The organism is Bradyrhizobium genosp. SA-4 str. CB756 (assembly GCF_000473125.1).
Classification (GTDB): Bacteria; Pseudomonadota; Alphaproteobacteria; order Rhizobiales; family Xanthobacteraceae; genus Bradyrhizobium; species Bradyrhizobium arachidis.
Genome location: NZ_KI421499.1, coordinates 2,645,618 through 2,870,786, shown reverse-complemented (window position 1 = coordinate 2,870,786; position 225,169 = coordinate 2,645,618). Strand labels below are relative to the sequence as shown.

Sequence of the window (225,169 nt, the reverse complement as noted above, 5' to 3'; positions counted from 1 at the left end):
AGCACCGTGCGCAGCGCCTCGGCCCAGGCGGCCGGCTTCAAGGTCAGATTGATGAAGCCGGGACCGGCGACGTCGACCTTGGCGATCAGCGCGTCAGCTCGCAGCCGCTCGGCGATCTGCTCGGCGAGATCGCGGGGTTTTGCCTTTGCCTCTTTCGCAAGCACCATGGCGGCGTTGGTCGCCATGTCGCCATGGGAGGCATCGCGGGGCGGCTCGACCACCACGCGGGAGAAATCGATGCCCTCGGGCCAGTTGGCGTCCGCCGCGAGCGCGCGGCAGGCGGCGTGCACGCGTCCGAGCACGTCGGCGAACAAATGCAGGGATGAGGATGTCTGGGGCATGGCCGCCGCCTAACGCAAATCCGGGGTCGAGTCAAAAAGCCGCTGGTGCTCGGTCAGGGCGAAACGGTCGGTCATTCCGGCAATGAAATTGCCGATCCGCCGGGCCCGGTCGCCCTCATTGTCCGCCTCCGCCCCCGTGAGCCATTCCGGCGGCAGCTCGGCCGGCGATGTCAGGTATTTGGCGAACAGGTCGAACAGGATCTGCTCGGCCTCCCCCATGACCCGCATCACCCGCTTGTGGCGGTACATGTGCTGGTAGAGAAAGGCCTTGATGGCGGCTTCTTCCTCGGCGACCTCGGCCGGAAACGCGATCAGCGCCCTGCTCTGCTGGCGCACGTCCTGGGCCGATTGCGGCTTCACGGCATTGAGGTTCTTCTGCGCCTCCGCGAACACCGCGCCGATCAGGTGCGAGATCAGCTCGCGCACCAGCTCGGCCCCGCGCCGGACGTCTTCGAGGTCAGGGTAATGCGCGGAGGTCTCGGCGATGATCTCCGCGGTGAGCGGCATCACCTTGAGGTCGTCGAGATGGAACAGGCCGGCCCGCAACCCGTCGTCGATGTCGTGGGCGTCGTAGGCGATGTCATCTGCGATGGCGGCGACCTGGGCTTCGAGCGAGGCGAAGCTCCACAGTTCGAGGTCGTACGTCTTGATGTAGTTGGCGATGCCGACGGGGACGCCGTGCTCGCGATAGCGCCCGACCGGCGCGCCGCTGCGATCGGTCAAGGGGCCGTTGTGCTTGACGATGCCCTCAAGCGACTCCCAAGTCAGGTTCAGGCCGTCGAATTCAGGATAGCGGTGCTCCAGCGCGGCGACGACGCGAAGCGTCTGGGCATTGTGGTCGAAGCCGCCGAACTGCTTCAGGCAGGCATCCAGGGCCCGCTCGCCGGCGTGCCCGAACGGCGGGTGGCCGAGATCATGAGCCAGCGCCAGGGTTTCCGTGAGGTCCTCGTCCAGCCCAAGCTGCCGGGCCAGCGCCCGGGCGATCTGCGCCACCTCCAGCGAATGGGTGAGCCGGGTGCGGTAATGGTCGCCCTCGTGGAACACGAACACCTGGGTCTTGTACTTCAGGCGGCGGAACGCGGTGGAATGGATCACCCGGTCGCAATCCCGCCGGAACGGGCTCCGGGTCCGACTCGGCGGCTCGGCGACCAGCCGGCCACGGCTGCGATCGGGGTCGCAGGCATAGGGCGCGCGGGGGGCTGCCATTCCGACGGACACGGCGAATTTAGTCCCTATCCATTTGATTCTGCGTATGGTGGCACTTAACTATGTCGGACGCGGGATACCAACTGAATTGGGCAAGTGACCCTGGTATGACGCGGGACTATCGGAGACCAGCAATGACCACTGCCGTGACCATCAGCGACCGCGCCGCACGCCGGATTGGGGAGATCCTCAAGGGCGAAGGCACAGGTGCGATGCTGCGCATCTCCGTCGAGGGCGGCGGCTGCTCCGGCTTCCAGTACAAGTTCGACATCGACCGCGACCGCACCGACGACGATCTGGTGATCGAGCAGGACAATGCGGTGGTGCTGGTCGATTCCGCCTCGCAGCCGTTCCTGGCGGGCTCGCAGGTCGATTTCGTCGACGACCTGATCGGCGCCTCGTTCCGCGTCAACAATCCGAACGCGACGGCGTCCTGCGGCTGCGGGACCAGCTTCTCGATCTAGTCCGACTCAAAATCTGAAAAACAACCCCATGCACAGTAGCCGGGAAGCCGGCACGATGCGCTTCTGATTTTACGAAATTAATTTGACCCGTCGGGCAAAACAGGGGTAGGATGTCATCGTCGCGAGATCCCCAAAGTTGGGGCGTTCGACCTTGCTCCCAAGGTTTCGGTCGGTAATGTCGGGGATTGTCGATAGCGGACCAGTCAGGGGTCGCGAGTATCCTAACTCGCGATTTCAAGACTAGCCGCAACGTCCTCGCCTGTACGGGCAAGCCGACGCATTCGCGTGTCCTCCATCGCTGACGAAAGATCGCGGATCAGCTCCTTAAGCTGTGGCGCAAGGTGCACCGTATTCACGACCTTGATGACGTAAGGAGGCTTGAGGACATTCATGCCGCCCCCGAAAATTGAATCTAGGAAAGCAGCCGCTATATCACCATGCCATTCCGGAGCCCCTATTGCTGCCTTGAGGGCTGATCGAAAATCATAAGCAGTTTTCCAACTGCCGGCATCGAGCTCTATTGTGAGAATAGCCATTTTTGCGCTGTCTGCATTTGCGCCCCGGCACTAGGTTGATTTTTGTGCTGTCCTAGTTGCGTTCCGAGGCGACTGCAGAATTCCATGACGCCTGATGCAATAACTTCGTCGGTTTGCTTTGAATGATCCCACAGTCGGACTGAGCCGTCGCAATGGCGAAGGATGAAGTTGCCGTTGAGGTCGGCGCCAATAATCGAGACATCCTTGCCATGCCACCATGGTGCTCTCAGAGGACGCCAATCATCCCCGCGGATCAGGAAGGCAATTTTAAGCTCTCTGTCTGGACCAATCGCAAGGGCCTTCCACCGACCATCGGATCGAACTCGTTCAATGGCTTCTTGATCTCGTGTCATGTTAGGATAATTTCGGGTGCAATGCCGCCTCAGTTGGCGGCCTCCTTCCTATTACAGCCATGTCGCCTTGTGGCTCATCAGGCCGTTCCCGGGATTGATCGAAAGGGCCGGCATCGAAGGGGCAGGCTTCGATCCTGTTCGCCCCGGTCAAGCGGCATCCGGAGTCCGGCTCGGTCGAGCGCCTGAAGGCGGTCGCCGCGCGGGTCTATGGAAAGCTCTACGCGCCCGTCATCTGCCTTTCCTCGTCCGTCCACTCCACCTCAAGCGGCATCAGCTCCGGCTGAAGCGGCGCGTCCTCCGACATCGCGTAACCGTCCAGCGAACGCAGCAAGGCCGCGACCAGGGTGGGCTTGCGCAAGGGCTTTGCCAGAAAATCCGACATCCCCGCCTCGCGGCAGATCTTGACGTCCTCGGGGAAGGCATTGGCGGTCAGCGCGATGATCGGCAACGCGTCGAACCGGCCGCCTTGCGCACGGATCGCGCGGGTCGCGGCAAGGCCGTCCATGTCGGGCATGCGGACGTCCATCAGCACGACATCGTAATCGCCCTCTGAGGCTGCCGCGACGGCCTGGACACCGTCGGTCACGACCTTCAGCTCGACATCGAAGGCCCCCAGCATCTTGCTCACGACCATGCGGTTGACCGCATCGTCCTCGGCGACCAGCACCTTGAGCGGCCGGTCGAGCCCGGCGATGCGCGCCTTGAGCGCGTCGGCCTCGTCGGCGCCGGCCGCCTGGTCGGATGCCTGCGCCTGGCTCCAGGGCAGCACCAGCGTGAAACGGAAGGCCGAGCCCTCGCCCGGCATCGAGGTGACGCCGATGGTGCCGCCCATCTGCTCGATGATGCGGCGGGAGATCGCAAGGCCAAGTCCAGTACCGCCGAAGCGGCGGCTGATCGAGGCATCGGCCTGCGCGAAGTCGCTGAACAGCTGGCCGACCTTCTCGGGTGCGATGCCGATGCCGCTGTCGGTCACGGTCCATTCGACGGTGGCGAGCAGGTCGCGGCGCGCCTGGCAGGTCGCAGCGATCGTCACCTCGCCTTGATCGGTGAACTTCACGGCGTTGGAGGCAAGGTTGAGCAGCACCTGGCGGATGCGCGCGACGTCGCCGCGCAGCGTCGGCGGCAGGTTCGGATCGAGCGAGACCTTGACCGCGAGCCCTTTGCCCTTGGCGCTCGCGCGCGCGACCGTCGCAACGGTTTCGACCAACGCCTGCGGGGCGAAATCGATCGCCTCGAACTGGAAGCGGCCGGCCTCGAGCTTGGAGAGGTCGAGGATGTCGTTGAGGATGCGCTGGAGATTGTCGCCGGACTCCCGGATCGTGGTGACCGCCTCGCGCTGCTCCGGATCGAGCTTTGTCTCGAGCAACATGCTGGCCAGCCCGAGCACGCCGTTCATGGGCGTGCGGATCTCGTGGCTCATGACTGCGAGGAAATCCGACTTGGCGCGGCTCTCGGCCTCGGCCTTTTCGGCGCGCCAGCGCTCTGTGACGTCGCGGCCGAAGCCGCGATAGCCCAAGAATTGCCCGTCGCGGTCATAGGCCGGTTTCGCCGTCAGCGACCACAGCCGCGCCTCGCCGCCGGCGACGACCTTGAGGTTCATCTCGTGCAGCGGCTCGGCATGTTCCATCAGGCCGACGATGTTGTAGGCGGCGCTCTTGTCCTCGGGACAGAGCATGTCGAGCACGTCGGCGAATTGCGATCCCTTGAGCAGCGGAAGCGGCAGCTGCGCGACGTCGGCGAAGCGCTGGGGCACGTCGACGAGATGCCCCTCGGCGTCGGTCTGCCACAGCCAGTCGCTGGCGTTCTCCTGGAAGTCTTTCAGCAGCAGCGAGATGATCTCGGTCTGGCGCTCGAGCTCGAGCCGGGCCTTGAGGTTGCCGAGGAACAGGTTGCCCTGCGAGACGATGTTGCGCGCCATGAAGAACGCGAACAGCAGCAGGAATACCGCGGTCACCGGGTATGGCCCGCTTCCGCACAGCAATAGCGCTCCGGCGCAGGCGACCGTCATGGTGGCGAGATAGACGAGGCCGGCGCGCGGGAAGGTCGACAGCGTGAAGGCGCCGCCCGACATCATGCCCACCATCAGACAAGCCAGGATGAGCTGGCTGGTCGGCTCGATGCGACTGAACAGTGCCAGCGGCAGCGTGCCCCAGATCGCGGCGAGGAAAAACGCCTGCCGCAGCATCTGACGCGCGGCGCGGGGCGAGGCCTCCTGCAGTGGGCTCTGGTGCGAGCGGCGCCAGGCGCGCACGGCGAGCGAGGCGGTGACGGCAAGGGTCATGCCCCAGATCGCGAGGAAATCGTTCCAGCCCCTGCCCCAGAACAGGATGAGCACGATGGCGACATTGAGCATGGTGACGGCCATCGTCACCGGGATGGCCCGCATCACCGCGTCGATCTGCTTGGCGCGGATCCGGCGCAGCTCGCGCTCGCTGAGGCCGGCGGTCAGGCCGTCCTCGATCTCGAAGCCGCCGAGCCAGTACAGGAACGCGCCGATCAGGCCGTCGCGCGGCTCAGTCTGTCCCAACGATTTATCCGGCCATCCCATCCGCGGAACCTTTTCCGTATCAATGGCCTGCGGCCTGCTTAAGCCGGGTTAATTTTGTGGGAGATTCTGCGGCGTCCTTGACGGGCGTGTTTGCAGTTTGTTCTAACCATGGCCCTTGGTCCGGAGCCCCACCGACATGCCCATCAGAGTTGCCACCTGGAACGTGAACTCGGTCCGGCAGCGGATCGACCTGCTGCTGACCTGGCTGAAGGAGTGCCAGCCGGACATCGTCTGCCTGCAGGAGATCAAGTGCGTCGACGAGGCCTTCCCACGGCTGGAGATCGAGGCGCTCGGCTACAACGTGGTCACGCACGGGCAGAAGACGTTCAACGGCGTCGCCCTGCTCTCAAAACTCCGCTTCGACGAGACCAAATCGGGCCTCGCCGGCGACGACGAGGACGTCCATGCCCGCTTCCTCGAGGGCGTGGTGACGCTCAAGCGTGGGGTCCTGCGCATCGCCTGCCTCTATCTACCCAACGGCAATCCGGTCGGGACCGAGAAATATCCCTACAAGCTCAAATGGATGTCGCGGCTTCTTGAGTATTCGAAGGAGCGCCTCAAGACCGAGGAGCCGCTGATCCTCGCAGGCGACTTCAACGTGATTCCGCATGCCCGCGACGTCCACAATCCCGCGGCCTGGACCGAGGACGCCCTGTTCAAGGCCGAGACGCGCGAGAGTTTTCAGTCCCTGCTCAGCCTCGGCCTGACCGATGCCCTGCGGGCGGTGACCGACGAGGGTGGGCTCTACACGTTCTGGGATTACCAGGCCGGCGCTTGGCAGAAGAACCAGGGCCTGCGCATCGACCATCTCTTGCTGTCGCCGCAGGCCAGCGACAAGCTCGCCAATGTCGGCATCGACAGCTATGTGCGCGGCTGGGAGAAGCCGTCGGATCACGTGCCGGTGTGGGCGGATCTGGATCTAGAGGCGGCGTAACGTTCGCAGGGTTGGTGGGCACGCTGCGCTTTGCCCACCCTACGGCACCGAGGTCGCTGCCCTACTCGCGGCGGCCCTGCACCCACTGTTCCAGCATTTGCAGGCACATGGCGCGATCGTCGTCGGAGGCCTTGGCGAAGGCGCGGTTGTAGCTTTCCTTGATCCAGGTCTCATCGGCGCCTGCGCTGTCACGCGCCAGGGTCAGCCACATCAGGCCGCGCGCAGCCTGCCGCGGCAGGCGGTCGCCGTTGAACAGCATCTGGCCGAGCAGCGCCTGGGCCTCGTGCTGGCCCTTCTGGGCGGCAAGGCCGAGCCAGCGCGCGCCGTAGCGGAAATCCTCGCGCGAAGCGTCCGGCGTCTTCAGGTAGAGCCGGGCGAGATCGTACTGGGCATCCGCATTGCCGAAATAGGAGGCCGCGTAGGAGAACATCTCACGCGCCCGGTCCTGGTCCGGCTTGACCTTGGAGTTCGGGATGCCGCTCAGATAGTAGCGGCCGAGCGCGACGAAGGCATTGGCCACGACCTGCGCCTGCGGCGCCGACGGGCTGTCCTCGGCATGCGCATTGGCGATCCGGCTGAAATATTCGAAGGCGCGGACATCGTCCTGGGCCACGCCGTCGCCATTGGCGTACATGCGGCCGAGCTTCCACTGCGCGATGGGATGACCGCCCTCGGCAGCATATTGCAGTGCGCTGAGGCTGGTCTCCTGAGGCGCGGTCACCGGCGCCGGCACCTTGCTGCGCACGGCGGGCGCGGCACCCGGCAAGGTGGTCACGACCGGGATGGTGGCGTCCTTGTTGACCGGCGCGCCATCAAAGGCGAGCGCGGGCGCGGCCAGCGCACCGGCCCCCAACACAAACGCAACAATGGCACGCCTAGATGTCCGCATAGCACTGTTTCTCGTGCGCGCCGCCCGGATGGGTTACTGCCCCTCCGACTGCTGGTCCAACCTGCTGAGCATACTTCCAGAGCGCACCCGACGTGTGGTTAGTCGCGCGAGCGCTCCATTTGGTCTTGCGCTGAGCGAGCTCAGCGTCACTCAATTTTACGTTAAGGGTACCGACGTCCGCATCGATCTCGATGATGTCGCCGTCCTCGAGCAGCCCGATCGGGCCGCCGACCGCCGCCTCCGGGCCGACATGGCCGATGCAGAAGCCGCGGGTGGCGCCGGAGAAGCGGCCGTCGGTGATGAGCGCGATCTTGCCGCCCATGCCCTGGCCGGTCAGCGCCGCGGTGGTCTGGAGCATTTCCCGCATGCCGGGACCGCCCTTGGGCCCCTCGTAGCGGATCACGATGACTTCGCCTTCGCGATAGGTGCGCTTCTGGACCGCCTCGAAAGCATCCTCCTCACGGTCGAAGCACCTGGCCGGACCGGTAAACTTGAGGTTAGACATTCCCGCGACTTTCACGATCGCACCTTCTGGCGCCAAATTCCCCTTCAGACCGACCACACCGCCTGTCACGGTGATGGGCTTGTCTGCCGGGTGCACCACGTCCTGGTGCGGATTCCATTTCACGCTTTTGAGGTTTTCGGCGATCGTTCGACCGGTGACCGTAATGCAGTCGCCGTGGAGAAATCCGTTGTCGAGCAGCGTCTTCATCAGAAGCGGTATGCCACCTACTTCAAACATGTCTTTGGCGACATAACGACCACCCGGCTTCAAATCCGCGACATAAGGTGTCTTTTTGAAGATTTCGGCGACGTCGAATAAGTCAAACTTAATGCCGGCCTCGTGCGCGATCGCCGGCAGGTGCAGTGCAGCATTGGTCGAGCCGCCGGACGCGGCGACCACGGCAGCGGCATTCTCCAGCGCCTTGCGGGTGACGATGTCGCGCGGCCGGAGGTTCTCGGCGATCAGGTCCATCACTTTCTCGCCTGCGGTCATGCAGAAGGCGTCGCGGATCTCGTAGGGCGCCGGGGCACCGGCCGAGTAAGGCAGCGCGAGGCCAATAGCTTCCGAGACGGTCGCCATGGTGTTGGCGGTGAACTGCGCGCCGCAGGCGCCCGCCGAGGGGCACGCCACGCGCTCGATCTCGTCGAGGTCCTCGTCCGACATGGCGCCGACCGAGTGCTTGCCGACCGCCTCGAACATGTCCTGCACGGTGACCTGCTGCCCGCGGAAATTGCCGGGCAGGATCGAGCCGCCGTAGATGAAGATCGAGGGCACGTTGAGACGGACCATCGCCATCATCATGCCCGGCAGCGACTTGTCGCAGCCGGCGAGACCGACGAGGGCGTCATAGGCATGGCCGCGCACGGTCAGCTCGACCGAGTCGGCGATGCATTCGCGCGACGGCAGCGAGGAGCGCATGCCGTCATGGCCCATGGCGATGCCGTCGGTGACGGTGATGGTGCAGAATTCGCGGGGCGTGCCGCCGCCCGACGCGACGCCCTTCTTCACCGCCTGCGCCTGGCGCATCAGGGCGATGTTGCAGGGAGCGGCCTCGTTCCAGCAGGAGGCGACGCCGACGAAAGGCTGGTGGATCTGCTCGGTGGTCAGACCCATGGCGTAGAAGTAGGACCGGTGCGGCGCGCGCGCAGGGCCTTCCGTCACGTGACGGCTTGGCAGCCTCTGCTTGATGTTGGCCTTCGCGTCCATTGCAAACCAGTTTCCCCGGCTAACCCTTTCAGACCCGAAAAATCAGAGCCAAGATTTGAATCGACCAAGATTCGAATCGACCCTTGGATTTCCCGTCGCCTTGTTCGGACCGCCGCTGTCTCTCAAACTTTAGAGCGATTTTATTCATGTTCAGGTGTGGCCAAAAAGCGGCGCTGATGCGAACCGGCAGTGACGAGAGTTAAATCCGCCGTGAGTGTTGCGTGGACAGCACAATCGTTACCGGGAAGACACGGGTTGGCTTACCTTGATACCGTAGCGAAAATGACAATCCACAACTTGAGATTTTATGACACGAGCAGCGCGCCCGGCTTCGGCGCAATGACCGCGTATCCGCATTTGAGTCGACCCCTCACCGTTAGTGCCGTGGAGCGGGCAAAGGCGCAAAGTGCCGTGCCCACCACCGCTCCACCCTACGATGCTGGATCGCTTCGCTGCGCTCGCCATGACGGGGTACAGCATCTGAGGTAGAGCGCAGCGAAACCCATCGACTCTCGTCGGCGCCGAAGCATGATGGGTTTCGCTCCGCTCTACCCATCCTGCGGCCTCGCAGACACCTTTCCGGCCTCGCCGGCTTAAATCCGAATTTCGGTAAAGTGGAATAATTCTACAAAGATCGATTGACAGCCTCGCAGGTGTTTTGCCCGTCGGGCAACACGTCTCGATACGACAAGATCACCGTCCCGAGCGAACCAGGACTATTTCCTGTGCATGTGTCCGGACTGCGCTTCGAATCTCGCGACCGGCCGATCAAGTTGCCAGAGCTCCACATCGTGGCTGTCAACGAGTTTGGCGGCGCGAGAGATCGCCGATTCATCGTCGGTGCAGTCCATTTGAACCACCCCGATCGGTACGCTGTGGCGTCCCACCACAAATGCGCGATATGCCGGCATCCTGATCTCCGAAAAAGAATTGCAGCTCCACGTCAGAACATGACGCCGGGCAAATCTGAATTCGATGAGGATCGGAGCGCCGGTTTGTAGGGGCGGCATAGTGGCCGCACCGGTCCTATGCGGACCCTATACAATCGGGACCGCGCTCATCTCGAAATCATATCGCGACCAGCAACATATCGAGCCGGTCACGCCTGTCCGCGTGACGCATCGCAGGGAATGCGAACCGCGCGTGGCGTGGCGAGCCGCCACGATCCATCCCGCAAGCTTCGGCCTGCCCTGCCTGGCAACAACAACCGAACCGGTGAACTCATGTCTACCTCAGAGGTCAGCGACAGGATCATTGAACCGATGATCGCGCTCGCAGGCTGCTCACCCCGGCAGCGCATTGTCGTGGTCGGCGCGAAGAGCATGGAATTGATGATGGATCTGCAAAGGCGCGGATATTTTCTGGCTGCCTCGGCCGGCAATTGCGGCCTCCCGGCCGCCCAGTACGACGCAGCTCTCGTGGATTGGCGACGACGCCCGCTCAGCGCGCTCGATGCGGCGATGGATTGGCTCGACGGCTTCCTCGGGCCCCGTGCCGTGCTGGTGATCTGGCTCGACGCGCAGAAAGCGCAAGCGAAGGACAACCTTCGCGCCGCGGTGGCGAAGCGTGGCTTCGTCGTCCTGCAGGGCGCCGAACATCCGTGCGGCAGTGCCCTGCTCGCGCGACGATCGCAAGCCTATCCGATGCAAAAGGCGGCATAGGCACGCTGCCGATCATGGCGAGACCGGAGCAGCCGCGCGGCTTGATCCTGCCGCTCCCCGATCCGCTCTCCCTGATCCATCTCGTGGAGACCTCTCCCATGTTGAAGTCGAGGATACGGCGCGCCGTCATACGCGAGTGGATGGCACGTGCGCCCGAGCAGCGGCGATCGCTCCAGCAGGCCCTCGCTTTCGCAAGAGACGCGAGCGCGAGGCACAGGCTGCCACGCAGCCGCCAGTCGCCATGCGGCGTGATCATGCAATGGTTGAAGCCGCGCACGGGACGCGGCTAGCCGAAGCCGCGGGCGGGCTGATGGGCGCGCTCACGATCTTCGGCCTGCTGTCGGTCAGCGCGTTGCTGCCGTTTCAAGCGCTCGAACAGCGGAGTCAGCAAATCGCGGGTCGGCTTGCCGCTCAGCCCCGCCCCCGCGGGCGCTGGGCCAGGGCCCAGGCGGCGGTCACGTCGCGTGGCGGAACTTCGATGCGCTTGATCGGGGTCAGTTCGCCGGACGCGGAGACGATGGCGGTCTCCTCGCTGCGGCAGCGCGGACACACGAAACGGACCTCGTGCGGGGTCGCCGACCAACTCGAACGTTTCAGGTTCGCCGCCATCGGCCAGGCGTCACAGTGCGAGCACGACACCAGGAACCGACCGGGATCGAGCATACCCATTCCATAGGACTCCGCGTCCTGCCGCCCCTTCAATGATTAACCCATGTGAATCGTTCCGGTGGCTGGGCACCGTCGGCCCTCGGCGAGCCGCCCCCGGCCCGCGGCTCAGTGCGCGCCCTTGAGGGTGCAGGAAGTGGTGCAGGTCACGGTGTTGCCGTGGTCGCACGCCTTGCAGGCGGCAACGCACTGGTTCATGTCGCGGGGATTGAAGGAGCTGTAGGTCCGCATCGGGCACGCCGGCGTCGAGCCGGTGATGTCCTGCTCCTGATTGCAGGCCGCCGTCATCAGCGCGAAGATGATCACCGCAAGAAGGCGCATGCGATTGCCCCAGGAGCGATCGGCAAAGGACGTCATCAGGGAACGCTGTATCGCAACGGCTCCCGGCATTCCCGCTGCGAGCCATCGCGAACCGCGACGCTCACATCCGGCAAGGATGCGTGCCAAACCTTAAGAACGGATTGCCGCCCCACGTCAGGCCGCGGCCCTGGTCGCGATCGCCCGCCGCGTGTCCAGCGCCAGCTGGCGATACTGTTCCGAGAGTTTCAGATAGAACTCGCGCTTGGCGCTGTCGGTGGCGAGCTTGGTGATGAGCTCGCATTCGGCGGTGAGCGTCTCGAACCGTTCCAGCCTGTCCTGAAGTTCTGTCATCGGCGTGTCCCCATCAAACGCCTTAGGGACAGCAAACCTAAGCCCGGGAAATAGGTCACGGCGAACATCGTTATGAAGTAGAATCAATTATTCCGGCGCGCCGCTATTTCTGCTCCAAACGCCAGGCGCCGTCCCATCCCTCGTCGGGCGGATCGGTCTCGAACTGTGCGATGCGACCGAGCAGCGTGCGCGAAGGACCGTCGCCGGGGACGGCTTCGAGCGCCGCGTTGAGGGCGGCACGCGCCTCGTCGAAACGGCGGGCACGGTAGGCGGCAAGGCCTTCGGCATAATGCGCGCGCAGGCTCGCTTGCGTGCCGGTGAGCGCGCCGGAGCGTGCCATCACCTCGAAGATCGGTTGCGGGATGGTCTGGCCCACGACCGCGAGCCGGTCGATCTCGCGCAGCTCGAGCTGCGTGCCGATCGCCTCCGCGGTCGCCTGCGCGATCAGGATGCGGGTACCGTACGTCTTGTTGACGGCCTCGAGCCGCGAGGCGAGGTTCACCGCGTCGCCCATCACGGTGAAGCTCATCATCAGCTCGGAGCCGATGCTGCCGGTCAGGACCTCGCCGGTGGCGATGCCGATCCGCAGATCGCACGGCGCGGGCATGGCGCGGATGCCGAGCAGGTCAGGCAATTGCCGTTGGAGCGCCGGCACCTGCTCGGCCATGTCGATGGCGGCAAGGCCCGCGAGCAGCGCGGGCTCGTCCTCGTCGATGAAGGGCGGGCCCCAATAGGCCATCACGGCATCGCCGATATATTTGTCGATGACGCCGCGATTGCTCCTGATCGGACCGGACATCACGGTGAAATAGTGGTTCATCACCTTGACAAGGCCGCGCGGGGTCATGCCCTCGCTCATCGAGGTGAAGCCGCTCATGTCGCAGAACATGATGGTCATGACCCGGCGCTGGCCGTCGATGGCGACCTCCGGGCGGTCGATCAGCCCCTGCACCACCTTGGGGTCGATGTAGCGGCCGAAGGTCTCGCGGATGCGCTCGTTGTGGCGGAGCTGCTCGACCATGCGGTTGAAGGCGGCAGCGAGCTCGCCGATCTCGTCCTTTGTCGAGACCGTGATGGGCTTGTCGAAGCGCCCGGCCTCGACCTCGCGGGTGCCGGCGAGCAGCAGGCGCACCGGCCGCGTGATGCCGCTCGAGACCAGCATCGCGAAGACAAAGCCGACGATCGCTGCGAGCAAGGTCACGATGCCCGAGATGATGATCGCCTGATGCTGCCGGCCGATCACCGTCGACGTCGAGGCAAAGACCTGCTTGAGCATGTCGCCACGAATGCCGTCGATCCTCTGATTGAACTGGTCGCGCAGGACGTCGAGACGCTCCAGCGTGCCGCGCGCCTCCGGCATCTGCTTGGCATCGATCTGCTTGAGGAGCCTTGCATGCTCCTCGTTCATGCCACGACGCAATTCGGAGACAGCGGTTTCGATGTGGGCGTCGATCCGCGCCAGCGCGGCATTGTCCGAGGGCGTTCTGGTATCGTCGATGATCGCGTTGATGTGGCTGCGCGCGTCCGAGGTCTCCTGCTCGATCCTGCGGTCGGCTTCCTCGAACTCCTTCAGCCGCGCCGCGTAGGCCTCCTCGTCCGGAGCCTCCTGCATCTTCATCATGACCATGCGGCGCAGCGCCACCGACCGCTCCAGCGAGCGGATATTGGCGCGCGCCAGATCGCCATAGGCGGGGATGTAGCGGTTGGTCAGCTCGTCCAGGAGGACGCCGACCTGGCTCGACATCACCATCGACAGGATCGAGGTGACCAGCATCAGGACGATCAATCCGAGGGCGATGCCGACGATCTTGCGCCGGATCGACTGGTTGAAAAGCGGCATGAGCGATTGGGACAAAGTGCTGAGAGGACGGATGGAACCCAATATACCGGATTTGGCGGCGGGAACACGCGCAATCCGGCTCTTCATGGCGCCGCCAGCAGCCGCAACCGTCGCGCGAGCCTTATTCGTTAACAAAGATTAAAGATACTGCCTTTTCCGCCGTTTCGGAAGTTCCCGTCTGCATCCGTATTTTGCCGCATTGTTGCGTGAGCGTGAGGAATGCGAGACGATGTCGTGACATCGTTTTGGTGTCGTCGTTGATTCTCAAGCCGCATGTCGTCGCGGACCTTGGTTTGTAGTGGTTTCGCAGGGGGACCATCCAATGAACCAGTGCCTACGCTCGCTCGCGTGTGTCGTTGCCGTGGCCGCGATGGCCTTCTTTCCCACTGAACTGGCGGCGAAGAGCAGTCACAAATCATCCGCGCCGAAGAAGACGCATGAGGCGAAAGCCGGCAAGCAGCGCCACGCCGCGGCCAAATCGCGGCACGGCAAGCATGCCGAGGCCAAGCGCAAATCGAAGAAGCAGGATGACGAACCCGCGGACAAGCCGGCTCCGCCGCCGCTGACCGGCGATCTCGCCGCGCTGAAGGACGCGATCGACCTCGCCCGCAAGGGCAAGAGCGACGATGCGACCGCCGCGCGCGACCGCATCGCGGATCCCGCCGGACAAAAGCTCGCCGACTGGTTCATGCTGCGTCATTCCGAGAGCACCGCACCTTTCAAGCGCTACGCCGGCTTCCTCGCCGCCAATCCGGACTGGCCGAGCAGCGCGCTGCTGCGCCGCCGCGCCGAAGCGCGGCTGTGGCAGGAGAAGAGCGACGCGGCGACCGTGCACAAATTCACGATGGACCGGCCGACCAGCGCCAAGGGCAAGTTTGCGCTGGCCCGCGTGCTGCTGAGCGAAGGCGATGCCGACCGGGCCGCTCGTCTGGTACGTGAGGCCTGGCGCAGTGAGGAGTTGTCCGAACGCAGCGAGGAGGATTCCTACGAGGCGTTCCGCGATCTCCTCGCCGCCGAGGATCACCGCGCGCGCATGGACAAGCGCCTCGGTGCCAAGGACTATGGCGCTGCGCGGCGCGCGGCAAAACGGCTCGGCGAGGACGCGCTCGCGATCGTCAAGGCCTGCGCCGCCGTCACGGGCAAGGCCAACAAGGCCAAGGACTATCTCGACGACGTGCCGGCCGATGCGCGCGCCGATCTCGGCTATGTGCTGTGCCGCGCGCAGTGGCACCTCCAGAAGGACCGGATCGACGACGCGGCCGAGGTGATCCTCGCCGCCGCGCCCGGCATGATGGCGGCGCAAGACACGGATGCCTGGTGGCGCGAGCGGCGCCTGCTGGCGCGCAAGCTGCTCGACCAGGGCAAATTCAAGACGGCCTACGACGTGGTGCGCTCCGCGGCGGTGCCCGAGAAGGAAGTCTACCGCATCGACTATCACTTCATGTGCGGCTGGATCGCGCTGCGCTATCTCGACGATCCCAGGACCGCGATGGTGCACTTCGCCGCCATCGACGAGGGCTCGGTCAATCCGATCGCGCTGTCGCGCGCGCATTACTGGCGCGGCCGTGCCGCCGAGGCCATGGGCGCAACCGCCGACGCGCGCATGAGCTACCAGGCCGCGGCACGTTATCCGACCGCCTATTACGGCCAGCTCGCGCGTGCCAGGCTCGGCATCGACCGCATCGAGCTGCGGGCGCCCTCGCCCGTGCTGGCCTCCGCCGACACGCCGCCAGCCGACGAGCGCGTGCGCGCCGCCGACATGCTCTACGGCATCGGCGAGCGCGACATGGTGTTCTACTACGCCGAGGATTTCGCCAAGGAGAGCACCGACGTCGCGGTCCTCGAAGCGCTCGGCGAGCTCGCCGGCCGGCGCAACGACGCGCGGGTGATGCTGGAGGTCGGCAAGTCGGCGCTGGCGCGCGGGCTCGCGCTCGACCATTACGCCTTCCCGACCATCGGTATCCCCGAGCACAAGCAGCTCGCGCCCGCGATCGAGACCAGCGTGATCTATTCGGTGGCGCGCACCGAGAGCTCGTTCGACCAGCGCGACAAGTCGCCCGCCAACGCGGTCGGCCTGATGCAGGTGACGCCGGAAGCCGGACGCGACACCGCAAAGCGCTTCGGCCTGACCTATGACTGGGACCGGATGGTCTCCGACCCCGTCTACAACACGCAGATGGGCGCCGCCGAGCTCAGCGCGCTGTTGTCGGAATATCGCGGCAACCAGATCATGACGTTCGCCGGCTACAATGCCGGCCGCGGCCGGGTGCGCGAATGGGTGCAGGCGCGTGGCGATCCCAGGGATCCCAATGTCGATCCAGTCGACTGGGTCGAACGCATCCCGCTGTCGGAGACGCGCAATTACGTCCAGCGCGTGATGGAGAACGTGCTGGTGTACCGCGCCCGGCTCGAGGATGGCGGCGTGGTCGCCAGCAAGAGCGATCAGCACGTGGTGACGCAGCAGGCCGGCGCAACCGCGCCCGTGGCGGCCGCAGCAACCGCTCCCTAGTCGGCGCCGCCGGGGCTGGACACGGCGCTCGCAAGGCTGCGTTGCTGCGGCTTCCACGCGAGTGCGGTCGCGCGGCTAGGTATCACCTCCTTCCGTCGTGATCAGGTCGCGGCCGTCCAGGTATGCGCCGGTCAAGGCTCTCGCGAAGGTCCAGGTCTGTATCGTGCAGCTCCAGCACGAGATGGCACTCAGGACCGCCAACGTCTCGATCATGCTTCGGGCAGCGGCCTCGACGTTTCCGGCGGCCGGCTCTGTGCGCCCAGGCAGCGGCCATTGCATCAAGAACGTCGTGAATTCGCCGCGCCGATAGCAATCGTAGTCACAGTAGCGCTGCTGTGTCCGCACATGCCGGACATAGCCGGACCGGATCGACCGCGAACATGTGCTGCACGTGGCCGCGCACAACGGGGGCTCGTGATTGACCAGCACGAATTTCATGAAGCCGCCCTCACGCGATCTTTCGCCAGGGCCTCGCAGAACAACGCGTAGCACTGATGGTCGCAATAACACAGACCGGTCGCGATCTCGCGGAGATAGCTGTCGCTGACCGGCTCGGAGCACTGCATGCACCCGATCCGCCGGAACGGGGTCCGGTCGTTCACCAGCACGAAGGCGAATTTCATGTGGCACCTCCCAAGGCGAAGCAGTAGACGCTGTCCAACGGAGACAATGCGGGCGGTGGAGCGCAAAGATGGTTTCGGCCGTCCGGATTGTCCCTGTGTCGCTCCACTTTTTGCGGCGGGACGAGGATGTACCTCCCGTCCTCCCTGCGTCGTGCAAAGATCTTGCCGTCGACGTACTTGATCTCGGTCGGATAGCAGTCGGCGCTGTTGCAGCAGCTCAGGCTCGGATTGTCCGGCATGTGCCAGGTCGAATAGAATTTTTCGTGCAGCTCCTGGTCCTGGGGCGGGTGCTGGCGATGAGCGGCACCGTGTCCCGTCTCCTGCGCCTCGATCGTCGCGCTGGAGCAGAGGAGAACCACCGGCCACAAGAGCTTGCATGAGCGGCTCAACATACGGGCTCCCGGATCAGAGAACGATGTCAGCTCTCCAATTCAGCCTCACGCGAACTGAGCCCGAAACAGCCACCGGCGGTCGCGCTCGCGGCGGGTGCGGAAGCGATCCACACATGTCTTCGAGCAGAGCGCGGTGCGCCACGAGTAGTGGCGGATCAGACCAAACTTGCCGCCGCACACCGCGCAGCCATTGACTGAAGAGCAACGTTCGGACTGGGATAGGCCACGCTCAGGAAGTACGGATGCATCGCACATTGCTGTCTCCCTCTGTTGCTTGCGGTTGCCCGTCGAGAAGTGCGGCGGCCTCGTCCGTGATCGCTGCCCGACGGAGAGACGTTCTCGTACGCTCGCTGCGATCGGCTGGTCGACACTCCCGATTGGTCGTGAGGATAGTCCGCCGGGCACGAAGCGCTCAATTGTACGGAGGTAAATGCCCGACATGACTTGGATTGGAGGAGCTATACCTAGGTTTGTCCGTATTCGCCCGGGGGCGCCCGCGCTCATTCATGTTCAACGAGACGGCGCATGATGCTCCGGCTGCACGGGCACGGTGAAATCTCAGTCGGCATGGCGCACGTAACGCGCTGCGATGGCCAGTGCGGCGAGCGGTCGATTCAAGGGCGAACGCCATGACCCCAATCCGACTTTGGCCGGAATTGCTCCTCTCGCGGCAACGTGCTCTACTTGTTATCACGCAGATAGATTGCCGGGAGCGTCTGCGATGAAGCCTCGCCGGGCCGTGTCGTTCGGGAAGTCAGCCGCGCAATTCCTCGCCGGCTGCGTCAAGCAGACTGTAACCGCCAAGCCGCACACCGATCCCGATGGCGGCTTGCTCGAAGCGGTCAAGCAGTGGCAGCAAGTGTTCGAGCACAATCCGGTCATGTATTTCATGGTCGATCCGGCCGGAACCGTGATCAACGTGAATACGTTCGGCGCCGCGCAACTGGGCTATACGGCCGCGGAGTTGATCGGCCGATCAGTGCTGGATGTCTTCTTCGAGGAGGATCGCGACTTCGTCCGCGCATGTGTCGCGCTGTGCCTCGAGACGGTCGACCAGTCCCACACCTGGGAAATCCGGAAGGTGCGCAAGGACCGGTCGGTGCTCTGGGTGCGCGAGAACGCCAAGACCATGCAGCGGGCCGATGGCGGGCCAATCGTGCTGGTGGCCTGCGAGAACATCACCGAGCGCAAGGAAGCGGAGAATGCGCTGCGACAGAGCGAGGCCTATCTCGCCCAGGCGCAGGAATTGAGCCACACTGGCAGTTTCGGCTGGAGGGCTGCAACCGGCGAGATCAGCTGGTCCAAGGAGACCTATCGCATCTTCGAATGCGATGAGGGGAGCAAGCCACGGATCCCGGTCATGCTCGAGCGGATCCATCCGGAGGACCGGCTTGCAGTGCAACGCATGACGGGCCGGGCTGCGCGCGAGGGAAAAGACTACGATCACGAATACCGGCTCGTGATGGCCGATGGTTCCATCAAGTACGTCCGCGCGGTGGCCCGGGCCACGCGCGATTCCGGCGGCCAGGTGGAGTTCGTGGGATCGGTGAGCGACATCACGGCAACCAAGGAGGCCGAGCGCAGGCTTCGTGAGAGCGAGCAGCGCTTTCGCGACTATGCCGAAACCGCGTCCGATTGGTTCTGGGAGACAGGGCCAGACCATCGCGTCACCTTGATCTCGGAGCACTCCGATACCATCACCGCGCCAGCAGGCCTGATCGGGCTCACCCGCTGGGACATCGCTCCGGACGCGGATCTCGAACCCGAAAAATGGCGAGAACATCGGGCCGCGCTCGACGCCCACGTTCCATTCCGCGACCTCGTGTATCGCAGCAAGGACCGCAGCGGGCAGCCGATCTACGTCCGGACCAGCGGCAAGCCGTTCTTCGACGCCGACGGGAGCTTTCTGGGCTACCGTGGCGTCTGTACCGACGTGACCGCGGCGATCCGCGCCGATCAGGCCGAAGAGGCGCTGCGCAAGGCCCAGGCCGAGCTTGCCCATGTGACGCGCGTCACGACGCTGGGTGAGCTGACCGCTTCCATTTCCCATGAAATCAATCAGCCGCTCGCCGCAGTGATCGCAAACGCCGACGCCTGCCTCACCTGGCTGAAGCGCAGTCCGCCCGATTTCAACGCGGCCCGCCGCTCCGTGGAGTGGATCATCGAGGACGGCACGCGCGCCAGCGATGTGATCCGCCACGTGCGGGCGCTCGCCAAGCGGTCCGACATCGAGATGGCTCCGCTCGACGCAAACGCGGTCGTGCGCGAGGCGGTCGCGCTCGTTCAGCGCGAGATGGCCAGCCACGCCGTGTCGGTACGGATGGAGCTGTCGTCCGCGCTGCCCAAGATCTTTGGCGATCGGATCCAATTGCAACAGGTCCTCATCAACCTGATCATGAACGGCATCGAAGCGATGGAATGCGTTGATGATCGTCCGCGCGAGCTGGACATCCGCTCAGCGGCGTGTGACGACGAGGCGGTGCTGGTGAGCGTCGCCGACTGCGGCGTCGGCATCTGTGAACAGGCGATGGACCGCCTGTTCACGCCATTCTTCACGACGAAGTCCTCCGGCATGGGCATGGGGCTGTCGATCTGCCGGTCCATCATCGAGGCCCATGGCGGACGACTTTCCGGCGCATCGAACCAGGACCGCGGCGCGACTTTTCAGATCACCCTGCCCCGCCATCGAGAGGAAACGTCGTGACCGAGCGCGCGGAGCCTTCGCCGTCGCAGGAGGACGGCGACCAGCCGGTCGTCTTCATCGTCGACGACGACGCGTCCATGCGTCGTGCGCTCACCAATCTTTTCGAGTCGGTCGGCCTCAAGGTCGAAGCCTTCGGCTCGGCAGCGCAACTGCTTCAGGCCAGGCCGCCGGAAGTCCCCAGTTGCCTGGTGCTCGACATCCGCCTGCCCGGAGCCAGCGGCCTGGACCTGCAGTCCGATCTCGCCAAGGCAAACATCCAAACGCCCATCATCTTCATCACCGGTCATGGTGACATTCCCATGACAGTTCGGGCCATGAAGAGTGGCGCCATCGACTTCCTGACCAAGCCGGTTCGCGACCAGGACATCCTCGACGCAGTCCAGGCCGCGATCGAGCGAGATCGCAAGCGCCGCGACCTCAACAAGACGGTCTCGACCGTCAAGTCACGCTTCGAGTCACTGTCCTCGCGGGAGCGAGACGTATTGTCGCTGGTGACGTCCGGCCTGATGAACAAGCAAGTGGCCGCCCAGCTCGGATTGGCGGAAATCACCGTCAAGATCTATCGCGGCCAGATCATGCGGAAAATGGGCGCGAAGTCGCTGGCCGATCTGGTGAGAATGAGCGAGGCACTCGGAATTCGACCCAGCAAGCCCGACATACAAACCTAAGTATGAGTTTCCAATGGTGACTGGCAGGTCCACCCTGCGCGCTCATGTGTAGCCGTGGCGACGGCAAGCGCGTAACCTCGGGCTAGGAGTGGACGTCTTGTCGGTGCCTCCGGTCATTTCGGTGCTTGACGATGACCCTTATGTGCGGGCCGCGATCAACAATCTCCTGGAATCCCGCGGATACACCGTCCATACATTCGCCTCCGCCGATGAGTTTCTGAGGTCGACAGATTCGACTGACGCCTCGTGCGTGATCGCCGACGTGCAGATGCCGTTCATGACCGGCATCGATCTGCTGACGCAGATGCGTGCTCAGGGTTCGGCGACGCCGTTCATCTTCATCACGGCTTTTCCGGATGAGAGCGTGCGCGTGCGCGCGCTCAAAGCCGGGGCGGTCTGTTTTCTCGGTAAGCCGTTTGCCCCCACGGACATGATGCAATGCCTGGACCGGGCGTTGGCGGCAGGCGGCGAAACCAGGGGGTGATTGTCGGCCAGCAAACGCGACGGTCCGCCTCAATCCACCTTGATGTTCGCCGCCTTGATGATCGGCCACCATTTGGCGATCTCGGCCTTCTGGCGATTGCCCAAGGCTTCGGGGGTGAGCTGATCCTTTGGCGTCATCTCCAGGCCCTGGCTTTCGAGCTGCTTCTTCACCGCGGGATCGTTCAGCGCTTCGACGGCAGCCGCATTGAGCTTGGTGACGATCTCCTTGGGCGTCCCCTTCGGCACCCACATGCCCGACCACAGCGTCATGTTGAAGCCTTTCAGCCCCGCCTCCTCCGCAGTCGGAATATCGGGCGCCGAGGCCAAACGCTTGTCGTCGGTGATGGCGTAGGCGCGGATGGTGCCCGCGCGGACCTGGTTGATGGAGTTCGAGGTCTGGTCGACGATGACGTCGATCTGGCCGGCGATGAGATCGTTCAGCGCGGGCGCGGTGCCGCGATACGGCACGTATTGCAGCTTGATGCCGGACACGCTCTCGAAATAGACGCCGGCGATGTGGCTGCCGGAGCCCGCACCGGCCGTGCCTGCGGTCGGCGGTGACGGTCGCGACTTCAGCCACCCCAGCAGCTCCTTCAGCGAGGTCGCTGGCACCGCGTTCTTGCTGACCACGATCATCGGATTGCTGGGCAGGAGCACCACGGGCTCGAGATCGGCGACGAGATCGTATTTGAGCTTGTAGACGGCCCCGTTGGCGACGTGAGTGCCGAGATGACCGAAGGAGATGGTGTAACCATCAGGCGGCGATTGCACGGCGCGCCCGACGCCGATCGAACCGCCCGCACCTGTGACGTTCTCGATCACCAGCGGCTGGCCGAGCGTCACGCGCATGCGCTCGGCGAGCACGCGCGCCATCGCATCCGACGGACCGCCGGCCGCAAAGGGCACGATGATGGTGATGGGATGCGAGGGATAGTCGTCGGCGCGCGCGGCGCCAGTGAGAGCGAGAATACCGATCAGCCCGGCCCAGATGGCCTTCTTCATTGTGTTCTCCCCAGCGATGTCGTTGTTGTTTTTCTTCACCTCGCCCCGCTTGCGGGGAGAGGTCGAATTCGTGCGCAGCGCGAATTCGGGTGAGGGGGTACAGGTCTCACGAATATCTCATTCGCGGAGAGAGGCCCCTCACCCCAGCCCTCTCCCCGTAAGAACGGGGAGAGGGAGAGATTTCTAGAACTGCGAGTAGTCGATCGGCTTGTGGCGATCGAGCGTTCGGGTGACCGGCGGCAGCGGGTATTTCAGGCCGCTCGCGCAGTTGAACAGCATCACCCGGTCACCCTTCGAGACGCGGCCGTCGGCAAGGCTGTCCTTGTAGGCGGCGTAGGTGACAGCACCTTCGGGGCAGAGCAACAGCCCCTCCTCGCGCGCGACCTCGTTGAGCGCCGCAGAGATCTTGTCGTCGTCGACCGCGATGGCAAAGCCCTTGCTCTCGCGCACCGCACGCAGAATGAGAAAATCGCCGATCGCCTGCGGCACGCGGATGCCTGACGCGATGGTGTGGGCGTCCTCCCAGCGCGTCGCATGCTCGGTACCGGCCTCGTAAGCGCGCACCATCGGCGCGCAGCCCGAGGCCTGCACCGCGACCATGCGCGGACGCTTGCTTCCGATGAAGCCGATCTTCTCGAGCTCGTCGAACGCCTTCCACATGCCGATCAGGCCGGTGCCGCCGCCGGTCGGATAGAAGATCACATCGGGCACGTCCCAGCCGAGCTGCTCGGCGAGCTCGAGGCCCATCGTCTTCTTGCCTTCGATACGGTACGGCTCCTTCAGCGTCGAAGTGTCGAACCAGCCGACCTTGGCCTTGCCCTCGCCGACGATCTTGCCGCAATCGTCGATATAGCCGTTGACGCGGTAGACGGTCGCGCCCTGCAGCTCGATCTCGCTGACGTTCACCTCCGGCGTATCGGCCGGGCAGAAGATCGTGGTCTTGATGCCGCAGCTCGTCGCATAGGCAGCGAGCGCCGCGCCGGCATTGCCGTTGGTTGGCATCGCCATGTGCTTGATGCCGAGCGCCTTGCCCATCGACACCGCCATGACGAGGCCGCGGGCCTTGAACGAGCCGGTCGGCAGGCGCCCCTCGTCCTTCACGATGATCTCGCCGCCGCCGAGCTTCTTGCCGAGCTTCGGCAGCCGGATCAGCGGCGTCGTGACTTCACCGAGCGAGACGATGTCCTTGCATTTGCGCACCGGCAGCAGCTCGCGATAGCGCCACATGTCGGCCGGACGCTGCGCGAGGGTATCCTTGGTCAGCGCCTTCTTCACGCCGGCGAGGTCGTAGCGCACCAGCAGCGGCTTGCCGGCCTTGGAGAGGTTATGGACCTGGTCGGCGGCGTAATGATCGCCCTCCATCGCGCATTCGAGATGGGTGACGAAGGTCGGCCGTTCGATGGTGAGGTTGTCGTTGTCGTGCATGGGTTCATTCCCTTTTGTTGTTGTGTTGTTTCATTCTCTATTCGATCCCGTCACCCTGAGGTGCCGGAGCGAAGCGGAGGCCTCGAAGGGCGGCGGGCCCGACTGCTGCATCTCGGCCGTGCATCCTTCGAGGCTCGTTGCGCGAGCACCTCAGGATGACGGGTCCAATTGCGGCGCGCTCGCCCGTCAAATATTCAGCACCCGTCCGTACGCATCCAGCACGGCTTCCTTCATCATCTCCGACAGCGTCGGATGCGGGAACACCGTGTGCATCAGCTCTTCTTCCGTGGTCTCCAGGTTCATGGCGACGACGTAGCCCTGGATCAGCTCGGTCACTTCGGCGCCAACCATGTGGGCGCCGAGCAGCTGGCCGGTCTTCTTGTCGAAGATCACCTTGACGAGGCCCTGGTCCTCGCCGAGCGCGATCGCCTTGCCGTTGCCGACGAAGGGGAAACGGCCGACGCGGATCTCGCGGCCGCTCTCTTTGGCCTTGGCCTCCGTGAGACCGACCGAGGCAACTTGCGGGTGGCAGTAGGTGCAGCCCGGGATCATGTTCTTGTCCATGGGATGCGGATGCAGGCCCTTGATCGCCTCGACGCAGATCACACCCTCATGCTCGGCCTTGTGCGCAAGCATCGGGGGGCCCGCAACGTCGCCGATGGCGTAGATGCCGGGCACGTTGGTCTTGCCGTAGCCGTCGATCACGATGCAGCCGCGATCGGTCTTCACGCCGAGCTTTTCGAGGCCGAGATTCTCGATATTGCCGACAACGCCCACCGCCGAGATGACGCGCTCGAACTCGGTCGTGACAGGCTTGCCCTTCCCGTCATCGATGGTGGCAACGACGCTGTCGGCCTTCTTCTCCAGCTTCGTGACCTTGGTCGAGGACATGATCTTGATGCCCTGCTTCTCCAGCCGCTTGCGCGCAAGGCCCGCGATCTCGGCGTCCTCGACGGGGAGGATCTGCGGCAGCACCTCGACGACGGTAACGTCGGAGCCCATGGTGTGGAAGAACGAGGCGAACTCGATGCCGATCGCGCCGGAGCCGACCACCAGCAGCGATTTCGGCATCTTCTCCGGCACCATTGCTTCAAAGTAGGTCCAGACCAGCTTCTTGTCGGGCTCGAGCCCTGGCAGCACGCGCGGCCGCGCACCGGTCGCGACGATGATGTGCTTGGCCTGATAAGTCCCCTCGCCCAGCGAGCCCTTGGGGCCCTCGACATCGGACTTCTTCACGGTGACCTTGCCGGGCGCGTCGATCGAGGCGGCGCCCCAGATCACGCTGACCTTGTTCTTCTTCATCAGGAAGCCGACGCCGTCGTTCAGCCGCTTCGAGACGCCGCGCGAACGCTGCACCACCGCCTTCGGGTCGAACGAGACGTTGTCCGCCGACAGGCCGTAATCCTTGGCATGCTGCATGTAGTGATAGATCTCGGCCGAACGCAGCAGCGCTTTCGTCGGGATGCAGCCCCAGTTCAGGCAGATGCCGCCGAGATAGGATTTTTCGACGATCGCGGTCTTGAAGCCGAGCTGCGCGGCGCGGATCGCGGTGACGTAGCCGCCGGGACCGGAGCCGATGATGATGATGTCGAAAGACGTGTCGGCCATGGCGGCTCCCATTCAACTCAAGCGGTCGTTGCGCCGCGGGCGCGGCGTTTGAAGACGAAGGTTCTGATCAGCCATTCCAAGAGAATGACTGCCGCCATGATGGCGAAGATGGTGAGCGCGATCGGCCCCCAGATGTTGCGCGACAGCGCTTCACCGGCAAAGAAGGCGGCCTCAATGATCTCGCGGCCGAACGGGCTGAGCGTGAGGATCAGCGAAACCAGCATCGAGATCCAGGGCCAGCGCGTCGTCATGCGCCATCTCAGACCATCATCATGACGGGATTTTCAATCAGCTGCTTGAACGCGCCGATCAGCTCGGCGCCGAGCGCGCCGTCGATGGCGCGGTGATCGCAGGACAAGGTCACGCTCATCATGTGCGCGATCTCGATCTTGCCGCCGCGCACGACGGGACGCTCCTCGCTGGTGCCGACCGCGAGGATCGTGGCATGCGGCGGGTTGATCACGGCGGTGAAGTGGCTGATGCCGTACATGCCGAGGTTGGAGACCGCCGTGGTGCCGCCCTGATACTCCTCGGGCTTCAGCTTGCGCGAGCGGGCGCGCGCGGCGAAATCCTTCATCTCGTTGGAGATGGTCGAGAGCGTCTTGGTCTCGGCCTTGCGGATGATCGGCGTGATCAGGCCGCCGGGCATCGCGACCGCGACGCCGACGTCGGAATGGTGATGCTTGACCATGCCGCTTTCGGTCCAGCTCACATTGCAGTTCGGGATCTTCTGCAGCGCCACCGCCATCGCCTTGATGACGAAGTCGTTGACCGAGATCTTGTAGAGCGGCTTCTTCTCCTTGTCCTTTGGCGCAGCGGCGTTGATCTCCTCGCGCGCGGCGAGCAGCTTGCCGATGTCGCAGTCGATGGTGAGATAGAAGTGCGGAACGTTCTGGATCGATGCGGTCAGACGCTGCGCAATCGTGCGGCGCATGCCGTCGTGCGGGACGATGTCGTAGGAGCCCGGCTCGAACAGCGACAGGATCTGCTTGTCCGACATGGTCGGCGCGATCGAGGGCGCGCCTGACGGCGCCGCGGCAGGTGCCTTGAGGCCCTTGCCGGACTTGGCCTGCTCGACGTCGCGCGCCACCACGCGGCCGTGCGGGCCGGTGCCGGTGACCATGCCGACATCGATGCCGGCCTCCTTGGCGAGACGGCGCGCCAGCGGCGAGGAGAACACGCGGCCGCCATGGCCGTTGGCTTGCGCGGCGGGCGCAGCAGCTTGCGGCGCAGGTGCGGCAGCAGGCGGCGGCGCAGCCTTGGGCGCGGCGGGCGCTGGCGCGGGAGCCGCAGCAGCCGCGGGAGCCTCAGCGGCTTTCGGCGGCGCGGCTGAGGCGCTCGGCTTGGCGGCGCCGGCCGCCTTCACATCCTCGCCCTCGCCGGCGAGCACCGCGATCACGTCATTGACGGGCACGTCCTGCGTCCCTTCGGGCACCAGGATCTTGGCGATCGTGCCCTCGTCGATGGCCTCGACCTCCATGGTCGCCTTGTCGGTCTCGATCTCGGCGATGACGTCGCCGGATTTGACCTTGTCGCCTTCCTTCTTCAGCCACTTGGCGAGGTTGCCCTTCTCCATCGTCGGCGAGAGAGCGGGCATCAGGATGTTGATGGGCATGCTGACCTCACGAAGAACTTCTCAAAACGTCGTCCCCGAGAGCGAGGACGAACAGGACCAGGTTTAGTTGCCGATGTCCCCCTGCCACAGGCGCTCATTGGCGGGATTGGAACGCCACGTCTTCATCATGGTGATGGAGCGGTCGTCGGCAAGATCGATCCAGGGGATGCCGAACTTGTCGAGAATGTCCTTGGAGCCCTCGAAGGTGACGGATTCCCCGATCACCACGAGCTTGACCTTGAACAAAGCGAGCGCGCCGGCGCACATCGAGCACGGCGACAGCGTGGTGTACATGACGGTGTCGTGGAACGAGATCGCGCCGGCCGCACGCAGGCAGCTCATCTCGCCGTGCAGGATGACGTTGTTCTCCTGCACGCGGTTGTTGTGGCCGCGGGCGATGATCTTGTTGTCGCGCGTCAGCACGGCGCCGATCGGCAGGCCGCCCTGCGCAATCGAGTCCTGCGCCTCGCGGATCGCCTCTAGCATGAAATCGTAATGATGGGATTCGATCGCCACGGTCAGTGCCCCTTCCCGCGCGGCGTCGTCGTGCCGGTGTCGGTGGGACGCTCGATCTCGGCCTGGAACATGTCGAGGATCCGGTTCAGCGCGTCTTCCTCGGTATATTCGCTCTCGCGCGCATAGGCGCGCGCGGCGTGCCGGGCGAGATCGACCAGCAGCAGCCCCCACATGTCGGGCTCCTCGAAGGCCCGCTGGAACGCCATCGACAGCCCGCCGTCCAGCACGAACACGCGCAGGATCTCGACCGCATCCTCGCGGGTCATGACGTCGGGTGGCAGTGGCTGCTCCTTGGGGCCCGCCATGGTCTACCTGTAGCAGACGGCTTTGGCGGCCTCGACCACTTCCGCCGCCGAGGGCAGCGCGAGCTTCTCCAGGTTGGAGGCATACGGCATCGGCACGTCCTTGCCGGAGACGCGCGTAACCGGCGCGTCGAGATAGTCGAAGGCGTTCTCCATGATGCGCGCGGCGATCTCGGCGCCGACGCCGCTCTGGGCCCAGCCCTCTTCCACGGTGACGGCGCGCCCCGTCTTCTTGACGGAGTTGACGATGGTCTCGGTATCCATCGGGCGCAGCGTGCGCAGGTCGATCACCTCGGCCTCGATGCCCTCCTTGGCGAGCTCGTCGGCGGCCTTGAGCGCATAGGTCATGCCATTCGACCAGGAGATGATGGTGACGTGGGAGCCCGAGCGCACGATGCGCGCCTTGCCGATCGGGATCACGAAATCGTCGAGCTTCGGCACCTCACCGGTGTGGCCGTAGAGCACCTCGTTCTCGAGGAAGATCACCGGATTGGGATCGCGGATCGCGGCCTTGAGCAGGCCCTTGTAATCGGCGGCCGAGAACGGCGCGACGACCTTGAGGCCCGGGATGTTCGAGTACCAGGACGAATAATCCTGGCTGTGCTGCGCGGCGACGCGGGCTGCCGCACCGTTGGGCCCGCGGAACACGATCGAGCAGCCCATCTGGCCGCCGGACATGTAGAGCGTCTTGGCCGCGGAGTTGATGATCTGGTCGATCGCCTGCATGGCGAAGTTGAAGGTCATGAACTCGACGATCGGCTTCAGGCCCGTCATGGCGGCACCGACGCCGACGCCGGCAAAGCCGTGCTCGGTGATCGGGGTGTCGATGACGCGCTTGGCGCCGAATTCCTGGAGCAGGCCTTGCGTGACCTTGTAGGCGCCCTGATATTCGGCGACCTCTTCGCCCATGACGAAGACGTCGGCGTCGCGGCGCATCTCTTCGGCCATGGCGTCGCGCAGCGCTTCGCGGATGGTCTGCGTCACCATCTCGGTGCCGGCGGGCACTTCCGGATCGGGCTCGGCGACGGCCTGCGGCGCGGGTGCAGCCTTGGGAGCTGGCGCCTCGGCCTTTGCGGCGGCGGGCGGCGCGGACTCCGCAGCCTTCGCGGCCGGTGCAGGGGCTTTCGCGAGATCAGCCGCGCTCTCACCATCGGCGAGAATGGTCGCGATCGGCGTGTTCACCGCGACGTCGGCGGTCCCCTCGGGGATCAGGATCTTGCCGAGCGTCCCCTCATCGGTCGCCTCGACCTCCATCGTCGCCTTGTCGGTCTCGATCTCGGCGATGACGTCGCCAGACTTGATCTGCTCGCCCTCTTTCTTGAGCCACTTGGCGAGGTTGCCCTTCTCCATCGTGGGCGACAGCGCGGGCATCAGCACTTGAATTGGCATATCGACTCCAAAAGAAAGCTTGCGCGCGTTCAGCGGTAAACGTCGGTCCAGAGCTCGGCGGCATCCGGCTCGGGATCATGCTGGGCAAAGTCGGCGGACGCATTGACGATGTCGCGCACCTCGGCGTCGATCGCCTTGAGATCGGCCTCGCTGACCTTGGCCGCGAGCAAGCGGTTGCGCACCTGCTCGATCGGGTCCTGGTCGTGGCGAACCTTCTCGACCTCCTCGCGCGTGCGGTATTTTGCAGGGTCGGACATCGAGTGGCCGCGATAGCGGTAGGTCTGCATCTCCAGGATGAAGGGGCCCTTGCCGGCGCGGCACCAGGCCGCCGCCTCGTCGCCCGCAGCCTTCACGGCGCGGACGTCCATGCCGTCGACCTGCTTGCCGGGAATGTTGAAGGACGCACCGCGCTTGGAGAAGTCTTGCTGGGCAGAGGCGCGCGAGACCGAGGTGCCCATGGCGTAACGGTTGTTCTCGATGACGTAGATCACCGGCAGCTTCCACAGCTCGGCCATGTTGAAGCTCTCATAGACCTGGCCCTGGTTGGCCGCACCGTCGCCGAAATAGGTGACGCTGACGCTGTCGTTGCCGCGATAGTGATTGGCGAAGGCGAGGCCCGTGCCGAGCGAGACCTGGGCGCCGACGATGCCGTGACCGCCGTAGAAGTGCTTCTCCTTGCTGAACATGTGCATGGAGCCGCCCTTGCCCTTGGAATAGCCGCCGCGGCGGCCCGTGAGCTCGGCCATGACACCGTTGGCGTCCATGCCGGTGGCGAGCATATGGCCGTGGTCGCGATAGCCGGTGATGACCTGATCGCCCTCTTTCAGGGCCATCTGCATGCCGACCACCACGGCCTCCTGGCCGATATAGAGATGGCAGAAGCCGCCGATCGCACCCATGCCGTAGAGCTGGCCGGCCTTTTCCTCGAACCGCCGGATCAGGAGCATGTCGCGGAGCGCCTTGAGCTCCTGTTCCCTGGTGAATTCCGGGGGCGAACCGCCGTCGGTCTTGTCCTGCGCAGCGCCTGCGGCGGCTTTCTTGGGTGCGGCCATGGGAATTCCGGGTCAGAGAAAACTTCAGCCCTCTCTAACCCAAGTCAAACGCGGTTGGAAAGCACCGCAACGGAATAGCACGATTTTCATTATGCCGCACTGCAACGTGGCCGAAACTTTGCAAAACCTTTGGCGCCGATTGGGCAACATTAGCTCCGCGCCAATGCAGGCCGTGCCAGCAGATGCGGCAAGCATATCGGACACGCGCATCCCACGAGCAGAGACCCTTGGCGCGTGTCCGATTCGTACCGTCGGCCTTACCAGCCGAGCTCGCGCAGATAGGCTGTGCGGGCGGCAACGCCGGTGTGCGTGAAGTCGGTGAAGACCCCATCCACGCCGAGACGGAAAAATTTGAGATATTCGAGACCGGGATCGCCGTGATAATCGGCGGCGAGATATTTCTTCTCGTTCCGGAATGTGAAGACGTGCACGAACAGGCCGAGCTTGTGCGCACCGGCAACGAGGCTGGTCGGCTCCTGCGTCGATGCCTCCGGGGTCGATCCCTTGTAGGGCGTGCCGTCGGCGTTGCTGTCCTTCCACGGCGCGATCTTGAGCGGCACGATATAGGCCTTCCACGGCCCGATGCCGTCGGCATAGGCCTTGATCTCGGCAAGGCCCTCAGGGGTCAGCATCGCATCGTAGAGGCGCGCATCACCCGCAACCGTCCAGTCGAACGGACGTGAGCTCGTGATGTTGTTGAGCAGCACCTTGCCGGTCTTGAAGTCGATGCCGTTGCCGTCGATGAGCTGAACCTGCCGCGTCTGAAGCCCATGGCTGCGCATATATTTCAGGCTGCCGGGCTCGAAGCTCTGGACCAGGATGGGCGCATCCTTGGTGTTGAGGCCATTGTCCTTGATGATCTTGATCAGGGCATCCTCGAGCGGACGGCTGCCGGGCGCACCGCAGCCGTTTGCGATGGCCTGGGCATTGTTCCAGGTCGGGTTCTTGGTCTCGGGATAGACCAGGATGGGACGCCCGGTCGCCTTGCCCTTGGCCTTGGCGATGTCGATGACGTCCTGGAAGCTGATGACCGGGAATTTGCCGTTGAAGACTTTTGGCCGTTCGTTGGCGGCATCGTAGGTCGTGCCGGCGATCCATTCCTTCAGCTCGGCCATGGTGAAGTCGGTGATCGACCAGTCATTGGTGTGGTCCTCGCCGTCCACGATCAGCGACTTCAGCACCGATTTCGGATCGGCGGGATCCGTAAGATCAGTCAGATAATCAGCAGGCGCGGTCGGGGAAGCCGGCGCCTTGACGCGCACGCCGGGCACGGTGCGCTTGCGGGCCGCAACAGTCGCGTTGGTCTTGGCGACCTCGGCCACATTGGTGTTGTCGCTGAGCCAGGGGTTATGGCGCACCACCAGGACGCAGTCCTTGGTCAGGTGCAAATCCTCTTCGAGCGCGTCGGTGCCGAGCGCCGCGGCAAGCTCGTACGATGCCTCGGTCTCTTCGGCCACCAACCCCGGCAGGCCGCGATGGCCGAGGATCAGCGGGGGCTTGCCGTCGAGGGTCGGGACCTGCTTGGCACCAGCCGGAGCCGGGCCGGTCTGTGCGAAGGCCATCGACAGGGGAAGGAGCGCCGCGCCGACCAGCATCGCTCCAATACGCACCGTCCGACGTGAACGATTGTCCTGCATGACAAGCCTCCATCTTTGCGCAGCATCGCGTCAAAACGCCACAAGGGCGAGCCTGTCGTCTTGTCTCAATTCTCTGACAGGCGGATGACGGCGGGTGCGCAATGATAGATGCGCACAGGCGGCGCCGCCATGACGCCGCCTCTGCCTTGCCATCAGGGCTTGCCGATCAGAAGAAGCCGAGCTTCTTCGGGCTATAGCTGACCAGGAGGTTCTTGGTCTGCTGATAGTGATCGAGCATCATCTTGTGGGTCTCGCGGCCGACACCCGACTGCTTGTAGCCGCCGAAGGCCGCATGCGCGGGATAGGCATGGTAGCAATTGGTCCAGACCCGGCCGGCCTGGATCGCCCTTCCGAAGCGGTAGCAGCGGTTGGCATCGCGGCTCCAGACGCCGGCCCCGAGGCCATAGAGCGTGTCGTTGGCGATCGCGAGCGCCTCATCGTCGGTCTTGAAGGTCGTGACCGAGACCACGGGGCCAAAGATCTCCTCCTGGAAGATGCGCATCTTGTTGTTGCCTTCGAACACCGTCGGCTGGACGTAGAAGCCGCCGGCGAGATCGCCCGCGAGCTCGGCGCGTCCGCCGCCGGCCAGCACCTTGGCGCCCTCCTGCTTGCCGATATCGATATAGGAGAGGATCTTTGCGAGCTGCTCGCTGGAGGCCTGTGCGCCGATCATGGTGTCGGCCGCGCGCGGGTCGCCCTGCTTGATCGCGGCGACGCGCTTGAGCGCCCGCTCCATGAAGCGGTCGTAGATGTCGGCATGGACCAGCGCCCGGCTCGGACAGGTGCAAACCTCGCCCTGGTTCAGCGCGAACATGACGAAGCCTTCGATCGCCTTGTCGAAGAAGTCGTCGTCTTCAGCAGTGACGTCGCTGAAGAAGATATTCGGCGACTTGCCGCCGAGCTCCAGCGTGACAGGGATGAGGTTCTGGCTGGCATATTGCATGATCAGCCGGCCCGTCGTGGTCTCGCCGGTGAAGGCGATCTTGGCGATCCGCGGGCTCGACGCCAGCGGCTTGCCGGCCTCGAGGCCAAAACCGTTGACGATGTTGAGGACGCCTGGGGGCAGGAGATCGCCGATGATCTCGGCCCAGACCATGATCGAGGCCGGCGTCTGCTCGGCTGGCTTGAGCACCACGCAATTGCCGGCGGCGAGCGCGGGGGCGAGCTTCCAGCACGCCATCAACAATGGGAAGTTCCAGGGAATGATCTGGCCGACCACGCCGAGCGGCTCATGGAAATGATAGGCGATGGTGTCGTGGTCGATCTCGCCGATCGAGCCTTCCTGCGCGCGGACGACGCCGGCGAAGTAGCGGAAGTGATCGATCGCCAGCGGCAGGTCGGCAGCGCGGGTCTCGCGGATTGGCTTGCCGTTGTCCCAGGTCTCGGCGATCGCGAGGCGCTCGAGATTCTCCTCCATGCGGTCGGCGATCTTGTTCAGGATGGCGGCGCGCTCGGCGACGCTGGTGCGACCCCACGCGGCCTTGGCAGCATGGGCCGCATCGAGCGCGGCCTCGACGTCCTGCGCATCGGAGCGCGCAATCTTGCATACGATCTGGCCGTTCACCGGCGAGGCATTGTCGAAATATTTGCCGGCGATGGGTGCTGTGAACTTGCCGCCGATGAAATTGTCGTAGCGTTCGGCGAAGGGGCTTTGGGTGACGCCGAGGAATTCCACCTTGTTCATTGCTCACTCCCGATGTTGATGTTTGCGCGATCCGCCGTGTATTCACGACTTGCGCCGACGATCTCGCGGGAGGTGGTTTCTGTCAGCCCTGATAGAAGCGATGGCCGGGCGGGAGTGTCGCAGTTCTGCGACAGTCGCGGGGGAGATGGGACGCTCGCGGCCTCCACATCGTCATTGCGAGGACGATGGCCTAATGCCTGATATCGAACCGCTTCAGCTTCCGGTGCAGCGTGGCGCGGCTGACGCCGAGGGCTTTGGCGGCGGCCGAGACATTGCCGCCGGCGCGGAGCAGCGCCCGCTGCAACACCGCGCGCTGGCCGCCGGCAAGGTGATCATGCGCGGCATCGCCACCGAGCAGATCGGCCGCGGGCACCGGCCGCATCGCCCTGCCCGGCGCGATCCCCAGTCCCGCGCGGGCGGTGCGGGTCGCGCCGATCACGAGATCGTCCGCATCGACCGCGACGAGGCCGATCGACTGGCCGTCCGGACCTTGCGTCAGCACGATGCGGGCATGAGCAAACGCCCGGCGAAACAAGTCGGCCTCGATGCGCCTTGCCGCCTCGCCGGCCGCGAGCGCGATCAGGCTGGAGAACGCATCGGTGCGGTCGGCGCGGCAGGAGGAGACGTCGAGCACGCCGGCGAAAGCTGCCTCGTGATCGTAGATCGGAACGGCGGTGCAGCTCAGCAGCGTGTTGCGGGTGAAGAAGTGCTGATCACGGTCGATCGTCAGCGGCCGCTGCTCGACGACGCAGGTGCCGATGCCGTTGGTGCCCTCATGCTCCTCGCTCCAGAGTGCACCGGTCCACAGGCCCCAGGACTGAAACGTGGCATCGTCGGCCGGCGTGCCGCGGCGGTCGACCGGCACGCCCTCGCCGTCGGCGAGCAACACGCAACAACCGGCCGCGCCGACAGCCTGGTAGAGCCGGTCCATGGCGCCTTGCGCGGCGGCAAGCAGCGGCGCGATGCGCTCGCGCGCCTGCCGCAACTCGGCGTCGCTGAGCCGCACCGGCAGATTGCGGCCGGCGGGATCGAGATGATGCAAGCGGGACGAACGGCACCATGAGGCCACCAGCGCGGAACGCGCGGCCTGGCCTGACGCAATGGCGGCCTCGACACGGGCCGCGTGATGCCGGGACATTGGCCCATTCATCACTGTTTCCTCCGGGTGGCAGTCTAGGCTGTGCCGGCACGACCCGGTTGATCTGCGTCAACTCAGGCCGACAGCATAGAAAGCCATGAGCCAGCGCCGGCACTGCCGTCAAGCGGCAGTCCGGTTCCATGCTTGCGACTTTCGGTAGAATTGATCGACGCGTGCCGGATTTCGGCAGCGGCTTTCGATGCGGCTTTCGAATGGAGCGGAAAGCGCTACTTGGCCGGGATCATCCGAACGAGATCATGCGGATTGACGTAGTCGAGCTGGAAGCGCGCCCGCTCGTCCAGCATGTCGGGATCGATCTTGTCGGTGCGCAGCAGCGACACGCGCTGCTCGCTCCTGGCGCGCTCGCGCTTGAGCTGCGCCAGCTCGCTCGTCAGCGCGATGATCTCCTGGTCGAGCTCCTGGCGGGCGTTGAGGCCGTATTTGCCGGTATAGGCGTTGACGCCGAAATAGCCGACGATCGCGACCGCCATCGCATAGAGGGCAAGGCCGGTCAGGATCGATTTCAGGCGCGCGCGGGAGACCATCTCGGGAAGATGGGGCAGCTTGGTTAAGGGAGTGTTAGTGCGCCCTGCCCGTTCGTCGGTCTGCCGACCCCATCGTCATGGCCGGGCTTGTCCCGGCCATCCACGCCTTGGCCCGCGGCGACGAAGAACGTGGATGCCCGGCACAAGGCCGGGCATGACGGAGAGGTTGAGCAAGCTTAAGCGGAGAGCCTCAGCCGTGGTGCTTCGCGACGTGCGCGGCGAAGGCGTCGATATAGGCCTGGAGCACGGGCTTGAGCGAGTCCTTGGTCAGGTTGCCCTCCGCATCGAAGGCATCGCCGACCGCGTTCAGATAGGTCTCCGGCTGCTGCATGATCGGGCCGGCAATGCCCGGCAGGATGTTCTGCAGCGTCTTGGCCGCACTGACGCCGCCGAGCGGGCCCGGCGAGTTCGAGACGATGCCGACCGGCTTGCCGTTGAACGAGCTCTTGCCATAGGGGCGCGAGGCGACGTCGATGGCGTTCTTGAGGACGCCCGGGATCGCGCGGTTGTATTCGGGGGTGACGAAGATGACGCCGTCGGACTTCTGGAGCTTGTCGCGGAAGGCCAGCCAGTCGGCCGGCGGCGCGCCCTCGAGGTCCTGGTTGAAGAACGAGATGCCCCCGAGGGTGACGACCTCGAGTTTGAGCGAGGCAGGCGCGAGTTTTGCCAGCGCATTGGCGATCTTCAGCGAAAAGCTGTCCTTGCGCAGGCTGCCGGCGATGACGACGATGTTGTAGGCCATGGAGTGTCCTTGAGGGCTTGAGCGGGAGTGCCGGGGCGGCACTTAAGCGATCCGGATCGATGGATGCAAGTGCATGAACCGGTCCGATTTGGAAACGCTGCGTTTCGCGAAAGCAGATGGTGACCAAAAACAATCGGGCCGCAAAGTGGCGGCCCGATCTTTCGTGCGAATCTGCAAATCCACTCAGATCGTCGGATTCCACGCCGACGGGATCAGGCGATATTTGGCGCCGTCCTTCTCGACATGGCCGACCGAGGGGAAGGTGAAGTGGAAGCCGACGACAGTGGCCTTCTCCGCCGCGGCCATGTCGTAGAATTTGTGGCGGGTCTCCTGCGCCAGCGCGGGATCGTTGTCGAACGCTACGTGCCAATCCGGATTGCGCAGGAAGAATTCCGGAATGTTGGTGACGTCGGACTGGATCAGGACCTTCTTGTCGCCGGAGGCGACCGCGAACGAGGTGTGACCCGGCGTGTGGCCCGGCGTCGCGATCGAGGTGATGCCCGGCGCGACTTCCTTGCCCCACTCGTATTTCGTGACCTTGGACTCGAGGCCGTCAAAGGTCTTCTTCACGTTGGCGAAGTAGTTCTTCATCATCGGATTGGACTCGGCCTTGGCGGCGTTGTCAGCGCTGGTCCAGAACTCCCAGTCCTTGCCCGGCACCATGATCTCCGCATTCGGGAAGGCGAGCGCGCCGTCGGCGAGGCGAATGCCGTTGGTGTGGTCGGGATGCAGATGCGAGAGCAGCACCACATCGATGCTCTTGGGATCGACGCCGGCGGCCTGGAGGTTCTGCAGCGTGCGGCCGACCGCGCCCTTGCTCGGCTCGAGATTGGCGACGCCGTTGCCGGCGTCGATCAGCACCAGCTTGGGGCCGGTGTTGATGAGCTGCGGGTTGAACGGCACCGTGACCATGCCCTTGGGCATGTAGGCGGCCTCGCCTGCGGCGAGCGCCTCCTCCTTCGACAGGTTGCTGACGAATTTGTCGGGCATCGGGAAGGTGCGCGCACCGTCATTGATCGAGGTGCACTCGATGCTGCCGACCTTGTAGCGATAGAAGCCCGGCGCCTGTGTCCCGGCTGGCGGCACCGAGGCATCGGCGATGGTCGGGCGAAGCCCGGTGGCGGCAGCCGCGCCGATGGCGGCGGCGCCTGCGAGCAGATGACGGCGATTGAGATCAGTCATGGAGAGGTCCCCTTCTGAGCGCCCTGCGGTTTTTCCGCTTTCAATGGCGGCGGAATAATCTCCAGCTTCGCTCAGAAGGCAAGACCTTCTTTCGGTGACGTGCCGCCGCTCGTCACGATTATTTATTCGAAGTGGTGGGGAATTTTTCGCCAGTGGCATGTCTGCGCCAATACCGCTTCGGTGCATGGCCGTAGACGCGTTTGAAGGCATGCCCGAAGGCGCTCTCCGAAGAGTACCCGACCTGCGTCGCGGTTGCCGAACTCGTCGCTCCACGACGCAGCCGATCGCATGCAAGTCGCATGCGCCATCGAAGCAAATAGTCGAGCGGCGCCAGCCCCACCAATGACTTGAACCGCCTCGAAAATGCGGATCGCGACATGGCGGCTGCGCCGGCCAACGCATCCAGGGTCCAGGGGTGGGCGACGTCCGCATGCATCAACCTGATCGCCTTGCCGATCCTCGCATCGACCAATGCGCCGATCCATCCGAAGCCTTCGCTGGCGCTCTGATCCAGCGCCGCACGGAGCACCTGGATGAGCAGGACGTCGGCGAGCCTGTCGGTGAGAACGTCCGCGCCGATTCCCGTTCCCCTGATCTCGAGATCGAGAATCTGCAGCGTGGACTGAATGACGGTTGCCGACGGACTGCGCGACGGTATGAGCAGAAAGCGGGGCAGCGCATCGAGCAGCAATTCGGCGCCTGACGCTTCGATCGCAAAACTGCCCGCAAGAAGAACGGTGTCGCTGCCCCCGCGACGCGCGACGTCGGATTGCGCCCAATCGAACGAAGCTATCCCGTCTTCGGGCGCCACGTCTTCGTCATTGGCCAGGACATAGGCCGGTGCATTCGCCAGCAGAAAACAGTCGCCGGTGGCGAGCCGGTGACTGGCTTCGTCGCCGAAGTCGATCCAGCAATCACCGCGGATGACCGCACCGAACTTCAGGGCGGGCTTGGCCGGGAACCGATACGACCAATTGCCGCCGGCCGCGAACCGCGTGCAGCGCGCGGCGCGAACATCCAGGAGCGAGAAGACTTGAGACAGAGGGTCGTGCGCTGGGTCCAAGGCTCAATCCGATACTCAATCCGATCGCTTGATCCGATCTCGACGATTTTCGAGCGCTTTGAGCATAGATCATCCGCGATCCCGATGCGAAGTTCATCTCGCAACACGCTGGAAGGAACATCCATGACGGGTATCGCAGGCAAGGTCATCGCGATTACGGGCGCGAGCAGCGGTATTGGCGAAGCCGCCGCCAGACTTCTCGCCGAACGGGGCGCCGTCGTGATCCTCGGCGCGAGGCGCGCCGAGAGGCTGGAAACGCTGGCCGCGAGCATTGCGTCAACGGGCGGAGAGGCTTTGTCTCGCGTCACTGACGTTCGACGACGCGACGATGTCGCCGCGCTGGTCGATCTGGCGAGAGACCGGTACGGAAAGCTGGATGTCCTGATCAACAATGCCGGGATCGCGCCGATTTCCCGACTGGATGATCTGAGGGTCGACGACTGGGATGACATGATAGACGTGAACGTGAAGGGCGTGCTCTACGGAATAGCTGCCGCCCTGCCCGTCTTCCGTCGCCAGGGCTTCGGCCATTTCGTCAATACATTGTCGACCTCCGGCATCAAGATCGTTCCAACGATGGCCGTCTATGCGGGATCAAAGAATGCCGTCAGGGCGATCTCCGAAGGGCTTCGTCAGGAGGCCGGCCCGGCCCTTCGGGTGACGAACATCTCCCCCGGTTACGTCGACACCGAACTGCCGTCCTCCATGACGGATTCGGCGTTACGGGAGCAAGGGCAGGCAAGCATGAAGGCGATCGCAATTCCGGCTAGCGCCATCGCGGAAGCGATGGCCTTCGCGATAGCGCAGCCGGATAGCGTGGACGTCGGCGAGATCGTTATCCGCCCCACCGCTCAGGCGTAAGTTCGATCAGGCCCGGACGCCGCTGCACGTCACGATTATTTATTTGGGTTGATGAGGAATTTTTCGCCGGTGGCGCGTTTGGCGTACAGCGCGATGTTGGCGGGATCGAGCACCTCGGTCAGCGACACCACCTTGGTGTAGTGGCTGGCGAAGGTGGTCTTGAGCTCCGACGCCACGCGCTGGCGCAGGCGGCCGATCTCGGCCGGACCGATGTTCTGGAGGAACGGCGTCAACAGCCAGCCGCCAACGCCCCAGCTCAGGCCGAACGACCGGTTCAGCTCGGTCGGACGCGTGTCGAGACTGCCGTAGATGTAGACATGCTTGTACACGTTGGAGCCGTAGCGGCTGTATTCCTTCGCGGTCTTGTTGGCCGCGACCTCCATCGCCGTGAGAATCTGGCTTGCGAGCTTGCCGCCGCCGATGGCGTCGAAGGCGATCGTGGCGCCGGTCTCGACCAGCGCATTGGTGAGATCGTCCATGAAGCTCGGCGCGGAGGAATCGACGACGTGCTTGGCGCCGATCTTGTGCAGGATGTCGGCCTGCTCCTTGCTGCGGACGATGTTGACGAGGCCGATGCCGTCCTTGATGCAGATCTTGTTGAGCATCTGGCCAAGGTTCGAGGCCGCGGCCGTGTGCACCAGCGCCTTGTGGTTCTCGCGCCGCATCGTCTCGGTCATGCCGAGCGCGGTCAGCGGATTGACGAACCAGGACGCGCCGTCTGCGGCCGTGGTGCCCGCCGGCAGCTCCATGACGTCGCGGACCTTGAGCACGCGATATTGCGTGTACATGGCGCCGCCGATCATCGACACCGTCTTGCCCATCAGCGCTTTCGCAGCATCCGACGCACCGGTCGCGATCACCGTGCCGGCGCCCTCATTGCCGACCGGAAGTGACTGGTCGAACCTCGCCGCCATCATCCGCATCGCGCCCTCCGGCATCGTCGCGGTGATGACCGGCATCTCCTTGGTGCCGGACGCCCTGGCGGCCGACATGTCGGCCGCGCCGATCAACAGGCCGAGATCGGACGGATTGATCGGCGTCGCCTCGACGCGGACCACGACCTCGTCGTCCGCCGGCTCCGGAGTCGGGACATTCACGAGGGACAATTCCAGTTCGCCGCTCTTCTTGAGCAGCGAACGCAGTTGCAGTCCGGTCTTGCCGTCGCTCATGTCCGATCCTCCCTGTCCGTGTTTCGCGCTTCGCGCGGTGACGCTGGCTTACGCCAGCGCCTTCAGTGCCGCCTTGCCGCCATAGAGCGCCTGTTTGCCGAGTTGCTGCTCGATGCGCAGGAGCTGGTTGTATTTGGCGGTGCGATCGGAACGTGCAAGGGAGCCGGTCTTGATCTGACCGCAATTGGTGGCGACCGCGAGGTCGGCGATGGTGGAATCCTCGGTCTCGCCGGAGCGGTGCGACATGACGGAGGTATAGCCGTTCTTGTGCGCCATCTCGACAGCGGCGAGCGTCTCGGTCAGCGTGCCGATCTGGTTGACCTTGATCAGGATCGAGTTGGCGCGGCCGGCCTTGATGCCTTCGGCGAGGCGCTTGACGTTGGTGACGAAGAGGTCGTCGCCGACGAGCTGGCACTTCTTGCCGATGAGATCGGTCAGTTCCTTCCACCCGTCCATGTCGTCCTCCGACATGCCGTCCTCGATCGTCACGATCGGATAGCGGCCGACGAGGTCCGCGAGGTACTTGGCCTGCTCGGAGATCGAGCGGGTCTTGCCCTCGCCCTCATAGACGTACTTGCCGTCCTTGAAGAACTCGGTCGAGGCGCAGTCGAGGCCGAGCACGATGTCGGTCCCGGCCTTGTAGCCGGCCTTGCCGATCGCGTTCATGACGAATTCGAGCGCGGCGTCCGCCGACGGCAGGTTCGGGGCGAAGCCGCCCTCGTCGCCGACATTGGTGTTGTGGCCGGCCTTCTTCAGCTCCGACTTCAGCGTGTGGAAGACCTCGGCGCCATAGCGCAGGCCCTCGGCGAAGGAGGACGCGCCGACCGGGAGGATCATGAACTCCTGGAAGTCGATCGGATTGTCGGCATGCACGCCGCCATTGATGATGTTCATCATCGGCACCGGCAGCAGCCGCGCCGCGGTGCCGCCGACGTAGCGATAGAGCGGCATGTCGAGCGAGTTCGCTGCCGCCTTGGCGCAGGCGAGCGAGACGCCGAGGATGGCATTGGCCCCGAGCCGGCTCTTGTTCGGCGTGCCGTCGAGGTCGATCATGATCTGGTCGATCTGGGCCTGCTGCTCGACGTCCAGGCCGCTCAGGGCCTCGAAGATCTCGCCGTTGACGGCGCCCACCGCCTTGGTGACGCCCTTGCCGAGATAGCGGGTCTTGTCGCCATCGCGCAGTTCCACCGCCTCATGGGCGCCGGTCGAGGCACCGGAGGGCACCGCAGCGCGGCCGAGCGCGCCATCTTCCAGCACGACGTCGACCTCAACGGTGGGATTGCCACGGCTATCGAGAATTTCGCGGCCGATAATGTCGATGATGGCGGTCATGATGTGCACTTCCGTTCGTTAGGGCTGATCGGTGCCGCGGGTCTTACACGGGCCGCAAGCAAATGTGAACGCTTGGAGGGCGGGCTTCGACTGACGCGTGAAGTGGCTCGGACTAAGCTTCACCCCGCCTGATCTGCGCGTCCAACCTCAAACTGAGACAGTCGGGGTAACGCCATGAATCGCCGCCGGTTTCTTGCCTCGAGCGCCGCCCTCCTCGCGACCCGCCCATCTTTTGCGCAGGAGGGTCCGTTCCGGACGAAATATTTCCCCATTAGCGCCGGCATTGGCCTGCACGACCTCGCCCCCGCGCCCGACGGCACGGTCTGGTTCACGGCCCAGGGCAAGGGCCTGCTCGGCAGGCTCGATCCCCGGGATGGCAGCTTCAAGACCGTCAGCCTCGGCCAGGGCGCCGCTCCGCACGGCGTCACCATCGGCCCCGACGGCGCGCCCTGGATCACCGAGGGTGGCCAGAACGCGATCGCGCGGGTCGATCCGTCTGATCTCAAGGTCACGCTGTTCCGACTGCCGGAAAAGTTCGCCTACGCCAATCTCAACACCGGCGTGTTCGACAAGACCGGCACCTACTGGTTCACCGGCCAGTCCGGCTACTACGGCCGGCTCAAGCCGACATCGGGCGAGATGGATGTGTTCAAGGCAGCGAAGGGCGTCGGCCCCTACGGCATCGCGGTGACGCCCAAGGGCGACGTCTGGTACGCCTCGCTCGCCGGCAGCTACATCGCCAGGATCGATCTTGCGACCGGCAACGCCAGCGTGGTCGAACCGCCGACGCCGGACCAGGGCTCGCGGCGGGTCTGGTCGGATTCGAAGAACCGGATCTGGGTCAGCGAGTGGAATAGCGGGCACGTGTCGGTGCACGATCCCGCCGACGGCTCATGGAAAACGTGGAAGCTGCCGGGCGAACGCCCCCGCACCTATGCGGTTTATGTCGATAACAAGGACAAGGTCTGGCTCACCGATTTCTCCGCCAACGCGATCGTCCGCTTCGATCCCGCCACCGAGGCGTTCAACGTGTTCGCCAGCAACAAGGCCAATGCCAATGTCCGCCAACTCGACGGCCGCCCCGGCGAACTCTGGGGCTGCGAGTCCGGCAACTACCGGATCGTCATGATCCAGACGATCGCTGCCGGTTGACGGCAGCGGCATTTGCGTCCATCCCGGCACCCTCTGGAGCGCGATCTTATCGCGTTCCCGTTTTTCGTTGAGCATGATCTTTCGGAAGACCGGATCATGCTCGAACAGGATGTGACGATGGCGAAAAAATCCCTCCAGCTCGGCCGCGCGGTCGAATGGCCCCACACGCCGGAAGAAGCCCAGCTCGACCGCGTGCCCAATCCGCAAATGGGCACCGACTATCTGGTGCGCTTCACCGTGCCGGAATTCACTTCGCTCTGCCCGGTCACGGGGCAGCCGGATTTCGCGCATCTGATGATCGACTACGCGCCGGGCCAGTGGCTGCTGGAGTCGAAATCGCTCAAGCTCTACATCGCGAGCTTCCGCAATCACGGCGCCTTTCACGAGGACTGCACCGTGATGATCGGCAAGCGTATCGCGAGCGAGATCAAGCCGAAATGGCTGCGCATCGGCGGCTATTGGTATCCGCGCGGCGGCATCCCGATCGACGTGTTCTGGCAGACCGGCCGCGTGCCGAAAGGCCTGTGGGTGCCCGAGCAGGGCGTCGCGCCGTATCGCGGGCGGGGCTAGCGCGAGCTCAACCGCTGAGGGGCGCGTCCATATGATTATGCAGCGCCTACCGTGGCAAGCAGAGCCAGTGTTCTTCGTGATCGACCGCGATCAATCGATGGTCGTAACCACATTCGCCAAGGAATCGTGAGATTTCGTCTGCGGAGGTCCCAAACTTCGGGAGGAACGGAGGGTGGACACTTAGCATCAACATCGGCTTGATGTCCTGCAGGATCCGATTCAAGCCACGCAGGACGATCATTTCTCCGCCCTCGACGTCACATTTGACGAGGCACGCGCGCTCTCTGTTTGCTTGCAGTTCTTCAAGCAACAGGCTGTCGAGGGACACCCTGGGAACGTCTGCGGCGAGATCATCAAGCGTGATCACATGCTCCAGCGTCCATTGAGGATTTCCAGTCACGTTGGGGTCGGAAGCCAGGACAGCACGTGTGTCGGCGACGTGTTGGGACAGGGTTTTGACCGGAGGGGCGTCTTCGCCGACGAGCGCCCGGATGACGCGCAATCGCGAGGCAACGCCGGGAGCAAGCGAGCACATCGCGTCGAGCACGCCGAGGTTTTTTGCTTCCGAGTCGATTGCGACAACCCTGCAGGCAGGATCAGCAAACAGCGCGCCGGCGGTCATGAAGCCGAAGGAGCAGCCAATGTCGACGAAGTAGCAGCCGTTATGGGTGTCGAACCACTCCCGCATCGCGCGGCACGCCTCGACCTCGTAGTCGACCATCTCTTTCGCGAGGTACTTTGGGGGAACCTGGATCGGAAATGACCTGCCGACATTGAGAGTCAGGCCTTCTTTTCCGGCATGCCCGATGATCCAGTGATACGGTTTACGAAGCAGATCTCGAAGCCAAGGAAGCTTCGGCAAATAAGGATTTTGGCGAAAGACCTTGTCAAATAGCTCGATCGTTCCAGCCATGGAAATGCGTCCCTCTATCTGTCTTTCTTAGTTGTGCCCCCACAATTCGATCTCCGGTTGCGCAAGCCGGAACACGGCCTCTCGCAATAGATGATAAGTTCCTCTCTTTAGAGAACCGCGGCGGTCGCAGCGGTGTGCGGCTTCTGCCACCGCTTTCATCTGGCTTACGAAACCGTGGACGTCGAGCTCGCGGGCGGCGAGCTGGCTCGGCTTCGAGAGGAGGGCTCGACAACTCTTCCACGAAAAATAGGTCAGATCAGGGCGACCTGTCCTCGCTTCGGCCACACGGTCGATTCATGTGAGCTGGTCGAAGGACTCACTCGGACCGCGCGGCTCTCGCGGCATCTCCACAAGCAACCGCACCGTGGCCTAGATGTTCGATGCTAATAGGATTGCAGAGAGAACCAACACGGCGATCGATATAACGCCCAGCGCGATCTTCTCTCTGCGGGTCATGCCGCTTACCATTGATCGCGGCCTATATCTTCAGGCGCCTGCGGATCTTGGCGATACTCCCACTTTCCACCAACGCCTCGCCGCCGCCAAGTCTTCCCCGGATAAAGCGAGCTATCAGTCCAGCCGCCATCAACCGTTCGTCGCGGAATGATTGGCGGTGCGCACTCATGCCACGCCAACTCGGCGTCCGGATACTTCCGGTCCCGCCACCAGTAAAAAAATCGCATTAAGTAAGCCCTCAGTCAGAAATGGCCTACCAGCGGTTGCGATGCACAATCAAGCCGCGAGATTTTCTACTTTGGAAGGAGGGTTATTCTCCCACATCCGTCCTCTTCCTCCGGGGAACCCGCAGCGGCCGCTCTGTAGCGCGATACTTCCGTCAGGCCCGCGCGTCCGACGGCGCACGCGGCTTGAGCAGCCGGGCGCAGACGAGGCCCAGCAGCACCATGATCGCCGCGCTCACGCTCAGGGTCGGCACCTTGCCGGCATGCGCAAGGCCAAAACCATAGGCGATCGGGCCGACCGTCTGCCCCATGAAGAAGAAGAACGAATGCAGCGACATCGCCGTCGCCCGCGCGCCGATCGACAGCTCGCTGGCGAACACCTGCAAGCAACCATGGATCATGTAGAAGCCCCAGCCCATCGCCAGCATGCTGGCGAATTGCAGCTTCCATCCGGGACCGAAGGCAAGCGCGCCGAGCTGGAGGGCGACGAGGCTCGCGCCCGCGATCATCATGCCCTTGACGCCTAGCCAGGGCAGAAAGCGCGAGACCGTGAACGTGTAGAACAGCCCGCCGATGGCAAAGCCCGCGATCACGATGCCCGCGATCGACAGCGACTTCTCGCCGAGATCGAACAGCAGCGCGGCGATGAAGGGAAACAGGCCGAACACGCAGCAGCCCTCGACGAACACCGCCGAGTAGCAATAGCGCGTGTTGGGATTGGCGAAGATGGTGCGGTAGCCCTGGCGCAAGGTCTTCAGGTCGGTTTTCGGGGGCGCCGTCAGCGCGGCACCGCGGAAGCCGGCGGCCACGGCAACGGCCGCGATCAGACCGAGCCCGCCGAGGATCATGAGCACGCCGCGCCAGCCGATGAGATCGCCGATGATGCCGGAGGCACTCGCGCCGAGCAGATTTCCGGTCATCGAACCCGCCAGCGTGCGCCCGATCGCGACCTGCCGCTTGGCTGGCGCAACGAGGTCGGCGGTGAGACCGAGCGCAACCGGAAACACGCCGCCGGAGGCGATGCCGGCCAGGATGCGGCTTGCGAACAGGCCCGAGAAAGTCGTCGCGATCGCGCCGAGAATGCAGGCGACGCCGAGCAGCGCCAGACACAGCGTCATCAGGCGCGCCTTGCCGAACAGATCGGCAGCGGCGCCGATCACTGGCTGGACCAGCGCGTAGATCAAGGCATAGCCCGCCGCGATGCTGGCGGCGGTCGTGATGCTGACCGAGAAATCCTCGGCGACGTGCGGCAGAACTGGATCGAGCGCCCGCGTCGACAACGCCGCCGAGAAGCTGGCGAGCGCGATGATGTTGATCGCGGGCGGAAACTTCTGATCGGCGGACGGCCCTATCACAGGCTGGTGCATCAGCGCGTGATGCCCTTCGTATTCTTGGACGTATTCTTGGCCAGCGCGTCGAACGCCATCAGCTGAGCGATCAGCCCCTCGAACTCGCGCAGCGGCACCATGTTGGGGCCGTCGGAGGGCGCCCGATCGGGATCGGGATGGGTCTCGATGAAGACGCCGGCAACGCCGACCGCCACCGCCGCGCGCGCCAGCACCGGCACGAATTCGCGCTCGCCACCCGAGGACGTCCCCTTCCCGCCCGGCTGCTGCACCGAATGGGTGGCGTCGAAGATCACGGGCGCGCCGGTCGTGCGCGCCAGGATCGGCAGCGCGCGCATGTCGGAGACCAGCGTGTTGTAGCCGAAGGACGCGCCACGCTCCGTCACCAGCACATTCGGGTTGTTCGCGCCCGTGATCTTGGTCACGACATTGGCCATGTCCCAGGGCGCGAGGAACTGGCCCTTCTTGACGTTGACGACCTTGCCGGTGGCGGCCGCCGCCAGCAGCAGATCGGTCTGCCGGCACAGGAAGGCCGGGATCTGCAGGATGTCGACGGCCTGCGCCACCTCGGCGCATTGCGTGGCTTCGTGCACGTCGGTCAGGACCGGCAGGCCGAGCGAGGACTGGATCTCCGCGAAGATCGGCAGCGACTGCGCAAGACCAAGGCCGCGCGCGGCGGACGCGCTGGTGCGGTTGGCCTTGTCGAAGGAGGTCTTGTAGACGAGACCGATGTTCAGCCGCGCGGCGATCTCCTTCAGCGCGGAGGCCACCTCCAGCGCATGCTGGCGGCTTTCGAGCTGGCAGGGTCCTGCAATGATCGAGATCGGCAGGTCATTGCCGAAATTGACCTTGCCGATGGTGACGACCGGCGCCGCTGACGTCGAAGAGCTCAAGGCAAATCCCTCGTTTCGGCGCGACCATAGCCGCCATGAGGGTCGGATCAACCCTATTCGGCGCGGGCTGTCAGAATATCAGGGTTGCGCCGGGGCTGCCGGCGCCGCCCTAGTATCGGCAGGTTCCTACTTCACCGCCGAGAAGGCCGTCGGCGTCAGGAGCTGGCTGACGATGTTGCCGACGATCTGGCCATCCGCTTCGCTCTCGGCGCGTGCTTTCATCCAGTCCGGATCGGTCATGAACTTGCCCCACTTCGTCTCGCGCTCGGCGAGCGAGTCCCAGGCCAGGAAATAGGTCAGCTCCTGGTTGGATTCGCCGATCAGCGTGGTGAAGAACCCGGCCTGCTTGATGCCGTGCTTCTCCCACAGTTTCAGCGTGACCGTCTCGAACCGCTTCAAGAGCGCCGGCAGGCGGCCGGGCACGCAGCGATAGATGCGCATTTCGTAGATCATTCTTGGCTCCTCCCTGAACAGGTCGGGCGGTTATAGCGGCTGGCCCCGACGGTGTCTTGAGCGCCGCCCGGCCGCCCCTGTGGCGTTCTGCGCATGGCTTGAGCTTCCGGTACTGCGGCAGACCCCGCAATGCTGCCGCAATGATCGGGCCGCTACAAAGGCTCAGTTGTGGTTCAGGTGCCCATACATGCGGATCTTGCTCGTCGAGGATGAGGCGGAAATGGCCGGCGCGCTGGCCTCGGCGCTGAAGCGCTACGACATGGTGGTGGACCATGCCCCGACGCTCGCCGAGGCGGAAGAGGCCATTTCCGCCGACGTCCATGCCGCGGTCCTGCTCGACCGCCAGCTTCCCGATGGCGACGGCCTCGCGTTGATCCCCAAGCTTCGCGCGCGCGCCGACGGCGTGCCGATCATCGTCCTCACCGCGCGCGGCGAACTCGCCGACCGCATTGCCGGGCTCGACAGCGGCGCCGACGACTATCTTGCAAAACCGTTCGCGGTCGAGGAGCTGCTCGCACGCCTGCGTGCAGTGCTGCGGCGGCCCGCGGGCCTGTCTCCCGAAATCATCCGTGCCGGCCGCATCGCCTTCGACCTCAGTCATCGCGAAGCCAGCATCGACGGTGCGCCGTTCGAGCTGCCGCGCCGGGAGCTCCTGGTGCTCGAAGCCCTGATCCGCCGCATGGGGCGCACCGTGCTGCGCTCGGCCCTGGAAGAAGCGGTCTACAATTTCGACGACGAGATCCAGTCGAACGCGCTCGACACGCACGTCTCGCGGCTCAGGCGAAAGCTCGCGGATGCCGAGGCGGGCGTCGAGATCCATGGGATTCGCGGCGTTGGCTATCTCCTCAAGAAGCTGCCATGAGCAAACACCACGATCCCTATTGCCTGCGCTCACGGCTGAGCTGGCGCCTGCTATCGCTCCAGGCCGCACTGCTCCTTGCACTGGTTGCGGTCGTGGTCGGAGCGTTGTGCGCATCGGGCTTCGTGCTCGCCGGGCGCGACGAGGACCGTGTCATCGATGTCGTCCAGCGCGCGCTCACGCGCGATGCGCAAGGCGCGCTGGCCCTGCGGCCGACGGCCGAGCTGACGCAGTTGCGCGGCGAGACGCCCGATCTCTGGTTCCTGGTCCGCGACCGGCAGGGTCGCGTCCTCAGCGAAGGCGCCGTGCCGGCCGAATTCGCCGCGATCGGCGCCGGCCTCGACCAGATCAGCCAGGCCCGGCTCGGCTGGCAGATGTTCGAGGACGATCCGCGCAAGCCGGCGGCGCGGCTGAAGCGGGTCGACACCGATGCCGGCCATGTGCAAATCATCACGGCGACGCAGGGACGACTGACGGGCGCCAAGGCGCTGTTGACGACGTCGCTTGCGTTCCTCGGCATCGCCCTGCCCGGCCTGCTGCTGATGGGGACGGCGACATTCATCGCGACGCCGATGATCGTGCAGCGCGCGTTCAGGGGGCTCGATACCACGGCGGACGAGGCGCGGCGCATCGACATCCATCAGCGCGGCGCGCGGCTCTCGGTGGAGCGGATTCCGCTGGAAGTCGTGCCGCTCGTGACTGCGGTCAATGATGCGCTGGCACGGCTCGACCAGGGCTATGCGCGCCACAAGCGCTTCGTCGCCGACGCAGCCCACGAGCTGCGCACGCCGATCGCGATCCTGAACACGCGCCTGGAGTCGCTTGCGCCGGGGCCGGACAAGACCCGCCTGCTCGAGGATGCCGCGCGGCTCGCAACCCTTGCCGAGCAATTGCTCGACATCCAGCGGCTCGACCGCTGCGGCCATCCCTTCACGCGCGTCAATCTCGCAGCCGTCGCGCAAAGCGTAGCCGCCGACCTCGCGCCACTGGCGATCGCCGCAGGCTACGAGCTGGCGCTCGATGCCCCACCGGCACCGATCGAGACGATCGGCGATGCGGCGGCGCTTGAGCGCGCGCTGACCAACCTCGTGCAGAATGCGATCCAGCATGGCCCTCGCCGCGGCATTATCGGAATTCGCGTCAGCAGCCCTGGGAGCATCGAGGTCACCGATGAAGGCGCCGGCATTCCCGCCGATCAGCGCGAGCAGATCTTCGAGCCGTTCTACCGGCTGGCGCCGCTCGATCGCGGTGCCGGACTCGGCCTCAACATGGTGCGCGAAATCGTGCAGCTGCATGGCGGCCACGTCTCGGTGACGGACGGACCGGATGGTGGCGCCTGTTTCAGGATGACGCTGCCGCCGGCGCGACAGAGCTGATTCAAGCCGCATCCGCTTCTGGCAGCGCAATGCTGTCGCAATGCGCCTCCGCAACATTGCATCCGTCACACCTCGAATCTTTAGGAGGTGCAAACCAGATGCCGGAGTGCGCATGCCCAACGATTTTCTTTCGTTCTTCCTGTCCTGGATGTCGTCTCCGCGTCAGGTCGGCGCCATCGCACCATCGGGTGCGGCGCTCGCCGATCTCATCACGCGCGAGATCTCTGCAACGACAGGTCCGATCCTCGAGCTCGGTCCCGGCACCGGCGCGTTCACCTACAAGCTGCTCAAACGCGGCGTCCGGCCGCAGGATCTGACGCTGATCGAATACGGCTCCGACTTCATGAAGCTGCTGCAAATGCGCTTTCCCGGCGCGCGCGTGCTGTGGATGGACGCGGCACGGCTCGCAACCGAGCGCCTCTATGACGGCGCACCCGTCGGCGCGGTCGTGAGCGGCCTGCCGCTGCTCAACATGTCGAGACGCAAGGTGATGTCGATCCTCAGCGGCGCGTTCAGCTACGTCCGCCCCGGCGGCGCCTTCTACCAGTTCACCTACGGCATGAGCTGCCCGGTGCCGCGGCCCGTGCTCGACCGGCTGGGCCTGCGCGCAAAGCTCGTGGACCGCGCCCTGCTGAACGTGCCGCCCGCCGCGGTCTACCGCCTGACGCGGCGGCCGCAGATGAAGCTGATCACGGGATCGCTTGCGCCCGAACCATCAGCGCGGGTCGCGTTGGCGCCGATGCAGCAAGCGCGCGGCTATTCGACCGCGCGCTGAGCCGTCAGACCAGCCGGCTCTGCACCATCGCCGCCTGGATGAACGAGGCGAACAACGGGTGTGGCTCGAACGGCCGCGACTTCAGCTCCGGATGGAATTGCACGCCGATGAACCAGGGATGATCCTCGTACTCGACGATCTCAGGCAGCACACCGTCGGGCGACAGGCCGGAGAATTTCAACCCGTGCTGCTCGAGGCGATCCTTATAGGCGGTGTTGACCTCGTAGCGGTGGCGGTGGCGCTCGGAAATCTCAGTCGCGCCGCCATAGACCTGCGAGACACGGCTGCCGCGATTGAGCGCGGCGGGATAAGCGCCGAGCCGCATCGTGCCGCCGAGATCGCCGGCCTGCGAGCGCTTCTCGAGCTCGTTGCCGCGCAGCCATTCCGTCATCAGGCCGACCAAGGGCTCCTTGGTCGGGCCGAACTCGGTGGAGTTGGCGTCCTCGATGCCGACGAGGTTTCGCGCGGCCTCGATCACCGCCATCTGCATGCCGAAGCAGATGCCGAAATACGGCACGTCGCGCTCGCGCGCGAACTGCGCCGCCTTGATCTTGCCTTCGGCGCCGCGCTGGCCGAATCCGCCGGGCACCAGGATGCCGTTGACGTGCTCGAGGAACGGCGCCGGATCTTCCTTCTCGAAGATCTCGCTCTCGATCCAGTCGAGATTGACCTTCACCTTGTTGGCGATGCCGCCGTGCGAGAGCGCCTCGATCAGCGACTTATACGCATCCTTCATGCCGGTATATTTGCCGACGATGGCGATGGTGACGTTGCCTTCGGGATTGCGGACGCGCTCGTTGATCTGCTGCCAGCTGCGCAGCTCCGGCGGAATCCGCGAGGCGATGCCGAAGGCGGCGAGCACCTCGTCGTCGAGGCCGGCGTTGTGATAGGCCTCGGGGACGGCGTAGATGTTGTCGACGTCGCGCGCCTCGATCACGGCGCTTTCGCGCACGTTGCAGAACAGACCGAGTTTGCGCCGCTCCTCCTTCGGGATCTCGCGGTCGGTACGGCACAGCAGGATGTCCGGCTGGATGCCGATCGAGCGCAGCTCCTTTACCGAATGCTGCGTTGGCTTGGTCTTCAATTCGCCAGCGCTCGGAATGTAGGGCAGCAGCGTGAGATGGATGTAGACGGCGTGGTCGCGCGGCAACTCGTTCTTGAGCTGGCGGATCGCCTCGAAGAACGGCAGGCCCTCGATGTCGCCGACGGTGCCGCCGATCTCGACCAGCACGAAATCGTACTCGTCGTTGCCGTCGAGCACGAACTCCTTGATGGCATTGGTGACGTGCGGCACCACCTGGATGGTCGCGCCGAGATAATCGCCGCGGCGCTCCTTGGAGATGATGTCCTGGTAGATCCGTCCCGTCGTGATGTTGTCGGCCTTGGTCGCCGGCCGCCCGGTGAAGCGCTCGTAGTGACCGAGATCGAGATCGGTCTCCGCGCCGTCATCGGTCACGAACACTTCGCCGTGCTGATACGGCGACATCGTTCCGGGATCGAGGTTGAGATAGGGATCGAGCTTGCGGAGGCGGACCTTGTAGCCCCGGGCTTGCAACAACGCACCGAGTGCCGCTGAAGCCAGACCCTTGCCGAGCGAGGAAACCACGCCGCCGGTGATGAATATGTACCGCGCCATGGGACTTAACCTCTAATCCCTCGAATTCGATTCGCCAAAGCGATTCGTATTCCGCCCCAAAGATTCTGCGGGCCTGTGGGTGATCCGAAACTGAGAGTGCTGACAGAGCCTTGATGGGGATTGTTGATGCAGGACGGTAGCCACCGCCCTGCATGGCCCCCCTGCTTTATTGCGAGCGCGGCACCTGCGGGCCTGACGGCGCCTGGTTCTGCTGCTGCTCGTCGGCCTTCTTCAGCGTGTCGAGGATGCCGCCCGAGGTCGGCGCCGAGATCGGCGCGCCGCCGGCCGGCTGGCTCTGCGAGGCCGGCTGGCCAATGATCGACGAGGGTGCGCGGTTGTACCCGGCGTGCCAGGACAGGAACAGGCTAGTCAGGAAGAAGCCAGCGGCAAGGATCGCGGTGGTCCGCGTCAAAAGGTTCGCGGTGCCGCGGCTCGACATGAAACCCGCGCCACCGCCCATGCCGAGGCCGCCGCCTTCCGACTTCTGGAGCAGGACGGCGCCGATCATGACGGCGACGATCATGAGGTGGATGACGATGACAACGGTCTGCATAATGTCCTTCCGTCACAAGCGGGCAGCGCCTGACGGCGGCCGGTCGCGCTTCGCGGGTTTTCCTGAAGTTGCGCGGTGTTACACGATCGGGAGGGGCATTGCCACCCCCGATCGGGCTCGTGCCGACGGTTTGAAATAGCTAGGGGCAGCCCTTGGCAATCGCAAGGAAATCGGCCGCCTTCAGGCTGGCACCGCCGACCAAGGCGCCGTTGACGTTTTTGACCGCCATTAGCTCGGCCGCGTTGGACGGCTTGACCGAGCCGCCATAGAGGATGCGCATCTTCGCCCCTTCGGCCCTAAACCTTGAGGTCAGGAACTCCCGGATAAAGCCATGAATCTGCTCGACATCCTGGGCTGTGGGGGTGAGACCGGTGCCGATCGCCCAGACCGGCTCATAGGCCACGACCAGGTTGGCGGCGGTAGAGGCGTCCGGCAGCGAGCCGTCGAGCTGGCCGCGCAGGATATCCAGGGTCTGGCCGGCATCGCGCTGGCCTTGGGTCTCGCCGATGCAGACGATCGCGACCAAGCCGGCGCGCCAGGCGGCTTCCGCCTTCTGCCTGACGAGGGCATCGCCCTCGCCGTGGTCGGCGCGGCGCTCGGAATGGCCGACGATGATGGCGCTCGCCCCCGCATCCGCCAGCATTTCGGCGGCGATATCGCCGGTATGGGCGCCCGAGGCCTTGGGATGGCAATCCTGGGCCCCGACCGCGACCATCTTGCCCCGCGCCTTGTCGGCAAAGGCCGCGATCAGGGTCGCCGGCGGGCAGACCAGCAGGTCGGCCTTGGCAGCCACATCTGCCGCGCCGTTGAGCATGGCGTCGAATTCGGCAGCCGAACCTTTCAGGCCGTTCATTTTCCAGTTGCCGGCGATCAGGGGTCGGATGGCATCGGTCATGTCAATTTCCAGCAAAATGAGGTTTGCGCATGCGCTAGCAGAGCTGTCGCGGCAGTTCCAGAGACCAGAGGCCTTTAACCGCAGCTCTGGGGGACCGCCTGACCTGAGGTTGCGGGGGCAAAGCCACCACTTTATGATGATTGATCAATTTGGTGAGGCGCTTTTGCGGAATCTGCATTAAGACGCGCTCCCGTTCCCCTCCTGACCAAAACAAGTTGGACCAAATGCTTCGAGGAATGCGCAAGGCCTCATCAAACTGGGTCGGCAAGACCATTATGGCGATCGTGATGGGCGTGCTGATCATCAGCTTCGGCATTTGGGGCATCGCCGACATCTTCAAGGGCTTCGGTCAGTCCACGGTGGCCAAGATCGGCCACACCGAGATTTCGCTGAACGAGTTCCGCCAGATCTACACCGACCGTCTGCAGCAGATCAGCCGCCAGTTCGGCCGTCCGCTGACGCCTGACCAGGCGCGCGCCTTCGGCCTCGATCGCCAGGTGCTGCAGCAGACCATCGCGGAGGCCGCGCTCGACGAAGAGGCGCGCCGGCTCGGGCTCGGCCAGTCCGACGAGCAGATCCGCCAGGTCATCATGAACGACCCCAACTTCAAGGGCGTCGACGGCAAATTCGACGCCAACCGCTTCCAGGCCGTGATCCGCAATTTCGGCTACACCGAGCAGCGCTACGTCTCCGAGCAGCGCAAGGTGTCGCTGCGCCGGCAGCTCACCGGCACGATCGGCGCCGGCCTCGAGCCGCCGAAGGCGATGATCGACGTGCTGACGCGGTTCCAGAACGAGCAGCGCGCCATCGAGTTCGTCAGGCTCGACGCGGCGCAGGCGGGTCAGATCGATGCGCCCTCGCCCGAGGCGCTCGCCGCCTATTTCGAGGATCACAAGGTCCAGTTCCGCGCCCCCGAATATCGCAAGATTGCCTTCGTCGTGGTCTCGCCGGAGGAGATCGGCAAGTGGACCGAAGTGTCGGACGAGGACGCCAGGAAGGTGTTCGATCAGCGCAAGGACCGGTTCGGCACACCCGAAAGGCGCCAAATCCAGCAACTCGTATTCCCGAACGCCGCCGATGCGCAGGTCGCTCGCGAGCGCCTGGTCGCCGGCACGTCGTTCGAGGATCTCGGCAAGGAGCGCGGGCTGAGCGCCTCGGACGTCGACCTTGGGCTCGTGACCAAATCGTCGCTCGACTCCGCGGTCGGGAATGCCGCCTTCGCGCTGCCCGCAGGTGAGATCAGCCAGCCGATCCAGGGCGCCCTCGGCGTCTCCATCGTCAAGGTCGACAAGATCGAGCCCGGTGTCGAGCCGGACTTTGCAAAGGTCGCAGCCGACATCAAGCGCGAGATCGCCACCGAGCGCGCACGCGTCAAGGTCGCCGATCTCCGCGACAAGATGGAGGACGAGCGCGGCGGCGGCTCCAGCGTGATCGACGCGGCGCAGAAGCTCGGCCTCACCGCCGTGACAATCGACGCCGTCGACCGCTCCGGCCGCGCGCCCAACGGCCAGCCGGTCGCCAACATCCCGCAGGGGCTCGACGTGGTGTCGCAGGCCTTCAACACCGATGTCGGCGTCGACAACGACTCGATCTCGTTCAAGGGCGGCTATGTCTGGTACGACGTGCTCGCCATCACGCCCTCGCGCGACCGCAATCTCGACGAGGTCCGCGACCAGGTCGAGGCGCGCTGGCGCCAGGATCAGATCGCCGCCAAGCTGAAGACCAAGGCGACCGAGATGGTGCAGAAGCTCGAAGCCGGCGGCAAGCTCGCCGATGAAGCCGCCGCGATCGGCGTCAAGGTCGAGACCGCCTCGGGCTTCAAGCGCGACGACTCGCCCGCGGGCGTGCCCGCGGCCGTCGTGGCGGCCGCGTTCCGCACCGCCAAGGACGGCGTCGGGCAGACGCCCGCGAGCGGCGGCAGCGAGGTGATCGTCTTCCGCGTCACCGACATCGTCGACCCCGCGGTCGATGCCGCCTCGGATGCGGTCAAGAAGCTGAAGGACAGCCTCGACCGCGCGCTGACCGAGGAGCAGGTCACCGCCTACGTCAACAAGCTTGAAACCGACATCGGGACCACCATTAATCAGGCCGCCTTCGCGCAGGTGACCGGCGCGAACCAGTGAGTTGAAAGCACGCGATGGACGACCTGAAATCGATCATTGGAAAAGTGGCGACCGGCGCCAGCCTGTCGCGTGAAGAAGCCGCTTCCGCCTTCGACGCCATGATGTCCGGCGAGGCCACGCCCTCGCAGATGGGTGGCCTCTTGATGGCGCTCAGGGTCCGCGGCGAGACCGTGGACGAGATCACCGGCGCAGTGTCGGCGATGCGCTCCAAGATGCTCACCGTCGATGCGCCGGCAGATGCCGTCGACATCGTCGGCACCGGCGGCGACGGCTCCGGCTCGGTCAACGTCTCGACCTGCGCCTCCTTCATCGTCTCGGGCACCGGCCTGCCGGTCGCCAAGCATGGCAACCGCGCGCTGTCGTCGCGCTCGGGTGCCGCCGACGTGCTGGCCTCGCTCGGCGTCAAGATCGACCTCCGGCCGGAGCAGGTCGGTCGCTGCGTGCGCGAATGCGGCATAGGCTTCATGTTCGCGCCCGCCCATCATCCCGCCATGAAGAACGTCGGCCCGACCCGGGTCGAGCTTGCGACCCGCACGATCTTCAACCTGCTCGGGCCCCTGTCCAACCCGGCCGGCGTGAAACGGCAGATGGTCGGCGTGTTCTCGCGGCAATGGGTGCAGCCGCTGGCGCAGGTGCTCAAGAACCTCGGCTCCGAATCCGCCTGGGTCGTGCACGGCTCCGACGGTCTCGACGAGATCACCCTCACCGGCCCGACCTTCGTTTCCGCGCTCCACAAGGGCGAGATCCGGAATTTCGAGGTGACGCCGGAAGAGGCCGGCCTGTCGCGCTGCGAGCCCGGTGCGCTCAAGGGCGGTGACGCCGACGCCAACGCGGTCGCGCTGCAAAACGTGCTCGACGGCAAGCCGAGTCCGTACCGCGACGTCGCGCTGATGAATGCCGCCGCCGCGCTGGTCGTGGCCGGCCGCGCCAAGGATCTGAAGGAAGGCGTCGCGATCGGTGCGAAATCGCTCGACAGCGGTGCGGCAAGCGCGCGGCTGAAGCATCTGATCGCGGTCTCGAACGGCTGAGTTTCCCATGTCGGACATCCTGACCAAGATCGAAGCCTACAAGCGCGAAGAGATCGCCGCCGCCAAGCGCGCGCAGCCGCTCTCGGACGTCGAGGCCAGGGCCAAGGCGCAAGCCGCTCCCCGCGGCTTCGTCCGCGCCATCAAGGCCAAGCACGCCAATGGCGACTTCGCGCTGATTGCCGAGGTGAAGAAGGCTTCGCCCTCCAAGGGCCTGATCCGCGCCGACTTCGATCCGCCCGTGCTCGCCAAAGCCTATGAGGCCGGCGGCGCGGCCTGCCTGTCGGTGCTGACCGACACACCCTCGTTCCAGGGCCATCTAGACTTCATGGTGGCCGCACGCGCGGCGACGTCGCTGCCGGTGCTGCGCAAGGATTTCATGTTCGACACCTATCAGGTGGCGGAAGCGCGCGCGCACGGCGCCGACTGCATCCTGATCATCATGGCGGCGCTCGACGATGCCACGGCAAGAGATCTCGAAGACGCGGCGCTCGCCTACGGCATGGACGTGCTGATCGAAATCCACGACCGCGCCGAGCTCGACCGCGCGCTGAAGCTCCGCTCACCGATGATCGGCGTCAACAACCGCAATTTGCGCACCTTCGAGACCACGCTCGCCACCAGCGAGACGCTGGCGCCGCTGATCCCCGGCGAGCGGCTGATGGTCGGCGAGAGCGGCATCTTCACGCCCGCAGACCTCGCGCGGCTCGAGCGCGTCGGCATGTCGACCTTCCTGGTCGGCGAAAGCCTGATGCGGCAGGCCGACGTGACCGCCGCCACGCGCACCCTGCTCACGCGTGAGACCGCAGCGCGCGCCACGGGCACGCGCTGACATGGCGCGCAAGCCGTCTGCATCCAAGCCGTCAAGAGCGAAGGCCAGCCCTGCCCTCACCCATATCGGCGCCTCCGGCGAGGCGCGGATGGTCGACGTCTCGGAGAAGCCCGCGACCGAGCGGCTCGCCGTCGCCGAAGGCCGCGTCGTCATGACCAGGGCGACGCTCGACCTGATCGTCTCGGGTAACGCCAAGAAAGGCGACGTGCTCGGCACCGCGCGCATCGCCGGCATCATGGCGGCGAAGCGCACCTCGGAGCTGATCCCGCTCTGTCATCCGCTCGCGCTGTCGAAGGTCACCGTCGACATCGAGCCCGACAAGAAGCTGCCCGGCTGCCTCGTCCGCGCCAGCGTGAAGGTGACGGGACCGACCGGCGTCGAGATGGAGGCGCTCACGGCCGTGTCGGTCGCGTGCCTGACCATCTACGACATGATCAAGGCGGTCGAGCGCGGGGTGCGCATCGAGGGCATCCATCTCGTCGAGAAGCTCGGCGGCAAGTCGGGCCATTACCGCGCCTGAGATCTATTTCGCCTCGCGTTGCCGCTCGCGATAGGCACGCGTCTTGACGCGGTTTCCGCACAGCGTCGACATGCACCAGCGCCGCGTCGATGGTTTCGAGCGGTCGAAGAACACCCGGCAGCATTCCTCGGACGCGCACATCTTCAGTCGGTCGAGCGTTCCCAGCAGCGTGGCATCGTGAAGCTCAATCGCGATCGTCGAGAGGCCGCCAAGCGCATCCTCGCGTGCCGCCGACAATATTGCGCCGCGCCCGGCACGCGCCTCCACCCGCAATGGAAACGGCGCGAGAGCGCGGTCAAGCGCGTCGAGAACGTCCTTGTTGCGGCGCCGCTCGGCCGGCTCGCACTGCAGATAATCGCGCAAGGCGCCGCGCAGCTGTAGCGCAGTCTCGAGCATTGCGGGCGTGACACGTCCGCCCTCCCCCCCAAGACCGCGTTCCCGCATCCAGTCCGCCAGTTGCTTCGGCCCGCCGAGCTCGTCGCCCTGCGGGTGCGCCACGCCGAAATGCGTGAAATGGCGGACATCGAGCGTGTTGGCGAAGTCGTAGACGTTCGCCAGCGCGTCGGGAACCTTGAATTTGCGGGACTCTTTCGACATCGGACCACCGGGGATTGGAACACCAGTAAAACAGATTTACCGGTTGACAGCAACCAACACCTGTATAGTCTTTTTACAGGTGTCGATGGAGAACGCGAACCGTGACCGAAGCCCTTCACTATCTCGAACTCACCGAGCTCGCGGCGCGCATCAAGGCGCGCGACATCTCCGCGCTGGAGGTGACTCGCGCGCAACTCGGCCGTATCGACGCTCTGGACCGTGAGCTCTCCAGCTACGTCCACGTGATGGCGGAAACGGCGATTGCCGCGGCGGAAGCCGCGGACGCCGAAATCGCACATGGCCGATACCGGGGCCCGCTGCACGGCGTGCCGGTAGCGCTGAAGGATCTGTTCTGGACCAAGGGTATTCCGACAGCGGCCGGCACCACAGTTCATCGCAACTTTTGTCCCGGTGACGATGCGACCGTCGTGCGGCGGCTCAAGGACGCCGGCGCAGTGGTGCTCGGCAAGGTGCAGCTCACGGAGGGCGCCTATTCCGATCACCATCCGCAGGTGACGCCGCCGCAGAATCCGTGGAATGCGGCTTACTGGCCGGGCATTTCATCCAGCGGAGCGGCGGTCGCGACCGCCGCCGGGCTCTGCTTCGCCTCCCTCGGCTCCGACACCGGCGGCTCGATCCGGTGGCCGTCGGCGGCCAACGGCCTGACCGGACTGAAGCCCAGCTGGGGGCGGGTCAGCCGTCACGGTGCGTTCGAGCTGGCCGCGACGCTCGACCATGTCGGCCCGATCGCTCGCAGCGCGACCGATGCCGGCGCGCTGCTCGGCGTGATCGCCGGACACGACCCGAATGATCCGACGTCGCTGTGCGATCCGGTGCCCGACTTTCTCGCCTTGGCTGCACAGGACGTACGCGGCTTGCGGATCGGTGTCGACGCGGCTTGGAACAATGACGACGTGGAGCTCACGACACAGCGCGTGCTGGCGGACGCCATCGAGGTCTTCCGCTCGCTCGGCGCTGACATCGTCGATGTCAAATTTCCCGACGTGACGCAGGCGATCGCCGATTGGGCGCCGAATTGCGCGATCGAGGCTGCGGTCGCGCACGAGGCGACCTATCCCGCCCGCAAGGTCGAGTATGGCCCGATCCTCGCCGCGGTGATCGAGGCCGGTCGCGCGCTCTCCGCGCTCGATTACCAGAAGATCCTTTTGCGGCGGCTCGCGCTGCGCGGACGCGTGGTTGCACTGTTCGAGACCATCGACGTGCTGCTGATCCCGGTGCACCCGTTGCCGCCTGTGACGCTCGCCATGATCAGCACGCTCGGCGAACGGCCGGACCTGATCGCAAAGCTGCAGCGCTACACCTGCCCGTTCGACATGACCGGTCATCCCACGATCACGCTGCCGGGCGGCGTATCGGCGGATGGAATGCCGATCGCGTTCCAGCTCGTCGCGGCCCATCTCGACGAAGCCGTGCTCGTCCGTTCCGGCGCCGCATTCCAGCGCGCGACGTCCTGGCATCATCGCCATCCTTCTCTCACCTCGCGGAGGCAACATTGACCAATCAATCCACGCAGGCTCATCGGAGCATTTTCCACGGCTGGTTCGTCGTCGCAGCGGCATTCGCCGTCATGTTCGTCGGCTTCGGCTCCGCCTACACGTTCAGCGCCTTTCTCGAGCCGCTCCAGCGCGATTTCGGCGCCTCGCGCGGCTCGATCTCGCTGGTGTTTTCGATCGCGGGCTTCCTCTACTTCGCGCTCGGTCTCGTCAGTGGTCCCCTTGCCGATCGGCTCGGCTCGCGGCCGCTCGCGGTCGCCGGCATGATCCTGGTCGCGGTCGGGCTTGCGGCCGCAAGCATCGCGCGCTCGCTCGTCGAGGTCTATCTCGCCTATGGGCTGGGCGTCGGCATTGGGGTCGGCTGCGCCTATGTTCCCGCGATCGGCGCGGTGCAACGCTGGTTCGTGCGGCGCCGCGGTTTTGCCTCCGGGCTCGCGGTCAGCGGCATTGGGCTCGGCACGCTGGCGATGCCGCCGCTAGCCTCGCTTCTGATCGCATCGGTCGGCTGGCGCGGCGCCTATCTGGCGCTGGGCGCGATCGCACTGGTGCTCGGCGGCGGGCTCGCTCTGCTGATCGAGAACGATCCGAAGGACCGGGACCTCGGCCCGGACGGCGATCCACCTCGCGAAGCCTCCGCTGCCACCAACGCAGGCGGCGCCTCCGTGCGTGAGGCCGTCCGATCGACGCGTTTTGCCGGTCTCTATGTGTCATGCCTCGTCTGCTCCTTCGGCGCCTTCGTTCCGTTCGTCCATCTCGTGCCCTACGCGCGCGACCGCGGGGTCGCGGCATCATCGGCCGTGCTGTTGCTCGGGATGATCGGGGCCGGCAGCACCGCAGGCCGGTTCTTCCTCGGCGCGCTTGCCGACCGGATGGGCCGCGACCGCTCGCTGATCATGGTGCTGATCGGAATGGCGTTCGCGATGGTGATCTGGGCCGTCGCGGCAGATGTCTGGGCACTCGCCGCCTTCGCCTTCGTCTATGGCGTGTTCTACGGCGGCTGGGTCGCGGTCCTGCCGGCGGTCGTGATGGACTATTTTGGCGGACGCAATGTCAGCGGCATCATCGGCGTTCTCTACACCAGCGTCGCCTTCGGCACGCTGGTCGGCCCGAGCGCCGCCGGCTTTGCCTATGACTCGAGCCACAGCTACGCGCTGCCGATCCTGCTCAGCGCCGCCGCGAACATCATCGCGGCGCTGATCGTGATGGCGATATTGGCGCGCAGCGGAGCGCGCACGGTCACTTCAGCGACGAGCTGATCGATCCGAATTTTGCGCTGAGCTTGCTGCCCATCCCGTTGATGACGGTGATGATCGCAAGCGCGATGCCGGCGGCGATCAGGCCGTATTCGATGGCGGTCGCCCCGGATTCGTCGGCAATGAAGTTCTTCAAAACGTTTTTCACGATCGCATCCTCTCTGTCTCGTTCGCAGGGCTTTTCGCAAATCACGTGCCAAAGTCGCCGTTAGGATCGCCAGCAACTTAGATGGTTAAGCCTTGGTTGATCGCGGCCCGCGCGGCAGAAATTGACCGGCATGGTCGGGACGTCCGGCAATTCCTGCATCGCCATTCTCGCGCACAGATCGATTGCTTTTGCGCGCGTTCCTTCATGTCGCATTAACCAGCCTTCCTAACTTCGCCTCCACACCGTTCCCGTAAACCAACGGATGTTTTCGGGCTCAAGAATTGACCCTGACGTGTGCACGGCAATGATCCAGCATGATGACGAGATTTGGCAGCCGCCTTTTTGACCAAGCCTTCGTGCGCAGCGGACCGATCCGCTGGCTGGTGGTGGGCGGCACGCTTTTGATCGCGGCGATTGCCGTCGGCGCGACGCTGATGGCGCAGAATTTCCGCGAGCGCGCGTTGCGCAACGCCGGCCGCGAGCTGGAAAACACCGCACTGCTGCTTGCCCACCATTTCGATCAGCAGCTGCAGGATTTCGCGGTCATCCAGAAGGATTTCGTCGACCACGTCCGCACCACCGGAATCAACTCCGCGGAGGACTATCGCAAGCGTCTCTCCGGCCAGGAGGTCCACCGCATGCTGCGCTCGAAGATCGAGGCCCTGCCATACATCGGCGGCGTCAACATCATCGATGCCGAAGGCAACTTGATCAATTCGTCGACGGCCTGGCCGGCCCCGAAAGTGAATGTCGCCGACCGCGCCTATTTCCGCACCTTCAAATACGATCCCTATTCGCCTGATGTCCTGATCGAGCCCCTGCACAGCCGCATCTCGGGCGCCTGGACCATCCTGATCGTCCGCAAGATCGTGGGGCCGAACGGCGAGTTCATGGGCGTGGTCGGACGCGGCATCGAGCCCGCCAATTTCGAGAAGTTCTTCGCCTCCGTCGTCCTCGGCGATGGCGCGACGATCTCGATGCTGCACCGGGACGGCACGCTGCTCGCCCGCTATCCCCATTCCGGCGAGCTGATGGGACGGAATTTCAAGACCGGCTCGTTCGAGCAGCAGAGGATTTTCGGCCTCGATCATTTCGCCGGCCGCTTCATGAGCCCGGTCGACGGCGAGGACCGGCTGGCCTCGGCACGGGCCCTGCCCCACTTCCCGATCCTGATCATGGCCACCACGACGCGCGCCGCGGCCCTGACTGACTGGCGCGAGCAGATCAGCATCCTGATCTCGGTCGCCGGCGCCTCCGCGCTCGCCATCGCCGGCGTTCTGATCGCCATCGTGCGCAAGCTGCTGGAGCAGCATCGCGCTTCCCGCGAGCTGCTGACGCTGGAGAAGCAGCGTCTCGATCGCGCCGTCAACAACATGACGCAGGGCCTGCTGCTGTTCGACGCCGAACGGCGGCTCGTGGTCTGCAACCAGCGCTACATCGAGATGTACGGACTGTCGCCGGACGTGGTGAAGCCCAGCTCCAGCTTCGACGACATCATCGCCCATCGCAAGGCGACCGGCTCCTTCACCGGCAACGTCCAGGACTATGTCGCGCGCGTGCTGCGCGACATCCATGTCCGCAACTCCATGGTGGTCGACACCGCCGACGGCCGCTCGATCCACATTCTCAACGAACCGCTCGCCGACGGCGGCTGGGTCGCCACGCACGAGGACATCACCGAGCGCCGGCGCATCGAGGAGCGCATCACCCATCTCGCCCACTACGACGCGTTCACCGACCTGCCCAACCGCGCCATGTTCCACGAGCATCTGCGCGCGGAGCTGGCTGGCGTCACGGCCGGCGAACAGGTCGCGGTGCACTATATCGACATCGACGAGTTCAAAGGCGTCAACGACGCGCTCGGCCATCTCGTCGGCGACGAGCTGCTGAAGTCGGTGGCGGCGAGCCTGAGCCGGTGCATTGGCCCCGCGGATTTCGTGGCGCGGCTCGGCGGCGACGAATTCGCCATCGTGCAGAGCGCCGTGACGTCGCCGGACCAAGTCAACGAGCTCGTCGCGAGGGTCTTTCAGGCGATCCGCGCCCCGTACGACTGCATGGGCCATCATCTCACCACCGATGCCAGCATCGGCATTGCGCTCGCACCGGAGCACGGCACCGTGCTCGACCAGATCCTCAAGAACGCGGATATGGCGATGTATGCGGCCAAATCCGCCGGACGCCGCACCTATCGCTTCTTCGAGCCGGAGATGGACGCCAAGGTGCACGAGCGGCGGCAGCTCGAGATCGACCTTCGCCACGCCATCGCGCATGAAGGCCTCGAGGTCTATTACCAGCCCTGCCTCGGCCTGAAGGACGACCGCATCACCGGCTGCGAGGCGCTGGTGCGCTGGCGCCATCCCGAGCGTGGCATGGTCTCGCCGGCCGAGTTCATCCCGATCGCCGAGGATACCGGCCTGATCAACGAGATCGGCGAATGGGTGCTGGCGACTGCCTGTCGGGATGCGGCGGGCTGGCCCGACGATATCCGCCTCGCCGTCAACGTCTCGCCGGTACAGTTCAAGAGCGGCACGCTGGCGCTGAAGATCATGGCGGCGCTCGCCGCCTCCAATCTGCCGGCGAGCCGGCTCGAGCTCGAGATCACCGAGGCGGTGCTGATCCGCGACGACGATGCGGCGCTCGCGATCCTGCACCAGCTGCGCGCCATCGGCGTGCGCATCGCGCTCGACGATTTCGGCACCGGCTACTCGTCGCTGAGCTATCTGCACCGCTTCCCGTTCGACAAGATCAAGATCGACCGCTGCTTCGTCAAGGACATCGCCGGTCCCGACGGCTCCGCCAGCATCGTGCAGGCCGTCGTCAATCTGGCTGCCGCCCGCCGCATGGCCACCACGGCCGAGGGCGTCGAGACCGAGGAGCAGCAGCGCCTGCTCCGCGCGCTCGGCTGCTCGGAGATGCAGGGCTATCTGTTCAGCGCCGCAAAGTCCGCCGACCAGGTGCTGGAGCTGTTCACCCTGCATCGCAGTCGGCTCGCCGAGCGCAACGGCGCGGAAAGCCGCCGCCGCGAGGCGAGCTAGCCATTCGGCCTGCCCGCCGTGCTTGACGGTGGCATCAGGCCAAAGTATTTCAGCACTTGCAGCCGCCGAAACGCCGCTGCCGTAGGCGTTACCGTCATCCAACGCGTCCTTTGTCGAGAGGATCCCGGCTGGGAGATCTCGATTCACGAGACGCCACGGTCATGCCATCACTTTCCCCGCTTGCGGACATTTCCCCGTTCAAGACGTCGATTCCAGCGCGAGTCCTGTGCGCCTGGATGTTCGCGGTCTTGTCGGGTTGCTCGCTGCCGGGGTCTTCTGGGTTGCCGTGGCCTTCACCTCCATCGAAAGGCGGCAACCATGAAGATGACCGGCAACACGATCCTCATCACCGGCGGCACCAGCGGCATCGGCCGCGCGCTGGCCGAAGCTTTCCACGACCGCGGCAATCGCGTCATCGTCACCGGCAGGCGGCAGGCCCTGCTCGATCAGATCGCGGCTGAACGCCCCGGCCTGATCGGCCTGCCGCTCGACCTCGATGATGCCACGGAGCTACCGCGCCTGTCGGCTGATCTGTGCGCGCGCTTCCCCGAGCTCAACGTGCTGATCGCCAATGCCGGCATCTCGCGGCCGGAGGACATGACGGCGGACGGCTGGGATGCTTCCGATGCAGAAGCCATCGTCGCGACCAACATTGTCGGCGTGCTGCGCGTCACGGCGGCATTTCTGCCGCTCCTGAAGACGCAGCGGAACGCCACGATCATCGCGACCAGCTCGAACCTTGCCTTCGTGCCCCGCGCCGACTTCCCGGCCTACTGCGCCAGCAAGGCGTTCCTGCACTCCTGGCTGCAATCATTGCGGCACCAGCTCCGCAGGATTCCGGTCGAGGTGCTGGAGCTCGCGCCGCCCTATGTGCAGACCGAGCTCACCGGCACGCAGCAGGCCAGCGACGCGCGCGCCATGCCGCTTGCCGCCTACATCGCGGAAGTGATGCAACTGCTGGAGCTGCGGGTTCACCCTCGCGACGAGGTGCTGGTCGAGCGCGACCGCGCCCGCCGCTGGGCCGAGCGCGACGGCCGCTACGAGGCGACCTTCGCAGCCATGAATCCGAGCTGAGCCGGCGCCCAAAACGAATTCGCCCGGGAGCGGTATCCACTCCCGGGCGATCGATGTCTCGACGTTGTAGGGTTTAGTTCGGCACCGCAGCCTTCGGCGCGGGCTTGGCGGCGACCGCATTCGCGGTCTGGCCGTGGAGGAAATCGTAAGCCGCGTGCAGCGCCTTGTCGTCCTCCTCCTTCGGAGGAACGTAGGACTGCGATCCGGTCTGCTCCGTGCCGTCGGCAGCCGAGAGGTGGCCGCGCATCTGCGACTCCGCCATGGTGTCCATCCGGCCCTTCAGCTCCGCCGGCACGTCCTGGAGGATCTCGATGTCGGGCGCGATGCCCTGGGCCTGGATCGAGCGGCCCGACGGCGTGTAGTAGCGCGCGGTGGTCAGCGCCAGCGCGCCGTTGCCGGTGCCGAGCGGGATGATGGTCTGCACCGAGCCCTTGCCGAACGAGCGCGTGCCGATGATCGTCGCGCGCTTGTGATCATGCAGCGCACCGGCCACGATCTCCGAGGCCGAAGCCGAACCGCCATTGACCAGGATCACGAGCGGCTTGCCCTTGGTGAGGTCGCCGCCATGCGCGGTGAAGCGCTGAGTCTCTTCCGGATTGCGGCCGCGGGTCGAGACGACCTCGCCACGCTGCAGGAAGGCGCTCGATACCGACACGGCCTGGTCGAGCAGGCCGCCCGGGTTGTTGCGCAGGTCCATCACATAGCCGACGAGCTTCTCCTGCGGGACCTGCTTGGAGATCGCGGCGATCGCCTTCTTCAGCCCGTCGGTGGTCTGCTCGTTGAACGAAGTGACGCGGATATAGCCGATGTCGCCATTCTCGACATGGAATCGCACCGGGCGCACGTGGATGATCTCGCGCGTGATCGCGACATCGAGCGGCGCATCCGCGCCCTTGCGCACGATCGTGAGCTTGGTCTTGGTGTCGACCGGCCCCTTCATCTTGTTGACGGCCTGCTCGAGCGTCATGCCCTGCACGGCCTCGCCGTCGATCTTGGCGATGAGGTCGCCGGACATGATGCCGGCCTTGGATGCCGGCGTGTCGTCGATCGGCGAGACGACCTTGACCAGGCCCTCCTCCATCGTGACCTCGATGCCGAGGCCGCCGAACTCGCCGGAGGTGGTCTCCTGCATCTCGGTCCAGGCCTTGTCGTTCATGTAGCGCGAATGCGGATCGAGCGATGTCACCATGCCCGTGATCGCACCTTCGATCAGCTTGGCATTGTCGGGCTTCTCGACATAGCTCGCCTTCACGCGCTCGAAGACCTCGCCGAACAGGTTGAGCTGGTTATACGCATCATCCGCGCTCGCTGCCGCCCGTGCCGCCCATACGCCGCCATGGGGGCTCGCTACCAGAAGGGTCAGACACGCTCCGGTGAGCGCGCCCAGGGGGAACAGCAGGGATTTCCGCATGGAGGGCCTTCTTAGCTGGCGGTTCTCTTTGGAGGTCTGGAAGCCGCCATGCAAATGGCGATCCAGCCCGCTTCTCACAACACCATTCAGGTTTCTTCATGGCCGGGCTGCCACGCTGGCGGGTGCATGGCAAAAATCCCTTCGCCAAAAAGCCTTGGCCCGAGACCTAAACTTTTGGCAACGTTCCGAAATCGTTTCAAGCAAAGCGGAATCGGTCGGATGGGCCACGCCTCGCAGGTATGCGATCTTAGGATGGTTTTGCAGGTCCGGACGGGCTAAGGCGATGAGACAAGGCTTCAAATTCTCGGGAGGATAACAATGAACGAAGCACCCCGCATCCGGCCGGAACGGAACGTCGAACTCGGCGCCAGCAACGAGCCGTTCCAAAATCTGCACGAATTCGTCCGGAAGGCGCGTGCCAACCTCAACCAGAATGCCTGGGACTACATCGTCGGCGCCGCCGAGACAGAGACCACGATGCGCCGCAACCGCATGGCGCTGGACGAGATCGCCTTCCGCCCGCGCGTGCTGCGTGACGTCCGCAAGGTCGACGGCTCGGTCGAGCAGTTTGGCCGCAGGATGCGCCTGCCGGTGGTGCTGGCCCCGGTCGGCGCGCTCGAGATTTTTGACCCCGATGGCGCCGCGAGCGTCGCGCGCGCGGCCGGCACCTTCGGTGCGGCGCATATGCTGAGCTCGGTGTCGGAGCCTGGTCTGGAGAAGACCGCCGAGGCTGCCCCCGATGCGCTGCGCCTCTACCAGCTCTATGTCCGCGGTGACGATGCCTTCGTCGCCGATGTCGTCGCCAGGAGCGAGAAGAACGCCTACGCCGCGTTCTGCCTGACCGTGGACACCGCCCATTACAGCCGTCGCGAACGTGACATCGCCAAGCGCTATGTTCGCGAGAGCCGCCTGCGCGCCACCGGGGGCGACTACCAGAAGGGCCTGGAGTGGCGGACCGTGAAGATGATCAAGGACAAGTTCAAGATACCCCTGATCCTCAAGGGCATCGCCACCGCCGAGGATGCGCTGATCGCGCTCGACCATGGCGTCGAGTGGATCTACGTCTCCAACCATGGCGGGCGCCAGCTCGATCACGGTCGTGGCGCCATGCATGTGCTCCCTGAGATCGTCGAGGCCGTGAAGGGCCGCGCCAAGATCATGGTCGACGGCGGCTTCTGCCGCGGCACCGACATCGTCAAGGCGGTCGCGGCGGGCGCCGACCTCGTCGGCATCGGCCGGCTGCAATGCTGGGCGCTGGCGGCGGCGGGCGAAGCCGGCGTCACGCGGATGCTGGAACTGCTGGAGGACGAGGTGCTGCGCTGCCTCGGCCTGTTGGGCGCCACATCCTTCGCCGAGGTCAGCAAGTCCTGCCTGCATCCGGCGACCGCGACCAATGCGCCGGGCGTGTTCAGCGCGTTCCCGCTGTTCGATCACGACCCCTACCGGTACTGAATGAAAGGATGCAGGTGACCTCGCTCTCTCCCGGCAGCGCCGATGCGCTTCTGTTCGATCTCGGGCGCGTGGTGCTCGACATCGATTTCTCCAAGGCGATCGACTGCTGGGCGGGACATGCCGGCTGCAAGCCCGAAGCCATCGTCGCGCGCTATGTGCGCGACGAGGCCTACCGGCTGCACGAGGTCGGCAAGATCAGCGACGAGGACTATTTCGCCTCGCTGCGCACCTCACTCGGGATCGGCATTTCCGACGCGCAGTTCCTGGAGGGCTGGAACGCGGTCTTCGCCGGCGAGATGCCAGACATTGCCGAGCTGTTGCCGCGCGCGGCGCGGCAAATGCCGCTCTACGCCTTCTCCAACACCAACCGGCCGCACGTGGACTATTTCTCGAAGGAATATGCCGACCTGCTCGGCCATTTCCGCGAGGTCTACCTGTCCTCCAGCATCGGCCTGCGCAAGCCGGACGCGGAGGCTTTCGACCATGTCGTGGCCGCCATCGGCGTGCCGGCCAACCGGATCGTATTCTTCGACGATCTTGCCGAGAACATCGAGGGAGCCCGCGCCCGCGGCTTGACCGCGGTGCATGTGACCTCGCCCACCGATGTCGGGAACGCCTTGAAGGCACTCGGGGTTTGACGTTGGGGGCCGGTTCGGCCCGTCGCTGGGGCGCGCCGGTGCTGGACCTAATTTGGCGCAAAATGAGGAACCCAATCACTTTGTGCAATTTTGTACGGAGTTCCCGGAACGAATACCGGCTTCCGGACTCATGAGTCCGTTGGGAATTCTACATCAGGCTTATCGTCGTGTTGGGCAAAACCTACCTCACCAAGCAGGCCTCGCTGCTGATGAAATACGCCAGAACCACCTCGGATTCTGAGCTCTCCGCCAAGCTGATCAGCAAGGCCGCCGACCTGAAATCGCAGGCCGATCCGCTGCCCGACAAGGATCAGAGTCCCAAAGCGCCGGACGTCAGTCCGGACGAGCAGCCGGGGAGTTGACCGATGCTGGCCGTGGCACTCGTCCTTCTCGTCCTCGCCATGGCCATCCTCGTCCCGGTCTGTCTCGCCTTCTGGATCATGCCGCGGCGGACTTGACGTCTATCCCTCACTGCAGAGCGGACAACGCAGGATGAATCATCCTGCGTGATCGCCTTTTTGCCTCTGCGCCTGCACTCGGCTAGAACTCTCGCCGCCGATTTGCCCGAACGGGGCGCAGCTGGAGTTTTCACCCGTGGCCCTGATGCCGGTTTCTGACGCGCTTGCCGCGGTGCTTGCCGGCGCAGAGCCGCTGCCTGAAGAAATGCTCGCCCTCGACCAGGCCTTCCAGCGCGTGCTTGCCCACGACGTCGCGGCGCGGCGCACCCAGCCGCCGCAGGCGATGTCGGCGATGGATGGCTATGCGGTGCGTGCGGCCGACGCCGCCAAGATCGATTCCCAGCTCACCGTGATCGGCGAGGTCGCGGCGGGGCGGCCGTTTGCAGGATCGGTCGGCGCCGGCGAAGCCGTGCGGATCTTCACCGGCGGCGTCGTTCCCGACGGCGCAGACGCGGTCGTGATCCAGGAGGACACGGTTGCGGACGGCAGGCGCATCACGATCAAGGAAGCGGCCGTGACGGGACGACACATCCGCCCCGCCGGTGTCGATTTCAGCGAGGGCGACGTGCTGCTGCGCAAGGGCATCCGGCTGACGGAGCGCGACCTCGCGCTCGCCGCCGGCATGAATCACCCGTTTCTACCCGTCCACCGCCGCCCGAAGGTCGCGATTCTCGCCACCGGCGACGAGCTGGTGATGCCGGGCACCACGCCTGGCCCCGGCCAGATCGTCTATTCCAACGGCTATGCCCTGCACGCGCTCGCCCGCAGCGAGGGCGCCGATACCGTCGATCTCGGTGTTGCCGCCGATACCCTGGACGCCACCACCGCGGGCATACGCCGCGCCCGCGCGAGCGGCGCCGACATCCTGATCACCACCGGCGGCGCCTCGGTCGGCGACCACGATCTGGTCCAGCAGGCGCTGAAGGCCGAGGGCACCGCGATGACGTTCTGGAAGATCGCGATGCGGCCCGGCAAGCCGATGATGCATGGAAGGTTGGCGGCGATGCGCGTGATCGGCCTGCCCGGCAATCCCGTGTCATCCTATGTGTGCGCCTTCCTGTTCATGGTGCCGCTGATTCGGGCGCTGTCGGGCCGCTCCGTGATTCACCATCGCCGCGAGCGCGCGGTGCTGGGCCGCGACGTCGGCGCCAACGACCAGCGCGAAGATTATCTGCGCGCACGCCTGGAGACGCGCGACGACGGCACGCTGATCGCCCTTCCCGTCAATCACCAGGATTCCTCGCTGCTTGCGAATCTCGCTGCGGCACAGGCACTTCTCGTGCGCGCGCCGTTCGCGCCGAAGGCCGAAGCCGGCACACCTTGCGAGGTGCTGCGCCTGCCGGTCTGAACGCGCTGGCCACACGCGTGACGCGAACTTTGTCGCGTTCACGGTAAATTAAGCAGTTGCGGAACATGTATCGAACATATAGTGTCCGTTCATGATTTGTTTCGAGCATGCAGCGGCTTATCGCTGAATTCAGCGTCTCGGAATCGAACGACATCAACCGGGGGATTTTGGTCGAGATGTTAACGCGCAAACAGTACGAGCTCCTGCGGTTCATCAGCGAGCGACTGAAGGAAAGCGGCGTACCGCCCTCCTTCGACGAGATGAAGGACGCGCTCGATCTGCGCTCGAAATCAGGCATCCATCGCCTGATCACCGCGCTCGAGGAGCGCGGCTTCATCCGCCGCCTGCCCAACCGCGCCCGCGCCATCGAGGTGATCAAGCTGCCCGAGCTGCAGGCGGCCGCCGGCAATCGCCGCGGCTTCACGCCGAGCGTCATCGAGGGCAATCTCGGCAAGGTCCGCACGACCTCCAGCCCGCCTGCGGACGAGGGCGAGCGTCCCGTCGCGGTGCCGGTGATGGGCCGGATCGCGGCCGGCACGCCGATCGAGGCGTTGCAGACCCGCAGCCACACCATCAGCGTCCCGCCCGATATGCTCGGCTCGGGCGAGCACTACGCGCTCGAAGTGCGCGGCGATTCCATGGTGGAAGCCGGCATCCTCGACGGCGACATGGCGCTGATCCAGCGCAACGAGAGCGCCGACACCGGCGACATCGTGGTGGCGCTGATCGACGACGAGGAAGCGACCTTGAAGCGCTTCCGCCGCCGCGGCGCCTCGATCGCGCTCGAGCCCGCCAATGCGGCCTATGAGGTGCGCATCCTTCCGCCGAACCGGGTCAAGATTCAGGGCAAGCTGATCGGGCTTTATCGGAAGTACTGATACCGCAAGTACTAGGCGCGCTGTCCGCGCGCTTCGATCGGCATCGCCGACTAGAGATCGGAGCGGATGATTGTCCGCTCGCGCTGGATAGTCTTTCTGGTTTCGCGCAGATTATCCGGCCCCTCCTCCGGCGCTACATCCTCGCCACGCCGCACGAAGCAGCACCGCTTCGGAAAGGCTTTCGGTTCGAGGAGATGCCATGCGCAAGATCATCCTGAGCACAGTAGCAGCGGCGCTGATCGCAGCATCAGCATCGCAAGCCGTTGCCGCACCATCGCACCGCCATGCCCGTAAGAACGTGGCCAAGGAGACGGCCAAGGAAACGGCAATGAGCGAGCAAGTCCGCAACGCGCGCAATGCGCTCACGCAACCATCGCAACCGGTCTGGCCATACTCCGGTTGGTCGGCGCCGGCTGGCCGCTGAGCTGGCCACTGATACGCCCACCGAATGCACGAAAGCAGGCTTTGTTCCCGGGGGATTCGGGAAAGATAATGTGATCGCACGCTGCGGCAGCGAGCCGCAGATTTGCCTATAACCGGGCAGACGCTATGATGCTTCCACTCTGATAGAGGCCTGCGCCTCGTAAGACAGAGGCGCGGGTTGCTATCTCCGCATGAGGAGCACCCACGATGTGTGACTACAGCCTGCATGCCGTCGCATCGCGCCCTGCCGAGGTCGGCGAGACGATCGTGACGACAACGTTCCGCGGCACCTCGACGCGCGGCTTTGCCTCCGCGGCCGATCCGACCGTCGCGGTCTGCCTGCTGCCGGGAACGGAGCTCGCCTTCGCCGACAACGTCCGCTACGACAATCGCTGGATCTGGACGCGCACCGTCAACTCGCGTGTCGGCAAGTTCGGCAAGATTGATCCGCACATTCCCGATCGCCATCATGACGCGATCGAATTCCCCGACGGCAAATACGTGCTGGTGACTCAGCTCGTCGAAGGCCAGCAGGCAACCGTGCTGCAACTGCCCGTGACCCAGCCGCTCGGCGAGCGCGAGCACAAGCCGCAGGTCAGTGCCGAGAACCGCCCGACGACGCCGCGTCTGCCGATCGGTTGAAGCAGATATCCCCGGCCGCCAGGTCGGAGCCCGGAATTGAGATCGCCATCGCCGGCCGCGGCCGGCGACGTGGTGTTGTTTGTGTCTCTCGATATCCCACCTTCCCGTCGCACGAAGTTTGCGCGGCGCTGCCTGAATTTTGAACGTCCGTTTCACAGGCAAATGGCCGATGCTGTTCCGGCTTGGGACGGCGGACGGACTCGATGAAAACCTTCATTCGTGTCGTTGAACTCTGGGTGCCCGACAGGACGCGCATGCGTCTGGAATTCGGCGGCGGCCTCTACGGCGAAGGGCTGTCCGCGTTCAGGGCTGTGAGCGAAGATCTGCACTTCGGATATGACGAGGGGCTCCCCGGCAAGGCCTGGGCGTCCGGCCACCCGGTGATCCTCACCAAATTCGCCAACTCCTATTTCAAACGGACCGACCAAGCCCTTGCAGCCGGTCTCACCTGCGGCGTCGCGGTGCCGGTCTTTGCAGGCGAATTCCTGCAAGCGGTGATGGTGCTGTTCTGCGGCGACGACGAGGCGCATGTCGGCGCCATCGAGCTCTGGCACAACGACGCCGATACGTCCCACGAGATGAGGCTCGTCGACGGCTACTATGGCACCGCCGACATGTTCGAGTTCAACTCCCGCCACACCAGGTTTCCGCGCGGCTTCGGCCTGCCCGGACGCACCTGGAAAGCGGGCCTGCCGCTGATCATCAAGGACCTGCACAACGCCAAGAGCTTTCTGCGCTGGGAGGACGCGGCCGAAGTCGGGATCAACCTCGGCGTCGGCATCCCCTACCGAGCCGGCACTGAGAAGACCTGGGTTCTGACATTCCTCTCCGCGCAGGCAACGCCGATTGCGCGGCGCTTCGAGATCTGGGTGCCGAACGAGATTCGTTCGGCGCTGGTCTTCCACGCCGGCGACTGTGGCGCGCAGACCGACCTCACCGCGCTCTATGCGAACAAATCCATCGCCAGGAGCGAGGGCAGCATCGGCGGCGCCTGGGCCACAGGCATGCCCGCGCTCAATGACGATCTCGCGCATGACGGCTCGATCTCCGGCTCCGAGGCCCAAACAGCCGGACTGAGCCGGATGGTGGCGCTACCGGTGATCGGAGGTGCGGGACTCGACGCCGTGCTGGCCTGGTACTTGTAGCCGATCTGCTCAGTCATCGGCCTGCAAGTCGGCCTCGGACGGCGTTGCGTCCCGGTTGCGGAGCGTCGCCGCCTGCGGCGCAAGGCTCGTCCCGAAATCAGCCTCGCTCGCGATCGCCGGCGACCATGGACGGTCCGTGCCCCTCGCCTTCACTGCCTGGACCGCGAAGCCGTCGCCGCGATGTGTCAGGGCGAGCGCTCCTTGTGCGGCAAGACGCTGCCGGTCGACCACCATCGCCGCGCAATCCGGCGGCGCGGGCCTTGCCGTCACCACCAGTGCAGCGCGACTGCAATCATCCGCCAGCGCGTCGATCCGAAGGGACAGCGCCACCAGCCGCCCGTCGGCGAGCGGCGTGACGCAGCCGGCCTCGTCGCATGACCCGCCGTCAGCCAATGCGGCACTGCCGGCCTCGCGCGCATCGGCGTCGGCGGCGAGCCACTCCTTGAGCAGAAAACCGTCCTTGCTGGCCCTGATCAGATGCAGGCGCCCGTCCCTGCCCCGCACCGCGACGCTCTGGCCGTCCCCGGCAATCAGAATGTCGGGCTGGCGCGCCGCGAGGCCCCAGAGGATCGCCGCCAGCAGCACCACGGCGCCGGACCAGCGCAGCGGCGTGCGCAACAAACCCATCACGATGACCCCGAGGCTCGCCGCGATCAGCGGGCCTATGCCGAAGGCCGGGATGCGGCCGACCGCGCCTGGCAAGCCCGCTACCCAGCGCGAGACCGCGATCATCCAGTCGATGCCGATCCCCATCAGCCACCAGAACACGCCGTCGAGCCCGAACGGTGCCGCAAGCAGGCCCAACAGCCCGGCCGGCATGACCAGCGCCGAGACCACCGGCATGGCGCCGAGATTGGCGAGCACGCCGAACGGCGTGACGCGGTGGAAGTGGAAGGCGGCGTAGGGCGTGGTCGCAAGCCCCGCGATCAGCGAGGCCAGGAACAGCATCGCGATCTCGCGCCCGCCCCACAGCGCGATCCGCGCGGTCGTGGAATGCTCGGGCGAGGCAAACAAATTGGGCATGCCGATCTGCACCAGCGCAACAAGTCCCAGCGTCGCGGCGAAGGACATTTGAAAACTCGGATGCACAAGCGCTTCCGGCGCGACCGCGAGCACGATCAGCGCTGCCACGGCCAGCGTACGGAACGTGATGGCGCGGCGGTCGACCATCACTGCGATCAGCACCACCGCCGTCATGAAGAACGATCTTTGCGTCGCGACTTCCGCGCCCGACAGCAGCAGATAGAACGCCGCCGCGACCAGTGCCGCGGCCGCCGACCATTTCTTGATGGCGAAGCCGGCCGCAAGCCGCGGAATCAAGGCCAGCAGCGCGCGCACGGCGAAGAACACGACGCCGGCGACGACCGCCATGTGGTAGCCGGAGATCGACAGCACATGCCCCAGCCCCGAGATGAACATGGCGTCATTGACGGGCGTCGAGATCGCATCGCGCCGACCGGTCAGCAGCGCCGTCGCGATGGCGCGATTGTCGCCCTCGAGCGTCGCGCGGATGCGCGCGTCGATCGCATCGCGCAGGCCCTGCATGAACGCGGCATAGCGCAGCCGCAGGCCACCGGTATCCGGTGGCACGGACGCCGTGATCGCTCCCATCACGAAGCCGGAGGCGCCGATGCCCTGGAAGAACATGTCGCGCGAGAAATCGTAGCTGCCGGGTCGCACCGGCGAGATCGGCGGCAACAACCGCGCCTTCAGCTGCACGAAGCTGCCGACCTCGGGCGCGGTCCCCTTGCGCACCGACAAGCGCACGCGCTCGAGTTTTACATCACTGCGCTGCGCCTCCATCGCGGTGACACGAAGGACAAAACGGTCGGTGCGCTCGCGGATGTCGCGGGTCTCGACGAAGCCCGACAGCGAGACCGAATAGAGCGGCTTTGCCAGCACCGTGTGCGCGATACGCGCCGTCTTCCAGGTCGCCACGGCCAGGCCGGCCGCGACCGTCGCGATCAGGAGCGCAGGCGCAAACCACCGGCTCCGCCGCAACAGGACCGCACCACAGATGAGCGCGACCGCGGTGGCGGCAACGACCCACAGCACCGGCTCATGATCGGCCGCGAAGTACAGCGCGATGCCGCCGCCGAACGCGACAGGCACCCACGGCAACAGCCGCCCGGCGCCGGCCTCCGCGCGCGCCCATTCGCCCAGCGTCTCGACGATCGCGGGCCAAAGGCCGGAGCCCGCCGGCGCAAAGCCGCCCGCCGAGGCGGTTCGGCCCGTCGGCCAAGTTCCCGCGATCCCTTGCGAGACACGCTGCGGCCGGCCCGGCTCCGCCATCCCCTAGCACCCTGCGATACGCGACGGGTGCCGAGGCTACCGGAACGTGCAGGCGGAATAGCGGTACGGATCGGGAACGAACGGAGGCCCGCCTACTTTTCCTCTTCCATGGTCACGGCGACATCCGCTTTCGCCGACAGGCGCACCTTGTTGCCTTCGACGTCGGCAACGAGGCCCTTGTCGATGAAGTGATGGTGCCCCTTGTGGCTGCCCTCGCCGCTGTCCTTCTTGGTCAGCTTGATGCGATTGCCCTCGACCCGGTCGACGGTGCCGATGTGGACGCCGTCGGCGCCGATGACTTCCATATGCTCTGCGATGTTCTGCATGGCGGATCCTTGGTTGGGAATCCATCTCAACGCAGCCGACGCGCGTTCGTTTCCATCGTCATTCCGGGACGCGCCCCTTGGCGCGAGCCCGGAATCCATAACCACGAGCCGGGGTTATGGATTCCGGGCCTGGCCCTTCGGGCCATCCCGGAATGACGGAGCCAATGGAATACGGTGCGCTAGATCAGCGGCAGCTGCGACGAGGCGTGGTGATTGACGATCTTCCACTCGCCGTCCTCGCGCATGATGACCCAGCTCATCTTGACGATGAGATCGTCCCGCTCGCCTGCGAGGTCGAACGTGATGGTGGCCGCCATGTTGATCAGGTCAGGGCCGGCCTGCGCCGCGTTCACCTCGGAAAAGGCCGCAGATGGCTTGCGCCAGCGCGGCAGGCCGTTGAAGTAATCGGCAACGCCGTCCCTGCCCCGATAGAGCTTTGGATTCGAGCCGAAGAAGAAGGCATTCTTCGCATAGAGCGACGACAGCGCGCCGGCGTCGAGCGTTGCGAAGCCGGCGCACCATTTCGCGATGATGGCGGAAACGATGGCGTCGGCTTCACTGCTCATCTCAGATCCTCAGCCTTTAGCGACTTCCTTCGCGAACGTATCACGCAGGCCGATGGTGCGGGAGAACACCGGCTTGCCCGGCGTCGAGTCCTTGTCGCGCACGAAATAGCCCTGGCGCTCGAACTGCATCGGCTCCATCGAATTGCTCTCGGCGACCGATGCCTCGACCCGCGCATCGGAGAGGATCTCCAGCGAGTTCGGATTGAGATCGGCCGCGAAGTTCGAGGCGTCCGGGCTCGGATTGGCGAAGAGCTGATTGTAGATGCGGATTTCCGCCGGCTTCGATGCCCCCGCCGGCAGCCAGTGCATGGTCGCCTTGACCTTGCGGCCGTCGGGCGCGTTGCCGCCCTTGGTCGCCGGGTCGTAAGTGCAGCGCAGCTCCACGACCTCGCCCTTGTCGTTCTTGATCACGCCGGTGCACTTGACGAAATAGGCATAGCGCAGGCGCACCTCGTTGCCCGGCGACAGGCGGAAGAACTTCTTCGGCGGGTTCTCCATGAAGTCGTCCTGCTCGATATAGAGCTCGCGGCCGAACGTGATCTTGCGCGTGCCGGCTGAGGGATCGTCGGGATGATTGATCGCCTCGAGCTCCTCGGTCTGCCCTTCCGGATAGTTCTCGATGACGATCTTGAGCGGCCTCAAGACCGCCATGCGGCGCTGCGCCGTGCGGTTCAACTCCTCGCGGATGCAGAACTCGAGCATGCCGACATCAACGACGCTGTTGGCCTTGGCCACACCGATGCGCTTGACGAATTCGCGTAAGGCGGCCGGCGGCACGCCGCGGCGGCGCATGCCCGCCACGGTCGGCATGCGCGGATCGTCCCAGCCGGCGACATGACCGTCGCGGACGAGCTGGGTCAGCACGCGCTTGGACAGCAGCGTGTAGGTCAGATTGAGCCGCGCCATTTCGTACTGGTGCGGCTCGGACGGCACCGGCAGCTTCTCGATGAACCAGTCGTAGAGCGGCCGATGGTCCTCGAACTCCAGCGTGCAGATCGAATGCGTGATGCCTTCAATGGCGTCCGACTGGCCGTGGGCGTAGTCGTAGCTCGGATAGATGCTCCACTTGGTTCCGGTGCGCGGATGGTGCGCATGAAGGATGCGGTAGAGCACGGGATCGCGCAGGTTGATGTTGCCCGAGGACATGTCGATCTTGGCCCGTAAAACGCGGGCACCGTTCGGAAATTCACCGGCCTTCATGCGGCGGAACAGGTCGAGGTTTTCGTCCACACTGCGGTCGCGGAAGGGCGAGTTCTTGCCAGGCTCGGTCAGCGTGCCGCGCGAGAGGCGGATCTCCTCCTGGGTCTGGTCGTCGACATAGGCGAGCCCCTCGCGGATCAGCTGCTCGGCCCATTCGTACAGGCGGTCGAAATAGTCAGAGGCGAAGAACAGGTTCTTGCCCCAGTCGAAGCCGAGCCAGCGCACGTCGGCCTGGATGGAATCGATATATTCCTGCTCTTCCTTGACCGGGTTGGTGTCGTCGAAGCGCAGATGGCAGCGGCCCGGAAACTCCTGGGCGATGCCGAAATTGAGCGCGATCGACTTGGCGTGGCCGATATGCAGGTAGCCGTTCGGCTCCGGCGGGAACCGGGTCACGATCTCCTTGTACTTGCCCTGATCGAGGTCGGCCTGGATGATGTCACGAATGAAATCGCGCCCAACCTCGCCTGCCACCGGTTCTGTCATTACGAAAATCCTGTAGGGAAATCAGCGGCCCTTCTGCCAAATTCGTGCCGAAAGGCCAAGCCCCATGCCAGCCCCCCGATCAAACTTCGGCGATCCTGGTGCGGACGCGTTCGACAAAGGCCGCCCGGGACGCCGGGGTGGAACGATCCATATCGTAGTGCGCCAGATAGAACGAGCGAACACCGGCGCCGCACATCGGCTTCAGCGCACGAAACAGGACCTTGCGGCCGGGGTCTTGCATGACAATCCGGGTCAGCCACCAGGGCGAGCCGTAGCTGGTCACGACGCCGAACGTTCGAATGTTGGTGAGCAACGGCCTGATACGCCCGCCCTTCAGATCGTGGGTAAACGCCGTTCCTGGCGCCCAGACCCGGTCAAAATAGCCCTTGAGCATGGCAGGCATCGAAAACCACCAATGTGGGAAGCAGAAGATGATGCCGTCGATGCGCCGCAAATCCGCAATGAGGCGTGCCACCGCATCCTCGGTATAGGAGCCCTGATAGTAGCTACGCCGCTCCGCCTCGGTCATCGCGGGGAAGAAGCCCTCACGGTAAAGGTCGGTCGCGATCACCTCATGCCGGCGCTTCAGCGTCGCGACGATGGTTTGGAACAGCGCGTGATTGTAGCTGTCCGCGAGTGGATGGCTATGAACCACCTGGATTAGCATTGGCAAAATCTCCCAACCCTATGATACACGGTCGCCCCACACCTTGACCGTCCCAGCTCACTATCGAATGACCACACCTCAAATCGTCACCCGCTTCGCTCCCTCCCCGACCGGCTTCCTCCATATCGGAGGCGCCCGCACGGCGCTGTTCAACTGGCTCTATGCGAAGAAGCACGGCGGCAAGATGCTGCTCCGGATCGAGGACACCGACCGGGAGCGCTCCACGGAAGCCGCGATCGGCGCCATCCTCGACGGCTTGAGGTGGCTCGAGCTCGGCTGGGACGGCGAGGTCATCTACCAGTTCAGCCGCGCCGCGCGCCACCGCGAGGTCGCCGAGCAGCTGCTCGCCGACGGCAAGGCCTATCGCTGCTACGCCACCGCCGAGGAGCTGACCGCAATGCGCGAGAAGGCGCGCGCGGAGGGCCGCACCCGCCTCTATGACGGCATGTGGCGCGACCGCGACCCGGCAACCGCGCCTGCCGACGTCAAGCCGACCATCCGACTGCGCGCCCCGCAGACCGGCGAGACCGTGATCGAGGATCAGGTCCAGGGCCGCGTGGTCTGGCAGAACGAGAATCTCGACGATCTCGTGCTGCTGCGCGGCGATGGCAACCCGACCTACATGCTCGCGGTGGTGGTGGACGACCACGACATGGGCGTCACCCACGTCATCCGCGGCGATGACCATCTGATCAACGCCGCCCGCCAGAAGCAGATCTATGATGCGATGGGCTGGGCGCTGCCGAGCATGTCCCACATCCCGCTGATCCACGGCCCGGACGGCTCAAAACTCTCCAAGCGCCACGGCGCGCTCGGCGTCGATGCCTACCGCGCCATGGGATACCTCCCGGCCGCGCTGCGCAACTACCTCGTCCGGCTCGGCTGGAGCCATGGTGACCAGGAAATCTTCTCGACCGAGGAGATGATCGCCGCGTTCGATCTCGCCAATGTCGGCCGCGCCGCCGCCCGGTTCGATTTCGCCAAGCTGGAAAACCTCAACGGCCACTACATCCGCAATGCCGACGATCAATCGCTCGTGAAGATGTTCGAGGACGTGCTCGACCACGTCGTGCCGGCCCGCGACGATATCAAGGCCAAGTTGAACGACACCACGCGGGCGCAACTGCTCAAGGCCATGCCGGCCCTCAAGGAGCGCGCCAAGACGCTGATCGAGCTGATCGACGGCGCCTATTTCATCTTCGCCGACCGGCCTCTGGAGCTCGATCCCAAGGCGGCCGCCCTGCTCACGCCGGAAAACCGCAAGCTGATCGGCCAGCTTCATTCCGCGCTGGAGAAAGTCGACACCTGGAGCGGCGCAACCACCGAAGCCGCACTGCGTACCTTTGCCGAGGAAAAAAGTCTCAAGCTCGGCGCGGTCGCCCAGCCCTTGCGGGCGGCGCTGACCGGCCGCACCACGTCGCCTGGTATATTTGAGGTTTTGGACGTGCTGGGACGCCAGGAGAGCCTTGGCCGTCTTAAGGATCAGGCCAAGGAATAGTCTACGACGTAAGTAGGCCATGGCTGCCATGATCTTGCAGCGCACACAGCAATAATATACCCATCTCCCCCGTACCTTCTGGAATATCCGGCCTGCCCCACCATGTCATCGGGGCCTTCCGGGTCCGGCCCGTTTCACCATACATCGGGGACCTCTGATGGACGCAAAACCAAGCAACAAGACCGCCACGCTGACGGTCGGAAACAAGAACTACGATCTTCCGATTCACAGCGGCAGCGTCGGGCCTGATGTCATCGATATCGGCAAGCTCTACGGCCAGTCCGGCCTGTTCACCTACGATCCGGGCTTCACCTCGACCGCGAGCTGCCAGTCCAAGATCACCTATATCGACGGCGACGCCGGCGTCCTCGAATACCGCGGCTACCCGATCGAGCAGCTCGCCGAGAACGGCGACTTCCTCGAGACCTGCTATCTGCTGCTCTACGGGAATCTCCCGACCGCCGCGCAGAAGAAGGATTTCGACGACCGCGTGATCCATCACACGATGGTGCACGAGCAGATGGCCCGCTTCTTCCAGGGCTTCCGCCGCGACGCCCATCCGATGGCCGTGATGGTCGCCTCCGTCGGCGCGCTCGCCGCGTTCTATCACGATAGCACCGACATCAACGATCCGAAGCAGCGCATGATCGCCTCCATGCGCATGATCGCGAAGATCCCGACCCTGGCCGCGATGGCCTACAAGTACACGGTCGGCCAGCCCTTCGTGTATCCGAAGAACTCGCTCTCCTTCGCCGAGAACTTCCTCAACATGTGCTTCGCCGTGCCGTGCGAGGAGTACAAGATCAACCCGGTGCTCGCTGACGCGCTGGACAAGATCTTCATCCTGCACGCCGACCACGAGCAGAACGCCTCGACCTCGACCGTGCGCATCGCCGGCTCGTCGGGCGCCAACCCGTTCGCCTGCATCGCCGCCGGCATCGCCTGCCTGTGGGGCCCCGCGCATGGCGGCGCCAACGAAGCCGCGCTCGCGATGCTCGCTGAGATCGGCACCGTGGACAAGATCCCCGAGTTCATCGCCAAGGTGAAGGACAAGAACAGCGAAGTCCGCCTGATGGGCTTCGGTCACCGCGTCTACAAGAACTACGATCCGCGCGCCAAGATCATGCAGAAGATGTGTCACGCCGTTCTCAAGGAGACCGGCCATGGCGACGATCCGATGCTGAAGGTGGCGATGGAGCTCGAGAAGATCGCGCTCAGCGACCAGTACTTCATCGACCGCAAGCTGTACCCGAACGTCGACTTCTATTCGGGCATCACGCTGAAGGCGATGGGCTTCCCGGTCTCGATGTTCACCGTGCTGTTCGCGGTCGCCCGCACCGTCGGCTGGATCAGCCAGTGGAGCGAGATGATCGAGGACCCGCAGCAGAAGATCGGCCGTCCGCGCCAGCTCTACACCGGCGTCACCCGCCGCGACTACGTCGCGATCAAGGATCGCAAGTAAGTCCTAGCCGAAACGGCTTTCGAAACGGCGCCATCGCAGGATGGCGCCGTTTTTGTTTGCGTCCTTGTAGGGTGGGCAAAGCGCAGCGTGCCCACCACCTCTCCGTGATGGGAACGAAACCGTGGGCACGCTTCGCTTTGCCCACCTTACGAGACCGGCCGAATCCGCGCCCGTTGCTGCCACGCACAACAACAAGTCCGCCCATCGCGCCACCCAGCGCTTGACAGTCGAAACACTCCGCGCGCAAATTCTTACTCTAAGTAAGAATGACCACAGGGATGGAAATGCCGGAGCAGCCGAGAAGTCGGCGGCAGACGCGCGCTGCCATTTTGACTCATCTGCTTCAGTCGGGCGGCTCGTTCCGGCCGCCGCTGGCCAAGGCCGTGCGCCTGTCGGAGGCGAGCCTGTCGCGCATCCTGTTCGACCTGAAAGCCGAGGGCTTGATCGAGGAAGTCAGGCGCCCCGCCCCCTATGTCGGCGGCCCGACGGGCCTCGTGTCGCTCGATCGCACCGTGGCGCTTGCGGCCCTCGAGCTGACCGGCCAGTGGCTCGGTATCGGCGTCGGCGGCTTGTCGGGCGATCTGCATTACACCGAGCGCGTGCCGCTGCCGAAAACAGTGACGGTCGAGAGCGTCGGCAACGTGTTCCGCGAAGCGCTGACCTTGCTGCGCGACTGGACGCGCCGCCGCCGCATCACGCTGGCGCAGATCGGCATCACCATTCCCGGCCTCGGCCGCCTGAGCGAGTTCGGCAACCCGATCATTCCCTGCGACGTCGGGCGGATCGGCGACATGTTCGGCGAGCTGTTCGCGGACGTTCCGGTCGCCTTCACCAATTCGGTGGTGGCGCACGCCACCTTCCATCGATGCCGCACGGAGAGCTATCCGTTCAGCGATGCGCATCTGTTCGTCTTTGTCGGCCAGGGCGTCGCCGCGACGTGGATGGACGATCCGATCGAGGAGGATACGCTCCAGCCGGTCGAGCTCGGCCACATGGTGTTCGGCGCCGACGGACCGCGCTGCCGCTGCGGCCATCACGGCTGCGTCGAAGCCTATACGTCCCTGCCGGCGCTGGCCGAGCTTCTGCGCACCAACGAAGCGGAATTGCTCCGGCTCGGCAGTGAATGGGTGACCACGATCCCCCTGACATCGCGGGTGCGCCAGGAATTGCGGCAGCGGCTGTTCAGGCTGGGCCTTGCCATCGGCAACACGTTGAACGTCAAGCCATGCCGCGGCGTCGTCGTCAGCGGATGGCCATCGGCTCTCTCTGAAGAGGATCGCAAAGCCGTGGTCGACGGGATCGACGCCTGCCTGCTGGGCGGGCGGAAGCTGGCGCAGGTGTCGCTTGCCTTCGTGCCGCCCTCGAACGGCAACGATCCGCAGGCTGCCCTCGCCTTTGCCGCCTTCTGCCTCGCCAGCCGCGGCGGCATGCCCGCGGCCTCGACGGAGGCCGCCTGACATGTCCTGACGCGCAGCCTCAGGCACTCAACAAGAAAGTTCACACCCGGGAGGAACTTGCCATGCCGATCACAACAACAAGGCGTCGTCTGCTCGCTGGATCTGCTGCCATGCTTGCGCTGCCGGCCTTTGCCCGCGCCCAAGGCGCCGTCAAGCCGCGCCTCACCGCGATCTCACAATGGTCCGCGGGCAGCGATGGCGCTGCCATCACCGCGCTCGGGAAGAAGTTCGAGGAGAAAGGCGGCGTCTGGCAGCACTCGCCCGTCCCCGGCTTCACCACCGAGATGATGAACAAGCTGCGCGCCCAGATCATCGCCGGCGATCCGCCGGCCTGCTCGCAGCTCAAGGGCCCCGAGATTGCGGCCTGGTCGAAGATTGCTCCGACCGTCGATCTAGACGCACTTGTCGCTGCCGCCGGCTATGAGAAGGTCGTCGCGCCGGACCTTGCAAAACTGCACAAGCCGGCCGGCAAGTGGATCGCACTGCCGCTGCAGATCTACAGCACCAACATGCTGTTCCTCTCCAAGCGCGCGATGGATAAGGCCAAGGCCGACAAGATCCCCGTCACCTGGGCCGAGTTCAATGATCTCGCCGAGAAGATGAAAGCGGGCGGCGTCGCATATCCCGTCGCCAACGGCGGCACCCGACCCGATGATGGGCAGAAGTTCGAGGCCGCTTTGGCGGGCATCAGTCCGGCCGTCTATCGTACGGCCATCATGAATCTCGACGAGAAGGCCCTGAAGGCCCCCGAGATCAAGGCTGCGTTCGTGCAGGTCCGCAAGATCGCCGATTGGATGGACCCGAACGTCGGCGCCCAGCATTTCTCGACCAATCTGAAGCGCTTCGTCGACGGCGACATGGGCATGATGATCATGGGCGGCTGGGCGCAGGGCGTGTTGCGCAACGCCGGCTTCAAGTTCGAAGACTTCATGATCGCCCCGGGCCCGAGCGACAATGGCAAGCCGGTCTTTCTGCTGAATGCCGATGCCTTCATCTTCTGGCAGCGCAAGGAGGCAGACCTGCAAGCCGGGCAGACGCTGATGGCCCAGCTCGTCATGGATCCGGCGATCCAGACCATGTACTCGCAGATCACGGGATCGATCCCCGTGCGCACCGATGTCGATCTCTCCGGCGAAGGCTGGTCGGACGGTCAACGGCGGACCGCCGCCGCTCTGAAAGACGCGATCGCCAGCAATCAGGCCGTCCTCAGTCTTGCGCACAACATGGCGCAGGAAAACGGCATGACGGCAGCGATGATCGACGTGATCACGGAGTTCGTGAAGAACAAGACGATCAAGCCGGAGCAAGCAGCCACGCGCCTCGCCGAAGCCGTCGAGAGTGCCCGTTGACCATCGCCGTCTCGACAAGACCGGGCCGGCCGGCGGCGTCTGACATGGTCCGCCGGCTGCCCGAAATTCTCACGATCTGGGTGCCGCTGCTGCTGTCCGCAGCGCACCTCATCGCGTTCTCGCTGTGGACGATCTGGATATCGTTCACACCATCCACGCTGGTTCCTCTTACGGGCTGGGTGGGTTTGCGCAACTATTCCGCGGTCGCGGCCTCACGGAACTGGCAGATCGCCCTCGACAATCTGCTGCTGTTTGGCAGCGCCTTCGTGTTGCTGAGTCTGGCGACTGGCCTCGTCCTTGCCATCCTGCTCGATCAGCGCATCCGCGGCGAGAACGTGCTGCGCTCCATCTTCCTCTATCCCCTGGCGGTGTCGTTCGTGGTCACCGGCACGGTCTGGAGCTGGCTGCTCAATCCCGGCCTGGGAATCCAGAAGCTGGTCCACGACCTCGGCTGGACCTCTTTCCGGTTCGACTGGCTGATCGACCGCGACATGGCGATCTGGACCATCGTCATCGCGGCGATCTGGCAATCCTCCGGCTTTGCCATGGCGCTCTTCCTCGCCGGCCTCCGCTCCGTCGATGCCGACCTGATCAAGGCCGCGCAGATCGACGGCGCCGGACCTATCAGGATGTACCGGCGCGTCATCCTGCCGACGCTTTGGCCGATCACCGTCACCGTCATCGTCATCCAGCTACAGTTCGCGATATCGACCTTCGACCTCGTCCGCGCGCTCACCAATGGCGGGCCTGGGATCGCGACCCAACTGCCGGCGCTCGTCGTCTATGATCTGATGTTCCAGCGCAGCCTGCTCGGCCGGGGCGCGGCCGCGGCGGTGCTCATGCTGCTCATCCTTCTTGCGGTGCTGCTGCCCTATGCAGCGTGGCGCTATATCCAGCGGCGGCGGGCGATCCATGCGTGAGCGGACCTTCGCCCCAAGCCGGATCCTGATCTATCTCGTCGTTTCGCTGATCGCCGTCGCATGGCTCGCGCCATTAGCCGTTGTCGTGCTGAATTCGCTCCGCAGCAACGAGGAGATCGCGCAGGGCTCGATGATCGGCTGGCCGCAGCACCTGGCATGGAGCAACTACGCCGCCGCCTGGAGCGGCTTCTGCGTCGCCGAGACCTGTGCCGGCATCCGGCCGTACATGCTGAACTCCGCGATCGTGACCATTCCCGCGACGATCTTCTCCACCCTGCTTGGCGCGGTCGCCGGTTACGCGGTCACGCTCTGGCGCTTTCGCGGCGACAGCTGGATCTACGGCATCGTCACGCTCGGCATCTTCCTGCCGCAGCAGATGCGCTTGCTGCCCTGGACCATCGTGCTGCGCGACACCGGCCTGATGAACACGCTCACCGGCTTGGTCGTGATCCACACGATCCAGGGGCTTTCCTTCACCACCCTGTTCTGCCGAAACTACTACGTGGCCATCCCCCAGGAGTTGATCAGAGCCGCGCGCATCGATGGCGCAGGGTTCTTTCGCATTTTCTGGCGCATCATCCTGCCGCTCTCGCCGCCGATCCTAGTCGTCACCGTGATCTGGCAGTTCACGCATATCTGGAACGAGTTCCTCTATGGCGTGACATTCACGACCGGTCAGCAGCAGCCGGTCACAGCAGCGCTGATCGCGCTCTCCGCCGCGGTCGCCGATATCCCGCAGCATGGCGTACAAAGCGCCGCGGTCATGATCGCCGCCCTGCCGACGCTGCTGATCTATCTGATCGGCGGCAAGTACTTCGTGCGCGGCCTCACCGCAGGCGCAGTGAAATGATGGATCTGTCATGACAGCACTGAGCATTCGCGCCCTGTCGAAGCGCTACGCCAATCTGGAGGTGCTGAAGGGCATCAACCTCGACATCGAGAGCGGCGAGTTCACCGTGCTGGTCGGGCCGTCCGGCTGCGGCAAGTCCACGCTGCTCAACATCGTCGCCGGGCTCGATCGCGCCAGCGCAGGCACGGTGGAAATCGGCGGACGTGTCGTCAATGACGTCCCGCCAAAAGACCGCGACATCGCCATGGTGTTCCAGTCCTACGCGCTCTACCCGTCGATGACGGTGCGCCAGAACATCACCTTTGGCATGGAATGCCGCCACGTCCCGAAGGCGGAGCAGGAGAAGGCGGTCGCGAATGTCGCAAAACTGCTGCAGATCGAGCCGCTGCTCGGCCGCAAGCCGTCGCAGCTCTCAGGCGGCCAGCGCCAGCGCGTGGCGATGGGCCGCGCGCTGGTGCGCGATCCCCTGCTCTTTTTGTTCGACGAGCCGCTCTCCAACCTCGATGCAAAACTGCGCGTCGAGATGCGGATGGAGATCAAGCGGCTGCACCAGCGCATCGGCGCCACCATCATCTATGTCACCCACGACCAGATCGAGGCGATGACGATGGCGACACGGATCGCCGTGATGCATCAGGGCAGCGTGCAGCAATTCGCCGACCCCGATACCGTGTACCGCTATCCCGCCAATCTGTTCGTCGCCCGCTTCATGGGCTCGCCGCCGATGAACACCATGCCGGCCCGGCTCGAGGCAGATAGCAGCGGGCCGGTGGCCGTGATCGGCCCTGGACGACCGGACGAAGTTCGTCTGCGCCTGCGGGGACACGACGGAGCAGCGTCCTATGTTGGCCGCGACGTCGTCGTCGGGATCAGGCCGGAATGCATCGCCGAGGCCGGCCGCGTCTTTTCCGCAGAAGCCCCCGTCCTTGTCGATGCGCCAGTTGAGATGGTCGAGCCGACCGGCGCCGAGACCATCGTCCTGCTGCGGCTTGGCGGTGAGCCGGCGCAGGCGCGCATCTCACCGGATATCCGCCCCGCGCCGGGTGCGACCGCGTCCTTCGCGCTCGACACCCGCCGCATTTGCCTGTTCGACCCAGAGACGGAGCGACTGATCGCATGACTGAAGTCACCTATTCCAGCCTTGCCGGCCGCGTGGTGCTGATCACCGGCGGCGCCAGCGGCATCGGCGCGGCCTTCGTGCGCGCCTTCGCCGCCCAGAAAGCCCGTGTTGCCTTCCTTGACATCGATCAGGATGCGGGCAAGGCGTTGGTACGAGAAGTGACCGCCGCATCCGACAGCGCCCCTCTCTTCGTGCCCTGCGACCTCCTCGATATCGACGCCTTGCGCGCTGCAATCGTGCAGGTTCAACAGGTACTCGGCGACACCGCGGTCCTCGTCAACAACGCCGCCAACGACCAGCGTCAGGCGCTGGCCGAGGTGACGCCGGCCGAGTTCGACTGGACGATCGGGGTCAACCTCAAGCACGTCTTCTTTGCCGCACAGGCCGTGGTGCCGCAGATGCAGGCGCGCGGCGGCGGCTCGATCATCAACATGTCATCGGTGGCGTGGATGCGCGGCGCGCCGCAACTGCCGGTCTATGCCGGGGCGAAGGCGGCGATCGTCGGCTTCACCAATTCGCTGGCGCGGTCCGTCGGCCCCGACCGCATCCGCGTCAACGCGATCGCACCGGGCATGGTGATCACCGAGCGCCAGCGCCGGCTGTGGTATCCGGACGAGCAAGCCATCGCCGAGATTCGCCGCACCCGACAGGCGGTCCCTGACGCGGTGACGCCGGAGGACATCGCGAGCATGGCGCTGTTTCTCGCATCCGACGAGAGCCAGCGGATCACCAGCCAGTGCTTCCGGGTCGATGGTGGCCTGGGTTAGGCATGATCCGGCCACGCTAGCGCAACATGCGCGGTATCATAGGGTGGGCAAAGCGCAGCGTGCCCACCACCTTTCCGCAGCTAAGAGAAAAAAGGTGGGCACGCTTTCGCTTTGCCCACCCTACAAGACCGTCGTCTTAGCGCCGGCCCTTCCGCATCGTCGCCAGCACGATGTCCGCGGCGAGCACGCTCGGCGATCTGTTGCCGGTCGACATGACCTGATCAAGCTGCGCAAAGGCTTCGACCTGCTCCCGGCGCAGCGGCGAGTCCGTCAGTGCGTCGGCGAGCGCCGGCGCGAGCTTCTCGGGCGTGCAATCCTCCTGCAAGAACTCCGGAATGACGTCCTTGCCGATCACGAGGTTGGCGAGGATCACCGAGGAGACGCGGATCGCGCGGCGCAGGATGAAGGCTTCCATCGCGCCGACGCGGTACGCCGTGACCATCGGAATGCCCGACAGCGCGAGTTCGAGCGTCACCGTTCCCGACTTTGCCAGCGCCGCACGCGCCAGACGGAAGACTGCGCGCTTCTCGTTCTCGCCGACCACGATCCGCGGCTTGACCGGCCAGTTCGCGGTGCCCTCGCGCACGGTGGCTTCGAGATGCGGCATGGTCGGCAGCATCAATTCGAACGCACGCCCTTCCGCCTGAAGCCGTCCGAGGGTTGCGCCAAACACCTCGAGATGATGCCGGATCTCGCTGCGGCGGCTGCCGGGCAGCACCAGCAGCACTGGCGGGTCGGCATCGCGGCGGCGCTGCTCGTCGGCATTCGGGCGCAGCGAGGCCAATTGCTCGATCAGGGGATGGCCGACATAGCTGCAGGGCGGCCCGCCGAGCTTGCGGTATTCCTCCGGCTCGAACGGCAGCAGGCCGAGCACATGGTCGACATAGCCGAGCATGGTCCGCGCCCGTCCCGGCCGCCACGCCCAGAGCTGCGGCGAGACGTAATCGACCACCGGGATAGCAGGATTCTTCGCGCGCACGCGGCGGGCGACGCGATGGGTGAAATCCGGGCTGTCGATGATGACGAGCGCGTCCGGCGCGGCCTCCACCACGGCGTCCACGGTCTGGCGGATCAGCCGAAGGATTTTCGGCAGTTGCTGCACCACTGCGGCGAAGCCCACGATCGACAGCTCCTCGATCGGAAACAGCGACTCCAGCCCCTCGCGCGCCATGGTGCGGCCACCGACGCCTTCGAACTGCACGCCATCGCCGAGGCGCTGGCGCAGCACCTTCATCAGGGCGCTGCCGAGCCTGTCGCCGGATTCCTCCGTCGCGATCAGGAAGATCCTGCGCTTGGGATCGCGGCCCTGCATCACGCTGTCAGCCCGATGATGAAGAGATACTTTGCGTCGGCGAGCGCGATCATCGCCTGCGGCTCGGCGGCGATGGTGTTGCCGGCGATGACGGCGATGCCGGCAAGGCCGGCCTTGGCGACACCTTCGATGGTGCGCGGGCCGATCGTCGGCAGGTCGAAGCGCAGATCCTGGCCGCTCTTCGGCGCCTTCACCAGCACGCCGCGGCCCGTGGCGGCGCGGATCCGCCCCTCCTCGCGCAGGCGTGCGACGCGCGCCAGCAGCGCGTCGGTGCCCTCGATGTCCTCGACCGCCACCACATGGCCGTCGATCACCACCGCAGCCTGACCGATGTCGAACGGGCCGAGCGCGGTCAGCACCGCGCGGCCGCGCTCGATGTCTGCCTTGGCATTGTCGGCCGGCCAGGCGCGACTGATGCAGCCCTCGGGCATCAGCAGATCGGGCGCGACATCCTTGATGCCGATCATGCGAAAGCCATCCTGCTCGAGGATGCGGCCGACGCCGGACAACAGATGATCGTCGCCGCCGCGGAAGGCGCGGATGACGTTGCCGAGCAGACGCAGCGTCTTGACGTCGAACCTGATCTCGGAGAGCGAGGGCCGCACCAAGGTGCCGATGAAGATCAGGTCGCGGCAGCCTTCCTCGCGGAACAGCCGCATGGCGCGGCCGAGCTGGCCGACCGAGATCCAGCGATGGCGGAATTTCTCCACCCGCGCTGGATCGCAGGCCCCGCGCAGCGGGAACAGCACCGGCGTGATGCCGCGCGCGGCGAGCGAGTCGGCGACCGCGAACGGCATCGCGCCGCCGCCGGCGACAATTCCGACCGGCGATGAAAACTCCGAAGCCGCCGATGTCATGCCCGCGGCCATGTCAGGATCACTTTGCGATGGCGGGAAGACAGAGCGGGCGCTTGCCCTTGCCGATGAAGTCGAGGATTTCGGCAATGGCCGGATCTTCGCTCGCGAGCGGTCGCGCCGCCTCCAGCCGCGCGGCGAAGGTGCCGGGGCCGTAGAAAAGCTTTTGGTAGAACGCACGCACGGCGGCAAGCCGCTGCTTGGTGAATTTGCGCCGCTTCATGCCGATCAGGTTGAGGCTCTCCAGCACCGCATACTGCCCGTTGGCCAATCCGTACGGGATGATGTCGTCGCGCACGCCCGAGAGGCCGCCGACCATCACATAGGAGCCGATGCGCGTGAACTGATGCACCGCCGAGAGGCCGCCGATATAGACGGCGTCGCCGATCTCGCAGTGCCCGCCGAGCGTCGCCGACGTCGCGAAGATCGCGTTGTTGCCGACGATGCAGTCATGGCCGACATGGCTGTTGTTCATGAAGTAGCCGTCGTTGCCGACGCGCGTCTTCCCCCCGCCCTTGACGGTGCCGACGTTCATCGTCGCGCCTTCGCGAATGGTGTTGCCGGAGCCGATCTCGAGCGTGGTCGGCTCGCCCTTGTAGCTGAGGTCCTGCGGCGCGCCGCCGAGTACCGCGGACGGCGAGATCACGCAATTGTCGCCGACCGAGGTATGGCCGATGACCGTGACCTGCCCGATCAGCTTGCAATTCGCGCCGATCACGGCATGCGGGCCGATGATGCAATAGGGCCCGATCTCGGTGCCCGCGCCGATCACGGCGCCGTCCGCCACGCGTGCGGTGGGATCAATCTTGCTCATCAAGCAATCTTACTCATCAAGAAGGTCTGCTTATGTGTTGAAGTCGTTCGCTTTTCCGGTGGTTAGCGCGACCAAGCCCGATCTGTCCAGTGACGTATCATATCGGCGCGTTTCACCGGCCGGTCGAAGCAGCCGCCTCGGCACGTGAACGACTTCATCCTCCGCATGAAGAAGCGCGCCGGAAGCGCCCTCAATCCGTCAGCATGGCGCCGACGTCGGCTTCCGCGACCACCTGGCCGTTGACCTTGGCGTCGCCGTGAAACCACCACATCGTCTTGCGGCGGCCGAGCGAGCGCATGTGATACTCGATGGTATCGCCGGGCAGCACCGGCTTGCGGAATTTGCACTTGTCGATGGTGAGGAAATAGACCGCGCGCGGCTTCTCTGTGCCTTCCACCGACTTGATGCCGATCACGCCCGCGGTCTGCGCCATCGCCTCGATCATCATGACGCCGGGATAGACCGGGCGCTCGGGGAAGTGCCCCTGGAAGGCCGGCTCGTTGAACGTGACGTTCTTGATGCCGATGCCGCTGTAATCGGCGCGGATGTTGATGACGCGGTCGATCAGCAGCATCGGAAAACGGTGCGGCAGCGTCTGGAGGATCGCGTTGATGTCCACCAGCTCGAACTTAACAGGTGATTCCTCCGTCATTCCCGTCCCTCGTCTTTCGGATCGGCCTTGCTGTCGCGTACCAGGCGCTCCACCGCGATGATCTCCTTGAACCACTGTTTGGTCGGCTTGGCGAAATGCCCGCCCCAACGCCCGCCCGGTGGGATGTCGTCCTTGACGGCGCTCATGGCTGTTACCTGCGCCCCGTCGCCGATCTTGAGGTGGTTGTTGATGCCAACCTTCGCTCCCAGCGCCACGTTGTCGCCGATGGTCAGGCTGCCGGCCAGCCCGATCTGGGCTGCCAGCAGGCAGTGCCGGCCAATCGTCACATTGTGGCCGATCTGGACCTGATTGTCGATTTTGGTCCCCTCGCCGATCACGGTGTCCCGCAAGGAGCCGCGGTCGATCGTGGTATTTGCACCGACCTCGACGTCGTTCTGGATCAGCACCCGACCGGTCTGCGGCACCTTCAGATGGCCTTCCGGGCCGAAGAAGATGAAGCCGTAGCCATCCTGGCCGATTGAGCAGCCCGGGTGGATCAGTACGTTGTTGCCGATCAGGGCGCACTGGATGGCCGTGCGGGCGCCGACATTGCAGTCCCGGCCGATCTTGACGCCCGGGCCGATCACGGCGCCGACGCCGACCACCGTGCCGCTGCCGATTTCCACGTCGGGGCCGATCACGGCCAGGGGATCGACGATCACGCCGTCCTCGAGCCGCGCCGTGGGGTCGATGATGGCGGAGGGCGCGATGCCGGCATTGCCGGTCCAGGATTGCGGCCGTAGCGCCTCGCTGTGCCATTCCCGGGCGATCTTGACGAAGGCGCGGAACGGCTGCGCCGCCCGCAGCACGGCCACATGCGCGGGCACCTGGGCCTCGAAACGCGGGCTGACGAGGCAGGCGCCGGCCTTGGTCGCCTTGAGCTGGTCGGCATATTTGAGGTTGTCGAAGAACGCCAGATGTATCGGGCCGGCTTCGTCTAGCGAAGCGAGGCCCGTGATGATCTGGCCGCCCCTGCCGGGGTCGACAAGCTGCGCCTTGGTCAGCGTGGCGACATCGGCCAGTGCTGTAGCAGGCGGTTTTGTGAAGAAGGTCGGCTGCGCCATTCCACCCCGTCGCGGTCCGGCTTCGGCATGAAGCGGCCAGGCCGCATCATGCCTTATCTCATGGATTGAGCACGATCTTTTTGGCGACCGGCCCCAAGGGAAATCCCAGGGGGCCGGATCATGCCCTGCTGATCGAATTAGAACGTGGTACCGCCGCCGAACCGGAACTCCTGGGTACGGTCGTACTTGCCCTTGCTGAGCGGCACGGCGTAGTCGAAGCGCAGCGGACCGAACGGCGACTGCCAGATCAGACCGACACCGACCGACGAGCGGATCACCTTGCTGTCGTCATAGATCAGGCCGGTACAGGTTCCCGCGCTCACCGGATTGGTGGTCGAGGGGATGCAGTTCGAGTTGGCTGGCGTGGTCGTTTCGCCGGTCACGCTCCACGTCGTCGGTCCCTTGTAGTCATACAGACCGCCGGCATCGGCATAGACCGCACCCTTCAGACCCACTTCCTTCGGCAGGAACCAGAACGGCATCTGCAATTCGAGCGAAGCGCCCCAGTACTTGGTGCCGCCGAGCGCGTCCTGCGTGTCGAACGGATTGATGTCGCGCGGACCGATGCCGTTCGGGGCGAAGCCGCGGACGAGGTTCGGGCCCATCTGGAAGTGATCGAGCATGCGCAGATCGTTGTTGCCGATCTTGTTCAGCATGCCGCTCTGCACGTGCACGAGGCCGACGACGTCGGACACCAGCGGAGCGTAGTACTTCGCATCGATCACGGACTTCAGGTAGGAGACGTCGCCGCCGACGCCGGCGAAGTCCTGACGGAAGTCGATGAGCAGACCGTCGGTCGGGTTCTTGTTGTTGTCCAGCGTGTTGTAGGTCAGCGAGTAGCCGAGCGCCGACGTCAGGGTCTTGCCACCAGCAAGCTCCTTGCGGACCGGCAGCGAGGCTTCGCCGTCGCTGTAGCAGCCGAGGCCGTTGGTCGAAGCGGCAAGGGGGATACCAGTTGCGTTGGAGAAGGCCGGGCTCGGGTTGAAGGCCGGATTCGGCGTCCCATCCGGCAGGAACTGGATGTTGTTACAGTTCGCAAGGTAGCCCGGCAGCGAGATTTCCTGCTGGTAGATCGAGTAGCGCAGCTGGAGCGCGAGATCTTCACGCAAGGAGAAGCCGAGGCGCGGCGAGAAGCCGAGCGTCTTGGTGCCGTAGGAGATGTAGCTGTTGGACAGCTGCTGGCGCTGATAGAGGTCGAGGCCGAGCGCGACGCGGTAGTCGAGCAGATACGGCTCGACGAACGACAGCGAGTAGCCGCGGGCATACTGGCCATAGGTCACCGACGCCTTGGCGAACAGGCCGCGGCCGAGCAGGTTGCGCTCGGAGATCGAGACTTCGGCCAGCGCGCCGTCGGTGGTGGAGTAGCCGCCCGAGATCGAGAAGTCGCCGGTCGATTTCTCTTCCATGTCGACGATCAGGATGACGCGGTCGCTCGACGAGCCAGGCTCCGTCGTGATCTTCACGCTCTTGAAGTAGTCGAGGTTCTTCAGGCGCCGCTCGGCACGGTCGACCAGGGCGCGGTTGTAGGCATCGCCCTCGGAGATGTCGAACTCGCGGCGGATGACATAGTCGCGCGTACGGGTGTTGCCGCGCAGATTGATGCGCTCGATATAGGTGCGCGGGCCCTCGTCGATGTTGAACACGACGGAGACGGTGTGCGCCTCGAAATTGCGGTCGCCGCCGGGACGGACCACGGCGAAGGCGTAGCCGCGGCGCGAGGCCTCGATCTGCATTTCCTCGACCGATTTCTCGACCGATTCGACGTTGTAGAGCGAGCCGACATTGACGCGCGAATAGGCGCGCATCGAGGTGGGATCGAAGTTCGGAATGCTGGAGCGGAAATCGACCGCGCCGACGCGATATTGCGAGCCTTCCTCGATCTTGAAGGTGACGTTGAAGCCCTTCTTCTCCGGATCGTATTCGGTGAGCGCGGCCACGACCTGCACGTCGGCAAAGCCGTTCTTGAGATAGAAGCGGCGAATCAGGTCGCGGTCGGCTTCGACGCGATCGGGATCGTAGATGTCGCCGCTGGCGAGGAAGCTCAGCAGATTCGATTCGCGGGTCTTGATGACGTCGCGGAGGCGATAGGACGAGAACGCGTTATTGCCGACGAACTCGATCGACTTGACGCCGGTCTTGGCGCCCTCGTCGATCGTGAAGATCAGGTCGACGCGGTTGTTCGGCTGCTCGATGATTTCAGGCGTGACGCGCACGTCGTAGCGGCCGGACCGGCGATAGATCTCGGCGATTCGCAGCGTGTCGGACTGCACCATGGCACGGGAGAAGGTGCCGCGCGCCTTGGACTGAACCTCGGCGGTGAGCTGCTCGTCCTTGATCTTCTTATTGCCCTCGAAGGCGATGCGGCCGATCACCGGGTTTTCCACAACGGAAACGATGATCTGGCCACCGGCGCCGCGGTTGATCCTGACGTCCTGGAACAGGCCGGTCTCGATCAGAGCCTTGAGGCCGTCGTCGATGGCGCCCTGATCCAGGCGACCGCCCGGACCCGGCTTGAAATAGGAGCGGATCGTCTCCACCTCGACACGGCGATTCCCTTCGACGGAAATCGACTGAACGGTCTGAGCGAGCGCAGACGAAGACACGAAAACAGCCCCGACCGGGGCAACCACCGGCGCGCCGAACATGATTAGGGTTGCGAGCAAGCCCCCCCGGAGTCGCAGTCCAAACTTCATGCGCAACGCGCCCTTATCATTCCGTACCAGACCCAACCCCAACGCCGGTCTGGGAGATTCCCCAAGTTCAGGCCGCTTGTAGCCAATTTCACCGACGCCGCAAACGGCCGAGCGCGCCGCGATTTCAATTTCATTCCAAGACGTTGCTGAACAGCAACGCCATCAGTCGCGCCACAAAAAAGCCCCTATCAGGAAGCCGCCATCCGAAGGATGTCGTTGTAGGTCGCAAACACCATCAGCATCAGCACCAAACCGAGGCCGATTCGGAACCCCATCTCCTGAGTCCGCTCGGACAAGGGCCTGCCGCGCACCACTTCGGCCGCATAGAACATAAGGTGACCGCCATCGAGCAGCGGAATCGGGAACAGATTCAGCAGACCGATCGACACCGACAGCACCGCGCAGAGGTTGATCACGAACTGGAACCCGGCGCTGGCCGCCTGCCCCGACATCTTCGCGATTCCCAGGACGCCGCTGACCTCGTTGGGATTGCCCTGCCCGACGAACAGCGAGCCCAGGAACTTGAAGGTGCTGGTGATGATGAACCAGACCTGTTCGACGCCGATCTTGAGCGCTTCGCCGACACCGACCGGGGCGGTCGAGGCCTCGCCGGCCTGTGACTTGTGCTCGACGCCGAGCACGCCGACGCGGTGGCTATTGCCGAAGGGATCCTTGCGCTCGAGCAGCGCGGGGGTGGCGGTCAGCGACACGATGGCGCCGTCCCGCTTCACCTGGAACGCAAGCGCAGAACCAGCGTTCATCGCAACGATTCGCTGCATGTCGGCGAAGCTCTCGATCGGCTTGCCGTCGATCTGGACGACAACGTCGCCGATCTTGAAGCCGGCCGCGGCCGCCGCACCTTCCGCAACGACGCCGTCGACGCGCGCGATCGTGCTCGGCTTGCCGTAATACAGCGCCATGCCGGCGAAGATCAGCGCGCCCAGGATGAAATTGGCGATCGGGCCGGCCGCGACGATGGCGGCGCGCGGGCCGACCTTCTTGTGGTGGAAGCTGCCGGCGCGCTCCTCCTCGGTCATGGCCGCGAGCGTCTCGGCCGACGGGGTCGAGGCCTCGCTCTCATCGCCGAAAAACTTGACGTAGCCGCCGAGCGGGATCGCCGAGATCTTCCAGCGGGTGCCGTGGCGATCGTTGAAACCGACCAGCTCAGGTCCGAAACCGAGCGAGAAGGTCAACACGCGAACGCCTGCCCAGCGCGCGACCAGGAAATGGCCGAGCTCGTGAAAGAACACGACGATGGTCAGGACGAACAGGAAGGGAACCACGTAACCGAGAAGCCCATGGCTCAAGGCATTGAAACTATGGACGAAAAAGTCGATCATCGATTCCTCTTATCCAGCGCCGCAAAGGCCCTGGCCCGAAGCCATCTAAGATGCCTTTAAGGCAATTTGAGGCAATAGGGCGGCAGCTCTATTTCGAGCAACATGGTCAACAGAGATTGCATCATCCGCGGAGGTCATCGGCGCCTGGTTGCCGCCGCGGATCCAGTCATCGAGCGTCGCCTCGACCAGCCGCGCGATCGCGCCGAACCGGATCTTGCCGGCGATGAAAGCGGCGACCGCGACCTCGTTGGCGGCGTTGTAGACGGTGGTCGCCCCCTTCCCGGTCCGAAGCGAATCGAAGGCCAGCCGTAGTCCGGGGAACCGCTCGAAGTCCGGCGCCTCGAAGGTCAGCTGGCCGATCTTGGCGAGGTCCAGCTTTGCCGCGGGTCCCTTGATCCGGTCGGGCCAGCCGAGGCAGTGCGCGATCGGCGTGCGCATGTCGGGCGCGCCGAGCTGGGCCATCACCGAGCGGTCGGAGAACTCGACCATGCCGTGGATGATCGACTGCGGATGCACGAGAACATCGATCTCGTCGGGCGAGAGCGCGAACAGATAGGACGCCTCGATCACCTCGAGGCCCTTGTTCATCATCGAGGCCGAGTCGATCGTGATCTTCTGGCCCATGCTCCAGTTCGGATGCTTCAGGGCCTGCTCGAGCGTTGCCTGCTCGATGTCGGCCGCCTTCCAGGTGCGGAACGGGCCGCCCGAGGCCGTGATGATGACGCGGACCAGCTCGTCGCGATTGCCCGATGCCAGCGCCTGAAACAGCGCGTTGTGCTCGGAATCGGCCGGCAGGATGCAGGCGCCCGCTTTCGCCGCGCGCTGCATGAAGAAATCGCCGGCGCAAACCAGACATTCCTTGTTGGCGAGCGCGACATGGGCGCCGCGATCGACCGCGGCCAGTGCCGGCTTCAACCCGGCGGCGCCGCTGACGGCGGCCATGACCCAATCAGCCGGACGCGCACCGGCCTCGATCACGGCGCTTTCGCCGGCGCCGCATTCGGTGCTGGTGCCGGCGAGCGCGGCCTTGAGCTCGGCGAGCTTGGAGGTGTCGGCGATCGCGACGTAGCGCGCGGAGAATTCCTTCGCGAGCTTGGCCAGCGCCGCGACATTGCCGTTCGCGGTCAGGGCCTCGACGCGGTAGCGCTCGGGCGAGGCGCGCAGCAAATCCATCGTGCTGTCGCCGATCGAGCCGGTGGCGCCGAGAACCGTGACGCTGCGGACGTCGGACGCAGCAAGCCTGTTGTTACGCAATGGGACTGCGCTCATATCCTCACCAAACCATAAGACCGCTTCCGGCGCTATGCACACCATGGCGAACAAAGCCGATAATCCATGCCATCAGGATAGCGGCAACAAAGCCGTCCAGGCGGTCCATAAGGCCGCCATGGCCGGGAATTAAGTGACTGGAATCCTTGACGCCGAAGCGCCGCTTCACCGCGGATTCGAACAGATCGCCGGCCTGCGATACCACCGACAGGATGGCGCTGACGAGCAGCAGCGGAATAGCTTTGCCGATCCCACAGGCCGCAAACCCGCCCGCCACCGCAAGGCTCGCCATGAAGCCGCCGAGCGCGCCGGACCAGGTCTTCTTCGGGCTGACGCGCGGCCACAGCTTCGGCCCGCCGATGCTGCGCCCCGCGAAATAGCCGCCGATATCTGTCGCCCACACCACCAGCAGCACGAACATCAGCGCCGAGAAGCCGTTGGCGAGATCCTTCCGCACCAGGATCGAGGCCAGCAGCGCCGCCGCTGCGTAGGCAAAGCCGGTCGCCGCCCACACGAACTTGCCGCGCGCGATCAGCATCACGATCACGCCGCCGATGCAGCCAACGATGATTGCGGTCTTGAGCGCGCCGGCGGCCACGCACAAGCCCATCATGGCGATGGCGATCGTCCCTGCCCCGGTCAGCGCGGTCGAGCCCGCACCCACCACCATCAGCCATTCCGCGAACAGTCCGATCGACACCAGGGTGACGAGCAGCGCCCACAGCCAGCCGCCGGCATAGGCCAGCGCAATGGCGAGCGGTGCCAGCACCAGCGCTGCGAGGACCCGCATCACGAGATTGCTCGGGGCAGGCTTTTCGCCCGCCGATGCGGCGTCGGGTTCGCTCACGAGGCGGTTTTCGCGACCAGACCGCCGAAACGGCGCTCGCGCCTGGCGAATTCGGCGATCGCGCCTTCCAGCGCCGCCTTGTCGAAATCGGGCCAGTGGATCGGCACGAACACCAGCTCGCTATAGGCGGCCTGCCACATCAGGAAGTTGGACAGGCGCTGCTCGCCGCTGGTGCGGATGATGAGATCGGGATCGGGAATGTCGGGCGCATCGAGATGCGCGCCCAGCGTCTCGGCGTCGATCGTGCTGGGATCGCGCTTGCCTTCCGCGACCTCGCGCGCAAGCTTCTGCGCCGCCTTCGCGATCTCCTGCCGCGAGCCGTAGTTGAAGGCGACGACGAGCGTCAGGCGCGTGTTGTCGCGCGTCAGCTCCTCGGCCTCGTTCAGAAGCGCACAGATGTCGCTCTCGAGCCCTTCCCGCTCGCCGATGATGCGCACCTTGACGCCATCGCGATGCAGGCTCGCCAGATCGTTGCGGATGAAGCGCCGCAGCAGGCCGAACAGATCGCCGATCTCGCTCGCCGGTCGCGACCAGTTCTCCGACGAGAACGAGAAGATGGTGAGATAGCGGATGCCGAGCTCATGCGAGGCCCGCACCACGCGGCGCAACGCCTCGACGCCGCGGCGATGCCCTTCCGCACGCGGCAGGCCGCGCGCGGCCGCCCAACGCCCGTTGCCATCCATGATGATGGCGACATGCGCAGGCGCGTCGGACCGGTCGGGTCCTTCCGTTGCGGGCGCGGCGGCGTTGGACATGGAGGCAGCCTTAAACAGTCAGGATTTCTTTTTCCTTGGCGGCCAGCAGCTGGTCGATCTCGGTGATGGTGCCGTCGGTCGCCTTCTGCACCTCGTCGGCGTGACGCTTCTGATCGTCCTCCGACATCTCGTGATTCTTCTCGAGCTTCTTGAGAACGTCGAGACCGTCCCGGCGGACATGGCGCGCGGCGACCTTGGCGGCTTCGGCGTATTTGTGCGCGACCTTGACCAGCTCCTTGCGGCGCTCCTCGTTGAGCTCGGGGATGCGCAGGCGCAGCACCTGGCCTTCGGTCGCCGGCGACAGGCCGAGATTGGAATCGACGATCGCCTTCTCCACCGCCTTGACCATCGACTTGTCCCAGACCTGCACCGAGATCAGGCGCGGCTCCGGAACGCTGACGGTGGCGAGCTGGTTGAGCGGCATGTGGCTGCCATAGGCATCGACCTGCACCGGATCGAGCATCGAGGCGGAGGCGCGGCCGGTGCGCAGACCGCCGAGCTCGTGCTTGAGCGACTGGACGGCGCCCTGCATACGGCGCTTCACTTCGTTGAGGTCGAAATTACCCGTGGACATCACGTTTCTCCTTCAAAATCCCGGCGACCTCTCCGCGCCCTTCCTCGGGGCGCGCGAGATGAGCCTCAGCCGGCGACGATGGTTCCGTGGCCGGCGCCGCGCAGAATCGCACCGATCGACCCCGGCTCCGCGATCGAGAACACGATGATAGGCAGCGATGTCTCGCGGGCAAGCGCGAAGGCGGTCGCATCCATCACCTTGTAGCCGCCCTCGATCGCCTGGGAATGCGTCAGCCGTTCGAAACGCGTGGCCGACGGATCCTTCTTGGGGTCGGCCGAGTAGACGCCGTCGACATTGGTCGCCTTCAGCACCGCCTGGGCGCCGATCTCGGCGGCGCGCAGCACTGCTGTCGTGTCGGTGGTGAAGAACGGATTGCCGGTTCCGCCGCCAAGCAGCAGGATCCGGCCCTCGGCGAGATATTTGTGCGCCGCCGCACGGGTGAACAGCTCGGAAACCTCGGGCATGACGAACGCCGAGAGAGCCCGCGCCGGCGCGCCCTTGCGCTCGATCGTGGCTTCGAGCGCGAGGCAGTTCATCATGGTGGCCAGCATACCCATGGTGTCGCCGGTCGGGCGCGACACGCCGCGGGAGGATACCTCGACGCCGCGAAAGATATTGCCGCCGCCGATCACGACCGCGACCTCGGTGCCGAGATGGCGGGCGGCGATCAGATCGTCCGCAACCCGGTCCATGGTCGGCTGATCGATGCCAAAGCCTTGCTGCCCCGCGAGATATTCGCCGGACAGCTTGATCACGACGCGACGATAGACCGGATCAGTCATGAGCACTTTCCTTGTCCGGGCGCCGCTTCCGGCGGCACGCCGGAAGGAACGTTCCGGCGCTTACTTCTTGCCGCTGGCCGCCGCGACCTCGGCTGCGAAGTCGCTTTCCTGCTTCTCGATTCCCTCACCGAGAGCATAGCGCACAAAGCCGGCGATCTTCACAGCGCCGCCGACCTTGCCTTCGGCTTCTTTCACCGCCTGCGCCACCGACTTGCCGGTGTCGTGGATGAAGGCCTGCTCGAGCAGGCAGACTTCCTTGTAGTAGGTCTTGAGGCCGGACTCGACGATCTTCTCGATCACGTTCTCCGGCTTGCCCTGCTGGCGGTACTTGTCGGCGAGCACGTCCTTCTCGCGCTTGACGACCGCCGGATCGAGGCCGGACGGATCGAGCGCCAGCGGGTTGGCGGCGGCGACATGCATCGCGATCTGGCGGCCGAGCGCTGCGAGCTCGTCGGCCTTGCCGGGCGATTCCAGCGCCACGATCACGCCCATCTTGCCGGCGCCGTCGATGACGGCACCGTGGACGTAGTGCGACACCACGCCCTGGCTGACTTCAAGCGCCGCGGCACGGCGCAGCGTCATGTTCTCGCCGATGGTGGCGATCGCGTCATTGATCGCGGCTTCGATGGTGACGTCGCCGACCTTGGCGGCCTTGATCTTCTCGACATCGGCGCCGGCGTCGAAGGCAACCTGGGCGATCATCTTGACCAGGCCCTGGAACTGGCCGTTGCGAGCCACGAAGTCTGTCTCGGAGTTGACCTCGACCACGACGCCCTTGGTGCCCTTGGTGAGCGCGCCGATCAGACCCTCGGCGGCGACGCGGCCGGACTTCTTGGCGGCCTTCGACAGGCCCTTCTTGCGCAGCCAATCCTGCGCCGCTTCCATGTTGCCGTCGTTCTCGGTCAGCGCGGCCTTGCAGTCCATCATGCCCGCGCCGGTGGACTCGCGCAGATCCTTGACCATCGCAGCAGTGATCGTTGCCATCGTTGAAAATCCTTCTTGCCTGCCGGTTTGCCGCGGCGTGGCTCCAATTGCCCCGCCGCGGTCCATCTCAGGAATTCGCGTCAACTGAATGAAATGGTGGCCGGATCCGATCCGGCCAACCGATCGCTCTGATTATTCCGCTTCCGCGGTCAGCGCCTTGGCCTTGGCCACCCAGGCATCCGCGCGGCTCGGCAGACCGACTTCTTCGCCGATCGTGTGCGCGGTGTCGTGGTCGAGCTCGGCGAGCTGCCAGTAGTGGAAGATGCCGAGGTCGTTGAACTTCTTCTCGATCGCACCCGACACGCCCGGGAGTTTCTTGAGGTCGTCGGCCGTGCCGCGCGGACCGGCAAGGCCCTGGAAGCCGCTCGAGGACGGGGCCGGCAGCTCTTCGGCGAGCGGACGGGCGGAGGCGCCGATGTCGATGCCCGAATCGCCCTGGGCGCGCGAGATGCCGTCGATCGCCGCACGCGCGATCAGGTCGCAGTACAGCGAAATGGCGCGGCCGGCGTCGTCATTGCCCGGCACCACATAGGTGATGCCCTTCGGATCCGAATTGGTGTCGACGATCGCGGCGACCGGGATGTTGAGGCGCTGGGCCTCCTGGATCGCGATGTCTTCCTTGTTGGTGTCGATCACGAAGATCAGGTCGGGCAGACCGCCCATGTCCTTGATGCCGCCGAGCGAGCGGTCGAGCTTGTCGCGCTCGCGCTGAAGCGTCAGGCGCTCCTTCTTCGTGTAGGAATTGGCTTCACCGCCCGAGAGCACGTCGTCGAGATGACGCAGACGCTTGATCGAGGCCGAGATCGTCTTCCAGTTGGTCAGCGTGCCGCCGAGCCAGCGCGAATTGACGAAATACTGCGCGCAGCGCTTGGCAGCATCGGCAACGCCGTCCTGCGCCTGGCGCTTGGTGCCGACGAACAGGATGCGGCCGCCCTTGGCAACCGTGTCGCTGACGGCCTGGAGGGCCTGGTGCAGCATCGGCACGGTCTGGGCGAGATCGACGATGTGGATGTTGTTGCGGGTGCCGAAAATGAAGGGAGCCATTTTCGGATTCCAGCGGTGAGACTGGTGACCAAAGTGCACGCCAGCTTCGAGCAGCTGACGCATAGTGAAATCGGGTAGTGCCATCGTTCTAATTCTCCGGTTGGTTCCTCCGGAAACGTGTGAGCAAAACGGAGCGTTCTCGCCCCGGTTGCCACCGGACGGCCTTGTGAGCCATGTTTCCGTGTGAGATGGCGCGCTATATAGCGCCATTTCGGCCAGAAGCAAGGAAATAAGGGCCATTCGGGGGCGGTTTTCGCCCGCCGAAGGCTGTTTCCGTGAGGCCTCCGCCCTGCCCTAAAGCATGATCCGGACCCGGAGGGCCGCGTTAGCGCAAAGTGCGCAGCGGTTTTCCGAAAAGATCATGCTCAAACAACAACCTAAAGCGCGATGACGATCCATCCTAGTCTCATCGCGCTTTAGCACTTCGGCTGGTTGGGCGGGCACTTCTTGGCGGCCGCTGGTGCCGCAGGATGCGGCGCGGCCGGCCGCGGTGGCGGGGCAACGGCCATCCGGGGTGGTGGCGGGGGCGCCGGCCGGGCTGCCGGTGGCGGCGGCGCAGGCCGCGCAGCCGCGACCGGCGGAGCCACCCGGGCCGGCGGAGGCGATGCGACGCGCGGCGGAGGCGGTGGTGCCGGGCGCGCGGCGGCTGCTGGCGGAGGCGTCGGTCTCGCCACAGCCTGGGGCCGCGGTGCTGGCGCCGAGGGCCGGGTCACCTGCGCTGGTGCCGCCGACGGAGCATGCTGCGGCCTGACCGGCTCGCGCGCAGCGGAGGGTGGCGGCGCGGCCGGTCGTCCCGCCGGGCGTGCCGATGTGCCGGCAGCCGGCGGCGGCAAGCCGGCCGGCTCGCGGGTTGCGGACTTTGCGCGATCCGCAGGCCCGGTTCCGGGCGGCACTCCCGCAGCTGGCGGCTTGGGCGGCTGACCAGGTGCAGCCGTCGGGTTGCTCGGCGCGAGTGCAGCGGCTGGAGCGGTTGTCGTTGGCGCACCGGGATGGGTCGGCGGCGTTGTGCCGGGAGCCGTGGCGGTCGGCGCCCCCGGATGCTCCGGCGCTGTCGTGCCGGGTGCAGCCGCGGTCGGCGCGGGCTTGCCACCAGGTAGAGACCCGGCCCCCGCCGGCGGCGCGGGCGGACCGCCCTGGGCTCCGGGAACCGGCAGCGTGTTGGCCTGGGGCAATCTGGCCGGCGGCGCGGCGGCTGGTGCTGCGCTCGGGGCGACATTCGCCGGTGTCGCCGGGGGCGTACCCGGCCTTGCCATCGGCCGCATCGTCGCGCTCTGCGGCATCGGCGCCTTGCCCTGCTGGATCAAAGCGGCGCGCTGGGCGACGGCCTGCGGCACCGCCGCGCCTGCGGGGTTGGCGCGACCGGCCACCGCCGGCGCAAGGCTTGCCGCTCCGGGGCTGAATCCCGGCGGCGGCGCCAGCGGGCGATTGATCACGGTGTTGATGACGGTCGTGTTGTGGATGTTCTGGTAGATGATGTTGTTCGGCGGCGGCGCGACATAGATCGGCGGGCGGACGAACACCGGGATCGGCACGAACACCGGCTGCGGCAGCACGAACAGCCCGACCACCGGCAGCGGCGGCGGCAGCACGACGAAATCCGGCGGCGGCGGCGGCAGATAATAGACCGGCGGCGGCGGTGGCGGTGCGAAGCCGAAATCGGGGTCGCTGAAGTACAGCACCGGACGGTCGACATAGACCACCTCCTCCGGCGGCGGCGGCGGCACGTCGTAATCCAGCATGGCGAAGCTCGGCGGCGGCTCGAGCGGCGCAGTCAGGATCGCAAGCCTGCGCTGTGCGTCGCCGGCATGCGGCCCGCGCGGATAGCGGCGCAGATAGGACCAATAGGCATCCGGCGTGTCGGCGCGATAACTCCGCCGCCAGGTGATCGCCTCGCGGCGCGCCGCCACGATCGCCATCACGCGCTTCGACAAGGGATCGCCGGGATAGGCCCCGAGAAACTCCTCATAAGCCGGCAGCGTGTCGCGTGCGAGCGCGGCGGCATAGGCATCCTGCACGCCGAGATCACGCATCGGCTTGCTCCGGATCGCGGCGACCTGGTCGGGCGCAACCGCCGGCGGCGGCGCATCGGGCCCGCGCTCGAAGAACGAGAACTGCGAGGAGATCTTCTGCTCGTTCCAGGGCACCTGCGCGCCCTTGGAGGATTCGTTGACGCGCAGGCGGACACGGTCGAACACGTCGGGAAGCGCCAGCCCGCCAGTGCGGATCATCTCGGCCAGCGACTGCGCATAGATGCCGTACGGCCCCGGCTCCTCCGGCGCGACCGTGCCGGGCGCAGCGTTGAAGGCGATCAGCATGTTCGCCTCGGGCTCGACCAGCGCCAGGCCGCTGGCGATCGGCTGGCCGCCTTCGATGAAGGGCTGGGCGCGGGCCGCATCGAGCACAACGATGTTGGCCTTGAGCTGGATCGACGCGAGCTGGCGCACATAGTCGCTGATGCGCAAGGCTTCGGTCGGAATGTCGGTGTCGCGGCTGATGTTGGAATCGACCGGGATGAAATAGTTCTCGCCCGCAAGCTGCACGCCGTAACCGGCCAGATAGATCATCGCGACGGTGCCGGGGCCGGAGGCCTGGGCCTTCTGGATGAAATCGCGAAAGCTCTTGCGCAGCGTGTCGCCATCGAGATCGCGCGCGCCGACCACGTCGAAGCCCGCCGCCTGCAGCGTCTGCGCGATCAGGCCGGCATCGTTTGCGGTCGTCGCCAGTGGCGATTTGGCATACGCGCCGTTGCCGACCACGAGTGCGATGCGCTTTTCCGGCTGCTGTGCGCGCGCCTGATCCGGCGCGCCCGCGGCAAGGACCGCGAGCGGCAGGAGAAGGCAGATGAAGGCTCTGAGCGTCCCACGCATGGCTTGCTTGCCCGGCTTTGTCGTTGAAGTGCCAGCGCGCATCAGACGCGCGGCTGGCTGAATGGCGCTTGAACGAGATGCCCGGATTGAGGCGGTGGCATGGCGCCCAGCCAACGTCAAACGCCGGTGTCAGGCCCGCGCAAGCTTCGCATCGGCAAAGACGGCGCGAGCCCGCTTGCTCAGCCCTGCGCGATCACGTCGACCGTCCCCGTCGTGAGCCGGTAGATGCCGCCCACGACCTTCAGCTTGCCCTGCTCCACGGCCACATTGAGGATCGGTGCCGCCGATTTCAGCTTGGCGACATTGTCGATCACGTTCTGCCGGATCGCATGGTCGAGCACCTCCCCGCCCTGCTGCATCGCGGCCTTGGCGGCAGGCGCGATCGCATCGACCAGCGAGGGGATGTGTCCCGGCGGCGACGTGTTGTCCTTGATCGCCTTCAGCGTCGCATCGATCGCGCCGCAGGCCTCATGGCCAAGCACGAGGATCAGCGGCGTGTTGAGCACGGCGACGGCGTATTCCATGCTGGCGATGGTCTCGGTGCCGGCAAAATTGCCGGCGACGCGGCACACGAAGAGATCGCCGCGGCCGGTGTCGAAGGCGTATTCCGGCGCGATGCGCGAATCGGCGCAGCTCAGCACGGCCGCAAACGGGTTCTGGCCGCCCGCCAGCGCTTCGCGCTCGTGCTTGAAATCGTGACGCCGCGCCACGCCGTCAACGTAGCGTGCATTGCCCTGCATCAGACGCTTCAACGAAGCGTCGGGCGAAAGCACGTTCTGCGGTTTCGGCGGCGGCTTGGTCTCCTTGGCCAGCGCTTTGCCGGCAAAGGCCAGGCCGAGGGCGGCGACGCTCGAGTGGATGAGCGATCTCCGCGAAGGCCCGCTGTGGACATTGCGATCACGAACGCAGGTCTCGCACATGCTTTGTTCCTCCGCACCGAGCCGCCTTCGTCGAAGCAGAGAGGCGGGCACACCGCATCTTAGTCCACGGCTTGCAACTCGGCGAGCTTGGTTCGTGCGGTCGCCTCGTCGAGCAGGACCAGCTCGGCCGGTCCCGGGTTCGCCTCTCCAGCCGTCGCGACGGACACGGCCGCAAGCCCGATCAGTCCGCCGAGCACCGCTCCGCCGGTCGCGGCGTCATGCCGGGGACTGCTCTTGATGAGGTAAAAATGCGTGCGGCCGGATTCCATCACGATCTCTCGCTTGGTGTCGCCCGGGAATAGCGCTTCGGTGACCAGCAATTCGTGACGGCCGGCCGGACGATCGGCATAGGCGTATTTGCCGGCGATGACTTTCCCGAGCGGCGCCCCGTCGAGCTTCACCTCGCAGGCGCAGAGCGCCATGCTCAGGCCTTGCCGCTTGTCCTGCAAGAAAACCACGCGCGACTGTCCCGCGCGCGGCGGACCGATCTTTTGCGACACCGATGCAAAATCGGTCCCGACCTGATCGCTCACGCATCCGGCAAGCACGGCACCAACGGCAAGCAACAGCACGCCCAATCGCAGCATGACAACCCCAGCTCATTCCCCGGGGCATGCTAGCCGGAAACAGCGAAAGGTTGCAACCAAGCCGGTATGACAACCTCGCAAGGCCCGCCCGCCACAGCGGCGCGCGGCTAGAGCTGCTGCACGTCCACGACGCCCGCGACCGCCTTGATCGCACCGGCGATCTGCGGCGAGACCTTGAAGCGGCCGGGCAGCTTCATCTCGACCTCGGTCTCGAGGTCGAGCATCATCACCAGCGAGACCTCGCCGTCGCCATTGGAGCGCGGTGCGATGCCGGGGCTGCCGATCTTCGGCGCGGCACCGTTGCTGGCCGCCATCTCGGGGCCGGCGAGACGCTTGGCGATCGACTCCAGCGGCTTGGTGTCGCGCAGGAAGATGCGCAGGCCCTTCTGCGTCTTCGCGGCGGCGTCATCGAGCGGCTCGGCATGCAGCACGCGGGCGCGAACGTCCTCGCCCTGCAATTCCGCGCCGAGTTGAAGCAGCACGGCCGCGCCCGGCTCCAGCACGTCGCGATATTGCGCAAGGCCCTCCGAGAACAGCACCGCCTCGAAATGGCCGGTGGGATCGGACAGCCCCATGATGCCCATCTTGTTGCCGGTCTTGGTGCGCCGCTCCATGCGCGACACCACGGTCGCAGCGACCTTGCCGGCGGTGGCGCCCGTCTTCACCGCGCGCGAGAACTCGGCCCATGACTGCACCCGCAGGCGCTTGAGCACGGTGGCGTAATCGTCGAGCGGATGTCCGGACAGGAAGAAGCCGATCGCGTCATACTCGCGGCGCAGCCGCTCGGCCGGCAGCCAGGGCTCGATCTGCGGCAGCATGATGGTCGGCGCGTCAGCCGACATGCCGAACATGTCGTTCTGGCCGATCGTCTCGGCCTGATGCGAACGCTGGCAGGCGGCCAGGATCGCGTCCGCACCGGCAAAGACGCGGGCGCGGTTCGGCTCCAGCGTGTCGAAGGCGCCGGCGGCAGCTAAACTCTCGATGATGCGCTTGTTGATCGCGCGCGGAATGACCCGCGCGGCGAAGTCGGCGAGCGAGGTGAACAGTCCCCGCCTAGTGCGCTCCTCGATGATCTGTTCGATCGCCTGGATGCCGACGCCTTTGAGCGCGGCGAGCGCATAGTAGATGACCTTGTCGCCGACCTCGAAGGTCGCGCCGGAGCGGTTGATGTTCGGCGGCTCGACCTTGATACCGAGGCGCTGCGCCTCGGAGCGGAATTCGGAGAGCTTGTCCGTGTTGTTGAGATCGAGCGTCATCGACGCCGCGATGAACTCCACGGGATAATGCGCCTTCATATAGGCGGTGTGGTAGGACACCAGCGCATAGGCCGCCGCGTGGCTCTTGTTGAAGCCGTAGTCGGCGAACTTGGCGAGCAGCTCGAAGATGGTCTCGGCCTGCCCCTTCGGCACGCCATTCTTCACCGCGCCCGCGACGAAGATGTCGCGCTGCTTGTCCATCTCGGCGCGGATCTTCTTGCCCATGGCGCGGCGCAGGAGGTCGGCGTCGCCGAGCGAATAGCCCGACATCACCTGCGCGATCTGCATCACCTGTTCCTGGTAGATGATGACGCCGAAGGTCTCCTTCAGGATCGGCTCCAGCACGGGGTGCAGATATTCCGGCTCCTCGTCGCCGTGCTTGCGCGAGCAATAGGTCGGGATGTTCGCCATCGGGCCCGGTCGGTAGAGCGCGACCAGCGCGATGATGTCCTCGAAACGGTCGGGGCGCATGTCGACCAGCGCGCGGCGCATGCCCTGGCTTTCAACCTGGAACACGCCGACCACCTCGCCGCGCGCCAGCATCTGGTAACTCTCGGCATCGTCGATCGGCAGCGTGGCGAGATCGACATGGATGTCGCGCGGCTTGAGCAGCTTGCACGCGACGTCGAGCACGGTCAGCGTCTTCAGGCCGAGGAAGTCGAACTTGACGAGGCCCGCAGGCTCGACCCATTTCATGTTGAACTGGGTCACCGGCATATCCGACTTCGGATCACGGTACATCGGCACGAGTTCGCTCAACGGGCGATCGCCGATCACGATGCCGGCCGCATGGGTCGAGGCGTGGCGGGTCAGGCCTTCGAGGCGCTGGGCGATGTCGAAGGCGCGCGCCACCACCGGGTCTTCGTCGCGGAACGCCTGGAGCTTCGGCTCGCTCTCGATCGCGGCGGCCAGCGTCACGGGCGCCGCCGGATTCTGCGGCACCAGTTTTGTCAGCTTGTCGACCTGGCCATAGGGCATCTGCAAGACGCGGCCGACGTCGCGCAGCACGCCGCGCGCCTGCAGCGTACCGAAGGTGATGATCTGCGCGACCTGGTCGCGGCCGTAGCGCTCCTGCACGTACTTGATCACCTCGCCGCGGCGGTCCTGGCAGAAGTCGATGTCGAAGTCCGGCATCGAGACGCGTTCCGGATTGAGGAAGCGCTCGAACAGCAGGCCGAACTTGATCGGGTCGAGGTCGGTGATGGTCAGCGCCCACGCCACCAGTGAGCCGGCGCCGGAGCCGCGGCCCGGCCCGACCGGAATGCCGTGCGCCTTGGCCCATTTGATGAAGTCGGACACGATCAGGAAGTAGCCCGCGTACTTCATGCGCATGATGACGTCGAGCTCGAACGCCAGGCGCTTGCTGTAGTCCTCCTCCGTGGTGCCCTGCGACAGGCCATGGACGCGCAGGCGGTTGGCGAGCCCCTCCTCCGCCTGGCGCTTCAATTCGGCGGCCTCGACCGCGGCGGCATCGGAGCTGGCGGCGGCGCCGACGGTGAAGAACGGCAGGATCGGCTTGCGCGTCATCGGGCGGAACGAGCAGCGCTCGGCGATCTCGACCGTCGAGGCCAGCGCCTCCGGAATGTCGGCAAACAGCACCGCCATCTCGGCGCGGGTCTTGAAGCGATGATCCGGCGTGAGCTGGACGCGATCGGTCTCGGCGATCAGCCGGCCGCCGGCGATGCAGAGCAGCGCGTCATGCGCCTCGTAATCGTCGGTCGCGGCGAAATACGGCTCGTTGGTCGCAACCAGCGGCAAGCCCTTCGCATAGGCGATGTCGATCAAGCCGCCCTCGATGCGCCGCTCCTTGTCGACGTTGTGGCGCTGCAATTCGATATAGAGGCGGTCGCCGAACAGATTGGCCAGACGCTCGCAGCGCGTCGCGGCGAGCTCGGCCATGCCGCCGGCCAGCGCCAGCGAGATCGGCCCGTCCGGTCCGCCCGTCAGCGCGATCAGGCCCTCGGTCTCGCCGTCGAACCAGTCGAACTTGATGAACGGGGCATGGCTGTCGGGCGATTCGAGGAACGCGCGCGAGTTCAGCCGCATCAGGCTGCGATAGCCGCGCTCCTGCGCCGCCAGCAGCACCACGCGCGAGGGCCCCATCGCGTTGCGCGCGGTCGGGTCCTGGTCGCCGAAATCGATCGCCAGTTCCAGGCCGACGATCGGCTGGATGCCGGAGCCCGCCATCTTGTCGGAGAACTCCAGCGCCCCGAACAGATTGTCGGTATCGGTCAGCGCCAGCGCCGGCTGGTGGTCTTTCTTCGCAAGCTCGGCGAGCTTGGCGATCTTGATCGAGCCCTTGAGCAGCGAATAGGCCGAGTGAACGTGAAGGTGGACAAATCCGGCGCTCGGCATGGTCGCGTGACGGCCTCTTGCAGATGGGATGGAGCGGTTGCCGGCTCCTCAAGGCATCATGCACTTGCCCGGCCGACTCGCCTCACAATGGTGGGGTGTCGCGCCGCGAGAGTCCACGCCGGACCGGCCGATCCGCCGCGTCGTCCCGCTTTTCCCCAACCGGGCCTGCCGAGAACTGGGAATCAGAGCTGCGGAATCACCTGCGCCCAGATCGCGATCATCCCGACGAACAGCGTGATCGAGGCGAGTGCGGCGGCTTCTTCCACGAAAATCCTGAACATGGCTGGCTCCATCACTAGAACGTATGAAGAACATTGTTCTCCTTTCGTTCCCTGGAGTCAAGCCATCTCAGCCACCGCAAAACGCAATGGTTAACTTGCTGAATTCACGCAATAAAAAAGCCCCGGCGCAAGGCCGGGGCTTTCGACGATCACTTCCTGCGAAGCGACTGTATCTTAGTAACGGCCGATGAGCGGGCCGCCGAACTTGTAGTTCAGGCGGACGAGACCCATGTCGACGTCCTGCTTGATGTGCTCGGAGCCGGCGAAGCCAGCGAAGGTGACGTCCTTGCCCGACAGGAAGATGTGGTTGTACTCGACGCCAACCGACCAGTTCGGAGCGAAGCCGTATTCGAGGCCGGCACCGACCGTGCCACCCCAGCGGGTGTCGCTGGTCGAAGCGAGCAGCGGACCACCGAGCGCGAAGATCTCGTACTTGTCGCTGACCACAGCCGCACCACCCTTGACGTAGATGAGCACGTTGTTCCAGGCGTAGCCGACCTGGCCGGTGATCAGACCGAACGCGTCGATCTTGGTGCGGTTGCGGGTGGCGAACAGCGCGCTGGCGTTGTCGCCGGAGAAGTCGGCCCAGTTGCCCTGGCCTTCAACGCCGAACACCCACTGGCCGGACTGCCAGCGATAGCCGACCTGGCCACCGACCGTGCCGCCGGTCGCATCGTGCGAGCCTTCGCGGCCGACGCCGACGAAATCCCAGGTCGCATGCGAGGAACCGCCGCCGCCGTTGATACCGATGTAGAAGCCGCTCCAGTCATAGATCGTCGCGACCATCGCGGGCGCCTTGGTGTAAGGACGCGCAGCGAGATCAGCAGCCAGCGCCGGCGCAGTCGCGCTGAGCGCGACGAGGCTCACAGCGGCAAGCAACAGATTCTTTTTCATTTGATTCCCGTTCCAGTTTCTTCAGTAGGCCCCCGGGCCGTGTTGTCGTCATAGCAGTGATCGACAGAATTGCTGTAACCTCGACGCCACAGTGAGAGCCAAAGGCCCTTGCTACGTTAATGCATGTTTAGCAGCGCGCGCGGGAAACCCTTTGAAACAAGTGTTTTCACGAGTTCCAATGTCGACTACACGACATTCATCGCGTGCGCGCGTAACGAAGTCGCGCGCACAAACACGTGATTGGAGAATTGAAATGCGTGGACGAACTACTCTCCCCATTGTCGCCACATTCTCGCTCGCTCTCGCCACATTCGCGCTCGACGCAAGCACGCCCGCGCGCGCGTTCGGAACCAATCATGCGTTCTGCCTCACGGGCGACGAATGGCCGGGACTGAGCAATTGCAGGTTCGACAGCTACGCGCAGTGTCAGGCAAGCGCATCGGGCCGCGCGCTGACCTGCATCGCCAATCCCTACTTCGCAGGCCAGAGCGATGATCCCTATGCGTATCAGAACCGACCGCGCACATTCACGCCGGGCTATTTCTCGTCGCGCTGAGATGCGCCGCACATCCCTTGCGCTCGTTGCGATCAGCGCGCTCTTCATGAGCACGCCTGCGCGCGCGCAGACTTATGATCCGAGCTATCCCGTCTGCATGCAGATCTACGGTCAGGTCGGCTATTTCGATTGCCGCTACGCCTCGCTCGAGCAGTGCAAGTTTCTCGCCGTCGGACGTTCGGCGAGCTGCGTCGTGAACCCGTATTTCACTCAGGCAAAACCTGCTCGGCGGTCGAGACGCGCCAATTAGGGTAGCTTGCGTCATCCTCAACGTTTAGGCGCATCAGGACGTGCGATGACGGCCTTTGAATGAGTTACGTTGGAGCCCCTTAACGTTTGTGCCCGAGGATGCGGTCATGCGACGCCAGCTCATCGCCTCAGCCCTTTGTGCCATCATCTCGTATCTCGGCTCGCTGCTGACGGTCGGCGCTGTCGAGCGGATAAATGGTAACGATCCAGCCAGCCAAACGCAGGATGCTGCACCGGTGGGTCCGGGCCCGCTCAGGCTCGCAAAATTGTTTCATCAAAGGATGCAAATCGATTTCAGGCAGCTCTCGATGGTGTCGCCGGATGGTCGCGCCATCATGTACCTTCAGGGCGGCAGCCACTTCGCGGTGGAACGCAAGCTCTTGCATGTCGCGCGGCTGGATACGCAGGATGGCTGGAGCAGCTACGCATTGAACATGGGCGCGTTGTGGCAGTTCGGCGGGGCCAACAATTCTATCCCGGCTTATGGATGGGCGTCCGATTCATCGGGCATCTGGACCGCAACACGGGAAGAGATCGGCCCCGGCGGAATTTCCGGCTCAGGCCTGCAACCCCTGTTCATCTCGCTTGAAGACGGCAGCATCCGACTGTTTGATCCACCTCGTCACGAGGCGGGTCCGCTGGACGGCCTGTTGTGGGCGGGCGGCGACGGACTGGCCCTCGCCTATTTCGGTGCAAGAGGCCCGTCATATCAGCCGCAGCGCCACGATAGACATCCAACATTCGCAATGATCGATGCAAAACGCGCCGCTGTGCTGGACACGCTTCCGTTCGATGTCTTCAAGGGCCTCAAGGACGCCTACTACATCGCTAACGTCAACAACGCCGCGGTCACAAGGCTGCAAAACGGCAAGTTGCGCGCTCTGTTGAGCGCGCTCGACCAGTGGGTCGTGTGGACGCAGGGCGAACCGCCTCACATTCTCGCCAGCCCGTATCCCGATCGCGGTGAGCGCCACAACAAGATGGTCATCTCGCGCGACGGATCCCGCCTCCTGGTCGCGCGGCTCCGCTGCGACGCTGGCACCGTCGATGTCGAGACAGGCCCCCCTTTTCGTAGAAGACCTCTCTCGCCAGCCTGCAAGCCGGTCGAAAGCGTCGTTGCGGCGCTGTACGATCTCGACACGGGGCATCAGCTCTGGGACGTTCGGGCCACAGTCAACCGGCCCGGCTTTTATCCAAATCCGGCAATCAGCGAGGATGGGCGCTATGCGCTCGTCGGACTTCCGTACGAAGGCACCGATGCGCCCGCTGCAATTGCCTTGGTTTCCATGAGCGATGGAAAGGTCGTGCAGCGCATCCGCCCGCCGGGATCGGGACCGGTGGACGCCATCGGCTTCCTTGGAGGAGACCGCGGCATATGGATACACGACTATATCGAAGGCTCGACCGCGCTCTATGCTTTCGATTCCCGCGCGCAATGATGCTCGGGCGCGGAATGGCCACGCCCAAACCGGGATGCAGCTATGCGGCAGGCTCCGCATTGCAGCCGTAGTGTTGACGCGGGCTGATCCGGGTTTAAGTTCAACGGACAAATCTTGCAGGGATGGTGACGTTCGCTGGGCTGGTTCCCGTTGACGCCACCAATGCAGGACACATGACGACCTCGCACTCCGCGACCTCGCCCCGCGCGAACTCATCCTCGGCTTCCGCGCCCCCTCACCTCGCCGTCATCCTGTTCTCGCTCGCAATGGGCGGCTTTGCGATCGGAACCACCGAATTCGCGTCGATGAGCCTGCTGCCGTTCTTCGCCGCCGACCTCCATATCGACGAGCCGGCCGCAGGACACGCGATCAGCGCCTATGCGCTCGGCGTGGTGCTGGGCGCACCGCTGATTGCCGTAGCTGGCGCACGCTTCGCGCGGCGCACGCAGCTATTGGTGCTGATGGCCGTGTTCGCGCTCGGCAACGCTCTCACCGCGCTGGCACCTGGCTTCGGCTGGATGATCGCGGCACGCTTCCTCTCGGGGCTGCCGCATGGTGCCTATTTCGGCATCGCTGCGCTGGTCGCGGCCTCGCTCGTTCCCCAGCATCGCCGCTCCCAGGCGATCGGCCAGGTCATGCTTGGCCTCACCATAGCCACGATCATCGGCGTGCCGCTGGCCAATCTGATCGGCCAGGCGGTCGGCTGGCGCGCGAGTTTTGGTCTCGTCTCTGTGCTGGCGTTGCTGACGGTGTTGCTTTGCGCGCTGTTCGCGCCGCGCGACCAGGCCGGCAAGTCCGACCCGCTGCGCGAGCTCGGTGCACTCCGAAGCGGACGCGTCTGGATCACGCTGGCGATCGGCGCCATTGGCTTTGGCGGCATGTTTGCCGTCTACACCTATCTGGCGACGACATTGATCGAGGTCACCAGGGTCAGCCCTGCCGTGATCCCGTTCTTTCTCGCGATATTCGGTATCGGCGCCACGCTCGGCAATCTGTTCGTGCCGCGCTTCGCCGACCGCGCCTTGATGCCGACGGCGGGCGTGATCCTGCTGTTCGCTGCGGTCGCGCTGCTGCTGTTTCCGCTGGCCGCCGGCAATCCCTGGCTGCTCGCGGCGGACGTCTTCGCGATCGGCGCCAGCGTCTCGCTCGGCGCCATCCTCCAGACCCGGCTGATGGACGTGGCGGGCGATGCACAGGCGCTCGCTGCCGCGCTGAACCATTCGGCGTTCAACACCGCCAATGCGCTCGGTCCCTTCCTCGGCGGCCTCGCCATTCGCGAGGGGCTGGGCTGGACCTCGACCGGGCCCGTCGGCGCCGTGCTTGCGCTGCTCGGTTTCCTGATCTGGATCGTCGCCTGGCGAGACGCCAAGTCTGCGCCGGTCGTGGTCAATACCCCGCCCTTGACCTCGCCCTTGGCTCCAGCACGACCGGCGCCACCGCTTGCGCCGGATCACTGCAGCCGTGCAAAGGATCCGGTCGCATAGCGCGACTTCGGCTCAGCTTGGCCAGGGCGTGTTGCGGATGCGCGTGCACGCGTTCGGCTTGCGGAAGGAGGGATCGTGATCCTCGATGTAGTCGAAGTTCACCGTCCCGAACGTGGTCTGCGGCTTCTTCAGCGCTGAGCAGGTCTGCACCTTCAGGAACTCGTTCTTGAAATCGCCGCGCGGAAACGCTGATATCACCTGCTCGCGCTGCTCCGGCGTATACTCGTCGAACCCAACGCCGACGACGTCCACCAGCACTCCCGCGTTGGTGAGCGCGATCTCCGGCCGCATATATTGCGGAATGCCGGGAGTGGTGTGCAGCGCGATCGCCTCCCACACCAGATCGGCTTGCGCCTCGCCGATGTCGCGCGCCCGGAGGAAGTCACGCGCGGCATCCGCACCGTCGACCTCGAACCGCTTGGTCTGCGTATGGTAGTGATCGACCAGGCCGAGATCGTGGAACAGCGCCGCGACATAGAGCAGCTCAGAGTCGAATTTCAGCTTTTGACGCTCTCCCTTCATCGCGCCGAACACGTAGACGCGAACAGAATGGTTGAACAGCATCTCGTCCTCGTAACTGCGCACCAGTTCGGTTGCCTCGCGCGCCAGCTTGCTGTCGGGAATCTTCACGCCGGAGATCATGCTCGTCATCTTCAAGTTCCTGCTTTGCACCAAGGTCGATCGATGGCGCTCGCGGCCGTCAGGCCGCCTTTTCCGCCACGGCCCGCGGCGTCTTGCGGAAGCTGATCGCCATGCGGTTGTACGTGTTCATCAGGCCGATCGCGATGGTGAGATCGACGAGCTCGCGCTCCTCGAACACCGTCCGGGCGGCCTCATAGGCCTGATCCGGCACGCCGGTATCCGCAACGCGCGTCACCGTCTCGGCCCATGCCAGAGCCGCGCGCTCGCGCGCGTCGAAGAGATCACCGGCTTCCGGCCACGCCTGCAGCAGGGCGAGCTTTTCGATCTTCACCCCGCTCTTGAGCAGATCGCGCATGTGCAGATCGAGGCAGTAGGCGCAGTTGTTGATCTGCGACACGCGCAGATAGACGAGGTTGAACAAGCCCGCGGGAAGATCGCTCTGCATGATGTAGCCGTAGACGCCGCCCAACGCTTTCACGCCTGCCGGTGCGATGCGGTCGTAGTCGAGGCGCCCAGTCATTGTCTTGCTCCTTGATGATCATTCGTGAGGGCCTGGCCCTTTTTCTCCCTCCCTAGGTGCCCCTGCCGTGGTCCAAGGAAAAGCACCAAGAACGCACAAAAATCGTGTACCAAGGGGCATGACCAAACCGCTGCGGCTGGAGCTCGATCGGTCCGCCAGGACGCCGCTGGCAGAGCAGATCCACAACGGGATCAGGGCCGCTATCGAGAACGGCGTGCTCGCGCCGGGCGCCCGTCTGCCCTCCTGGCAGGACCTCGCCGCCCAGCTTGGCGTCGCGCGCGGCACCGTGCGTTCGGCCTATGAAAAGCTCTCCTCCGCCCAGCTGATCGTCGCCGGCCGCGCGACCGGAACGCATGTCGCCGATCGGCTCTCCTTCCCCGTTCGGCAGGACAAGGCCCCGGACCCCGGCTCGTTCATGGAAATGTACCGCGAGCTCACCGCGGGGCCGGCCTTCTTCCAGATGGGCGTGCCCGGCCAGGCAATCTTGCCTGCAACGCTGCTGGCGAGGATCCGCGCACAGGCGGTTCGCGTCGAAATGAGCGCGCCGGCGATCTATCCGGATCCGCGCGGCGAGCTGGAGTTGCGGCGCGAGATCGCGGCCTACCTTGCGCTGGCACGCGGAATCGCGTGCGCGCCGTCCCAGATCGTCATCACCGGCGGTTTCAGCGGCGGCCTTGGCCTCGCGCTCCGGGTGCTCGGCCTCGAGCAGGAGAAGGTGTGGATGGAGGACCCGGGCTTCCCGTTCACCCGCCACGGCCTCGAGCTGGCGCGGTTATCGGTCGTGCCGATCCCGGTCGATGCGGATGGCATCGACGTCACTTATGGGCTGCAACATGCCCCTGACGCTGCGCTGGCCGTCGTGACGCCAGGGCAGCAGGCGCCACTCGGATCGACGCTCTCGCTGGAACGACGCGCGCGTCTGCTCGACTGGGCCGCACAGGGCAAGGCGTGGGTGATCGAGGACGACTATCTCAGCGAGCTCCAGCTCAAGGGCCGCGCCACGCCGGCGCTCGCCTCGCTCGACCGCGCCGGCCGCGTCATTCACATCGGCTCCTTCAGCAAGACCGTGACGCCGACGTTACGGCTCGGCTTTGTCGTTGCGCCCACAGCTCTCGCCTCGCGCTTTGCCGAAGCCGCAGCCTGCCTTGCGCCGGCGCCCGGGCCCGCGGTGCAGCTGGCGATGGCCGATTTCATCCGCGAGGGTCATTATCTGCGGCATCTTCGACGCACCAAGCGGGCCTACGCAGCGCAAGCCGATACGTTGCTGAAACTGCTCCGCGCCCGCACCGCCAATGTCGCACTTGCAGGATTGGCCGCCGTCCTGCGCCTGCCGAACGGAACATCCGACCTCTCCATCGCCAGGGAAGCGGCATCGTTCGGACTGGCGCCTACGCCGCTGTCGCTGTGGTATGCGTCCGAGGCATCGGCGCGGCCGGGACTGCTGCTGGGTATCGCCACATCTCCACAAAAGCGCATCGAGGCGTCCTGCGAGAAGCTATTCGAGATCATCGAACGCCAAGTATGACCGATCCGGCCATTGTCGCCAAAGCAGAGCAATGACGTCACCGAAAGTTGTAAGTAAGCCGGCCCTCACGTAATATCGGCGACAACCGTTCCCCGCGTGCCCCATCACATGCTTGCCCGTATCCTGTTTCTCGTGGCTTCACTGTCGCTTCCCTGCGCATTGCACGCCGAAGAAACAGCGGCTGAGAAGGCCGGATTTGCGCCCACGTTGACGATTTATCTTGCCAGGGGAGCGCCGGACGCGTGCGGGCCGGGCTGCGACCGCTGGATCGCCATCGAGGGCAAGATCGACGAAAACGCCGCAGCGCGCGTTCGCCACTTCCTGGCCGCTGTCAAGGATACGCAGCGTCCGATCTACCTCCATTCACCCGGCGGCAACGTGGAGCAATCCTATCTCATCGGGCGGCTGCTGCGCAGCCGCAAGGCGGTCGCCCGGGTCGGCCGAACCATCGTGACCGCGTGCGCCGCGGAGACGCAGGTGGACGCTGAGTGCCTGAAGCTGAAGACTGCAGGCGGCGAGATCGAGGCCCAGCTCACCACCTACCATGCGATGTGCAACTCGGCCTGCGGTTACCTGTTTCTCGGAGCGACATCGCGCGAGGTGGCGCCCGATGCGGTGCTGGCGGTCCATAACTCCCGGCTCGTCCTCAACATTCAAAGAGAACCGCCTCCGGAGGTGCTCGCAGAAATCAGGCAGCGCCGGATGGCGACTGCCGAACGCGTCCGCGCCGCGTTCATTGCGGCGATGGGGATCAGCCGCGAGCTCGATGACCTCATCCGGACCGTAACCTACGAAAACCTGCACGTGCTGACGCGCGCCGAGCTCTATCGTTTCGGGATCGACACGCGGCCCTTTGCCGAGGGGACGTGGAGGCTGGAGACGGGGGCACGGCCCTTCATCAGCAAGATCGCCGTGACGAAGACAGAAAACGGCTCGTCATTCCGGACGATGGAGTGGCGCATGTATTGCGAAAGCAGGAATCGCGTGCCGCTGATGTTCGCGGGTGACATCGACAAGGCGAGCACCGGCAAAAGCACGATATCGATGACGGCGGATGCCGACCCGAGCAAGGAGGCGGGAGGGTCTCCTGTAAACGCCGGGAAGTACGAAATGTGGAGTGGCAGCGTCGACCGCGACATGGTCTCGACGATACTGGCATCTCGCTCGCTGCATGTCCGTCAAACCACGACCATGCCGGACGAAAAGACCGACACGACAGGACTAGCCATCGACCTGACAGGCCTGGCGCCCATGTGGCCACGGCTTGTGACGGCGTGTTCGTCGGTGGCGGCCAAGCCGAAGAGTCCCTGGCCGGCAATTCCGCCGGGCGCCGGCGCCAAACCGGCGGCCGCGCCGGCGCAATAGGTGGAAGCCCCGGTTTGGATGGAGCCGGCGGATCAAAGCTCGTCAAGCAGACTGCGGACCTTGGCTGCCAGATCTTCGATCGCAAACGGCTTGGAGAGCAGATGCTTGCCGGCATCGAGCATGCCGTTATGAACGATGGCATTGCGCGTATAGCCTGTTGTGAACAGCACTTTCAGTCCAGGGTGTCGTTTCAACAGCTCGGCTGCCAGCTCGGCGCCTGTCATTTCAGGCATCACGACATCCGTAAACAGCAGATTCGGAACGGGACCGTCTTCGATCTTCCTGATCGCCTCTTTCGCGCCTGCCGCTTCGAAGACGGTGTAGCCGAGTTCGCGCAGACTTTCCGACGAGATGTTGCGCACACGTTCATCATCCTCGACGACGAGAATGGTCTCCTTGAAGTCCGCGCCGGGATGCACCGTGCTCTCCAAGGCCTCCCGAATTTTCTCATCGCCGACGAAGCGCGGCAGGTAGACCTTGACGGTCGTGCCGACGCCGACCTCCGAGTAGATTTTCACGTGGCCGCCTGACTGCCTCACGAAACCATAGACCTGGCTCAGTCCAAGGCCGGTCCCCTTGCCCACTTCCTTGGTCGTGAAGAACGGGTCGAACACCCTGCCCAGCACGTCGTTCGCTATTCCGACGCCGTTATCCGTCACGGCAATGAGGACATATTGCCCGGGCGCCAGTGCGTATTCGCGAGCATATCTTTGATCGATCGACGCGTTGCTTGTTTCGATGGTCAGCTTGCCGCCCTTGGGCATGGCATCGCGGGCATTGACCGCCAGATTAAGCACCGCGCTTTCCAGTTGCGCAGGGTCCGCTCTGACGCGCCAGAGACCGGCCGCCAGAACCGTTTCGAGTCGAATGAGCTCGCCAAGCGATCGGTCGAGCAGTTCGCTCATGCCGCCGATCATCTTGTTGATGTCCATGATTTCAGGCGCAAGCGGCTGCTGGCGGGAGAAGGCCAGCAGCCTCTGCGTCAAGGTGGCTGCGCGGTTCGCTCCGTCAATGGCCCCATCGATGAAGCGGTCGATGTTGACCTCGCCCTTTCCGAGCCGCCGCTTGGCGAGGTTCAAGCTGCCGAGAATGACGGCCAGCATATTGTTGAAGTCGTGGGCGATGCCTCCGGTCAACTGCCCCACGGCTTCCATCTTTTGAGCCTGCCGCAGCTGCTCCTCGGCTTTCATGCGTTCGGCAATCTCGTCGGCAACCCGCTGCTCCAGCTCGGCATTGAGCATCTGGAGCCGGGCCAGAAGGCGCGCATTGTCGATGGCGGTTGCGGCATGGCCGGCGATGCCGAGCAACGCGGACTCGTGTTCGGCCTGAAATTTTCCGGTTTCACCGTGACCGAAGAACAGTCCGCCGAGCACTTCACCGCTTCGCGAGACCACGGGGACTGCCAAATAGGATCGAACGGGAAGATGGCCCTCGGGCATGCCCTTCCGCGGCACATTCTTGCCATAGCGAGGGTCCTGCAGGATGTCGTCGGACCTGACCACCGCCGTCCCCTTGAAGGTCGGCTCGAACACGGCGGTGTTGCGCGGCATCGGAAAGTTTTCAAACGCGGATCTAGGCGCGCCAGACAATGCATAGAGCATGTAGCTGCCGCCGTCCTGCGTCAGCACGTTGTAGAAAAACGCCCCGAACTGCGCGCCCGACAGTTCGACGCCGGCGTCCGTGACGACCTGAACGATCCTCTCGAGCTCACGTTCGCGCGCGACCGAGGCGCCCGTGTCGTTCAGAATTCTCAGATGACGCTCGGACTTTTTCTTCTCGGTGATATCCAGGACCGTGCCGATGAACCGGACAGCGCGACCGTTGGAAAAGAGAGCATCGCCGGTGGCGGCGATCCAGCGTTCGACACCGTCCTCGATGCCGACCGTCCGATACTCGATGTTGTAGGTTGCCGGGGACTCCGGCGACAGGGCCTTGGAAACAGCCTCATGCGCGCGGTCCCTGTCCTCGGGATGCAGGCCCTTCAGGAAGGCCCCTTCATAGCTGACGTCCGCATCGGCGGACAAACCGAACAATGCCTTGCAGCGGTCGTCCCATCGCAAGACGTCGTTGATCGGGTCATAGTCCCAGGTGCCGATCCCGGCGGCGCTGTTCGCAAGACTGAGCCGTTCGGCAGCCTCCCGCGCAGCCTCTTCCGATCGAACGCGCTCGATGTGCGCCCAAGATCGCTCGGTCACCTCGGTGAGCAGAACGAGTTCGCGCCGGGTCCAAAGGTGCGGCCCGCGGTGATGAATTGCCATCAACGCGGTCAGGCGCCCCTCCTTGACGAAGGGCATGCAGATCGTGGAGCCGATGCCGATCCTCTGGAACGTGGCCGCTTCCTCTGGTGCAATCTCCTTCAGATTGTCATTGATGACGAGCGGCCTGCCGGCACTCAGCTCCTGAACCGCCTTCTTGCCGAAATCGGCGAGGCTGTAGTGCCCCACGATGTGGATCGCCCCCGGGGCCGCCCAATCCCCGCGTATGGTGAAGCCATCCTCGTCGGGGTCCATATCGGCATAGGCGCAGCTCGACACGCCGAGATGCTCACCGAGCATCCTTGTCGTCACCGCAAGGACACCGTCCGCATCGCGTGTCTTGGCGGTCGCCTTGTTGAGCGCATCCAAAAAGAGCAGGCGTCCTTCGTTCTCGCGGACGGACGTCTCCGCGCGCCGACGCTCGACGGCCGTGCGCGTGCGCTCGGCAACTTCGCGGATGAGCTCGAGCTCTTCCGAGATCCATTCCCGAGGCGTTGCATGGTTGAGGTAGAGCAGAGCCACGACCCCATCGGGCTCCGAGATCGGCATATTGACGAATGCACGGGCTGAGATCGCCTCGAGCGCCCGCGCGCGATCGCCGACGCGCGGGTCCTTCTCTGCGTCGGCACAAATGACAGTGTCGCCGCGCTTGAGGTCGTCGATGTAACTGCCATAGTCGCGGAAGTGCAGCACGCCGGCGAGGCTCAAAATGCCGGGCGCATTCCAATCGCGGTTGATGGTGATGGTTTCGGCCGACGTGTCGACCGTACCGTAGCCCGCCCGACTCACATCGAGGCTGCGGCCGAGCAGCTCCGCCGCGGCATAGGCGAGATCGTCGGGATTGCTGATCTCCCGGATGTAGTCGCCAAGGGTGGCAAGGACGGAGTTGCGATCGGTCAAATGCGCCCCGGTCGCCGTCGTCATCGCTCCACCCCCGACAATTCCCTCTCCCGGCCAAATCTGGATGGAAACGACCATTCGCGCCACTCTCCACTCTTCAGGAGATGGCCCACCCGACTGCCCTCTAACTACCTGAGGGCGTTTAGGTTCCCTTGCGTTGAGAGACTGCCGGCGTGCTTGCCTCGCGCTCGGCTCCCGACGTCGTCGTTGTGCTCGATGCCCCTACACCGGCGTATAGATCACGAGCTTCAGCGCGGGATCGTCATTGGCCTGGAAGCTGGTGTGCTCGAACCGGAGCAGGCCCCTGGTCGGATGGTTCATGGTCTTGAGGCCCGACGAGGTGCTGCGGATCTCGTGCGCCTCCCACCATTTGACGAACTCCGGACTGCCCTCGCGCAGCCGCATCAGCAATTCGGCGAAGGCGGGATCGCCGGCCCAGACGTCGTGGGTGGCGCGAAACATCGCGACCATGCTCTTGGCGACGTCGCTCCAGCCCGCGCCGTAGAACTTTCGCGTCTGCTTGTTGGTCAGCACCAGCAGCAGCGTATTGCGATCCTGCTCGGGCAACTGCCCGAAGGCGAAGACCTCCTCGGCGGCATCGTTCCAGGCCAATACGTCCCAGCGCCGCCCGGTGATGTAGGCCGGATGTGGCAGGCTCTCGATCATGCGCCGAATGGGCGCCGGCACGACCTCGCGCGTGAACGCGCGCTTGTCGCCGTCGCGCGCCAGCGCCTTCAGATGCGCGTGCTCGGTCTTGGTCAGGCGCAGCGCGCGGGCGAGCGCGTCGATGGTGGTGACGGAGGGACTGACGGTGCGGCCTTGCTCGAGGCGGATGTACCAGTCGACACCGATGCCGGCGAGCTGGGCGACCTCCTCGCGGCGCAGCCCCGCGGTGCGCCGCCGGCGGCCGGCCGGAAGCCCGACGGTCTTCGGTGACAGCTTCTCGCGGCGGGACCTGAGGAAGTCGCCGAATTCGACGCGGCGTGGGTCGGCCATGATCGCTCCTCGCGATGGAGGGTCTTTGGAATACTAGGATAATACCAGGCCTTCTTGTCACTACAAGGGCGTTGCATATGCGTATCACCCGACCTTGAGGTGAACACATGAAAGCTGCCGTACTCAAATCCCTGGGATCGCCGCTGGTGATCGAGAATGCCCCCGATCCGGTGCTCGGCACCGGCGAGGTCGTCGTCGACGTCGTCGCGACGCGCGTCTTGTCCTACATGAACGAGGTGTTCGACGGGACCCGCAACTACGCGCTCGACCTGCCGATCATCCCGGGCCCCGGCGGCATCGGGCGGGTGCGCGCGATCGGTCCGGATGCGACCAAGCTTGCCGTCGGCGACTGGGTGTTCTGCGATCCGACCGTGCGTTCGCGCGACGATGTCGTCGCGCCTGATATCGCGCTGCAGGGGCTCACGGCCGCCGGCCCCGGCGGCATGCGCCTGCAACGGCATTTTCGCCACGGCTCGTTCGCCGAGCAGATGCGCGTGCCGACCGAGAACGTCAAACGCCTCGGCGCGATCACGTCGGAGGAAGCCGCGCAATGGTGCGCGCTGGGGACGCTGCTGGTGCCCTATGGCGGCTTCCTTGCCGCCAACCTGCAAGCAGGCGAGACCGTGCTGGTGAGCGGGGCCACCGGCAATTTCGGCAGCGCTGCGGTGTCGGTCGCACTCGCGATGGGCGCCGCCTGCGTGGTGACGCCGGGCCGCAACGAAAAGATCCTCGCCGACCTCGTCCGCCGCTTCGGCAGCCGCGTGAAGCCGGTCAGGCTCACCGGCAATGAGGACGACGACCGCGAAGCGATGAAGCGCGCCGCGCCGGGGCCGATTGATTGCGTGTTCGACATCATGCCGCCCTCGGTGAGCCCGATTGTCGTGCGCGCGGCCGTGATGACGGTGCGCGCCTATGGCCGTGTCGTGCTGATGGGCGGCGTCGGCATGGCCGGTGGTCCCGGCCTCGAACTGCCCTACCCCTGGCTCATGCGCAACTGCATCAGCATCCACGGCGTCTGGATGTATCCGCCGGATGCAGCAAGCCGCCTGATCGCGCTGGTGCGGTCCGGGCTGCTGCGCCTCGACGAATACCAGACGACGGCGTTCGATCTCGACCATGCCAACGAGGCGGTGGCCCATGCCGCGGCCAATGGCGGACCGTTCAGATTGACGGTGATCAGGCCGTAATCGGCCTGCCCGCTGCGGCGATGGGCCGTCGCGGCGGGTTGACCTGACACGTCAAGGGATTGGCATGCGTCATCCCGCTTGCAGCCGGCAGTGTCCGGCTACTGTGCATGGGGTTGTTTTCGTAAGTTTGTTATTCGAGCTCGACGACCTGGCCGTTCGACAGCGACACCCGCCGGTCCATGCGGCCGGCGAGCTCCATGTTGTGGGTCGCGATCAGCATCGAGACCTGGGTCGCCTTGACCAGCTGCATCAGCGCCTGGAACACGTGCTCGGCCGTGCCGGGGTCGAGATTGCCGGTCGGCTCGTCCGCAAACAGCACGCGCGGCGCGTTGGCGACCGCGCGCGCGATCGCGACGCGCTGCTGCTCGCCGCCTGACAACTCGGCCGGGCGATGGGTGATGCGGTCGCCAAGGCCGAGATAGCCGAGGATCTCCTTGGCGCGCTTGACGCTCTCGGATTTCTTCAGGCCGCGGATCATCTGCGGCATCATCACGTTCTCCAGCGCCGAGAACTCCGGCAGGAGGCGGTGCGACTGGTAGACGAAGCCGATGTCGGTGCGGCGCAGCTGGGTGCGCTCGATGTCGGGCAGCTGCGAGGTCGGCGCGCCGTTGACGTAGACCTCGCCGGAATCCGGGGCCTCGAGCAGCCCCGCAATGTGCAGCAGCGTGGACTTGCCCGAGCCCGAGGGCGCCACCAGCGCGACGGACTGGCCCGGCCACAGCGCGAGCTTGGCGCCGTCGAGGATCGTCAGCGGCACCTCGCCCTGCAAGTACTGCCGCTTTATCTCGTGGAGATAAATGACCGGTACATCGTCAGCCCCCTGCTGCTCCATCAGCCCCTCACTCGTACCGGAGCGCTTCGACGGGATCGAGGCGCGCGGCGCGCCAGGACGGGTAGAGCGTCGCCAGGAACGACAGCGTCAGCGCCATGATGACGACCGCCGTGGTCTCGCCGATGTCGATCTCGGCGGGCAGCTTCGACAGGAAGTAGAGCTCCGGCGAGAACAGCTCGGTCGAGGTCAGCCAGGACAGGAATTGCCGGATCGATTCGATGTTGAGGCAGATCACGAGGCCGACGAAGAAGCCGACCAGCGTACCGACCACGCCGATCGAGGCGCCGGTGATCAGGAAGATGCGCATGATCGAGCCTTGCGATGCCCCCATGGTGCGCAGGATCGCGATGTCGCTGCCCTTGTCCTTCACCAGCATGATCAGGCCGGAGACGATGTTGAGGGCGGCGACCAGCACGATCATGGTCAGGATCAGGAACATCACGTTGCGCTCGACCTGGAGCGCATTGAAGAACGTCGAGTTGCGTTGCCGCCAGTCGACCAGGAACACCGGGCGGCCCGCGGCCTCCGTCACCGCCGTGCGGAAGGCGTCGATCTTGTCGGGGTTGGTGGTGAACACCTCGATCGAGGTGACGTCGCTGCTGCGGTTGAAATAGGCCTGCGCCTCCGCCAGCGGCATGAACACGAAGCCGAGATCGTATTCGGACATGCCGATCTCGAACACGGCGACGATCTTGTACGGCTTGATGCGCGGCGTCGTGCCCATTGGCGTGACCGCGCCCTTCGGCGCCACCAGCGTCACGCTGTCGCCGGCATGCAGCGACAGCTGGTCGGCGAGCCGCCGGCCGATCGCAACGCCCTGCCCCTCGTCAAAACCCTCGAGCGAGCCCTGCTTGATGTTCTTGGCGATCGAGGTGAGGTTGTTGAGGTCGTCGGAGCGGATGCCGCGCACCAGCACGCCGGAGGCGTTCCACGGCGATGACGCCAGCGCCTGGCCGTCGACCACGGGCGCGGCAAGCCGGATGCCCTGGACCTGGCTGATGCGATCGGCGACGTCCTTCCAGTCGGTCAGCGGCGATTCCAGCGGCTGCACCAGGATGTGGCCGTTGAGGCCGAGGATCTTGTCGAGCAGCTCTTTCCGGAAACCGTTCATCACGGCCATGACGATGATCAGCGTCGCCACGCCGAGCATGATGCCGAGGAAGGAGAACCCGGCGATGACCGAGATGAATCCCTCCTTGCGGCGCGCCCGCAAATAGCGCGCCGACAGCATCCACTCGAATGGCGCGAAAGGCGCGGTTTGCTTGGTTTCGGTCATGGTCTCGTCCATCGCTCGATAATCCCATGATTCGGGGTCAATTGTGGCCGGATTGGCGGCCGCGATCTCGGGCGATGAACAATATTCAGCCGACCAGGCGGGCGACCGCGTCCGCAGGCGACATGGTCTCGCGGGCGCCGTCATTGCGCTTCTTGATCTCGACCTTGCCGTCGGCGAGGCCCTTCGGCCCGATCATGATCTGCCAGGGGATGCCGATCAGGTCGGCGGCGGCGAATTTGGCGCCGGCGCGCTGGTCGGTGTCGTCGTAGAGCACGTCGACGCCCTTGGCGGTGAGCTCCGCATAGAGCTTCTCGCAGGCCGCATCGACCGCGGCATCGCCCTGCTTGAGGTTGAGGATCGCCACGCGGAACGGCGCCACCGCCTCCGGCCATTTGATGCCGGCATCGTCATGGCAGGCCTCGATGATGGCGCCAAGCAGGCGCGAGACGCCGACACCGTAGGAACCGCCATGGATCGGCACGTCGACGCCATCGGGACCCGCCACCAGCGCCTTCATCGCGTCGGAATACTTCGTGCCGAAATAGAAGATCTGACCGACCTCGATGCCGCGGGTGTTCACCCGCTTCTCCGCCGGCACTTCCTGCTCGAAGCGCGCAGCGTCGTGGACGTCCTCCGTCGCCGCATAGACCGAGGTCCACTGCTTGATGATCGGCGTCAGGTCACTGTCATAGTCGACGTCCTCGCCCGGCACCGGCAGGTCCAGCACGTCGCGATTGATGAACACGCCGGATTCGCCGGTCTCCGCAAGCACGATGAACTCGTGGCTGAGATCGCCGCCGATCGGGCCGGTCTCGGCGCGCATCGGGATCGCCTTCAGCCCCATCCGCGCGAAGGTGCGCAAATAAGCGACGAACATCTTGTTGTAGGCGACGCGGGCCGCGGCCTCGTTGAGGTCGAACGAATAGGCGTCCTTCATCAGGAACTCGCGGCCGCGCATCACGCCGAAACGCGGACGCTGCTCGTCGCGGAATTTCCATTGAATATGATAGAGATTGAGCGGCAGGTTCTTGTACGACTTCACGTAGGCGCGGAAGATCTCGGTGATCATTTCCTCGTTGGTCGGCCCGTACAACAGCTCGCGCTTGTGGCGGTCGGCGATGCGCAGCATCTCCGGACCGTAGGCGTCGTAGCGGCCGCTCTCGCGCCAGAGGTCGGCGAGCTGGAGCGTCGGCATCAGCAGTTCCAGCGCACCGGAGCGGTCCTGCTCCTCGCGCACGATCTGCTCGACCTTCTTGAGCACGCGGAAGCCGAGCGGCAGCCAGGCATAGATGCCGGCCGCTTCCTGGCGGATCATGCCGGCGCGCAGCATCAGCCGATGCGAGACGATCTCCGCCTCTTTCGGATTTTCCTTCAGAATGGGCAGAAAGAACCGCGACAACCGCATGGCAATACTCGAGGAATCAGTGAGGGCTTGCAGTGAAAGCGGATTGGGAGCGAAAACACAAGGCCGGGAATGAGGAAAAGCCGCTAACGCGGCGAAATTCCTGTCATTTTTCCGTTGCCTTCAGGTTCGACTTGAACCTCGTCTAGGGTGGCCCCACCTCGAGATCGTCCTCGAGCGTGATCTTCTCGAAATCGGTCACCAGCGCGTCGATCCGCACATGCCAGCGCCCGGCAAAGGGCAGCTCGACCTTGCGCACGTGCCAATAGCCGTCCGGTCCGAGCTCAGCATTGCGTTCCATCGGCTCGATGCCGCGCTCGGGCAGGCTCAGGGTCAAGGTCGCCTCCTTGGCCGCAAGCGGCGTCGCCTCCCCGGTCATGAGCTGGAGCACGAAGTCGTCGATGCCAGCCTTGCCCGGCGAGACCAGCACCTGGAACATCGCCTTGTCGCTATGAATGTGGATCGCCAGCGGCGTGTCCGGAACAATGGTCCGCGGCGGCGGCGTGAACCGCCAGCCGGCGACGGTGGCGAAGATGGCGAGCGCGATGCTGCATTCGAGCAGGATCGAGCGCTTGAGCGCAGGCGTCGATGTCTCGTCCCGGGCCAGAGCGGGTGTCAGCCGGAACCGATTCAACGCCGCAAGCGCCAGCAATCCCGTGACGAGTACAAGCTTGATCGAGAGGACGAGCCCGTAGCGGGTCTCGACCAGCGCTGCCGGCTTTTCGAGCTGAACGATCGCAAGCGCGAGACCGGTCGAGGCGAGCACGCCAACCGCCAGCGCAGCGAGGCGGGAGAAGCGGTTCACGACGGGGAGCGATGCAGTCGCCGGCTTCGACATCAGCGCGATGAGCGGCGCGAGGGCACCGATCCAGATGGTGACGCCGAGCCCGTGGAGAAAGATCGCCGGCCGGGTCAGCGCCTCCGGCGGAGCCGTTGCAGCGTGCCCGGTCGTGGCGAGCGACAGACCGACGCCGATGAACGCGACGATCGCGAGAGCCCGCGCGTACCATGCGCTCCGCAGCGCCATCCAAGCGAGCAGCATCGCCGCGATGGCAATGAGCAGCGCGGGGCCGGCGCTGGTCGCGAACGCAACCTTCCAGGGAGCGGCCGTCGCAAGCGCCGCCAGCGGCAGGCCGAGCAGATCGAGGCCCAACGCGCCAAGGGACGCAATTGCGCCCGCAAGGCCGATGGCGAGCGCGACGCGCGGAACGGTCATGCCGATCATCGACCACGCAATCCAGCGCGCAAAGAACACGCCGCCGACACCGACAAACAGACCTAGGTAGAGGCCGATCCGCGCCAGCCAGATCAGCGCGTTCAAGGCGCCACCCAAGGTGACCGGAGGCTTTGTCGCCGTCGGCATGCCGATCGAAAAGATCACGGATCCCGAGACGGGATGACCGTCCTGCGAGATCACGCGGTAGCTGACCACGGCCGTCCCCTGCGGCAGGTCCGGCGGCATCGCGACCGAGATGGTCTCACCCGATGCATTGACGCGCGCATCGTCCCGCGCCCTGCCCGTGCCGTCGATCAGCTGGATCGCGCCGGGCGTCACCGCCTCGTTGAAGCGCAGCTCCACCGCTTTCGGCGCGCTCGCAAGCATGCTGCCGCTCGCCGGCTCGACCGAGACGAGCGCCGCATGCGCCGACGCCCCGGTCGCGAAGCCGACAGTGAGAAGCAGCGTCGCAAGCGCGGCGATGAGGCGCATCAGGGTTTGGGCAGCAGCTTCACGCCAGGCGCGGGCGAGTTGCCCTCATGCGAATGCCCTGCCCCTTCCGGGATCTCGATCCAGCGGCTGACGCCGGTCTCGCATTCCTGGACGACGGGGAAGTACAGCGTCGTGTTTGGCTTCAAGCTGTCGGTGAGGAAGCTGCTGATGACGAACTCATCGTAATTGTGATCCGGCAGCTTGCCGCCGGACCAGGCCACCTCCTTGACGCCGGAGGAGAGCTTGTTGCCGTGATAGTCGTACTCGTTGGCATATTTGCCCTCGACGACATCGACGCTCCAGCCCGCCTTCGGCATCGGCTTCACCGCGAGCACCCCTTCCGGGATCTGCACGCGGATCTTCACCGTGGGCGAGCCCTTGCAGCCGTGTGGCACGGCGAACACGGCCTTGTAATAGGAGCCAACCGCCGCCTGCTTGGTCTCCAGTGTGATATGCGCCGCCGCCGGGGTCGCGGTGAGCGCGGCCATCAGGATCAGGCAGGATCGCTTCGACATGTTCAACCTCTTCAGCGGGGTCATTTGATCAGGATCGGCGATTCAACGCTGACATGGTCGGCGTCGGAGATCGAGATTCCGAGACCCAGCATCCAACGCCCGGGCGTCAACTGCGCCACCTTCACGCGCCAGCTGTCTTCACCGTCGCGCGACGCCTCGACCGGCGCGAGCTTCCGGCCGGATTGCGTATCGACGAGGGTCACCGACACGGCTTTCGCCGAGAGCGGCGTCTCGTCGGTGGTTTCAAGCTGGATCGCGATCTCGACCGGGCCGGCGCGGCCTGGCGAGACCGTGACATTGGCCATCGCCTTCTCGGTGTGCAGATGGGTGAAGAAGCTGTCGTCGTCGGTCGCCGCCGCAAGCGGTGTGGCGGCAACCGACAGCAACGCAGCCATCGCGAGCGCGAGGCCCGCAAGATTTCGACGCGAGGTCATGGGAAGCATGATCGGCCTCATCACATCTTCATTCCCGAATGATCCGGCATTTTCTTCATCTCATGGCCGGAATGGCCGGCATCGCCCGGCGCCTGCGCGCCGACGCCCTGCACGTCGAGCGAGACCGCGACCTTGCCGGCCTTTTCGAACTCCAGCGTCAGCGGCACCTTGTCGCCCTGCTTGAACGGCCCCTTCAGCTCTTGGAGCATCAAATGATAGCCGCCGGGGGCGAGCTTTACCGTCTTGCCGGGATCGATCACGAGCCCCTTGTCGAGCGGACGCATCTTCATCACGCCATTGTCCATCGCCATCTCATGGACCTCGGCCTTGCCGGCGATATCGGCGGACACACTGACCAGCTTGTCCGCCGTCGTTCCCTTGTTCTCGATCGTCAGGTAACCGCCGGCGACCTTGGCCCCACCCGGCGTCGCCCGGCTCCACGCCTGCGAGATGACGAGATCGCCGGCCTTGACGTCCTCGGCCGCCGCAGGTGCCGCGCAAAGTGCGAGCGCGACCGCCGCGAGCATCACATCTTTCAACATCGTCTTCATATCGGTCTTCCCGTTTTGCAGATTGAATTTCAGTGGGTGCCGAGCTGTTGGCCCGACCATTTTTCGAGATCGGCCATCTCGGCCGAGCCTTCGATCGTCGTGACGGTCCCGTCCCGCGAGATCAGCATTGTCCGAGGGATATCGCCCTGCCAGGCAGGATCAATCTCGAATCGCAAGCGCTCGACGAAGCCGTCGCTGAAGATGAAATTCTCGGTCGACGATAGCCCCGCCTTGTCGAGCATCGACTGCGTGGCGGCTGGCAGATTCGGCACGAGGTCGGCACTGATTGTGACCACGTCGATCCCGGGATGGTCCTTTGCAAACCGCCCGAGCTCCGGCAGCTCGAGCTTGCAGGGCCCGCAAGTCACGCCCCAGAAATGCACCAGCGTCGGGCGGCCGGCATGGCCCTTCAGCACGCTTTGCCAGGTACCACGCTCAAAGGGTTTGAGGGCCGGCGCCGCCGCGAGCGTAGCGGCCGACGCGACCAGGGTCGCCAGGGCCAGAATGCCGGCAAATCGATATGTCATGGTTGATCCTCGATCGCTGTGAGCCGATAGCCTTCCGCCTTCGTCATCCATGACAGGTAGACCTGCCGGCCATTGGACACCAGCAAGGGGTGGTCGGAGGTGTCTGTCGTGCTCGATATCGTCTTCGGCGGCGACCAGCTCTCTCCGTCATCTCGGGAGATCGTCATCTGGACCGAGGTCTTCTCGCCATCGAACTCCTTCCAGACCATCACCGTTCCGGCGGGGCCCGCGAGCACGTAGGGGCGCGTCGGATTGCGGCCGGGCTTCCCCAGCCCCATCGGCGAAGAGAACGTGCGGCCTTCGTCGCGCGAATGCGCGTAGAACAATCCCTTCCGCGCCTTGCCGTTCGTGTACCAGGCGACGTGATAGGTCCCGTTCGGCGCAACCGTGAGGCTCGGCCCGTGATGCGGGCAGGCGTTGATCTGCCAGTCATCGTTGCTGACCCGGCGGATGTCGCCTGGAGTCGCGACGTCGGTGAAGGTCATGACCGCATGATCGCGGACGCCGCCTTCAAACATGTTCCTGAAAATCACGGCCGGTCGCCCAGGCGCCGCGAATGTCAGTCCCAACCGGCAGCATTCGCAGGTGCCTTCGCGCGCCAATCGGGCCTCCGCGAAGGTGGTGCCGCGGTCGCTGGACGAAGCAAAGAACAGCCCCGCCCCCTCGTACTTCTGTCCCGCCTCCTTCGCGAGAACGCGATTGCGCTTGTCGAGCCATGCCGCGAAGACCGTTCCGTCCTGATCGAGCGCCAGCGCCTCAAAACGCTGGCTCTCGTTGCTGGCGGTGATCGGCTTCAGCTCGGCAAAGCTCTTCCCGCCATCGGCCGAGCGCGTATAGAGCACCTGGCCGTTGAAGGCCTCATCCCTGAAGATCGAGAACGCGAGCGCGATGCCACCCTTGCGATCGACCACGATCTTCGGCCGCGCGTCCGGGCCCCAGTCGAGGTTCAGCCGCTTCGTCGTGACCTGGACGGGAGCCGAGAAACCCTGCCCCGCATCCCGCGAGCTTGCCACAGAGACCTGCCCGCCCGCCATCCAGACCAACCACAATGTACCGTCCGGAGCGAATGCGGGCGTCACCTTGGTCGCACAGCGTAGCGTCGGCTCGTCGCAAGCCGCCTCCGATGCATGCTGACCGTGCATCTGTGCGAGCGCCGCACCATGCAAGAACGCAAGAGTGACGATTGCGAGCAAGCCAGTTCGGATCATGGCCCGATTCCCTTCGAGAGCCCGGCTCATTTGAATGCCACCTTCATACCTGCAACGAAGGTGCGCGGCGAGCCTGCGTAGATCGAACCGGTCGTATTTGCGAGGACGCTCGCAGGATTTTGAAGGCCTGCTGCTGTCACCGTGTTGGCGATGTTGTTTGCCGAGGCAACGTAGGTGCGGTCGAACACGTTCCTGACTTCGAGAAACAGGTTCAGCGATCTGAATGTGTCCGACACAAGATCGGTCTTGTAGTGAACGTTCACATTCACCAGCTCATAGCCTGGCGCTTTCAGCAGATTCGCGTTGTCCATGTAGAATGAGTCCTTCCACTGGATCTCGACGAAGCCACCAAGGCCCGCCAGCGACCCGGCGAACTCGTCGTAGCCGACCCGGGCCGTCAGTTCGTTGGGCGAGATGCCGGGGATCTTGTTGCCTGCCCGGTTGAAGCTGAACACCGCACCATTGGTGATGTTCTCGACATACTCGGTGTAGACCTCGTCGAGGTAGGTATATGCCGCCATGAACCGCCAGCCCGGATAGAACTTCCAATCCGCCGCAAGCTCGACGCCGCGATGCTCCGATCGCGGGGCGTTGAAGGTATAGGATATGCCGTTGATCGGAGTTGCCTGACTGACGATCTCGTTGCGGAAGAACTCGTAGAAGCCGGTCGCGCTCAGCTTGAGCGCATTGTTGGGCGTCCAGTCGAATCCGAGGTCGTAGCCAAGATTCTTCTGGGTTTGAAGCTGGGTATTGTTGCCCGACAAGCCGGTCGGAAGGACGAAAAGATTAGAGACCTGCGGGGTGCCGTATCCTGTGGCGACCCGTCCGCGGAACAGCCACTCGTTGTTGAGATTGTAGAGGAGCGCCAACTCCGGCGCGGCATTCTGAAACTGCCGATCCGCCGTCGTGAGGGTTGTGGTGGTAATGCCGGTGGGGCCGGCGTATGCGTATGCCGTGTTGATACCCTTCAGGAGGGTTGTCTCCCAACCGATGCCGGCGACCGCAGTCAGTGCCGCAGTGAGCTTGAGCTCTTCCCTGGCACGAACACCATAGTTGGTGGTCTCGCTATAGAGATTGCTCGACAATCTGCCGAGCGTTGCATTGCCACCCGGCATCACGTTCCACGTATCGCTCGAGGCCGTTAGAGTATTGTAGAAGGCGCCGAAGAACGTGGTGGACTCGAGGCCGACAATCTCGCCGCGCTTGGTGACGTCGCTCATAAAATTGTATGAGGGAAAATCTCCGATGGCGCTGGTCGCGCCGGTCGGCTGGTTGATGTTCCTGTCGTCAAAGACGAACTGATTGCGCCAGGTCGTGGTGTTGTCGAAATCGTGCTCCCAGCGACCACCGACGATGGTGCGGCGATCATTGCGGCCGAGCCCGGCCTGCACAGCCGTTTCCTTGTCCGTGCCTGCCGCGGTATTAAAACCGTTGTTGAACAGCGTGACCGTACCGCATCCGGCCGCGGCCGTGACACCGGTCGCGCAGCCCTGCTGGAAGGGATTTTGATAGTACTGGTTCAGCGACTGCCGGATCGGCAGCCGCGCGCTGAGGTCGTTGTTGATGATCTTGACCGTGAAGCGATCGTCCGGCGTCGCCTTGAGCGTGCCGAGGAAGTTGACGGTCTGCGTGTTGAACCAGCTGTTGCCGATGTAGCCGTCGCCGCGCGCGTCGCTCGCGAATAGCGAGCCCTCGAAATTTCCCACCTTCTTGCCTGCGGCAAGGTAATTGTTGAGATAGCCGTAGCTGCCGCCGTCGACGCCATATTCGACGCCGTCGATCGTGCCGCCCGGCCGCGTCCGGAAATTGAGTGCGCCGCCGGTCGCGTAGTTGCCGTACAGCGCCGACGAGGGACCACGGACGACGTCGATTGCACCATAGGCACGGGGGTCGATCAGGTCGCTCCGCGACAGGCCATCCGGCTGCGTCACCGGAAAGCCGTCGTCGAAGATCACGAGATTGCGGATACCAAAGCCGTTCCTCGCGTTGGACCCGCGAATCGAGATGCCGAAATCGCGCGGGCCATTCCCCTGCTTGATCGAGATGCCCGGGCTGTCCCGCAGGACGTCGCTGACCGAGAACGCGGGACGATTATCGAACTGGCTGCGATCGATGGTCGTCGCGGTCTGGCCGGATGGCGCTTGATTGAGACTGTCGCGCGCTGCGCTGGCAGTCACGGTCCTGTTCTGGGTCGGCGCACCGGCGCTTGCGCTCGGCGCAACGGGTTTCGGCGCGCGGCTCGCGGACACGGATCGCGGTTTCGAGGCCCGGACGACCGGTTTGGCGCGAGCCGCCTGCGGCGCCTCGACAGTCACAGCGGGGAGCTCAGTGTTGCGGCTTTGCGCGAAGGCTCCGCTCGACGACGCAAGCAGCGCGGCCTGAATGGCAACGAGGCTCACGCCACGACGGGCATGACAAACTGACATGGGGCATTCCTGATGCCGGCTTTCGCTCCGGCCAATCGACAACATCAATCGCCGCCGGACGGACCGCGGCGATCACGAGGGTCGTCAGGAAAGATGAGGAGGCGCGCGCGCCTGGGTGTTCGAGCCCTTATCGGCGGCAACGAGGGTCACCTCCGCGGCACGCCACGACACGCGCTCGGCGTGGCGGAGGGGAACGGAGAATGCGAGCTGCGGCGGCGAATCGAGCGAGGCGCCCGCCTGCGCCAGGCAACACAACGCGCAGGCCGCGCCATGCGCGGTCGGTGTGCCGGTCCGATCGTTCGGACCACCGCCCTGTTCGCCCACGCTGTGGCAGATGACGGCGGCCGACAACGGATCGGCCACGGCCTGGCCGGCCGACCAGCACGCGGCGATCGGTGCCAGCACCTGCATCGCCAGGGCGAGCAGGACGAGAGGCAGGAATTTTTGCAGCCGTGCGCGCATCCACCGAACCGTTCGTTCGTGCGCTAACTAAACACCCGGCCGGGGGACGAGTCGAGGTCAGTTCCGCCGCCTTCTTGGTCCAGCGCAAATTTGCCGGAAACTGTGATCGGGCCGCCCCACGGGACCGGGCGCCCGGCATTTGAGGCAGCGGCCAAAGCCTGCCCTATCCACAGATTTCTTATATTTGTCATATGCTTACGAGGTAAACAGCCCGATCATTTCGTCCATTGCTCGAATTTTGAACATTCGTTGCCGAAAATGATGACAAGTGAGAAAAGTTGATCTAGCATCCTCTTGCTCAGGCCTGACCGCGAGGTCGACGTCTGGTGGTCCAAGTCTCGGGAGGAGCCCCTGGCGCGCAAAACGCAGCGTCGCCCCGTCAATCAAGATCAAATCTTAAGATCGGGGATAATAGGGTCGACACAATTTTTGAGCGGGGCCAGGGCCCCGCTCTTTTTTTGTCTGGGTGGCTCCAGTGAGCGCTTCCTCTGATCCGATCGAACAGAGTTTTGAGATCGCGGCATCGCGCTGCGCCGATCTCACGCCGCTCGTCTACCAGCGTCTGTTCGAACAGCATCCGGAAACGCACGATGTTCCGCGCGCAAGGCCGCGAGCTGGTGATGGGAGCGATGCTTGCCCTGACCATCGAGGCAATCCTCGACTTTGCGGGTGAGCGCCGCGGGCATTTCCGGCTGATCGCCTGCGAAGTCGCCTCGCACGATGGTTACGGCACGCCGCGCGAGCTGTTCATCGCTTTCTTCGGCATCATCAGGGATACGCTGTGCGATCTCCTCGGCGACGAATGGTCGGCCGAGATGGCGCAGGCCTGGGACCAGCTGCTCCCAGATATCGATGCATTCGCCACCGCTCCCGCCTGACGCTTTGCGCTGCACCAACGCAAAGCTGCGGCGATCCCGCGGCTGATTGCAGATTGAGTGGCACCAACTCTTGTGAGAGACTTTCGGACATCGGTCGCGCAAGCAATGACGCGCCGACGATAAGAGATATGGGAGCGAGCGATGTCCGGGACGAAAGATTTCTCGACGACGAGGCGCGATCTTCTTCAGGCGGCAGCGGCCGCCGGCGCCGGGGCTGCCCTCTTCGGCAGCATGGGCATAAACCCCGCATTGGCAGCCGAGGTCGGACGCAGCGAGAAGCCGCTGAAGGCGGCGTTCTCCAATGCAGGCCTCCAGGCGACCTGGTGCGCGCAAGGCAAGCAGGCCGCGGAATTCTGGGGCAAGCTGTTCAATGTCGAGGTCACCTGGTTCGACGGCCAGCTCGACGCGGTGAAGCAGCGCGCCGCGATCGACAACATGGCCTCGCAGAAATGGGATTTCGTCGCGATCCAGGCCTTCGGCATCGGCACCCTCACCCAGCCCGTGCAGAAGATGATCGACGCCGGCACGCCCGTGATCGACATGGACACGCTTATTGCTCCCCTCGATCAAATTAACGTCCACTCCTTCCTCGCCCCCGACAACGAGTTCATGGGCGCCTCGGTGACGCAGGCGCTGTGCAACGCCATGGGCGGCAAGGGCAAGATCATCATGACGCAAGGCGCGCTCGGCCACACCGGCGCGCAGGGGCGCGCGAAAGGCTTCAACACTGTGGTGAAGCAGTTCCCGAACATCGAGGTGCTCGACACCCAGCCGGCGGACTGGGACGTCTCCAAGACTGCGCGCCTCTGGGAAACCTATCTCACCAAGTATCCGCAGATCGACGCGGCGTTCTTCCACAATGACGACATGGCGCTTGCGGCGGCCAACATCATGAAGGCCCGCAATCGCACCAACATCCTGATCGGCGGCGTCGATGCCATGCCGCCGGCGATCCAGGCGGTGAGCGAGGGCCGCATGTTCGCGACCGTCCGAAATCCGTCCTGCCGCATCCATGGCGGCGCCATCATCGCGGGCGTCTCCGCCGTGGTCGGCGGCGAGAAGAGCGGCCAGGGCATCCCCAAGAACGTCGTCACCGACGGCCCGGTCGTGACCAAGGCCAACGCCGCCGGGATGCAGTGGATGCAGGATCACTTCCTGATCTGAGCTTCCATGTCAGCGGGTCGTTCGCCCATCCTGGAACTGCAGGGCATCACGAAGAGCTTCGGCGGCGTCGAAGCGCTTCGTGGTGTCGACTTCGCGCTTCATCCCGGCGAGATCCACGGTCTCGTCGGCGAGAACGGCGCCGGCAAAAGCACGCTGATGAAGATCATCGCCGGCGTGCACACCGAATTCTCCGGCCGCTTCCTGATCGATGGCCAAGAGAAGCATTTCCGCTCGGCCCGCGACGCGCATGCCGCCGGCATCGCCATGGTGCATCAGGAGCTTTCCGTCGCGCCTGACCTGACGGTCGCCGAGAACGTCTTCCTCGGCAACCAGCCGACCAACGCCCTTGGCCTCGTGCAATGGCGGCGGATGGCGCGCGAGGCCGGCGAGCAGCTCGCCCGCTTCGGCATCGACGTCGATCCGATGTCGAGGCTCGGCGATCTGCCGATCGGGCTGCAGCAGCTGATCGAGATCGCGCGCGTGCTGTTTTCCGGCGCCCGCATCGTCATCCTGGACGAGCCGACCTCCGCCCTCTCCCCGCCCGAGGTCGAGCGACTGTTCGCAACCCTCCGGCGCTTGCGCGAGGAAGGCACCAGCATCGTCTTCATCTCGCATTTCATCGAGGACATCCTTCGCGTGTCCGACACGGTGACCGTGTTCCGCAACGGACGGAAGGTCGCGGAGACAGCAAGCGCCGCGACCAGCAAGGGCGCGCTGATCGAGGCCATGATCGGCCGTGGCGGCGAGGCGCTCGAGCACAGCTACACCGACGATCTGATGCTGCCGCAGCCGAGCGACAACGCGGTGGTCCTGAAGGTCGACCAGCTGTCGCTGTCGCGCAGCCTGAAGGACATCTCCTTCGAGGCGCGTGCCGGCGAGGTGCTCGGCATCTACGGCTTCATGGGCTGCGGGCAACAAGAATTGTCCCGCATCCTGTTCGGCAAGCTCAAGCCTGATAGCGGCACCCTTGCCGTCGAGGGCACGCCAAAATCCTTCGCCAGTACGGCGGCGGCGCGGCGCGCCGGGGTAGCGCTGGTGCCGGAGAGCCGGCGCGACATGCTGTTTCACCAGGAGCCGGTCTACAAGAACATCTCGATCAGCATTCTCGATCGCATCTCTTCCCTGCTGCTCAAGCCGGCGCAGGAGCGCGACATCGCAAAGCGCCAGGTCGAGCAACTGCAGATCAGGCCGCCGGTGGTCGGCCTCGATCTCGGCATGCTCTCCGGCGGCAACCAGCAGAAGGTCGCGCTGGCGAAATGGCTGACCTACCCGCCAAAGCTTCTTGTGCTGTGCGAGCCGACCCGCGGCATGGATGTCGGCGCCAAGAACGACGTCATCAACATCGTCCGCGACCTCCGCACAAAAGGGCTCGCGATCATCGTGCTGTCGACTGAGCCGGAAACGGTGCTGTCGCTGGCCGACCGCATCCTCGTGCTCAAGCGCGGCGAAGTGGTACGGGAATTCAGGAATGAGCCGGTCAGCAAGGACCGCCTGCTGGAAGCGGCGTGACGGAGAAGCACATGAGCAGCGAGACGGCTTTGGCGGCGGGGCAGCGGGCGCGGGGCCTTGCGCCCTTCCTGCGCTCGCAGATGCGCAACATCGCCCCGTTCCTGACGCTGATCTTCCTGTCTGCCTTCTTCGCCTTCGCAAGTCCCTCCTTCGCCACGCTCGACAATCTCGGCAACATCCTGACGCAGGTGTCGGTGACCGGCATCATCGCCGTCGGCCTCACCTTCGTGATCCTCTGCGCGGAGATCGACCTGTCGATCGCCAGCATCGCCAACGTCACGGGCATCGCGGTCGCCTACTTCACGCTGCAGGAGTCCTACGTCAACATCGCCAATATCCCCCTGCCCGGCGCGGTCGCGATCATCCTCTCGATCCTGCTCTGCGCATTGCTCGGCCTCGTCAATGCGCTGGGGCTGACCGTGATCGGTATCCCCTCCTTCATCATGACGCTGGCGATGATGCAGATCGCGGCCGGCATCTCGGCGCTGCTGGTGCGCGGCCAGATCGCCTACAAGGTGCCGAGCCTGATCACGACGCTCGGCTCGGGCTCGATCGGCGGCATCCCCTGGATCGTCATCGTCGCCGCCATCATGCTGCTCGGCGGCCACCTCGTGCTGACCTACACGCGCTTCGGCCGCTACGTCTACATGGTCGGCGGCAATCGCGAGGCTGCCGAATATGCCGGTCTCAACGTCAAGCTCATCTTAGGCGCCGTCATGGTGATCTCGGCGGTGTGCTCCGGCATCGGCGGCATGCTCGGCGTTGCCCATTTCGGCAGCGCGCAGCAGAACGAGTTCGACACGTACCTGCTCGACTCCATCGCTGCGGTCGTCGTCGGCGGCACCAGCCTGTTCGGCGGCCGCGGCGGCATCGGCAACACCATCGTCGGGCTTTTCGTTCTCGGAGTTCTCAATAACGGCCTCGACCACGTCAACATCGACAGCTTCCTGAAGATCCTGATCCGTGGCCTGATCCTGCTGGCGGCGCTGGTCATCAACGTCTATGCGCAGCGTTTGCGAGAAAAAACGGCGGAATAGACGGCCTAAAAACAAAACCGCGAAAACAACCCCATGCACAGTACAAATCATTGGAGAATTTGGCGCGGAGCGAGTCTGAGCCGACGCCGTGGCGACGTTTGACTCGTCGGGCAAAACAGGAGCATGATGTCATCATCGGTCAAGCGCTCAAGCAGTGAGCCTAGACCGGCGGCAGCTCTTCCGTCGTGGCGCCTTGTGACCTCATCCGCGCTTTCACGCCACACTCATCCCCAGGCGTTTGAATCACGACTCAACAGTTAACCAGCCAAGCTCGAACAGCCGACGGACGACATGATCGTAGGGTTGGCTCTGCGTGATCTGCTCTTTGGTCATACCGAAATTCGAAATAGCGCCGCTCTCGATCAGCTCACCGACAAACCAAAGAAAAACGGCATACATCTTTGGTCGATCCGTTTCGTTCAGCGGCCCGTTCTGCACGAGCTCGTAGAGCGATTGAAGTCGCAGGCGATTTGCGTCGGGCAGCAGGTGGATAATGCGCTCGCGCGGGAGCGCAAACGCGGCCTGCACGTACGACGCGACCAGAAACAGTTTTTCGAAACCGAACTGTCTGACGACGGGAAGCAGTATTGCGTATAGTTGCCGCGCCTCCGGAGGCGCGGCGGCGATCAGTGCATCGTGCGGTTGCCTTTGCCCCGTCAGGACGGGCTCTGCCACCGCGATCACGTCGGTTGATCCGGCCGGCGGATCGCCATTGTGTTGGCGGATCATGGCCATCACAGAGATGAACATGGCCTGATCCGGATTGAAGCCCAGGAAGCCGCCGCCGAAGCCGGGAGATATTCCAAGGGAGCCAAGCTGGAGGGCCACCTGGTCACGGATCACCTGATGTCGGCCGGCGGCATCGGCCCGTCGTCTCAAGTCCTCTGCCTGTGCGATGATCTCCACGGGCAGCTTTTGCCACGACCACCGCGCCAACAGGGCTGCATGGGCCACATTCTGGTGCATCCAGATGTCCCAGATTTTTCCTAGGAACCCCTGATATGGATTCTTCGGCTGGAAAAGCTTGCTGAGGATTCCGAAAATGGGAGCCTCCCATCATTGAAGTGCAATGAGCGGCGGTGACCTTTGACTTTCGCGCTTTCAGTGCCTGCGGGGGGCTCGCAATTCCTTGTCGATCTCCTCCGGCGTAACGCTCTCCAGCGAGCGCGGCCTTCCGCCGATCTCGACCTTAATAGCCCGGATCAACGCCCCACCCTCGGTGACCATTTTGCGCAAGGCAGCAAGAAGCTTTGCTCCGGCTCCAACCGCGCCGGCCATGGCAGTCAGCAGGACCGCGAGATGGGCGACCGCGACGGGATCGAGATTTGCCTCCGAATCCACGGCCATGCCGTCGATCGCAACACCGCTTACATCCCCGAGGCTCGCGCGCGCCAACGCGGTGATCTCGTCTTCGTGTTTCGCGGCGATTTTCGGATCCTGGTCCCCGTTGATTTCGACGTAAATCTGCAAACTCATCGCAACCTCCGTACGTTATGCTTTCATGCCAAATTGCACCGCCGTGAACGGGGCCCATTCGTACTTTTGCTGATGGAGAGGGTCCTTGTAGAGTTCCCGCGCCGCTCTTTGGATGCTTGTGGCGGCATCCGCACCATTGACCCAGGCGTCGTACACGAGGCCTGCCATCGACTTTGCGGCGCGGACCTTGGCATTCCAGAGCGATCCGATGACCTGGCGCACGCCGGCGGCGCGAAAGGCGGCCTGGAGTCCGAACAGATCGTCCCCGGGCCAAAATTGAATTCCCATCCCGCCGACGGCCCGCTGCCCGGAGCAGCACGCGACGAGCACGACAAGATCGGCGGGAACGCGAGATCTGGAGATCATGTCTGCAGTCAGCCGTTCCGACCCCAGTTGCAGGAACGACTCTCCGGGGACATCGCCCTGTGCGGACGTGCCATGGCAAGCCAGCAGCAAGAAGGCGGCATGGTCCAGCTCACCGCCGGCCAGCATCCCTGCAAGTGTATTGCAGACGCCCGGCTCCGTGAGCCGATTGGCCGGAAGTCCGCGAGCCTCGTGCCTCGCAACGATTTCTTCGGCGACGCCGTCAAATCCCCTGGTCGGTTGAGCGGTGGGATAATAGTCAATGCCCGCGGCAACCACGCCTTGCCCGTCGGTGACCGGTATACGACGATGGATGGCCCCGAGATTTGGGATCGTCGTCCAGGGATAACTTAAACCGAGACGACTTCCCCCGAACCTGAGCAAGCTGAAGGGAATCGCATGAAGCGACCGATGCGGGAGGATGAACAGCTTCCGGGCGTTCGCCAGTCGCGACGTCACCAGGGAGGGTAACAGCGCTGGAAGCAAGACATCGAGCAAATCAGCCTCTTCGGACGTGAAGCTCCAGCCTCCGATTCCGCCGTTTCGAAGATGGGCCGAGAACGACTCCAGAATGCGCAAAGCCTCTGGATTGACCGTCACCGGCACTGACTGCAACGAATTTCGCTCGACGGTCGCGACCAGAAGCCGGCCGGCTCCCAACCAGGTGTAGACAATGGCGAGCTCGCCAATCTCCAGCGCCTCCTGAACCAGCGTCAAGTCCAATGGCGGTTCACCTGGCAGCGCGGGCCGCTGGTTCTCAGCCGCCTTCAGCGCGCACGCCAGACGTCCAGCGGCCAAGGCGGCCGAGGTCGCGCTCTCGAAGATGCGAATGCGATCCAGCATCGAGGTTGCCCGGAGAATTGGTTCCGTTGTTTGTTCACGATGCTGCCGGGCCAGCTCGATCGCGCGCTGTGTCAGATCGTAGGCGCGATCCGGCTGGGGCTCCTTGTCCTTCAAGGCGGCGTCCGCCTCGATCGTGAGCGAGAGCGCCGTAACGTTCGGCGCCGTCGTCTCGTCTACCAGCTCGCGCGCCTGCACGGCAAAGCATCGCGCCTTGGCAGGCTCATCATCGAGCCAGGTGTCGGACAATTCCACCAGGGAAGCGGCTTTGATAGTGCGCTGTGGCAGCGCGGCCGCTTGCGCTACGAGCCTTTCGGCCGCCGTACGCCTGTCGCGCCCCGACACGCCCGACAGGCGCTGCATTCGAACCTCCGTCAGGAGCTGGTTGACCGCCAGGAGCACGCCACTACTTCCCCTGGGTCTGCAGTTTATGATCTACAATGAGGCGGGCATAACGATCCGCCTCGCTCGGGTTGCCGAGGTTGGCCTTGTCGACCGGGCCATAGGCATTCTTCAAGCCGAAGTATAACCGGTAGAAAAGCAGCCTGAGCTTCAGGATGTTGCCGGCACGCTGCACCAGCTGAGGGCCATTTCCGGCATCGCTCATCATCGATGCCATTATCTCGTTGAAGATCGTGCCGGGGGCTGGCGGCTCCTTGTAACCTGCCTGTCTCAGGGTGGCTTCCGCGTCCTTGAATGTCGCGATCGCCGCCAGTTGATTGCGGACTTGCAGCTGGATTTCACCCAGCTGGATCAAATGAGACGCTCTCGAAACAGTGGATGGAGGTGCCGAGGCGACCGCCGCCCGCGCGCGCTCTTGCCGCTGCTCGACATTGCCGGACGCAACGTCGAGGCACGCTGCCGCGTTATCGGCAGCGTCCCGGGCTTCCGCCCAAAGGCCGGCCCTTTCGAAGATGGCCTGCGCCGCCTTGTATTGAGCCGCGGCGCGACCCGGCTGCTCCAGCACGGTATCGAGGATGAAGGCGGAGAGCCGAGAACATTCAGCCGCTTGCGCGAGAGGCGACGCCTGCCACCCGCCAGCCGGCACCGACTGACCCGCAAGAGTCAAAAAGTCGGCTTCGATCTGCTTCAATTCCACGATTGTCGTCTCGTCCACCCGCATCGACGACACTCCAAACGCTCCCGCAGCAGCTGACGGTAGACTCCAGCTCATTGAGGCGAACGTGACTTTCAGGCTCACATGCCGAAGCCGCGCATCCGCATCGAGGAACGCATTAATTTGGCGCATGGCATCTGAGCCGGCACTCGGCCTTCGTCGAAGGCGACTGAAGACCGCGCGATAATCATTGAGCGCGGCCATGTCCGACGCGGTTCTTCCGTTCGCGTCACGCAGATCCGGATCGGCGCCATGCTCGAGCAATACCTCCACGGCGGCGAGTTGCCCCGCCGTCGCGGCGGACATGAGCGCGGTGACGCCCTGATCGCCGACAGAGTTCGGATCGGCTCCCCGCAACAGCATCAGACGGAGAACATCGACTTGCCCACGTTGAGCCAAGAGATTGAGCAATGTCGGCCCGCCCAAATAAATGTTTGGCGGCATTCCTCTGTCCAGCGCCTCGGCAACGACCGCCACATCGCCCTTGATAGCCGCTCCGGCAACTCTCAGGATCTCTTCTTCTGTCATGCGCTTGCTCACCAACTTCGCAGATTGAAGCGAGCCGGACCAGCCATACGCGATTGGCTCGTCGACGTTGGACCAGCCTTGGAAGCTCCATCAACGGCAAGAAGGTGTGGCCGGCGCTGCGGGCCACGTCCCGTCGCCTATTGTGGTTGGCATACGCGCCCCCCAAAAGTCCAAGCACGTCGAGGATCGAGAGGGTTCGCTGAAGCCGAAGGTTCTTACTCCCGGAAAGGCTTCAACAAGCATTTCCTGCGGCGCAACCCGAGGGTGAATCTAGCATGGCATACTCCGTCGTGACAGCCGCCGCCCCGCTCCGCGCATCTACAACTTAAGCGCGTTTCCGCCCGTAGCGTGTGAACCAATTCACCACGAACATGCGATCTTCAGCCCGCCGAAATCGTCGCTCTTATGGCTAGCATCTTCACCATATGACGGCATCACCCGAACGGGTGATGAGCTAGGAAGACTGCAAGGAAGTGTCTCGGCCGCGCCCTTCGAGGGCCGCTGAAGAAGCGGCCACCTCAGGGTGACGGTGATAGAGAGACGCTCGCTGCACCGATCTCGTCTGCACGCCAGCACCTCACCGCATGCCCATCGGCGCGCGTTTCCAGCGATGGCCCCGGCTCGCTCCGGCACACATCTTCGGCATAACGACATCTCGGGCTGAAGGCGCATCCATTCGGCGGATTGAGCGGATTGGGAAGATCGCCGCCGGTCGTCGCCAGCGGCGCATGGCGCAAGGGGTCGGGGATGGCTGATATCAGAGCCTGCGTATAGGGGTGCGCGGGACGTTCAAATATCTCGCGCCAGTCGCCGTTCTCGACGATGCGGCCGAGATACATCACGGCGACGCGGTCGCTCATGTGCTCGACGACGCCGAGGTCGTGGCTGATCATGATGTAGGAGAGACCGAGCGTATCCTTCAATTCCAGGAGCAGATTGATGATCTGGGCGCGAATCGAGACGTCGAGCGCCGAGACCGGCTCGTCGCAGATGACGATTTTGGGATTGAGGATCAGCGCGCGGGCGATGCCGATGCGCTGGCGCTGGCCGCCGGAGAATTCGTGCGGGTAGCGGTCGGCCTGCTCGGGCCGCAGGCCGACATGGCGCAGCATGGTCGCGACGCGGTCCTCGATCTCGCTCTTTGCGGTCACGCCATGCACGCGCAGGGGATCTTCGAGTGTGCGGCGAACGGTCTGGCGCGGGTTGAGCGAGGCGTAGGGATCCTGAAATACGATCTGCACGATGCGGGCCAGCGCCTTGCGATCACCGGATGGCCTGCCCGTCACGACCTGCCCGTCCAGCACGATGCGGCCGCGCGTCGGCGTCAGCAGGCCCAGGATCGACAGAGCGACCGTCGACTTGCCCGAGCCGGACTCACCGACGAGGCCGAGACATTCGCCCCGCTTCAGCTTGAGATCGACCCCGTCGACGGCGCGCAGCAGCCGCCGGCCGCGGCCCAGCAGGCCGCCGCCCATCGGAAAATGAACCGCAAGATCCTCGACGCTGAGGATGAGATCGTCGTCCACCCTGCCCTCACCCGATCTGTTCTTGGGCTCATGCATGGTGGTGACACCGCACCAGACCGCCGGCTTCCAGCAAATCCGTCTCCGGCACGACTGTGCGGCAGATCTCGGTCGCCTGCGCGCAGCGCGGATTGAACCGGCAGCCATCGGGGAAGCTCGTGATGGCGGGGACGACGCCCGCGATCTCCTTCAGCCGCGTCCGGCCAAGCGCTGCGCGGCTGCCCAGCCGCGGCAGCGAGGCGACCAGGCCCTGCGTATAGGGATGCGAGGGGGTCCGGAAGATATCGGCCGAGCCGCGCTCCTCGACGATGCGGCCGGCATACATGACGGCGACGCGGCGGCAGACATTGGCGACGAGGCCAAGATCGTGGCTGATCATCAGGATCGCCGTGCCCCGCTCGGCGCACAAATTGCGCATCAGCTCGATGATCTCGGCCTGCACGGTCACATCGAGCGCGGTGGTCGGCTCGTCGGCGATCAGGAGATCCGGACCGCAGGCGAGTGCAATGGCGATCATCACGCGCTGGCGCATGCCACCTGAGAGCTGATGCGGATAGTCGTTGACGCGCCGCTCCGGCGCAGGGACGCGGACGCTCGCCAGGGCCTCGACCGCCAGTCGGTTAGCCTCCCGCCAGCTCTTGCCCTTGTGCAGCACGAACATCTCGGCGATCTGCCGCCCCACCGGCGAGACCGGATTGAGCGCCGTCATCGGCTCCTGGAAGATCATGGCGATGCGGTTGCCACGCAGCTCACGCTGCCTGGCCGCCGAAAGTTGCTGGATTTCTTGCCCGTCGAAGCGGATGACGCCACCGCCGATCGACAGCGGCGACCGCAGCAGGCCGATCAAGGCGAGCGCCGTGATGCTCTTGCCGCAGCCGGATTCGCCGACGAGCCCGAAGGTCTCGCCGCGATCGATGCGGAACGAAATGCCCTCGGCGGCAGCGACGCGCCGCGATCCGTCGTCGAGATCGATGCGCAAATCCCTGACTTCGATCAGCGGCGCGCCCGTCATGTCCGCCGGCTCCGCGATTGTGGATCGAGAATGTCGCGCAGTCCGTCGCCGAGCAGGTTCAGGCCAAGCACGGTCAGGAAGATGGCAAGTCCGGGAAAGATCGAGAGCCACGGCGCCGTCGTGATCTGCTCGCGCGCCTCCGACAACATACTGCCCCAGCTCGGAAACGGCGGGCGGACGCCGAGGCCGAGGAACGACAAGGCGGCTTCGGACAGGACTGCGCTGCCCATGCCGAGCGTGCCGATCACGACGATCGGCCCGAGCATGTTTGGCAGCAGCTGCGTGACCATGATGCGCAGATCGCCATAGCCGAGCACGGTCGCCGCCTGCACGTAGCCCTGGCTCCGCAGCGACAGCGCCGAGGCCCGCGCGATCCGGCACGTGAAGGACCAGTTGGTCAGCCCGAGTGCGATCAAGAGGCTGGTCAGGCCGGGGCCGAGCACCGCCATGATGGCGAGCGCGAAGATCAGCGAGGGGATCGCGAGCATGAGGTTGGTGAGCGCATTGACAAAATCATCCCACCAGCCGCCCCAATAACCGGCGCTCAGGCCCAGGGCCACGCCGATCACGCTGTTGATGAGCTGCGAGACGATGCCGACCGTCAGCGAGACGCGCGCGCCGTAGACGACACGGGAATAGATGTCGCGGCCCTGGTCGTCCGTGCCGAACCACCAGGTCCAGCTCGGAGGCTCCTCCGCGTTCATCAGATTGGCGTCGAGGACCGGATCGGTGTGCGCCAGCCAGGGCGCGAGCAGCCCGACCAGGATCGCGAGCGCGAACAGCGCCCCGCCGATGATGAGATTGGCGCGGAGCTTCATGCGTATCTGATCCTCGGATCGATCACGCCGTAGAGCACGTCGATCAAAAGATTAATCGCGAGAAAGGCCAGCACCACCACGAGAATGGAGCCCTGGACGGCCGGAATGTCGCGCTGCAGCACACTGTCGACGAGCAGAGAGCCGATGCCCGGCCAGGAGAACAGCTTTTCGACGACGACCGCCTGCCCCATCAGACCGCCGAACTGCAGGCCGACGGTGGTGAGAATGATGACGAGCGCGTTGCGCATCACGTGCCATTTCACGACGCGGGTCTCGCTCATGCCCTTGGAGCGCGCGGTGCGGACGAAATCCGCGGTCATGATCTCGAGGACCGCGGCGCGCGTCGTGCGGGCAAACAGCGCCATCGGCGAGACGCCGAGCGTCACGGCCGGCAGCAGCAGATATTGCAGCCCCCCGTCGCCATAGCCGAAGCTCGGCAGCCAGCCGAGCTTCAACGCGAACAGATACATCAGCACCAGGCCGAGCCAGAACTTGGCGATGGAAAGACCCGACACCGCCACCACCATGGCAAGCGTATCGACGATGCCGCCGGGCCTCAGCGCGGCGACGAAGCCAAGCGGCACGCCGATCAGAATCGCAAACGCCATGGCCGCGAAGATCAGCTGCAGCGTCGGCCATGCCCGTTTGGCGATCATGGTGATAACAGGCTCGCGGGTCCGGAACGAGGTGCCGAAATCGCCTGTTGCGAGCTTGGCGATGTAGGCGCCGAACCGCACATAGACGGGATCATCGAGACCTAGCTGCTTTTTCATGCGCAGCTCGACCTGCGGATCGCTGTCGTCGCTCATGCTCGAGACGATACTGCCGGGCACGACGCTGAACAGCACGAAGACCAGTAGCACGACGGCGAGCACGGTCGGAATGGTTTGCAGCAGGCGACGGAGCAGGAACGAGAGCATCTCAAGCTTTCCTCTCTCCCTGCATCGTTCGGCGCGATGGAGGGAGCGCGAGAGCGTATGTCACTTCGCGGGCGAGGTCTCGTCGACCCAGAGGTCCTCGACGTTCTGATGGGTCAGCTCTGTCGCATTCAGCTGAACGCCCTTGAGCCACGGCTGCACCGCCATCACCGCCTTGTTGTAGTTGAAGAACCAGACCGGCGCCTCCTCGTAGAGCAGCGCATTGGCCTTTTGCAGCAGCTCGGTGCGCTTTGCGGCGTCGTCGGCCTGCCCGGCCGCATCGATCAGCTTGTCGAACTCCGGGTTCTTGTAGTTCATGTAGTTGCAGGCCGGCTGCGGCGTCGACGAATGGAAGCATTTGAGCGCGGCCTGGGGATCCGGGCCGCTCTGCTGGGAGTAGATGAAGGCCTGGTAGTCGCCGCTGCGAACCACTTCGGCCAGTACCGCGGTCTCGACCTGCTTGACCTTCGCCTTGATGCCGACCTTGTCGAGCATCGGGATCACGGCCGAGACGATCGGCAGGCCCCAGCTTTCGTTCTGGCTGGTGGTCCATTCGAACTCGAAGCCGGAGGGATAGCCCGCCTCGCTAAGCAGCTGCTTGGCCTTGGCGGGATCGTAGGGGTACGGCTTCATCGCCTTGTCGTAGGCGGGCGAGGTCAGCGGCAGCCAGCTGGTGGCGCGATAGGCCTTGCCCTTGACCAGCTTGTTGATGATCAGGTCGGTGTCGATCGCGTAGTTGATCGCCTGCCGGACCCGCTTGTCGGCGAACGGCTTGAAGGCGGGATTCATGCCCATGTAGCGCGTGAAGACCTCGGCGACCTCGACGATGGTGCCCTTGAGATTGGCGTCGGACTGGTAGGCGACGTATTGCGCAGGTCCCAGCACCGAGGTGTCGATCTCCTTGTTGCGGAAGGCGACGTCGCGCGCCGCGGCCTCGGCCATGATCGACACGACGATCTTGTCGGCGTAGGGCTTGCCGGGCTTGTAGAACCGGTCCCACCGCTCCAGCACGATGCGCGATCCCGGCACATGCTCGACGAATTTGAACGGTCCGAGACCGATCGGATGCTGGATGAAGCTGTCCTTGGCGGCCTCGTCGGCGGGATAGATCGAGGTCAGCGCGGTGAAGAAGTAGAAGCCCGGATCGACCTTCTCGGTCAGCTTCATTTCCAGGGTGAAGTCGTCGATCTTCTTCAGGCCGGAGATTTCCTTGGCCTGGCCCTTCTCGACCGCGGCCGCCCCCTCGATCACGCGGACGAAGCGCGCGCCGGGAAAGGCCTTGGTGCCGTCCATGATGCGGTTGAAGGACCAGATGATGTCGTCGGCCGTCATCTTGCGGCCATTGTGGAAATACGCGTCGTCGCGGAGCTTGAAGGTGTAGACGAGACCGCCGCCCGAGACGACGACCTCCTTGGCCAGCTCCGGAACCGGCTTTCCTTCCGCGGAATCCCAGATGTAGAGCGAGCGATGCAGGGCCTTGGCGTAGATCTCGTCCTGGGCGCGCTGCGTGGTGTGAATGTCGAGACTGGTGAAGCTCGAGCCGTAAGGCGCGGTCATGCGGATGGTTCCGCCCTTGCGCGGGGTCTGGGCCTCAACGGATCCGGTGAGCGCCAGTGCCAAACCCGCGACGATCGCAATCATCCTGAACATCATGTGTCCCCCAACAACGCAGGCATTCCGATCAGGGATTTGATCATTCGTCGGCCGTCGAACGCAAGCTTCGTTTTGATGGCGACCGATGCCGGTTCCGGAAGGCCGCGATGCAGACCTCGGTCGGGTTGCATCCTCCGCCGATGCAAGCCGCCGATTGACGCGGTGCGTCATCGGGCGACCGGCCAGTGAACATTTTTCGCGATCGATGCGACCAAGCTCAGGATCGTTATCTGAGCCCCAGGGATCGCGGAAAAAATGAAGCGCCGAACGTTAGGTATCTTGGTCGCGGGCAGCGTGCTCGCTGCGACGGCGGCGATGGCGATTCCCGTCACGCCGGACCCTGCCCGGGACAATCCGACTGACACCATCCACACCGGCTGGTCCCACACCTCGCGATCAAACGGGTATGTCGACGATACCTGGTGGGCGGTCAGGGACCGTTGCGCCCCCGACTATCTCGGTGAGCGCCTGCTCTGCAACGCCGTTGGCGGGCTGGCACGGGCCACAAGCCGGACCTTCGAGGGCAAGATGTCTGAAGATGTGGGTCTGCCGCTCCCCGACGGCTGGGGCCTGATGACCGCGAAGAATTCGCCCTTCATCCGGTCGTCTCACGTCGAGACGCCGCTCGATCTCAAGGCCGTGCTCGGCTTCTATCGCGCCGCACTCGGCGGGCGCGGCTGGGAGGAGAATGACGGCGCGGCGGTCGAGCCCGATCGGGCCGTGATCGCCTTCACGACTTCAGATGGACCGGCCTCGCTCCGGCTCACCCGTCAGGATGGCAAGACCACCGCAGATCTTTCGCTGCGCAAGCCGGCGGTCGCGACATCAGGCATTCTGCCCGAGCCGGGGCAAGTGAGGCTGTTGCTCGGTAACAAGACCGATCAAGCGGCCGAAATCACCGTCAATGAGCGAACCATCAAGCTGGCGGCGCGCGCCGGAGAAAAACTGGCGCACTCCGACGCCGCTGCGGGCGAATTGCCTGATAGCCAGAAGATCGATCTGCTGCCGGGCAAGTACAAGGTCATCATCAAGCCGGACGGTAGCGCGGCGCAGAAGCGCGAGTTCGAGGTTGCAGCCAACGAGACCTGGGGCCTGCTGGTTGGCCCGGACGGCGTCCCGCTGCCGATGCGGCTGTATTGAGGCGCGACGATCCCTCACCTCGCGCGACGTCTTCAGCCTGACAATTCCGGCAGCCAGTCCCGCAGCTTTCGGGCAGAGCCGGTGACATCAGTGATCGTCCGGAACGCTGGCGCTTCCACCATCATCCCGCGCGCGAGCCGCACGGCGCGGGCTTCGCTGATCGCCCGCGTCTTCGGGTTCTCGATCAGCTCGAAATCGATGTTGTGGGCGAGGCCGAAGATGCGGCGGATGGTCTTGGCGGCGGCGAAGCCGACCGTGTCGGTGAACAGGCGCTGCATGTAGGCTTGCCGCTCGGCCTCGAGGCGCATCGCGCCCTTCTCGCCGGTAAAGAGTGAGACCGGATAGGCATCGCCCGTCGGCCCTGCCCGCCAGAGGTCGAGGAATTTGCGGGCGAACTCGTTCCAGACCTGCTCGACGCTCTCCAGCACCCAGACCTCGAATTCGCGCCGCTCGCCCGGCGTCCGCTCGTGGCCGGCGGAGGCGAAATAGGCCATCAGCAGATTGGCGAGCACGGCGCCGACGTCGAACCCCATCGGGCCGTAGAACGCGAATTCGGGGTCGATGACGCGCGTCTGGCTGTCCGTGACCATGATCGAGCCGGTGTGGAGGTCGCCGTGGAGCAGTCCTTCCGGGCTTGCCATGAACTTCAGCTTCAGCCGCGAGATCGCGACATGCAGCTCCATGTCATCGCGCAAGGATGCGGCGAGGCCATCGAGATAAGGCGCGGTCCAGCGGTTCTGCTCGGCGATGCGGTAGGGATCGGTGAAGATCAGGTCCTCGGTGATCTTGCAGAGCGCGTGGTTGCCGGCGAACGCAGCGATGCCTTCCTTCTTCTCGGCCGCCGACAGCGCGAGGTCGGAGGTGAAGAACAGGGTGCGCGCCATGAAGGTGGTGATGTCGTCGACGAAGCGCGGATAGTGGGTTGCCGCGACGAGCCCCTTGCGCATGATGATGTGCGGCTCGAGCAGCTCCATCACCGTCAGCGCCAGCGTCTCGTTGTGGTGCAGCAGGGCCGGCACGAGGCCGGGGACGAGTTCGGCCTGCCGGGACAAGGCCAGGAATTCGTAGTGAGCCCGCGACAGCGGCAGCGGCCAGCTCTCGCCGACGAGCCGGACGTAAGGCAGCGCCTGCTTCACCGCGATGCCGCCACGCGCACCCTTGACGATGAAGACGAGGTTGAGATTGCCGTCGCCGACCTCGGTGATCGCCCAGGCGGCCGGCTCGCCGCCGAGGAGCGCTGTGATGTCAGGCAGGCCCGCGAGATAGTCCCGCAAGGCCGCCTCATGCAGAATCCGATAGTCCCCCGTCCGGCTCCCGGTCATGACGATCCCATCCCATCTGTAGAGACCGGATCGTTACTCCCGCTCCAGGAAGCTCGAGCCGATCTCGGCCTTTCTTTTGATCGGATCGTAATCGCAATAGACGAGGTCCGCCACCAGCGTGTAGCTGGCGCTGACGTTGTGTTTGTCGAGCTTGACCGAGTTCAGCCCGATCACCGAGGTGCTCTTGCCGCCGTTCCACTTGAACGGCGTCGAGCTCTTGGCCTGCTCGCAGGCCATCACCGCCTCGTTGAAGACGTAGCCCTCGACAAACGCCTTCAGGGTGCGCACCTGCGCCGCCATCCTCCATTCGAAATAGCCGATGGCCCCGAGCCCCGCGACGATCAGCACCAGCAGTGCGACGACGATCCGCTGAAAAGTCATTCGTTCCCCCCGAAACAACGACACAAATCAAAAACCTAGAACGGCATTCCCATCAATTTCGACAGGCGCTCGATCGAGAGATAGCCGGCGTGGTAGGCGGCCATGCCGAGGCCGTAGATGATCGCCGAGATGATCGTGGTCCAGATCAGCTTGCGGCCCATCCGGGTCAGGATCGGGGCGCCGGGATCGGTGCCGGGCGCGCCGACGCCGTCCTCATGCTGGCTGCGCACGCCGAACGGCAGCGTCAGGAACAGCGCGATCCACCAGATGACGAAGTAGATCGCGATCGCGGTCGATATCTGGATGGCCATGGGGCGGCCTTATGCCTGCTCGATCTCGACCAGCGCGCCGGAAAAATCCTTGGGGTGCAGGAACAGCACCGGCTTGCCGTGGGCGCCGATCTTCGGCACGCCGTCGCCGAGCACCCGGGCCCCCTCCTTCACGAGCGTATCGCGCGAGGCGATGATGTCGACGACCTCGTAGCAGACATGGTGGATGCCGCCGTCAGCGTTGCGCTCAAGGAATTTTGCGATCGGCGAGGCTTCGCCGAGCGGCTCGATGAACTCGATCTTGGTGTTGGGGAGCGTCGCGAACACCGTGGTGACGCCATGCTCGGGCAGCGGAACGGCTTCCGAGATCTGCGCTCCGAATGCCGCGCCATAGATCTTCGCGGCCTTGACCGCGTCCCTGGTCGCGATCGCGACGTGGTTGAGGCGACCCAGCATGTTTCTTCTCCCTCAAGGCATGATCCGGAGACCACGCCCAATCTACACTGTCAGGACATGTACCAGACAGGGGGGCTTTTTGCCCCAATGTTCGTTGATCACGGCACGGACGGCGCGGCGCACCGATTCACCCAGCGCGTCCGGATCGCGCCGGCGCGCCCGCGGCAGGCCCTCGATGGTGGACATCACGGCGTCGAAGACGATGTCGTCAAAGGCCTCGCCGGCCCTGTTCTTCTCGGGAATGCCGACCAGATCGACCTCGGGATCGTCGGCGAGCTCGCCCTGCTCGGTCATGGCGATGGCGACGAAGGCGCAGCCGGAGAACGCCATGCGGCGTCGCTCGATCACGGCGCGGGACTTAGAGTCCTCCAGGATCGTGCCGTCCTTGTAGAGACGGCCCGACGGCACCTCACCGACCACGCCGGGATCGCCCGGGCCGAGCTTGACGAGGTCGCCATTGCGGACGACCAGCACGCGCGGCACGCCGGCGGCGCGCGCGAGCTTGGCGTGCTCGTTCAGGTGCAGGGCCTCGCCATGGACGGGGATCAGCAGCTGCGGCTTCACCCAGGAGATCATGTCGCGCAGCTCGTCGCGGCGCGGGTGGCCGGAGACGTGGACCAGATGGTCGCGGTCGGTGAGGACCTCGACGCCCTGGAGCACCAGATTGTTGATGATCGAGCCGACCGCCTTCTCGTTTCCCGGGATGGTGCGCGAGGAGAAGATCACGCTGTCGCCGCGGTTGAGCGTGATCTCGGGATGGTCGTCATTGGCGATGCGCGCCAGCGCGGCGCGCGGCTCGCCCTGGCTGCCGGTGCAGAGCGCCAGCACCTTGTCCTGCGGCAGATGCCCGTAGACCTCGGGCGAGCGGAAATTCTGCACGCCGTCGAGATAGCCGGTCTCGCGCGCGACCTGCACCACGCGCTCCATGGCGCGGCCGACCACGACGACCTCGCGGTCGGCGGCTTTCGCAGCATCGGCGACAGCCTTGATGCGGGCGACATTGGAGGCAAAGGTCGTCACCGCGACGCGGCCCTTGGCGGCTTTCACCAGGTCTATGATGGTCCGGGCGACCTCGGCTTCGGAAGGCGAGCGGCCGTCGCGCACGGCATTGGTGGAATCGCCGATCAAGGCGAGCACGCCCTCCTCACCGAGCTCCCGCAGCCGCTTCTCGTCGGTGGGACGTCCCAGCGTCGGGGTCGGGTCGATCTTCCAGTCGCCGGTATGCAGCACCGTGCCTGCCTCGGTGTGGATCGCCAGCGCGTGCGCTTCGGGAATGGAATGCGCGACGGGGATGAACTCGACGTTGAACGGGCCGACGTCGACGCGGCCGCCGGATGGGATCACGGTGACGGGGATCTCCGGCGCATTGCGCTCGGCGGCACATTTGGCCTCGAACAGCGCGGCGCTGAACTGCGTCGCGTAGATCGGGCATTTCAGCTTCGGCCAGAGGTCGATGATGGCGCCGAAATGGTCCTCGTGGGCATGGGTCAGCACCAGGCCCATCAGGTTCTTGCGTTCCTTCTCCAGGAAGCTGATGTCGGGCATGATCAGGTCGATGCCCGGCAGATGCTCCTCGTCGCCGAAGGAGACGCCGAGATCGACCGCCAGCCAGGCGCGCTGGTGGCGGTTGCCGAGGCCGTAGATCGACAGGTTCATGCCGATCTCGCCGACACCGCCGAGCGGCGCAAACACCAGTTCGTCGGGCCTCGCCATCACGCAGCCCCCACCGAGCGGACCGGGCCGAAGAACACCTCGCCTGCGGCCACCGGCACAAGGCGGCCCTCCGCGGTGCGCACGATCAGGCAGCCGGTGTCGTCGATGGTGTCAAAAATGCCTTCCAGCGTCATGGTTCCCGTGTGAATAGCGACGCGCTCGCCGAGGCCGGCGGCGCGCTCCAGCCACAGCTTACGGATTTCGGCAAAGCCGCGGCCATTGTCCCAAATGCCGCGGAACTCGACCCAGGCGTCGGACAGCGCCGAGAACAGCTCCTCCGCGCCAATCTGGACGCCGAGGGCGGCCAGCGACACCGCGGGCGTCGGCGTGCCCTCGGGCGCGGCGACGACATTGGTGCCCATGCCGGCGACGACCGCCAGCCGGTCGCCGATGGCCTCGGCCTCGAGCGCGATGCCGACCAGCTTCTTGCCGCCGGCGAGCACGTCGTTCGGCCATTTCAGGGCATAGCGGGGACGGCCCTCGCCGAGGCGCAAGGCGGCTTCCAGGCTGACCTTCTCCAGCGCCGCCTCCTGCGCCAGCCCGGCCGCGAACCCGAGGGTGGCGGCGACGGCCGGGGCGACGTCCATGACTTCGAGGATGCTGGCGGCGAGATTGCCCTTGGGTGCGATCCAGGCGCGCTGGCGGCGGCCGCGGCCGGCGGTCTGCTCATCCGTGACGAACCACATCGGGCCGCGTTCGCCGGCCCGCGCGTGCTCGATCGCATCGGTGTTGGTCGAGCCGGTCCGTTCGAAGGCCGCGAGCTTGTAGCCCGCGGACTGTGCGCGAGGACCGAGCGCGAATGCCATCCTAGAACAGCGACTTTGCCGCGGCGGAGGCGACGCTCACCACCGGACCCGCAAACAGCGCGAATAGCAGGTTGAATACCCCCGTGACCGCCATCACCGCCTTCACCTCGATCCGAACCGGATCGACCTGGCCGGCCGGCTCGTCGAAATACATCGTCTTGACGATCGAGAGATAGTAGTAGGCGCCGACGACGCTGGTCAGCACGCCGATGACGGCAAGCGTGAACAGATTGGCCTTGATGGCGGCGACGAAGACGTACCACTTGCCGAAGAAGCCGGCGAGCGGCGGCACGCCCGCAAGCGAGAACAGCAGCATCGCGAACAGGAAGGCGAGCATCGGATTGGTCCGCGACAGACCGGCGAAATCGCTGATCTGCTCCACCGCCTGGCCGTTGCGCTTCATGGCGAGGATGATCGAGAACGAGCCGAGCGTCATCGCGACATAGATCACGATGTACATCAGGACGCCCTGCGCGCCCTCCGGCGTGCCGGAGGCGAGACCGACCAGCGCGAAACCCATATGGCCGATTGAGGAATAGGCCATCAGGCGCTTGATGTTGGTCTGGCCGATCGCGGCGAAGGAGCCGAGCGCCATCGAGGCGATCGCCACGAACACCAGGATCTGTTGCCACTGCGAGACGATGCCCGGGAATGCGGTCAGCGTGACGCGGGTGAAGACAGCGAGCGCGGCCACCTTCGGCGCCGAAGCGAAGAAGGCGGTGACCGGGGTCGGCGCGCCCTCGTAGACGTCAGGCGTCCACATGTGGAACGGCACGGCCGAGACCTTGAAGCAGAGGCCGGCGAGCAGGAACACCAGGCCGAACACCAGGCCGACATTCGCCATCGTCGCGGCCTGGGCGATGCCGGTGAAGCTGACGGTGCCGGTGAAGCCATAGATCAGCGAAGCGCCATAGAGCAGCATGCCCGAGGACAGCGCGCCGAGCACGAAATACTTCAGGCCGGCTTCGGTCGACTTGGCATTGTCGCGGTTCGAGGCCGCCACGACGTAGAGCGCGAGCGACATCAGCTCGAGGCCGAGATAGAGCGAGATCAGGTCGCCGGCCGAGATCAGCACCATCATGCCGAGCGTCGAGAGCAGCACCAGGATGGCGTATTCGAAGATGCGGCGCGACGGATCGGACAGGAACTCGGCCGACAGGATCAGCGTCGCAGCCGAGCCGATCAGCGCCATGATCTTCATGAAGCGGGCGAAGTCGTCGACGATGAAGCTGCCGCCGAACGTCACCTGCTTGCCGGCAGGCTGCGCGTAGACGAGCACGCCGACCACGACGAGGAGCACGACCGCCAGCGAGGTGACCGCGCCGGTCGTCCCCTGCCCGCGATAGGCTCCCAGCATCAGAAGCGCCATCGCGCCGACCGCGAGCACGATCTCGGGCAGCACCGGCGCCAGTTGATAACCTGCAGTCTCAAAGCTCATGGCGATATCCTGACCTGCCCGATCACTGGAGCAGTGCGGCGGCCTTCACGGCCGTCACAGCGGTGTTGTAGTTGTTGACGAGTTGCTGGACCGAGGCGGCCGACATGTCGAGCACCGGCTTCGGATAGACGCCGAACAGGATCGTCAGCGCGATCATCGGGAACAGCGTCACGCATTCGCGCAAGGTGAGATCCTTCATGCTCATCAGCGACGGCTTCACCAGCGCGCCGAACACGACCTTGCGGTAGAGCCACAGCGCGTAGGCCGCCGACAGGATGACGCCGAAGGTGGCGAAGAACGCGGTCGGGATCGAGACCTTGAAGGTGCCGAGCAGCGTCATGAACTCGCCGACGAAGCCGCTCGTGCCGGGCAGACCGACATTGGCCATGGTGAAGACCATGAAGGTCATCGCGTAGAGCGGCATCCGGTTGACGAGGCCGCCATAGGCCGCGATCTCGCGGGTGTGCATGCGGTCGTAGACGATGCCGACGCAGAGGAACAGCGCGCCGGAGACGATGCCGTGCGAGATCATCTGGAACATGCCGCCGGCGACGCCCTGCATGGTGCCGGCGAAGATGCCCATGGTGACGAAGCCCATATGCGCGACCGAGGAGTACGCGATCAGCTTCTTCATGTCCTCCTGCATCAGCGCCACCAGCGAGGTGTAGATGATGGCGATGGCCGAGAGCGTGAAGATCAGCGGCGCGAAGTCGTGCGAGGCCAGCGGGAACATCGGCAGCGAGAAGCGCAGGAAGCCGTAGCCTCCCATCTTCAGCAGGATCGCGGCGAGGACCACCGAGCCCGCGGTCGGTGCCTCGACGTGCGCGTCGGGTAGCCAGGTGTGCACCGGCCACATCGGCATCTTCACCGCGAAGGAGGCGAAGAACGCCAGCCAGGCCCAGGTCTGCAACGACCGCGGCACGGCGGTGTGCATCAGGGTCGGAATATCAGTGGTGCCGCCGTTCCAGTACAGCGCCATGATGGCGAGCAGCATCAGGACCGAGCCGAGGAAGGTGTAGAGGAAGAACTTGAAGGAAGCGTAGACCCGGCGCGGACCGCCCCAAATGCCGATGATCAGGAACATCGGGATCAGGCCGCCCTCGAAGAACAGGTAGAACAGCACGAGATCGAGCGCCGAGAAGGTGCCGATCATCAGCGTTTCCAGGATCAGGAACGCCATCATGTATTCGCGGACGCGGCTCGTGATCGCCTTCCAGCTCGCGATGATGCAGAACGGCATCACGGCGGTGGTCAGGATCAGCAGCGGCAGCGAGATGCCGTCGACGCCCATGTGGTAGGTGATGCCGGTGGCGAGCCAGCTCGCCTTCTCGACGAACTGGAAGTCGGCGCTCGAGGGATCGAAGCGCAACACCAGGATCACCGACACCGCGAAGGTGATCAGCGTGGTCCAGAGCGCAATCCAGCGCGAGTTGCGCTTGGCCGCCTCGTCATCGCCGCGGCTGAGATAGACGATCAGCGCGCCGACCAGCGGCAGAAACGTCGTAACCGAAAGGATGGGCCAGGTTGTCATTTACTGGCCTCCAAAGCCGAACATGAACCAGGTGATCAGGCCGGCGGCACCGATCAGCATGGCGAACGCATAGTGATAGAGATAGCCGGTCTGGATCTTCACGACGTTGCGGGTGACGTCCAGCACGCGGGCGGAGACGCCGTCGGGACCGAGGCCGTCGATGATGAAGCCGTCGCCCTTCTTCCAGAGCTGGTAGCCGATCCACTTCGCCGGACGGACGAAGATGAGGTCGTAGAGCTCGTCGAAGTACCATTTGTTGAGCAGGAACTGGTACAGCATCGGCTGCTCTGCGGCGAGCCGAACGGGGATGTAGGGCCGGCGGATGTAGAACAGGTACGAGACGAGGAAGCCCAGCACCATCATCACCGTCGGCAGGAAGGCGATGGTCTCGGGGATGTGGTGCATCTCCTCGATGATGTGCGGGTTCATCTTGACGGACTCGCGGAAGAACTCCTCGACGCCGTGACCGGCGAACAGCTCCTTGAACGGGAAGCCCGCGACGATCGAGCCGACCGCGAGCACGCCGATCGGGATCAGAATCCAGAGCGGGGCCTCATGCGCGGCTTCGTAATGATGCTCGTCATGCGGCTCGCCGTGGAAGGTCTTGAAGATCAGGCGCCAGGAGTAGAACGAGGTCAGGCCGGCGGCGACGACCGTCATCAGGAAGCCGTACACCGCGAACGGATTGTGCGAGGCGTAGGCGGACTCGATGATCGCGTCCTTGGAGAAGTAGCCGGCGGTGAGCGGGAAGCCGGTCAGCGCCAGCGTGCCGACCACCATCACCGCGTAGGTGTAGGGGATCTTGCGCCAGAGGCCGCCCATGTTGCGGATGTCCTGCTCGTGGTGCATCGCGTAGATCACCGAGCCGGAGCCCAAGAACAACAGCGCCTTGAAGAAGGCGTGCGTGAACAGGTGGAACATGCCCACCGAATAGGCCCCTGCTCCCATCGCCACGAACATGTAGCCGAGCTGCGAACAGGTCGAGTAGGCGACGATGCGCTTGATGTCGTTCTGGACGAGGCCGATGGTCGCCGCGAAGAACGCGGTGGTGGCGCCAAAGAACATCACCACGGCTTGCGCGGTCGGGGCGAGCTCGAACAGCGGCGACAGGCGCGCCACCATGAACACGCCGGCGGTGACCATGGTCGCGGCGTGGATCAGCGCCGACACCGGGGTCGGGCCTTCCATCGCGTCCGGCAACCAGGTGTGCAGCAGGAACTGCGCCGACTTGCCCATCGCGCCCATGAACAGCAACAGGCAGGTCAGGGTCAGCGCATCAGCGTGCCAGCCGAGGAAGTTGATGGTCTTGCCGGTCAGGCTCGGCGCCTGGTGGAAGATCGTCTCGAAATCGGTCGAGGCGGTCAGATAGAAGATCGCGAAGATGCCGAGCGCAAAGCCGAAGTCGCCGACGCGGTTGACCACGAAGGCCTTGATCGCGGCCGCGTTCGCCGAGGGCTTCTGGTACCAGAAGCCGATCAGCAGGTAGCTGGCAAGACCCACGCCTTCCCAGCCGAAGAACAGCTGGACCAAATTGTCCGCGGTCACCAGCATCAGCATGGCGAAGGTGAACAGCGAGAGATAGCCGAAGAAGCGCGGCCGGTACGGGTCCTCGTCCATGTAGCCGATGGAATAGAGGTGCACGAGCGAGGACACGGTCGTCACCACCACCAGCATCACCGCGGTGAGCGTGTCGACCCGGAGCGTCCACCAGACCTGGAGGTCGCCCGAGAAGATGAAGGGCAGCAGCTGGATCCGGCCGTCGTGGTGCATGAAGCCGACATCGACCAGCGTCATCCAGGACAGCGCGGCCGCGACGAACAACAGTCCGGTGGTGATTAGCTCGGCAGCGCGCGAGCCCGCCGCCGCCGGCTCAACCGGGCCGTGGTCGTCGTGAGCGTGATCGTCGTGACCATGGTCGTCATGAGCAGCCGACGCATGCGCGTCGCCATGGCCGTGATCGCCGTGATGCTCGACCTCGTCACCCGAGGGGTTGCGGGCATGCGCGCCGACCAGGGAGATGAGCCCGGCCAGAATGGCGCCCAGCAGGGGCAGGAAAACGATTGCCTGAACCATTTGAGAGCTCAGCCCTTCATCAGATTGACGTCCTCAACCGCGATCGAGCCGCGGTTGCGGAAATAGACCACCAGGATGGCGAGACCGATCGCGGCTTCCGCCGCGGCCACAGTCAAGACCAGAAGCGCGAAGACCTGGCCGACGATGTCGCCGAGGAAGGTCGAGAACGCCACGAGGTTGATGTTGACCGAGAGCAGGATCAGCTCGATCGACATCAGGATGACGATGATGTTCTTGCGGTTCAGGAAGATGCCGAGGATCCCGAGCGTGAACAGGATCGCGCCGACGGCAAGATAGTGTCCGAGCCCGATCGTCATTTCACCCACTCCGCCGCATCGGCGTCCGAGAGCCCCTGCCCCGATGCCACCTTGCGCATCGCCATCGCCATTTCGGGCGTGCGTGCGTTCTGAACGTTGATGTCCTGCCGCTTCACGCTCGCCTTGTGGCGCAGCGTCAGCACGATGGCGCCGATCATGGCGACCAGCAGCACCATGCCCGCGAGCTGGAAATAGTGGATGTACTTCGTATAGAGCACGAGCCCGAGCGCCTCGGTGTTGGAGACGTTGGTCGGGATCGCCGCCGTGATCGTCTTGGAGACGCCGGGGTTGATGACCCAGAAGCCGACCGTGAGCAGCAGCTCGAACAGGAAGATGCCGCCGATCACGAGGCCGACCGGCAGGTACTGGATGAAGCCTTCGCGCAGCTCGAGGAAGTCGACGTCGAGCATCATGATGACGAACAGGAACAGCACCGCGACGGCGCCGACATAGACGACGATCAGGATCATCGCGAGGAATTCGGCGCCCATCAGCACGAACAGGCCGGAGGCGTTGACGAAGGCCAGGATCAGGTACAGCACGGAGTGCACGGGATTGCGCGAGACAATCACCATCACGGCCGAGGCGACGCAGACGCCGGCGAACAGATAGAAGAACAGCGCGGGAAGGATCATGCCCTCACCTCACCGGTACGGCGCGTCGAGCTCGATCGCTTTCGCGATCTCGCGTTCCCAGCGGTCGCCGTTGGCGAGCAGCTTGGCCTTGTCATAGAACAGTTCCTCGCGGGTCTCGGTCGCGAACTCGAAGTTCGGACCTTCGACGATGGCGTCGACCGGACAGGCCTCCTGGCAGAGGCCGCAATAGATGCACTTCACCATGTCGATGTCGTAGCGCACGGTGCGGCGGGTGCCGTCGTTGCGGCGCGGCCCGGCCTCGATGGTGATGGCCTGGGCAGGGCAGACCGCTTCGCAAAGCTTGCAGGCGATGCAGCGCTCTTCGCCGTTCGGATACCGGCGCAGCGCATGCTCACCGCGGAAGCGCGGCGAGATCGGCCCCTTCTCGAACGGATAGTTCAGCGTCGGCTTCGGCTGGAAGAAATAGCGCATGGCGAGGAAGAACGCCGAGACGAATTCCGACAGCAGAAGCGAGCGTGCAGTGGCGTTGATGTTGATACCCATGGCGGGGCCCTCACTTCGGCGCGATGCCGGCGAAGTGCAGCACACCGGCCACCACGATCACCATCGCCAGCGAGATCGGCAGGAACACCTTCCAGCCGAGACGCATCAGTTGATCGTAGCGGTAGCGCGGCACGATCGCCTTCGCCATCGCGAACAGGAAGAACATGAAGAACAGTTTCAGCGCGAACCAGATGATCCCCGGCACCCAGTTGAAGGGCGGCAGGTCGACCGGCGGCAGCCAGCCTCCGAGGAACAGGATGGTCGCCATCGCGCACATCGTGACGATCGCGACGTACTCGCCGAGCATGAACAGCAGGTACGGCGTCGAGCCGTATTCGACCATGAAGCCGGCGACGAGCTCGGATTCCGCCTCGACGAGGTCGAAGGGCGGACGGTTGGTTTCCGCCAGCGCCGAGACGTAGAACACCACGAACATCGGGAACAGCGGCCAGACGTACCAGTTCAGGATGGTGAGCTGGGGCAGCCCGATCAGGCTGGCAAGGCCGCGGGCGTGCTGGGCCTCGACCACGGCCGAGAGGTTCAGCGTGCCGGCGCAGAGCAGCACCGTGATGATGACAAAGCCGATCGAGACTTCATAGGACACCATCTGCGCCGCCGAGCGCAGCGCGGCGAGGAACGGATATTTCGAGTTCGACGACCAGCCGGCCATGATGATGCCGTAGATCGACAGCGACGAGATCGCGAAGATGAAGAGGATGCCGACATTGATGTCGGAGATCACCCAGCCGAGATTGGTCGGGATCACCGCCCAGGCCGCGAGCGCGAGCACGCACGACACCAGCGGCGCCAGCAGGAACACGCCCTTGTTGGCGCCGGCCGGGATGATCGGCTCCTTCAGCACGAACTTCAGAAGGTCCGCGAAGGATTGCAGCAGGCCCCAGGGGCCGACCACGTTCGGGCCGCGGCGGATCTGCACCGCCGCCCAGATCTTGCGGTCGGCGAGCAGGATGTAGGCGATCGCGACCAGGAGGACGACGAGCACCAGCACGCTCTCCGCGACCATGATGATCAGCGGCCAGAGGAAACCGGTCCAGAATGCGCTTTCAAAGAATTCCATCAGATCACGCTCACTCCGCTGCGGTCAGCATCTGCCCGGAGGCAAGCCGCGAGCATTCCGCCATCACGGCGGACGCACGCGCGATTGGGTTGGTCAAATAGAAGTCCTCGATCGCCGCCTTGAACGGCGCCTTCTCGGGCGAGCCGCCCTTCCCCGCCAGCTTCTTGATCTGGTCGGCGGAGCCGGCCTCGATCTGGTCGAGCCGGATCAGATGCGGCACCGCCTTGAAGATCGCCTGGCGCAGCGCCGGCAACGAGTCGTAGCCGAGCTTCTTGCCGAGCGCTTCCGACAGAGCACGGATAATCGCCCAGTCCTCGCGGGCTTCGCCCGGCGGGAACGCGGCGCGGCCCGTCATCTGCACGCGGCCCTCGGTGTTGACGTAGATCGCGGACTTCTCGGTGTAGGCGGCGGCCGGCAGGATCACGTCGGCGCGGTGCGCACCGCGATCGCCATGGGTGCCGATATAGACGACGAAGGTGCTATCAGGCGCCTTGATCTCGTCGGCCCCGAGCAGGAACAGCAAGTCCAGCGTGCCGAACGTCGTCATCTGCGCGGCGTTCAGGCCCCCCGCCGAGGCGGTGAAGCCGATATCGAGCGCGCCGACGCGCGAAGCGGTCTCGTGCAGCACGCCAAAGCCGTTCCAGCCGTCCTTCACCGCGCCGACGTCGAGCGCGAGCTTGGCGGCGGCGGCCAGAATGGCGGCGCCGTCGTGGCGCGAGGCCGCGCCCGCGCCGACCAGGATGATCGGGTTCTTGGCGTTCTTGAGCACGTCCATGAAGGAGTGCCTGCCCGCCGCGAGCTCACCGAGCGTGTCGGTGCCCGCGCCGAGATGGTCATAGTCATAGGTGAGATCGGCCTTGGCGCCGATCACGCCGACCTTGAAGCCGCCGGCGCGCCAGCGCTTGCGGATGCGGGCGTTGAATACCGCCGCCTCTTTGCGCGGATTGGCGCCGATGATCAGCAGCGCATCGGCGTGCTCGACGCCGGCGAGCGTCGGATTGAAGATGTACGAGCCGCGGCCGAGCGCGGGATCGAAGGCGTCGCCGCCCTGCACCGCCAGATTGCTCGAGCCGAACTTGGCGAGCAGGTCCTTCAGCGCAAACATCTCCTCGACGCCGGCGAGATCGCCGGCGATCGCGCCGATGCGCTTGCCGTCGGTGCGGCCCGCCTTGGAGGCGATCGCGGCGAAGGCTTCCTGCCAGCTCGCCGCGCGCAGCTTGCCGGCCTCGCGGATATAGGGCCGGTCGAGGCGCTGGGTGCGCAGGCCGTCGACGATGTGGCGGGTCTTGTCGGAGATCCACTCCTCGTTCACGGCCTCGTTGATGCGCGGCAGCACGCGCATCACCTCGCGGCCGCGGGTATCGACGCGGATCGCAGAGCCGAGGCCGTCCATGACGTCGATCGACTGGGTCTTGCCGAGCTCCCACGGGCGCGCCGCGAAGGCATAGGGCTTCGAGGTCAGCGCACCGACCGGGCAGATGTCGACAAGATTGCCCTGCAATTCCGACGTCAGCGCGTGCTCGAGATAGGTCGTGATCTCCATGTCCTCGCCGCGGCCAGTGGCGCCCATTTCGGGCGCGCCGGCGACTTCCGCCGAGAAGCGGACGCAGCGCGTGCACTGGATGCAGCGGTTCATCGAGGTCTTGACCAGCGCGCCGAGGTACTTGTCCTCGACCGCGCGCTTGTTCTCGGCGAAGCGGCTGGTGTCGACACCATAGCCCATCGCCTGGTCCTGAAGATCGCACTCGCCGCCCTGGTCACAGATCGGGCAGTCCAGCGGATGGTTGATGAGAAGGAATTCCATCACGCCTTCGCGTGCCTTCTTCACCATCGGCGAACGCGTGGAAATCTCCGGCGGCTCGCCCTTGGGACCCGGACGGCAGTCGCGCACGCCCCAGGCGCAGCTCGCGACCGGCTTCGGGCCGCCCTTCACCTCGACGAGGCACATCCGGCAATTGCCGGCGATCGACAGCCGCTCGTGATAGCAGAAGCGCGGAATCTCGGCGCCCGCCGCTTCGCACGCCTGGAGCAGCGTGTACTCAGCGGGGACATCGATCTCTTTGCCGTCGATGATGAGCTTGGTCATGTCTCTTACTCCGCCGCGACCATGTTCACGGGATCGCGGACGCCGATATCGTCGATGTCGGCCTTGTGCGAATACTGGTCGATGCGCGCTTCGATCTCATGACGGAAATGCGCGATCAGGCCCTGGATCGGCCAGGCGGCTGCGTCGCCGAGCGCGCAGATGGTGTGGCCTTCGACCTGCTTGGTCACTTCGAGCAGCATGTCGATCTCGCGCTTATGCGCGCGACCCTCGGCCATGCGGGTGAGCACGCGCCACATCCAGCCCGTGCCCTCGCGGCACGGCGTACACTGGCCGCAGCTCTCATGCTTGTAGAAGTACGAAATACGGGCGATGGCGCGGATCAGGTCTGTGGACTTGTCCATCACGATCACGGCCGCGGTGCCGAGGCCCGAGCGCAGCTTGCTCAAGCTGTCGAAATCCATCGGCGTGTCGATGATCTGCTCGGCCGGCACCATGCGCACCGACGAGCCGCCGGGGATCACGGCCTTGAGGTTGTCCCAGCCGCCGCGGATGCCGCCGCAATGCTTGTCGATCAGCTCACGGAACGGAATGCCCATGGCCTCTTCGACGTTGCAGGGCCGCTCGACATGGCCGGAGATGCAGAACAGTTTCGTGCCGACATTGTTCGGACGGCCGATGCCGGCGAACCAGGCCGCGCCACGGCGCAGGATGTCGGGCGCAACGGCGATCGACTCGACGTTGTTGACGGTGGTCGGGCAACCGAACAGGCCGACGTTCGCCGGGAACGGCGGCTTCAGGCGCGGCTGGCCCTTCTTGCCCTCGAGGCTTTCGAGCAGCGCGGTCTCCTCGCCGCAGATGTAGGCGCCGGCGCCGTGGGCGACATAGATGTCGAACGGCCAGCCGTTGACGTTGTCCTTGCCCACCAGCTTGGCGTCATAGGCCTGGTCGATCGCGGCCTGGAGATGCTCGCGCTCGCGGATGAACTCGCCGCGGACATAGATGTAGCAGGTGTGCGCGTTCATCGCGCAGCTCGCGATCAGGCAGCCCTCGATCAAGAGATGCGGATCGTGCCGCATGATCTCGCGATCCTTGCAGGTGCCGGGCTCGGACTCGTCGGCGTTGACGACGAGATAGCTCGGACGGCCGTCGGTCGATTCCTTCGGCATGAAGGACCACTTCAGACCGGTCGGGAAGCCGGCGCCGCCGCGGCCGCGGAGCCCTGAGGCCTTCATCTCGTTGATGATCCAGTCGCGGCCCTTGTCGATGATGTTCTTCGTGCCATCCCAGGCGCCGCGGCGCCGCGCGCCCTCGAGCCCCCAATCGTGGAGGCCGTAGAGGTTCTTGAAGATGCGATCCTTGTCCTCGAGCATTTCAGTGCTTTCCGATCAACGGTTGGCTTGCTTGTAGGCAAGCCCGGCGGCGCAGACGCCAAACGTCAGCGCCCAGAGCAGGCTGGATTCCAGCGACGCGTTCAGGCTGAAGCGTTGCAGGAGAAAGATGAAGGCGGCCGCCACGGCGGCATGCATTGCGATGAAGCCCCACTTCTTCATGGCACCGCTCCCCTCCACCGAAGGCTGCGAGAGACCACGCATCAGGTGATCTCCTTCAGCGTGGTCGGCCCGGTGATCGGCGCCGAGAACTGGCGGCCGTTCTGCGGGCCGGGCTTGGGCGGATTGCCCGACGCGAAGCCGTCGAGCACCTTGCCGAAGCTCTCCTTGGTCAGGTCCTCATAAGTGTCCTTGCCGATCAGCACCATCGGCGCGTTCACACAGGCGCCCAGGCACTCGACCTCTTCCCAGCTGAAATTGCCGTCCTTGGAGAGGTGGAAGGGCTCGTGATGGATGCGGTGCTCGCAGACGTGGATCAGATCCTCGGCGCCGCGCAGCCGGCACGGCGTGGTGCCGCAGACCTGGACGTGGGCCTTCTTGCCGACCGGGGCGAGCTGGAACATCGTGTAGAAGGTCGCGACTTCCAGCACGCGGATATAGGGCATGTCGAGCAGGTCGGCGACCGCGCGGATCGCGGCTTCCGACACCCAGCCTTCGTGCTGCTCCTGGACGCGCCAGAGGATCGCGATCACTGCAGAAGCCTGTCGGCCGGCCGGATATTTCGCGATCTGCTGCTTGGCGAATGCGAGGTTCTCCTCCGTGAACGCAAAGCTCGCGGGCTGGACTTCCTTCGGTGCTAATCGGCGAACGGACATCTCTTATCTCTCACTGCATACGGCGCGCGGTCTTGGCATTCAGGGTATCAATCCTATCCTGCCAGAACGCGCTTGCGGTGCCGAAAACGTTGTAGCCGACGTGGGTCGAGACCTTGATGCGGTCGAGGATCGACAGCTCGGTCACGGTCTCCAGACGGTTGCTGCGCGGATCGAACACGATCAGCTTCAGCGGGGTCTGTTCGAGGATGTAGCGCGACACCGCATGCGAGCGGTCGCTGCCGTGCTCCTCGCACATGATGACGCTGTCGGCCTCAAGCAACCGGGCGCCGCCCTTGATCGCCTCGATCTCGACGCCCTCGACGTCGAGCTTGATCAGGTATTTGCCGGTGCTCGCGACCTTGCCGTCATCGATCAGATTGTCGAGCGCGAGGACGGGCACTTCCTCGCCGCCATCAGACGGATCGCCGGCGATGCTGAAGGCTTCGTGCTTGGTGCCTGACAGACGCGCGGTGCCGCGCGTGGCGCCGATCGCGCACTTCATGGTCTCGAAGCGATCACCGTTGACGCGGGCGTTGTTGGCGAGTTTCGGATAGTTCTGCCCCGACGGCTCGATCGCGATCGCCTTGTGCGAACCGAACGGCTTGCTCGACACCAGCACCGACCAGTAGCCGTAGTTCGCGCCGCAATCGAGCAGCGTGTAGTCGACGTCGACGCTATCGGCGAACAGCAGCTCGAGCTCGTCCTCGTAGTTGTAGGAGCGGTTGAGCAGCTTGCTCCAATAGCCATCGCCGTAGGGAAACTCGAACACGGCGTCGGGATTGAGCCTGATCGCGATGTTGCGTTCCGGCAGCGTCTTTCGCAGCAGGTTGGCGCAGGCGATGTAGCCCATGTGCGAGAAGTGCGAGGAGATCTTCGATCCCGTCACCAGCGCCAAGGCAGCCGTCCGCTCCCACAGGTTGGCCCCTTCAAGGGCCCCCGAGGCTCGGTCAAACTGGATTGGCGCCTGCCCCATCACCGATCGACCTCTCCGAACACGATGTCGAGCGAGCCGAGAATCGCCGAGACGTCGGCGAGCAGGTGGCCGCGGCAGATGTGGTCCATGGCCTGCAGATGGGCAAAGCCCGGCGCGCGGATCTTGCACTTGTAGGGCTTGTTGGTTCCGTCGGAGACGAGATAAACGCCGAACTCACCCTTGGGCGCTTCGACGGCGGCATAGACTTCGCCGGCCGGCACGTGAACGCCCTCGGTGTAGAGCTTGAAGTGGTGGATCAGCGCTTCCATCGAGCGCTTCATCTCGCCGCGGCGCGGCGGCGCGACCTTATTGTCGGCGACGACGACGGGGCCCTTGCCATCCGGCGCGTTCAGCTTCTGGATGCACTGCCTCATGATGCGCACGGACTGGCGCATCTCTTCCATGCGGATCAGGTAGCGGTCGTAGCAGTCGCCGTTCTTGCCGATCGGAATGTCGAAATCCATCTCGGCGTAGCACTCATAGGGCTGCGACTTGCGCAGGTCCCAGGCCGCGCCCGAGCCGCGGACCATCACGCCCGAGAAACCCCACTCCCAGGCTTCCTTCAGCGGCACCACGCCGATGTCGACGTTGCGCTGCTTGAAGATGCGGTTGGCGGTCAGCAGGCGATCGAGGTCGTCGACCACTTTCAGGAACGGATCGCACCAGGCCTCGATGTCGTCGACCAGCTTCTGCGGCAAATCCTGATGCACGCCGCCGACGCGGAAGAAGGCCGCGTGCATGCGGCTGCCCGAGGCGCGCTCGTAGAACACCATCAGCTTCTCGCGCTCTTCAAAACCCCACAGCGGCGGGGTCAGGGCGCCGACGTCCATCGCCTGCGTGGTGACATTGAGAAGGTGCGAGAGGATACGGCCGATCTCGCAATAGAGCACGCGGATCAACTGGCCGCGGCGCGGCACCTCGATGCCGAGCAGCTTTTCGGCGGCGAGGCAGAAGGCGTGCTCCTGGTTCATCGGCGCGACGTAGTCGAGCCGGTCGAAATACGGAATCGCCTGGAGATAGGTCTTCTGCTCGATCAGCTTCTCGGTACCGCGGTGAAGCAGGCCGATATGGGGATCGACGCGGGCGACGATTTCGCCGTCAAGCTCCAGCACCAGACGCAACACACCGTGCGCCGCCGGATGCTGCGGTCCAAAGTTGATCGTAAAATTGCGAAGCTGTTCAGGTTGCTCGTTCATGATCAGGCCTTCGGTCCTGCCTTCTCGTCACCGGGAAGCGGATAGTCCGCCCCTTCCCATGGCGAGAGGAAATCGAACTTGCGGAATTCCTGGTTGAGCCGGACCGGCTCGTACACCACCCGCTTCTCCTGGTCGTCGTAGCGAACCTCGACGAAGCCGGTGAGCGGGAAATCCTTGCGCAGCGGATGGCCCTCGAAACCGTAATCGGTAAGCAGGCGGCGCATGTCGGGATGGCCGACGAAGAACACGCCGTAGAGATCGTAGGCCTCGCGCTCGAACCAGTCGGCGCCGGGGAATTCGTCGATCAGCGACGGAACCTGCGTGGTCTCGTCGGCGGCGACGCGGAGCCGGATCCGCGTGTTCAGGATCGGTGACAGGAAGTGATAGATCACGTCGAAGCGCTTTTCGCGCGAGGGATAGTCGACCGCCGTGATGTCGGTGATGTTGACGAAACGGCAGCTCGGATCGTCGCGGAGGTGCTTGACCACCTCGACGATCTTGCTGGCCTCGACATCAACCGTGAGCTGGTTGAAGGCCACCGTGTGACCGGTGGCGGCGCCCGGAAGCGCGCTAACGATCGTTTGCCCAAGGGCGTCGAGCTTGCCGTCGTCCATGACGTAAAACCTTAGCGTTCGATGGTGCCGGTGCGCCGGATCTTCTTCTGGAGCAGCAGCACGCCGTAGAGCAGCGCTTCCGCCGTGGGCGGGCAGCCCGGCACGTAGATGTCGATCGGCACGATGCGGTCGCAGCCGCGCACGACCGAGTAGGAATAGTGATAGTAGCCGCCGCCATTGGCGCAGGAGCCCATCGAGATGACGTAGCGCGGCTCCGGCATCTGGTCGTAGACCTTGCGCAGCGCCGGCGCCATCTTGTTGGTCAGCGTTCCCGCGACGATCATCACGTCGGACTGGCGCGGCGAGGCACGCGGGGCGAAGCCGAAGCGCTCGACGTCATAGCGCGGCATCGACACCTGCATCATCTCGACCGCGCAGCAGGCGAGACCGAAGGTCATCCACATCAGGGAGCCGGTGCGGGCCCAGGTGATGAGGTCGTCGGTCGCGGCCACGAAGAAGCCCTTGTCGGACAGCTCGTGATTGACCTCGAGGAAGAACGGATCATTGGCCCCGACCGGCTTGCCGGTCGACGGATCCAGGATGCCCTTGGGGGCCGGCGCGATGACCGGACCGGTGGACGTTGCAGGGTTCAATCCCATTCGAGTGCCCCTTTCTTCCATTCATAGGCGAACCCGACCGTCAGCACGGCGAGGAACACCACCATGGACCAGAAGCCGGTCGCGCCAAGCTTGCCGAACGCCACCGCCCAGGGAAACAGGAACGCCACCTCGAGGTCGAAGATGATGAAGAGGATGGCGACCAGATAGAAGCGGACGTCGAACTTCATGCGGGCGTCGTCGAAGGCGTTGAAACCGCACTCATACGCCGACAGCTTTTCCGGGTCCGGCTGCTGGAACGCGACGATGAAGGGCGCGATCAGCAGCACCAGGCCGATGAGGCCCGCTACCCCTATAAAAACGACGAGTGGAAGATAGTTCTGTAAGATGCCGCTCATTGACGAGCCCTTTTTCCCGCAGCCTCGGGACAGCCACGGATTCGTCCGATTTGGAATTATTCTGAGCCTTAGCGCAGTGCACCAATGGGCGCAAGACACGCTCTATTTAGGCCCTTTTGCCGCCCCCTGAACCGTGGAAACCCCGGAATCACCCCGCGGCTGGTATGGAGCAGATCGACCGCCCCAGCAAGGGTGATCCCGATCAGTTCACGCGCGCTCGGCGGTGACGTCCGCTGTTGGAGCGGCTCACTTTATTTAAGCCGCGGCGCAGCAAAATCCAGCCTACAACGAAGACAGGCGCCCCTACCGTCACCCAGGCGACATATTGGCCAGGCTCGCCCCAGAGCAGCGCGGCCAGGAGGCCGGTGGTGGTCGCGGCCGCGAGCAGGATAGGTGCAGCAAAGACACGTATCCACAGGCGCGATCGGTCAGAGGAGCCATGCATCACGACGGGACCGGGGCTCGTCTGGCGAATGCGTCGGACTTCGCAGACACGCGCTTGCGCCGGCGCGCCACCCAGAGATAGAGACCGCTGCCGATCACAACGATGGTGAGCAGGTCGAGCGCGGCCCAGATCACCTTCAGCGGCATCCCGCCATAATCGCCGAAATGCAGCGGCTGCGAGATCAGAAGCGCCTGGAGATAGAGCGGCAGCGCCCGGCTGTCGGCCACCTCCCCGGTCTCGCCATCGAGCAGCACCGGCTTGAGCAGCCGCGCCGTCAGCGCGGTGTCGCCGCGCATGAAGGCGGCGAAATGATGCGAGGAGGTGAAGGGCGTGCCCGGGAACGCGATGAAGGCGATCTCCATGCCGGGCGCTGTCTGTCTGGCGCGCGCAACGACGTCATCGAGCGAGGCTAGACGCGTCGGCGGCGGCTTGCCGGCATAGGGCGCGACCATGCTGGCGAGCTCGGTCGCCTTCCACTGGTTCAGCATCAGCTCGGCCCAGGTGTTGACGACGCCGGTCAAGCCCACCACCAGCGCCCAGGCGATCGTCACGACCCCGATCAGATTGTGCCAGTCGAGCCAGCGGACGCGGCGCGAGGCGCTGTCCCGAATGGTTGCAAAGCGCAGGCGGCGGGTGAACGGCCAGTACAGCACCACGCCGGAGACGATGGCGATCGCAAACAATAGGCCCATCCCGCCGAGGAACAGCTTGCCGGGCTGACCGGCAAACATGTCGGTGTGCAGCTTGAGCATGATCAGCATCGGCCCGACGCCGACCGGCCCGAGCAGTCTTGTCGAGACAGCATCGAAGGCGCGCACCGTCGTATTGTCAGGCAGCCCGTCGACGGCGCTGTTGGTGAAGGCGGTGACGATCCCGGGCTCGTCCTTGTCCCAGGAGATATATTGCAGCACGCGGCCGGGATCGGCGGCGAGCGCGGCGTCGGCGATGGCTTGCGTCGTCGCGCGCGCCGCGCCCGCATGAGCTTCGGGCTGGGGGGCATAGCCCAGGAGCTCATCGATCTCGTGATGGAAGATCAGCGGCAGGCCGGTCAGGCAGAGCAGCAGCAGGAACACGGTCGAGATCAGGCTGGTCCAAGTGTGGACCACGGACCAGAGCCTGACCGTGCGCGCCTTCACGCCGCCCTCCCCGCGCCTGCGCCTACCATTTGTAGGAGACGCTGGCGGTGACGCGCCGGCGGTCGCCGTAGAAGCAGGACGTCGCCGACGCGCAGCTCGCGACGTAGATCTTGTCGGTCAAGTTGATCACGTTGAGAGCCGTGCGCCAGTTCTGCCACTCGTAATGGAGTGCGAGGTCGCCGAGCACGACAGCGGGAACCTCGAGCGTGTTGGCGGCGTCGGCCCAGGAGGAGCCGACATAGCGAACGCCGCCACCGAAACCGAATCCCTCGAGCGGCCCATCCTTGAAGGTGTAGTCCGCCCAGCCCGAGACCAGCAGCTCCGGCGTGTTGGTCGGGGTCTTGCCGACCAGCGACGGGTCGAGATCCCTACTGGTGAACAGGTGATAGGCCGTGAAGGCACCGATCAGCTTCAGCTCCCTGGTGGCGTTGGCCACCGCTTCGAGCTCGATGCCGCGCGAAGTCACCTCGCCGGTCTGGTTCTGCAGCAGCGCATTCGTCGGATCGGTGGTCAGCGCGTTCTGGCGCTTCAGGTCGAAGAATGAGGCCGTGAAATAGCCGTCAAATCCCTTCGGTGCGACCTTGACGCCGATTTCAGCCTGCTTGCCGGTCTCCGGAAGCAGCAGCTGATTGCTCGCATTCAGACCGATGACGGGATTGTAGCTCGTCGCATAGGAGATATAGGGCGCGATACCGTTGTCGAAATTGTAGATCAATCCGGCGCGTCCGCTGAACCGGCTGTCGTCGCGTTGAGCGACGTTCGCGCCGGTGTCACGCGCGGCCTGCGTGGTCTCGACCCAATCGTTGCGGCCGCTGAGCACCAGCGTGAAGTTGCCGAGCTTCATCTGGTCCTGAACGTAGGTGCCGGCCTGCTTCTGCGTGATCAGGAAGTTGCGGAACGGTGCGCCGGTGATCGGAACGTTCACGCCATAAACCGGATTGAACACGTTGATCGACGGCACCGTGCCGAAGTTGAAGGCCTGATAGTCGTCGATCTGGTAGCCGCGCAAATCGACGCCGAACAGCATCGTGTGCTTCACGGGACCGGTGCCGAAGCGGTATTCCAGCTGGTTGTCGAGATTGCCCTGGTTGGCGGTGTCCTTCGCATACCAATTGTACCGGCCCATCGTGGCCGTGTTGATGTTGTCCCAGCCGTTGCCGACATAGCCGCGATAGGTCACGTCGACATGCGCAAAGCGGGCATTCTGGCGGAACGTGAGGTCGTCGGTGAGATTGCGCTCGAACTGATAGCCGAGCATTTCCTGCTCGCGCGTGAACTTGTCCACGCTGGGATCGCCGACGAAGAAGCTGGTCGGAATCTTGCCGAACGGCGCGTTTGTCACCGTGCCCTGATAGGGCAGGAAGTTGATGCCGCGCGTCTCCTGCCGCGAGGCCGAGGCCAGCACCGTGAACGTGGTGTCGGCATCCGGCTTCCAGGTGAAGGACGGCGCGATGAAATAATTGTTGTCGGGCGTGAAATTGACCTGTGTCGGGCCGTTCTGGACCTGGCCGACCACGCGGTAGAACAGCTTGCCATCCTGCGGCTGCGTCGCGACCGGCCCGCCGAAATCGAAGCCGACATAGGCGTTGCCGAAATTGTTGACGCCGGTCTCGACATAGCGGATCGGCTCGGCGGGCGGCATCTTGCTGATGACGTTGACGATGCCGCTCGGGCTCGATCCGCCGTAGAGCACCGCCGACGGGCCGCGCAGCACCTCGACCCGCTCCATGTTGGGCGTCTGCAGCTTCCAGCTCGCATAAGACGTGTAGAACAGCTGCATGCCGTCGAGGAACAGGCCGACGTCGTCCGACTTGAAGCCGCGGATCAGCCACCAGTCGTTGCGCGTGTCCGCGCCGAAAGTGCCGGCGCGTACGCCGGCGGTGTAGCGCAGGACCTCGTCCAGCTTGTTCGCCTTCTGGTCGCGGATCTGCTCGGCGCCGATGACCGAGACAGACTGCGGCGTCTCCATGATCGGCGTGTTGGTCTTGGTGCCCGACGAGCTGCGACGCGCGACATAGCCATGCACCGGGCCGTTCGGCGTCTCGACGGCGCCGACATTGCGCTGCGGCTGCGGACTGGTTCGATTGGCGGTCTGCACCGATCGCGCCGCACGGCGCTGGGGGGCCGCGGCCGCACGGCGGCGCTGTTCCGGTGCCGCAACGGTCACCGGCGGCAGGTTCTGCGCCCCACTCTGCGTGGACGATTGCGCAAGCGATGCCTGCGGTACCAAAACCCAAGCGGATGCGGTCGCCAACACGGCCGACCGCAGCATTCCAAGACTGTTCAACGCGCCACCCCGAAGCTGCATGTTTGATGCGTCATGCCGCCGATCCCCGCGCGGCATGCGCTTGCAGCGACGCTTATGTGAGCGCGCGCGAATTCCCTAATTGAAACGTTCTTAGAAGGAGTCCAATCCGGTTCCGGCGTTTCCGGATGTTTCCGCGCGCTCAGCGCGCTTCCTTTTCTGCTTCGAGCATCTTCTCGGCGGCGGCCGTGAGGCGATCGATCTGCGCCAGCAGCGTCTCGAGCTCGTTCGTGCTCAACTGTTCCAGCAATTGCCGATTGCGCTCCTGTGCGCCTTCGACGATCGCATCATGCGCGGCGAGGCCCGCCGCAGTCAGCGAGATCAGCACCTCGCGGCTGTCTTTCGGGTTTGCCGATTTCGCGATCAGCTTGCGCGACAACAGATTGGCGAGCGCGCGGCTGATCTGCCCCTTGTCCTGGCCGACAGCCTCGGCGAGACGCGCCACGCTCATCGGCGGACGGCGGCCGAGCGAGGCGACGAGACCGAACTCCACCGAGGACAATCCGGTGAGGCGCTTGTAGCGCAGGATGGCGCCGCGCTTGAGCAGGTTGGCGAGCACCATCAGCCGCGACGACAGCATCGCGGTGATCGGCGCCGCCGAGTGGCTTTCGTCCGCGTCGGACGACGCACCCCCGGCCCTGCTGAATGTCTCGCTCATGGTCCACCTCTGCCAAGAAAGCCAGGGCGTGCCAAGTCTCGGCTGAGCCTTGGTAGCGCAACCTCCCCAACCCGATCCGAATGCGATTAAGAAGCGTTCTGGAAGATCGTTGACATTGTCATCGAATTATCTTTCACTCGGTCAAAGACGAAGTTGAGACCCGGCCATCAAGGCCGCGGCGGGAGGACCAGCATGACCATCACCCAGCGGGATCGCGATCTCGGCACGGCCTATGCGATGAAGCCGGCGCAAACGCGCATCGAGCTCACCTCTGTCGTACGCGGCACCCCGATGGGCGAGCTTTTGCGCCGCTACTGGCATCCGGTCGGGCTGGTCGGTGACGCCACCGGCACGCCGAAGAAGGTGCGCGCGCTGGGCGAGGATCTCGTGCTGTTCCGCGACAAGCATGGCCGCGCCGGTCTCTTGCATGCCCGCTGCTGCCATCGCGGCACCACGCTCTACTACGGCAAGGTCGAGGAGGACGGCATCCGCTGCTGCTATCACGGCTGGAAGTTCGACACCGAAGGCCATTGCCTGGAGCAGCCCTGCGAGCCCGACGGCGGCCAGTTCAAGGACAAGGTGCGCCAGCCCTGGTATCCGGTCGAGGAGCGCTACGGGCTGATCTTCGCCTATATGGGCCCGGCCGAGAAACGCCCTGTGCTGCCGGCTTACGAGTGTCTGGAAAACATGGACGAGGGCGAAATGGTCGAGGCCGACGATTCCTCGATCGGTGGCGGCGGACCTGCCGTCATTCCCTGCAACTGGCTGCAGCATTTCGAGAACGTGGTCGATCCCTACCACGTGCCGGTGCTGCACGGCTCGTTCTCGGGGCCACAGTTCACCAACATGATGGCGTCCATTCCGGAGGTGAAGTTCGAGAAATCGCCGCGCGGCGTCCTCGTGCGCTCGGAGCGCAAGCAGGACGACGGCAAGATCTTCTACCGCGTCTCCGAGGCCGCGCTGCCGACGTTGCGCGTGGTGCCGAACCCGCGCGTCGCGCAGTTCGCTCGCGTCGAATCCATCGGCTGGGTGCTGCCGATCGACGACACCTCGTTCCGGATCTACGTCGCCGGACGCGTCAAGGCATCGGGCGAGATCGGCCGCATGCGCTCGAAATTCAACGGCAAATTCTGGTGGGACATGACCGAGGAAGAGCACCAGCAATTCCCCGGTGATTATGAAGCCCAGGTCGGCCAGGGCGAGGTCACGGTCCACTCCGAGGAGCATTTCGGCCAGAGCGACCGCGGCATCCTGATGATCCGCCGCATGCTGACCGAACAATTGGAGGCGATGGAAGCGGGCCGCGATCCGATCGGCGTCTCCTTCGATAAGAGCGCGCCGCAGGTGGAATTCGAAGCGGGGAATTACATCCGCGAAGGGTGACCAACCAGCTCCAACAAGGGCTGGACCGACAACGATAACAAAGACAGATTGGGGGAAGCGATGGTCGATGTGACGTCACAGGTGTCGGTGCAAACGGCCGCCGCGGCAAAGCCCTCGGCACGTCGCTATTACGTGCTCGGGCTGCTCACCATCATCTATGCGCTGAACTTCCTCGACCGCACGATCTTCAACGTCCTGATCGAGCCGATCAAGAAGGAGTTTGCCCTCAGCGACACCATGATGGGCCTGCTGGCCGGCTTCGGCTTCGCGCTGTTCTATTCCCTGCTCGGCATCCCCATCGCGCGGATCGCCGATCGGCTCAACCGGCGCAACATCGTCGCCGTCGCCTTCGCGTTCTGGAGCGCGATGACGGCGCTGTGCGGCGCGGCCACCAGCGTGACCTCGCTGGCGCTGGCCCGCATCGGCGTCGGCATCGGCGAATCCGCGGGCTCCCCTGCCTCGCAATCGATCGTTGCCGATCTCTTCGCCAAGAACGAGCTTCCGCGCGCGCTCGGCATCTACGCCATCGGCACCTATCTCGGCGTCTTCCTCGGTTATTTCGTCGGCGGCTACGTCAACCAGCACTATGGCTGGCGGATGGCGTTCTACGTCGCGGGCCTGCCCGGCATCTTGCTCGCCGCCATCCTGTGGCTGACGATCTCCGAGCCGAAGCGCGGCGCGATGCAGGAGAATTTTGTGCCCGAGCCGCTCGGGCCGACGCTGCGCTTCCTGGCCTCGCAGCGCAGCTTCATCATCGTGCTGATCGGCTTCTGCCTGACGACCTACACGAACTACGCCACCGCGGCCTGGATCCCGCCGTTCCTGGCGCGCGTGCATCATCTATCGAGCGCCGAGATCGGCACCTATGCCGGCACCTTCAAGGGCCTCGCCGGCATGGCCGGCACCCTGCTCGGCGGCTTCGTGGTGGCGCAAGTGAGCCGCCGCGACGACCGCTGGAAGCTGTGGGCGCCCGCGATCACCTCGGGCCTTGCCGGCCCCGTGTTCGCGCTGTGCATGCTGACGCAGGATTTTGCGATGATGGTCGCCATGCTGGCGCTGACCTCGTTCCTGGTCGGCTTCCATCTCGGACCGATCTTCGCGATCGCGCAGACGGTGGCGAAGCCCAGCATGCGGGCGCTGGCCTCAGCGCTGATCGCGCTCACCGCCACCTGCTTCGGCCAGGGCGTCGGCCCGCTCGCCGTCGGAATGGTCAATGACGCGCTGAAGGGCAGCTATGGCGCGGATGCCGTGCGCTATTCCCTGCTCTCGGCGGCGGTCACGACCACGCTCGGCGCGCTGCTGTTCATCTGGGCGGCGCGGAGCATCCGCACCGACATCGCACGGGCGAGCTGAACGCCTAAAGCGCGATGAGATCAGATGAATCGTCATCGCGCTTTAGGTTGTTGTTCGAGCATGATCTTTTCGAAAAACCGCTTCGCACTTTTCCGGATCATGCTTCAGGCGCCGATGAACGCGAGCATGTCGGCAAGCAGCCGCTCGCCATGCGTGAGCGGCAGCGGATGCGGCGCGCCCTCATAGACGATGAGCTTGCTGCCTTTGATCAGCTTGGCGGTCTTGGCCCCGGTCAGCGGCAGCGGCGCGCTGGCATCCTTGTCGCCGTGGACGATCAGCGCCGGGCGATCGATCCCGGCGGCGGCTTTGCGGAGATCGGCGAACGCGATGGTCTTGCGGCACGCCAGCGCCACCGGCAGCGGCACGCTCAGCATCATCTGCCGGATCCAGGTCCGCGTGATCTCCGGCGTCTCGGCGGTGAAGAACGGGGCCTCGTTCGCCGCGATCCATTTGGCGAAGTCGCGCGCGATGGCGGCGTTGTCGGCCTCGATCATCGCCTTCGGGATCCCGTCCGGATTGTCCTCGGTCCTGACCAGGAACGGCGTCGTCGGCGCGACCAGCACGAGCCTTGCGATCCGCTCCGATCCGTGGCGCGCGAGATAGTTCACAGCTTCCGCCGTTCCCATGGAGAAGCCGACCAGCGTCACGTCGCGCAGGTCGCGCTGCTCGATCACGGCGGCGACGTCGTCGGTCAGCGTGTCCAGGTCATAACCGGTCGATGGCATCTCGGAACGGCCATGCCCGCGCCTGTCAGGCGCGACGCAGCGGAAACCCTTCTCAGTGAGCGCGGCAATGTGGCTGCCCCAGGTGCTGGCGTCGAAGGTCCAGGCCGACAGCAGCAGCACCGGTTTTCCGCTTCCCCAGTCCTGCACGAACAGCTTCGTGCCGTCCCGGGCCGTCACATAGGGTGATCGCGCGGTCTGCTGGGCTGCTGGAGCGCTCGCGACCGAGGCTGCCGCAAGGACGCTCCCAAACAGGGTGGCTTCGAGGACGGTCCGACGATTCATCGCGTGTCTCCCTCAAGATCGGTCGGCACGTCGCTTGCTGCCGACGGACACGATCATGGCGAAGGCAGCTCCCGTCCGCGATTACGCGGCAGGTAAGACATCACCCACTTCTGGGAACGACGGCCCAAGCCAGCCTCGTGGCCGCCTCGGCGGCGACCCGTTGTTTTCGTGATGGTTTTCCGTCTCAGGCGCTCTGATGCGGCCGTCCGCAGCGGACCGCTTGAAGCCGCAAGCCCGGCGAAACCAACCGGGCGTATTAATGAAACCATTTTGCGAAACCGGTGAAACCATCCGGAAACAGATGGTCCTTAGAAGATGAGCCCATAGACGGCGGCAAAGCCCGTCGGGAGGCTCAGATGAACCACTCAATTCACTCTGCTGATCGTGCGACCCACCTGAAAATCGTGGTGGTGGCGCTGATTGCCGGCATTGCGGTGGCCGGCTTCGGGATCGCAGCCCGCACCAATGCCGATTACAACCAGACCGCCCAGTCCGCTCACGTGGTCAAGGCCGGCAAGCCGGTGGCGGTCACGAGCGCGGGCACGTCCGAGATCCGCTGATCGACCAAAAAAGGTCCGATTTGACACCAAACGGTTGCCTCTGGCGGCCGTTTTGCTTTATTGGCCGTCCCCGGGTGCCCGCGTCAGACGGGTCCGTAGCTGCCGCAACAGTGCTTGAATTTTTGCCCCGAACCGCAGGGACAGGGATCGTTGCGGCTGATGTCGCTCGGGCCGTAACGCAGCCGGTTGAGGATCTTCTTGTTCTGCTCGAGGACCATCTTTCGGCGCGCCTCCTGGACGCCGATCACCGCGGTGTTGTCGCCGGGATCCCAGAACGCCCGCGGCTTCAGATGCGCGAGCTTGCCGCTGACATAGACCGGGTAGAACCAGCCGAGCGTTCCGTCGCGCAGGCGCTGCAACGTCGTCAGGTCGTAGAGGAAGAAGCCCGCCTCCAGCAGTGTCGCGTTGATGTCGACCAGTAAGGATGCACCGACTCGGTGATCTCGATCTCACCCTCATGATCGGTGATGGCGCAGATGCGATAGTCCCCGCCAAGCGCCTCCTTGATGGCCCGGAGGGAGTCTTCGTAGATCCCGTTGGCATCGATGTTGAGAGGCACCGCACCGCCGAGACAGGACAGATGGTTGAGCACGAAGTGTCCATCGGCACAGCCGAGATCGACCACGGTCCCGTAGCGCACGCCCTTCGCGAACAAATTTTGCAGCGTTGCGCTGAAATCGGCTGCCTGCATGAGATCGATTCCGCCAAGTCCCGTTTCAGCCAGTCGTGGCCGTGCTCGCGTGATGCGCGATTTGTTGCGCATTGCCCGCCACAGGCAAAATCAGAAACATAGGGATTTCATCCCGACCACGTGTCGGGAAGGCTCAGGTCCGGCATGTAAGCTATTGAGATTCCGCCAAAAATGGCGCGAGAGACGGGGCTCGAACCCGCGACCTCCGGCGTGACAGGCCGGCGCTCTAACCAACTGAGCTACTCCCGCGTGACGCGTATGTGTCCGCGCGGAACGAGGGGGGAATTAAAGGCCGGACCAAGTGAAGTCAAGGACGTTGGTACCTAAAGCCGGAATAGTCCCGTCCCCCGCCGATTGCGTGCGTGCAGAGCCTCCTCCACCTCTCGCGACGTAGTCAGTTCAGCCCCGAATCGTCTACGCCTTCCGTCACTTGCGTGGTTCCGAGGCCCTCCCCGAGACCTCGCCAGGAATGGAGGAGGCCAGACATGGCAAAGAAAGCTGCCGCTCCCGCCACCATCACGCTCAAGCACCTCGCCGCCGATATCGCGGAGAGCCAGGACCTGTCGAAAAAGCACGCCGAAGCCGTCCTCACCGACATGGTCGAGCTGATCACCAAGCACCTGAAGAAGGGCGACCGCGTCCGCATCGTCGGCCTCGGTATCCTCCAGGTCCGCAAGCGCGCCGCCCGCACCGGCCGCAATCCCGCCACCGGCGAGGCCATCCACATCAAGGCCAGCAAGAAGGTCGCGTTCCGCCCGGTCAAGGAACTGAAAGAGGCGATCTGAGCGGCTTACGTCTCGTTAAGCCTGATCCCATCTCGTCCGGCCGCATCAAGGCCCGCTTTTCTGATATACCGCCTGCTTCCCCAAAGACCCGGCGGTTGACCAGAAATGTCCTCTCTCTCCTTTTCGCACACCGTGACCGAGCGCTTCCTGCGCTACGTCACCATCGACACCCAGTCCGATCCGGATTCCCCTCACTCGCCCTCGACCGAGAAGCAGAAAGACCTCGGCCGCGTGCTCGCCGCCGAGCTGAAGGCCATGGGCGTGGCGGACGCCCATCTCGACGAGTACGGTTACGTCTACGGAACGATTCCGGCCACCACCGACAAGAAGGTGCCGGTGATCTGCTTCTGCTCACACATGGACACCTCGCCCGACGTCACCGGCAAGGACGTCAAGCCGCAAATGATGAAGAACTATCGCGGTGGCGACATCACACTACCCGGCGATCCCAGCCAGGTGATCCGCTTCAATGAGCACCCCGCGCTGAAGAACCAGATCGGCAACGACATCATCACCACCGACGGCACCACGCTGCTCGGGGCCGACAACAAGGCCGGCGTCGCCGAAATCATGGATGCCGCGCATTTCTTCATCAACAACCCCGACGTGAAGCACGGCACCATCAAGATCCTGTTCACGCCGGATGAAGAGATCGGGCGCGGCGTCGACAATGTCGACCTGAAGAAGCTCGGCGCCGATTTCGGCTACACCATGGACGGCGAAAGCGCCGGCAGCGTCGAGGACGAGACCTTCTCGGCCGACGGCGCCACCATCACCATCAACGGCGTCAGCGCCCATCCCGGCTACGCCAAGGGCAAGATGGAGCACGCGATCAAGATCGCTTCCGCCATCGTCGAGCGGCTGCCGAAGGAAGGCTGCTCGCCGGAAACGACCTCGGGCAAGCAGGGCTTCCTGCATCCGATCGGCATCGACGGCGCGCTGGAGCAGGCGACGCTCTCCTTCATCGTGCGCGACTTCACCGAGGAAGGGCTGAAGGAGAAGGAGGCCCTGCTCGAGGGCATCGTCAAGGACGTGATGAAGGACTATCCGCGCTCGACCTACACGTTCGAGATACGCGAGCAGTACCGCAACATGAAGCAGGTGATCGACCGTCACCCGCACGTGCTCGAATACGCCATCGAGGCGATCCGCCGCGCCGGCCTGCGCCCGATGCGCACCGCGATCCGCGGTGGCACCGACGGCTCGCGCCTGTCCTTCATGGGCCTGCCCTGCCCCAACATCTTCGCCGGCGAGCACGCGTTCCATTCGCGCCTGGAATGGGTGAGCCGGCAGGACATGGAAAAGGCGGTGCAGACCATCGTGCATCTGGCGATGATCTGGGAGGAGAAGGCTTAGCCTCTCGAAGACAGGGATGGCCGCGCTCGTCCCGGCCCGTCCCAGTCGCGACGCCGTTAGCCTTGGACATGCATTAGTCTTGGACATGCAAATGCAATATGTTCGGTCCGGTCGCGCCAACCTTGCAACAGACGTGGCGGGCAACGGCACTGCCGTCGTCTTTCTTCATGCCAATGTGTGCGACCGGCGGATGTGGCGCGTCCAGCTGAATGGAATGAGTGCGACCCACAAGGCGGTCGCTTATGACCGACGCGGGTTCGGCGAGACGCGCGCCGAGCCTGAAGACTTTTCCGCCCTCGCAGACCTCGTGGCGGTGCTGGAGGCTACCGCAGACAACGGGCCCGCGATCCTCGTTGGCTGCTCCCTTGGCGGTCGCATCGCGCTCGATGCCGCCCTCCGACACCCGTCGCTTGTTCGCGCGCTCGTCCTGATCGCTCCGAACGTCGCGGGGGCACCCGATCCGGTCTACAGTCCCGACATCGAGAAACTGATGATGCAGTCGAAGGAAGCCGAGGCATCCGGCGATCTCGATCGGCTCAACGCGATGAAGGCCCGCCTCTGGCTGGACGGACCGCTGGCGCCCGAAGGTCGCGTTGCCGGCTCCGCCCGCGATCTGCTCCTCGACATGAACGGCATCGCGCTTCGCTCCCAACCCTTCGGCGCGGATGTGGACGTTGTTCCCTTCTTCCACCGACTCCATGAAATCGCGGTACCGACCCTCATCGCGTGGGGCGACCTCGATTTCCCCTATGTCCAGGATCGCTGTCGTCGGGTCGTTGCGGCAATCCCGGGGGCGGAGGGCCGTGAAATGCCGGACGTGGCTCATCTCCCTAGCCTGGAGCGTCCCGCGGAAATCACGAGCCTGATCGCCGAATTCGTGGGCCGGCGTGCGGGGACGGACAGCTAGGTCCGCGCCTCGCATGCTTACGGCACCGGCATCGCCCGCGGACTGCGATGGAAGCGGTTCGAGCTTGCCATCCAGTTCGGCAACGGCTCGCCATCGCGGTGGCGTCCGCCGGCAACGGCGGCACCCCAGGCGACTGCGGCACCGATCAGGGCCGCCGCCGCAACCGAGAAGGCCACGATGATCGAGTTGCGCCGCGCGCGGTTGATCGCCGTGTGGGCTTCCGCGATCATCGCGTCGACCCGCCGCTCGGAATCAGGCGCCGCCAATCCCGTGGCCGCAGCGACCTGCTGCACGAGATAGGTCCGGTCGTCGGTGCTGACACCGCTATGGCTCGAAGACGTCATCAGGATGCGTCCCGCCTCGGCGCGGGCTTCCCGCATGTCGGTGTTGGGCGGCCTGCGCGGCGCGCGGAACAGCTTGTCGAGCTCATAGCTGAGCAGCGGCTCGGCTGAGGTGACATTACCGGCTCCGCTGCGCATCGGCGAACGGTCGAGCGCGGCCGCACCGAGGATCGCCAGCAGCGCCGCACCGATCAGCACGGCAAGAGCCCAGGACGTCAGGCCGTGCAGCCCGTCCCGTCGCTCGCCGTCATCCTCGATCGTCGTTAGCGCCGGCGCCGGTCGCGTGGTCCGGCCGGCGATGTAGCCGCCGAAGCCGAAGCTGACGATCGCCTGGATGATCAGATACAGCCCGGACAGCAGTGCCAACGCCGCCGACGCATCACGCCATGTCGGCGAGGCCGAACTGACCCCGAGGCCGATGGCAACGCCAAAGCCGACGAGGATGAACGACATCGCTCCGGCGGCGAATGCGCCTGCCAGCACCGGGCCCCATTGGATGGTCCGGCGATCCTCGGCGATCGCCGCGCCGCCCTCCATCACGTCTTCCTGCACGAGAGTTTCGATTGTCATCGCGGCTCTCTCAGCGCAGGCCAAAGAATGACAGGATCGCCATGATCACGACGATCAAGCCGATGAGATAAATTAGTCCGTCCATGGTCCTTCCTCCTCAACATTCCCAATCGCTAATCAGGAGGCAGGAGGAACGTTCCTAATTCGGCATGGTCTTGTGGAACGAACCGGCGAGATGCGAATTGTCTGTCCAAGTCCCAAGGATGAAGATTGTGAGCACAAAAGGCCCCAGCCGGGCAGCCCCGGAGCTGGGGCCTTTCCGCGTGTGCGACCGCCTGACCTGCCCGTTTCCTGTCGTATGTTAACGACGCCGGCGGCGGGATCATCAAAGATGCGATCGGGACGGGACCTGCAAATCGGGAGAGGCGCGTGGACCGCAGAACGGCGTGCCTGCATCAGGCGGATATATTCCGGGAGAAGGCCCTCGCCGATCCCGAGCACCACGATCAATGGATCGACGAAGCCATCAAATGGCTGGAGCGGGCGATGGAGGCGAGCTGTCACGCCGTCATCACAGTCGAGGCTGACGAGATCAGCCATGTTCCGGAGCCGGCGCGCGCGACCGCGATCGAAACGCTCGCCTCGCCCCTGCGTGTAATCGCCCGCCAGTGAGAAGCGCTCGCAGCTCGCGCTGCTGCGGCAAATGTTCCTGGGACGTAACAATGTTGCGGGTCGACACTGTTCCCGCCGCCATGCTAGGTCGGGCCCAGACCGCAACCAGAGTGACGTCGTGCGCGCGAACCGCCAGCCCTCAGCATCCCGCCGACCGCGCAACTGGCGCGGCCTGCTGTCCGTGCTGATCGCGGCCGTCTATCTGCTCGCCGGCGCGCTGCACGGCCTGCACGACGTCGACGTGACCACGCCTGCCGGCGGCTCGGAAATCGCGGCGGTGCTCGATACGGCCGGACATAGCGACCACAAGGCGATCGGCGGCCATCATTGCCATGGCTGCTTCTCGGTCGCAGTCGTTCAGCCGGCACCATCGAGCACGTCGATCCCATTCGTGGCGGCTCCGCACCCTGAGCCCGAGCCCCGCCTCACCGGCATCGTCCCCGATACCGACTCCCGGCCCCCCAAGCATCTGACCTGAACGGATCAGCCGGGCGCCAGCTGCGCGCCCATCTCGTCTCCTTCACAGGTCCTATTCATGCTTTCCAGGCAGACGGCCGCGCGCATGGCATGCGCGATGGCTCTTCTCATCAGCCCACCGCTGGTGCTGACCTCACACGCCCAGACGCTGACGATGCGCGCGGCGCTATCGCGTGCGCTGGCCGCGAGCCCGCGCCTGACGGCGGCGGAGCGCGATGTCGGCATCGCCACCGGCCAGCGCATCCAGGCGGGCGCACTGCTCAATCCGGAACTGTCCTATGAGCAGGACAACTCGTTCGGCTCCGGCATCTATCGCGGCACAAGGTCGGCCGAGACCACGCTTCAGATCAGCCAGGCCTTCGAGCTGTTCGGCAAGCGCGAGGCGCGGGTCGCAGCCGGCGCGGCCGGCATCGAGGTCGCCGCGATCCAGCGCAAGGCGGTCAGGCTGGAGGTGCTGTCGGAGACCGCCATCGCCTTCCTCAGCGTGCTCGGCGCGCAGCGGCGCATCCAGATCCTCGACGAGCAGATCGCCGCGATCGACCGCCTGACGCCGCTGCTGCGCCGCCGCGTCGAGGCCGGCGCCTCCTCACCGGCCGAAACCGGCCGCGCCGAGGTCGCCTCGGCGCTGGTGAAGGCCGACCGCGAGCGCTTCAAGGCGACGCTGGCGAGCGTACGGCGCGAGCTTGCCGTGCTGATGGGCGATCCTGCCGCGAAATTCGGCGAGGTCTCCGGCCGGCTCGACACCATGGGCAAGCCGCCGACGTTCCAGTCGGTGGTCGCCGCCATCGACGCCAATCCGCAGCTGGTGCGCTGGACCGCGGTCTATGCCCAGCGCAATGCCGAGCTGCTGATGGCGCGCCTGCGGCCCTACCCAGACGTGCGCATCGCCGCCGGCTGGCGCCATTTCAACGACACCAATGACGACGCGGTGCGCCTCACCGTCTCGGTACCGATCCCCGTGTTCGACCAGAACCAGGGCAACATCCTCTCGGCGCAGGAGAGCCTCGCCAAGACCAAGGCCGAGCGCGAGGCGAGCCGCAACACGCTGATCGTGGTCGCCGGCCGCGCCTACGACGCGGTGCAAGGCTCGCTGCGCGAGCTCGCGGTGCTGCGCGAGACCGCCATACCCAAGGCGACCGAAGCGTCCGAAGCGATCTCGCAAGGCTACGGCCAGGGCCGCTTCACCCTGCTCGAAGTGCTCGACGCCCAGGCGAGCGTGACGCAGGCGCGCCTGCGCGAGCAGGAGGCCTTGCAAAACTTCCATGTCGGCGTTGCCACCATCGAAGGCCTCGTCGGCAATCCCTTCACGCTCGCGCGGGAGAGCGCACGATGAAGACAGTCTCCACCATTCTCGTTGCCGTCGTGGCCGCCGCGTTCGGCGCTTACGGCTATTCCCTGCTCGCGCCGTCCAAGGTCGCGCACACCGACCATACCGAGCATTCCGAACAGAAAAAGCCGAACGATCATGTCGAGCAGGATGAGCACGGCGCCGACCGCATCCGCATCTCCGACGTCAAGCTGGCCGCAGCGGGCGTGACGCTGGCGGAGGCCGCGAGCGCGACGCTGACCGACACGCTGTCCTTCAACGGCATCTTGCGCGCCAACCAAGAGGCGGTGGTTCAGGTCACTCCCCGCTTTCCCGGGCTTGCAAAATCGATCCAGAAGCGCATCGGCGACAAGGTCGCCAAGGACGACCTGCTCGCCGCCATCGAGAGCAACCAGAGCCTGACGGTCTACGAGCTGAAGGCGCCGATCGCCGGCACCGTCATCGAGCGCCAGATCTCGCTCGGCGAATACGCCTCCGAGCAGAAGCCGGCCTTCGTCGTCGCCGACCTCTCCACCATCTGGGTCGATCTGTCGATCTACCGGCAGGATCTGCGGCGCGTGCGCCTGAACGACGAGGTGCTGATTGACCCCGACGACGGCCGCGGCGAGATCAAGGGCACGATCTCCTACATGGCGCCGATCGGCTCGAGCGAGACCCAGACCGCGCTGGCGCGCGTGGTGCTGCCAAATCCGGACGGACGCTTGCGTCCCGGCCTGTTCGTCACGGCGCGGCTGATCCTCGCCGCCCGCAATGTCGCGGTCGCCGTGCGCCGCAGCGCGATCCAGACACTGGAGAACAAGACCATCGTGTTCGTGCGCGAGGATGGCGACAAGATCGAGGCGCGGCCGGTCGAGCTGGGCGACTCCGACCCGCGCTATGTCGAGATCAAGGCAGGCCTTTCCGCCGGCGAGCACTACGTCGCGGAGAACAGTTTTGTGGTGAAGGCCGAGATGGGCAAGGGGGAGGCCGAGCATGATTGAGCGCCTCATCGCCGCCTCGCTGAAGCAGCGCTGGCTGGTCCTCCTGCTCGCGCTCGGCGCCGTCGCGTTCGGCGGCTGGAATTTTCAGCGCCTGCCGATCGACGCCGTACCCGACATCACCAACGTGCAGGTGCAGATCAACACCCGCGCGCCCGGCTACTCGCCACTCGAAACCGAGCAGCGCATCACCTTCCCGGTCGAGACCGTGATGGGCGGGCTGCCCAAGCTCGACTACACGCGCTCGCTGTCGCGCTACGGCCTCAGCCAGGTGACGGTGGTCTTCAAGGACGGCACCGACATCTATTTCGCCCGGCAGCTCGTGGGCGAGCGCATCCAGCAGGTGAAGGACCAGCTGCCGGCCGGCGTCGAGGTCGCAATGGGACCGATCTCGAGCGGGCTTGGCGAAATCTTCATGTACACCGTCGAGGCCAAGGCGGGCGCGAAGGCACCAGGCGGCCATGATTACTCGCTGACCGACCTGCGCACCGTGCAGGACTGGATCATCCGGCCGCAGCTTCGCAACGTGCCGGGGGTGATCGAGGTCAACACCATCGGCGGCTTCGAGCGGCAATTCCACGTGCTGCCGGACCCCGGCAAGCTGATGGCCTACCGGCTCGGCTTTCGCGACGTCATGACGGCGCTGGCCGCCAACAACGCCAATGTCGGCGCCGGTTATATCGAGCGCAACGGCGAGCAATATCTGGTGCGGTCGCCGGGCCAAGTCGGCAGCATCAGCGAGATCCAGGATGTCGTGATCGGCTCGCGCGGTGGCAATCCTGTCAGGATCCGGGACATCGCCACCGTCACCGAAGGCCGTGATTTGCGCACGGGCGCGGCGACGCGCGACGGTGAGGAGACCGTGCTCGGCACCGCCATGCTGCTGATCGGCGAGAACAGCCGCACGGTGGCGCGTCGTGTCGCGGCGCGTCTCGAGGACATCGCCAAATCGCTGCCCGACGGCGTCGTGACGCGAACCGTCTACGACCGCACCCATCTGGTCGAGGCCACGGTCCGCACGGTCCAGAACAACCTTGTGGAAGGCGCGGCACTGGTCGTGGCCGTGCTGTTCCTGATCCTCGGCAACATCCGCGCCGCGCTGGTGGTGGCTTGCGTCATTCCGCTGTCGATGGCCATGACCATCACCGGAATGGTCGAGACCAAGGTCAGCGCCAACCTGATGAGTCTCGGTGCGATCGACTTCGGCATCATCGTCGACGGCGCCGTGATCATCGTCGAGAATTGCCTGCGCATGCTGGCGGTGGCCCAGCGCGAGAAAGGCGGCCTGCTCACGACCTCCGAACGGCTGCGCGCGATCCAGCGCGGGTCGAGCGACGTCATCAAGCCGAGCCTGTTCGGAACGCTGATCATCGCGGTGGTGTACCTGCCCGTGCTGACGCTGACGGGCGTCGAGGGCAAGATGTTCACGCCGATGGCGCTGACCGTGCTGATGGCGCTCGGCGCGGCGGTCATGTTCTCCATCACCTTCGTGCCGGCGGCGGTCGCCATCTTCGTCACGGGCAAGGTTTCCGAGCACGAAAACCTGTTCATGCGGATGGCAAAGCGCGCCTATCTCCCCCTGCTCCGCTTTGCCATCGACAACCGGGCCGCCGTCGCGATCATGGCCGTCGTCATCGTGGTCGCGAGCGGCATCGCCGCTTCGCGAATGGGCGGCGAGTTCATTCCGAGCCTGGACGAGGGCGACGTCGCGCTGGCCTCGATCCGGATTCCCGGCACCAGCCTCACCCAGTCGCTGGACCTCCAGAAGGCGCTGGAAAAGCGCATCATGCAGATTCCGGAGGTGAAGGAGTTCTTCACCCGCATCGGCACCGCGGAGGTCGCCACCGATCCGATGTCGCCGGCGCAGACCGACGGCTACATCATGCTGAAGCCGCGCGCCGAATGGCCCGACCCGGACAAGCCGAAATCGGAGGTGATCGAAGCCATCGACAAGGCCGCCGACGACATTCCCGGCAGCGCCTATGAGCTCTCCCAGCCGGTCCAGTTTCGCGTCAACGAGCTGATCTCCGGCGTGCGCAGCGACGTCGGCATCAAGGTTTTCGGCGACGACCTCGACATCCTGCAAGGCGCGGCAAAGCAGGTCGAGGCGGCGATCCGCGGCATCCGCGGCGCCAGCGACGTCAAGATCGAGCAGGTCTCGGGCCTGCCGATCCTCACCGTCCGCCTCGATCGTCAGGCGCTCGCCCGCTATGGGCTCAGCATCAGTGAGGTGCAGGGCATCGTCGAGATCGCGGTGGGCGGCAAGTCGGCCGGAAAGCTGTTCGAGGGCGACCGCCGCTTCGACATCGTCGTGCGCCTGCCGGAGCAGCTGCGCGGCAATCTCGAGGCGATCCGCGCCATCCCGATCCCGCTGCCGCCAGGCGAGGACGCCGCGGCCAGCGCGCCGATCCGCACAGCGCTGTCAGGCTCTCCCCTCGCTCAGATGCGCTACGTGCCGCTGTCGTCGGTCGCAACCGTCGATACGACGCCCGGCCCCAACCAGATCAGCCGCGAGAACGGCAAGCGGCGCATCGTCGTCACCGCCAACGTCCGCGCGCGCGATCTCGGCTCCTTCGTGAGCGAGGCGGAAGCAGCCGTCGCCGAAAAGGTCAAGCTGCCGCCGGGCTACTGGATCGGCTGGGGCGGACAGTTCGAGCAGCTGGTCTCCGCCACCAAGCGCCTGACGATCGTCGTGCCGGTGGCGCTACTGCTGGTATTCCTGCTGCTGTTCATGGGCATGGGATCGGCGGCGGATGCGGCGCTGGTGTTCTCCGGCGTGCCGTTGGCGCTGACCGGCGGCGTTGCGGCGCTGCTGTTGCGCGGCATCCCGCTGTCGATCAGCGCCGGCGTCGGCTTCATCGCGCTGTCGGGCGTCGCCGTGCTCAACGGACTCGTCATCATCGCCTTCATCGAGCGGCTGCGCAGCGAGGGTCGGCCCATTGCGGAAGCCGTGCGCGAAGGCGCCCTGACCCGTCTGCGCCCCGTGCTGATGACGGCCCTGGTCGCCTCGCTCGGCTTCGTGCCGATGGCACTCGCCACCGGCGCCGGCGCCGAGGTGCAGCGGCCGCTCGCGACCGTGGTGATCGGTGGCATCATCTCCTCGACGGTGCTGACGCTCTTGGTACTGCCGGCGCTCTATGTGCTGTTCCGCCGTGACGCCGCGGGCGAAGCGCCTACAATGGCGGCTGACTTGGCGGAGCGCTAGAATTGGCAAGCCACGACCATCACAGCCATCACCATTATGATCATGCCGGCCACGGGCATGATCATGGTCACAGCCATGGCCATGACCACGCGCATGGTGCCGGACACGTCCATGCGCCCACCAATTTCGGCAAGGCGTTCGCGATCGGCATCACCCTGAACACCGCGCTGGTCGTCGCCGAAGCGGTCTATGGCTATATCGGCAACTCCACGGCATTGCTCGCGGACGCCGGCCACAACCTGTCCGACGTGCTCGGCCTTGTCGTGGCCTGGGGCGCCTCGGTTGCGGCAAAGCGCGCGCCGAGCGGCCGCTTCACCTACGGTTTCCGTGCCTCGACCATCCTGGCGGCGCTGGCGAACGCGGTGTTTCTGCTGGTCGCGACTGGCGCAATCGGCTGGGAGGCGATCCTGCGCCTGCGCGAGCCGGAGCCGATCGCGGGCGTCACCGTGATGGTGGTCGCCGGCATCGGCATCCTCATCAACGGCTTCACCGCCATGCTGTTCGCAAGCGGCCGCAAGGACGACATCAACATCGAAGGCGCGTACCTGCACATGGCGGCCGACGCCGCGGTCTCGCTCGGCGTCGTGGTCTCGGCAGCGCTGATCATCTGGACCGGCTGGCTCTGGCTCGATCCCGTCACCAGCCTCGTGATCTGCGCCACCATCCTCTGGAGCACGACGAGCCTCTTGCGCGGCTCGATCGACATGTCGATGGCCGCAGCCCCGAAGGGCACTGACCTTGCGGCGATCAAGGCGTTCCTGCTGGCGCGGCCGGGCGTGTCAGGGATTCACGATCTCCACGTCTGGCCGATCTCGACCACCGAGACGGCGCTGACCTGCCATCTCGTCATGCCCGCCGGCACCGGCGATGCATTCCTGATGGAGACCGCGCAGCTGCTGAGGACATCGTTCCGCATCGGCCACACCACGCTTCAGGTGGAGACGCATCCCGACAACGGCTGCGCGCTGGCGCCGGATGATGTGGTGTGAGGGACGGCGACCGTTGTGGCGCGCATCGCTGCCGCTCGCTCGGTGTCGTCCCCGCGAACGCGGGGACCCATAACCACAGGGAGAAGTCGCGGCGCGAGCCGACGACCACGAGTCCTCGTCAAACTTCTCCCCGTGGTTATGGGTCCCGGACCTGCGCTCCGCTTGTCCGGGACGACACCGGGGATTGGAACGACGCTGAGCAGCAAACTCTCTACGCCGCCTTCGCCGTCACGATCCAGATCGCACCCTGCAGCGCCACGCTCTGCCCCTTCAGGAACGGCGCGAGCGTCTCGCGGATCGAGGCTTTGGCAGCGTCATAGGTCTCCGGCGGATGGCCTTGCAGCGCGCGGCTGGCGGGGCCGATCTGGAGCGAGCCGTCGACGGCGGCGTCGAGACCGCCGCCGATGGCGATGTCCATGGGGAGATTGTGCGGCTCCATCGCGACGTCCGCGAAGCCGGCGCCCTTGAGGATGCGCATCACGCGCTCTTCCGAGGCGAAGGCGAACGGGCCCGGCTCCTCCGGCCCGACCGGCGGCATCTTCGGCACGTGTTTGTAGACCGCCATCAGCGGCGCCATCATCCACGGGTTTTCCTTCGGCTCGCGCCAGCAGACGAAAGCGAGCCGCCCTGTAGGCTTGAGCGCACGGCGGAGATTGCTGAAGGACGCGATGGGATCGGCGAAGAACATCACGCCGAAGCGCGAGGCCAGGAGATCAAAGCTCGCCGGCTCGAATGGATGGACCGTCGCATCCGCCAGCACGAAATCGAGCGGCAGACCCTTTGGCGCAAACGCGCGCGCCTGCGACAGCATCGGGTCGGACACATCGAGGCCGAGCGCAAGGCCATCGGGCGCAACCGCCTTTGCGAACGCGACCGTCGTCGCGCCGGAGCCGCAGCCGACATCGATCACCCGCTCGCCCGGCTTTGGTTTGGCACGGTCGATCAGGACGTCGGCGATCGGCCCGAGCAGCTTCTCCTGCGCCGCATGGCGGTCGGCCCAGCGCTGCCCGCTCGGGCCGTTCCAATAGGCGATCTGGTCGGCGTTTTGCTCGTGTCCGCTTGGCTGTTCCATGGGGGCCTCTCTGGCAGCTCGGTCGAAAGACCCCGATGCCGAAAAGCAATGACGCCGTCAACCGAGGTTGCTCTGTCCACCTGCCGGCGAGACATGCCTCCGTTCTCGCCGCGTTGCGCGGCGTCACAGATTGACGGACGGTGAGAGGACTTACTGCCGAGCTGCGCTATGCCAATGCGCTCCGCAAAGTCATTCGGCCGCCAGCGAGGCTCCAGTTCGCTTCGCAAGAACCCGGCGGAAGTCCGTTGCCAGCTCGTCATAATAGCGGGCAAGCTCCTCATAAAAAGCCTTGCCGGCTTCGTCGCTCGCTTCCTGAGCTGCTTTCATGCAGTGAGCGGCTTTGGACTCGTACCTTTCCAACTTCGTGCGAAGATCACTCATCACGGCGATACTCCACGCTAATTAAGGGAACTGGAACGGTGGTTCGCGGTGCGATCTAAAAGATGACCGAAGGAAGGCAATTTTGGACCCGCCACGAGTCTCTTTCAGGGCGCCGGATGCCTGGTAAAAGCCCGCCTCCGCCCGTTGGGCTCTGGCGCGGCAGCAGGCGCCTGTGACATTCATCACACAGCGGCCTTTGCCGCGATGGCACTCTGCGACTACTCTGATCACATTGCGATTTGGGGCTGCAATGGGCGCGACTCGGATTTTTTTGGTCTTATTGACCTTCATCTGTTTGGACTGCGGAGGAGCGCACGCGGAAAAGCGCGTGGCGCTCGTGATCGGCAATTCCGCCTACAAGAGCGCGCCGAGGCTCGCCAATCCCGTGAACGACGCCTCTCTCGTCGGCGGCATGCTGAAGAGAGCCGGGTTCGACCAGGTTGATATCAAGCTCGACCTCAACGCTGCGGAGATGCGCCGGGCCTTACGCGACTTCGGTGCCAGGACGCGTGAGGCTGATGTGGCCGTCGTCTATTATGCGGGTCACGGCATCGAGCTTGACGGCGTCAACTACCTGATCCCCACGGATGCCAGCCTTGAGACCGACAGCGATGTCCTCGACGAGACGCTGCCGCTGGATCGCGCTCTGTTCGCGGTCGAGCCGGCCATGCAACTCCGGCTCGTCATCCTCGATGCCTGCCGGGACAATCCATTCGCCAAGACCATGAAGCGGACCATGGCCGCGCGCTCGATCGGGCGCGGCCTCGCCAAGGTCGAGCCGACCGGCCCGAACACCATGATTGCTTTCGCGGCAAAGGCCGGCTCGACAGCTTCGGACGGCGACTCCAAGAACAGCCCGTTCGCCGCGGCGCTGGTCGAGCGCCTCCCCACGCCCGGGCTCGACCTGCGCAAGGCGTTCGGCTTCATCCGCGACGATGTTCTCAAGAACACCGGCTACAAGCAGGAGCCTTATGTTTACGGCTCGCTCGGCGGCGACGACGTGTCGTTGGTCCCGGCCAAGCCTGCTGTCACCACGGGGCCGCAAGCGAACCCGCAGGACGCGATCCGTCGGGACTACGAGCTGGCGCTGCAGGCGGGAAACCGGGACGCCTGGGAGGCCTTCCTGCAGGCCTATCCCGACGGCTTCTATGCCGGCCTCGCCCGCGCGCAGCTGAAGAACGTTGCCGCAGAAGAAGCGCGCGCCGCCGCAGCCGAAAAGGCGCGCCAGGCGGAAGAAGCCAAGACCCGTCTCGCCGCCGAGCGCGCCAACAAGGCCGAGCAAGAGAAGGCCGCGGCGGCAGCCAGGGTGGCCGAGGAGAAACGGCTTGCCGCCGAGAAGGCCAAGCAGGTCGAGGAAGCCAAGGCGGCCGCAGCCGAGCAACGCAGGCTGCAAGCGGAGGCCGCAGCGGCGAAAGTGCTGGCTGACAAGCAAAAGCCCGCAGAAGGCGAGCAAAAGGTCGCGGCGATCGCGCCGCCGTCGGCTTTAGCGCGGCCGACGATGTCGACCGAGGAGCTGACGAAGGTTCTGCAACTCGAGCTGCACCGTGTCGGATGTCACCCGGCGCCTGCGGATGGCATCTGGACGGCCTCATCGCAGGCTGCGTTGGCGCAGTACAACAAATATGCCGGAACCAAATTTGACGAAAGGCTGCTGGGCTACGACGTGCTCGATGCAGTCAAGGCGAAGCAAAGCCGGGTCTGCCCACTGGTCTGCGACCACGGCTTCAAGGCGAGTGGCGATGCCTGCGTGAAGATCGCCTGCCGCGCAGGCTACCGCGTCAACGACGACAATGAATGCGCAAAGGTGCAGGAGAACAAGCCAGACGCCGCGCGCAATGATGCAAGCAAGCGGGACATGGAGCGCAAGAAAGTGGAGTCCGCCCCGGCAAAGCCCCAGGCCTCAGGGCAGGTCATCTGCAATACCGGCGGCTGTCGCCCCGTGAGACCTGGATGCCGCGTCGTCCAGAAATGGGGGGGGGCGGCCGCCAGCTACCAGGTCGAAGAGTGCAATTGAGATCGCGGATAGATCAGGGTCGGCAGCGACCGCAGTTGGCGCGACAGCCATCGCGCCCCTGTCACCGATCGGATCGGGTCTGCCGATCCGAGGCACGCCTCCAAACACCCGCCTTCGCCCCGCTGGGCTTCGGCGTGGCAGCCTTGGCTCGCTTCGCGTCAATAAGTTCGGAGGCTGGCCTGCCCAGCCGTAGCTCGCGAAGCGAGCGAAGGCTGGTGGGCGGTCGAACCGCGGACCCTCTCGGTGTACACGAGATGCTCTAACCAGCTGAGCTAATTCCTTGCCGTAGGCATCATCGGACCCGCGCACCGTGTCTCATCTGTGCGCATTGCGGCCGCATTGGTTTCACCGAACGGCCACACCGGAATCAGATGCCAACCAGATTTCCTCGATAGGTTCGCCGTTCCTCAAATCCGGAAAGGCATGGACCATGCGCAGCTTCACGGCATCCGTCATCGTTGCAGTTCTCTCCCTCGGAACACCTGCTCTGGTGCAGGCACAGGGCGCATCGTCGCAACCCGGCACCGAACAGCCGTCCACACAGTCCAGCACAGTGATCCGGAGCATACAGGTTGTGGACGTCAAAGAATTGCAGCCGGCCGTGCGCGCGAAGGTCGATGAACTCGTGGCGCACACAAGCGACCAAGACATCCAGTCGCTCCGGCAGTCCATCGACGCCACACCGCAGGCCGCCTCCGTGCTCAAGGCCAAGGGCTTGAGTTCGTCGCAAGTCATCGCGATCAACATCGCCGACGGTGTTCTGACGATGTTCACCAAGACAGCCTGATATCAGACGGGAGTTGAGGCGCTGCACGGCGGCCGTGAGCACGATCGCCTCCTCGCCGGACGACGATCCGCGCTACGAAAGAGGGTTGCCCTGCAGCGGGCCCGCTGCAGGCCTGCCCGTATCGAGCATGAAACCCCCGACAAGGCCGCAAATTGGAGTCAGTTCGCGACGCGCTCGGCTCTTGCTTCGGCACCCACCGGGGCGCTAAAGAGGCGCACTTGGGCGGTTAGCTCAGCTGGTTAGAGCATCTCGTTTACACCGAGAGGGTCCGCGGTTCGAATCCGTGACCGCCCACCAGCCTGCGCTCGCGCAGCGACGCAGGATGCCACGCCGGAGCCCAAAGAGCGAAGGCCGGCTTTTCGCAGCGAGCTATGGCTAGGCAAGCCCGACCTCAATCCCTCGGCCGCCCCGGCAGCAGCGGCACCGCGTCGATCCAGACTGCAGCCGACTGGCACCAGATCTGCCTGACGGGCCGCAATTGGTCGCGTTGGCGGATGCTGCCCCAGCGGATGCCCCAATCGTCGGCCTGGTCGCCCTCGCCGTTGGTGAACAAAGGCGAACCGCACTCGGCGCAGAAGTGCTGGAAGCGCATCCGGCCGTTGTCGCCGCGCTTGCCATAGATTTTGGGCGTGCCGGCGGTGAGCTTGACGTCAGCCTTGGTGCAGATCGCGGTGACCCGGAACGGCGAGCCGGTCAGCGTCTGGCAGTCGGTGCAGTGACACACCGAGACCGCCTCAGGGTCGACTTCGGCCTCAAAGGTGATCTGCCCGCAATGGCATTGTCCGTCGACCTGCATCGCCCGCGTCCCCTTCCCTCAAAACAAAAACGGCGCCCGAAGGCGCCGTTTTATCATCTTTTTGAACTGCGTTCTCAGTGAGCGGTCAGGCCGCCGGCGGCCTCATCGCCGTCCGGCTTCACCGTCACCTTGGTGTCCTCTTCCCAGACGATCGGCACCGGCTTCTTCACCAGCGCCTTGGCGACGACGTCGTCGAGACGGGAGACCGGGATGATCTCCATGCCGCCCTTGATCGCATCGGAAATCTCCGTGAGATCCTTGGCGTTGTCCTCGGGGATCAACACCGTCTTGATGCCGCCGCGGGCAGCGGCCAGCAGCTTCTCCTTGAGGCCGCCGATCGGCAGCACGCGGCCGCGCAGCGTGATCTCGCCGGTCATCGCGACATCGTGGCGGACCGGGATGCCGGTCATGACCGAGATGATCGCGGTGGCCATCGCCACGCCCGCGGACGGACCGTCCTTCGGCGTCGCGCCCTCCGGCACGTGCACGTGGATGTCGCGCCGGTCGAACAGCGGCGGCTCGACGCCGTAATTGATCGCGCGGGAGCGGACGTAGGACGCCGCCGCCGAGATCGATTCCTTCATGACGTCGCGCAGGTTGCCCGTGACCGTCATCTTGCCCTTGCCGGGCATCATGACGCCTTCGATGGTCAGCAGCTCGCCGCCGACATCGGTCCAGGCAAGGCCAGTGACGATGCCGACCTGCGGCTCGCTCTCGATCTCGCCGAAGCGGTACTTCGGCACGCCGAGCAGCTCTTCCAGAGTCTTCTCGGTGACCTTGACCGACTTCTTCTTGGAGATCATCAGCTCCTTCACCGCCTTGCGGGCGAGTGTGGAGAGCTCACGCTCCAGGTTACGCACGCCCGCTTCGCGGGTGTAGCGGCGGATCAGCAGCAGCAGCGCGTCGTCGTCGATCGAGAACTCCTTGGAGTCCAGGCCGTGCTTGGACACCGCGTTCGGGATCAGATGCTTGCGCGCGATCTCGACCTTCTCGTTCTCGGTGTAGCCCGCGATCCGGATGATCTCCATGCGGTCCATCAGCGGGCCGGGAATATTGAGCGTATTCGCGGTCGTGATGAACATCACGTTGGAGAGATCGTAGTCGACCTCGAGATAGTGGTCGTTGAACGTTCCGTTCTGCTCGGGGTCGAGAACCTCAAGCAAAGCCGAGGACGGATCGCCGCGGAAATCGGCGCCCATCTTGTCGATCTCGTCCAGCAGGAACAGCGGGTTGGACGACTTGGCCTTGCGCATCGACTGGATGATCTTGCCGGGCATCGAGCCGATATAGGTGCGGCGGTGACCGCGGATCTCGGCCTCGTCGCGCACGCCGCCGAGCGAGACGCGCACGAATTCGCGCCCCGTCGCCTTCGCGATGGACTTGCCGAGCGAGGTCTTGCCGACGCCGGGAGGACCGACGAGGCACAGGATCGGACCGGTCAGCTTGTTGGCGCGGGATTGCACGGCGAGATACTCGACGATGCGTTCCTTGACCTTCTCCAGACCGTAGTGATCTGAATCCAGGATGGCTTGCGCCGCCTCCAGATCCTTCTTCACCTTGGACTTCTTGTTCCACGGGATCGACAGCAGCCAGTCCAGATAGTTGCGCACGACGGTCGCTTCCGCGGACATCGGCGACATCTGGCGCAGCTTCTTCAATTCATGCTGCGCCTTCTCGCGCGCTTCCTTGGAGAGCTTGGTCTTGGAGATCTTCTCTTCGAGATCGGCGAGCTCGTCGCGACCATCGTCGTCGCCAAGTTCCTTCTGGATCGCCTTCATCTGCTCGTTGAGATAATACTCGCGCTGGGTCTTCTCCATCTGGCGCTTGACGCGCGAGCGGATGCGCTTCTCGACCTGCAGCACCGAGATCTCGCTCTCCATCAGGCCCAGCACCTTCTCGAGGCGCGTGGTGACCGACAGCGTCTCCAGGATGCCCTGGCGGTCCGCGATCTTGACGGCGAGATGCGAGGCAACGGTGTCGGCGAGCTTGGCGAAATCGGTGATCGCCTGCACGACACCGACGACCTCGGCCGAGATCTTCTTGTTGAGCTTCACATAGCTCTCGAAGTCGGACACGACCGAGCGCGCCAGCGCCTCGGCCTCGACCGACTTCGCATCGGTATCGGCGAGCGCGACGGCGGTGGCTTCATAGTAGTCGGCGCGATCGGTGTATTTCTGCACGCGCGCACGCTCGAGCCCTTCGACCAGCACCTTCACGGTGCCGTCGGGAAGCTTCAAGAGCTGGAGCACGCTGGCAAGCGTACCGGTCTCGTAAATGGCATCGGGCGCCGGATCATCGTCGGACGCGTTCTTCTGCGTCGCGAGCATGATCAGCGCATCGTTCTTCATCACCTCTTCGAGCGCGCGGATCGACTTCTCGCGACCGACGAAGAGCGGCACGATCATGTGCGGGAAGACGACGATATCGCGCAGCGGCAGCACGGGATAAGCGTGCGCCTCGCCATGGACGATGGTTGGCCGGGGTTTTGGATTAGTCATGGCCTTTTCCTTTTGCTTTGCCCCCTTGCACGCAGCCCGCTGTCTCATGCGCAACCGCCACAAGGTGCCGAGGTGATCGACAGAGCCGGTCTACCATTCGCAGGTTGGACCAGGCTTGCCGGATCGGAACAGCGGCGAATCTTGAACGGAATTCTCGCTCGCCGCCGACATTAGGTGGCTATCGACCCGGGGGGTGTCAAGTCATTGAAATACGCGCGCCATCAGGCGCTTACGCACACAGGTAAGCGACGCAACATGGGCTGCGGAGAAGCATTCCGCAGCCCTCAACTGATAAGACGTTCGGAGCGTTCCAGCGCCGCAATTTAGGCGCTGGCGTTCTCGACCGCGCGATCGGAGCGATCGGCGTAGATGTAGAGCGGACGGGCCGTGCCTTCCACGACTTCGCGCGAAATCACGACTTCTTCCACACCTTCCAGGCCCGGCAGGTCGAACATGGTCTCGAGCAGGATCGCCTCGAGGATCGAGCGCAGGCCGCGCGCGCCGGTCTTGCGCTCGATGGCCTTGCGGGCAACCGCGCCGAGCGCCTCGTCGGCGAAGGTGAGCTCGATGTTCTCCATCTCGAACAGCCGCTGGTACTGTTTCACCAGCGCGTTCTTCGGCTCGGTCAGGATCTTCTTCAGCGAGGTCTCATCGAGGTCCTCGAGCGTCGCCACGACGGGCAGACGGCCGACGAACTCGGGGATGAGGCCGTACTTCAGGAGGTCCTCAGGCTCGACGTGACGGAAGATCTCGCCAGTCCGGCGGTCCTCCGGCGCGAGCACCTGGGCACCAAAGCCGATCGAGGTCGACCGGCCGCGCGCCGAGATGATCTTCTCGAGGCCGGCGAACGCACCGCCGCAGATGAAAAGGATGTTGGTGGTATCCACCTGCAGGAACTCCTGCTGCGGATGCTTGCGGCCGCCCTGCGGCGGGACCGAAGCCACCGTGCCTTCCATGATCTTGAGCAGCGCCTGCTGCACGCCCTCACCCGACACGTCACGCGTGATCGAGGGGTTGTCGGACTTGCGGCTGATCTTGTCGATTTCGTCGATGTAGACGATGCCGCGCTGGGCGCGCTCGACATTGTAGTCGGCGGCCTGGAGCAGCTTCAGGATGATGTTCTCGACGTCCTCACCGACATAGCCGGCTTCGGTCAGCGTGGTCGCATCCGCCATCGTGAACGGCACGTCCAGGATGCGGGCGAGCGTCTGCGCGAGCAGCGTCTTGCCCGAGCCGGTCGGACCGATCAGCAGGATGTTCGACTTCGCGAGCTCGACGTCGTTGTGCTTGGTCTGGTGGTTGAGGCGCTTGTAGTGGTTGTGCACCGCGACCGACAGGACCTTCTTAGCATGGCTCTGGCCGATCACGTAGTCGTCCAGCACCTTGCAGATTTCCTTCGGCGTCGGAATGCCGTCGCGCGACTTCACGAGCGAGGACTTGTTCTCCTCGCGGATGATGTCCATGCAGAGCTCGACGCACTCGTCGCAGATGAAGACCGTGGGACCCGCGATCAGTTTGCGGACTTCGTGCTGGCTCTTGCCGCAGAACGAGCAATATAGCGTGTTCTTGGAGTCGCTCGTGCCAACCTTACTCATTCATGTCTCCGTCCGCGGTTCGATCGTCTCGCTCGATCGCTCCATCCCGGCACGAATGGCCGGTATGAAGTTCAAATAGAGCAAATTCCGTACCAAAAAAGACCCTACGCGTTACATCCCGTGCGAATCACGGTCACTCGATTCTCCCGCGATCATAGCCGATCATGCGTAGCCAACCATGCTGTCACCCGACTATCAAGAATTCGCTAATCGGGGGCCGCCGGCTACCCGTGACAATACCGTGATTTCCGGTCTTGGCACGAGCGAAGTGATGGAAATCACCCCGGCGTTGCTGGATTGCCACGAAAAACAAGCACGAAAGCGGAACTTTGTGCCCATCGCAGCGCGCAAACGGCGTTTTTTTTGCGACGCGCACAGACGTCCGTAACGTCAACACCGCCTTGACGGTGTCCCGCGATCCCCGGGGTATTCTCCCAGGGATCGCCGCTGCAGCCCAGTAGTGTTACGGGGCCTTCGCCGGCGCCGGCTCTTCGGCGCGCTTGTCGATGACCTTGTCGACCAGGCCGAACTCCTTGGCGTCGTTCGCGGTCAGGAACTTGTCGCGCTCCAGCGCGTCCTCGATCGACTTGTAGGTCTGGCCGGTGTGCTTCACGTAGATCTCGTTGAGCCGCTTCTTCAGGTTCAGGATCTCCTGGGCGTGCAGCATGATGTCGGTGGCCTGACCCTGGAAGCCGCCGGAGGGCTGATGCACCATGATGCGCGCGTTCGGCAGCGAGAAGCGCATGTCCTTCTCGCCGGCGGCGAGCAGCAGCGAGCCCATCGAGGCCGCCTGGCCGGTGCAGAGCGTGGAGACCGGAGGACGGATGAACTGCATGGTGTCGTAGATCGCAAGGCCCGACGTCACCACGCCGCCCGGCGAGTTGATGTACATCGAGATTTCCTTCTTCGGATTTTCCGCCTCGAGGAACAACAGCTGCGCGACGATCAGCGTCGACATGCCGTCCTCGACCGGACCAGTCACGAAGATGATGCGCTCCTTCAGAAGGCGCGAGAAAATGTCGTAGGCGCGCTCGCCACGGTTGGTCTGCTCGACCACCATGGGCACGAGGTTCATGTAGGTTTCAACCGGATCGCGCATGAGTCACCTAGGGTTTTTGAGAGGCGGACATCGCCAGTCTTGGCCGCCAGTTTTGGCTGGATGTGCCGGAAGGCAGATGGACGTCCCGTGATGCAGGAACTTTCGTAGAAGAGCTAGCGACAGATATAGCCCAATTCGTGCCAGACAAGTCCTGAACGAATTAAGGCTTAATCGATCAGGCCGTTGAAGCTGATTCGCATAAAGAGGCCCAGCCGGCCATCTGGCTAGCTGGGCCCCTTCGCTGATCATCCTTAATAGAAGGCTGTTTCAAAGCTTTCAGGCGGCGGTCTTTTCCGCCTCGTCGTCCTTGTAGAGGTCCTCGCGCGAGACCTTCTTCTCGGTCACGTTGGCGAGCTCGAGGATGAAGTCGACGACCTTGTCCTCATAGATCGGTGCACGAAGCTGGGCCAACGCCTGGGCGTTGTTGCGGTAAAAATCCCAGACTTCCTTTTCGCGGCCCGGCATCTGGCGGGCACGCTCGATCACGGCGCGGCCGACCTCGTCGTCGGTCACGGTGATCTTGTTCTTCTCGCCGATCTCGGAGAGCACGAGGCCCAGCCGAACGCGGCGGTCGGCGATCTTGTGGTACTCTTCCTTCGCCTTCTCCTCAGTGGTGTCCTCGTCGGCAAAGGTCTTGCCGGCGGAGTCCATCTCGGCCTTGACCGAGTTCCACATCAGATTGAACTCCTCCTCGACGAGCGACGGGGGAGCCTCGAAGCGATGCGCCTCGTCGAGCCGGTCGAGCAGCGCGCGCTTGACGCGCTGGCGCGTCGCGGTCGCGAACTCGGCAGCCAGACGCTCGCGCGCGGCTTCCTTCAGCTTGTCGAGCGATTCAAGGCCGAGCGTCTTGGCGAACTCGTCGTCGACCGCGAGATCCTGCGGCGACTCGATCAGGGTCGCGGTGGTCTCGAACTCGGCCGGCTGTCCAGCGAGCTTGTCGTTCATGTAGTTCTTCGGGAACGACACCTTCAGCGTGCGGGTCTCATTGGCACCGATGCCGATGAGCTGCTCCTCGAAGCCGGGGATGAAGGTGTTGGATCCGATCAGCACCTGGATGCCCTCGCCGGTGCCGCCCTCGAACGCTTCGCCGCTGATGGTGCCCTTGAAGTTGATCGTAACGCGGTCGCCCGAGGCGGCCTTGGCGCCCTCGCCCTTCGCTGCATAGGTGCGGTTGGAATCGGCGATGCGCTTGATCGCCTCGTCGACGTCGGCATCGGAGACCTCGGCGACGGGCTTCTCGACCTGGAAGCTCTTGAAGTCGGCGAGCGCGATCGACGGCACAACCTCGATCGCGACCGTGTAGGTCAGATCGGTCTTGCCGTTCAGCAGCTCCTCGACCTCGGCCTGCTCGGTCGGCATGGTGATCTTCGGCTCGGTCGCAAGGCGGAAGCCGCGCTCGGAGAACAGCTGCGTGTTGGTGTCGCGGATGGTCTGGTCGATGGTCTCGGCCATCACCGAACGGCCATAGACCTTCTTGAGGTGCGTGACCGGCACCTTGCCGGGACGGAAGCCGTTGATGCGGACCTTGTCCTTGAGGTCGACGAGCTTGGCGCCGGCCTTGGCGTCGAGATCAGACGCGGGAACGCTGATCTTGAACTCGTGCTTCAAACCTTCCGAGAGGGTTTCTGTGACCTGCATGGCGTCCAATCTTCTTTTCGCTCGGTCCCGGCACATTGCGCGTCGGGACGCTGTCATTAATCGATCCGGCGCGAGGCGAATGCCTCAACGCCGGTGGTTCATCGAACCGGCCTCCGGCGGACAAAACGTCCACGAGAAGCAGGCCCTCGTAATCCGTGCAAACGCGAGAAGCGCTTGGTGCGGGCGGAGGGACTCGAACCCCCACAACTTTCGTCACTGGAACCTAAATCCAGCGCGTCTACCAGTTCCGCCACGCCCGCGTGAATTTGCATCAAGACCGGCCGCGATGCCGCGGGCGGCCGGGCTTATAACATGTGCCTGACTGTTCGCAGCAAAAAAATGGCCCGATGGAGGCAAGCTTTACGTAGGCACGATGGCTGGACTTATCCAGCGCGGCATGGTCCGGATCGCGCATGAAAACGCGGATATCTGCCCCCGATCGGCGCGACGTTTTGGCCGGGCTTGGCGCCTCAATTGGCGTCTCCCTCGGCGCCTCGGCGGCCGGGTTGATCGCCGGCGGCGCGGGCCCGCTTATGACCGCCCAGCTCGCCCTTCAGGCCAGGGCGGCAACGCTGGCTCTCAGGCCGGGACAGCCGCCTACACCAATCTGGGAGCTTGCCGCCGTAAGCCACCTTGGCGACGTCCGTCTCAAGCGTTTCGACGGCTGCCAGGTGGTGTTCCGGAACGACCTGCCTGTGCCGCTTGCGCCAGTCTGGTACGGCCTCAATGCCCCGACCGGGGCCGATCCGCTCCGGGGCCGCGCGCCGGCGGCACCGGACACGACAGAAACGTCAGTTATTCCAATACCTAATGCGGGAACCCTGCTGGCCGACTTCCGGCTCTTCGAGGATGTCCAGAAGCAGCCCGCGCGCCCGCTTCCGATCATCGCCACCGAGTCGAGCCGGGTCGCCGTCGATCGTGACGTGGTCCTCCTGATCGAGGAATGGCGCCTGCGGCCGGACGGGACTGCGCTTCCGCCGGGCCGAGAGGCGGACGGCACGACGCCTCTCTATACGATGAATGGAATGGCTTCATTCGAACTCTCAGCTGCGGCCGGCGAGCGGCTACGGCTGCGCTTTATCAACGGCTCCCAACGTTCTGTTCTGGCGATCAAATTGGAAAGCCATGAGGTCCGGGTCATGGCCCTGGACGGGCAGCCGGCCGAGCCGTTCCCGGCGCGCAACGGCGCCCTCGTGCTGGCCCCCGGCGGACGCGCCGACGCGTTTGTGGATACGGCCGCATCGGCCGCGTTCCTGCTGCATGATGGCAAAGAGGCACGCCAAGTGGGCAGCCTCAAGATATCAGGCCAACTGGACCGGCGAGCGCCGCTGTCATCGCCACAGCCCCTGCCGCCAAACGATCTCCCCGAGAAGCTCGATCTGAAGGGCGCCCTGCGGTTCGATGTCGCGCTCGGAGCGGCCGAGGCCGGCTGGATCAAGCCTGCAAACTTCTCGACCGCCTCGGCACCCGCCTTCCGCGCCAAGACCGGCCGCACCGTCGTGCTGGCCCTGAAGAACCCCGCCCCCATCACGACCGTCTTCCACCTGCACGGCCATCCCTTCCGCCTGCTCGACAGGCTCGACGACGGCTGGAAGCCCTACTGGCTCGACACGCTCGCGGTCGAGCCCGGCCAGACCCAGCGCATCGCCTTCGCCGCGACGTCGCCCGGACGATGGCTGCTCGAATCCGTCGCGACCGACTGGGCCGCGCCGCGGCTGGTGCGGTGGTACGGGGTGGAATGAGCCTTCGTAGGATGGGTAGAGCGCAGCGAAACCCATCAAGATCGCGCCAAGGTTTGAGATGATGGGTTTCGCTTCGCTCTACCCATCCTACCGGGCTTGTCGGCCCGGCCGCGTCCAGAGGTACCGAGCGTCGGGCTCTTTCTCCTCGTTCCGCGCGCCGTCAGTTTCCTCGACCAGCATGAAACCGCGCGCCTCATAGAAGCGCCGCGCCAGCGCGTTGCGCTGAAAAGTCCAGAGCTGCAGGCATTCGCAGGCGCCTTTGGCGACGACCAGGAGTTCGCTGCCGACGCCGCGGCCCTGGGCCGCGGGAACCACGTAGAGCTGCTCGATCCAACCGTCGCTGAAGGCGATGATCCCGATGAGCTCGTCATCGTCGAAGCGGCCCCAGATCTGGCATGTCGGAAAAACGCGCTCGCGGTAGAACCAGAGATCCTCGTCCGGCGTGTGCAGGCCCGCGAGCCACGACATCACCTGGTCGAACGCGATCCGATGAACCTGCGCCGCGGCGCCCATGTCGGTGAGCGCAAGTTGCCTGAGCACTAGTACTCCACCCCCAGCGCATTATAGATCCGCCGGTGCACGGCCGGCAGCGTCTCGGTCAGATCCTCCGCGATCAGGCCGGGCCCCGCCTCGCTGGCCGCCTCGCCATGCATCCAGACGCCGATGCTGGCGGCTTCGAAGGCCGGCACACCCTGCGCTAAGAGCCCGGCGATGATGCCGGCGAGCACGTCGCCGGCGCCGGCGGTGGCGAGCCAGGGTGGCGCGTTGGCAGCGATCGTGGCGCGGCCGTCGGGCGCGGCGATCGTGGTGTCCGGGCCCTTGAGGAGCACGACTGCGCCGGAGCGTTCGGCGGCGGCGCGCACGCGTTCGAGCTTGGAGCGGCCCGGATGCTTGTTGCTGAGATCGGAGAACAGGCGCGGGAATTCGCCCTCGTGCGGCGTCAGCACCACCGCATTGTCCTGCGAGGTTTTGATCGATTCGAACAGCCGCTCGGGATTCGCCGCAAAGCTGGTCAGCGCATCGGCGTCCAGCACCAGATGCCGCTGCGCGCTCAGCGCGGTGTGGACGAGATCGCAGGTGCGATCGCCGATTCCAGCGCCGGGACCGATCATGCAGGTGTTGTAGCGCTGGTCGCCGAGCAGCTCGCCGAACTCGATCGCGGTGTCGACGGGGCGGACCATCACCGCGGTCAGCGCGCTCGCGTTGATCGCGAGTGCGTCGCGCGGCGTTGCCAGCGTGACGAGGCCTGCACCGGCGCGCAGCGCCCCGCGCGCGGCGAGCCGTGCGGCGCCGGTCGCGGCCGCATCGCCCGAGACCGCCAGCACATGGCCGCGTGCATATTTGTGGCCGTCGATGCGCGGCACCGGAAAGGCTGCGCCCCAGAAGTCGGGATCGTTCTCGAAGACTTGCGGCCTGATCTCGTCCAGCACCGGCGCCTCGATGCCGATGTCGGCGAGGCGCACGCGGCCGCAATGCATCCGGCCCGGGAGCAACAGATGTGCAGGCTTCTTGCGGAAGAAGGTGACGGTCTCGGTGGCGTTGACCGCCACGCCCAGCACGGCGGCGCTGGTGCCGTTGATGCCGCTCGGCAGATCGACGGCGAGCACCGGGGCGCCGTTGGCGTTGATCGCCTCGATCATCTCGCGCGCCTCGCCCTCGACGGGCCGGCTGAGGCCGGCGCCGAACAGCGCGTCGATGATCAGCGCGGGTCTTCCGATCGCCTGCGGATTGAACGGCAGCACCGGATGCTTCCAGCCGCGCGCGGCAGAGGCGGCATCGCCCTGGAGCTGGTCGCGCTCGCACATCAGGATCACCGAGACCTCTCGCCCCTGCGCGGCGAGCTCGGCGGCTGCGACAAACCCGTCACCGCCATTGTTGCCGGGGCCGGCCACGATCAGGATCGGCCCCTCCTCCACCAGCGCATTGGCGGCCTCGGCGACCGCCTGCCCCGCGCTGAGCATCAGCTTGAAGCCGGGCGTGCCCGCGGCGATGCTGAGCTGGTCAGCGCGCTGCATTTCGGCGTTGGTCAGTACTTCCATGCCACTTCCCTGGTACAAACGCCTCTTCAACAGGCATCTTTCGTGCCGATCGGACGCCGGGAACACCTGTCTGCACACATATTGAACCGTTTGCCTATTTCATAGTCTTCGGTATTTTGGGTCGGTCGGCGCCACCTATCGGAGATGCTCGTTAAAAGGCTGATAACGCTCCAATAATCAGGGCATTTGCAACTTGGCATAGACCCTGCTTTCGAGGAAGCCGCTTCGGTTTGTCGTGCTCACTGGCATTTATCAGGGTGTGGCCGGCCGTTGTTGCCGGACTGGTCAGGGATCCCGGCATAGCGAAGACACGATCGTGCGTGAGAAAAGCGCATCCTGACGAAGACGTTGCTATTTGATCGAAAGGCCGGGAGGCGCGCAGTGAAGAAAATCGAAGCCATCATCAAGCCATTCAAGCTCGACGAGGTGAAGGAAGCGCTTCAGGAAGTCGGCCTTCAAGGCATCACCGTCACCGAGGCCAAGGGCTTCGGCCGGCAGAAGGGTCATGCCGAGCTTTACCGCGGCGCAGAATACATCGTCGACTTCCTGCCCAAAGTGAAGATCGAGATCGTGATCGGCGACGATCTGGTCGAGCGCGCGATCGACGCGATCCGCCGCGCCGCGCAGACCGGCCGCATCGGCGACGGAAAAATCTTCGTCTCCAACATCGAAGAGGCGATCCGCATCCGGACCGGCGAATCCGGGCTGGACGCTATCTGAGCCGGGTGCTATCCCGAATTTTGCGACACTCTGAAAGAAAAAAGGCTGCTTCGGCGGCCTGATTTCGTTTGTGCGGTTGCTCGAACTCGCCGAAAGCGAGAACAAATCTGCTCACCTGGAAACCGACCCGCAGAGCCAAAAGGGGTATGCATGAAGACCGCCAAAGACGTCCTGAAATCGATCAAGGACAACGACGTCAAATACGTCGACCTGCGCTTCACCGATCCGCGCGGCAAGTGGCAGCATGTGACGTTCGACGTCAGCATGATCGATGAGGACATTTTCGCCGAAGGGACGATGTTCGACGGCTCCTCGATCGCCGGCTGGAAGGCGATCAACGAATCCGACATGTGCCTGATGCCCGATCCGGTGACCGCGACGATCGATCCGTTCTTCGCCGAAACCACGATGGTCATCACCTGCGACGTGCTCGAGCCGACCACCGGCGAGCCCTATAACCGCGACCCCCGCGGCATCGCCAAGAAGGCGGAAGCCATGGTGAAGTCGATGGGCGTGGGCGACAGCGTGTTCGTCGGCCCCGAGGCCGAGTTCTTCGTGTTCGACGACGTGCGCTTCTCCTCCTCCCCCTACAACACCGGTTTCCGCCTCGACTCCTCGGAGCTGCCGACCAACACCGACACGGAATATGAGGGCGGCAACCTCGGCCACCGCATCCGCACCAAGGCGGGCTACTTCCCCGTCCCGCCGCAGGACTCCGTGCAGGACATGCGCTCCGAGATGCTCGGTGCCATGGCCAAGATGGGCGTCAAGGTCGAGAAGCATCACCACGAGGTCGCTTCCGCCCAGCACGAGCTGGGCATGAAGTTCGACACGCTGACGCTGATGGCCGACCACCTGCAGATCTACAAGTACTGCATCCACCAGGTCGCGCATATCTACGGCAAGACGGCCACCTTCATGCCGAAGCCGGTCTATGGCGACAACGGCTCGGGCATGCACGTGCACCAGTCGATCTGGAAGGACGGCAAGCCGGTGTTCGCCGGCAACAAGTACGCCGACCTGTCGGAGACCTGCCTCCACTACATCGGCGGCATCATCAAGCACGCCAAGGCGATCAACGCCTTCACCAACCCGTCGACCAACTCCTACAAGCGTCTGGTCCCGGGCTATGAGGCCCCGGTGCTGCTGGCCTATTCCGCACGCAACCGCTCGGCCTCCTGCCGCATCCCCTACACCGCTTCGCCGAAGGCCAAGCGTGTCGAGGTGCGCTTCCCCGATCCGCTTGCCAATCCCTATCTCGGCTTCGCCGCGATGCTGATGGCCGGCCTCGACGGCATCAAGAACAAGATCGATCCGGGTCCGGCGATGGACAAGGACCTCTACGACCTGCCGAAGGAAGAGCTGAAGCAGATCCCGACCGTCTGCGGCTCGCTCCGCGAGGCGCTGGAAAACCTCGACAAGGACCGCGGCTTCCTCAAGAACGGCGGCGTGTTCGACGACGACTTCATCGACGCCTATATCGAGCTGAAGATGACCGAAGTCGAGCGCTTCGAAATGACCCCGCACCCGGTCGAGTTCGACATGTACTATTCGGGCTAAGCGGCTCGAACTCTACACGACAAGCAAAAGGCGCTCCGAGAGGAGCGCCTTTTCGTTTGGCATTGTCGTGATCACCCCGTCGCGCTTGTGGCTACGGGTTGTCGCGCCGCGGCAAGAAATGATCGAGCAAGCCCGTCGGCAGCGGAAAAACGACGGTCGACGACCGTTCGCCCGCGATGTCGTGCAGAGCCGCGAAGTAACGCAGCTGCATCGCCTGAGGCTCCTGCGCGAGAATCCGGCCGGCCTCGACCAGCTTTTCGGCCGCCTGCTGCTCACCCATTGCATTGATCACCTTGGCCCGCCGCAAGCGCTCCGCTTCGGCCTGTTTGGCAATCGCGCGCACCATGGTTTCGTTGATATCGACGTCCTTGATCTCTATGCCGGTGACCTTGATGCCCCAGACGTCAGTCTGCTTGTCGAGAATCTCCTGGATGTCGGCGTTCAACCTGTCGCGCTCGGCAAGCATCTCGTCGAGCTCGTGCTTGCCGAGCACCGAGCGCAACGTGGTCTGGGCGAGCTGGCTGGTGGCTGCCATGTAATCGCCGACCTTGATGATAGCGCGCTCGGGGTCGACGATGCGGAAGTAAAGAACGGCGTTGACCTTGACGGAGACGTTGTCCCGCGAAATCACGTCCTGCGGCGGCACGACCTGCACCATCACCCTTAGATCGACCTTGACGAGTTGCTGCACGATCGGAACGAGGAGGATGAGGCCCGGGCCCTTCACGCCGGTAAAGCGCCCGAGCGTAAAGATGACGCCACGCTCGTATTCGCGCAGGATTCGAATGGCTTGGGATAGAAACATGATGACCAGCAGCGCGAGCACCGCATAGGTCAGATATTCCAGCATCATGATGGACCTCCCTCGCCGGTTCGGGCTGATGCGCGCCGTATCAGCAGCGTCAAATCGATGACGTTGGCGACCTCGACCCTCTCTCCGGGCTTGAAGGTTTCGGCGCCGCGCGCCTGCCAACGCTCACCGTGGGCGAAGACATGACCCTCGCTCCCGCTCCAATCGAGAACTTCGGCGGGTAAGCCTCGCATGGCCTGCGCACCGACCCGTTCGGGAGCTTTGGCGGCGCGCCGAAGCGAACCAAGCACGACGAGCACAAAACCTACGAACACAGCCGCGGTGGTGCCGATTACCCACCACGACAGCTGGTAGCCAGGCGCCTCGCCCCTGAAGAGCATCAGGGCTCCCAGCACGAAAGCGATGACCCCTCCCAAACCGATCACCACGGTCGGGTTGAAGGCTTCGACGGTGAGAAGCACGAGTCCCACCAACATCAGGGCGAGGCCGGCGTAATTGACCGGCAGCAAATTGAGCGCATAGAGGCCGATCAGCAGGCAGATCGCGCCGACGACTCCCGGGGCGACTGCACCGGGAGATATGAACTCGAAGATCACGCCGTAGATGCCGACCATCAGGAGAATGAACGCCACGTTCGGATCGGTGATGACCGCCAGGAAGCGGGATATCCGTCCGGGGTCGATGGCTTCAACGACAGCATCCTTGGTCACGAGGCGCTGCGTCTTGCCGCCTGCAACCTCCACCTCACGGCCATCGAGTTGTCTCAGCAATTCAGCCTGATCGCGCGCGACGAGATCGATGGCATGAGCCGCCAGCGCGCCGTTGGCGGAAAGTGTGGCAGCCTCACGGACCGCCTTCTCCGCCCACTCCGCATTGCGGCCACGCAGCTCCGCAAGGCTGCGGATGAAGGCAACCGCATCATTGGTCGCCTTTGCCGTCATTGGATCCTTGAGCTGATCCTTGCTTTGATCCTTGGGCTCGCTCTGCTGGTCACCGTCCTTCTTGTCCTTGCCGCCCTTGTCCGGCGCACCGCCCAGCGGCCCGCCAATCTGCACCGGCGTCGCGGCACCGATATTGGTGCCTGGCGCCATCGCCGCGATGTGGGTCGCATAAAGGATATAGGTCCCCGCGCTCGCCGCGTGGGCGCCAGAGGGAGCAACGTAACCGACGACAGGAATCGGCGAGGCCAGCACATCGGCGATGATCTCGCGCATGCTGGAATTGAGACCGCCGGGAGTATTCATTCTCAGAAGCACGACCTCGGCGCGACGTTCGCTTGCCTTGGCCAAAGCCTCCTTCACGTAGCTGGCCGACGCAGGGCCAATGGCCCCGTCGATCGAAACTATCAGTGCAAGGCGGCTGTTCTCCTCCGCTGGGCTGGGACGGAGGCCGCAGATCAAAGCCACGACGCCAATCGCCGCAACGAGGGCCGCCTTCATGGTCTGCACGGCAGTGCTCCCTTGCAGAGCATATGGTGCGCGTCTTGCGAACCTCAATGTGGCCGCGTGCAGACCATCGTCGTGATTGTGCGATGCAATGGAATAGCCCTGCGCACAGGGCGGTGGCGGACCATGCCTTTGGCTGATCCGCCCGTGCATTCTGCACCGCTACGGCCGCCGGACCCGCACCCCGTCCGCCCCGATCGCACCGAACGTGCCGGCGATGATCTCGCTCGTCAGCGGCATGCCACCGAGCGACCAGTGCGCGGGCTCCTGCTCCTCGATCCTGACCCAGACGTTGCGGCGGAAGTCCGGACTGCCCTGCCCTTCAACCTCGACCATCAGGTCGGTGATGCGCTCGAGCAGCGCCTTCTTCTGCGCGGCGTCCAGGATGCCTCGGACGGTGGAAATCGTGATGTATGGCATGTCTCTCTCCAATCATGTGGTGTGACGACAGCGCGAGATTGGACCTGACGCCGCCAACACGGCAGTGGCGGACAAGCCAGAGATCGGGCAATTTCCGCCACCGGCCCGCCGTTCCGGTCGGATAAGATGGGCGCACTTGCCTGGAGACGTCATGAAGCTCGCGGTTCTCGCACTGGAAGGCTGCATGCATTCTGCGATTGCCGGCATCGCCGACATCCTCGCGCTTGCCAATCACGTGATGCAGCAGAGCGGCACAAGATCGCGCTTCGCCCTTCAGACGCTCTCGCTCGACGGCAAACCGGTGCGCGCCGGCGGCGGACAGATGGTCGCGGTCGATGGCGCGGTCGGCAAACGCGGCCGCTTCGATGCGATCCTCGTCCCCGGCAACCTCGTCGATCACGTCACGGCCGAGCGGCTCCAGCCGCAATATGCCCGTGCAGGAGCCTGGCTGCGGCAGCAGCATGCAAGCGGCCGGCTGATCGGCGCCTTTTGCAGCGGCGTGTTCGTCCTGGCCGGATCTGGCCTGCTCGACAATCGTCGCGCCACCATCACCTGGTGGCTGCAAAGCGAGCTGCGGCAGCGCCATCCCGCGATCGACCTCGCACCCGACGCCGTCATCACCGTTGCCGACCGCATCGTCTGTGCGGCCGGACCGATGTCGTGGGTCGATCTCCTGCTCAGGCTGATCGAGATGGTCGAGGGCAAGGAGATCGCCAAATTATGCGCGGACTACGTCGTCATCGACACCGCGCAGCGCACCCAATCGATCTTCATGCCCGTCGGCTACCTGCTGTCGCAGGACCCGCTGCTGACCAAGGCGGACCTGCTGGTTCGCCGCAGCGGCAACAGCCCGATGACGGTCAGACGCCTCGCCGAGGCGCTTGGCCTCAGCGAGCGCACGCTGAACCGGAAGTTCCAGGCGCTCACGCGCGAACCGCCGCAGGCCTTCATCACGCGCCGCCGCGTCGAGCACGCGCGCACGCTGCTGGAGACGACGATGCAGCCGGTCAAGACTATCGCGCGTGCGGCCGGCTATGAGGACGAGAGCAGTTTTCGCAAGGCCTTCCGCAAGCTGACCCTGATGTCGCCGCAGGCCTATCGGGCACGGCGGATGGAGCGAGCGGACCTGTCGCAGGATCGGCGGGTCGCCGCCGCCTCCTACAATTCGTGATCATCATCGGGAAATGGCGGGACCTGGGGGACCTTCCTCGCGCGCCTGGCGACCGGTGCTCTCGGAGCGGGCTGACCCAACTCGAAATCGTCATCAGGAAACGGCGGGACCTGCGGGACCTTCTTCTTTCCACCACGGCCGCTCCTCCTAGCCTTCTTCGGGGCCTTCGAGGACTTCTTCTTTGACGCCTTCCTCTTCAACGCTTTCCTCTTTGACGCTTTCTTTTTCGACGCCTTCTTCTTCGAAGCTTTCTTCGACGCCTTGCTCTTGACAGCGCCCTTTTTCGATCTCGACGTTGATCTTGCCATGGACAGCCTCCTTGATCAGCGAGCCGGTATGAGTTGAAGTTCGCGACTCTTGAGCTGGTCAATCGCCCAGACGGCGTACTTCTCAGCCAGCGTCGTGGTCACCGCGGTGACGCGATTGCCGACGGTGATGGGCGCGCCTGTCGTGGCATTCCGCGACGCAACTGCCGGGACACCCACCTCCCGCGAGAAGACGTAGGATCGAATTGCAGCGACTTCCGTGACGGAACTCGGCAGGATCGCCAGCCCAATCGTGACCTGGTGAACATCCGAACGCCGCGCGGTCCCAGTGATCGAAGCGTCGGCCACCTGGAATCCGGCGCTGACCGGCGTGAACGTAACCATCGGCGTCGCCGTAGCGTCGAGCGTCGTTGTGAACGTCAACTTGTCGGCCATGTTGGGAGCATTGCTGCCGCCCGGATTGTCCTTGTCTCCCGCCAGATTGCCAAAATAAGTCAGTTCGAGAAAAGTCCGTACGGACTTGTCCACGCCGATGCGGCCGGCGATGGGATAGACGTAGTTTGCCTGGGTGACGATGAAACCCTCGCAATAGCGCTGTTTCCGTACCTGCCCCGGCCTGTTCAGAGTCCTCATCAGGAAATCGAAAGTGTCGCTAATGGTGAAGGTCCGCTCGTTGCTGCGCTGGCGGTTTGCGTTGCCGCCGAGGCCGAGATTGAATCTCTGTGTCCACGGTCCGATCGTGTTGATGGTCGTGCCGAGGTTGTTGTCCTCGGTCATCGTGAGATCGAAATTGTAGGCGATCGCAGCCGAATAAATCACGTTGAACGCGTGCCGCACCGCCTCATATTGGGGCCCCCGAAACACCGCGGGCGTGAAATCGGCGATGGATTCCGGGATCGTCCTGATATCGCTGCAAGACGTCCTGGGCGATCTTGTCGTCGTGCCTCGCCAGGGCATCGAGCCGTTCGAGAACGACCGACTTGATCGCCTCGCGCGCCTCGCAGCGGATCTGCCTCACGATGTGATAGGTGTTCACGCCGGTGACATCCTCCGGCACCGGATGGATCGAGCAGCCCAGCAACAGAGCTGCGGCAAGGCACGCTGCAAAAATACGAGCACTCATGCGCCGGCCCCCACGCCCAAGACGCAAAAATAGTCACATCATATAGTTGGCACTGCGCACTTGCCACACTATCGCGGCAGTTGCAGCTAAGAATAGGCGCTACCTTATCCCGGATTTTGCTATCTGTCCGGAAAATTCACGCCAATCTCCGTCACCACAGGCGCCCATTTCACCAGAGTCGCGTTGTCGGAGGGCGCCTTCACGCCATCACCCAGCAACGACTTGGGCGCGGCGGATTTCTTGTCGAAGCGGATCGTGACGGTGCAGCCGCCTTGCAGCGGGCGGCCGAGCGCCCCGCCCTTCCAGTCGGTGACGAAGCCGCCATAGTCCCATTCGAAACCACTGACGAGGAACGGCTTACCGTTGGCCTTCTGCACGTCGGCAAGGCTCGATCCGATCGTGACGCCATTGACGCTCCAGAGGCTGGTCTTGCCTGCGTCGCGCAATGTCAGGCCGGAGGCGCGCATGGCCTTGTCGTCGGTGAAGGCGATTTCGATGCGGCGGTCCCTCGCCTTCGGAAACAGCACGAGGCCTTTGTACTTCTCGCCCTCGGCGCCCGGCAGGTCCTGCACTACGGCATCCTTGCCAAAGCGCTGCTTCAGGGTTCGCTCGGTATCGTCGGGCGCAACGGGCGAAGCGCAGGTGATCGGGCCTTCCCGCGGCGGCGTGGTTTGGGCGAATGCAGGGGACGCGAGCAGGACAAAGGCGGCGGCCGTGTGGCGCATCATCGGGGTGCAATTCCAGACCTAAAAATCCGGTCAGCAACGTAGCGCGCGAGATCAGCTCGACACAACTCCCCGTCATCGCGAGGGCAGCCAGCGTCTACGCCGCTGCCTTCTGCTTCGCCACCATCGCTTCACCGAAAGCCTCGAACAGTTTCCGGTTGATCGGATTGCGCTGCGGATCGTACTCGGCGTGCCATTGCACGCCGAGCGCGAAGGTCGGGGCTTCCGCGATGCGGATCGCCTCGATGGTGCCGTCCTCGGCGACGCCCTCGATCAGCACGCGCTTGCCGGGGTCGAGGATGCCCTGCCCGTGCAGCGAATTGACCCTGATCCTCTCGCAGCCGAGCAGTTTTGCGAACGCCCCGCCCGGTGTGAGGTCGACGTCGTGGCGATCGGCGAACACCACGGTCGGATCGGGATGAATCTCGCCGTTCTCGAGCCTGGGCATGCGGTGGTTCATGCGGCCCGGAATCTCGCGGATCTCCGGATGCAAGGAGCCGCCGAAGGCGACGTTCATCTCCTGGAGGCCGCGGCAGATGCCGAACAGCGGAATGCCGCGGGACACGCAGGCGACCGAGAGTGCCAGCGCGACCTCGTCGCGGTGGATGTCGTAGGGCTCGTGCTTCTCGCAAGGGTCGACGTTAAAGCGGGTCGGGTGGACGTTGGCGCGGGCACCGGTGAGGACGATGCCGTCGACGGTGTCGAGCAGCGCAGCGATGTCCGTGATATCGGGCGCTCCCGCGAACATCACCGGCAGACCGCCGGAGACCTCGGCCACGGCGCGCAAATTCCGCTCGCCGACCATTTGGACCTGAAATCGATTTTCGACGCGATGGGCATTCCCGATCACGCCGACGACCGGCTTTCTCATCTCCCGTTCCGACCTCCCGCCGAGAAAAGATTCCTCAAACATGCCCTTGGGATGGAACAAATTCAACAGAGGGGATCGCGGGACGGCAATGCTATTTTCGCGCAAATGCCTCCCGGGCCTCGGCTGCCCCCAGGTCGGGCAGGCCGGCAGCCTTCAGAGCGGTTGCGGCGGGATCGCCCGGCGCAGCCAGCCAGGGCAGTTTCGCATCGATTCCGCGCGTCACGGGCTCCCCGAGCACGCCGCCGAAATCGATCGGCCAGAACCCGTTGGGCACCACCTCGGCGGTGAGACTGTGGATGGCATAGCCGTCGCCCAGAACCGTCTCCGCGTGGTCGGCGGCGACAAGGCGCGCGCTCGCAGGGTCCCTGGGATCGGCGAAGCTCACCAGCACGGGAATGAGCTCCCCCCTGCACCGGGACGATGCCTGTCTGCCGGCTGATGTCGTTGAACGAGACGCGGTTGCCCCGCGCGGCGCCGTAGGCGCGGAGCGCCACATAGTTGATGTCGTCGAGATCGAGCTTGCCGCCCTGCCGATGCGCCAGCAATGCCACCAGATTCTTGCCCTGGCGGAGGTCTTGGCCGAGATCGACGAACACCGCCTCCCCGCGCATCGTGGTGCGGCCGCCGCGATTATAGTTGCGGTCGGGCACGACGGCCAGAATGCCGGACCCGGTCCTGATCCCGTCGGGCGTCGTCACCTCGACCGTGAGGCGATATTTGTGGCCGGGCCGGTTGATCCGGATCTGGTCGCCGATCACGAGCACGGCCAGAAGCCCGAGCAGACCGGCCCACTTGCTGATGAAACTCAAGCGCCCCCCACCTGTTCTTCCTCATCGCTCTGCACCCTTCGCGCGGCAGCGTCAAACCAGCGCGTTGACGCGGTCTTGATCGGACGCGCGTTTGTCGAAAGAGTGCGCCACCCGGAGCCGCCGAAAAGGACATGATGTGACCATTCCAGCAGACCAACGCCCCCGGACGCGCGCCGACCTTGCCTGGGCGATCTCGGTCGGCGGCATTGGCGTCGTGCTGTTCACGGCTCTCCTGGTCTTCACCTGGTATTTTGCCGCTACGCTGCTCCTGATCTTCACCGGCATGCTACTCGGCGTCGGCCTCAACGCGCTGACGGGTGCGCTCGGCCGCCGCGTCCCGCTGCCCCATCCGGTCCGGCTCGCGATCGTCTGCATCGTGCTGGCCTTGATGCTCGCCGGCGTCGCGTATCTCGGCGGCGCCACCATCGCCGAGCAGGCCTCGGTGCTGAGCAAGACCATCAAGTCGCAGATCGGAAACGTCCGCTCTTTCCTCGAGAACCACGGCATCGACACCAGCGTGTTCGATCTCGGCAATGCCGCGCCCGCCGCCACCGGCGATGCAACGCCGACGCCCGCCCCGAACCCCGCCTCGCACGGCGGATTGCCGGGCGCAGGCGCGCTTGCCTCGAGCGGCGGGGCAATCGTCAGCCAGACTTTCAAGCTGCTGTTCGGCGCTATCAGCGCCGTCGGCAACATCTTCATCGTGCTGTTTCTGGGCCTCGCCTTCGCCGCCCAGCCGGGCGTCTATCACGATGGCCTGCTGTTCCTGGCACCGGCGAAGCATCGCAGCCGCGCCGCCCTCATCATCGACCACATCAGCGAAACGCTGGAACGGTGGCTGATCGCACAGATCGTGGTGATGATCGCAGTCGGCGCCGTGACCTGGATCGGGCTTGCCATCATCGGCATCCCCGGCTCGTTCATCCTGGGAATCCAAGCGGGCCTGCTCGCCTTCATCCCGACCGTTGGCGCCATCATCGCCGGCGTCGTCGTGGTGCTGGCGAGCCTCGCCTCGGGCTGGATCCCGGCGCTGTCGGCCTTTCTGCTCTTCATGGGCGTGCACGCCATGGAGAGTTACGTGCTGACGCCGATCCTGCAGCGGCAGGCGCTGGACATCCCGCCGGCGACGCTGTTCGCGTTCCAGATCCTGCTCGGCGTTGTGTTCGGCATCTGGGGCCTTGCGCTGGCGCTGCCCCTCGTCGCCATCGCCAAGGTCATGATCGACCATTTCAAGACGTATGAGACGCCGCCCCTGGCCGAGGCGGCGTAAGGCGTCTTGAAGTCGCTCAGGTCGTCAGCACGGTCTCGGTGTGCTCGACTTCCGGGGGCGCGGCAAAATACTGGCCGACGAGGCCGCGCCACTCGGTGAAATTCTCCGAGCCGCGGAAATCGACGGTGTGATTCTCCAGCGTCGCCCACTTCACCATCAACCGGTAGCGCTGCGGCTTCTCGATCGACTTGTGCAGCTCGAAACCGCAAAAGCCATTGGAGCGGCCGAAGGCGGCCTTGGCCTTGGCGACGGCGGCCTCAAAGTCCTTCTCGCTGCCCGGCTTGACGTCGATTTGCGCGATCTCGGTGACCATCGGTTTCCACCCTTCTTTGTTTGATGGGCGTGTCTACCGCAGACCGGGGCAAAGAAAAAGGCGCCGAAACGGCGCCCTGCCCGGCCAAAAATGCGTCGCTCTCAGGCGAACAGCAGCGCGGTGCCTGCCACGATGAGCGTGCAGCCGATAAACAGCGCGACCGGCCAGTAGCTGCGCCCTTGCGTGTAGCGCCCCTGCGCGCGCCGCTCGTTGATCAGCGCGCTCTCGTATTCATCCGCCGTGGAGAACAGGCAGGCGAAGCCGCCGCGCGCCGAGCTTGCGGCGGCTTCGAGCGACATCAGGGCAGCCTGCGGGTTCTGTCGGGGGATCGATTCCATGACCGCGATGGTAGGGATCGAATGGTAAACAGAGGCTTACCGCAGCCGCTCCCGCGCTTCAGGCGGTGGCCGGACGCGCTTGCTGCGCGCCGGTCCGCGCAGCACTCTGGCGGCGCCAGTTCTCCAGCGACAGCGGCAGCTCCTCCGCCGCCTCGACGCGGTTACGGCCGCCGCGCTTGGCCTGGTAGAGCGCAGTGTCGGCCGAGGCCAGCAGCACCTCGAGTTCGGTGCCGGCCGGGCCGCCCGCAACGCCGATGCTGACAGTGGTGTCGACCGGGCCTTCATCGACGACGACGCCGGAGGTCTCGAACGCTTCGCGCACGCGCTCGGCGACCAGCACGCCCTCCTCGAGCGAGCACGGCAGCAGTGCGGCGAACTCCTCGCCGCCGATGCGGCCCGACAGGTCGGAGATGCGCAAGTTGCTGATGACCACGGTCGAGAACAGTTTCAGCATCTCATCGCCGGCGGGATGGCCGAAGCGGTCGTTGATCGACTTGAAATGGTCGATGTCGAAGATCATCACGGTCACGGGACGGCCAGCCTTGGCCTCGCGCTCGATCACGCGTCCGCAGGCTTCCGAGAAGCCGCGGCGGTTGAGCATGCCGGTCAAGGGATCAGTGGAGGCGGCAGTGCGGTGCGCCGTCACCGTGCGCTCGGACACCAGCATGAAGATCACGAACACGGTGCCGACGGCATAGAGGATCAGCTCGACCGCGAACACGGTGACCCAGATGCTACTGGAGAAGCCGGCATCGTGCGGGCGCAGGAAGCTGCCGAGCAGGATCGGCAGCATCAAGACGCAGCCGTGCATCACCGGCACCACGAAGGCCGGCCAGCGCCGTTGCAGGCTCTTGCGCCGCTCGACCCAGAGCTCGCTCGCGGTCAGCGCCGCATAGACCGAGACGATGGCGGCGCCGACAATCATGCGCAGCATGGACGCTGCGGGATCGAGCAGCGAGACGGCAGCGACCCAGGCGAGCGCGCCGATGAGGAGGCCCGGCCAATTCGGCTTGCGGCCGTGGAAGACGCGCGCGGCATTCCACACCATGCCGCAGGCGACAAAGCCGACCGCATTTAACGCCAGATAGAGATGCGGCCCGAGCTTGTCGCCGGCCGCGGTCCATAACGCGACGGAGGCGGCACCGAGCAGATAGGCGGTGCCCCACCATTTCAGCGCAGGACTGTTCTCCTGCCTGCCAAAGAATACCATCATGGCGCCGAGCAGTGCGGCAACCATGGTGGCAACCAAATAGAGCGTGATGCTATCGAGCGACATCATGTCGGCCCCCTTGAAAACATAGCAGTTACGCGATCGGCACATCCGATTTGCGCGCCCTTCCGAATGCGACGCTATGTCCCGCGAGTTCCATTCAGGTTTTCGCGCGAGCCCAAGTTTTCGGGAAACACGCCATCAATTTGCGTACAAACGAACAACAAAAAGGGCGCTGAAATCAGCGCCCTTTTGCATCTCATTGAAGCCGCTTTCGCGGCGAATGTGACCGAAGCGATTAACGCTTCGAGAACTGGAAGGACCGGCGGGCCTTGGCCTTGCCGTACTTCTTACGCTCGACCACGCGCGAGTCGCGGGTGAGGAAGCCGCCCTTCTTGAGCACGGAGCGCAGCTCCGGCTCGAAATAGGTGAGCGCCTTGGAGATGCCGTGACGGACGGCACCGGCTTGGCCGGACAGACCGCCGCCGGCGACGGTGCAGATCACGTCGTACTGGCCGGAACGCTGGGCCACCGAGAACGGCTGCTCGATCATCATGCGCAGCACGGGACGGGCGAAATAGACCTCGACCTCACGCGCGTTGACGGTGACCTTGCCGGCGCCCGGCTTGATCCAGACGCGGGCGACCGCGTCCTTGCGCTTGCCGGTGGCGTAGGCGCGGTTGAACTTGTCGACCTTCTTCTCGTGCTTGGGCGCCTCGGGCGCGGCCGCCGTCTTGAGCTGCGAGAGCTGGTCGAGCGACTGGATGGATTCGGCCATGTTATGCGGCCCTCGTGTTCTTGCGGTTCAACTTGGCGATGTCGATCTTCTCGGGCTGCTGCGCCTCGTGCGGATGATCGGCGCCGCCGTAGACACGGAGGTTGCCCATCTGCACGCGGCCGAGCGGACCACGCGGGATCATGCGCTCGACGGCCTTCTCGAGCACGCGCTCGGGATGCTTGCCCTCGAGGATCTGGCGCGCGGTGCGCTCCTTGACGTGGCCGACGTAGCCGGTGTGCTTGTAGTAGGTCTTCTGCTCGCGCTTGCGACCGGTGAGGACCGCATGCTGCGCGTTGATGATGATGACGTTGTCGCCGCAATCAACGTGCGGGGTGTAGGTCGGGAGGTGCTTGCCGCGCAGGCGCATGGCAACGATGGTGGCGAGACGGCCGACGACCAGACCCTTGGCGTCGATCAGCACCCACTTCTTCGTCACCTCAGCCGGCTTTGCCGAAAAGGTTTTCATGTCAGAGTTTCCGTGGACGGG

Annotated in this window: 213 protein-coding genes, 3 tRNA genes and 1 pseudogene (1 of these 217 only partly in view); 71 read left to right on the top strand and 146 right to left on the bottom strand. The window is 64.8% G+C overall.

The features are described 5' to 3' along the window. Positions 1–341: the 5' portion of an arginine--tRNA ligase gene (gene argS / locus BRAGE_RS0114135; protein WP_027559338.1), read on the bottom strand. The gene continues 1,450 nt to the left of window position 1, outside the view; only the first 341 of its 1,791 coding nucleotides appear in the window; its start codon is at positions 339–341; its stop codon lies beyond the left edge, outside the window. 9 nt (positions 342–350) lie between these two features. Further along, positions 351–1,559 carry a deoxyguanosinetriphosphate triphosphohydrolase gene (locus BRAGE_RS0114130; protein ID WP_027559339.1) on the bottom strand — a complete coding sequence of 403 codons (1,209 nt, stop codon included), beginning with the start codon at positions 1,557–1,559 and terminating at the stop codon, positions 351–353. 122 nt (positions 1,560–1,681) lie between these two features. Between BRAGE_RS0114130 and erpA the strand changes: the two genes are divergently transcribed. Continuing rightward, positions 1,682–2,011, top strand: coding sequence for an iron-sulfur cluster insertion protein ErpA (erpA, locus tag BRAGE_RS0114125; RefSeq protein ID WP_027559340.1), 330 nt, complete (start codon positions 1,682–1,684; stop codon positions 2,009–2,011). 221 nt (positions 2,012–2,232) lie between these two features. Here erpA and BRAGE_RS54520 read toward each other — a convergent pair whose 3' ends face one another. The 3 genes from BRAGE_RS54520 to BRAGE_RS0114115 all read right to left on the bottom strand — a co-directional run bounded on the left by BRAGE_RS54520 (position 2,233) and on the right by BRAGE_RS0114115 (position 5,448). After that, entirely contained in the window at positions 2,233–2,547 is a 315-nt protein-coding gene (locus tag BRAGE_RS54520) for a hypothetical protein (RefSeq protein WP_028146277.1), read from the bottom strand. After that, on the bottom strand, positions 2,529–2,900 hold the full coding sequence (locus BRAGE_RS54515; protein ID WP_141263039.1) for a hypothetical protein: 372 nt from the start codon (positions 2,898–2,900) through the stop codon (positions 2,529–2,531). The genes BRAGE_RS54520 and BRAGE_RS54515 overlap by 19 nt, the downstream gene beginning before the upstream one ends. A gap of 217 nt (positions 2,901–3,117) precedes the next feature. Further along, positions 3,118–5,448, bottom strand: coding sequence for a hybrid sensor histidine kinase/response regulator (locus BRAGE_RS0114115; RefSeq protein WP_027559341.1), 2,331 nt, complete (start codon positions 5,446–5,448; stop codon positions 3,118–3,120). 136 nt (positions 5,449–5,584) lie between these two features. Between BRAGE_RS0114115 and xth the strand changes: the two genes are divergently transcribed. Next, positions 5,585–6,382, top strand: a complete 798-nt coding sequence (gene xth / locus BRAGE_RS0114110) for an exodeoxyribonuclease III (RefSeq protein ID WP_035729702.1) — start codon at positions 5,585–5,587, stop codon at positions 6,380–6,382. Positions 6,383–6,443: 61 nt separating this feature from the next. On the opposite strand, the gene BRAGE_RS0114105 is transcribed toward xth, so the two are convergent. The 3 genes from BRAGE_RS0114105 to BRAGE_RS48570 all read right to left on the bottom strand — a co-directional run bounded on the left by BRAGE_RS0114105 (position 6,444) and on the right by BRAGE_RS48570 (position 9,893). Further along, complete coding sequence (locus BRAGE_RS0114105) at positions 6,444–7,271, bottom strand: tetratricopeptide repeat protein (RefSeq protein WP_027559343.1); 828 nt, start codon at positions 7,269–7,271, stop codon at positions 6,444–6,446. Next, positions 7,258–8,982 carry a dihydroxy-acid dehydratase gene (ilvD, locus tag BRAGE_RS0114100; RefSeq protein ID WP_027559344.1) on the bottom strand — a complete coding sequence of 575 codons (1,725 nt, stop codon included), beginning with the start codon at positions 8,980–8,982 and terminating at the stop codon, positions 7,258–7,260. Before ilvD ends, BRAGE_RS0114105 begins: the two co-directional genes overlap by 14 nt. A gap of 716 nt (positions 8,983–9,698) precedes the next feature. After that, positions 9,699–9,893 (bottom strand): hypothetical protein, encoded by a 195-nt coding sequence (locus BRAGE_RS48570; protein WP_027559345.1) that lies wholly within the window; start codon positions 9,891–9,893, stop codon positions 9,699–9,701. 351 nt (positions 9,894–10,244) lie between these two features. Between BRAGE_RS48570 and BRAGE_RS0114090 the strand changes: the two genes are divergently transcribed. Then, entirely contained in the window at positions 10,245–10,643 is a 399-nt protein-coding gene (locus tag BRAGE_RS0114090; protein WP_027559346.1) for a hypothetical protein, read from the top strand. A 411-nt stretch (positions 10,644–11,054) separates the two neighbouring features. Here the strand turns inward: BRAGE_RS0114090 and BRAGE_RS52750 are convergent, their stop codons facing one another. From BRAGE_RS52750 to BRAGE_RS0114065, 4 genes are all read right to left on the bottom strand, one after another. Continuing rightward, positions 11,055–11,312, bottom strand: coding sequence for a hypothetical protein (locus BRAGE_RS52750; RefSeq protein ID WP_084334326.1), 258 nt, complete (start codon positions 11,310–11,312; stop codon positions 11,055–11,057). Between the two features lie 105 nt (positions 11,313–11,417). Then, positions 11,418–11,630 carry a hypothetical protein gene (locus tag BRAGE_RS0114075; RefSeq protein ID WP_027559349.1) on the bottom strand — a complete coding sequence of 71 codons (213 nt, stop codon included), beginning with the start codon at positions 11,628–11,630 and terminating at the stop codon, positions 11,418–11,420. A gap of 153 nt (positions 11,631–11,783) precedes the next feature. Further along, positions 11,784–11,960: a hypothetical protein gene (locus BRAGE_RS55825; RefSeq protein WP_167336499.1), complete on the bottom strand. Its 177-nt coding sequence runs from the start codon at positions 11,958–11,960 to the stop codon at positions 11,784–11,786. A gap of 103 nt (positions 11,961–12,063) precedes the next feature. Next, entirely contained in the window at positions 12,064–13,800 is a 1,737-nt protein-coding gene (locus BRAGE_RS0114065) for an adenylate/guanylate cyclase domain-containing protein (protein WP_027559350.1), read from the bottom strand. A gap of 322 nt (positions 13,801–14,122) precedes the next feature. Here BRAGE_RS0114065 and BRAGE_RS0114060 point away from each other — a divergent pair, with 322 nt between their 5' ends. Then, a complete protein-coding gene (locus BRAGE_RS0114060; protein ID WP_027559351.1) occupies positions 14,123–16,309 on the top strand; it encodes a lytic transglycosylase domain-containing protein in 2,187 nt (728 codons plus the stop codon). Between the two features lie 75 nt (positions 16,310–16,384). On the opposite strand, the gene BRAGE_RS48565 is transcribed toward BRAGE_RS0114060, so the two are convergent. From BRAGE_RS48565 to BRAGE_RS56410, 4 genes are read right to left on the bottom strand one after another with little or no spacing between them, the layout of a single operon-like run. Beyond that, positions 16,385–16,747: a hypothetical protein gene (locus tag BRAGE_RS48565; RefSeq protein ID WP_051377871.1), complete on the bottom strand. Its 363-nt coding sequence runs from the start codon at positions 16,745–16,747 to the stop codon at positions 16,385–16,387. Then, positions 16,744–16,932, bottom strand: coding sequence for a hypothetical protein (locus BRAGE_RS48560; RefSeq protein ID WP_035729695.1), 189 nt, complete (start codon positions 16,930–16,932; stop codon positions 16,744–16,746). The genes BRAGE_RS48565 and BRAGE_RS48560 overlap by 4 nt, the downstream gene beginning before the upstream one ends. Then, positions 16,929–17,324 (bottom strand): hypothetical protein, encoded by a 396-nt coding sequence (locus tag BRAGE_RS0114045; protein ID WP_231164035.1) that lies wholly within the window; start codon positions 17,322–17,324, stop codon positions 16,929–16,931. The genes BRAGE_RS48560 and BRAGE_RS0114045 overlap by 4 nt, the downstream gene beginning before the upstream one ends. A 45-nt stretch (positions 17,325–17,369) precedes the next feature. After that, positions 17,370–17,579 carry a hypothetical protein gene (locus BRAGE_RS56410; protein ID WP_141263037.1) on the bottom strand — a complete coding sequence of 70 codons (210 nt, stop codon included), beginning with the start codon at positions 17,577–17,579 and terminating at the stop codon, positions 17,370–17,372. A 466-nt stretch (positions 17,580–18,045) separates the two neighbouring features. On the opposite strand from BRAGE_RS56410, the gene BRAGE_RS0114040 reads away from it, so the two are divergent. From BRAGE_RS0114040 to BRAGE_RS0114030, 3 genes are all read left to right on the top strand, one after another. Next, complete coding sequence (locus BRAGE_RS0114040; protein ID WP_035729692.1) at positions 18,046–20,028, top strand: PAS domain S-box protein; 1,983 nt, start codon at positions 18,046–18,048, stop codon at positions 20,026–20,028. After that, positions 20,025–20,696 carry a response regulator transcription factor gene (locus tag BRAGE_RS0114035; protein ID WP_027559354.1) on the top strand — a complete coding sequence of 224 codons (672 nt, stop codon included), beginning with the start codon at positions 20,025–20,027 and terminating at the stop codon, positions 20,694–20,696. Before BRAGE_RS0114040 ends, BRAGE_RS0114035 begins: the two co-directional genes overlap by 4 nt. A gap of 97 nt (positions 20,697–20,793) precedes the next feature. Continuing rightward, positions 20,794–21,180 carry a response regulator transcription factor gene (locus BRAGE_RS0114030; RefSeq protein WP_027559355.1) on the top strand — a complete coding sequence of 129 codons (387 nt, stop codon included), beginning with the start codon at positions 20,794–20,796 and terminating at the stop codon, positions 21,178–21,180. A gap of 29 nt (positions 21,181–21,209) precedes the next feature. Here BRAGE_RS0114030 and BRAGE_RS0114025 read toward each other — a convergent pair whose 3' ends face one another. The 16 genes from BRAGE_RS0114025 to BRAGE_RS48555 form a co-directional block, all read right to left on the bottom strand. Then, positions 21,210–22,181 (bottom strand): tripartite tricarboxylate transporter substrate binding protein BugD, encoded by a 972-nt coding sequence (locus tag BRAGE_RS0114025; RefSeq protein ID WP_027559356.1) that lies wholly within the window; start codon positions 22,179–22,181, stop codon positions 21,210–21,212. A gap of 183 nt (positions 22,182–22,364) precedes the next feature. Beyond that, on the bottom strand, positions 22,365–23,606 hold the full coding sequence (locus BRAGE_RS0114020) for a threonine synthase (RefSeq protein WP_027559357.1): 1,242 nt from the start codon (positions 23,604–23,606) through the stop codon (positions 22,365–22,367). A gap of 186 nt (positions 23,607–23,792) precedes the next feature. Next, entirely contained in the window at positions 23,793–25,214 is a 1,422-nt protein-coding gene (gene lpdA, locus BRAGE_RS0114015; RefSeq protein ID WP_027559358.1) for a dihydrolipoyl dehydrogenase, read from the bottom strand. A 17-nt stretch (positions 25,215–25,231) separates the two neighbouring features. Further along, the gene (locus BRAGE_RS0114010) at positions 25,232–25,465 is read right to left on the bottom strand and encodes a hypothetical protein (protein ID WP_027559359.1); all 234 of its coding nucleotides are present in this window, start codon (positions 25,463–25,465) and stop codon (positions 25,232–25,234) included. Positions 25,466–25,473: 8 nt separating this feature from the next. Further along, positions 25,474–26,829, bottom strand: a complete 1,356-nt coding sequence (locus tag BRAGE_RS0114005) for a pyruvate dehydrogenase complex dihydrolipoamide acetyltransferase (RefSeq protein WP_027559360.1) — start codon at positions 26,827–26,829, stop codon at positions 25,474–25,476. Positions 26,830–26,892: 63 nt separating this feature from the next. Then, complete coding sequence (locus BRAGE_RS0114000) at positions 26,893–27,345, bottom strand: nucleoside deaminase (protein WP_027559361.1); 453 nt, start codon at positions 27,343–27,345, stop codon at positions 26,893–26,895. A gap of 2 nt (positions 27,346–27,347) precedes the next feature. Then, the gene (locus BRAGE_RS0113995) at positions 27,348–27,650 is read right to left on the bottom strand and encodes a DUF5076 domain-containing protein (protein ID WP_027559362.1); all 303 of its coding nucleotides are present in this window, start codon (positions 27,648–27,650) and stop codon (positions 27,348–27,350) included. 3 nt (positions 27,651–27,653) lie between these two features. Next, on the bottom strand, positions 27,654–29,036 hold the full coding sequence (locus tag BRAGE_RS0113990) for a pyruvate dehydrogenase complex E1 component subunit beta (RefSeq protein ID WP_027559363.1): 1,383 nt from the start codon (positions 29,034–29,036) through the stop codon (positions 27,654–27,656). 29 nt (positions 29,037–29,065) lie between these two features. Continuing rightward, on the bottom strand, positions 29,066–30,088 hold the full coding sequence (gene pdhA, locus BRAGE_RS0113985) for a pyruvate dehydrogenase (acetyl-transferring) E1 component subunit alpha (RefSeq protein ID WP_027559364.1): 1,023 nt from the start codon (positions 30,086–30,088) through the stop codon (positions 29,066–29,068). A 257-nt stretch (positions 30,089–30,345) separates the two neighbouring features. Continuing rightward, positions 30,346–31,725 (bottom strand): glycerophosphodiester phosphodiesterase family protein, encoded by a 1,380-nt coding sequence (locus tag BRAGE_RS0113980; protein ID WP_028146276.1) that lies wholly within the window; start codon positions 31,723–31,725, stop codon positions 30,346–30,348. Positions 31,726–31,891: 166 nt separating this feature from the next. Beyond that, positions 31,892–33,409, bottom strand: a complete 1,518-nt coding sequence (gene adh / locus BRAGE_RS0113975; RefSeq protein ID WP_027559366.1) for an aldehyde dehydrogenase — start codon at positions 33,407–33,409, stop codon at positions 31,892–31,894. Between the two features lie 190 nt (positions 33,410–33,599). Further along, complete coding sequence (locus BRAGE_RS0113970) at positions 33,600–34,559, bottom strand: helix-turn-helix domain-containing protein (protein ID WP_027559367.1); 960 nt, start codon at positions 34,557–34,559, stop codon at positions 33,600–33,602. A 215-nt stretch (positions 34,560–34,774) separates the two neighbouring features. Then, the gene (locus BRAGE_RS0113965) at positions 34,775–35,092 is read right to left on the bottom strand and encodes an FtsB family cell division protein (RefSeq protein ID WP_027559368.1); all 318 of its coding nucleotides are present in this window, start codon (positions 35,090–35,092) and stop codon (positions 34,775–34,777) included. A 190-nt stretch (positions 35,093–35,282) separates the two neighbouring features. Beyond that, entirely contained in the window at positions 35,283–35,834 is a 552-nt protein-coding gene (locus BRAGE_RS0113960) for an NADPH-dependent FMN reductase (protein ID WP_027559369.1), read from the bottom strand. Positions 35,835–36,017: 183 nt separating this feature from the next. Beyond that, on the bottom strand, positions 36,018–37,016 hold the full coding sequence (locus BRAGE_RS0113955; protein ID WP_027559370.1) for an MBL fold metallo-hydrolase: 999 nt from the start codon (positions 37,014–37,016) through the stop codon (positions 36,018–36,020). 118 nt (positions 37,017–37,134) lie between these two features. Beyond that, positions 37,135–38,079, bottom strand: a complete 945-nt coding sequence (locus BRAGE_RS48555) for an AraC family transcriptional regulator (RefSeq protein WP_035729687.1) — start codon at positions 38,077–38,079, stop codon at positions 37,135–37,137. 123 nt (positions 38,080–38,202) lie between these two features. Here BRAGE_RS48555 and BRAGE_RS0113945 point away from each other — a divergent pair, with 123 nt between their 5' ends. Further along, positions 38,203–38,940, top strand: coding sequence for an SDR family oxidoreductase (locus BRAGE_RS0113945; protein ID WP_027559371.1), 738 nt, complete (start codon positions 38,203–38,205; stop codon positions 38,938–38,940). Positions 38,941–38,975: 35 nt separating this feature from the next. Here the strand turns inward: BRAGE_RS0113945 and BRAGE_RS0113940 are convergent, their stop codons facing one another. Both BRAGE_RS0113940 and eno read right to left on the bottom strand, forming a co-directional pair. Then, positions 38,976–40,109: a zinc-binding dehydrogenase gene (locus tag BRAGE_RS0113940; RefSeq protein ID WP_027559372.1), complete on the bottom strand. Its 1,134-nt coding sequence runs from the start codon at positions 40,107–40,109 to the stop codon at positions 38,976–38,978. 48 nt (positions 40,110–40,157) lie between these two features. After that, positions 40,158–41,441 carry a phosphopyruvate hydratase gene (gene eno, locus BRAGE_RS0113935; RefSeq protein WP_027559373.1) on the bottom strand — a complete coding sequence of 428 codons (1,284 nt, stop codon included), beginning with the start codon at positions 41,439–41,441 and terminating at the stop codon, positions 40,158–40,160. Between the two features lie 174 nt (positions 41,442–41,615). Between eno and BRAGE_RS0113930 the strand changes: the two genes are divergently transcribed. Both BRAGE_RS0113930 and queF read left to right on the top strand, forming a co-directional pair. Beyond that, positions 41,616–42,593, top strand: a complete 978-nt coding sequence (locus BRAGE_RS0113930) for a Vgb family protein (RefSeq protein WP_027559374.1) — start codon at positions 41,616–41,618, stop codon at positions 42,591–42,593. A gap of 96 nt (positions 42,594–42,689) precedes the next feature. Further along, positions 42,690–43,163 (top strand): preQ(1) synthase, encoded by a 474-nt coding sequence (queF, locus tag BRAGE_RS0113925; protein WP_108914397.1) that lies wholly within the window; start codon positions 42,690–42,692, stop codon positions 43,161–43,163. Positions 43,164–43,209: 46 nt separating this feature from the next. On the opposite strand, the gene BRAGE_RS52745 is transcribed toward queF, so the two are convergent. After that, on the bottom strand, positions 43,210–44,076 hold the full coding sequence (locus tag BRAGE_RS52745; RefSeq protein ID WP_027559376.1) for an FkbM family methyltransferase: 867 nt from the start codon (positions 44,074–44,076) through the stop codon (positions 43,210–43,212). Between the two features lie 373 nt (positions 44,077–44,449). On the opposite strand from BRAGE_RS52745, the gene BRAGE_RS0113915 reads away from it, so the two are divergent. Further along, entirely contained in the window at positions 44,450–44,683 is a 234-nt protein-coding gene (locus BRAGE_RS0113915) for a hypothetical protein (RefSeq protein WP_027559377.1), read from the top strand. A 228-nt stretch (positions 44,684–44,911) separates the two neighbouring features. Here BRAGE_RS0113915 and BRAGE_RS0113910 read toward each other — a convergent pair whose 3' ends face one another. The 3 genes from BRAGE_RS0113910 to BRAGE_RS0113900 form a co-directional block, all read right to left on the bottom strand. Beyond that, on the bottom strand, positions 44,912–46,123 hold the full coding sequence (locus BRAGE_RS0113910; protein WP_027559378.1) for an MFS transporter: 1,212 nt from the start codon (positions 46,121–46,123) through the stop codon (positions 44,912–44,914). After that, entirely contained in the window at positions 46,123–46,995 is an 873-nt protein-coding gene (gene kdsA, locus BRAGE_RS0113905; RefSeq protein WP_027559379.1) for a 3-deoxy-8-phosphooctulonate synthase, read from the bottom strand. The genes BRAGE_RS0113910 and kdsA overlap by 1 nt, the downstream gene beginning before the upstream one ends. A gap of 126 nt (positions 46,996–47,121) precedes the next feature. Then, positions 47,122–47,448 (bottom strand): NIPSNAP family protein, encoded by a 327-nt coding sequence (locus tag BRAGE_RS0113900; protein ID WP_027559380.1) that lies wholly within the window; start codon positions 47,446–47,448, stop codon positions 47,122–47,124. Positions 47,449–47,635: 187 nt separating this feature from the next. On the opposite strand from BRAGE_RS0113900, the gene BRAGE_RS0113895 reads away from it, so the two are divergent. The 3 genes from BRAGE_RS0113895 (at position 47,636) to BRAGE_RS0113885 (ending at position 50,458) form a co-directional block, all read left to right on the top strand. After that, the gene (locus tag BRAGE_RS0113895) at positions 47,636–48,310 is read left to right on the top strand and encodes a response regulator (protein ID WP_027559381.1); all 675 of its coding nucleotides are present in this window, start codon (positions 47,636–47,638) and stop codon (positions 48,308–48,310) included. After that, on the top strand, positions 48,307–49,683 hold the full coding sequence (locus tag BRAGE_RS0113890) for a sensor histidine kinase (RefSeq protein WP_027559382.1): 1,377 nt from the start codon (positions 48,307–48,309) through the stop codon (positions 49,681–49,683). The genes BRAGE_RS0113895 and BRAGE_RS0113890 overlap by 4 nt, the downstream gene beginning before the upstream one ends. Before the next feature lie 112 nt (positions 49,684–49,795). Beyond that, positions 49,796–50,458 (top strand): class I SAM-dependent methyltransferase, encoded by a 663-nt coding sequence (locus BRAGE_RS0113885; RefSeq protein ID WP_027559383.1) that lies wholly within the window; start codon positions 49,796–49,798, stop codon positions 50,456–50,458. A 4-nt stretch (positions 50,459–50,462) separates the two neighbouring features. On the opposite strand, the gene BRAGE_RS0113880 is transcribed toward BRAGE_RS0113885, so the two are convergent. The 3 genes from BRAGE_RS0113880 to tpiA all read right to left on the bottom strand — a co-directional run bounded on the left by BRAGE_RS0113880 (position 50,463) and on the right by tpiA (position 53,542). Further along, positions 50,463–52,094: a CTP synthase gene (locus tag BRAGE_RS0113880; protein WP_027559384.1), complete on the bottom strand. Its 1,632-nt coding sequence runs from the start codon at positions 52,092–52,094 to the stop codon at positions 50,463–50,465. A 166-nt stretch (positions 52,095–52,260) separates the two neighbouring features. Then, positions 52,261–52,647 carry a preprotein translocase subunit SecG gene (secG, locus tag BRAGE_RS0113875; RefSeq protein ID WP_027559385.1) on the bottom strand — a complete coding sequence of 129 codons (387 nt, stop codon included), beginning with the start codon at positions 52,645–52,647 and terminating at the stop codon, positions 52,261–52,263. Positions 52,648–52,786: 139 nt separating this feature from the next. Further along, positions 52,787–53,542: a triose-phosphate isomerase gene (gene tpiA / locus BRAGE_RS0113870; protein ID WP_027559386.1), complete on the bottom strand. Its 756-nt coding sequence runs from the start codon at positions 53,540–53,542 to the stop codon at positions 52,787–52,789. A gap of 224 nt (positions 53,543–53,766) precedes the next feature. Here tpiA and BRAGE_RS0113865 point away from each other — a divergent pair, with 224 nt between their 5' ends. From BRAGE_RS0113865 to moaC, 4 genes are read left to right on the top strand one after another with little or no spacing between them, the layout of a single operon-like run. Then, a complete protein-coding gene (locus tag BRAGE_RS0113865; RefSeq protein WP_027559387.1) occupies positions 53,767–55,665 on the top strand; it encodes a SurA N-terminal domain-containing protein in 1,899 nt (632 codons plus the stop codon). A 14-nt stretch (positions 55,666–55,679) separates the two neighbouring features. After that, entirely contained in the window at positions 55,680–56,693 is a 1,014-nt protein-coding gene (trpD, locus tag BRAGE_RS0113860; RefSeq protein ID WP_027559388.1) for an anthranilate phosphoribosyltransferase, read from the top strand. Between the two features lie 7 nt (positions 56,694–56,700). After that, the gene (trpC, locus tag BRAGE_RS0113855) at positions 56,701–57,522 is read left to right on the top strand and encodes an indole-3-glycerol phosphate synthase TrpC (protein WP_027559389.1); all 822 of its coding nucleotides are present in this window, start codon (positions 56,701–56,703) and stop codon (positions 57,520–57,522) included. Position 57,523: 1 nt separating this feature from the next. Beyond that, positions 57,524–58,042 carry a cyclic pyranopterin monophosphate synthase MoaC gene (gene moaC / locus BRAGE_RS0113850; RefSeq protein WP_027559390.1) on the top strand — a complete coding sequence of 173 codons (519 nt, stop codon included), beginning with the start codon at positions 57,524–57,526 and terminating at the stop codon, positions 58,040–58,042. A gap of 3 nt (positions 58,043–58,045) precedes the next feature. Here moaC and BRAGE_RS0113845 read toward each other — a convergent pair whose 3' ends face one another. Continuing rightward, positions 58,046–58,639, bottom strand: a complete 594-nt coding sequence (locus tag BRAGE_RS0113845; protein ID WP_027559391.1) for a CGNR zinc finger domain-containing protein — start codon at positions 58,637–58,639, stop codon at positions 58,046–58,048. A gap of 101 nt (positions 58,640–58,740) precedes the next feature. Between BRAGE_RS0113845 and BRAGE_RS0113840 the strand changes: the two genes are divergently transcribed. Both BRAGE_RS0113840 and BRAGE_RS0113835 read left to right on the top strand, forming a co-directional pair. Continuing rightward, the gene (locus BRAGE_RS0113840; protein WP_027559392.1) at positions 58,741–60,156 is read left to right on the top strand and encodes an amidase; all 1,416 of its coding nucleotides are present in this window, start codon (positions 58,741–58,743) and stop codon (positions 60,154–60,156) included. After that, the gene (locus BRAGE_RS0113835) at positions 60,153–61,409 is read left to right on the top strand and encodes an MFS transporter (protein WP_027559393.1); all 1,257 of its coding nucleotides are present in this window, start codon (positions 60,153–60,155) and stop codon (positions 61,407–61,409) included. The genes BRAGE_RS0113840 and BRAGE_RS0113835 overlap by 4 nt, the downstream gene beginning before the upstream one ends. Here the strand turns inward: BRAGE_RS0113835 and BRAGE_RS0113830 are convergent. After that, positions 61,390–61,554, bottom strand: coding sequence for a Flp family type IVb pilin (locus tag BRAGE_RS0113830; RefSeq protein WP_027559394.1), 165 nt, complete (start codon positions 61,552–61,554; stop codon positions 61,390–61,392). The two genes, BRAGE_RS0113835 and BRAGE_RS0113830, sit on opposite strands and share 20 nt — an antisense overlap. Positions 61,555–61,868: 314 nt before the next feature. Here BRAGE_RS0113830 and BRAGE_RS0113825 point away from each other — a divergent pair, with 314 nt between their 5' ends. Both BRAGE_RS0113825 and BRAGE_RS0113820 read left to right on the top strand, forming a co-directional pair. Then, positions 61,869–64,589, top strand: a complete 2,721-nt coding sequence (locus tag BRAGE_RS0113825; protein WP_027559395.1) for a bifunctional diguanylate cyclase/phosphodiesterase — start codon at positions 61,869–61,871, stop codon at positions 64,587–64,589. Between the two features lie 318 nt (positions 64,590–64,907). Then, positions 64,908–65,663, top strand: a complete 756-nt coding sequence (locus tag BRAGE_RS0113820; RefSeq protein ID WP_027559396.1) for an SDR family oxidoreductase — start codon at positions 64,908–64,910, stop codon at positions 65,661–65,663. 73 nt (positions 65,664–65,736) lie between these two features. Here BRAGE_RS0113820 and BRAGE_RS0113815 read toward each other — a convergent pair whose 3' ends face one another. Further along, entirely contained in the window at positions 65,737–67,074 is a 1,338-nt protein-coding gene (locus BRAGE_RS0113815) for a S41 family peptidase (protein WP_027559397.1), read from the bottom strand. 318 nt (positions 67,075–67,392) lie between these two features. Between BRAGE_RS0113815 and BRAGE_RS0113810 the strand changes: the two genes are divergently transcribed. The 8 genes from BRAGE_RS0113810 (at position 67,393) to BRAGE_RS0113770 (ending at position 74,058) form a co-directional block, all read left to right on the top strand. After that, positions 67,393–68,526: an alpha-hydroxy acid oxidase gene (locus tag BRAGE_RS0113810; RefSeq protein WP_027559398.1), complete on the top strand. Its 1,134-nt coding sequence runs from the start codon at positions 67,393–67,395 to the stop codon at positions 68,524–68,526. Between the two features lie 8 nt (positions 68,527–68,534). Next, positions 68,535–69,164 carry an HAD family hydrolase gene (locus BRAGE_RS0113805; RefSeq protein WP_027559399.1) on the top strand — a complete coding sequence of 210 codons (630 nt, stop codon included), beginning with the start codon at positions 68,535–68,537 and terminating at the stop codon, positions 69,162–69,164. A 167-nt stretch (positions 69,165–69,331) separates the two neighbouring features. Continuing rightward, a complete protein-coding gene (locus BRAGE_RS0113800; protein WP_027559400.1) occupies positions 69,332–69,526 on the top strand; it encodes a hypothetical protein in 195 nt (64 codons plus the stop codon). Positions 69,527–69,758: 232 nt separating this feature from the next. After that, a complete protein-coding gene (locus BRAGE_RS0113790) occupies positions 69,759–70,970 on the top strand; it encodes a molybdopterin molybdotransferase MoeA (protein WP_027559401.1) in 1,212 nt (403 codons plus the stop codon). 176 nt (positions 70,971–71,146) lie between these two features. Beyond that, positions 71,147–71,848: a transcriptional repressor LexA gene (gene lexA, locus BRAGE_RS0113785; protein ID WP_027559402.1), complete on the top strand. Its 702-nt coding sequence runs from the start codon at positions 71,147–71,149 to the stop codon at positions 71,846–71,848. A gap of 199 nt (positions 71,849–72,047) precedes the next feature. Beyond that, entirely contained in the window at positions 72,048–72,272 is a 225-nt protein-coding gene (locus BRAGE_RS0113780) for a hypothetical protein (RefSeq protein ID WP_027559403.1), read from the top strand. 206 nt (positions 72,273–72,478) lie between these two features. Next, positions 72,479–72,913, top strand: a complete 435-nt coding sequence (locus BRAGE_RS0113775; RefSeq protein WP_027559404.1) for a hypothetical protein — start codon at positions 72,479–72,481, stop codon at positions 72,911–72,913. Positions 72,914–73,116: 203 nt separating this feature from the next. Further along, positions 73,117–74,058: a GAF domain-containing protein gene (locus BRAGE_RS0113770; protein ID WP_027559405.1), complete on the top strand. Its 942-nt coding sequence runs from the start codon at positions 73,117–73,119 to the stop codon at positions 74,056–74,058. 9 nt (positions 74,059–74,067) lie between these two features. Here BRAGE_RS0113770 and BRAGE_RS0113765 read toward each other — a convergent pair whose 3' ends face one another. The 5 genes from BRAGE_RS0113765 to BRAGE_RS0113745 all read right to left on the bottom strand — a co-directional run bounded on the left by BRAGE_RS0113765 (position 74,068) and on the right by BRAGE_RS0113745 (position 79,595). After that, positions 74,068–76,350: a ComEC/Rec2 family competence protein gene (locus BRAGE_RS0113765; protein WP_027559406.1), complete on the bottom strand. Its 2,283-nt coding sequence runs from the start codon at positions 76,348–76,350 to the stop codon at positions 74,068–74,070. A gap of 92 nt (positions 76,351–76,442) precedes the next feature. After that, a complete protein-coding gene (locus BRAGE_RS0113760) occupies positions 76,443–76,676 on the bottom strand; it encodes a DUF2171 domain-containing protein (RefSeq protein ID WP_027559407.1) in 234 nt (77 codons plus the stop codon). A 179-nt stretch (positions 76,677–76,855) separates the two neighbouring features. Continuing rightward, complete coding sequence (locus BRAGE_RS0113755; protein WP_027559408.1) at positions 76,856–77,242, bottom strand: nuclear transport factor 2 family protein; 387 nt, start codon at positions 77,240–77,242, stop codon at positions 76,856–76,858. Between the two features lie 9 nt (positions 77,243–77,251). Further along, entirely contained in the window at positions 77,252–78,928 is a 1,677-nt protein-coding gene (locus tag BRAGE_RS0113750) for a glutamine--tRNA ligase/YqeY domain fusion protein (protein ID WP_027559409.1), read from the bottom strand. 79 nt (positions 78,929–79,007) lie between these two features. Continuing rightward, on the bottom strand, positions 79,008–79,595 hold the full coding sequence (locus BRAGE_RS0113745) for an NAD(P)H-dependent oxidoreductase (RefSeq protein WP_027559410.1): 588 nt from the start codon (positions 79,593–79,595) through the stop codon (positions 79,008–79,010). Between the two features lie 67 nt (positions 79,596–79,662). On the opposite strand from BRAGE_RS0113745, the gene gltX reads away from it, so the two are divergent. The 8 genes from gltX to BRAGE_RS0113705 all read left to right on the top strand — a co-directional run bounded on the left by gltX (position 79,663) and on the right by BRAGE_RS0113705 (position 89,018). Beyond that, positions 79,663–81,093: a glutamate--tRNA ligase gene (gene gltX, locus BRAGE_RS0113740; protein WP_027559411.1), complete on the top strand. Its 1,431-nt coding sequence runs from the start codon at positions 79,663–79,665 to the stop codon at positions 81,091–81,093. 157 nt (positions 81,094–81,250) lie between these two features. Further along, positions 81,251–82,555 (top strand): citrate synthase, encoded by a 1,305-nt coding sequence (gene gltA, locus BRAGE_RS0113735; RefSeq protein ID WP_027559412.1) that lies wholly within the window; start codon positions 81,251–81,253, stop codon positions 82,553–82,555. 278 nt (positions 82,556–82,833) lie between these two features. Continuing rightward, complete coding sequence (locus BRAGE_RS0113730) at positions 82,834–84,012, top strand: ROK family transcriptional regulator (protein WP_027559413.1); 1,179 nt, start codon at positions 82,834–82,836, stop codon at positions 84,010–84,012. Positions 84,013–84,074: 62 nt separating this feature from the next. After that, a complete protein-coding gene (locus tag BRAGE_RS0113725; RefSeq protein WP_027559414.1) occupies positions 84,075–85,361 on the top strand; it encodes an ABC transporter substrate-binding protein in 1,287 nt (428 codons plus the stop codon). Beyond that, positions 85,358–86,281 (top strand): carbohydrate ABC transporter permease, encoded by a 924-nt coding sequence (locus BRAGE_RS0113720; protein WP_027559415.1) that lies wholly within the window; start codon positions 85,358–85,360, stop codon positions 86,279–86,281. The genes BRAGE_RS0113725 and BRAGE_RS0113720 overlap by 4 nt, the downstream gene beginning before the upstream one ends. Next, positions 86,274–87,131: a carbohydrate ABC transporter permease gene (locus BRAGE_RS0113715; protein WP_027559416.1), complete on the top strand. Its 858-nt coding sequence runs from the start codon at positions 86,274–86,276 to the stop codon at positions 87,129–87,131. The genes BRAGE_RS0113720 and BRAGE_RS0113715 overlap by 8 nt, the downstream gene beginning before the upstream one ends. Before the next feature lie 10 nt (positions 87,132–87,141). After that, positions 87,142–88,251, top strand: coding sequence for an ABC transporter ATP-binding protein (locus tag BRAGE_RS0113710; protein ID WP_027559417.1), 1,110 nt, complete (start codon positions 87,142–87,144; stop codon positions 88,249–88,251). Next, positions 88,248–89,018, top strand: a complete 771-nt coding sequence (locus BRAGE_RS0113705; RefSeq protein WP_027559418.1) for an SDR family NAD(P)-dependent oxidoreductase — start codon at positions 88,248–88,250, stop codon at positions 89,016–89,018. The genes BRAGE_RS0113710 and BRAGE_RS0113705 overlap by 4 nt, the downstream gene beginning before the upstream one ends. Before the next feature lie 136 nt (positions 89,019–89,154). Here the strand turns inward: BRAGE_RS0113705 and lpxB are convergent, their stop codons facing one another. From lpxB to BRAGE_RS0113605, 19 genes are all read right to left on the bottom strand, one after another. Beyond that, positions 89,155–90,333, bottom strand: coding sequence for a lipid-A-disaccharide synthase (lpxB, locus tag BRAGE_RS0113700; protein ID WP_027559419.1), 1,179 nt, complete (start codon positions 90,331–90,333; stop codon positions 89,155–89,157). Next, entirely contained in the window at positions 90,330–91,187 is an 858-nt protein-coding gene (locus tag BRAGE_RS0113695; RefSeq protein ID WP_035731199.1) for an LpxI family protein, read from the bottom strand. The genes lpxB and BRAGE_RS0113695 overlap by 4 nt, the downstream gene beginning before the upstream one ends. A gap of 19 nt (positions 91,188–91,206) precedes the next feature. After that, positions 91,207–91,998, bottom strand: a complete 792-nt coding sequence (gene lpxA / locus BRAGE_RS0113690; RefSeq protein ID WP_027559421.1) for an acyl-ACP--UDP-N-acetylglucosamine O-acyltransferase — start codon at positions 91,996–91,998, stop codon at positions 91,207–91,209. Positions 91,999–92,188: 190 nt separating this feature from the next. Then, complete coding sequence (gene fabZ, locus BRAGE_RS0113685) at positions 92,189–92,650, bottom strand: 3-hydroxyacyl-ACP dehydratase FabZ (RefSeq protein ID WP_027559422.1); 462 nt, start codon at positions 92,648–92,650, stop codon at positions 92,189–92,191. After that, positions 92,647–93,714, bottom strand: a complete 1,068-nt coding sequence (gene lpxD, locus BRAGE_RS0113680; RefSeq protein WP_027559423.1) for a UDP-3-O-(3-hydroxymyristoyl)glucosamine N-acyltransferase — start codon at positions 93,712–93,714, stop codon at positions 92,647–92,649. Before lpxD ends, fabZ begins: the two co-directional genes overlap by 4 nt. A 137-nt stretch (positions 93,715–93,851) precedes the next feature. Further along, positions 93,852–96,407 carry an outer membrane protein assembly factor BamA gene (bamA, locus tag BRAGE_RS0113675; protein WP_027559424.1) on the bottom strand — a complete coding sequence of 852 codons (2,556 nt, stop codon included), beginning with the start codon at positions 96,405–96,407 and terminating at the stop codon, positions 93,852–93,854. A 188-nt stretch (positions 96,408–96,595) separates the two neighbouring features. Beyond that, positions 96,596–97,747, bottom strand: coding sequence for an RIP metalloprotease RseP (rseP, locus tag BRAGE_RS0113670; RefSeq protein WP_027559425.1), 1,152 nt, complete (start codon positions 97,745–97,747; stop codon positions 96,596–96,598). A 45-nt stretch (positions 97,748–97,792) separates the two neighbouring features. Continuing rightward, positions 97,793–99,016, bottom strand: a complete 1,224-nt coding sequence (dxr, locus tag BRAGE_RS0113665) for a 1-deoxy-D-xylulose-5-phosphate reductoisomerase (RefSeq protein WP_027559426.1) — start codon at positions 99,014–99,016, stop codon at positions 97,793–97,795. 4 nt (positions 99,017–99,020) lie between these two features. Continuing rightward, the gene (locus tag BRAGE_RS0113660; RefSeq protein WP_027559427.1) at positions 99,021–99,863 is read right to left on the bottom strand and encodes a phosphatidate cytidylyltransferase; all 843 of its coding nucleotides are present in this window, start codon (positions 99,861–99,863) and stop codon (positions 99,021–99,023) included. Next, a complete protein-coding gene (locus tag BRAGE_RS0113655) occupies positions 99,860–100,618 on the bottom strand; it encodes an isoprenyl transferase (RefSeq protein WP_027559428.1) in 759 nt (252 codons plus the stop codon). The genes BRAGE_RS0113660 and BRAGE_RS0113655 overlap by 4 nt, the downstream gene beginning before the upstream one ends. 10 nt (positions 100,619–100,628) lie before the next feature. Continuing rightward, on the bottom strand, positions 100,629–101,192 hold the full coding sequence (gene frr, locus BRAGE_RS0113650) for a ribosome recycling factor (protein ID WP_027559429.1): 564 nt from the start codon (positions 101,190–101,192) through the stop codon (positions 100,629–100,631). 65 nt (positions 101,193–101,257) lie between these two features. Beyond that, the gene (gene pyrH / locus BRAGE_RS0113645) at positions 101,258–101,974 is read right to left on the bottom strand and encodes a UMP kinase (RefSeq protein WP_027559430.1); all 717 of its coding nucleotides are present in this window, start codon (positions 101,972–101,974) and stop codon (positions 101,258–101,260) included. 60 nt (positions 101,975–102,034) lie between these two features. After that, entirely contained in the window at positions 102,035–102,958 is a 924-nt protein-coding gene (gene tsf / locus BRAGE_RS0113640; RefSeq protein ID WP_027559431.1) for a translation elongation factor Ts, read from the bottom strand. 132 nt (positions 102,959–103,090) lie between these two features. Continuing rightward, a complete protein-coding gene (locus tag BRAGE_RS0113635) occupies positions 103,091–104,086 on the bottom strand; it encodes a 30S ribosomal protein S2 (RefSeq protein WP_027559432.1) in 996 nt (331 codons plus the stop codon). 332 nt (positions 104,087–104,418) lie between these two features. Then, positions 104,419–106,869, bottom strand: coding sequence for a caspase family protein (locus BRAGE_RS0113630; RefSeq protein WP_027559433.1), 2,451 nt, complete (start codon positions 106,867–106,869; stop codon positions 104,419–104,421). 179 nt (positions 106,870–107,048) lie between these two features. Continuing rightward, the gene (locus BRAGE_RS0113625) at positions 107,049–107,789 is read right to left on the bottom strand and encodes a carbonic anhydrase (protein WP_027559434.1); all 741 of its coding nucleotides are present in this window, start codon (positions 107,787–107,789) and stop codon (positions 107,049–107,051) included. A gap of 59 nt (positions 107,790–107,848) precedes the next feature. After that, positions 107,849–108,376 carry a DUF2846 domain-containing protein gene (locus BRAGE_RS0113620; RefSeq protein WP_051377869.1) on the bottom strand — a complete coding sequence of 176 codons (528 nt, stop codon included), beginning with the start codon at positions 108,374–108,376 and terminating at the stop codon, positions 107,849–107,851. A gap of 107 nt (positions 108,377–108,483) precedes the next feature. After that, positions 108,484–111,987, bottom strand: coding sequence for a DNA polymerase III subunit alpha (gene dnaE, locus BRAGE_RS0113615; protein ID WP_027559436.1), 3,504 nt, complete (start codon positions 111,985–111,987; stop codon positions 108,484–108,486). 455 nt (positions 111,988–112,442) lie between these two features. Continuing rightward, positions 112,443–113,162 carry an outer membrane protein gene (locus BRAGE_RS0113605; protein WP_027559437.1) on the bottom strand — a complete coding sequence of 240 codons (720 nt, stop codon included), beginning with the start codon at positions 113,160–113,162 and terminating at the stop codon, positions 112,443–112,445. A gap of 253 nt (positions 113,163–113,415) precedes the next feature. Here BRAGE_RS0113605 and BRAGE_RS0113600 point away from each other — a divergent pair, with 253 nt between their 5' ends. The 4 genes from BRAGE_RS0113600 to BRAGE_RS0113585 all read left to right on the top strand — a co-directional run bounded on the left by BRAGE_RS0113600 (position 113,416) and on the right by BRAGE_RS0113585 (position 116,890). Beyond that, a complete protein-coding gene (locus BRAGE_RS0113600; RefSeq protein ID WP_027559438.1) occupies positions 113,416–113,718 on the top strand; it encodes a DUF3551 domain-containing protein in 303 nt (100 codons plus the stop codon). Position 113,719: 1 nt separating this feature from the next. Further along, positions 113,720–113,968 (top strand): DUF3551 domain-containing protein, encoded by a 249-nt coding sequence (locus BRAGE_RS0113595; RefSeq protein WP_027559439.1) that lies wholly within the window; start codon positions 113,720–113,722, stop codon positions 113,966–113,968. A 106-nt stretch (positions 113,969–114,074) separates the two neighbouring features. Then, entirely contained in the window at positions 114,075–115,406 is a 1,332-nt protein-coding gene (locus BRAGE_RS0113590; RefSeq protein ID WP_141263034.1) for a hypothetical protein, read from the top strand. Between the two features lie 173 nt (positions 115,407–115,579). Then, entirely contained in the window at positions 115,580–116,890 is a 1,311-nt protein-coding gene (locus tag BRAGE_RS0113585; protein ID WP_035731196.1) for an MFS transporter, read from the top strand. Between the two features lie 12 nt (positions 116,891–116,902). On the opposite strand, the gene BRAGE_RS0113580 is transcribed toward BRAGE_RS0113585, so the two are convergent. Then, entirely contained in the window at positions 116,903–117,541 is a 639-nt protein-coding gene (locus BRAGE_RS0113580) for an HD domain-containing protein (RefSeq protein ID WP_027559442.1), read from the bottom strand. 49 nt (positions 117,542–117,590) lie between these two features. Further along, positions 117,591–118,052, bottom strand: a complete 462-nt coding sequence (locus BRAGE_RS0113575) for a carboxymuconolactone decarboxylase family protein (RefSeq protein ID WP_027559443.1) — start codon at positions 118,050–118,052, stop codon at positions 117,591–117,593. A 118-nt stretch (positions 118,053–118,170) separates the two neighbouring features. Between BRAGE_RS0113575 and BRAGE_RS0113570 the strand changes: the two genes are divergently transcribed. Then, on the top strand, positions 118,171–119,577 hold the full coding sequence (locus tag BRAGE_RS0113570; protein ID WP_027559444.1) for a PLP-dependent aminotransferase family protein: 1,407 nt from the start codon (positions 118,171–118,173) through the stop codon (positions 119,575–119,577). A 108-nt stretch (positions 119,578–119,685) separates the two neighbouring features. After that, a complete protein-coding gene (locus tag BRAGE_RS0113565) occupies positions 119,686–120,942 on the top strand; it encodes a hypothetical protein (RefSeq protein ID WP_027559445.1) in 1,257 nt (418 codons plus the stop codon). A gap of 32 nt (positions 120,943–120,974) precedes the next feature. On the opposite strand, the gene BRAGE_RS0113560 is transcribed toward BRAGE_RS0113565, so the two are convergent. Then, positions 120,975–124,121 (bottom strand): GAF domain-containing protein, encoded by a 3,147-nt coding sequence (locus tag BRAGE_RS0113560; protein WP_027559446.1) that lies wholly within the window; start codon positions 124,119–124,121, stop codon positions 120,975–120,977. Positions 124,122–124,319: 198 nt separating this feature from the next. After that, on the bottom strand, positions 124,320–125,093 hold the full coding sequence (locus tag BRAGE_RS0113555; protein WP_027559447.1) for a helix-turn-helix transcriptional regulator: 774 nt from the start codon (positions 125,091–125,093) through the stop codon (positions 124,320–124,322). Between the two features lie 107 nt (positions 125,094–125,200). Between BRAGE_RS0113555 and BRAGE_RS0113550 the strand changes: the two genes are divergently transcribed. Then, positions 125,201–126,280 (top strand): MDR/zinc-dependent alcohol dehydrogenase-like family protein, encoded by a 1,080-nt coding sequence (locus BRAGE_RS0113550; protein WP_027559448.1) that lies wholly within the window; start codon positions 125,201–125,203, stop codon positions 126,278–126,280. Between the two features lie 130 nt (positions 126,281–126,410). On the opposite strand, the gene BRAGE_RS0113545 is transcribed toward BRAGE_RS0113550, so the two are convergent. From BRAGE_RS0113545 to BRAGE_RS0113495, 11 genes are all read right to left on the bottom strand, one after another. Continuing rightward, entirely contained in the window at positions 126,411–127,112 is a 702-nt protein-coding gene (locus tag BRAGE_RS0113545; protein ID WP_027559449.1) for an ABC transporter ATP-binding protein, read from the bottom strand. 7 nt (positions 127,113–127,119) lie between these two features. Then, positions 127,120–128,400 carry a lipoprotein-releasing ABC transporter permease subunit gene (locus BRAGE_RS0113540; RefSeq protein WP_027559450.1) on the bottom strand — a complete coding sequence of 427 codons (1,281 nt, stop codon included), beginning with the start codon at positions 128,398–128,400 and terminating at the stop codon, positions 127,120–127,122. A 73-nt stretch (positions 128,401–128,473) separates the two neighbouring features. After that, positions 128,474–129,793 carry a proline--tRNA ligase gene (proS, locus tag BRAGE_RS0113535; protein ID WP_027559451.1) on the bottom strand — a complete coding sequence of 440 codons (1,320 nt, stop codon included), beginning with the start codon at positions 129,791–129,793 and terminating at the stop codon, positions 128,474–128,476. A 142-nt stretch (positions 129,794–129,935) separates the two neighbouring features. Then, positions 129,936–131,498: a copper resistance CopC/CopD family protein gene (locus BRAGE_RS0113530; RefSeq protein WP_027559452.1), complete on the bottom strand. Its 1,563-nt coding sequence runs from the start codon at positions 131,496–131,498 to the stop codon at positions 129,936–129,938. After that, complete coding sequence (locus BRAGE_RS0113525) at positions 131,498–132,013, bottom strand: YcnI family protein (RefSeq protein WP_027559453.1); 516 nt, start codon at positions 132,011–132,013, stop codon at positions 131,498–131,500. The genes BRAGE_RS0113530 and BRAGE_RS0113525 overlap by 1 nt, the downstream gene beginning before the upstream one ends. Positions 132,014–132,033: 20 nt before the next feature. Next, positions 132,034–132,456: a hypothetical protein gene (locus BRAGE_RS0113520; RefSeq protein WP_231164036.1), complete on the bottom strand. Its 423-nt coding sequence runs from the start codon at positions 132,454–132,456 to the stop codon at positions 132,034–132,036. A gap of 11 nt (positions 132,457–132,467) precedes the next feature. Then, positions 132,468–132,998, bottom strand: a complete 531-nt coding sequence (locus tag BRAGE_RS0113515) for a copper chaperone PCu(A)C (protein ID WP_027559455.1) — start codon at positions 132,996–132,998, stop codon at positions 132,468–132,470. A 29-nt stretch (positions 132,999–133,027) separates the two neighbouring features. Beyond that, entirely contained in the window at positions 133,028–133,525 is a 498-nt protein-coding gene (locus BRAGE_RS0113510) for a TlpA family protein disulfide reductase (RefSeq protein ID WP_027559456.1), read from the bottom strand. Continuing rightward, complete coding sequence (locus BRAGE_RS0113505) at positions 133,522–134,733, bottom strand: sialidase family protein (protein WP_027559457.1); 1,212 nt, start codon at positions 134,731–134,733, stop codon at positions 133,522–133,524. The genes BRAGE_RS0113510 and BRAGE_RS0113505 overlap by 4 nt, the downstream gene beginning before the upstream one ends. Before the next feature lie 26 nt (positions 134,734–134,759). Then, complete coding sequence (locus tag BRAGE_RS0113500) at positions 134,760–137,159, bottom strand: TonB-dependent receptor family protein (RefSeq protein WP_027559458.1); 2,400 nt, start codon at positions 137,157–137,159, stop codon at positions 134,760–134,762. An 84-nt stretch (positions 137,160–137,243) separates the two neighbouring features. After that, entirely contained in the window at positions 137,244–137,621 is a 378-nt protein-coding gene (locus tag BRAGE_RS0113495; protein ID WP_027559459.1) for a DUF2946 family protein, read from the bottom strand. A 475-nt stretch (positions 137,622–138,096) separates the two neighbouring features. Between BRAGE_RS0113495 and BRAGE_RS48540 the strand changes: the two are divergent. The 4 genes and pseudogenes from BRAGE_RS48540 (at position 138,097) to BRAGE_RS0113475 (ending at position 142,209) form a co-directional block, all read left to right on the top strand. After that, positions 138,097–138,499: pseudogene (locus BRAGE_RS48540) on the top strand (globin). 141 nt (positions 138,500–138,640) lie between these two features. Continuing rightward, positions 138,641–139,663 carry a sugar ABC transporter substrate-binding protein gene (locus BRAGE_RS0113485; protein ID WP_027559460.1) on the top strand — a complete coding sequence of 341 codons (1,023 nt, stop codon included), beginning with the start codon at positions 138,641–138,643 and terminating at the stop codon, positions 139,661–139,663. Between the two features lie 6 nt (positions 139,664–139,669). Then, positions 139,670–141,172, top strand: a complete 1,503-nt coding sequence (locus tag BRAGE_RS0113480; RefSeq protein ID WP_027559461.1) for a sugar ABC transporter ATP-binding protein — start codon at positions 139,670–139,672, stop codon at positions 141,170–141,172. Positions 141,173–141,183: 11 nt separating this feature from the next. After that, a complete protein-coding gene (locus tag BRAGE_RS0113475; RefSeq protein ID WP_027559462.1) occupies positions 141,184–142,209 on the top strand; it encodes an ABC transporter permease in 1,026 nt (341 codons plus the stop codon). Between the two features lie 243 nt (positions 142,210–142,452). On the opposite strand, the gene BRAGE_RS0113470 is transcribed toward BRAGE_RS0113475, so the two are convergent. The 9 genes from BRAGE_RS0113470 to BRAGE_RS0113430 all read right to left on the bottom strand — a co-directional run bounded on the left by BRAGE_RS0113470 (position 142,453) and on the right by BRAGE_RS0113430 (position 152,456). Next, positions 142,453–143,175, bottom strand: coding sequence for a hypothetical protein (locus BRAGE_RS0113470; protein WP_027559463.1), 723 nt, complete (start codon positions 143,173–143,175; stop codon positions 142,453–142,455). A gap of 135 nt (positions 143,176–143,310) precedes the next feature. Then, entirely contained in the window at positions 143,311–143,679 is a 369-nt protein-coding gene (locus tag BRAGE_RS0113465) for a hypothetical protein (protein ID WP_141263032.1), read from the bottom strand. Positions 143,680–143,700: 21 nt separating this feature from the next. Continuing rightward, positions 143,701–145,251: a CHAT domain-containing protein gene (locus tag BRAGE_RS0113460; RefSeq protein WP_141263029.1), complete on the bottom strand. Its 1,551-nt coding sequence runs from the start codon at positions 145,249–145,251 to the stop codon at positions 143,701–143,703. A 43-nt stretch (positions 145,252–145,294) separates the two neighbouring features. After that, on the bottom strand, positions 145,295–146,533 hold the full coding sequence (locus BRAGE_RS51655; protein WP_051377867.1) for an ankyrin repeat domain-containing protein: 1,239 nt from the start codon (positions 146,531–146,533) through the stop codon (positions 145,295–145,297). Between the two features lie 518 nt (positions 146,534–147,051). Then, a complete protein-coding gene (locus BRAGE_RS0113450; RefSeq protein WP_027559466.1) occupies positions 147,052–148,095 on the bottom strand; it encodes an ABC transporter ATP-binding protein in 1,044 nt (347 codons plus the stop codon). Beyond that, positions 148,088–149,068: an ABC transporter ATP-binding protein gene (locus BRAGE_RS0113445; protein ID WP_027559467.1), complete on the bottom strand. Its 981-nt coding sequence runs from the start codon at positions 149,066–149,068 to the stop codon at positions 148,088–148,090. The genes BRAGE_RS0113450 and BRAGE_RS0113445 overlap by 8 nt, the downstream gene beginning before the upstream one ends. Then, complete coding sequence (locus tag BRAGE_RS0113440) at positions 149,065–149,886, bottom strand: ABC transporter permease (RefSeq protein WP_027559468.1); 822 nt, start codon at positions 149,884–149,886, stop codon at positions 149,065–149,067. Before BRAGE_RS0113440 ends, BRAGE_RS0113445 begins: the two co-directional genes overlap by 4 nt. Further along, positions 149,883–150,806, bottom strand: coding sequence for an ABC transporter permease (locus BRAGE_RS0113435; protein WP_027559469.1), 924 nt, complete (start codon positions 150,804–150,806; stop codon positions 149,883–149,885). Before BRAGE_RS0113435 ends, BRAGE_RS0113440 begins: the two co-directional genes overlap by 4 nt. Positions 150,807–150,866: 60 nt before the next feature. Further along, positions 150,867–152,456 (bottom strand): ABC transporter substrate-binding protein, encoded by a 1,590-nt coding sequence (locus BRAGE_RS0113430; protein WP_027559470.1) that lies wholly within the window; start codon positions 152,454–152,456, stop codon positions 150,867–150,869. 255 nt (positions 152,457–152,711) lie between these two features. Here BRAGE_RS0113430 and BRAGE_RS0113425 point away from each other — a divergent pair, with 255 nt between their 5' ends. Continuing rightward, a complete protein-coding gene (locus BRAGE_RS0113425; protein WP_027559471.1) occupies positions 152,712–153,596 on the top strand; it encodes a hypothetical protein in 885 nt (294 codons plus the stop codon). 32 nt (positions 153,597–153,628) lie between these two features. On the opposite strand, the gene mtnK is transcribed toward BRAGE_RS0113425, so the two are convergent. The 25 genes from mtnK to BRAGE_RS0113300 form a co-directional block, all read right to left on the bottom strand. After that, positions 153,629–154,918: an S-methyl-5-thioribose kinase gene (mtnK, locus tag BRAGE_RS0113420; RefSeq protein WP_027559472.1), complete on the bottom strand. Its 1,290-nt coding sequence runs from the start codon at positions 154,916–154,918 to the stop codon at positions 153,629–153,631. A 33-nt stretch (positions 154,919–154,951) separates the two neighbouring features. Beyond that, positions 154,952–155,299 carry a hypothetical protein gene (locus BRAGE_RS0113415; RefSeq protein ID WP_027559473.1) on the bottom strand — a complete coding sequence of 116 codons (348 nt, stop codon included), beginning with the start codon at positions 155,297–155,299 and terminating at the stop codon, positions 154,952–154,954. Positions 155,300–155,334: 35 nt separating this feature from the next. Continuing rightward, positions 155,335–155,610: a DUF1467 family protein gene (locus tag BRAGE_RS0113410; RefSeq protein ID WP_027559474.1), complete on the bottom strand. Its 276-nt coding sequence runs from the start codon at positions 155,608–155,610 to the stop codon at positions 155,335–155,337. A gap of 9 nt (positions 155,611–155,619) precedes the next feature. Continuing rightward, complete coding sequence (mce, locus tag BRAGE_RS0113405) at positions 155,620–156,024, bottom strand: methylmalonyl-CoA epimerase (RefSeq protein ID WP_027559475.1); 405 nt, start codon at positions 156,022–156,024, stop codon at positions 155,620–155,622. A gap of 42 nt (positions 156,025–156,066) precedes the next feature. After that, a complete protein-coding gene (locus BRAGE_RS0113400; protein WP_027559476.1) occupies positions 156,067–157,737 on the bottom strand; it encodes a ribonuclease J in 1,671 nt (556 codons plus the stop codon). Continuing rightward, positions 157,737–158,543, bottom strand: a complete 807-nt coding sequence (locus BRAGE_RS0113395; protein ID WP_027559477.1) for a biotin--[acetyl-CoA-carboxylase] ligase — start codon at positions 158,541–158,543, stop codon at positions 157,737–157,739. The genes BRAGE_RS0113400 and BRAGE_RS0113395 overlap by 1 nt, the downstream gene beginning before the upstream one ends. Before the next feature lies 1 nt (position 158,544). Beyond that, positions 158,545–159,981 carry an NADH-quinone oxidoreductase subunit NuoN gene (gene nuoN, locus BRAGE_RS0113390; RefSeq protein ID WP_027559478.1) on the bottom strand — a complete coding sequence of 479 codons (1,437 nt, stop codon included), beginning with the start codon at positions 159,979–159,981 and terminating at the stop codon, positions 158,545–158,547. 22 nt (positions 159,982–160,003) lie between these two features. Next, positions 160,004–161,512, bottom strand: coding sequence for an NADH-quinone oxidoreductase subunit M (locus BRAGE_RS0113385; RefSeq protein ID WP_027559479.1), 1,509 nt, complete (start codon positions 161,510–161,512; stop codon positions 160,004–160,006). Further along, entirely contained in the window at positions 161,513–163,585 is a 2,073-nt protein-coding gene (gene nuoL, locus BRAGE_RS0113380; protein WP_027559480.1) for an NADH-quinone oxidoreductase subunit L, read from the bottom strand. Positions 163,586–163,593: 8 nt separating this feature from the next. Continuing rightward, positions 163,594–163,902 (bottom strand): NADH-quinone oxidoreductase subunit NuoK, encoded by a 309-nt coding sequence (gene nuoK, locus BRAGE_RS0113375; protein WP_008547737.1) that lies wholly within the window; start codon positions 163,900–163,902, stop codon positions 163,594–163,596. Further along, complete coding sequence (locus tag BRAGE_RS0113370) at positions 163,899–164,537, bottom strand: NADH-quinone oxidoreductase subunit J (RefSeq protein ID WP_027559481.1); 639 nt, start codon at positions 164,535–164,537, stop codon at positions 163,899–163,901. The genes nuoK and BRAGE_RS0113370 overlap by 4 nt, the downstream gene beginning before the upstream one ends. A gap of 9 nt (positions 164,538–164,546) precedes the next feature. Next, the gene (nuoI, locus tag BRAGE_RS0113365; RefSeq protein WP_026232873.1) at positions 164,547–165,035 is read right to left on the bottom strand and encodes an NADH-quinone oxidoreductase subunit NuoI; all 489 of its coding nucleotides are present in this window, start codon (positions 165,033–165,035) and stop codon (positions 164,547–164,549) included. Between the two features lie 16 nt (positions 165,036–165,051). Beyond that, positions 165,052–166,119, bottom strand: a complete 1,068-nt coding sequence (gene nuoH / locus BRAGE_RS0113360) for an NADH-quinone oxidoreductase subunit NuoH (RefSeq protein ID WP_092213972.1) — start codon at positions 166,117–166,119, stop codon at positions 165,052–165,054. Positions 166,120–166,129: 10 nt separating this feature from the next. Then, positions 166,130–168,205 (bottom strand): NADH-quinone oxidoreductase subunit NuoG, encoded by a 2,076-nt coding sequence (nuoG, locus tag BRAGE_RS0113355; protein WP_027559483.1) that lies wholly within the window; start codon positions 168,203–168,205, stop codon positions 166,130–166,132. 5 nt (positions 168,206–168,210) lie between these two features. Further along, positions 168,211–169,536 (bottom strand): NADH-quinone oxidoreductase subunit NuoF, encoded by a 1,326-nt coding sequence (gene nuoF / locus BRAGE_RS0113350; protein ID WP_027559484.1) that lies wholly within the window; start codon positions 169,534–169,536, stop codon positions 168,211–168,213. 15 nt (positions 169,537–169,551) lie between these two features. Beyond that, positions 169,552–169,758: a hypothetical protein gene (locus tag BRAGE_RS48530; RefSeq protein WP_027559485.1), complete on the bottom strand. Its 207-nt coding sequence runs from the start codon at positions 169,756–169,758 to the stop codon at positions 169,552–169,554. Continuing rightward, positions 169,758–170,369: an NADH-quinone oxidoreductase subunit NuoE gene (gene nuoE / locus BRAGE_RS0113340; protein WP_027559486.1), complete on the bottom strand. Its 612-nt coding sequence runs from the start codon at positions 170,367–170,369 to the stop codon at positions 169,758–169,760. Before nuoE ends, BRAGE_RS48530 begins: the two co-directional genes overlap by 1 nt. Positions 170,370–170,379: 10 nt before the next feature. Next, positions 170,380–171,342 (bottom strand): FkbM family methyltransferase, encoded by a 963-nt coding sequence (locus tag BRAGE_RS0113335; RefSeq protein WP_027559487.1) that lies wholly within the window; start codon positions 171,340–171,342, stop codon positions 170,380–170,382. Continuing rightward, positions 171,342–172,538 (bottom strand): NADH-quinone oxidoreductase subunit D, encoded by a 1,197-nt coding sequence (locus BRAGE_RS0113330; RefSeq protein WP_027559488.1) that lies wholly within the window; start codon positions 172,536–172,538, stop codon positions 171,342–171,344. Before BRAGE_RS0113330 ends, BRAGE_RS0113335 begins: the two co-directional genes overlap by 1 nt. Positions 172,539–172,540: 2 nt before the next feature. Further along, on the bottom strand, positions 172,541–173,152 hold the full coding sequence (locus BRAGE_RS0113325; protein ID WP_027559489.1) for an NADH-quinone oxidoreductase subunit C: 612 nt from the start codon (positions 173,150–173,152) through the stop codon (positions 172,541–172,543). A gap of 11 nt (positions 173,153–173,163) precedes the next feature. Continuing rightward, positions 173,164–173,751 carry a NuoB/complex I 20 kDa subunit family protein gene (locus tag BRAGE_RS0113320; protein ID WP_027559490.1) on the bottom strand — a complete coding sequence of 196 codons (588 nt, stop codon included), beginning with the start codon at positions 173,749–173,751 and terminating at the stop codon, positions 173,164–173,166. Continuing rightward, the gene (locus BRAGE_RS0113315; RefSeq protein WP_008136158.1) at positions 173,742–174,107 is read right to left on the bottom strand and encodes an NADH-quinone oxidoreductase subunit A; all 366 of its coding nucleotides are present in this window, start codon (positions 174,105–174,107) and stop codon (positions 173,742–173,744) included. The genes BRAGE_RS0113320 and BRAGE_RS0113315 overlap by 10 nt, the downstream gene beginning before the upstream one ends. Before the next feature lie 444 nt (positions 174,108–174,551). Further along, positions 174,552–175,688 (bottom strand): PepSY-associated TM helix domain-containing protein, encoded by a 1,137-nt coding sequence (locus BRAGE_RS48525; RefSeq protein WP_035729667.1) that lies wholly within the window; start codon positions 175,686–175,688, stop codon positions 174,552–174,554. A gap of 22 nt (positions 175,689–175,710) precedes the next feature. Beyond that, positions 175,711–177,960 carry a TonB-dependent siderophore receptor gene (locus BRAGE_RS0113305; RefSeq protein WP_027559491.1) on the bottom strand — a complete coding sequence of 750 codons (2,250 nt, stop codon included), beginning with the start codon at positions 177,958–177,960 and terminating at the stop codon, positions 175,711–175,713. A 175-nt stretch (positions 177,961–178,135) separates the two neighbouring features. After that, a complete protein-coding gene (locus tag BRAGE_RS0113300; RefSeq protein ID WP_027559492.1) occupies positions 178,136–178,651 on the bottom strand; it encodes a MarR family winged helix-turn-helix transcriptional regulator in 516 nt (171 codons plus the stop codon). Positions 178,652–178,843: 192 nt separating this feature from the next. Between BRAGE_RS0113300 and BRAGE_RS0113295 the strand changes: the two genes are divergently transcribed. Continuing rightward, positions 178,844–180,034, top strand: a complete 1,191-nt coding sequence (locus tag BRAGE_RS0113295) for an aromatic ring-hydroxylating dioxygenase subunit alpha (RefSeq protein WP_027559493.1) — start codon at positions 178,844–178,846, stop codon at positions 180,032–180,034. 60 nt (positions 180,035–180,094) lie between these two features. After that, positions 180,095–181,387 (top strand): spinster family MFS transporter, encoded by a 1,293-nt coding sequence (locus tag BRAGE_RS0113290; protein WP_027559494.1) that lies wholly within the window; start codon positions 180,095–180,097, stop codon positions 181,385–181,387. Positions 181,388–181,491: 104 nt separating this feature from the next. Here BRAGE_RS0113290 and BRAGE_RS0113285 read toward each other — a convergent pair whose 3' ends face one another. Next, positions 181,492–182,394: an alpha/beta fold hydrolase gene (locus tag BRAGE_RS0113285; protein ID WP_028146275.1), complete on the bottom strand. Its 903-nt coding sequence runs from the start codon at positions 182,392–182,394 to the stop codon at positions 181,492–181,494. Between the two features lie 356 nt (positions 182,395–182,750). Here BRAGE_RS0113285 and BRAGE_RS0113280 point away from each other — a divergent pair, with 356 nt between their 5' ends. Beyond that, positions 182,751–182,954: a hypothetical protein gene (locus BRAGE_RS0113280; protein WP_027559495.1), complete on the top strand. Its 204-nt coding sequence runs from the start codon at positions 182,751–182,753 to the stop codon at positions 182,952–182,954. Positions 182,955–183,037: 83 nt separating this feature from the next. Here BRAGE_RS0113280 and BRAGE_RS56815 read toward each other — a convergent pair whose 3' ends face one another. The 3 genes from BRAGE_RS56815 to BRAGE_RS0113265 all read right to left on the bottom strand — a co-directional run bounded on the left by BRAGE_RS56815 (position 183,038) and on the right by BRAGE_RS0113265 (position 183,894). Then, the gene (locus tag BRAGE_RS56815) at positions 183,038–183,313 is read right to left on the bottom strand and encodes an SEC-C metal-binding domain-containing protein (protein WP_027559496.1); all 276 of its coding nucleotides are present in this window, start codon (positions 183,311–183,313) and stop codon (positions 183,038–183,040) included. Positions 183,314–183,318: 5 nt separating this feature from the next. Next, positions 183,319–183,645, bottom strand: a complete 327-nt coding sequence (locus BRAGE_RS56810; protein ID WP_231164037.1) for a hypothetical protein — start codon at positions 183,643–183,645, stop codon at positions 183,319–183,321. A 172-nt stretch (positions 183,646–183,817) separates the two neighbouring features. Beyond that, positions 183,818–183,894: transfer RNA gene (locus BRAGE_RS0113265), tRNA-Asp, on the bottom strand. A gap of 236 nt (positions 183,895–184,130) precedes the next feature. On the opposite strand from BRAGE_RS0113265, the gene BRAGE_RS0113260 reads away from it, so the two are divergent. From BRAGE_RS0113260 to BRAGE_RS0113250, 3 genes are all read left to right on the top strand, one after another. Next, positions 184,131–184,430, top strand: a complete 300-nt coding sequence (locus BRAGE_RS0113260; RefSeq protein ID WP_027559498.1) for an HU family DNA-binding protein — start codon at positions 184,131–184,133, stop codon at positions 184,428–184,430. Between the two features lie 105 nt (positions 184,431–184,535). Beyond that, positions 184,536–185,786, top strand: a complete 1,251-nt coding sequence (pepT, locus tag BRAGE_RS0113255) for a peptidase T (protein ID WP_027559499.1) — start codon at positions 184,536–184,538, stop codon at positions 185,784–185,786. Between the two features lie 91 nt (positions 185,787–185,877). Then, on the top strand, positions 185,878–186,693 hold the full coding sequence (locus tag BRAGE_RS0113250; protein ID WP_027559500.1) for an alpha/beta fold hydrolase: 816 nt from the start codon (positions 185,878–185,880) through the stop codon (positions 186,691–186,693). Positions 186,694–186,710: 17 nt separating this feature from the next. Here BRAGE_RS0113250 and BRAGE_RS0113245 read toward each other — a convergent pair whose 3' ends face one another. Continuing rightward, positions 186,711–187,604: a hypothetical protein gene (locus tag BRAGE_RS0113245; protein WP_027559501.1), complete on the bottom strand. Its 894-nt coding sequence runs from the start codon at positions 187,602–187,604 to the stop codon at positions 186,711–186,713. A gap of 369 nt (positions 187,605–187,973) precedes the next feature. On the opposite strand from BRAGE_RS0113245, the gene BRAGE_RS0113240 reads away from it, so the two are divergent. From BRAGE_RS0113240 to BRAGE_RS0113215, 6 genes are all read left to right on the top strand, one after another. Beyond that, positions 187,974–188,216 carry a hypothetical protein gene (locus BRAGE_RS0113240; RefSeq protein ID WP_027559502.1) on the top strand — a complete coding sequence of 81 codons (243 nt, stop codon included), beginning with the start codon at positions 187,974–187,976 and terminating at the stop codon, positions 188,214–188,216. Positions 188,217–188,334: 118 nt separating this feature from the next. After that, a complete protein-coding gene (locus BRAGE_RS0113235; RefSeq protein ID WP_027559503.1) occupies positions 188,335–188,694 on the top strand; it encodes a hypothetical protein in 360 nt (119 codons plus the stop codon). A 57-nt stretch (positions 188,695–188,751) separates the two neighbouring features. Further along, positions 188,752–190,026, top strand: a complete 1,275-nt coding sequence (gene ihpA, locus BRAGE_RS0113230) for a divalent metal ion exporter subunit IhpA (protein WP_027559504.1) — start codon at positions 188,752–188,754, stop codon at positions 190,024–190,026. After that, positions 190,023–191,000 (top strand): divalent metal ion exporter adaptor subunit IhpB, encoded by a 978-nt coding sequence (gene ihpB, locus BRAGE_RS0113225; protein ID WP_027559505.1) that lies wholly within the window; start codon positions 190,023–190,025, stop codon positions 190,998–191,000. Before ihpA ends, ihpB begins: the two co-directional genes overlap by 4 nt. Continuing rightward, positions 190,993–194,202, top strand: a complete 3,210-nt coding sequence (locus tag BRAGE_RS0113220) for an efflux RND transporter permease subunit (RefSeq protein ID WP_027559506.1) — start codon at positions 190,993–190,995, stop codon at positions 194,200–194,202. Before ihpB ends, BRAGE_RS0113220 begins: the two co-directional genes overlap by 8 nt. A gap of 2 nt (positions 194,203–194,204) precedes the next feature. Further along, complete coding sequence (locus tag BRAGE_RS0113215) at positions 194,205–195,191, top strand: cation diffusion facilitator family transporter (RefSeq protein ID WP_027559507.1); 987 nt, start codon at positions 194,205–194,207, stop codon at positions 195,189–195,191. 211 nt (positions 195,192–195,402) lie between these two features. On the opposite strand, the gene BRAGE_RS0113210 is transcribed toward BRAGE_RS0113215, so the two are convergent. Beyond that, on the bottom strand, positions 195,403–196,263 hold the full coding sequence (locus BRAGE_RS0113210) for a class I SAM-dependent methyltransferase (RefSeq protein ID WP_027559508.1): 861 nt from the start codon (positions 196,261–196,263) through the stop codon (positions 195,403–195,405). A gap of 189 nt (positions 196,264–196,452) precedes the next feature. Further along, positions 196,453–196,644 (bottom strand): hypothetical protein, encoded by a 192-nt coding sequence (locus BRAGE_RS0113205; RefSeq protein ID WP_027559509.1) that lies wholly within the window; start codon positions 196,642–196,644, stop codon positions 196,453–196,455. A gap of 250 nt (positions 196,645–196,894) precedes the next feature. On the opposite strand from BRAGE_RS0113205, the gene BRAGE_RS48515 reads away from it, so the two are divergent. The 3 genes from BRAGE_RS48515 (at position 196,895) to BRAGE_RS0113185 (ending at position 199,742) form a co-directional block, all read left to right on the top strand. Beyond that, a complete protein-coding gene (locus BRAGE_RS48515; RefSeq protein ID WP_027559510.1) occupies positions 196,895–198,658 on the top strand; it encodes a caspase family protein in 1,764 nt (587 codons plus the stop codon). Between the two features lie 430 nt (positions 198,659–199,088). Next, on the top strand, positions 199,089–199,445 hold the full coding sequence (locus BRAGE_RS0113190) for a hypothetical protein (RefSeq protein WP_027559511.1): 357 nt from the start codon (positions 199,089–199,091) through the stop codon (positions 199,443–199,445). Positions 199,446–199,665: 220 nt separating this feature from the next. Continuing rightward, positions 199,666–199,742: transfer RNA gene (locus tag BRAGE_RS0113185), tRNA-Val, on the top strand. Positions 199,743–199,836: 94 nt separating this feature from the next. Here the strand turns inward: BRAGE_RS0113185 and BRAGE_RS0113180 are convergent. The 6 genes from BRAGE_RS0113180 to BRAGE_RS0113155 form a co-directional block, all read right to left on the bottom strand. Beyond that, positions 199,837–200,241 carry a GFA family protein gene (locus tag BRAGE_RS0113180; RefSeq protein WP_027559512.1) on the bottom strand — a complete coding sequence of 135 codons (405 nt, stop codon included), beginning with the start codon at positions 200,239–200,241 and terminating at the stop codon, positions 199,837–199,839. Between the two features lie 74 nt (positions 200,242–200,315). Then, entirely contained in the window at positions 200,316–202,739 is a 2,424-nt protein-coding gene (gene lon / locus BRAGE_RS0113175) for an endopeptidase La (protein WP_027559513.1), read from the bottom strand. A 323-nt stretch (positions 202,740–203,062) separates the two neighbouring features. Next, complete coding sequence (gene clpX, locus BRAGE_RS0113170; protein WP_008547851.1) at positions 203,063–204,334, bottom strand: ATP-dependent Clp protease ATP-binding subunit ClpX; 1,272 nt, start codon at positions 204,332–204,334, stop codon at positions 203,063–203,065. Between the two features lie 463 nt (positions 204,335–204,797). Further along, on the bottom strand, positions 204,798–205,433 hold the full coding sequence (locus BRAGE_RS0113165; RefSeq protein ID WP_027559514.1) for an ATP-dependent Clp protease proteolytic subunit: 636 nt from the start codon (positions 205,431–205,433) through the stop codon (positions 204,798–204,800). Between the two features lie 276 nt (positions 205,434–205,709). Further along, entirely contained in the window at positions 205,710–207,071 is a 1,362-nt protein-coding gene (gene tig / locus BRAGE_RS0113160; protein ID WP_027559515.1) for a trigger factor, read from the bottom strand. Positions 207,072–207,246: 175 nt separating this feature from the next. Next, a tRNA-Leu gene (locus BRAGE_RS0113155) sits at positions 207,247–207,331 on the bottom strand. Positions 207,332–207,484: 153 nt separating this feature from the next. On the opposite strand from BRAGE_RS0113155, the gene BRAGE_RS0113150 reads away from it, so the two are divergent. After that, positions 207,485–208,813: a multicopper oxidase family protein gene (locus BRAGE_RS0113150; protein WP_027559516.1), complete on the top strand. Its 1,329-nt coding sequence runs from the start codon at positions 207,485–207,487 to the stop codon at positions 208,811–208,813. Positions 208,814–208,900: 87 nt separating this feature from the next. Here BRAGE_RS0113150 and BRAGE_RS0113145 read toward each other — a convergent pair whose 3' ends face one another. Both BRAGE_RS0113145 and BRAGE_RS0113140 read right to left on the bottom strand, forming a co-directional pair. Beyond that, positions 208,901–209,353 carry a GNAT family N-acetyltransferase gene (locus BRAGE_RS0113145; RefSeq protein ID WP_027559517.1) on the bottom strand — a complete coding sequence of 151 codons (453 nt, stop codon included), beginning with the start codon at positions 209,351–209,353 and terminating at the stop codon, positions 208,901–208,903. After that, positions 209,353–210,852 carry a bifunctional ADP-dependent NAD(P)H-hydrate dehydratase/NAD(P)H-hydrate epimerase gene (locus BRAGE_RS0113140; RefSeq protein WP_027559518.1) on the bottom strand — a complete coding sequence of 500 codons (1,500 nt, stop codon included), beginning with the start codon at positions 210,850–210,852 and terminating at the stop codon, positions 209,353–209,355. Before BRAGE_RS0113140 ends, BRAGE_RS0113145 begins: the two co-directional genes overlap by 1 nt. Before the next feature lie 381 nt (positions 210,853–211,233). On the opposite strand from BRAGE_RS0113140, the gene BRAGE_RS0113135 reads away from it, so the two are divergent. Together BRAGE_RS0113135 and glnA are read left to right on the top strand one after the other, a co-directional pair. Further along, positions 211,234–211,572 (top strand): P-II family nitrogen regulator, encoded by a 339-nt coding sequence (locus BRAGE_RS0113135; protein ID WP_007603495.1) that lies wholly within the window; start codon positions 211,234–211,236, stop codon positions 211,570–211,572. A gap of 150 nt (positions 211,573–211,722) precedes the next feature. Next, a complete protein-coding gene (gene glnA / locus BRAGE_RS0113130) occupies positions 211,723–213,132 on the top strand; it encodes a type I glutamate--ammonia ligase (RefSeq protein ID WP_014494828.1) in 1,410 nt (469 codons plus the stop codon). A gap of 91 nt (positions 213,133–213,223) precedes the next feature. On the opposite strand, the gene BRAGE_RS0113125 is transcribed toward glnA, so the two are convergent. From BRAGE_RS0113125 to BRAGE_RS0113115, 3 genes are all read right to left on the bottom strand, one after another. Next, entirely contained in the window at positions 213,224–213,985 is a 762-nt protein-coding gene (locus BRAGE_RS0113125; RefSeq protein WP_027559519.1) for a slipin family protein, read from the bottom strand. Beyond that, positions 213,982–215,391 (bottom strand): NfeD family protein, encoded by a 1,410-nt coding sequence (locus BRAGE_RS0113120; protein WP_027559520.1) that lies wholly within the window; start codon positions 215,389–215,391, stop codon positions 213,982–213,984. Before BRAGE_RS0113120 ends, BRAGE_RS0113125 begins: the two co-directional genes overlap by 4 nt. Positions 215,392–215,550: 159 nt before the next feature. Then, the gene (locus BRAGE_RS0113115) at positions 215,551–215,808 is read right to left on the bottom strand and encodes a tautomerase family protein (protein ID WP_027559521.1); all 258 of its coding nucleotides are present in this window, start codon (positions 215,806–215,808) and stop codon (positions 215,551–215,553) included. Between the two features lie 151 nt (positions 215,809–215,959). Between BRAGE_RS0113115 and BRAGE_RS48510 the strand changes: the two genes are divergently transcribed. Next, a complete protein-coding gene (locus BRAGE_RS48510; RefSeq protein ID WP_051377865.1) occupies positions 215,960–216,979 on the top strand; it encodes a GlxA family transcriptional regulator in 1,020 nt (339 codons plus the stop codon). Here the strand turns inward: BRAGE_RS48510 and BRAGE_RS56405 are convergent. The 6 genes from BRAGE_RS56405 to BRAGE_RS56805 form a co-directional block, all read right to left on the bottom strand. Continuing rightward, positions 216,967–217,287: a hypothetical protein gene (locus BRAGE_RS56405; protein ID WP_028146274.1), complete on the bottom strand. Its 321-nt coding sequence runs from the start codon at positions 217,285–217,287 to the stop codon at positions 216,967–216,969. The two genes, BRAGE_RS48510 and BRAGE_RS56405, sit on opposite strands and share 13 nt — an antisense overlap. 15 nt (positions 217,288–217,302) lie before the next feature. Further along, the gene (locus BRAGE_RS0113100; protein ID WP_027559522.1) at positions 217,303–218,082 is read right to left on the bottom strand and encodes a hypothetical protein; all 780 of its coding nucleotides are present in this window, start codon (positions 218,080–218,082) and stop codon (positions 217,303–217,305) included. A 4-nt stretch (positions 218,083–218,086) separates the two neighbouring features. Further along, positions 218,087–218,368 carry a hypothetical protein gene (locus tag BRAGE_RS0113095; RefSeq protein WP_141263026.1) on the bottom strand — a complete coding sequence of 94 codons (282 nt, stop codon included), beginning with the start codon at positions 218,366–218,368 and terminating at the stop codon, positions 218,087–218,089. Positions 218,369–218,487: 119 nt separating this feature from the next. Beyond that, positions 218,488–219,093: a hypothetical protein gene (locus tag BRAGE_RS0113090; RefSeq protein WP_027559524.1), complete on the bottom strand. Its 606-nt coding sequence runs from the start codon at positions 219,091–219,093 to the stop codon at positions 218,488–218,490. Between the two features lie 97 nt (positions 219,094–219,190). Then, on the bottom strand, positions 219,191–219,964 hold the full coding sequence (locus BRAGE_RS0113085; protein ID WP_027559525.1) for a gamma-glutamyl-gamma-aminobutyrate hydrolase family protein: 774 nt from the start codon (positions 219,962–219,964) through the stop codon (positions 219,191–219,193). Positions 219,965–220,055: 91 nt separating this feature from the next. Continuing rightward, a complete protein-coding gene (locus BRAGE_RS56805) occupies positions 220,056–220,355 on the bottom strand; it encodes a hypothetical protein (RefSeq protein WP_231164038.1) in 300 nt (99 codons plus the stop codon). Between the two features lie 4 nt (positions 220,356–220,359). Between BRAGE_RS56805 and BRAGE_RS56800 the strand changes: the two genes are divergently transcribed. Both BRAGE_RS56800 and BRAGE_RS0113075 read left to right on the top strand, forming a co-directional pair. Continuing rightward, complete coding sequence (locus BRAGE_RS56800; protein ID WP_231164039.1) at positions 220,360–220,908, top strand: hypothetical protein; 549 nt, start codon at positions 220,360–220,362, stop codon at positions 220,906–220,908. A gap of 1 nt (position 220,909) precedes the next feature. Beyond that, complete coding sequence (locus BRAGE_RS0113075; protein WP_027559526.1) at positions 220,910–222,043, top strand: AI-2E family transporter; 1,134 nt, start codon at positions 220,910–220,912, stop codon at positions 222,041–222,043. A gap of 16 nt (positions 222,044–222,059) precedes the next feature. On the opposite strand, the gene BRAGE_RS0113070 is transcribed toward BRAGE_RS0113075, so the two are convergent. The 5 genes from BRAGE_RS0113070 to rplM form a co-directional block, all read right to left on the bottom strand. Further along, positions 222,060–222,356, bottom strand: a complete 297-nt coding sequence (locus BRAGE_RS0113070) for an antibiotic biosynthesis monooxygenase family protein (protein ID WP_027559527.1) — start codon at positions 222,354–222,356, stop codon at positions 222,060–222,062. A 101-nt stretch (positions 222,357–222,457) separates the two neighbouring features. Beyond that, positions 222,458–222,694: a hypothetical protein gene (locus BRAGE_RS0113065; RefSeq protein ID WP_027559528.1), complete on the bottom strand. Its 237-nt coding sequence runs from the start codon at positions 222,692–222,694 to the stop codon at positions 222,458–222,460. 58 nt (positions 222,695–222,752) lie between these two features. After that, entirely contained in the window at positions 222,753–223,973 is a 1,221-nt protein-coding gene (locus BRAGE_RS0113060; RefSeq protein ID WP_027559529.1) for a GGDEF domain-containing protein, read from the bottom strand. Between the two features lie 229 nt (positions 223,974–224,202). Next, positions 224,203–224,682 carry a 30S ribosomal protein S9 gene (gene rpsI, locus BRAGE_RS0113055; protein WP_027559530.1) on the bottom strand — a complete coding sequence of 160 codons (480 nt, stop codon included), beginning with the start codon at positions 224,680–224,682 and terminating at the stop codon, positions 224,203–224,205. 1 nt (position 224,683) lies between these two features. Further along, positions 224,684–225,148 (bottom strand): 50S ribosomal protein L13, encoded by a 465-nt coding sequence (gene rplM / locus BRAGE_RS0113050; protein ID WP_011087726.1) that lies wholly within the window; start codon positions 225,146–225,148, stop codon positions 224,684–224,686. Positions 225,149–225,169 lie beyond the last annotated feature (21 nt).

What these genes read in the sequence shown, in the direction of transcription:
- erpA (WP_027559340.1), top strand. Translation starts at nt 1,682, where the DNA reads ATGACCACTGCCGTGACCATCAGCGACCGCGCCGCACGCCGGATTGGG.
- BRAGE_RS54520 (WP_028146277.1), bottom strand. Translation starts at nt 2,547, where the DNA reads ATGGCTATTCTCACAATAGAGCTCGATGCCGGCAGTTGGAAAACTGCT.
- BRAGE_RS54515 (WP_141263039.1), bottom strand. Translation starts at nt 2,900, where the DNA reads ATGACACGAGATCAAGAAGCCATTGAACGAGTTCGATCCGATGGTCGG.
- BRAGE_RS0114115 (WP_027559341.1), bottom strand. Translation starts at nt 5,448, where the DNA reads ATGGGATGGCCGGATAAATCGTTGGGACAGACTGAGCCGCGCGACGGC.
- xth (WP_035729702.1), top strand. Translation starts at nt 5,585, where the DNA reads ATGCCCATCAGAGTTGCCACCTGGAACGTGAACTCGGTCCGGCAGCGG.
- BRAGE_RS0114105 (WP_027559343.1), bottom strand. Translation starts at nt 7,271, where the DNA reads ATGCGGACATCTAGGCGTGCCATTGTTGCGTTTGTGTTGGGGGCCGGT.
- ilvD (WP_027559344.1), bottom strand. Translation starts at nt 8,982, where the DNA reads ATGGACGCGAAGGCCAACATCAAGCAGAGGCTGCCAAGCCGTCACGTG.
- BRAGE_RS48570 (WP_027559345.1), bottom strand. Translation starts at nt 9,893, where the DNA reads ATGCCGGCATATCGCGCATTTGTGGTGGGACGCCACAGCGTACCGATC.
- BRAGE_RS0114090 (WP_027559346.1), top strand. Translation starts at nt 10,245, where the DNA reads ATGATCGCGCTCGCAGGCTGCTCACCCCGGCAGCGCATTGTCGTGGTC.
- BRAGE_RS52750 (WP_084334326.1), bottom strand. Translation starts at nt 11,312, where the DNA reads ATGGGTATGCTCGATCCCGGTCGGTTCCTGGTGTCGTGCTCGCACTGT.
- BRAGE_RS0114075 (WP_027559349.1), bottom strand. Translation starts at nt 11,630, where the DNA reads ATGCGCCTTCTTGCGGTGATCATCTTCGCGCTGATGACGGCGGCCTGC.
- BRAGE_RS55825 (WP_167336499.1), bottom strand. Translation starts at nt 11,960, where the DNA reads ATGACAGAACTTCAGGACAGGCTGGAACGGTTCGAGACGCTCACCGCC.
- BRAGE_RS0114065 (WP_027559350.1), bottom strand. Translation starts at nt 13,800, where the DNA reads ATGCCGCTTTTCAACCAGTCGATCCGGCGCAAGATCGTCGGCATCGCC.
- BRAGE_RS0114060 (WP_027559351.1), top strand. Translation starts at nt 14,123, where the DNA reads ATGAACCAGTGCCTACGCTCGCTCGCGTGTGTCGTTGCCGTGGCCGCG.
- BRAGE_RS48565 (WP_051377871.1), bottom strand. Translation starts at nt 16,747, where the DNA reads ATGAAATTCGTGCTGGTCAATCACGAGCCCCCGTTGTGCGCGGCCACG.
- BRAGE_RS48560 (WP_035729695.1), bottom strand. Translation starts at nt 16,932, where the DNA reads ATGAAATTCGCCTTCGTGCTGGTGAACGACCGGACCCCGTTCCGGCGG.
- BRAGE_RS0114045 (WP_231164035.1), bottom strand. Translation starts at nt 17,324, where the DNA reads ATGTTGAGCCGCTCATGCAAGCTCTTGTGGCCGGTGGTTCTCCTCTGC.
- BRAGE_RS56410 (WP_141263037.1), bottom strand. Translation starts at nt 17,579, where the DNA reads ATGTGCGATGCATCCGTACTTCCTGAGCGTGGCCTATCCCAGTCCGAA.
- BRAGE_RS0114040 (WP_035729692.1), top strand. Translation starts at nt 18,046, where the DNA reads ATGAAGCCTCGCCGGGCCGTGTCGTTCGGGAAGTCAGCCGCGCAATTC.
- BRAGE_RS0114025 (WP_027559356.1), bottom strand. Translation starts at nt 22,181, where the DNA reads ATGAAGAAGGCCATCTGGGCCGGGCTGATCGGTATTCTCGCTCTCACT.
- BRAGE_RS0114020 (WP_027559357.1), bottom strand. Translation starts at nt 23,606, where the DNA reads ATGCACGACAACGACAACCTCACCATCGAACGGCCGACCTTCGTCACC.
- lpdA (WP_027559358.1), bottom strand. Translation starts at nt 25,214, where the DNA reads ATGGCCGACACGTCTTTCGACATCATCATCATCGGCTCCGGTCCCGGC.
- BRAGE_RS0114010 (WP_027559359.1), bottom strand. Translation starts at nt 25,465, where the DNA reads ATGACGACGCGCTGGCCCTGGATCTCGATGCTGGTTTCGCTGATCCTC.
- BRAGE_RS0114005 (WP_027559360.1), bottom strand. Translation starts at nt 26,829, where the DNA reads ATGCCCATCAACATCCTGATGCCCGCTCTCTCGCCGACGATGGAGAAG.
- BRAGE_RS0113995 (WP_027559362.1), bottom strand. Translation starts at nt 27,650, where the DNA reads ATGGCGGGCCCCAAGGAGCAGCCACTGCCACCCGACGTCATGACCCGC.
- BRAGE_RS0113990 (WP_027559363.1), bottom strand. Translation starts at nt 29,036, where the DNA reads ATGCCAATTCAAGTGCTGATGCCCGCGCTGTCGCCCACGATGGAGAAG.
- pdhA (WP_027559364.1), bottom strand. Translation starts at nt 30,088, where the DNA reads ATGGCCGCACCCAAGAAAGCCGCCGCAGGCGCTGCGCAGGACAAGACC.
- BRAGE_RS0113980 (WP_028146276.1), bottom strand. Translation starts at nt 31,725, where the DNA reads ATGCAGGACAATCGTTCACGTCGGACGGTGCGTATTGGAGCGATGCTG.
- adh (WP_027559366.1), bottom strand. Translation starts at nt 33,409, where the DNA reads ATGAACAAGGTGGAATTCCTCGGCGTCACCCAAAGCCCCTTCGCCGAA.
- BRAGE_RS0113970 (WP_027559367.1), bottom strand. Translation starts at nt 34,559, where the DNA reads ATGAATGGGCCAATGTCCCGGCATCACGCGGCCCGTGTCGAGGCCGCC.
- BRAGE_RS0113965 (WP_027559368.1), bottom strand. Translation starts at nt 35,092, where the DNA reads ATGGTCTCCCGCGCGCGCCTGAAATCGATCCTGACCGGCCTTGCCCTC.
- BRAGE_RS0113960 (WP_027559369.1), bottom strand. Translation starts at nt 35,834, where the DNA reads ATGGCCTACAACATCGTCGTCATCGCCGGCAGCCTGCGCAAGGACAGC.
- BRAGE_RS0113955 (WP_027559370.1), bottom strand. Translation starts at nt 37,016, where the DNA reads ATGACTGATCTCAATCGCCGTCATCTGCTCGCAGGCGCCGCCGCCATC.
- BRAGE_RS0113945 (WP_027559371.1), top strand. Translation starts at nt 38,203, where the DNA reads ATGACGGGTATCGCAGGCAAGGTCATCGCGATTACGGGCGCGAGCAGC.
- BRAGE_RS0113940 (WP_027559372.1), bottom strand. Translation starts at nt 40,109, where the DNA reads ATGAGCGACGGCAAGACCGGACTGCAACTGCGTTCGCTGCTCAAGAAG.
- eno (WP_027559373.1), bottom strand. Translation starts at nt 41,441, where the DNA reads ATGACCGCCATCATCGACATTATCGGCCGCGAAATTCTCGATAGCCGT.
- BRAGE_RS0113930 (WP_027559374.1), top strand. Translation starts at nt 41,616, where the DNA reads ATGAATCGCCGCCGGTTTCTTGCCTCGAGCGCCGCCCTCCTCGCGACC.
- queF (WP_108914397.1), top strand. Translation starts at nt 42,690, where the DNA reads ATGCTCGAACAGGATGTGACGATGGCGAAAAAATCCCTCCAGCTCGGC.
- BRAGE_RS52745 (WP_027559376.1), bottom strand. Translation starts at nt 44,076, where the DNA reads ATGGCTGGAACGATCGAGCTATTTGACAAGGTCTTTCGCCAAAATCCT.
- BRAGE_RS0113915 (WP_027559377.1), top strand. Translation starts at nt 44,450, where the DNA reads ATGTTCGATGCTAATAGGATTGCAGAGAGAACCAACACGGCGATCGAT.
- BRAGE_RS0113910 (WP_027559378.1), bottom strand. Translation starts at nt 46,123, where the DNA reads ATGCACCAGCCTGTGATAGGGCCGTCCGCCGATCAGAAGTTTCCGCCC.
- BRAGE_RS0113900 (WP_027559380.1), bottom strand. Translation starts at nt 47,448, where the DNA reads ATGATCTACGAAATGCGCATCTATCGCTGCGTGCCCGGCCGCCTGCCG.
- BRAGE_RS0113895 (WP_027559381.1), top strand. Translation starts at nt 47,636, where the DNA reads ATGCGGATCTTGCTCGTCGAGGATGAGGCGGAAATGGCCGGCGCGCTG.
- BRAGE_RS0113890 (WP_027559382.1), top strand. Translation starts at nt 48,307, where the DNA reads ATGAGCAAACACCACGATCCCTATTGCCTGCGCTCACGGCTGAGCTGG.
- BRAGE_RS0113885 (WP_027559383.1), top strand. Translation starts at nt 49,796, where the DNA reads ATGCCCAACGATTTTCTTTCGTTCTTCCTGTCCTGGATGTCGTCTCCG.
- BRAGE_RS0113880 (WP_027559384.1), bottom strand. Translation starts at nt 52,094, where the DNA reads ATGGCGCGGTACATATTCATCACCGGCGGCGTGGTTTCCTCGCTCGGC.
- secG (WP_027559385.1), bottom strand. Translation starts at nt 52,647, where the DNA reads ATGCAGACCGTTGTCATCGTCATCCACCTCATGATCGTCGCCGTCATG.
- tpiA (WP_027559386.1), bottom strand. Translation starts at nt 53,542, where the DNA reads ATGACCGATGCCATCCGACCCCTGATCGCCGGCAACTGGAAAATGAAC.
- BRAGE_RS0113865 (WP_027559387.1), top strand. Translation starts at nt 53,767, where the DNA reads ATGCTTCGAGGAATGCGCAAGGCCTCATCAAACTGGGTCGGCAAGACC.
- trpD (WP_027559388.1), top strand. Translation starts at nt 55,680, where the DNA reads ATGGACGACCTGAAATCGATCATTGGAAAAGTGGCGACCGGCGCCAGC.
- trpC (WP_027559389.1), top strand. Translation starts at nt 56,701, where the DNA reads ATGTCGGACATCCTGACCAAGATCGAAGCCTACAAGCGCGAAGAGATC.
- moaC (WP_027559390.1), top strand. Translation starts at nt 57,524, where the DNA reads ATGGCGCGCAAGCCGTCTGCATCCAAGCCGTCAAGAGCGAAGGCCAGC.
- BRAGE_RS0113845 (WP_027559391.1), bottom strand. Translation starts at nt 58,639, where the DNA reads ATGTCGAAAGAGTCCCGCAAATTCAAGGTTCCCGACGCGCTGGCGAAC.
- BRAGE_RS0113825 (WP_027559395.1), top strand. Translation starts at nt 61,869, where the DNA reads ATGATGACGAGATTTGGCAGCCGCCTTTTTGACCAAGCCTTCGTGCGC.
- BRAGE_RS0113820 (WP_027559396.1), top strand. Translation starts at nt 64,908, where the DNA reads ATGAAGATGACCGGCAACACGATCCTCATCACCGGCGGCACCAGCGGC.
- BRAGE_RS0113815 (WP_027559397.1), bottom strand. Translation starts at nt 67,074, where the DNA reads ATGCGGAAATCCCTGCTGTTCCCCCTGGGCGCGCTCACCGGAGCGTGT.
- BRAGE_RS0113810 (WP_027559398.1), top strand. Translation starts at nt 67,393, where the DNA reads ATGAACGAAGCACCCCGCATCCGGCCGGAACGGAACGTCGAACTCGGC.
- BRAGE_RS0113805 (WP_027559399.1), top strand. Translation starts at nt 68,535, where the DNA reads ATGCAGGTGACCTCGCTCTCTCCCGGCAGCGCCGATGCGCTTCTGTTC.
- lexA (WP_027559402.1), top strand. Translation starts at nt 71,147, where the DNA reads ATGTTAACGCGCAAACAGTACGAGCTCCTGCGGTTCATCAGCGAGCGA.
- BRAGE_RS0113780 (WP_027559403.1), top strand. Translation starts at nt 72,048, where the DNA reads ATGCGCAAGATCATCCTGAGCACAGTAGCAGCGGCGCTGATCGCAGCA.
- BRAGE_RS0113775 (WP_027559404.1), top strand. Translation starts at nt 72,479, where the DNA reads ATGTGTGACTACAGCCTGCATGCCGTCGCATCGCGCCCTGCCGAGGTC.
- BRAGE_RS0113770 (WP_027559405.1), top strand. Translation starts at nt 73,117, where the DNA reads ATGAAAACCTTCATTCGTGTCGTTGAACTCTGGGTGCCCGACAGGACG.
- BRAGE_RS0113765 (WP_027559406.1), bottom strand. Translation starts at nt 76,350, where the DNA reads ATGGCGGAGCCGGGCCGGCCGCAGCGTGTCTCGCAAGGGATCGCGGGA.
- BRAGE_RS0113760 (WP_027559407.1), bottom strand. Translation starts at nt 76,676, where the DNA reads ATGCAGAACATCGCAGAGCATATGGAAGTCATCGGCGCCGACGGCGTC.
- BRAGE_RS0113755 (WP_027559408.1), bottom strand. Translation starts at nt 77,242, where the DNA reads ATGAGCAGTGAAGCCGACGCCATCGTTTCCGCCATCATCGCGAAATGG.
- BRAGE_RS0113750 (WP_027559409.1), bottom strand. Translation starts at nt 78,928, where the DNA reads ATGACAGAACCGGTGGCAGGCGAGGTTGGGCGCGATTTCATTCGTGAC.
- BRAGE_RS0113745 (WP_027559410.1), bottom strand. Translation starts at nt 79,595, where the DNA reads ATGCTAATCCAGGTGGTTCATAGCCATCCACTCGCGGACAGCTACAAT.
- gltX (WP_027559411.1), top strand. Translation starts at nt 79,663, where the DNA reads ATGACCACACCTCAAATCGTCACCCGCTTCGCTCCCTCCCCGACCGGC.
- gltA (WP_027559412.1), top strand. Translation starts at nt 81,251, where the DNA reads ATGGACGCAAAACCAAGCAACAAGACCGCCACGCTGACGGTCGGAAAC.
- BRAGE_RS0113730 (WP_027559413.1), top strand. Translation starts at nt 82,834, where the DNA reads ATGGAAATGCCGGAGCAGCCGAGAAGTCGGCGGCAGACGCGCGCTGCC.
- BRAGE_RS0113725 (WP_027559414.1), top strand. Translation starts at nt 84,075, where the DNA reads ATGCCGATCACAACAACAAGGCGTCGTCTGCTCGCTGGATCTGCTGCC.
- BRAGE_RS0113715 (WP_027559416.1), top strand. Translation starts at nt 86,274, where the DNA reads ATGCGTGAGCGGACCTTCGCCCCAAGCCGGATCCTGATCTATCTCGTC.
- BRAGE_RS0113710 (WP_027559417.1), top strand. Translation starts at nt 87,142, where the DNA reads ATGACAGCACTGAGCATTCGCGCCCTGTCGAAGCGCTACGCCAATCTG.
- BRAGE_RS0113705 (WP_027559418.1), top strand. Translation starts at nt 88,248, where the DNA reads ATGACTGAAGTCACCTATTCCAGCCTTGCCGGCCGCGTGGTGCTGATC.
- BRAGE_RS0113695 (WP_035731199.1), bottom strand. Translation starts at nt 91,187, where the DNA reads ATGACATCGGCGGCTTCGGAGTTTTCATCGCCGGTCGGAATTGTCGCC.
- lpxA (WP_027559421.1), bottom strand. Translation starts at nt 91,998, where the DNA reads ATGAGCAAGATTGATCCCACCGCACGCGTGGCGGACGGCGCCGTGATC.
- fabZ (WP_027559422.1), bottom strand. Translation starts at nt 92,650, where the DNA reads ATGACGGAGGAATCACCTGTTAAGTTCGAGCTGGTGGACATCAACGCG.
- lpxD (WP_027559423.1), bottom strand. Translation starts at nt 93,714, where the DNA reads ATGGCGCAGCCGACCTTCTTCACAAAACCGCCTGCTACAGCACTGGCC.
- bamA (WP_027559424.1), bottom strand. Translation starts at nt 96,407, where the DNA reads ATGAAGTTTGGACTGCGACTCCGGGGGGGCTTGCTCGCAACCCTAATC.
- rseP (WP_027559425.1), bottom strand. Translation starts at nt 97,747, where the DNA reads ATGATCGACTTTTTCGTCCATAGTTTCAATGCCTTGAGCCATGGGCTT.
- dxr (WP_027559426.1), bottom strand. Translation starts at nt 99,016, where the DNA reads ATGAGCGCAGTCCCATTGCGTAACAACAGGCTTGCTGCGTCCGACGTC.
- BRAGE_RS0113655 (WP_027559428.1), bottom strand. Translation starts at nt 100,618, where the DNA reads ATGTCCAACGCCGCCGCGCCCGCAACGGAAGGACCCGACCGGTCCGAC.
- frr (WP_027559429.1), bottom strand. Translation starts at nt 101,192, where the DNA reads ATGTCCACGGGTAATTTCGACCTCAACGAAGTGAAGCGCCGTATGCAG.
- pyrH (WP_027559430.1), bottom strand. Translation starts at nt 101,974, where the DNA reads ATGACTGATCCGGTCTATCGTCGCGTCGTGATCAAGCTGTCCGGCGAA.
- tsf (WP_027559431.1), bottom strand. Translation starts at nt 102,958, where the DNA reads ATGGCAACGATCACTGCTGCGATGGTCAAGGATCTGCGCGAGTCCACC.
- BRAGE_RS0113635 (WP_027559432.1), bottom strand. Translation starts at nt 104,086, where the DNA reads ATGGCACTACCCGATTTCACTATGCGTCAGCTGCTCGAAGCTGGCGTG.
- BRAGE_RS0113630 (WP_027559433.1), bottom strand. Translation starts at nt 106,869, where the DNA reads ATGCGTGGGACGCTCAGAGCCTTCATCTGCCTTCTCCTGCCGCTCGCG.
- BRAGE_RS0113625 (WP_027559434.1), bottom strand. Translation starts at nt 107,789, where the DNA reads ATGTGCGAGACCTGCGTTCGTGATCGCAATGTCCACAGCGGGCCTTCG.
- BRAGE_RS0113620 (WP_051377869.1), bottom strand. Translation starts at nt 108,376, where the DNA reads ATGCTGCGATTGGGCGTGCTGTTGCTTGCCGTTGGTGCCGTGCTTGCC.
- dnaE (WP_027559436.1), bottom strand. Translation starts at nt 111,987, where the DNA reads ATGCCGAGCGCCGGATTTGTCCACCTTCACGTTCACTCGGCCTATTCG.
- BRAGE_RS0113605 (WP_027559437.1), bottom strand. Translation starts at nt 113,162, where the DNA reads ATGAAAAAGAATCTGTTGCTTGCCGCTGTGAGCCTCGTCGCGCTCAGC.
- BRAGE_RS0113600 (WP_027559438.1), top strand. Translation starts at nt 113,416, where the DNA reads ATGCGTGGACGAACTACTCTCCCCATTGTCGCCACATTCTCGCTCGCT.
- BRAGE_RS0113595 (WP_027559439.1), top strand. Translation starts at nt 113,720, where the DNA reads ATGCGCCGCACATCCCTTGCGCTCGTTGCGATCAGCGCGCTCTTCATG.
- BRAGE_RS0113590 (WP_141263034.1), top strand. Translation starts at nt 114,075, where the DNA reads ATGCGACGCCAGCTCATCGCCTCAGCCCTTTGTGCCATCATCTCGTAT.
- BRAGE_RS0113585 (WP_035731196.1), top strand. Translation starts at nt 115,580, where the DNA reads ATGACGACCTCGCACTCCGCGACCTCGCCCCGCGCGAACTCATCCTCG.
- BRAGE_RS0113580 (WP_027559442.1), bottom strand. Translation starts at nt 117,541, where the DNA reads ATGACGAGCATGATCTCCGGCGTGAAGATTCCCGACAGCAAGCTGGCG.
- BRAGE_RS0113575 (WP_027559443.1), bottom strand. Translation starts at nt 118,052, where the DNA reads ATGACTGGGCGCCTCGACTACGACCGCATCGCACCGGCAGGCGTGAAA.
- BRAGE_RS0113570 (WP_027559444.1), top strand. Translation starts at nt 118,171, where the DNA reads ATGACCAAACCGCTGCGGCTGGAGCTCGATCGGTCCGCCAGGACGCCG.
- BRAGE_RS0113565 (WP_027559445.1), top strand. Translation starts at nt 119,686, where the DNA reads ATGCTTGCCCGTATCCTGTTTCTCGTGGCTTCACTGTCGCTTCCCTGC.
- BRAGE_RS0113560 (WP_027559446.1), bottom strand. Translation starts at nt 124,121, where the DNA reads ATGACGACGGCGACCGGGGCGCATTTGACCGATCGCAACTCCGTCCTT.
- BRAGE_RS0113555 (WP_027559447.1), bottom strand. Translation starts at nt 125,093, where the DNA reads ATGGCCGACCCACGCCGCGTCGAATTCGGCGACTTCCTCAGGTCCCGC.
- BRAGE_RS0113550 (WP_027559448.1), top strand. Translation starts at nt 125,201, where the DNA reads ATGAAAGCTGCCGTACTCAAATCCCTGGGATCGCCGCTGGTGATCGAG.
- BRAGE_RS0113545 (WP_027559449.1), bottom strand. Translation starts at nt 127,112, where the DNA reads ATGGAGCAGCAGGGGGCTGACGATGTACCGGTCATTTATCTCCACGAG.
- BRAGE_RS0113540 (WP_027559450.1), bottom strand. Translation starts at nt 128,400, where the DNA reads ATGGACGAGACCATGACCGAAACCAAGCAAACCGCGCCTTTCGCGCCA.
- proS (WP_027559451.1), bottom strand. Translation starts at nt 129,793, where the DNA reads ATGCGGTTGTCGCGGTTCTTTCTGCCCATTCTGAAGGAAAATCCGAAA.
- BRAGE_RS0113530 (WP_027559452.1), bottom strand. Translation starts at nt 131,498, where the DNA reads ATGCGCCTCATCGCCGCGCTTGCGACGCTGCTTCTCACTGTCGGCTTC.
- BRAGE_RS0113525 (WP_027559453.1), bottom strand. Translation starts at nt 132,013, where the DNA reads ATGTCGAAGCGATCCTGCCTGATCCTGATGGCCGCGCTCACCGCGACC.
- BRAGE_RS0113520 (WP_231164036.1), bottom strand. Translation starts at nt 132,456, where the DNA reads ATGCTTCCCATGACCTCGCGTCGAAATCTTGCGGGCCTCGCGCTCGCG.
- BRAGE_RS0113515 (WP_027559455.1), bottom strand. Translation starts at nt 132,998, where the DNA reads ATGAAGACGATGTTGAAAGATGTGATGCTCGCGGCGGTCGCGCTCGCA.
- BRAGE_RS0113510 (WP_027559456.1), bottom strand. Translation starts at nt 133,525, where the DNA reads ATGACATATCGATTTGCCGGCATTCTGGCCCTGGCGACCCTGGTCGCG.
- BRAGE_RS0113505 (WP_027559457.1), bottom strand. Translation starts at nt 134,733, where the DNA reads ATGATCCGAACTGGCTTGCTCGCAATCGTCACTCTTGCGTTCTTGCAT.
- BRAGE_RS0113500 (WP_027559458.1), bottom strand. Translation starts at nt 137,159, where the DNA reads ATGTCAGTTTGTCATGCCCGTCGTGGCGTGAGCCTCGTTGCCATTCAG.
- BRAGE_RS0113495 (WP_027559459.1), bottom strand. Translation starts at nt 137,621, where the DNA reads ATGCGCGCACGGCTGCAAAAATTCCTGCCTCTCGTCCTGCTCGCCCTG.
- BRAGE_RS0113485 (WP_027559460.1), top strand. Translation starts at nt 138,641, where the DNA reads ATGTCCGGGACGAAAGATTTCTCGACGACGAGGCGCGATCTTCTTCAG.
- BRAGE_RS0113480 (WP_027559461.1), top strand. Translation starts at nt 139,670, where the DNA reads ATGTCAGCGGGTCGTTCGCCCATCCTGGAACTGCAGGGCATCACGAAG.
- BRAGE_RS0113475 (WP_027559462.1), top strand. Translation starts at nt 141,184, where the DNA reads ATGAGCAGCGAGACGGCTTTGGCGGCGGGGCAGCGGGCGCGGGGCCTT.
- BRAGE_RS0113470 (WP_027559463.1), bottom strand. Translation starts at nt 143,175, where the DNA reads ATGCACCAGAATGTGGCCCATGCAGCCCTGTTGGCGCGGTGGTCGTGG.
- BRAGE_RS0113460 (WP_141263029.1), bottom strand. Translation starts at nt 145,251, where the DNA reads ATGCAGCGCCTGTCGGGCGTGTCGGGGCGCGACAGGCGTACGGCGGCC.
- BRAGE_RS51655 (WP_051377867.1), bottom strand. Translation starts at nt 146,533, where the DNA reads ATGACAGAAGAAGAGATCCTGAGAGTTGCCGGAGCGGCTATCAAGGGC.
- BRAGE_RS0113450 (WP_027559466.1), bottom strand. Translation starts at nt 148,095, where the DNA reads ATGCATGAGCCCAAGAACAGATCGGGTGAGGGCAGGGTGGACGACGAT.
- BRAGE_RS0113445 (WP_027559467.1), bottom strand. Translation starts at nt 149,068, where the DNA reads ATGACGGGCGCGCCGCTGATCGAAGTCAGGGATTTGCGCATCGATCTC.
- BRAGE_RS0113440 (WP_027559468.1), bottom strand. Translation starts at nt 149,886, where the DNA reads ATGAAGCTCCGCGCCAATCTCATCATCGGCGGGGCGCTGTTCGCGCTC.
- BRAGE_RS0113435 (WP_027559469.1), bottom strand. Translation starts at nt 150,806, where the DNA reads ATGCTCTCGTTCCTGCTCCGTCGCCTGCTGCAAACCATTCCGACCGTG.
- BRAGE_RS0113430 (WP_027559470.1), bottom strand. Translation starts at nt 152,456, where the DNA reads ATGATGTTCAGGATGATTGCGATCGTCGCGGGTTTGGCACTGGCGCTC.
- BRAGE_RS0113425 (WP_027559471.1), top strand. Translation starts at nt 152,712, where the DNA reads ATGAAGCGCCGAACGTTAGGTATCTTGGTCGCGGGCAGCGTGCTCGCT.
- mtnK (WP_027559472.1), bottom strand. Translation starts at nt 154,918, where the DNA reads ATGACCGGGAGCCGGACGGGGGACTATCGGATTCTGCATGAGGCGGCC.
- BRAGE_RS0113415 (WP_027559473.1), bottom strand. Translation starts at nt 155,299, where the DNA reads ATGACTTTTCAGCGGATCGTCGTCGCACTGCTGGTGCTGATCGTCGCG.
- BRAGE_RS0113410 (WP_027559474.1), bottom strand. Translation starts at nt 155,610, where the DNA reads ATGGCCATCCAGATATCGACCGCGATCGCGATCTACTTCGTCATCTGG.
- mce (WP_027559475.1), bottom strand. Translation starts at nt 156,024, where the DNA reads ATGCTGGGTCGCCTCAACCACGTCGCGATCGCGACCAGGGACGCGGTC.
- BRAGE_RS0113400 (WP_027559476.1), bottom strand. Translation starts at nt 157,737, where the DNA reads ATGGCGAGGCCCGACGAACTGGTGTTTGCGCCGCTCGGCGGTGTCGGC.
- BRAGE_RS0113395 (WP_027559477.1), bottom strand. Translation starts at nt 158,543, where the DNA reads ATGGCATTCGCGCTCGGTCCTCGCGCACAGTCCGCGGGCTACAAGCTC.
- nuoN (WP_027559478.1), bottom strand. Translation starts at nt 159,981, where the DNA reads ATGAGCTTTGAGACTGCAGGTTATCAACTGGCGCCGGTGCTGCCCGAG.
- BRAGE_RS0113385 (WP_027559479.1), bottom strand. Translation starts at nt 161,512, where the DNA reads ATGACAACCTGGCCCATCCTTTCGGTTACGACGTTTCTGCCGCTGGTC.
- nuoL (WP_027559480.1), bottom strand. Translation starts at nt 163,585, where the DNA reads ATGGTTCAGGCAATCGTTTTCCTGCCCCTGCTGGGCGCCATTCTGGCC.
- nuoK (WP_008547737.1), bottom strand. Translation starts at nt 163,902, where the DNA reads ATGACGATCGGGCTCGGACACTATCTTGCCGTCGGCGCGATCCTGTTC.
- BRAGE_RS0113370 (WP_027559481.1), bottom strand. Translation starts at nt 164,537, where the DNA reads ATGATCCTTCCCGCGCTGTTCTTCTATCTGTTCGCCGGCGTCTGCGTC.
- nuoH (WP_092213972.1), bottom strand. Translation starts at nt 166,119, where the DNA reads ATGGAATTCTTTGAAAGCGCATTCTGGACCGGTTTCCTCTGGCCGCTG.
- nuoG (WP_027559483.1), bottom strand. Translation starts at nt 168,205, where the DNA reads ATGACCAAGCTCATCATCGACGGCAAAGAGATCGATGTCCCCGCTGAG.
- nuoF (WP_027559484.1), bottom strand. Translation starts at nt 169,536, where the DNA reads ATGCTCGAGGACAAGGATCGCATCTTCAAGAACCTCTACGGCCTCCAC.
- BRAGE_RS48530 (WP_027559485.1), bottom strand. Translation starts at nt 169,758, where the DNA reads ATGCGTGGTCTCTCGCAGCCTTCGGTGGAGGGGAGCGGTGCCATGAAG.
- nuoE (WP_027559486.1), bottom strand. Translation starts at nt 170,369, where the DNA reads ATGTCCGTTCGCCGATTAGCACCGAAGGAAGTCCAGCCCGCGAGCTTT.
- BRAGE_RS0113335 (WP_027559487.1), bottom strand. Translation starts at nt 171,342, where the DNA reads ATGGGGCAGGCGCCAATCCAGTTTGACCGAGCCTCGGGGGCCCTTGAA.
- BRAGE_RS0113330 (WP_027559488.1), bottom strand. Translation starts at nt 172,538, where the DNA reads ATGAACGAGCAACCTGAACAGCTTCGCAATTTTACGATCAACTTTGGA.
- BRAGE_RS0113325 (WP_027559489.1), bottom strand. Translation starts at nt 173,152, where the DNA reads ATGGACGACGGCAAGCTCGACGCCCTTGGGCAAACGATCGTTAGCGCG.
- BRAGE_RS0113320 (WP_027559490.1), bottom strand. Translation starts at nt 173,751, where the DNA reads ATGGGATTGAACCCTGCAACGTCCACCGGTCCGGTCATCGCGCCGGCC.
- BRAGE_RS0113315 (WP_008136158.1), bottom strand. Translation starts at nt 174,107, where the DNA reads ATGAGCGGCATCTTACAGAACTATCTTCCACTCGTCGTTTTTATAGGG.
- BRAGE_RS0113305 (WP_027559491.1), bottom strand. Translation starts at nt 177,960, where the DNA reads ATGCTGCGGTCGGCCGTGTTGGCGACCGCATCCGCTTGGGTTTTGGTA.
- BRAGE_RS0113300 (WP_027559492.1), bottom strand. Translation starts at nt 178,651, where the DNA reads ATGAGCGAGACATTCAGCAGGGCCGGGGGTGCGTCGTCCGACGCGGAC.
- BRAGE_RS0113295 (WP_027559493.1), top strand. Translation starts at nt 178,844, where the DNA reads ATGACCATCACCCAGCGGGATCGCGATCTCGGCACGGCCTATGCGATG.
- BRAGE_RS0113290 (WP_027559494.1), top strand. Translation starts at nt 180,095, where the DNA reads ATGGTCGATGTGACGTCACAGGTGTCGGTGCAAACGGCCGCCGCGGCA.
- BRAGE_RS0113285 (WP_028146275.1), bottom strand. Translation starts at nt 182,394, where the DNA reads ATGAATCGTCGGACCGTCCTCGAAGCCACCCTGTTTGGGAGCGTCCTT.
- BRAGE_RS0113280 (WP_027559495.1), top strand. Translation starts at nt 182,751, where the DNA reads ATGAACCACTCAATTCACTCTGCTGATCGTGCGACCCACCTGAAAATC.
- BRAGE_RS56810 (WP_231164037.1), bottom strand. Translation starts at nt 183,645, where the DNA reads ATGCAGGCAGCCGATTTCAGCGCAACGCTGCAAAATTTGTTCGCGAAG.
- BRAGE_RS0113260 (WP_027559498.1), top strand. Translation starts at nt 184,131, where the DNA reads ATGGCAAAGAAAGCTGCCGCTCCCGCCACCATCACGCTCAAGCACCTC.
- pepT (WP_027559499.1), top strand. Translation starts at nt 184,536, where the DNA reads ATGTCCTCTCTCTCCTTTTCGCACACCGTGACCGAGCGCTTCCTGCGC.
- BRAGE_RS0113250 (WP_027559500.1), top strand. Translation starts at nt 185,878, where the DNA reads ATGCAATATGTTCGGTCCGGTCGCGCCAACCTTGCAACAGACGTGGCG.
- BRAGE_RS0113245 (WP_027559501.1), bottom strand. Translation starts at nt 187,604, where the DNA reads ATGACAATCGAAACTCTCGTGCAGGAAGACGTGATGGAGGGCGGCGCG.
- ihpA (WP_027559504.1), top strand. Translation starts at nt 188,752, where the DNA reads ATGCTTTCCAGGCAGACGGCCGCGCGCATGGCATGCGCGATGGCTCTT.
- ihpB (WP_027559505.1), top strand. Translation starts at nt 190,023, where the DNA reads ATGAAGACAGTCTCCACCATTCTCGTTGCCGTCGTGGCCGCCGCGTTC.
- BRAGE_RS0113220 (WP_027559506.1), top strand. Translation starts at nt 190,993, where the DNA reads ATGATTGAGCGCCTCATCGCCGCCTCGCTGAAGCAGCGCTGGCTGGTC.
- BRAGE_RS0113210 (WP_027559508.1), bottom strand. Translation starts at nt 196,263, where the DNA reads ATGGAACAGCCAAGCGGACACGAGCAAAACGCCGACCAGATCGCCTAT.
- BRAGE_RS0113205 (WP_027559509.1), bottom strand. Translation starts at nt 196,644, where the DNA reads ATGAGTGATCTTCGCACGAAGTTGGAAAGGTACGAGTCCAAAGCCGCT.
- BRAGE_RS48515 (WP_027559510.1), top strand. Translation starts at nt 196,895, where the DNA reads ATGGGCGCGACTCGGATTTTTTTGGTCTTATTGACCTTCATCTGTTTG.
- BRAGE_RS0113190 (WP_027559511.1), top strand. Translation starts at nt 199,089, where the DNA reads ATGCGCAGCTTCACGGCATCCGTCATCGTTGCAGTTCTCTCCCTCGGA.
- BRAGE_RS0113180 (WP_027559512.1), bottom strand. Translation starts at nt 200,241, where the DNA reads ATGCAGGTCGACGGACAATGCCATTGCGGGCAGATCACCTTTGAGGCC.
- lon (WP_027559513.1), bottom strand. Translation starts at nt 202,739, where the DNA reads ATGACTAATCCAAAACCCCGGCCAACCATCGTCCATGGCGAGGCGCAC.
- clpX (WP_008547851.1), bottom strand. Translation starts at nt 204,334, where the DNA reads ATGAGTAAGGTTGGCACGAGCGACTCCAAGAACACGCTATATTGCTCG.
- BRAGE_RS0113165 (WP_027559514.1), bottom strand. Translation starts at nt 205,433, where the DNA reads ATGCGCGATCCGGTTGAAACCTACATGAACCTCGTGCCCATGGTGGTC.
- tig (WP_027559515.1), bottom strand. Translation starts at nt 207,071, where the DNA reads ATGCAGGTCACAGAAACCCTCTCGGAAGGTTTGAAGCACGAGTTCAAG.
- BRAGE_RS0113150 (WP_027559516.1), top strand. Translation starts at nt 207,485, where the DNA reads ATGAAAACGCGGATATCTGCCCCCGATCGGCGCGACGTTTTGGCCGGG.
- BRAGE_RS0113140 (WP_027559518.1), bottom strand. Translation starts at nt 210,852, where the DNA reads ATGGAAGTACTGACCAACGCCGAAATGCAGCGCGCTGACCAGCTCAGC.
- glnA (WP_014494828.1), top strand. Translation starts at nt 211,723, where the DNA reads ATGAAGACCGCCAAAGACGTCCTGAAATCGATCAAGGACAACGACGTC.
- BRAGE_RS0113125 (WP_027559519.1), bottom strand. Translation starts at nt 213,985, where the DNA reads ATGATGCTGGAATATCTGACCTATGCGGTGCTCGCGCTGCTGGTCATC.
- BRAGE_RS0113115 (WP_027559521.1), bottom strand. Translation starts at nt 215,808, where the DNA reads ATGCCATACATCACGATTTCCACCGTCCGAGGCATCCTGGACGCCGCG.
- BRAGE_RS48510 (WP_051377865.1), top strand. Translation starts at nt 215,960, where the DNA reads ATGAAGCTCGCGGTTCTCGCACTGGAAGGCTGCATGCATTCTGCGATT.
- BRAGE_RS56405 (WP_028146274.1), bottom strand. Translation starts at nt 217,287, where the DNA reads ATGGCAAGATCAACGTCGAGATCGAAAAAGGGCGCTGTCAAGAGCAAG.
- BRAGE_RS0113095 (WP_141263026.1), bottom strand. Translation starts at nt 218,368, where the DNA reads ATGAGTGCTCGTATTTTTGCAGCGTGCCTTGCCGCAGCTCTGTTGCTG.
- BRAGE_RS0113090 (WP_027559524.1), bottom strand. Translation starts at nt 219,093, where the DNA reads ATGCGCCACACGGCCGCCGCCTTTGTCCTGCTCGCGTCCCCTGCATTC.
- BRAGE_RS0113085 (WP_027559525.1), bottom strand. Translation starts at nt 219,964, where the DNA reads ATGAGAAAGCCGGTCGTCGGCGTGATCGGGAATGCCCATCGCGTCGAA.
- BRAGE_RS56800 (WP_231164039.1), top strand. Translation starts at nt 220,360, where the DNA reads ATGAGCTCCCCCCTGCACCGGGACGATGCCTGTCTGCCGGCTGATGTC.
- BRAGE_RS0113070 (WP_027559527.1), bottom strand. Translation starts at nt 222,356, where the DNA reads ATGGTCACCGAGATCGCGCAAATCGACGTCAAGCCGGGCAGCGAGAAG.
- BRAGE_RS0113065 (WP_027559528.1), bottom strand. Translation starts at nt 222,694, where the DNA reads ATGGAATCGATCCCCCGACAGAACCCGCAGGCTGCCCTGATGTCGCTC.
- BRAGE_RS0113060 (WP_027559529.1), bottom strand. Translation starts at nt 223,973, where the DNA reads ATGATGTCGCTCGATAGCATCACGCTCTATTTGGTTGCCACCATGGTT.
- rpsI (WP_027559530.1), bottom strand. Translation starts at nt 224,682, where the DNA reads ATGGCCGAATCCATCCAGTCGCTCGACCAGCTCTCGCAGCTCAAGACG.
- rplM (WP_011087726.1), bottom strand. Translation starts at nt 225,148, where the DNA reads ATGAAAACCTTTTCGGCAAAGCCGGCTGAGGTGACGAAGAAGTGGGTG.